Here is a 202,719-nt window from a genome sequence, read left to right on the forward strand (position 1 = left end):
GGGTAGCCAAGTCGGGAAGGGATAAACGCTGAAGGCATCTAAGCGTGAAGCCCCCCTCAAGATGAGATATCCCATTCGAAAGAAGTAAGACCCCTTGAAGACGACGAGGTAGATAGGGCAGGGGTGGAAGTGCCGTAAGGCATGGAGCTGACTGTTACTAATCGGTCGAGGGCTTGACCTGAATGGTTGTGTTCACAAAAAATGGAATGATAGATGTGTAGTGTATGCGGTTTTGAAGGTATATCGGAAAGGCCATCGGAGAGATCCGGTGGCTTTTTGTAATTATTTTCCGCAAAATACTTGTTTTTCGAAAAAGATTGTGTTATAGTAACGATTGTCAGGAAAAGATTCCTGAGATATTCCTCGATAGCTCAATGGTAGAGCATTCGGCTGTTAACCGAAGGGTTGTTGGTTCGAGCCCAACTCGGGGAGTTAAGATGAAGAAGCGATACAGAAATGAAAAATCATGACTGTATCGCTTTTTTGCTGTCTGTAGCCATTAAGAAACGCCATCTAACATTTTGACGGTTTTCCATAACATTTCTTCCTGTTCATAGAAGAAAGATTTCGTTATAATGAAGTCAGACAGATCACGGAACATGTGCAGAGTCAGGAGTCGTGTCAAGGCGGAACTTTTTCCGATAGGCGCTTGGCGTCATGCCCTGCTTCTGGCGGAAGGCTTTGGTAAAAACTTCGGCATTCCGGTAACCACAGGAAAAAGCGACCGTTTCGATGGAGAGATCCGTATACGATAAAAGCTCGAGCGCACGCGTGATCCGGCAGGAAGAAAGATAGTCCTGCGGTGAGGTATGGAGATATTTCTGAAACAGAGTATAGAGATAACTCCGGTTGACGCAGACATATCTGGCAATATCCGAGACAAGAATTTCATTCGAATAATTATTTCGGATAAACTCGACGGCCTTTTCCACGTAAAGATTGCCACTCTCCCGTGCAAAAGGGTCGGCAAGCGTGATTTCGCGGGAAAGAATTGAGAAAAACTGGTATAGACAGCCTTCCAGAAGATACTGGTCAGAGGTGTCGTAGGTATTGTGCTTCTGCATCTGAAACAAGAGGGACTGCAGTTCACCGGAAAAACTGCACTGGTAGACAGGGTGCTCCTCGGAAAGACCGAGTTCCTGTACATAAGAGGCAGCTTTTTCACCGTCAAAACCGATCCAGAGATAGGTCCAGGGATCATCCGCATCGGCTTCATAGTAGGTGCGGACATTTGGCATCAGGAAAAAGCCCTGTCCGGCGGTTAAGCGGTAAGTGCGGTTTCCGATGGTAAAAATGCCTTTCCCGGAAATAATATAGTGGATCACGTAATTGGGGCGGACAGCCGGGCCGTAGCTGTGGAACGGCTGGCAGGCTTCGTAGCCGCAGAAGCAGAGATAAAGATCCGAAAATTTATGCTTTGGGACGGGAAGTGTCCAGGAAGTTTCCATAAGTATACCTCACAAAATGAATCATCAGAAAAGCCGGAATGTCACAAAAGGATGAGATTCCGAAATGTCAGTAAAATTATATCGTGTTTTGCAGGATACTGCAAGCCGCTGTAGAAGATCAAAGGCCCGGAGTAGCAGCCGTTGCGGTTCACGCAGCACCGGAACACTTGCTGTTCGGGTATGTAAGAAAGTGATTTTGGTGTGAGCAGCCCGAAAAAATGCGATAAGATAAAGGAGAAAAAACTATGGCAATCAAAGTAAGTGAAAATGGACGGTTATTTACCCTCCAGACAAAAGACAGCAGTTACCAGATGTTCGCAGATGACAAAAATGTGCTTCTGCATCTCTACTATGGAGAAAAAATCGGTGAGGAAAATCTTTCCGGTCTGATTTTCTGTACAGATATGGGATTTGCAGGAAATCCGGAGGAGGCAGGCCCTAACCGGAAATATTCTCTTGATGCACTTCCGCAGGAAATTCCGGGAAGTGGTGTCGGTGATTTCCGTGATGATATGATTGAGATCCGCCACGCGGACGGCAGCTTTGCAGCAGATTTTCGTTTCGATTCGTTCGAAATTCTGGATCATTCCTATGCTATTCCCGGAATGCCGGCGCTGTACGATACAGAGGAAGAAAAAGGTGAGACTCTTGTTATTACAATGACGGAGAAGGCTTCCGACATTGTGCTGAAGCTGTTTTACGGTGTATTTGAAAAGGAAAATGTGATTACGAGAGCGGCAAGACTCGAAAATCACGGAGAAACGGCAATTGAGCTGGAAAAAATGCTGTCATTCAGCATGGAGCTGATGTATGAAAATTATGAGATGATCTATTTCTCGGGTCGTCATGCGATGGAGCGTACGGCGGAGCGGATTCCGGTGCAGCATGCAAAAGTCGAGATCGGAAGCACCCGCGGTACATCGAGCCATCATTACAATCCGGCTGTGATCCTCTGCGAGGAGGGTGCGGGTGAGACACACGGTTCCTGCATCGGCGCATGCCTCGTTTACAGCGGAAACTTTGTTGCGGCAGCACAGAAGGATCAGAAAAATCAGACCCGTTTTCAGATGGGTATTCATCCGACCAATTTCTGCTTCCATCTGGAAAAAGGAGAGGCGTTCGATACCCCGCAGGCAATCTTAAGCTATTCCGGAACCGGCCTTACCAAACTGTCACAGCAGTATCATGAGATCATCCGCGAGCATATCTGCCGTGGCGCATACAAGCATGCCAAACGACCGATTCTGATCAACAACTGGGAAGCAACCTATTTTAATTTCAACGAAGAAAAAATCCTGAAAATTGCAGAACAGGCGCAAAAGCTTGGCATTGAGATGCTGGTGCTTGACGATGGCTGGTTTGGAAAACGAGAGGATGATAACAGTGGTCTCGGTGACTGGTTCGTCAACGAGAAAAAGATGAACGGCTCCATGGCGCAGCTTGCAGAAAAAATTCACAAGATGGGCATGAAATTCGGTCTCTGGTTTGAGCCGGAGATGATTTCCGAGGACAGTGATCTTTACCGTGCACATCCGGACTGGGCATTTGCAATTCCTGGCCGTGTGCCGAACCACAGCAGAAATCAGCTTGTACTTGATATGACGCGTGAGGATGTGCGTGAGTATCTGCTGGAGCGTCTGACAACCATCGTTCATGATGCAAAGATTGATTATGTCAAATGGGATATGAACCGCAGTGTCTGCGATGTTTACAGCCATGTGGCAGCACAGAGCCGAAACGGAGAGCTGTATCACCGCTATGTGCTCGGTGTTTACGATTTGATGGAAAAATTCCTTGCCGCATGCCCGAATCTGCTGCTCGAGGGCTGCAGCGGAGGAGGCGGAAGATATGATGCCGGTATGATGTATTACTCTCCGCAGATCTGGTGCAGCGATAATACCGATGCGATCAACCGCCTGTCTATCCAGTACGGAAGCTCGTTCTTCTATCCGATCAGTACCGTTGGTTCCCACGTTTCTGTATGCCCGAACCATCAGACCGGCCGTGTGACACCGTTCCGGACAAGAGGCGATGTGGCGCTGGCAGGAAGCTTTGGATATGAGATGGATCTGAATAAGATTTCAGAGGAAGAAAAAGAGATGGTAAAAGAGCAGGTTGCTGCGATGCATGAATATTACGAGCTCACACACGAAGGCCTGTATTACCGTCTGACCGGACTGAAAAAACAGGATTTCATGGCATGGGAGTTCGTGGCAAAGGATCAGAGCCGCGCACTGCTTACGATCGTAAAGACTGACGCAGAAGGAAATATGCTTCCGGTTCACACGAAAGTGTGCGGTCTTGCAGAGGATAAGCTGTACCGCTGCAGTCTGGACCAGGAAGTCCGCCTTGGCCGTACCTGGAACCGTGCGGGGCTGACCCTGCATCAGGTGCTGGGAGAGTATGAGAGTATCCGGGTCGAATTTACAGAAGTAAAATAAAAAAGATAAGAAAAATCTTCAACTGGATTTTTGGGGGAGGGAACCTCAATCTGGTTGGAGATTTTTTTGCATAAAGAAAATCAAAGCAGGAGGGAAGGAATGTACTCTTTACAGTGCAAAAATAGTTGTGATACAATAAGCAAAAGAAATTTTCTGACAGAAAATAAAGACGGAACTGTCAAGAAAGGAAATTGTACATGAGAAACAGAAAAAACTGTTTAGCTGTTCTTTTGATGACAACTATTGTGGTAATGGGATGTGGAAATCAGCAGGTGGAAAAGGAGAATCCATCGGTTGTCTCCGAAAGAGCATCCAGTGTCCAGGATGAGTCAGAAGATGGTGAAAAAGAGTTTCTTTCTACATACCAGAATATTACAATCACACTTCCAGAAGGCTGGAATGTAATGAGAGATGAGAAAATCCAATGCAGTTTCATATCAGAAGAGGGGGAAAGTCTTGAGATATCGTATCGGGAAGGAATGGCAAAAGTAGCGCTTATGGATTTTCCGGAGGACGAAGAGAGCGCTGAAAATTTGCTCTATCCGAATGAAATAACAGGGGAAAACAGCATCAGCGATTTTATGGTGAAAACAGCTAACGAAGGAAAAGATAACGAGAGTTCCTTTTATCGTTTCCAGGTAAAAAATTCCCTGCAGATTCCGATTGCATTTTTCTGCGGGGTGAAAACGGAGAATGAAGGGTATCAGATCATATGGAAAAAAGGAAGCGGCAGCAACGATACACAGCAAATCGTGCCGGAAATACTGGAGTCTCTGAAGTTCCCGGACAATGAGCTGCTGACAGAAACATTTCAGACGGCCTGCCAGGAGCAGAAAAGAGCGCTGGAAGCAGAAAATAATTCGGATGGCGTGAAAAAGCAGAAGGGTAAGAAAACCGTCACCTGTATCTCACCGGTCAATGTACGTACAGAACCCAACGTCAGCACAAGCCAGGTTATCGGAGCTCTGACGACAGGGGAAGAAGTGGAAATGCTCGGAAAAGAGAACGGATGGTACAAGATTTCGTATGAGGGAAAAACGGCGTATGTGTATGAAGACTATGTGAAAGAAAAAGAAAATTAAAAAAATGATATTTTCAAAAAAGCTGCCGAAGCAAACAGAACCGGCAGCTTTTTTGAAATAATTTTGAAAAAGAAAAATCCCAGAAACCATCTGTTTCCGGGAAAATAGAGGCGTCGACCGGATTTGAACCGGTGGATACTGGTGTTGCAGACCATTGCCTTACCACTTGGCTACGACGCCATATGACTCCGACGGGAATCGAACCCGTGTTACCGCCGTGAAAGGGCGATGTCTTAACCGCTTGACCACGGAGCCGAAGTTTTTGTTTTGTCTGCCGTGATTTTTGCTCAGCGACAAGTAGTATATTATCATAAGAAAACGAGTTTGGCAAGTGTTTTTTGAAAAAAAATCAAAAATTTTTGAGATTTGTGTTGCCGTGCATTCAGAAGGAAAAAATTTGCCGGGTCAGGGCATGGCTTTTCGATATTCTTCCGGTGACATACCAAAAGTCCGGCGGAAAATGCTGGCAAAATAGCTGGGGCTTTCAAATCCGGTATGCAGAGCAATTTCCAAGATAGAAAGCGAGCTGCCGGTAAGAAGATCTGCGGCTTGGGTTACGCGGTACTGGTTGATATAGGAAATAGGCGTTGTGTGAAAGTGCGTTTTGAAGAAACGACAAAAATATTGTGGATTCATATTGAGTATAGCAGCAAGATCTGAAAGACGGATTTTAGAATCATAGTTATCCTGAATATAACGTAAGAGTTTTTTACACTGATCAGATCTTTCTTTTTTACGAGTGCAGAGGGGTTCCGGATGAAGAAAAAGCTGGTATTGCGCCAGAAGTGCAAGAATCCGATACATGTCACTTTTGATCAGAAGAAACCAGCCGATGGGTTTGGTATCGTATGCATACAGGATTTCCTGGAAAAGCTTAGATAATGTCAGTACAAATGTTTTCTGTGTCTGAGAGGAGGCTTCAGCAGCAGAAAGCTCTTCCAATGGAAAAGCCGGAAGAAGCAGTTGATGAGAGAGCAGCGGACGAATCCAGTCTGCTTCACAGGAATCCAGATAGGCACATGAGAGAATTTCTGGAAGAAATACAAGGGCATGGTGAACCGAAGGGGTAGTTCCAATGCTGCAGAGCTGATGCAGTTCGTGACTGTTGATGAAAAGAAAAGTACCTTCGGAAATTGTCCGGGTTTCAGTTTTCAGTGTCAGAGTGAGAGTACCTTTTTCAACCCAGATCCATTCTAATTCTTTATGCCAGTGAAAAGGAACAGAGAGCCCGCCATGCGCATAATCCTGATGATAGATATGGAGCGGAACAGGTTCGGTTCCATGCACGGTAAAATCCCGGATTCCGCCAGAAAGAACAGGGGAACAAGATTCAGGAGAAAAGAGCTCTTTTGAACGTTCTTTTTTCATAAAAGTCAAAATCCTTTCATTAAATACGAAAATCAGGTTAGAAAATATAAGATAATATCATTATACTGCTCTTATAGGAAAAAAGAAAGAGAGGACAGAAAATGAAAAGAGAGTGGTGGCATAGCTTAACCGTATATCAGATTTACACCAGAAGCTTCTGTGACAGCAACGGAGACGGCATCGGCGATTTTGGAGGGATTCTGCAGAAGCTGGACTATCTGCAGGAGCTTGGTGTTGGAGCCATCTGGCTTTCGCCTTTTAACGATTCTCCTAATTACGACAATGGATATGATGTCAGTGACTATTATAAAGTAATGGAAGAAGCGGGCACAATGGAAGAGCTGGAAGAACTGATCGCAGCCTGTGAAAAGCGGGAAATTGTGGTCATGATGGATCTTGTTTTAAATCATAGTTCCCATCTGCACCCATGGTTCCTGGAAGCCAGAAAGGATCGAAACAGTAAATACCATGATTTTTACATCTGGAAGGAAGGAACGAAGGAGCAGCCGCCAGAAGGCGGCGGAGCATTCTTTGGAGGAAGCACCTGGGAATGGGTGCCGGAGGTTCAGGAATATTATTATCACAGTTTCAGTGTAATGCAGCCGGATCTGAACTGGAAAAATCCGTCGCTTCGGAAAGAGCTGTACCGGATGATCCAGTTCTGGATGGATAAAGGGATCCGTGGTTTCCGGCTGGATGCAATTGACAATATTGTAAAAGATGGACATGGAGGAAATGATACTCATTCGGAGCAGATTCATACATACTTAATGGAAATGAATCAGAATACGTATGGAAAATCAGAACAGATCCTGACAGTGGGGGAAACCGGAGGTGCTACGGTAGAAATGGCACAGCAGTATTCTGATCCGGAAAGCCAGGAGCTCAGTATGATTTTTCAGTTTGAACTGATGGGAATCGACGGCATCCGAAGTGGAAACTGGGATCCGAAACCGTATACGCTGCCGCAACTGAAGCAGATCTTTGAAAAATGGCAGACGGGACTGGAAGAAAAAGGATGGAACAGTCTGTTCTGGGGAAACCATGATTTTCCGCGTGTCGTATCGCGCTTTGGAAATGACAGGGAACCGTATCGGGAAAAATCAGCAAAAATGTTGGCTGTCCTTCTCCATGGGATGAAAGGAACTCCTTATATTTACCAGGGGGAAGAAATCGGTATGACAAATGTGTCAGGGCTTCGGATCGAGGACTATCAGGATATCGAGTCTGTAAATTTTGCCGAAGACCGTAAAAAAGAAGGCTGGGAGGAAGAAAAAATTCGTACCTATCTTGCACGGAACAGCCGGGACCATGCGCGGACGCCAATGCAGTGGAATGCGGAAAAACACGCCGGATTTACAGCGGGAACACCGTGGATGGCGGAAAATCAGAATTACGAGGAGATCAATGTGGAAAACAGCAGAAAAAATCCGGATTCCCTCTTCTATTTCTATCAAAAACTAATTGCGCTGCGTAGGAAAAATGACACTCTTGTTTATGGGGATTTCCGTCTGATTGAGGAAGAAAATCCGGATATTTTTGCTTATGAGAGAAATCTGGGAGAGAAAAAGCTGATTGTGCTCTGCAATTTCCGGGATACCGCGGCAGAGATGAAAGCCCGATATGATTTGACAAAAGGAACGGTTCTGATTCATAATGATACAGAAAGTCTCACAAAAGAAGTGTGGAAGTTACAGCCGTATGAGGCGTATATGATTGAACTTCTGCAGTAAAAAGACAGAAATGAAAAGCAGCAGGAGAAGAAAACTGCAGGAGCAACTGGAAACAGGAGGGAGAAAATGTATCGCGTTCTTCTTGTAGAAGATGAAGAAATTGAACTGGAGACATTGCGGGATTATATTGACTGGAAAAAGAACGGGATTTCCAGAGTATTTACCGCGCGCAATGGCAGAAGGGCACTGGAGTGCCTGGAAGAAAATATGGCAGATATTGTGATTACGGATATTCAGATGCCAGGAATGAGTGGAATTGAACTGGCAGAGACGATCGTACGCCGGGGGTATCCATGCAAAATTGTTTTTCTGACAGGATATGATGATTTTTCCTATATCCATTCCGCTTTTCAGGTGAATGCCGTGGATTACCTTTTAAAGCCATTTACGATTGAAGAAGTAGAAGCATGTCTGAAAAAAGTGAGAAGTGAACTGGAGAAAAGTGAGATAGCAGACTGGTCGCGGAAAACGGCGGCGAAGCAGTTGCTGGAAATGGCTTTGCGGGAAAAACAGGAAACAGAGCTTTTACGGAAAAATTTCCGTGGTGTATTTGGAGAAGAACTGGAAGAGTGCAGGTTTGGAATCATAGCGGTTTATGGAAAAACGGAAGAAAACATCTGTAGCCAAATTCAGGAAAAATACAAGGGCATCCGTTACATCAGCAAAACGGAACGGATCAGCATTCTGCTGCTGGCGGGGTATCTGTCGGTGAAAGATACGGCATTTCAGATCTGGAATGATTTGAAAGAAGACGCACCGAGAGCCGTTGGATGGTGCAGTGGAGCATGGACAGCTGACTGCCTGTACGAAAAGGCGGAAAAACTTCGGAACTGTTGTGTTCTGGCATTTCATATGGATCCACCGGAACTTTTCTGTGCAGATGAAAAAGAAACGGAAGAGGAAAAAGCATATCATTTCCGGGAACAGAAGGAGCGGAGAGAAGAAATCTGTCGTCTGGTCAGCAACGGGAAAAAGCAGGAAACGCTGCAGACCATGAAAGATTATTTTCAACAGCTAAAGGGGCTTGCGCCGAAAACATTTGCGGGAGAAGTTTACAATCTCTATATGTATCTATGGAACCGTCTTGTTTTGAGCGATGAACTGCTGGAAAACTGGATGGAAGCAGAAAAAATTTTGAGAGAAAATGAAATTTTTGAAGCAAACAACAGTTATCAGATGCGGGAAAAGATGAAGCAGTATCTGGAACGGATGTTGGCATTTTTTGAAGAACAGAATCAAAATCCAAATTACTATGCCGTTTATCAGGTAAAAACATATCTTCAGAAGCACTGCTCGGAAAGCGCAGATATCGAGAAGCTGGCCGCGGAGGTCGGTTTGTCTCCGAATTATCTGAGGAGCCTGTTTAAAGAGGCAACAGGAAAAACGATTTTGGAATACAATACGGAAATGCGTCTGCAGAGGGCGGCGGAACTGTTAAAGAATAAGAAAAATAAAGTACGGGAAGTGAGTCTGGCGGTTGGATATGAAAATGTTTCTTACTGTGGCGTTGTGTATCGCAATGGCGATGAGTGTCCTGATGGCAGCGGGAATGCTTGCAGGATGCGGATCAAATGGCAGTACATCATCAAGTACTGCATCCGGCAGTGCATCATCTGCATCGGGCGAGGTAACAACAGACGGAGTTACGATTTCTATCTTTGACAAAAACTCCGGAAGCAATACCTTTGATGATCCAGTTGCAAAAGCAATTGAGGAAAAAACAGGTGTCAAAATTCAGGTAGAAAATCCAACCGGAGATCCGCTGGAAAAATTGAACCTGATGCTGACCGGTCAGAATTACCCGGATATCGTCCTGATGGATCGTGGAAATGATATTGTAAACCGTTACATTGAGGCAGGCGCACTGCTTCCGTTGAATGATCTGATCGATGAGTACGGCCCGGATGTAAAAGAGATGTACGGGGAAACCTTAAACAAGAGTCGTTATACCGATGGAAAGAATTACTATCTGAATAACTGGTACGGAGAAGATCCGGATCCGGTAGCCGGTGTTCTGATGCGCTATGATTATCTGTGCGAAATCGTTGGAAAAGACCGCGCAGACAGCGATGAGCCATTTACACAGGAAGAGTATATTGACATTTGTAAGAAATTCAAAGAACTTCATCCGACCATTGACGGAAAAGAGAGTATTGCCATTACCTTTGATGCAGAATCCAAAAACTACGATGGAACATTAAAAGGAATGTATGGTCTGAAAACATATTATCAGGATGGGGACAATCTGGAACATGTTGCCAAAGCACCAAACTTCAAAGAGATGATGTCCTTTGCCAATGAACTGTATACCGAAGGCCTTCTGGACAAAGAGTGGGTTGTCAACAAGAAAAATCAGTGGACGCAGAAACTGTCTGCAGGCAACGTATTCAGTACCTTTGCTTCCTACTGGGATACCGATGCAGCAAATACAGCACTTGCTTCTTCTGTAGGAGAAGATGCAAAATTCTATTCCTATAAAATCCTTGGAAACGGAATCAGTGCAGATGAAACTACTTACTCCGGAAGAAGTACACTTGGCTGGGATGCAATCGCGATCACCAAGAATTGTAAAAATCCGGAAGCAGCCATGAAGATGATCAACTACCTTGCAAGCGAAGAAGGACAGTATCTTCTGATGTGGGGTATTGAGGGAACCAACTGGAATATGGAAGATGGAAAACACGTTCCGAACGATGATCTGATTGAAGGATTCCAGACGGATTTTGACAAAACAAAACTGGATACCGGCGTCCGCAAATGGACCTGGTTTGTAAAGAACGGAAATGGTACAGACGGAACTCCATACGATGTATCACAGTATAAAGTAAAAGAGACCCGGCAGGTGGCTATGAATCACTTTGGTGAGAACGACAGATGGGATACCGCAGAATTTGCAGGCCTTACCCCGGCAGGAAGCACTCCGGATGGCTTGAAATGGCAGAAAATCCAGGATATCTACGATCAGGAATATCCGAAGATTGTGAATGCAGACAGCCACGATGCGGCAATGGAAGAGTACGACAAGATGATTTCCGAAATGAATGACGCAGGACTGGAAGATGTAGAAAAAGTTATCACGCAGAATTATCAGGAGCGTATGAAACTCTGGAATGAGTAAGCTAAAGTAAAATAAAAAAATCACACACGGAAAAGAACCGGCAGAAATTGAAATACAGATTTCTATGTCGGTTCTTTTTTATCAGAAGAAGCATTGCGATTTTCAAGGAATCTGGATATAATGAGGAAAACTGGAAAAACAGGGAAATCCAACCGCATGAGACAGGAGGCATCGTACATGGCAGCGAAAGAACAGTTAACCGCAATGGAAATGATCTGGGGATTTATGAGTGGGACGACAGGACATATGGGAAAGACGGACTTTGCGCCGCAGAAGGAAGCGTTCGGGGATTTTGCATCTCCGGAGACATATTTTCCGCGCGTGGTGCCGGAGAGCGAAGGCATCTCATCGGAAAAGCTGACGCAGATGCTTCGTGAGCTCGCCGCTGCGCGCCATACGGACATGCATCATCTGCTGGTCCTGCGGAATGGACATGTCATCTGCGAATGCAATTTCGCCCCATACCGCAGCGGCATCTGGCATGCGACGTATTCTATGTGTAAGAGCATCACTGGCATGGCGGCTGGTTTTCTGATCAGTGAAGGAAAACTTTCCCTGGACGAGAACGTCTATGATATTTTTGAAAAACGAAACGGTCTGCTGCAGAAGATCCTGCGCCCGAATCTGACCGTGAAGCATCTTCTGACGATGAAGAGCGGCGTACAGTTCAACGAGATGGGCGTTGTTTCCGGCAACGACTGGGTGGACAGCTTCTTAAATGCGCCGGTCAAGGGAACACCGGGCGAAGCGTTTGAGTACAACAGTATGAACACGTATCTGCTGTCTGCAATCATACAGGAGCGCACCGGCATGAAAATGGTAGATTACCTGCGGCCGCGTCTGTTTGAGCCTCTCGGCATCCGGAAAGTTTTCTGGGAGAGCTGCCCGGCAGGGATTACGAAAGGCGGCTGGGGCCTCTTCCTGTGCCCGGAGGACGCGGCCAAGCTCGGGGTGATGTACGTGAACGGCGGAAAATTCGAAGGAAAACAGATCGTCCCGGCGGAATGGGTCGCAGCGTCCACCTCCGTTCATGCGACACCGCCGGAAAAGATGGGAAAATATGGCTATGGTTACCAGGTCTGGATGGAGGAGCGGCCGGGCAGCTTTGCGTTCAATGGCATGCTGGGGCAGAACGTGCTCGGTTATCCGGATACCGGCGTGGTGATTGTGACGAATGCGGGCAGCAACGAGCTGTTCCAGACGTGTGAGATGCTCGACATTGTGCGGAAGTATTTCGGCGCGGAATTTGGTGCAGAGCTGAAATCCGGCGAGGCGGAAAGCCCGATGGCATATCAGAAGCTGGTGCAGACCTGCCGTGATCTGGAGGGCGCGAAAGAGACACCGGGAAGAATCCTGCGCGGCGGCTGGAAGCGGAGAACACCGGGGCCGCGGAACAGCGGAACACCGCGTCAGATCGACATGGCGCAGCTTCTGCACGGAAAAGAATATAAAATGGAGGACACGCATGTCGGCATGTTTCCGCTGACGCTGCAGGTCTTCCACAACAACTTTTCCGACGGCATCCGCCGCATCGGTTTCTTCTATGAAAAAGGCCGTTTCTTTGTCGAGCTGACCGAGGGAGAAAAAACACAGCGCATTGAGATCGGTCTTACGGGGTCCAAAGTTGTAGAATGGGTGGAAAACGAGGAATCGTATCTGCTCGGAACGACGGGACAGTTTGCGGAGAATGAAGACGGCGAACTGGTGCTGAAGCTTGAGTTTGCATTTCTGGAAGAGGCCGCAAGACGGAGGGTCAAAATCATTTTCCAGCGTGATTTCGAGCGGATCAGACTGGAGTGGAATGAGACGCCGGGCAAGGATCTGATTATCGAGGGCCTTGAATCCCTCGTGACGGATGTGGCGATCGCACCGCTTCTGCCGTCGCGGTTCCGCGAGCGGAGCCTTGACATGATCCATCTGCTGATGGCACAGACCATTGAGCCAATGGTAGAGGCACACCGTGTGCGGCCGGGGGAAGAAACGGGGACAGAAGAAGCGGCAGCGGAAGCTGAATCGGCCGCGGCAGTGGAAAATGCGGAAAACGCAGAAGAAACGGTGTAAAAACAGAAAAAATCAGAAGAGAAATGTGGATAAAAAAGGGAATGGAGCTGCCGGATGCGCAGTTCCATTCCCTTTTAAAAATACAGATTACAGATTCAAAGCCATATCGCCGGATTTGATCAGGTTTGCCTTGCGGAATACCTCTGAGAAGAACAAGGTGATCACAGCCGGAAGCACGAAGTGGAGCAGAATGATTTTGATGATGACGAGCTTCGGATCATCGTAAGCGATCATCGTCTGATACGTTGTGATCTGTCCGACAAGACCTGCGGAACCCATGCCGCTTCCCGTTGCATTATTCTGCATATTGGCGAGGATTGTGGAGACGGGTCCTAAAATCGCACTCGAGAAGATGACGGGCAGCCAGATCAGTGGATGACGCATGATGTTCGGCACCTGGAGCATCGAGGTTCCAAGACCCTGTGCGACAAGGCCGCCGAATTTGTTTTCCCGATAACTTGCAACCGCGAATCCGACCATGTTGCAGCAGCAGCCGATCGTTGCGGCACCGGCGGCAAGACCGGAAAGATTCAGAATGATGCCGAGTGCAGCGGAGCTGATCGGCAGTGTCAGAACCATACCCATGACGACCGAAACAACGATGCCCATGATGAACGGCCGCTGTTCCGTTGCCCAGTTGATGATGCTTCCAAGGCCTGTCATCATCTGGGAGATCGGCGGTCCGACGAGCAGTCCGACAACGGAACCGGCTCCGATGGTGATGACCGGTGTCACGATGATATCAACCTTGGTCTTGCCGGAAACCAGATGGCCGCAGGTGATGCCTGCGAAAGCTGCGATGAAAGCGCCGAGCGGTTCGCCAGGTCCTGCCAGAACGGCATTTCCGTCCACAAAGAATGTGCCGCCGGTGATCTTGCCGGCATAACCGCCGACCATGGCAGCGACGGCTGCAGAAACCGTGACAAGCGGGCTTTCCCCATATTTCACTGCCACGCCGACACCGATACCGGCACTTGTCAGGGCTGCGGCAGCTTTTCCAAGCAGATAGATCACATTTCCGGTCGAACCGCCGATCAGAAGACCGATCTGCTGAATCATCGTACCGATAATCAGGGTTGCAAAAAGACCCTGCGTCATGCCGCCGAAGCCATCAATGAAGATGTGCGAGGCGACTTTTTTGATTGTTCGCATATGGAATTCCTCCTCATGTATGTGGTGTGTTACTGTATTCACAAGTGACTTGTCAGTCGACTTTTAGTCTATCATAAGATGGGGGCGGGTGCAATCCTTTTCCGGGGGCATAAGTTGACAAAAGAAAGGGGCACGCTTATAATTGAGACAAATTCAGAGCGCTTCCAGAAAACAGCGCAGACAGTAAAAAAGTGATAAAGGAGACGCATGGGAAAACAGAAAAAGAAACAGAAAAAACGCGGCAATCCGCTTTGGACTCTGGTATTTTTAGCGGCACTTGCTGTTTTCTGCTTTTCCGGGTACAAGCTGATCGGCATTTACCTGGATTACAAGACCGGCACGGATGAATACCGGGATCTGCAGCAGTATACGACGGAAATTACAAAAACACCGGAGACACCGGCACCGACGAAAACAGAGGAGCCGCAGGCGGAATCCGAACCGGCGGAGCCTTCCGAACCGGAGCCAGAACCACTGTCGTATCCGACAGAACCGCCGCTTGCCGTCGATTTTGAATCCTTAAAAGCGATTAACCCGGATGTGAAGGGATGGCTTTATATTGAAGCTCTCGACATCAGTTACCCGGTCGTACAGGGGCCGGACAATGATACGTATCTTCATACGACGTACGAGGGAACGAGCAACTTTGCGGGTTCCATTTTCCTCGATTACCAGAATCAGGATGATTTCAGTGATGGAAACACAATCGTTTACGGTCATAATATGAAGAATCTCTCCATGTTCGGAAAGTTGAAACAGATGAAGGAGCAGGAAAAATATAGGGACAGCGTCTATTTCTGGATGCTGACGCCGGAATCAAACGATGTGTACCAGATTTTTTCTGCCTTTTATACGGAGGCAGACAGTGATGTCTACACGTTGTATTCCGGCGGGGGTGAAGCGTTTGTACAGTATCTGAATACCATGGCGGCGCGGTCAGAGATCCCGGTGGAGCAGCCGGAGATGGATGAAAACAGCCATATTATTGTGCTGTCCACCTGTGCGGCGAGCGATACGACTGGACGGTTCGTCGTTCTGGGCGTGCGGCGGAACCGGTAATGATTAGTCAGAAGGAGGAATGACAGATGGAAGAGGAAAGAAAAATCGAAGAACTGCAGAGATTGATTGATACGCATGAAAATATCGTATTCTTCGGCGGCGCGGGTGTGTCCACGGAGAGCGGGATTCCGGATTTCCGGAGCGTGGATGGCCTTTATCATCAGAAGTATGACGTTCCGCCGGAGACAATTTTAAGCCACAGCTATTTCCTGCGGTACCCGGAAAAGTTTTATGCTTTTTACCGCGACAAAATGCTTCCGGTCGGCGCAGAACCGAATGCGGCGCACAAAAAGCTTGCAGAGCTGGAAGCGGCGGGAAAATTAAAAGCGATTGTGACGCAGAACATTGACGGACTGCATCAGGCGGCGGGAAGTAAAGTAGTGTATGAACTGCACGGAAGCACACACCGCAATTACTGCATGAAATGCGGGGCAGCCTGCGATACAGAGCTGGTGAGAAAGAGCAGCGGCGTTCCAAGATGTGAAAAATGCGGAGGCATGATCAAACCGGATGTCGTACTCTACGAGGAGAGTCTGAATGAGAAAGTGCTCGACGGTGCGATCCGCGCGATTGCGGCCGCCGATCTTCTGATCGTCGGCGGAACGTCGCTTGCTGTGTATCCGGCAGCAGGTCTTCTCCAGTATTTTCGGGGCGATGCACTGGTCCTGATTAATAAAGGTGCAACACCGATGGACAACAACGCAGATCTTCTGATCCAGCAGCCGATCGGACAGGTGCTCGGCAGTATCCGGGTGTGAAACTTCAGAGCTGTGAAAAATGGAGGTGCGGCTCTGATGATACAGAGAGAACCTTGAGAAAAAATCTCGGAAAGTGTCAGGAAATATAAAAATAAGGCGGAAAAACATGGCAGAACATTACGAAGTAGGCGATATTGTAAAACTGAAAAAGCCGCATCCGTGCGGCAGCAGCGAGTGGGAAATCCTGCGTGTCGGCGCAGATTTCCGTCTCAAATGCACCGGCTGCGGCCACCAGATCATGGTAGCACGCAAGCTGGTCGAGAAAAACACCCGCGGATTACGAAAAAAAGATGCGTAATATCGTGAAAAAAACAAGAAAACACGCGAAAAAGGGCTTGCTATAAGCCCTTTTTTATGTTAAAATAACAAATTGTGACGTATAAAAATAATTCCTTGCTCCCCATAATGAAAATGGGGTGCCAAAAAGTCCAAAAGGAGGTAAAGCATGAACAAGTACGAATTAGCACTGGTTGTGAATGCAAAACTTGAAGAAGAGGAACGCGCAGCTGTAGTTGAGAAAGCCAAAGGTTATGTAACCCGTTACGGCGGAACAGTTGGCGAAGTAGAAGAGTGGGGCAAAAAACGCCTTGCATACGAAATTCAGCATATGCGTGAAGCATATTACTACTTTATTCAGTTTGAAGCAGACGCAACAGCTCCGGCAGAGATCGAGAGCCATATGCGTATTATGGATAACGTACTGAGATACTTAGTCGTTAAAAAGGAAGCTTAAGAGGTAAGCGAATGAATAAAGTTATATTGATGGGAAGATTGACCAGAGATCCCGATGTCAGATACTCTGCTGGAGAGAACTCCACAGCGGTAGCCCGTTATACACTGGCTGTTGACCGCAGATTCCGCAGAGACGGCGATTCCGCAACCGCAGACTTTATCGGATGCGTTGCTTTCGGCCGCCAGGCAGAATTTGCAGAGAAATACCTGCGTCAGGGAACGAAGATCGCCATCACCGGCCGCATTCAGACCGGAAGCTACACCAACCGTGAAGGCCAGAAGGTCTACACGACAGACGTAGTTGTAGAAGAGCAGGAGTTTGCAGAGAGCAAAAATGCAGGTGGAAACAACGGAGGATACTCCGCACCGCAGCATAACAATCCGGCTCCGTCCGCGAATACATCTGACCTGGGCAGCGCCGATGGTTTTATGAATATTCCCGATGGCATTGACGAAGAATTGCCATTTAATTGATAGAAAAGGAGAGATTGATCATGGCTTATAATAATAGTGAAAGACCAGCTTCCAGAAGACCGGCCCGCAGAAGAAGAAAAGTTTGTGTTTTCTGTGGTGGAGAAGAGATCAGCTACAAGGATGCAGCTAAACTGAAAAAATATGTATCCGAGCGTGGTAAAATCCTGCCGAGACGTGTAACTGGAACCTGCGCAAAACATCAGAGAGCAGTAACAGTAGCCGTTAAGAGAGCAAGACATATGGCTATTATGCCGTACGTAGATGATTGATTCTGACTTGCGCTAAGCACTGTCCGAACGTTCATTTTGAATCGGTAAATAAATGGAGGTATCTGCCCGAAAAGGGCGGGTACCTTTTTTGTATCCAGAAGTATCTTGTTGCCAAAGTACAGGTCAAAGTGGTATAATCGGAAGGACAGGAGCGAAATACAACACGCAACGTTGGAAAGGTGTTAGGAAATGAAAAGCAAAATGAAGTTGAGCGGCCAATTGCGGAGCTATCTTCGATGGCCGCTGATTTTGTCCATCCTGATGCTTGTGATGAATATCGGCATGTATTTTGTGGATGTGATGGCAGGAATGTGGTTCACGCTGTTTTTTGCAGTCTATGTGATCGCAGCCGCAGTTCTCTATTACAGACAGCGTCCGCAGGTGATCAACGAGCTGATTACCTTTGCGACCGAATACGGCCAGGTTCAGAAGCATCTGATCCAGGAACTGGCGCTGCCCTATGCCGTTATGGATTCGCAGGGAAAACTTCTCTGGGTCAACAAAGAGTTTACAAAAATCACAGGGAAGGATACACAGTATCATAAATGTATCGCCACCATTTTTCCGGAGCTGACGGTCGAGCGGCTACCGAAAAATGAGGAGGAGACCGACATCAACGTGGCTTACGGCGAAAAGAATTTCCGTGCCCATGTAAAAAGCGTCTGCATCGACGAGCTGATCCAGAATTCGGAGATGATCAACACAGATATCAAAGGCTATTTTATTCAGGCACTGTATCTGTTCGATGAGACGGAGCTCCGCGAGTATATGCGGAAATTCGAGGACGAAACGATGGTCACCGGTCTTCTGTATCTGGACAACTACGACGAGGCGCTGGAGAGCGTCGAGGAGGTCCGCCGTTCCCTTCTGACCGCACTGGTCGAGCGAAAGATCAACAAATATTTCAACGATCTCGACGGACTGGTGAAGCGGTATGAGAACGACAAATACATCGTGGTCATGCGCCGGAGTTCGTTAAATGAACTGAAAGAGAAAAAGTTCGATATCCTCGAGGACGTCAAGACCATCAACATCGGAAACGAGATGGCGGTCACAATCAGTATGGGTATCGGAGCAGATGCTGGATCGTTTGCGAAAAACTCCGAGTATGCGAAAATCGCGATCGACCTGGCTCTTGGCCGGGGCGGCGATCAGGTCGTTTTAAAGGACGGTTCGAAGATTCAGTATTTCGGCGGAAAAACGCAGGCTGTGGAAAAGAATACGAGAGTCAAAGCCCGCGTCAAGGCGCACGCGCTGAAAGAGTTTATGAACACGAAAGAGAAGGTCGTTGTCATGGGACACCGCCTGCCGGATGCCGATTCGTTCGGTGCGGCCATCGGTATCTACCGTGCGGCGAAAACGCTGAATAAAAAAGCGTACATCGTCATCGACAACCCGACCAGCTCGATCATTCCGCTGATGAATACGTTCAGCGACAACCAGGATTATGAGGCGGACATGTTTGTCAACAACCATGAGGCGAAAGAGATCATGGACGACAACACGCTGCTCGTTGTGGTCGATACGAACAAGCCGAGCATCACACAGTGTGAGGATCTGCTGTACATGGCGAAAATGATCGTCGTGCTGGATCATCACCGGCAGGGAAGCGATACGATCCGCAACTCGGTGCTTTCCTATATTGAGCCGTATGCATCATCCGCGAGCGAGATGGTTGCCGAGATTCTCCAGTATTTTACCGAGGGAATCCGCATCCGGAACGTGGAGGCGGACAGCATCTATGCCGGCATCATGATCGATACCGACAACTTTATGCAGAAAACAGGTGTCCGCACGTTCGAGGCGGCAGCTTTCCTGCGCCGCTGCGGTGCGGATGTGACGCGTGTGCGCAAGCTGTTCCGTGAGGATATGAACGATTACAAGGCAAGAGGAGAGACGATCCGCAATGCGGAGCTGTTCCGCGGCCAGTTCGCGATTTCCGAATGCCCGAGCGACTATGTGGACAGCCCGACGGTGGTCGGAGCACAAGCGGCGAACGAGCTGCTGAACATTGTCGGTGTCAAGGCGTCCTTTGTACTGACCGAGTATAAAGGCGTGATCTATATCAGCGCCCGCGCGATTGATGAGGTCAATGTACAGATCATCATGGAGCGGATGGGCGGCGGCGGTCATCTGAATATGGCAGGATGCCAGCTTGAGACCGTCGATCTGGAGGGGGCGCGCAGCCTCCTAAAATCAACCTTAACAGAAATGCAGGATGGAGGAGAAATCTGATATGAAAGTTATCTTACTGGAAGACGTAAAAGCACTTGGTAAAAAAGGACAGACTGTAAACGTAAGTGACGGATATGCAAGAAACATGCTTCTGCCGAAAAAACTCGGCATCGAGGCAACCGCAAAAAACCTGAATGAGCTGAAACTCCAGAAAGCACACGAGGACAAAGTGGCAGCAGAGCAGCTCGCTGAGGCACAGGCTTTCGCGAAAGAGATTGAGGACAAACAGGTTACCGTAGCCATCAAAGTCGGCGAGGGCGGAAAAGTATTCGGAAGCGTATCGGCAAAAGAGATCGCTGAGGCAGCAAAAGAGCAGCTTGGATACGACATCGACAAAAAGAAAATGCAGCTTCCGAACCCGATCAAGGTTCTTGGAACGACAGAAGTGCCGATCCGCCTGCATACCAAAGTAACTGCAAAGCTGAAAGTTATCGTAAAAGAAGCATAATTCTATGGAAGAAGCACTGATTAAACGAATCCTTCCGCACAGCATCGAGGCGGAGCAGTCGGTCATCGGTTCCATGCTGATGGGGCGCGAAGCCATCATGGCGGCATCGGAAATCCTGACGAGCGACGATTTTTACCAGCACCAGTACGGCGTCATTTTTGATGCCATGGTGGAGCTGTTCAATGAGGGAAAACCGGTCGATCTGGTCACCCTGCAGAACCGCCTGCGTGAAAAGGATGTTCCGCCGGAGATCAGTTCGATGGAGTTTGTCCGCGATCTTTTAAATGCGGTGCCGACTTCGGCGAATGTGCGCCATTATGCGAACATCGTCAGCGAGAAAGCGGTGCTGCGCCGTCTCATTAAGCTGACAGAAGAGATAGAGAATGACTGCTATCTGAACAAAGAGCCGGTGGAAGTCATCATGGAGGAGACGGAAAAGAAGATGTTCCAGTTATTGGGCCAGCGGAATTCCGGAGACTTCATGCCGATCCGCCAGGTTGTCATCAATACGCTGGAGAACATCGAGCGTGCATCGAAGACGAAGGGAAATGTCACGGGTATTCCGACCGGATTCACGGATCTGGACTACAAGACATCGGGTCTGCAGAACTCTGACTTTATCCTGATTGCGGCACGTCCGTCTATGGGTAAAACGGCGTTTGTCCTCAATATTGCGCAGTATATGGCGTTTAAGAAAGACAAAGCCGTTGCGATTTTCAGTCTCGAGATGTCGCGGGAGCAGCTGATGAACCGTCTGCTCTCGATGGAGTCGAAAGTAGATTCCCAGCATCTGAGAACCGGAAACCTGAAAGACGACGAATGGAGCAAGCTGATCGAGAGCGCCGGCATGATCGGTGAATCCCGACTGATGATCGACGATACACCTGGTATCTCGATCGGAGAGATGCGGTCGAAATGCCGCAAATACAAGCTGGAGCACGGTCTTGATATCATCATCATTGACTACCTGCAGCTGATGTCGGGAAGCGGAAAGAGCTCCTCGGAATCGCGTCAGCAGGAGATTTCGGATATCAGCCGTTCCTTAAAAGCACTCGCGAGAGAGCTGAATGTGCCGGTTGTTGCACTGTCCCAGCTTTCCCGGGCTGTTGAGCAGCGTACCGACCACCGTCCGATGCTTTCCGACCTGCGTGAGTCGGGAGCGATCGAGCAGGATGCCGACGTTGTTATGTTTATCTATCGAGATGATTACTATAATAAGGATTCCGAGAATAAGGGAATCGCGGAAATCATCATCGCCAAACAGCGAAACGGCCCGATCGGAACCGTCAATCTGGTCTGGCTGCCGGATTATACGAAATTTGCGAATGCAGAGAGATAAAAGAAAATATTTGTAACTATTCAGAGCCATGCGAAATTGAGGGGAAAAGTGCGACTCATGCTTGCATGAATGAGCACTTTTCCCCTCAATTTCATATGGCGAGAAGCCACATCGAGATGTAGCGTAGCGGAATCGAGATGGGGCTCTGAATAGTATGGTGTCAGAACGTGTCGTGGGATAGTCCTGCGGCACGTTTTTTGTGTATAATTGTATGAATTTGTCGGAATATTACGATGAGATTTTCTTGCGGCAGGGGATAACAGATCCTATAATAAAGGGAAGAAGGGAGTGGCTGCCGTATGGAAAATAGAACGTATCTGGTCACGGAGGCGGAGAAGCTGACCGGGGAGAAAGCGCATGTGCTCCGGTACTGGGAGGACGAGCTCGGCATGGAAATCCACCGCAATTCGCTGGGACACCGCTGCTATACTGCGCAGGACATTCAGATTTTTCTGGGAATCCGGGAACTGAAGAAAAAGGGGCTTCACCTGAAAGCGATCCGCGAGCTGATGCCGAAGCTGGTGCAGGCAACGGCGGAGATCAAAGCGTTTCCGGCGGAAGCGGCAGAGACGGCAAAGGAGAAGCCGGATCCGGCAATACCGGGAAAAGCGGACGAAGTGCCGGAGGTGGTTGTCGATCTTCTGCCCGAGCGGGAAGCAGAACAGCTGGCGGACACTGTGATGCGGCAGGAAGAGGAGGAGCGTCAGACGGAGTTTTACCGCGTGCTCGGCCGTCTGCTCGATCAGATGATACAGAAGCGGCGCCAGGAAGAGCGGAGCCGCCGTGTGGATGAGGCGATCCGCCGCCACCAGCAGAGCCGGAGAGAAGCAGCGGCGACGCTGGAGCAGAAAGGAAAACGGACGAAAGCAAAACGGGACCATCGGAACAATGGGTAAATCGGACAGAAAAAAAGAACGCCTGCGAGAGGCGTTCTTTTTGGATCCACGCGGAAATCCGACTTATTTTGCAGCCAGATAATCGTTGATCTGGTCTTCCAGAACCTGAGCGTCCAGGCCGTGAACCATAGCTGCTTCTTCCAGGGACTCACCCTGTGCAGAAGGGCAGCCGATGCAGTGCATGCCGGCTCCCATCAGGATTCCGATGATATTTGTATCCATTGCGATTAACTCGCCGATTGTCATGTCTTTCGAGATCTTTGCCATCTTAAAGTTCCTCCTTTAAATGTGTATATACCCGTCGTTCCGATTTTGACGGCTATTTTGATTATAGCGTACCCCCGGGGGGAATGCAAGAACAAATTCATAAGATTATAGAATGTTTATAATTTTGTACTTGTATTTCAGGGGGCAATCGTTTACAATGTGGATAGTACCGAAAGGGCCAAAAAATCTACAAGGAGGATAAGATCATGGCATATGTAATCACAGACGAATGTGTAAGCTGCGGAACCTGCGCTGGAGAATGTCCAGTAGAGGCTATCGCTGAGGGAGATTCCCATTACGAAATCAACCCGGATGTATGCGTTGAGTGCGGAACATGCGCAAGCGTATGTCCAACCGAGGCTATCACAGAAGAGTAATTTGTACGGAACGTACAAAAAAGGAAGTCCTTCGCGGACTTCCTTTTTTTATACATACGTTTCAAAACTTACAGAGAAGCCAGCTCCTGCAGAGCATTCTCTTTTACCATTGCATTTCCATGTTCCAGCAGAAATGCTTCAGCGGCCAGGGAGAAGGATTCCTGTCTGCCGTACTCGGAAAGAATGTTGCAGACCTTGTTGAATTCCTCCGGTTTGCAGCCGGACTGGTGCAGAACGAGCTGATAGTTGGCATCTGCCGTGTTCTTATAGAGGGAATTGCTGCCGGTAAAATACTGGTTCAGCGCTTTTGCGGAGCTGATGACATCGTCGAGGGTTGAGAAGTGGAAGGTGCGTACCAGATCCACATTCTTTTCCTCGGATGCTGCAGGCTCTTTTTCGTTTTCCTTCTGTGCCGCTTTCTTTGCAATTTCCTGTGCCTTGTTCTTCACATCGCAGAGCTTGTGGAACAGGTCGATGATGTCGTCCGCGCCGGAATACTGTACCGGTTCCGGTCCGTCCGTATCGTCGCCGGATGGAGCAAATTTGGCGAAGCGGGTGTCGAGCTCCTGTGGATCCTCGACTCTGGTGATAATGAGGACAATGCTGTCCGGAGCCACCGGAACGGCCTCGACCATGAGCGGGGCATTATCCACATTGAAGCCGAACTGCTGGTTGGCTTCAAGCATCATATCCTGAAACAGGCTGCGGGCCTTTTCCGTGCCGTAAGCCAGTTCGCTGAGCTTTAAATTTCTTTCGGCAAGATCGGCGCTGGTCAGTGTGCAGCGGATCTTGTTATCATTGATTTTTTCTATTTTCATAACTCTCACGTCCTTAATTACTCTTTACTTATATAAATAGGGCTGCTTACGATATAGTATAACACATCACGGAAAGAAGTAAAGAACTTAAGATTTTTTTTACATTTCGCATAATTTTTTCAGAAATGAAGGGACAAACTTTATTTGTAATTCCCCCGGTTTGAAGTATAATAGGAGTTGGGGAAACCTTTGCTTCTGCCCGGAGGGTGCATACTCCGGCCGGAAGCAGGCACAGAAAAAACGGATCGGATAAGAAGGCGTCCCCGCGAAACATGATCATTGAAACTAAAAACAAAAGTATTTCATACGGATCGATGGGGCTTTCTTTTTTGTACGTCACAACTGCAAATAAGCCATGAAACAAACAATCGACAAAACTTTTTAAACAGATTTTCTGAAAAATACCCAATAGCAAAAAGCAACGATACGTTCGTTACTGTTCAATCAGCAGTGAAACACCTGCTGTTTCGCTGCGTAAGAACATGATTCAGGTGTGAGCAGCCCTCCTTTTGCGAAGCAAAACTTTAAATGAGGGCTGCGAATGTTACAGTTCGCTGGGAACCAGTGAACTGTAACGATACTTTCTGACTCGCATGCGGTTCCCTTGCGCATAACGGTTGCTATTGGGTATTTTTTTTGTTATAATGGGCGCAAGTGGGGAGATCTTCAGAGCGAAGAAAAGGGGAAAAGAACACATGAAGGAGCAACAGAAGAAAAAAGCAGCGCCGGTACTGGTCGTACTGATTCTGATCGTGCTAGTCGGTGCAGCAGGCATTGTTTCATTTTTGATAAACCGATATAAACCCGGAACCGAATACATGGCCGGGAACGAATATTTTAACCTGACAGACGAAAACAGCGTTGCGCTGATCCAGAACGGAGAACTTCTGGAAGAGCAGGCCGTCCTTATCGGAGGAGAGCCGTATGCGGCGTACACATATGTAGAATCCCAGCTGAACAGCTGCTTCTACTGGGATGAAGAAACAAAAGGAATCCTGCTTACAACGAGCGGCGGCGTGCAGACACTGCTTCCGGGCGATGCGGCCGTTGCCAAAACACCGGGCGGACAGCCTGCCGTACAGCAGGAGAGCGACGGAACGGTTTACATTTCGCTGGATGTCGTAAAAGAATACACAGATCTCGACTATGCATATTACAGCGATCCCAACCGTGTTGTAATCCGGAATGAATGGGACGGAGTGGAGCAGGCGACGGTACAGTCAGACACCGCGCAGGTGCGCCAGAAAGGCGGCATCAAGAGTCTGATTCTTGCGGATGTACAGAAGGGTGACACCCTGCTGTATCTGGAAAATCTGGACAACTGGTGCAAAGTCATGACGGCGGACGGCTATACCGGCTACATCCAGACAGAGGATATCTCCGAGCCGGAGGCCATCGAAGCGCGGACGGCAAAGAAAGATTCCTATGAAAGAATTACACGGGATCACAAAATCAATCTGGTCTGGCATCAGAGCACATCGACCGAGTCGAACGACGCGATGGCAGAGATGACAGCAGAAATGACCGGCGTGAACGTGATTTCACCGACCTGGTTTTCCGTGACAGACGAAACCGGTACGATTTCCAGCCTTGCGAGCGCCGATTACGTGAAACTGGCGCATGAAGCGGGACGGGAAGTCTGGGGATTGATTGATAACTTTAATGAAGCATTTGACGAAACAACCGATCTTGCCTACGCATCCGTGCGCAGTAGAATCATTGAGCAGCTGCTCGCCGAGGCAGCATCGTGCGGCATGGACGGCATCAACGTGGATTTCGAGAATCTGAAAGAGGCCGGAATCCCGCATTACCTGCAGTTTCTGCGGGAACTGACGAGCGCGGCGCATGCACAGAATCTTGTGGTGTCGGTCGATACGCCGGTACCGCAGGCTTACACGATGTATTATCAGCGCGGCGAGCAGGCAAGATTTGTGGACTATATGATTGTCATGGCCTATGACGAGCATTTCGCGGGAAGCGAGGAGGCAGGCTCTGTTTCATCCCTCCCGTTCGTACAGCAGGCCGTGGAGGAGATGACGCGGGTGATGCCTGCCGATCAGGTGATCTGCGGAATCCCGTTTTATACCCGTGTCTGGACGGAAAAGTTCGGACAGAGCGCCATTACCAGCGAGGTGCTGGGCATGGATGGCGCCAAAAACTATGCCAAAGAGAATCAGATGACAGAAACCTGGGATGCATCCCTTGGCCAGAATGTGGCAACGGTAGAAACTTCCGATGCCAGATACACGATCTGGATGGAGGATGAGCAGTCCATGGAGGAAAAACTGAAAGTGATCCAAAGTGCCGATCTCGCCGGAGTGGCAGAGTGGAAGCTCGGATTCGAGTGCGCAGACGTCTGGAGTCTGATTTCAAAATATATTGAAACAAACAGTTGACGAGGAGTCCGGGAAGGATAAGGGGAATGATAAAAGCCCGGGCACGAAGGAGGAGTATACATGTCAGAAAACAATCACGAAGAATTATTTAAAACAACGCTGATGGGCGGTTTCGATAAGGACGATGTTATGACGAAAGTGCAGAACCTGAAAGATCAGGCGTATGCCGCTCAGAAGAAACTGGAAGCGAAGATCGAGGAAAAAGAGCAGGAAATCGAGAAGCTGAACCGCAAGATCCGCGAGCGTGAGGATAAAATCGAGGAGCTCGAAAAAAACATTCATGAGAAATACCAGAGCTATATCGACAATTATGACAGCATCAGCGGCCTTGTGTTTGAGGCACAGGTGAAAGCGAAAAAACTGACACAGGAAACAGAGGAGAGCTGCAGAAAGCTAAAAGAAGAGACCGAGGAAGCCTGCCGCCGGAAAACCGAAGAAACGGACGAGTCCTGCCGCGAGAAAACGGAGGAAACGGATGAGGCGTGCTGCAAAAAGAGAGAGGAGACAAACGAGTCCTGCCGGAAACAGAGGGAGGAGACAAAGGAATCCTGTGCAAAGCAGCGCCGCGAGACGAAGGAACAGTGCGAATACATGGTAGAGAGCGCACGTCAGAAGGGCGAGGAACTGGCTGCTGTTTATGAAGAAAAACTGCAGGCCGAAGCAGAAGAAATCCAGAGCCATATGGACGCGGAACTGCAGAAAGCCAACACCAGATACCAGAAGATTTACGCCGAGATGGAAACCATGACAAGTGTACTCGAGAAGAACCGCAGAATTTTTGAGGAGACTTTTGCCGGCATCGAAAAAATGCGTGAGGAGATGAAACGTTCTGCGTCGGAAGTGGAAACCTTCATGAAAGATCCGGTAAAAAGTATCTTTCCCGGAGAGGCAAAAGAAACAGCCGCAGAGCCAGGCAGTGAAGATACCGCAGAAGAAGCAGAGGAAGAAGACGAAATCGTCGAAAATTCCGCAGTCATCGATTTCGAAAATGAGCCGGATTATCTCGATGATGACAACGACGAAGAAGAGGATGAAATCCCGAATCGCGCGCATGATGAAGAAGATGAGGAAGAGTAACCGGAAGCAATAAGAGTTGTAACCTGCCCCGCTGCTGCATAAAATGACCAAGAAAGGAAATTTGCAGCAGGGGGCTTTTCATTTGGAAAAAGGGAAAAAACTGGAATGGCTGATGGCGGTGATTCTGCTTTCGGCGGCGTATGTTCTGTCCCGCGAGGGCGCACGGCTGGTGGCAGCACAGAAGGCAGCCACAAAAGTAGTGGTGCTGGACAGCGGCCACGGCGGCGACGATCCCGGCAAAATCGGGGCAAACGGTGTCAAAGAAAAGGACATCAACCTTGCGATTGCCCGTCTGCTGAAAAAGAAGCTGGAAAAGCAGGGAATCCTTGTGGTGATGACGCGGGAAGGGGAGGATGATCTCTCCGATCCGGGAGCCGTGAATGCGAAAGTGCAGGATCTGCAGCGGCGCGTGCAGCTGATTCATGAAAAAAAGCCGGACTGTGTGATCAGCATTCACCAGAACAGCTACCCGGATGCGGCGGTCAAAGGGGCGCAGGTGTTTTATTATACGGATTCAAAAGAAGGCGAAAAACTGGCACTCTGCATGCAGGCTGCACTGGTCGCGGGGCTCGATCCGGCGAATCACAGGAAAGCCAAGGGAAACAAAACGTATTACATGCTGAAGAAGACAGACGCGGTGCTGGTGATCTGCGAGTGCGGATTCCTCTCAAATCCGGAGGAGGAAGCGCTCCTGAACACAAAGAAGTACCAGAAAAAGGTGGCGGATGCACTGTGTGACGGCGTTTTAACGTATCTGGGAGAAAAGAAGAATGGCAAAGAGAAGACACAGACGAAGACGGAAGAGACCGCTGCGGGCGCTGCTTCCGCTTATGCTTGCCCTGCTGGCGGCTTATCTGGTATTCGGAGAATTTGATGAGAGCGATCCCACGCAGAACGGAAGCGGAGCGGACAGCAGCACTGCTTCACAGACGGCAGACGAAAACAATGGTCTGTCAGAGAATGGCGCAACACAGTTTCAGGCGGAAAATACAGATGAGGAGGAGCTGGCGAAGCGGTATTATTACAGCCAGCTCGATGAAAACAGACAGATGATTTACCGCGAACTGGTGCAGGGAATCGCGGAACACCAGGAAACCATCATCACAAAAGGCGGCGATCCCGATGTGACGGCGGAGGTTTACGGATGGGTCTATATGGATTACCCGGAGTACTGCTGGATCAACGGAGCATCACATGTCACGGGATACGGCGAGCCGAAGAACTACTGCGAGGTAGTTCCGGAATACACGATTCCTGCGGAGGAGATTACAGGACGCCAGACCCAGATCAAAGGGGCGGGAAATGATTTCTTAAGTGATATCGACCGTTCGATGGATGACTATGGGAAGATCAAGGCTGTCTTTGAAAAATGTATCCGGCAGATTGATTATGTGAAAGATGCGCCGGAGAATCAGACACTCTACAGCGGACTTGTGAACGGACAGACGGTCTGCGCAGGCTATGCCAGAACGTTCCAGTATCTGATGAACCGCCTGGACATCCCGGTCATTTATGTGACGGGAACGACAGACACCGGCGAGGCGCACGGCTGGAATATCGTAAAGTGCGGAGACAATTATTACAACGTCGATGTAACCTGGGGCGATCCGGTATTCGCAGAGGGCGAGAGCGGCGAGTACAATCTGCCGGACGACCTGATCTACTACGATTTTCTATGCGTTTCCGATGCGGAATTTTCGGACACGCATCAGGCGGATGCGAATCTGCCGCTCCCGGCGTGCAATGCAGATGACCTCGAGTATTACCGCCAGATCGGCCGGTACATGGATACATTTGATGCGACGCAGATTCTGTGGGAAATGGAGACGGATATTGAAGAGACAAAAGAGTATTCCGAATTTAAATTTGCCACCGATGATCTGATGGCACAGGTCATGGAAGCCCGACCGGAGCTTCTCGATAAGGCTTCCGGCTATCTTTGCAGCTATTACGGACTCGGGTCCGTAAAATATACATACAGCGAGGATACGGCGACAAGAAAGCTGATGGTATTCTGGCAATATAAAGGAGAACCGAGTGAATGACGGTTCTCCTTTAAAAATATCCGGAAACAGAATGTCGATCAGCTCGCGCTCGCGAAACTCGATGGTAATCAGGCACGGATAAGGGAGTTCGGAAACCTGTGAAACACTCACAAGATCCTGACGGACGGTGATGGAATGATCCGTGACATCGGTAACCTCTGCGACCCAGGCGGCATGCGGGATCATCAGATGTTCCGCAATCGAAGGGCCGATCACCTGAATACCCTGCGCCGGCGTTAAGAATATCCCCCGTGGGGGCTTGTGAAAAAGGCCGATTTTTGGTAGAGTAAAGGAATATTTGAGCGGTTGGAAAACGGCTGCGCCGGGAAAATTAAGAAAAAGAAGAAAGAAGCGGAAGATATGGAACAGGAATTATTACAGGAAATTGCCTCCTACTGGGGAACCCGTGCGGAAGGGTATTCTGAGGTCAATGAAAAAGAACTGGCGGGAAGCCAGAGAGAAGCGTGGCTGCATGTATTAGAGGAGCAGTTTCCAGAGAAAAAGAAAGAAGAGATGAAGATTCTCGATATCGGAACAGGCCCGGGATTCTTCCCGATGATTTTGTCGGAGGCAGGTTATACGGTGGCGGCTGTTGACTACACGGAGGAGATGCTGGAAAAGGCGAAAGAGAATCTGGGAAAATATACGAAATACGGTCTGGAGCGCGTGACGCTGCAGCGGATGGATGCACAGAATCTGGAGTTTGCAGATGAGACCTTTGATGTTGTCATTTCCAGAAATCTGACCTGGAATCTGGAAAAGCCGGAGCAGGCATACCAAGAGTGGATGCGTGTCCTGAAACCGGGCGGCGTGTTGCTCAATTTTGATGCGAACTGGTACGGTTATCTCTATGACGAGGAGAAAAAAGAAGCGTACGAGGCAGACCGGAAGAAAGTGGAAGAGCAGCAGCTCGACGACCATTATCTGTGCACGGACATTGACCGCATGGAAAACATTGCGCGCCAGGTGCCGCTCTCTGCGATGGAACGGCCGGCGTGGGATACGAAGGTGCTCGAATCCCTCGGCGTCTGTTCCATCCAGACCGATTCCGAAATCTGGAAGCGCGTCTGGAGCGAGGAAGAGAGACTGAACTATGCATCGACACCGATGTTTCTGGTGCGCGCGGAAAAAAGCGCAGAGCAGCCCTTCCAGCTTGGTGATGTGACCGTCCGCCGCGGCGAAAAATATCAGGGGGATATCTCCTTTGCGAATGGGGATATCGTGCTTCCGGGAACGATTATCTGTGGAAAACTTCCGGGAAAAACAATGCTGATCACCGGCGGCGTTCATTCCGGGGAATACGTCGGCATTCAGGCGTGTGTGGAACTGGGAGCGGAGCTTCAGCCGGAAAAAACGGTTGGAACGATCGTGATTTTAAAGGTCTTAAACCGTCCTGCTTTTGAAAACCGTGCGGGCAGTCTCGGACTTTCCGATGGCAAAAACCTGAACCGTGTATTTCCGGGCAACCCAAACGGAACCGAGATGGAGCGGCTGGCGTGGGCGATGACAAAGGAAGTTTTCCCGAAAGTAGATTACTATATCGACCTCCACAGCGGCGACGATTTTGAGGATCTGACGCCGTACGTCTATTACGCCGGAAAAGCGGCGCAGGAAGTGATGGAGACTTCGCGGAAAATGGCGGAGCAGGTGGATGTACCGTACATGGTGCGCTCCATGGTATCATCGGGCGGAGCTTACAACTATGCGGCATCCAGAGGAATTGCAAGTATTCTCCTGGAGCGCGGCGGCATGGGCGCATGGACATCCGAGGAAGTCAATTCGGACAAGCGCGATGTGCGCAATATCCTAAGCAGTCTCGGGATGTATCAGATCCGCCGCGATGTGCGGAACTACGTGCCGATGGAAGTGACGGATGTCCGCTATCAGGCGGCTTCGGAAAGCGGCCTGTGGTATCCGGCGGCGAAACCGGGAGACATGGTTGCGGAGGGCGCACTGCTTGGAATCATCCGTGATTATAATGGAAAACTCCGGGAGACATGCCGCGCCGAATACACCGGTGTTGTGCTGTACCAGACGGGCAGCCTGCAGGTAATCGAGGGAGGATCTGTTGTTGCCTACGGACGGATCGTGCGCGAGCCGGAATATGACGACCGCAAAGAACAGATTGTCCATTACTGGGAAAAGCGGAGTGAGAGCTTTTTGGAGCAGAGACGCGCGGAGCTTGCCAACCCGATTGCGAAGCGCTGGATGAAAGAGATCGAAAAACAGATTCCGGAAAAGAGACGGTTAAAAATCCTTGATGTCGGCTGCGGAGCCGGATTTTTCTCGATCCTGCTGGCAAAAGAGGGCCACGAGGTATTCGGCATCGACCTGACACCGGAGATGATTGAGAATGCAATCCAGCTTGCCGAAGAAGAGAATGCCGACTGCTGCTTCCAGGTCATGGACGCGGAAAATCCGATGTTTGCGGATGAAACGTTCGATGTTGTCATTTCCCGAAACCTGACGTGGACGCTGCCGAATGCGGAGCATGCTTACGGCGAGTGGATGCGTGTGCTGAAAACGGGCGGTGTGCTGCTGAACTTCGATGCCAATTACGGAAAAGAAGATGTTGCCGATACGAAGGGACTTCCGGAGGCGCATGCCCATTTCAAGGTTGGAAACGAGATGCTCGAAGAGTGCGAACGGATCAAATCACAGCTCCCGATCAGCCGCAAAAACCGGCCGGCGTACGATGTGGCGGTGCTGTGCGAAAACACAGCGGGAGAAATCCGCATTGATACGAGCCTTGGAAAACGCATTTATCTGGAAAAAGACGAGTTCTATAACCCGGCACCGATGTTTTCGATTTGTGCCGTGAAGCAGTAAAGGAGTATTTGTGAAAAAATATTTGTTAAAACGACTGCTTCGCCTGATTCCGGTATTCCTCGGCGTGACGATTCTCGCTTTTCTGCTGACGGGACTTTCCTCGGTCGATGCGGTGGATTTAAAAGAGAGCAGCAGCGGCGGCGTGATGTCGGAGGCGGAAAAAGAAGCGATGCGGGAGGAGCTGGGACTGAATGAGCCGAAAGCTGTCCAGTACCTGCAATGGCTGAAAAACGCCCTGCGCGGTGACTTCGGGGAGTCGTACGTTTCCGGCAAACCGGTGCTTGTAAGCTTCTGCGAAAAACTGCCCGCAACGATTGCACTTGCGGCGCTGGCGCTTGCCATGACGGTCTGTCTTTCGTTTCCGCTCGGTATCTTAAGTGCAAAATATCAGAATACATGGGCGGACCGCAGTATCAGCCTGTTCTGCTTTGCAGGTAATTCGTTTCCGGGGTTTTTCACTGCACTTCTTCTCTTGTATTTCTTTTCGCTGAAATGGAATCTTTTTCCGGTTCTCAGTATGGGAAAGGGATGGAAAAGCTGTGTGCTTCCGGCGGCGACGCTTGCGGTTTCGATGACGGCAAAATACACCCGTCAGGTGCGTTCTGCCGTGCTTGCAGAGCTGGAGCAGGAGTACGTGGCGGGTGCACGGGCACGTGGGTTAAGTGAAAACCGGATTCTGTTTGGAAATGTATTAAAATCCGTGCTGCTTCGGATGGTCACGCTGCTATTCTTATCCGCCGGTTCGCTGCTTGGAGGAACCGCCATCGTTGAGACGATTTTCATGTGGAATGGTGTCGGAAAAATGGCCGTGGATGCCGTTTCCATGCACGATATTCCCGTGATTCAGGCATATCTGGTGTGGATGGCGGCGATCTATCTGCTGCTGCATCTCATTGCTGATCTGCTGATGGGTGCACTGGACCCGCGGGCGAAGCTGGAGGGAATGCGATGAAAAAAGAACAGAAAAGAAAGATCCTTTTTTATGGCATCCTCGCCGGTGCGCTGCTGCTGTTTGCCGCGTGTGCGGCCCATCTGGCACCGTACGATCCGTATGAGCAGAATCTGGAACTGTCCCTTCTTCCGCCGTCCGCGGCGCACTGGATGGGGACGGACCGCTATGGAAGAGATCTGTTTTCAAGGATTCTCTCCGGCGTGCGGGTCAGCATTTTTTCAGCACTTCTTGTCGTTGCGGCAAGCGCTCTGATCGGAACACTCGCCGGAATTTTCAGCGGCTGGCTGGAAGGTAAAACGGATACGGTTCTGATGCAGATCTCCGATATTTTTCTGGCCTTTCCGGGTATGGTATTTGCAATCGCATTTTCCGGCGTTCTGCAGAGCGGCATGACGGGAGCCGTTGTGTCGCTGATACTTGTTTCCTGGCCGAAATATGCACGGCTTGCACGGAACCGTGTGCTGGCATTGAAACACATGCCGTTCATCGCGGCGGCGCGCCTTACAGGAAACGGAACATGGAAGATGATCAGACGCCATATTCTGCCGAATCTTGCGGGGCAGACGATTGTCACAGCGGTGCTTGATATCGGAACGATGATGCTGGAAATCGCGGGTCTGTCCTTCCTCGGCCTTGGTGCGGAAGCGCCGTCGGCGGAGTGGGGAGCGATGATGAGCAACGGAAGAAGTATGCTGCAGACCGCGCCCTGGGTCATTCTGGCGCCGGGACTGGCGATTTTTCTGACCGTTCTTGTCTGCAATCTGCTTGGTGAGGCGGTACGGAAAACGGTGGATCAGGGATAAGGGGCAAACGAAAATGGAAACAAAGGGAGCAAAAACATGAGCGAAAAACTGCTGGAAATCAGCGGCCTTTCTGTCTGTTATGAGGGGGAGCAAATTTTAAATAACATCTGTTTTTCCGTCGAAAAAGGAGAAACCGTCGGCATCGCCGGGGAGTCGGGCAGTGGAAAAAGTACCTTGCTGCGAGCGATCCTGCGGCTGATGGGAAAGAATGGTTCCATCACCGGCGGGCAGATCACATTTCGCGGAGAGGAGCTGACGGGCATGTCCGAAAAGAAGCTGCGGAGTCTGTGCGGTTCAGAAATTGGTATGATTTTCCAGAATACAGGGGCATCACTCTGTCCGACCCGGACAATCGGAGCACAGATCTGTGAAAGCGTGCGCGCCCATGAGAAACGCTGCGGATTCATCACCCCGATTTCTGGGGGAATGTCTGGCAGAAAAAGCCGCAGAGAAATCAAAGATATGACGCTCCAGCGATTTGCGGATATGGGGCTTTCGGATGGCGAGACGATCTGGAACAGCTATCCACCGTCGCTCTCCGGCGGCATGAACCAGCGCGTCGGGATTGCGCTCGCAATGCTGCTGCATCCGTCGCTTCTTCTGGCGGACGAGCCGACGAGTGCACTCGATGTGGTTTCGCAGGCGCAGGTGCTGCGGGAGCTTCAGGCGTTGCAGCAGAAAGAGCAGACGGGGATGGTGCTGGTGACGCACAATCTTGCGGTTCTCGAGCAGATGGCAGACCGGGTTGCTGTTTTGAAGGATGGAAACATCGTGGAGCAGGGGGAGACAAGGATGGCTTTCGATCACCCAAAGGACGAATATACAAGAAATCTCCTTGCGGCTGTGCCGGGAAGAGGGAAGAACGATGCATAATCATAACATGCTGGAAGTAAACAACTTAAGCAAAAACTTTGCTGGAACCGGCCGGGAAACGGAATTTGCCGCCGTGGACGGCATCAGCTTCACACTGGATGCGGGGGAATGTCTTGGCCTGATCGGGGAGAGCGGATGCGGAAAAAGCACGACGGCCCGTCTGATCACCGGATTTGTCCAGGCGGATGCAGGCAGCGTTCTGTTGGAAGGCGAGGAAATCCTCGGAAGAAAAGGCAGGCGGCAGCGCGAAGTTTACCGGAAAATACAGATGGTATTCCAGACCCCGCAGGATTCCTTCGATCCAATGCAGACACTCGAAACCGGGATTCTGGAAGCTTTTCGGAATCAGGGAATGAGCCGGAAAGAGGCGTGTCTTCATCTGCCGGAGCTGCTGAAAAAAGTGGAACTTAGTTCGGAAACGGCGATGCGCTATCCCCGCGAGACGAGCGGCGGAGAGTGCCAGAGAGCCGCAATTGCGCGGGCTCTTGCTGTGCAGCCGTCTCTTCTGATCTGCGACGAGGCAACGAGTGCGCTCGATGCGGCGGTACAGGCGCAGATCGTTCAACTGCTGAAAAAACTGCAGCGGGAAGAAGGACTTGCGATGCTGTGGATCGGCCACGACCTTGCGCTGGTGCGGGAACTCTGCAGCCGTGTGATTGTCATGCGGCAGGGAAAAATCGTGGAGCAGGGGGAGACGCGGGAGGTATTGGAGTACCCGAAAGAGGAATACACGAAACTGTTGATGGAGTATAGTCTGTGAGAAAACTGTTGAAACAGAAAATCAGACAGCGGAAATGGTGGTGCCATTTGCGAAAACAGGAGAAGTACAGAATGCAGAGAAAGAACGGCAGAAGGAAAAAAATTGCATATGTTTTGTGCGGCATTCTGGCGGTGGTACTGTTTTCCGGTTGTCAGAGCACAGCGGCAGATGGTACAGATGAAAAAGTTTTCGTATACGGCGACACGACATTCAACGCCGAAAACGACGAGTCCGATGTCAACCCGCACAACGGCTATTCCGGCTGGGCGTGTATCCGCTATGGGATCGGTGAGACGCTGTTTCATTATTCCGATTCTATGGAGATCGAGCCATGGCTGGCAGAAAGCTATGAGATTGTGGACGATACAACATGGCGGATTACACTGCATGAAGGCATCTCCTTTACGAGTGGGCGTACTCTCGACGCGGAGGCGGTCAAAGAATGTCTCGAGGATCTGATCGCAGTACATGACCGTGCATGCGGGGATCTGAAAATTGAGAGCATAGAGGCAGACGGCCTGATCGTAACGATTCACACCGAACAGCCTGTCCCGGCGCTTCTGAATTATCTGTCTGACCCATATGGATGCATCATTGATATGCAGGCAGGCGTGACGGATGACGGCAATGTCGCCGGAACCGGCCCGTACCGCGCAGTACAGGTGGAGACGGATCAGGGACTGACGCTCATGAAAAATGACAATTACTGGAACGGAACGCCAAAGCTCGACCGGATCGAAGTAAAAACGATCCGCGACGGCGATACGATGACGATGGCGTTACAGTCAGGCGAGCTCGACGCGGCGTACGGCCTGCCGTATTCCAATCTGATCCTGTTCCGCGATGAACCATACACGATTTCTTCGGCGGATACGTCGCGTACCTTCTTCGGACAGTTCAACGGATCATCCGAGGTGCTGCAGGACGACCGCGTGCGCGAGGCAGTCATCGGAGCGATCGACCGGCAGGGCTTTGTGAATACGCTGATGGAAGGAAACGGAAGCGTGGCGGAAGGCCCGTTCCCCTCTTACTTTGCATTCGGCGACAGCAAAGTGCAGGAGGAGTCCTATGATCTTGAGTATTCCAGAGAACTGCTGGCTGAAGCAGGCTGGACCGATGAGGACGGCGACGGCTACGTGGAAAAAGACGGAAAACGCTTGACCATCTGCTGGCTCACGTATCCGAGCCGCCAGGAACTGCCGCTTCTCGCGGAGAGTGCACAGGCATCGCTGAAGAAAATCGGAATCGAAGTACAGATCCAGTGCACGGCAAATCATCTGGAACTGCTGAAAAAAGGAAACTGGGATGTTTATGTAAGCGCATTTGTCAGCGCACCGACGGGCGATCCCGAGTATTTCTTTACAACGCACTGCCTGCAGGATTCCTCCAAGAACCGCGGCGGTTATTACAGTGAGACACTCGAGATGCTGGAGCAGCAGTTAAGCGGCGAGTTTGATACCGAAAAACGAACCGAACTGGCCATCGAGATGACGCAGACGCTGCTGGATGACCACATGTTTTTCTTCGCATCACACCTCAAAATGTCGATGGTATCCGGCGAGGGCGTGACGGGGCTTACGGCGCATCCGTGTGATTATTATGAAATTACAGTCAATTTGGACAAAAACAAATGATTATTTGGAAAAAGAGCAGAAAATGTGGATTTTCTGCTCTTTTTGCGCTATGATAGGAAAAGAACGGCACTGCGACGGTGCCAGAGAAGAGAAAAGGAGAAGTTACGATGCGGAAAGAAGAATTAAGAACATATATTGAAAACCACGAATCCGAGATGATCGGGGATCTGAAAAGCCTGATCCGGATTCCAAGCGAAAAACAGGCGGCAGAGCCAGGCAAACCATTCGGCGCACCGGCGGCAGAAGCACTGGCGCAGGGAATCGAAATTCTGGAAAAATACGGCTTTGCCGTAACCAACTACGACAACTACGCGATTGCAGCTGACTTTAATCAGGAAGAAAAGGGTCTTGATATTCTCGCCCATCTCGATGTCGTACCGGCAGGCGAAGGCTGGCAGGAGACCGATCCATTCACCCCGCTCATCAAAGAAGGAAAAATGTTCGGCCGCGGAACCGCAGACGATAAAGGACCGGCGATCGCAGCTATCTACGCAATGCGCGCTGTCAAAGAACTCGGTTACCCATTAAAGAAAAACGTCCGTCTTGTCCTCGGTTCCGACGAGGAGTGCGGAAGCTCTGACCTCGAATATTATTATAAGAAAGAAGTGGAAGCACCATGCACCTTCTCACCGGATGCCGAATTCCCGGTCATCAACATTGAAAAAGGCGGCATGCGCGGCCACTTCGAAAAAACATCCGATGCCGGAACGACAGGCGTGCGCCTCGTATCCTTACAGGCCGGCACCAAACTGAACGTTGTACCAGGCAAAGCATATGCAGAGCTTGCCGGCATGGCAAAAGAAGACCTGAAAACCTGCGCTGACGAGACTGAGCAGAAGACCGGCGTTTCCTTCGTTCTGGAAGACACCGAAAACGGCAATATAAAAATCACCGCCTGCGGTGCCTTCGCCCACGCATCCACCCCGGAAATGGGTAACAACGCACTGACCGCACTGCTGCAGCTTCTCGCATCTGTTGGAATGGAAGAGAGTGAACTGAAAAACGACATCAGTTTCCTTGCAAAAGTTTACCCGCACGGCGACGGCAAAGGCGCAGGCCTCGGTGTCGCCATGTCAGATGAAGAGTCCGGCGAGCTCACCTTAAGCCTCGACCTCATGAACTACGACGGCAAAACCTTGACTGGTTCCTACGACTGCCGCGCCCCGATCTGCGCGACAAAAGAAAACCTGTATGATACTGCCGGGCAGAACATGAAAAAAGGCGGCTTCTCCATGGAAGGCAGTGGAATGTTCCCGCCACACCACGTCCCGGCCGACAGCCCGTTTGTCCAGACCCTGCTGCAGTGCTACACGGATGTCACTGGAAAACCAGGCAAACCATTTGCGATCGGCGGCGGAACGTATGTGCATCATCTGAAAAACGGCGTTGCGTTTGGATGCGCGGATCTTGAAGTCGACAACCGTATGCACGGAGCAGACGAGTTCGTGGAAATCGAATGCCTGAAAGAATGCGTTGTGATCTTCGCGGAGGCGATTCTGCGGATCTGTGGGGAATAAATAATTGAAAAATAAAAGATAAAAAAGATCTTCAGCCAAACCGATAGATTCTGAAAAGAACAAGGTTTGCCTGAAGATTTTTTATGGCTCTGAATTGTTACAAATTTTCTCAGAACCGCAGTTCCCTGCACCGGTTCAGGCATGCAAAGATTTCCTGCCGTCTCGGCCGTGCCAGGTCGCTGGGTCTTCCAGGAGCGAGAAGAGAAGCAAGGCCTTTTTCATCCATCTGTTTTTCCAGCAGATCCACCACCTGCACCAGTGTTTTCTTACCGTCCATCTTGTGCTCCGCTGCTTCTAAAAGGAGCGCAGCCAGCCCGTTCAACTGCTCACTGTCCGTGAGCTGTTCCACAGCGCGCAGATCGGTCAGAGACTTGTTGATGAGGATGGATTCCCGTCCCATTACTTTGACTTTCGTGCGGTCACTTCCCGTCAGACCTTTACCCGGCTGCGGGCAGCGATGGAAGGCTGGAACGGAAAAAGGGCGCACGGAGGCAGTAAACGGCGGAAATTCTGCGGCTGTGGTTTTCGCGCGATCCGTAATGTCATAAGGAACGTATTCTTTCATCTGAATGACAGTGTCTGCCACGTGGAAGTAAGAACCGGAGCTTCCGGCAACGAGAATCGACGAGATGCCGAGCTTCTCATACAGATCCCGCACGCGGCTGATAAACGGTGTGATCGGTTCCTCGCTGTCGGCAACGACGCGCTGCATCAGCTCATCGCGCACCATAAAGTTGGTGGCGGACGTATCCTCATCGATCAGAAAGAGGCTCGTGCCGGATTCGATGCCCTCGATCACGTTGGCAGCCTGCGAGGTGCTTCCGCTGGCATCGGCGGTCGAGAATGAAGTCGTATCACTCTTTCCGGGAAGATTGTGGATGAAGAGGGAGATATCGACGTTGCTGATGCTTCTGGAGTCCTCGGAGCGGAGCTTTCCGGCGCTTGCATCGGTGATGACATATTCACGGCCGTCCCCGGCGATGTGGTTGTATACGCCGCGCTCAAGCGCCTGCAGCAGGGTGGATTTTCCGTGGAAGCCTCCGCCTACGATCAGTGTGACACCGAGTGGAATTCCCATGCCGGAAACGGGTCCGCGGTTTGGAAGATCGAGGGTAACGCGCAGGGATTCCGGTGAGATAAACGGAACGGCGTGCTTCATCGGCAGATCGGAAACACCGGTCTCGCGCGGGAGAATGGAGCCGTCGGCGATGAAGGCAGTAAGCCCTTTTTCTTTTAATGCGGAACGGATCGCCTGCTGGTCCTCACAGAGATAGGCGACATTGGCGCATGCTTTCGGATCCAGAGCACGGTAGAACAGCGATTTTTCCACGCAGCCGGGCAGAAAGTCGAAAAGAATACGGATCAGCTCCTGCGAGGCGATGGTGCGGCCGTTGGCTGGAAAGCCGATTTCCATGTTGACGACAAGACTGCCGTCGGAAGGATTCAGAACGCAGGCAGTGCGCTCCAGAATTTCCTGTCCGCAGCGGCTTATCCCCAGCAGACCACTTTTGCCGGAACCCTTCGCGTGGAAGGAATACGGTGCGATGGCGCGCGCAAACTGGCGCAGCAGGTAATCCTGGAGGGCGACGCGCTTTTCGTATGTGTCGTAGAGAAAAGCCGGAAACGCAGCGGTTTTGCCGCTGACATGAACGCTGACCCGCGACGGAGCGGCGAACGGATCGCCCTGGACGTGGTCGATGGAGAGTGTGTAGCGCGGAAACTGATAGGCGCCGCGTGTGGATTTATAGGCGGGATAGCTTTTGTGATTGATACTGAATAAAAGCTGTTTCAGGTCATTTGCAGATTGCATGAAAAAAACTCCTTTCAAAATAAAAAAAGGTGAGGCTGCCGTACAGAGCGTGTCTGAGAAAGGCTTTTCGCAAGCTGCGAGTTCCGGTTTGCGGAAATGATTTTTCAGACACGCGCTGGACGACAGCCTCATCCAAAAAGCTTTAACGTCTGGAAACACTCTGGCGCTTCACCAGCTTGGTTGCCATGCACATTTTCAGACATTCGCGTTTCGGATCGGCCACGCGGTCAAGCAGGCGCTGGACAGCGGTGGCTCCAAGCTCGCGTTTTCTGACCTTCATAGTGGAAAGCGGCGGAACCATCATATCGCACATCGGAACGTCATCAAAGCCGATGATGGAGACATCCTCCGGGATGCGGTAGCCGTTTTCACGCAGTGCACGCATGGCGGCCGCCGCGATGATGTCATTGTCGGCAAAGTAAGCATCCGCGATCGGAGCTTTCGACTCGAGAAGGCGCAGCATGTCGCGGTAGCCTTCGTCCGAGGTCGGGGAAACCAGGTGAACATATGGATGCGAGGTGCTGATACCGTTTGCACGGAGCGCTTTGTAGTAGCCGTCGGCGCGTTCGGAGAAGTTGCTGATGTCGAGGCTCGAGTGAAAGTAGCCCACGTTTTTGTGTCCGCACTGAATCAGATAATTCGTGGCGTTGAACGCCCCCTGAATGTTGTTGATCAGAACGCAGTCGTAATCGAGCTCATCGTAATAGCAGTCCACGACAACGATCGGAACAGAAAAATCGCGGAACTTGCGGAAATCGGACGGAGCCATTTCGGTTGCAAGAAGAAGAATGCCCTCACAGTCCACAGCGCGGAGTGCATCGAGCTGGCTGTCAATATCCATGGTCTCATAAAAATAGGAGATATGAAGCGCACAGCTCTGGCGGGTGCATTCGGTGGAGATTCCTTCGGTCAGCTGGGAGAAAAACGGCGTGTCGGCAGCGACCTTTCCGTGCTTTTTATAATTGACCAGCTGAATAATGCGGGAGGAAGCGCCGGAGGCTTCATTTTTTTTCGGCGCATAGCCATACTCGGCTGCGGTTTTTAAAACCAGCTCTCTTGTGGCATCGCTGATGCCGGGTTTGTTATTGAAAACCATAGAAACCGTGGCAGGCGATACGTTGATCAGCTTTGCCAGTTCTTTCGCAGAAATATTCATAAGATTTCAGCTCCTGTTCGATAAAATCAGCCCGCACGGTGCTTTCAGGTGTTTTACGCATGCGGGGTGTTGAAATTTATTTCAGTATTTATTTGAAAAATGTTAAACTTATGCATTGATTTTAATATGAATTAAAAAAGAAGTCAACTTCTGAACTGTAAAAAAATGAAATATGAAGAAATGCATAAAGACAGCCATTCTTTTTTGTATAAATTACTAAAAAAGATTTAATAAAGCTGAATAGATGTTGACAAGTTCAAAAGAATTTAGTAATATAAGAGCCATAAAGAACAGGGAAATTCAAGACATAATTTAGCAGAATTTAAAGAAAATTAAGTGGAGGAAATGAATATGAAATCAATTAAGATCGGATTTGCACCTACGAGAAGAAGCATTTTCAGTGCCCCGGATGCCGTAAAATACGCCAACCTGACGAGAGAGCATTTAAAAGAGCTCGGTGTTGAATTTGTCGACATCACAGATATCAACGAGGAGGGTCTGTTTTACGATGAGGCGGACCGTGAGAAAATCCAGGAGAAATTCCGCCGTGAAAACGTAAAGGGAATTTTCTTCCCGCACGGAAACTTCGGAACGGAATATGTCTGTGCAAGACTGGCAAAGGAAATGGGGCTTCCGGTACTCCTCTGGGGACCGCGCGATGAGAGACCGGATGAGAACGGTGTGCGTCTCCGCGACAGCCAGTGTGGCCTGTTCGCAACCGGAAAAGTGCTGCGCCGTTTTGGCGTTCCGTTCACCTACATGACAAACTGCCGTCTGACCGATCCGGAATTTGAGCGCGGCATCAAGGATTTCCTCGCCGTATGTAATGTGGTAGATACCTTCCGTCACACCAGAATCCTTCAGATCGGACCGCGTCCGTTCGACTTCTGGTCCACGATGTGCAACGAGGGCGAGCTGCTGGAAAAATTCAACATTCAGCTTTCCCCGATTCCGCTTCCGGAACTGACTGCGGAGATGAAAAAAGTAAAAGCAGAGGGCAGCGAGGTAGAAAAAGTCGTTGCATACTGCAATACCAATATGTGTGTAAAGATCAAACCGGAAGAACTGGAAAATGTAGCAGCTCTGAAGGTTGCGATGAAGAATCTGGCTGTCAAATATTCCTGCAATGCCATCGCGATCCAGTGCTGGAACGCGCTGCAGGGTGAGATCGGCATCATGCCGTGTGCGGCAAACTCCCTGCTGAACGAAGAGGGAATTCCGGTTGTCTGTGAGACCGATATCCACGGAGCCATCACCGCGCTGATGGTAGAGGCTGCCGGTAGAAACGACAAGAGAAGCTTCTTTGCTGACTGGACGGTACGTCACCCGGACAACGAGAACGGCGAGCTGCTGCAGCACTGCGGACCGTGGCCGATCTCTGTTGCACAGGAAAAACCGACGATCGGTTATCCTCTGGCATTCAGTCATCCGGGGGCTGTAGAGGCACAGGCAAAATTAGGTGAAATGACACTGGCGCGTTTCGACGGAGACAACGGAGAGTACTCCCTGCTGCTTGGAAATGCAAAAGGTGTAAAGGGGCCTTACACGAAGGGAACTTACGTATGGGTTGAGGTACAGAACCTGAAACGCCTCGAGGCAAAAATCGTGGAGGGACCGTACATCCACCACTGTGTCGGTATCCACGAAAACGTTGTGCCGGTTCTGTATGAAGCATGCAAATACATCGGCATTGCCCCGGATTTATATGATCCGATCGAGGAAGATGTCAAAGCATATTTAAGAGGAGAATGAAAATCATGAGTGAATACAAGGAATTGAGTTGTCTGGCGTATGATCTGCGGAAGAAAGTAGTGGAAATGGTAGTTTCCGGCAAGGGCGGCCACATCGGCGGCGACATGAGTGTCATCGATGTGCTTGTAGCGCTGTATTTTAAAGAGATGAACATCAGCCCTAAGAACATGGACGACCCGGACCGCGACCGTTTTGTAATGAGTAAAGGTCATTCCGTTGAGGCATATTATGCAGTACTTGCGGCAAAGGGGTTCTTCCCGATGGAAGAGGTCATTGAAAAATTCTCCAAATTCGGCAGCCCGTACATCGGCCATCCGAACAATAAACTGCCGGGCATCGAGATGAATTCCGGTTCTCTCGGCCACGGACTTCCGGTCTGCGTGGGAATGGCGCTGGCAGGAAAAATGGATAAAAAAGATTATCGTGTCTACACCGTTATGGGTGACGGCGAGCTGGCAGAAGGCTCTGTCTGGGAGGGCGCAATGTCCGCAGGAAACTACAAGCTGGACAACCTCTGTGCGATCGTAGACCGCAACCGTCTGCAGATCTCCGGAAATACCGAGGATGTCATGAAACAGGACAGCCAGGAGGAGAGATGGGCAGCGTTCGGATGGAATGTTCTTTCCGTACCGGGCAACGATATGGACGCGCTCGTTCATGCGTTTGAGCTGGCGAAACACTGCAAGGGAAAACCGACGGTTATTATTGCAAACACAACGAAGGGCTGTGGTTCTTCCGTGATGGAAAATAAGGCGGAGTGGCATCATAAAGTGCCGACACCGGAGGAAGTAGAACAGATCATGAAGGATCTGGATGAGAGAAAGGAGGCACTGTTATGAATAAGATTCCAAACAGACAGGCCATTTGCGAGGTTTTAATGAAACATGCCGAGACGGATAAAGATATCGTGGTGCTCTGCAGCGATTCCAGGGGAAGTGCTTCCCTGACACCGTTTGCAAATGCGTATCCGGAGCAGTTTGTGGAGATGGGTATCGCGGAGCAGGATCTGGTCAGCGTTTCTGCCGGTCTTGCAAAATGCGGCAAGAAAGCATTTGCGGCATCTCCGGCGTGCTTCCTTTCTACAAGAAGCTATGAGCAGGCAAAGATTGACTGTGCATACTCCAACACCAATGTAAAGCTGATCGGTATCAGCGGCGGTGTGAGCTACGGCGCACTCGGCATGAGCCATCATTCTGCACAGGACATCGCAGCAATGGCAGCTATTCCGAACATGCGCGTTTATCTGCCGAGCGACCGCTTCCAGACAGCAAAACTGGTTGAGGCGCTCCTTACCGATGAAAAACCGGCTTATATCCGAGTGGGAAGAAATGCCGTTGCGGATATTTACAGCGAAGAAAATACCCCGTTTGAGATGGATAAGGCGACGGTTCTCTCGGAGGGCACCGATGTTTTACTGGTAGCCTGCGGTGAGATGGTCCGCCCGGCGCTTGATGCAGCTGCTATGCTGAAAGAAGAGGGAATCAGCGCAGGACTGCTCGATATGTACTGTGTGAAACCGCTGGACAAAGAGGGCCTGGTAGAGGCTGCAAAGAAGGCAAAAGTTGTCATTTCGATCGAAGAGCACGCTCCATTTGGCGGCCTTGGTTCGATGGTGAGCCAGGTGGTCGGTGCGGAATGCCCGCGCAAAGTCGTTCATATGTCTCTGCCGGATGCGCCGGTCATTACAGGAACGTCCAAAGAAGTGTTTGATCACTATGGACTGAATGCGGAAGGCATTGTAGCGAAAGCGAAAGAATTACTGAAATAATGATGTTTATGACGTTCCTGCGTGCCCGGACTGTGGAAGGCCCGGGGTGCAGGGACGTTTCTTTATCTATAATAGTAATGGAGTTGGAAATATGGAGAAAAGGTATATTATCGGAATTGATCAGAGCACGCAGGGAACGAAAGCGCTGCTCTTTGACGGGGTGGGACATTTACTCCGCCGTACCGACCTGCCGCACCGGCAGATTGTCAATGAAAAGGGATGGGTGTCCCATGATCTGAATGAGATTTACCGGAATACAGTACAGACGGTAAAAACGCTGGTGGCAGAGTCCGGTGTTGCACCGGAAACAATCGCCGGAATCGGCATCAGCAATCAGCGTGAGACGACGGCGATCTGGGATAAGGCGACCGGGGAACCACTGGAAGAGGCCATTGTATGGCAATGCGGCCGCGCAAGCGGGATTGCGCAGGAGATTGCGGAGCAGGGGCACGCAGAGGAGATACGCGAGGCGACGGGTCTGCAGCTTTCGGCTTATTTTCCTGCTGCAAAGATGGCGTGGCTGCTTCGAAACGGCGGAGAAGAAAGACAGAAACGTGCTGCGGACGGGAAACTCTGCCTGGGTACGATTGACAGCTGGCTGGTTTACAAGCTGACGGGGGATCATGCATTTAAAACAGATTTTTCAAATGCGTCGAGAACGCAGTTGTTTAATTTGAAAACGCTGGCGTGGGATGAGAAGATCTGTGAGATATTCGGAATTCCGGCCTGCGCGTTGGCCAGGGTGTGTGATTCCGATGCGGTGTATGGAACCACGACGATGGAAGGATTGTTTTCCGAGCCGGTTCCGATCTGTGGTGTATTAGGCGACTCTCATGCGGCTCTGTTCGGACAGGGCTGCTTAAAACCGGGTATGATCAAGGCAACGTACGGAACGGGTTCTTCGCTGATGATGAACATTGGAGACAAGCCGATTCAGAGCAGCCACGGCGTTGTGACTTCGCTTGCGTGGGGAAGAGGCGGCAAGGTGGACTATGTGCTGGAAGGCAACCTGAACTACACCGGAGCGGTGATTACCTGGCTGAAGGATGATCTGAAGCTGATTTCTTCGGCAAAAGAGACGGAAGGACTGGCGAGGGAGGCAAATCCGGCAGACCGCACGTATCTGGTTCCGGCATTTACCGGGTTTGGTGCGCCGTACTGGGATGAGAAAGCAACGGCATCGATCAGCGGAATTACCCGCACCACAGGAAAAGCCGAGGTGGTAAAAGCGGCTCTCGACTGCATTGCCTACCAGATCACCGACCTTGTCCGTGCGATGGAGCAGGATACCGGCATGCGGATCGAGGAACTCCGTGTAGACGGCGGCCCGACACGAAACGGATATCTGATGCAGTTCCAGAGCGATATTACGAATAAACGCGTAAATATTCCGGACGCGGAGGAGCTTTCCGGCATCGGGGCGGCTTATATGGCCGGTATTTCAGCCGGGGTCTACGATCTGGAAAAACTCGCGGGAAATATGAAACGAAGTGTGTATGAGCCGAAGATGGACGATGAAATCCGGGAGAAAAAATACGCCGGATGGAAAAAGGCTGTCGACGGGGTATTAAGTAAATAGGGGACGCGGGCATTACTGTGCACTCGGCAAATACGCGTTTATGATAAGAAAACGAAGACGCATACATGCGTGATTGAGAAATTTGAAAAATAAAATAATCTACAAACAAAAAGGAACGATTTGGATAGAACGTTCCTTTTTTGCATATAGAGAATAAATTGCACAGAAATAAAAGGCGCTGTATAAACAGCGCGTAATGCTGATAGAATGCGGGAAAACAGCAAGAAAAAGAGGATTAAACTTGTAGTTCAATGAAGAAAAGAATAGATGTGGTATAGTATCAAGAAAAGGGGATTTCGCATGAATGAAATTTCAATAGAAGATGTATTAGAGCGTACATTATGCAAAAAAAGGAGGGACAAGAGTTTGTCCGGTAAAAAACAGGAAGTATGGTAAGATAAGCTGGTAATGGAGAACGTATGCAGATTCGTATGGATGAAAAAGGGAGGGTTCTGTTTATGGCTACTTATGTTATTTCGGATATTCACGGTGAGTATGAGAGATTTATGGAGCTGCTGGAAGAAATTGAATTGAAAGATACAGATACGCTCTATGTTCTGGGTGATGTTTTAGACCGGGGTGAGCATCCGATTAAGGTGATATTGAAACTGATGGAAATGCCGAATGCGTTCTGTATCGTGGGGAACCATGAGGTGATGGCGCTGGAATGTCTGCGGTTTCTCTGTCAGGAAATCACAGATCTTGCCATCGAGGAAGTGGATGCTGAACTGCTGGACAATCTGGTTCTCTGGAAGTATAACGGCGGTGATGCTACGATCCGGGAATTTCGGGCGCTGGATTCGGAGATGCGGGAGGAAGTACTGAATTTTCTGGAGGATTTCAGTCTGTATGAGGAGCTTACAGTGGGAGAAAAACAGTATCTGCTGGTGCATGGAGGGCTGGGTGGATTCACACCGGAAAAGAGGATCGAGGAATATTCCCTGCACGATCTTGTATGGGCCAGACCAGATTATCAGAAGGAATACTTTGCGGATACAAATCTGGTAACAGGACATACACCGACGCAGACGATTCCGGAAAATGATAATCCCGGGTATATTTATAAAAAATATCACCACATTACGATCGACTGCGGCGCATGCTTCCCGGGAGGGCGGCTGGCGGCAATCTGTCTGGAAACGGGGGAAGAGTTTTACAGTTCGGACAACAATGGGTGAACGATTTTAGACGTTCCATGATGCCAGTATCAGAAGACCGGGATTCGGAACCAGCAGAACAAGCGGGAAGATTTTTGAAACAGGACATGCCAAAACACAAGCAGGAAAGCCGTTTTGGGAAAAATGAGCGGATAACAAAAGCTTTGAAGATTGCAGGAGCTGACACGAAAGCTGCGAAAGAAAAGGAGATTTTGGATGCACTATATTATTACCGATATACATAACGACAGCTGGCGGTTCATGAAATTGCTGGAAAAAATTGATCTCAAAGAGGACGACCACCTGTATCTGCTTGGTGATTTGTTTGACCGCTGCATGGATCATCCAGACCCGGCGGGCGTGTATTTTCAGGTATTGAAGCTGGGGAAAAAATGTACTGTGATCCGCGGCAACCACGATCATTGGCTTGCCAATTACATTTTCCACTATTACGGGATGGATGAGAGAGACCGCGCCCTCCTGCAGCCGTATCCGTACAATTCCTTCCATCTTTTACAGGAACGCCTGACGGAAGTTGATTTAAAGCAGCTCGCAGAGCGCATCCTTTCCTGGCCGGTACAGGTGGAAATCGAGGTAGATGGTCAGCCGTATCTGCTTGCCCATGCCTGTACGGCAGAACCGGGGAAATGGAAACTGGACAACTATTATCTGATGGGGGATTTGTGGTACAAGGTTTTTCTTCATGAGGGAGTGCATGGATATATTTCCGTCTGCGGCCATCAGAACATGGGAAATGGATCCATCTGGAAGAATAAAAAAGAAAACGTCTATCTGTGTGACTGCGGCTGCGGCTTTGAGAATGGAAGACTGGGATGCCTTTGCCTGGAAACGAAGGAAACTTTCTACGTATAAACAAACAGAGGAAAAGCAATGAAGCGATATATGATGTCGGATATTCACGGATTTCTGGAGGCATTCGAGGCAGCTCTGAAAAAAACAGATCTTTCGGGGAAAAACCAGCTGATTCTGTTGGGCGATTACATAGATTATGGGCCAGATGGCCGGGCGGTGCTGGAAAAAGTCAGGGCATTGCAGGAAAAATATGGTTCGGAAAAAGTCATTGCCCTGATGGGAAACCATGAAAAAGCACTGCTGGACTGGCTGGAAGAATATGCGGATGTCAACCGGCATATCGGCAGTGTGGAGCAATATCGCAGCCGGGAATGGCTGGCATCGGATGCAGATGGAGACTATGAAACGCTGCACAGCTTTCTGAAAGAAAAACATTTTCAAGAGTTTCTGGAAAAAGAAGCACACCTCTCAGAGGATTCCAGAAATGCAGAAGCAGTACGGCTGATGTTCGAAGATGCGGGGGATCTGATCACCTGGATGCGCCATTTTCCTTACTTTTATGAAACAGAACGCCAGATTCTGGTGCACGCCGGAATTGCCGAATGGGGCGGTAAAGACTGGCTGTGCGTGACCAGCAGGGAGCTGATGGTGGGGAAAAGAACGGTAAGCCGCGGAGCATTCCATAAGGATGTGATTGCAGGCCACATTTCCACGGCAAAAATCAGCGGAAACAGGACATATGACGGTATCTGGCACGACGGTCAGAGTCATTATTATCTCGACGGAACCACCTGGCGGAGTGGAAAAATTCCGGTGCTGGAATATGACAGTGAAACTGGAAAATACAGAGAAATATGGTGAGACACGTTGTAATGCAGCACAGTAAGATAACGGCAGGGCAGAAAAATGATTTAGTCAAATCAAGCAAGTGGTAAAGTGGATTGCGAATATCCGCTTTGAAAAGATACAGGATCGAAACAGAAGGGAGTACATCAGATGCATTTACCAATCAGTGTGACACAGGATGAATTATTAGAAGTATTGCTTCAAGTTGCGCCGGTGCGGCCGGTTTTTATCTGGGGTGCACCTGGCATCGGAAAATCCGCGTTAGTGGAAAAATTCGCAGATGAAGTCGGCCTGCCGTGTGTGTCGCTCCTTGGAAGCCAGCTCGCGCCAGAGGATATCATCGGCATTCCGCAGATCCGGGGCGAGACATCGGAATTTCTTCCGCCGAAGATGATCGCCAGAAAAGAGCCGTATGTCCTGTTTCTGGACGAACTCAACGCCTGTACGCAGGAAGTGCAGAAAGCCTTCTATTCTCTGATCCATGAGCGGCGGATCGGAGAATACCATCTTCCGGAGGGAAGCATTGTGATCGGAGCAGGAAACCGTGCCGAGGACAGCGCGATCGTAAAAACGATGTCGTCCGCCCTTTTAAACCGTATGTTCCATGTGCAGCTGAAAGCGGATGTGGGACAGTGGATCAAGTGGGCGCAGGCAGAAGGACTCCATCCGTGGGTCATTGACTATATCATCCAGCGGCCGGATCACCTCTTTTCCGAACCGCCGAAAACCGAAGAACCGTTTTCCACCCCGCGTTCCTGGCACATGCTGAGCGATGCGTTGAAGGAATACCGGGCCGGGGAGCAGGATATTTCGCAGGAAACATTAAAAATGATGGCGTACGCCTGCCTCTTGGAACAGCATGCGGGGATGTTTCTTGCTTACACAAAAACACTGCGCAACACACATCTCCTGGATGACATTATCGCGCAGAAAGCAAAATGGCCGGACAAGCCGGAAAACCGGGATGTGCTGTATTTTCTCGCACAGTCCTTCCGCGCCAGACTGCTTGCAGAACTGCCGAAAAGCAAACAGGGAATTTCCGGCGGCATGCTTTCCTTTGCGTACCGCGCCAAGGGCATGATCAAAGAACTCGCAGTCATCAATTTCGAAATCGCCCAGATGACCGTCGCAGCTGATGGAGCGGAGGCACTGCCGGACTGGTTTATGATGGAAATCATCCGTGATCTGCCGCGGCTCGTCGGATGAAAAAAGGAAGGAGAAAAGGATGCCATACGTTCGAAGCAGGTATTACCGCGAAGAAGAAAAGCCGGCCGGGTACCGCAGAGTGGAGGCCGGCTTTGGTTTGCTGGAAAAAAATACACTGTTCCATCAACTGGATGGGTACATCACTGCAAAGCCCTCCCATCTGAATGCAAAAGGAAGTCTGGCCTGTGTTACGAAAGATGGAAATATCTACGTCAACATGCGGGCGAACCTGTCGCCGGAACAATGGTGCTATGTGATGGCACACAACCTTCTGCACCTGGCGTTCGGCCACTTTGACAAAGCGAGCATCCCTTCCGACTGCGAATTTGTCCCGGCACTCTGGAACAAAGCCTGTGATATCTACATTACCAGATTCCTTTATGACATCCGCCTCGGCGAGCCGATCTGCGCAGATCCGGCGGAAGCATATCCGATCAAACTGAACAGCGAGCAGAAAATTTATGAATATCTGTTGAAGCACCAGGATAATGGTGCGCAGATCTGCGGGACAAACTCTGAAAAATTAAAGGATATGATCGGGGTAGAACGGCCGATCGTTTATAAAAAGGGAGAAAGAAATGCATATGCTGAAAAATTTTCCTATGCAGTCACTCATTCCATCAAATCTGCACTCTGCGATGCGGGAGGATACGATCTTAAAACGAAAAAGAATACCGTCATTTCCAGAGCAGCAGAATGGTTCCTGTCCCATTATCCGCTGCTCGGAGGTCTTGCGGCTGCATTTAAAATTGTGGAGGACATTGAAATGTGCCATCGGTATGAAATCCATATTGCAGCGGTTGACGCAGAGCAGGGAATCATTTATGCCAATCCGTCGTGCGGATTTTCGGAGGAAGAGTGGATTTTTGTTCTCGCGCATGAATATCTCCATGCCGGACTGCAGCACCAGAAACGGTGCAATGGGCGTGACTTCTTTCTGTGGAACATCGCCTGCGACTACGTCATCAACGACTGGCTGCACGAAATGGAGATCGGCAGAATGCCGCCGGATGGGCTGTTGTATGATGAAACACTTCACAACAAATCGGCAGAAAGTATCTATGATCTGATCGTGAAAGAGATCCGAAAGTACAAAAAACTAAACACCTTCCGGGGCTTTGGCAGAGGTGATATGTTTAACGGAAACAGACCGCATTTTACTGGAAGAGAAAACGGGGTCAGCCTGGATGAACTGCTGAAAAACGCACTGCGGGAGGGACTGGATTACCATCAGGAGCACAATCGTGGTTTCCTGCCGGCCGGGCTGGTACAGGAAATCAGGGCGCTTGCGATGCCGGCCATTCCCTGGGATGCCGCGCTGGCGAAGTGGTTTGACGTACAGTTTCCACCGCTGGAAAAACACCGCACCTATGCGCGGCCGAGCAGACGGCAGGGTGCCACGCCGGATATTCCAAGGCCAGGATATGCGTATTACGAGCAGGATCTGGAGAGCCGGACCTTCGGTGTGGTCGTGGACACGTCCGGTTCCATGAGTGCAAAACAGATCGGTATGGCACTCGGCTCCATTGCCAGCTATGCCGCGGCGAAAGATGTTCCGTTCGTGAGAATCATTTTCTGTGATGCCAAAGCGACGGATGCGGGATATCTGGCACCGGAAGATATTGCCGGCCGGGTAAAAGTCACGGGACGAGGAGGAACCATACTGCAGCCGGGCGTGGATTGTCTGGAACAGGCGAACGATTTTCCAAAGGACGGGCCGATTCTGATTATTACGGACGGGGAGATTGAGAATGATCTGAAGGTAAGACGAGAGCATGCATTTCTGCTTCCGAGAGGAAACCGGCTGCCGTTCCGGGCACGGGGAGAAGTGTTTTATTTTCGGGAATAGTGCGGTGTAGTCTGTGCCTCTGCAAGAAACGATAGCAGCGGTAGAGAAAGCGGACAGAATTTGCGGATGATGTTTTGCGATACTTTAGAGAACAGAAACAGAGAACACGAGAGGAGACGCTGAGAATGAGCATTGTCATTACAGGCGATACCCATGGCACCTTTGATATTGGAAAAGTTGTACGCTATTTTAATGAGCACGAAGACGAGTACACCCGGGATGACTATCTGATCATCTGCGGAGATGTCGGCATCTGCGGCTTTTCTGCAGCATACGAAGCGAATACGAGAGCCGTTTTCCGAAGTCTGCCGGTGACGACACTGTTTATCGACGGAAATCATGAGAACTTCGAACAACTGAATTCCTACGCCGTGGAGCAGTGGAACGGCGGAAAGGTGCATATCATTGAGGACAATATGATCCATCTGATGCGCGGCCAGATCTTTACGATTGACGGGCTGAAATTCTTTACCTTCGGAGGTGCTTACAGCATCGACAAAATGTCCCGCGCGGAGGGAATTTCGTGGTTCCCGGAAGAAATTCCGTCACGGGAAGAGTACGAAGAAGGATGGGCAAATCTGGAAAAAGAAGATTTCCAGGTGGACTACATCCTGACCCACACAGCCCCAAGAGATGTAGCCGCGGCAATGGGGTATGGAGAGCTGTCTGACGATGAGGTGGAACTTCGCCAGTACCTGCAGCGCGTGACGGATGAGACCGAATTTCAGAAATGGTATTTCGGACACTTTCATGAAGATGCGGAGGTGGAAGAGATGTTTGTGTGTCTGTATGATGAGATTGTGGAGTTGAGTTAGGACAGGATCTTGTCCTGAAAAAAATAAGAAGCATGGTAAGATAAAATAGAAGCAGAGAACAGCCAGAAAATGCACGTCGAACCATAAAAATCTGCTTTGAAAAAAGAAAAGTTAATTGTGTTCTTCTGACGGGGCGTCCATGTGATCCAGCGCATACTCACACGCCTGAATCACAAAACTGGAAAAGGTAATGTCCTGGTCAGAATCGGAAATTGCCTGTTCGATCTGATCGATCAGGTGAATGGGGAAACGGATGGTTTTGTTTTCCGTTTCCTTGCGGTTGCCTTTTAACTGAAATGCCATATCAAACTCCATTCTGCTGCCGGAGAATATAAGAACGGAGCATGTTTCCGGATCTTATGTGGAAACTACGGGCAGCATAAAACATAACAAAGGTGTTTCAAAAAAGGTTCGACAAAAAAATAAATTTTTCGAATCTGCGAAATCGAAAAATGAAGAAAAAGCTGTTTTGGGAACAGCTTATTTCAGTGCGCTTTTTTCTGGCTGTATTCTGATTTTAAAGAGTACTGGAAGCCCAGTCTGTTTTATTGTATTGCATAATAATGATGAAATATGCATTGCAAAATGCATGACAAAACATATTGCAAATAAAGGGAGGATGTATTACACTAAAAGAAATACAACAGAAGAAGGAGGAAAATGAAATGTTCATTGCTCTGCTCAGCTAATGATTGAGATGCAGAGCAAGAAAAGCCGCCTTTCCATTGACGGAAGGCACCAAGGATCCTGAAGACAGCATAAGCGGCAGATATTCAGAGAAAAAGGATCGAAATTTTACATTTACGAGGGAGAAGACGTATGAAAGTGTGGAAGAAATTACAAGTTGTCTTTCTGGCACTGCTTTTATGCACCGGAATGATGACACAGCCTGCTCTTGCAGCATCGCTGCTTCAGGATGGAATCGAAGCAGCTCTGACAACAGACAAAGAAACTTACCAGCAGGGTGAAAAAATCAAAGTTACTTTAACTGTAACCAATACAAATGATACAGCAGTAACGAATCTGTCACTGGAAAATATTTTACCGGAAAATTTTGTGCTGGCCGAAAATGCGGAGACAACAAAAAAGATGGAATCTCTGCAGGCTGGAGAAACCGTTACGTTGACAACGGTTTGTACGGTAAAAGCATCAGATGACAAGAAGGATGATGAAAATAAGGAAAATCCTTCTGGAGATGACAAAAAGAATCCGACAGATAATGAAAAGCCAGGAAATGGAAACGTAGCAAATGACACGAAGAATCCTGGTACGACAACGGGCAGCAAGGATTCCGGAACGACATTAACAAAAGATCAGGGAACTGGAAACGCAAAGCAAAATGGCCAGTCCTTAAAGGCTGAGAAACTGAAATCTGCACCGAAAATGGGTGACAACACCAAAATTATTGTTTGGGTTGTACTGCTGGTGCTGGCAGGAGCAGCCGTTGTTGTTGCACTGAAGAAAAAAAACAGAAGAAATAAAATGTTGACGTGGTTTCTGTGTCTGATTATGACGGGAAGCACCGTTGCAGGCGTATTTCCGGAACGGGCAAGAGCAGAAGCACAAAGTGTAAACATAGGAAAGGTCATGGAGCTTTCCAAGAATATTCTTGTGGATCAGACTACCGTGGAGCTGAAAGCAAAAGTTGAATATACCTACGTGAAGTCAGATGATCCATCGGGCGACACCAAAACATATACACGCGGTGAGTGGGTGCAGATGCTCGCTGAAAAGGTTGAAATGAACCTGGATACAGATCCGGATTCCTTAAACCATTATTATGCGGATACGGCAGGAAATGCGTATGAAGCAGCAATCGAAATCGCAGAGAAATATGGAATCCTGCCGCCACCGGATATCGAAGATCTGGAGCAGGATATCCCGTTTTTCTATCCAGATGAACCGGCAACACGCGAATTTGCGGCTTATACGGCAGTACATGCAATGGGATTCAATGGAATACATTCGTATGATACGAACAGTTGGACGGATTGGGATAGTATTACATATCAAAATGAAGCAGCAATTGCAGTAGGGAAAGGATTTTTGGAATTAAATACAGAAAACCAGTTCCAGCCGCATGCGTTGCTCTCCAAGAAAGATGTTAAATCGATTTTCTGTGAAATTGATGAAATCAGACAGGAAGACACAACAATTGGTGAAGAGCCGCATGATAATACACAGTACGTAGATGGTGTATTGAAAAAAGAACTGGAAAATATCACAGATTATACAGTTGTAGAGAATGCGGATGGAACCTATACAGTTACACTTCCGAAAACAACCGAGACAGAAAAAATCGGAGAAGGAAGTGTTATGATCCTTCCTGCGAATGAAGTTTATATTTCAGGTATCGCGCTCAAAGCAACTACGGTAACAGAGGATGGCGAGAAACTGATTCTGACATGCATAAAGCCAGAATTATGGGAAGTGGTCAGCAAAATTGATTTTGTCGGAGGCGGTACAGCACTTATCGGAGGAGCTGCCGACACGGATGAATACGGAATTGCAACACAGGCTAATATAGGAGCAGGTGGTGTTATTGATGTTGGCTACGAAAAGAATTTTGAATTTAATATTGGTTCGAATGATGAAGGAAAAGGAAAAATTGATTTTGAAATTCCTGAAATTCTGTGCGTTGTAAATGTTGACGTTGGAGTAAATGGTGTTTCGGTAAATGAACTTAAACTTGCTGTCACGGAAAATGCAAATGAAGATATTACGGCGGAAAAAGAATTTGCTGACAGTGGTCAGGTAGAATTAATGCGTTTTCCAATTACAATAGGGGCTACCGGTTTTACCTTTGATGTTGTACTTTTCTGTTCATACAAAGCAGATGGATCCTTACATATTTCATATAGCGTTGAATCAACACAGGGATTTGAATATAAAGATGGAACATGGAGAGGCATTTTCGATTTTCATCATGGTGTTGATACCCTTGAGGTAAAGGGAAATATGGAAGGCGGTATTGGCATAAAAGGTCTGTTGACTTTGTACAGTGTTTTTGATTTAGCAGGCTATTATGCAGATTTAGGCTTAGGCGTTGAGGCAGAATTTGCATACCATGATTTAGAAAATGGAAGTCTCGCATGCGAGGATATCAAGGTATATCCATACTCAACAAATGGACTCGATACAGATTCCCTGCTTGGAGATGTATTGAAGAAATATTTCGATTTTGATCTGGAATTCAAACCGCTTCAAAATGATGAAAACAATAACTTGAGAATAAAAATGCATAAGGAAAATGGAGTCCGCGTTGAAAAATGTACGTACGCCAGCGGCGGTATCACAGGATATGTTTACTCGAGCAAAACACGTTTGCCGATAGAAAACGCGAGAGTCAGAATTTCCAGAAAAGTCAGAGCAGGCAGCGGCAATGGTGGAAACAGCGTAGCCGGAGGCGGCAGTGGAGGCGGAAGCCATGGAGCCTGGAGCCTTGAAACAGAAGAAAATGAAATTGCTGTTTTTTCAGGAGGAGCTGGAGCCTGGAGAGAGGAAGGAACAGAAACAGAAAGAATTCTCTATACCGATGTGTTTGGCAAATACAGCACCAAAAATCTGCAGGATGGAACTTATGAAATTACAGTATCCGCAACGTCTTATCAGACGTACAAGGTTGCGGAAGTTCTGGTTCAGAACAGTGAAATCAGATATGTAGAAGATATCTATATGGTGGAGCGCCATGATGATTTTAATACAGGTTCTGTAGAGGGAACGATAACCGATGCAGTCACGGGAGATGGTATTACAGAAACAGCCTACATTGTACGCAAAGGCTGGAACAATCAAACGGGTGATGCTGTGACAGAAGGAGTATTTGAAAATGCAGACTATACTCTTTCAATGGAAAATGGAAATTATACGCTTGAAATCAGCAAAGAAGGCTATGTGACGAATTACAAAAATATCACAGTAGCGGGAGACCAGATTGAAACAGCAAATATTGTTCTTGTACCGGGAGATGGGGATGGTGAAACCGCAGGAGAACTCCGCATCGTATTAACCTGGGGCGAAGAGCCGTGGGATCTGGATTCTCATCTTGCATGCTACTCGTCGGACAAACCGTATCATATCTGGTTCGGACAGACAGATTTCGAAGGAAATTCTGTTGGAAACTTAGACGTAGATGATACAAGTAGTTATGGTCCGGAAACCATTACAGTACGTAACGTAAAAGCAGACGAAAAGTTCAGCTATTTCGTACACGATTATACCAACAGTTACAGTGAAGTGGCCAATGAAATGTCTCTTTCCGGAGCAAAAGTTCAGGTTTACCTCGAAGGCAAAAACATTGCAACATACACGATTCCGACAAATCAGCCAGGAACCTTATGGCATGTTTTCGATTTCGATGGAGCGACCAAAACCATTAAATCTGTAAACACGCTTGAATATCAGAATGACCCATACACCATCGGCGGAATTGATCAGGAAATGGATGATGTGGATGACACAGAAGAGATTGAAATGTACGCTGGAAAGGTACGAAACAAAAAACAGCCAGAGCAGAAAGTGGTTGTTGAGGAAACTCCATTACCGGAAACAACATCAGAGAGCGTGATTTCAGAGTCGGAAGCAGAAGAACCTGGTGAAGCAGTATCCAAATCAGAATCAGAGCCAGATGATGAAAACGTGGTACAAGATGAAACGGTAACTCCGTAATACAAAGAAGTTTAAAATGTGGTGAATCAGTAAATCTGATGCACCACATTTTAAACGAATCAAGTAAGTGGCGAAGCGGATTGCGAATATCCGCTTTGACAGGCAGAATAAGGAGCAGGTACAGATGAAAAAATGGATCCGCGCAGTATTGGCAGGCACAATCATTCTGGCATTGATTCTGTTTGGAATTTTTGCAGCTCAAAATACACAGAAGAGTACAAAGCCGGAACAGAATCCGGAAGAACAGAATACAAGTGTATCGGAAAACAGCACATCGGATGAGAACACAGCAGAAAACAGTACGGATGATCCTGACATCATTGTAAAAGACAATGTAAAGGTGATTACCAATGAGATGAAATCAGAAGATCAGCCAACGGAAGTTTCTGACAACAGTCTCACCTTTGAAAAAGATCCTGGTTACCAGACCGGAGATGTTCTTGTTGCGGGAGAAATCAGTGCAGCGCCTTCTGGATTTATTCGAAAAGTAGTGCAGAAAGAAAAAACGAATCAGGGTTACCGGGTAGAAACAGAGCCGGCGACCCTGCTGGATGTATTCGAAAAGGCACATATTATCAAACAGTTCCGGCTGACGGAGGATGGTGCAAGTGAAACAGGAAATAACAGCGCTTATACCATTAAAAGACTGTCCGAAGATGAATCGGAAGAAGAGACAGAGGAAGAAAACAGTGATTACGATTACAGTGTCTCAATCAATGTTGAAGAAGAACCCGTTCAGTTTTCCGGAGAGGCAGGATGGGGATGCTGGCTGGAACTTCAGATTGATATCAAAGACGGTGAAGTCCAGTGTGGAATTGCAGTAAGGAGCAAAGCCGGTATTGCCCTGGAATGCGGCGCAAACAGCGAGAAAGAATTTGAAAAGGAAAAAACCGTTTACGAACGAAAACTGCCGAATATCGAGTTCAACGCCGGTATTGTACCGATTGTTATTACAAATCATCTGGAAGCCGTTGTCGGGGCAGCGGGAAGTCTGGAGGGCGGCATTCACAGCTCTTACGGTGCAACAGCCGACAGCACCCTGGGATTCCAGTATGACAGCAGAACCGGCAAAGTAGAAGAAGTCAAAGAAGGAAATCTGAATTCAGACGGACTTGAGTGGAGTACGGTTGAGGTGAACGGAAGTCTGGAAGCATACATCGACATCCGGCTGAGCGCAAAATTATATGACAGCGCTGGCCTGAATCTTTCCGGCGGAGCAGCTGGAAAAGCAGAAGGCCAGGCAAAGGTATCCATGAAGGACGACCTGGGTGGATATGCGGGCTCACTGGAGCTTTCCATCAGCCCGAGAATCAAAGGAAAAGCAGTGGTTGATATCCCGGTCATTGATAAAAAAATGCAGGAAACAGATCTTTTTGACCGGACCTTTGATCCAATCTGGTCAAAACACTGGGAGTCAAGTGCAGACTGGCAGAAGGATATGGAATGGACGGAAACTGGGGAGCAGGGAGATATCTATGTTACACGGTATGGAGAAGTAAATCAGTGTGACAGCACGGCATTCCAGTTTGAAATCCCAAAAGGCTGGGAAATTCAGACGGAGGAAGTTGGCGGTCCCATGGATGCGGTCAGAGAAAACGTTGTTCTGACAAACGATAGAGGTGTTACCGTTTCGTTTTGGTACTGCCAAGGCGCGCTTGGCGGCTATTCGCGTGATATGCTGAAGGCACAGGTTTCACAGGCAGACACTTCTAATTTTGTGCCTGGATATCCATGGGGAACCGATCGTGACTGTTCAGATCTTGGCGAATTTATGGTAGCACGAGTACATATCACAGGCGAGATGATGGCTGGTATTGATGATGATTATGTTCCTGTAGACAGCACGTTGTTCGCAGTGATACCGACATCCCGTCTTGGCGAGATTGAATTTGCAGGCCAGGCTGGGGACGTAGACGAATTTTCTTTTGACTATCCGACACCAGTTGCATTTATCGCAGAAGCACCAGACGGTACATTTACAGAAAAAGAAGAAGAACAGGTGATTCGCATTTTGAAGAGCTTTAAAGTGGCTGAATTAGATTAAGAGGTACCCCGGAGGGCAGGAAGAGATGAACTGTGTTCCGGGGTATTTCAACATCACGTAAGATAAGATGGAAGGAAAGTGTTATTTTAAAATCTTGTGAAATCAAAGAGTGAGGATTTTTTGGAAATTACATAAAAAGAAATAGTAAAGAAAAACGAGCTGCGATATAATGAATGTGATGAAAAAATGAGTAACGAAAAATCAATAAAAATATGGAAAAGAACATAGAAAACATGGATTTTTCGGGAAACAGAAAGAAAAAGGAGGAGTGTTTCGAGATGGAAACAAAGAACAAAAACAAAAAGACAGTCATCATGCTTGCTGTAATTGGTATTGCGATTGTCTGCATTTGTGTCATCGGAGTTTTTGCAAAGAAAGCGTATGACCGTCATCAGGAGGAGCTTCGCTTACAGGCAATTGAGACAAAAAACAGTGAGATTGATGGGGAATATCAGAGATTTGAAAAAGAAGAAGACAGAAATAAAAAACTGGAAGCATTGAAACAAGAGATGGAGAGTGCGGAAAAGTATAAAAAGACAGAAGGCGATTATGAGGAATGTTCTGCACACTATGAAAAAATTATTGCGCAGATGAAGAATTCCTTTGTCTCCGAATATGACGACACGATCAAAATAATTGCGGATAAAATTGGTGATGATGTTGAAAAAGTGGACGATAAGGAAGCACTCAAAAACGCTACCAGCGAATTTACGACATTCAAAGATATCTTGAAAAATGACTTCGAAAATTATAATACCGTTGAGCAGGACAGCTTTGACAAATATAACAGTACGATTGATGATTATGTAACAAAATACAATGATAGAGTAACTGCTATTGAAAAAGCCGAGGAAGAAGCTCGTAAGAAAGCTGAAGAAGAGGCTAAAAAGAAAGCTGAAGAGGAAGCAAAGAAGAAAGCAGAAGAAGAGGCTGCTGCTAAAGCTGCTCAGGAAGAAGCAGAAAGAAAAGCTGTTGAACAGAGTTCTGGATCATCTTCAGGGGGTTCTAGCTATAGTTATGATGATAGTAATGATTATAGTTATAGTAGTGGAAGTTCAAGCTCTGATTATTCAGGTGGTTCTAGCCATAGTGATTCTGGATCTTCTAGTTCTGGAAATGATTACAGTGGTGGGTCAAGCTCATCTGGCGGAAGCTCAAGTGATATTCATAATGAATGGTATGGTGGATGGACTGATGAAAAAGGCAAAGAATATAATGATTATTACGATCCAAATACAGGAAATTCATATGATTCCAATGGAAATTATCAAGGAAACATGAACGATTGGCTTTGGGATTAATATTTCAAATTAAATATTAATTAAACTATTTAAATAGGAAAAGTTTAATGCTTTTATTTTGCTTTCCTATTCAGCTCTTTTTAGTGATAGGAGCCAATATAAGATCATAAAAAATTGGATAGATTAGAAACCGATAAGAACCATTGCCAAAGCAAATAAAACCCGCTAAAATAGAGATCAGAACATAAGCACAGTTGCTGGTGTCAAAAGCCGCAAAAGTTGGAAAGGAAGGTTTCAAGATGAGAAAACCAAAACTCCCGACCGGGATTGACAACTTTAAAAAGATTCGCAATGGAAATTACTATTATGTAGATAAAACTTCCCTTGTAGAACAGATTTTAAATAACGGAAGTGAGGTCACGCTTTTTACGCGCCCACGCCGTTTTGGAAAATCCCTGAATATGAGTATGATTCAACATTTCTTTGAAATTGGAACGGATCCAGCACTTTTTGACGGCTTGAAGATTTCTAAGAATACAGAGATTTGTGAACAATATATGGGAAAATATCCCGTTATTTCCATCAGCTTAAAAGGAATTGATGCCGATTCCTATGAAAAAGCCCGTGCGCAGCTCATAAAAACAATCAATCGTGAGGCAAGAAGATTTCAATTTCTTCTGGAAAGCGACAAATTGAGCCGGGTTGATAAAGCACTTTTTTCAGAACTTCTGACAAGAAATATGGAAGAAGACACCATTACCAGCAGTCTTCAGGAACTGACAGAACTGTTGGAAGTTCACTATGAACAGCAAGTGGTTGTCCTGATTGACGAATACGATGTTCCGATGGCAAAAGCCCATGAAAATGGATATTATGATGAAATAGTATTGCTGCTTCGAAATATGTTCGGAAATGTTCTAAAGACAAACAGCAGTCTTGCCTTTGCTGTTTTGACGGGCTGCCTGCGAATTGCAAAAGAAAGCATCTTTACCGGACTGAATAATTTCAAAGTATATTCGATTACAAATACAGAATTTGATGAAACCTTCGGCTTTACAGATGAAGAAGTAAAGACCATGCTGCATGACTATGAAATGGATGACCGATATGACGAGGTAAAAGAATGGTATGACGGATACCGATTCGGAAAAGCAGATGTGTACTGTCCATGGGATGTTGTGAATTACTGCAATGATCATATCCATAATCCAGAGGCCGAGCCGGAAAATTACTGGATGAATACAAGCGGGAACAGTGTGATTCATCATTTTATCGACAGCATCAATGAACCGGATATGCTCACAAAAACAGAACTGGAATGGCTGGTAAATGGAAAAACAGTGATCAAACAAATCGATGAAATGGTTACCTACAATGACCTGTATTCGACCATGGAGCATCTATGGAGTACACTTTTCATGACTGGATACCTGACACAGCGCGGAAGAGAAAGCAATGGCCGCTATTGCCTAGCAATTCCAAACCGGGAAATTCGAAATATCATAACAGAACGGATTCTTACACTGTTTCAGCAGGAAGTAAAAAAAGACGGAAAAATGGCAGAACAGTTCTGCCAGGCACTCTTTGACGGAGAAGCAGCAGAGGTGGAAAGCCTTTTGAATTTGTATTTGCAGATGACGGTCAGCGTACGCGATACCTTTGTGCGGAAATCACTGAAAGAAAATTTCTATCATGGAATTCTGCTTGGAATCTTAAGCTATAAAAATGACTGGCGTGTATCTTCCAATCGAGAATCGGGAGAAGGATTCAGCGATATTGTGATTGAAACGGGAGATGCAGAAACAGGAATTGTGATAGAAGTGAAGTATACAGATGAGAAAAAAGATCTGGAAAGAGATTGCCGGAAGGCATTGGAGCAGATTCGAGATAAAGATTATACGCAGACACTGTGGCAGGAGGGCTATAAAAAAATGGTGCGGTATGGGATTGCATTTCATTTAAAACAGTGTTGTGTGATGAAAGAAGAGATGCAGCGTAAGCGGAATCGAGAGGGGGCTCTGAATCGTTACAATTTGTTATAAAATTCAGGGCAGAGATATTGCCCTGAATTTTATATACGGACAAGTTTCTGTCAACATTTTCCGTTCGATATGAGATAAAATGGTAATATTCAAAAGAAAAAGCCTACCATGAGGAGAAAAAAGATGGAAGAAAAGACAGCAAACATGGCAGAGAATATTCGCGTTACATTCACCGGATTCCACTACATAAAGGATGGTGATTATCCAAATGAATTCGAGGTATGCTTACTGATCCTGAAAGACAACAGCTTATCAGCCGGCTGCTGGGATACAGGATTATATGCCACGGAAGGCGGCAAGCAGCCAGGTGCATTTCGACAGGCAAGGGGCTGTTTTATCGATGCGGACTATGTAAAAGCCTGGACGAAACTGGAGGATAAGGTGTATGATTTTCATCAGAACAGCATTGTGTGATTAGAATACGAGAGGAAAAGTGCAATGGACAAAAGAAGTAATAATATCGTGATATTTCAAGATTCTATGGATTTGATAAAAGCAAGCCAGAAGCTCCAGCAGGCAGTTCAGTTTTCGATTCAGAACCAAAAGCTGTATGTTCCATCGCAGGCAATTGCACTTCCAGAACCTGGAAAATCACCTTGCAAAACGATTGTTTCATCTAAAAGAAGCTTCGAAGCCGCCTCTGCATATGCAAAAGCCGGAAAACGAGTCTGTGTCCTGAATTTCGCCTCTGCAACCAACCCCGGCGGTGGTGTAACACGGGGAAGCACAGCACAGGAAGAATGTCTTTGCCGATGCAGCACACTTTATCCATGCCTGGATACAAAAACGATATGGCATCAGTTCTATCAACCGCATCGGAAAGCAGGTGATCCACTCTATAATGATGATCTGCTGTATACACCAGGAATTGTCGTATTTAAGACCGACACCTCTGCGCCGGAACGAATGGAAGAAAAAGACTGGTATCAGGTAGACATCATTACCTGCGCAGCCCCGAATCTCCGAAAGAAACCAAGCAATGCCATGAACCCGTCTGCAGGAAATGCGCCGGTTAAGATTAGTGAGAAAGCACTGTACGAACTTCAGATGCAAAGGCTGGAACGTGTTTTTCGGGCGGCAGCATCGAACGAAGCGGAAGTTCTGATTTTAGGAGCGTTTGGCTGCGGCGCTTTCTGCAACCCGCCAAGAATTGTAGCACGGGCATTTCGGAGCGTACAGGAAAAATATGCATCCTATTTCGACACGATAGAATATGCGGTGTTCTGCAGCAGAAACGACACGCAGAATTATGATGCATTCAATATGGTGCTTGGAAGTAGAAAATAGAATCTAAATGGTGTTCTGAAAGAACACAAAAGCGAACAGAAGATACGAGCGTATGAAAAGCACAAACAACAAAAATGAGAGGGACGGCTGTAGAATATGAAAGTTCTGAACTTCGAGGACAGTGTTTATAAGGCAAATGCAATTCGAAAAATATTAGGTAACCGCTGTGGTGTGGCATCGGTTGAGCAGGTGTCTAATGTGGAAGATGGTCTGAAAATGTTGAAAGATGCAGAAAACGCAGGAGAGCCGTTCGATCTGATTATCACAGATATGCATTTTCCAATGAGGTCAGGATCCATCAGCGACACAGAAGCGGGAGAAAAATTAGTTCGGATTCTGCAGGAGCGGGGAAATCAAACCAACATTATCGTATGTTCCTCAAGGAATATGAAACTTCCAGGTGTGTATGGATGTATCTGGTATTCGGAAATCAGCGACTGGGAAGAAGAACTTTGTGATCTTGTAAGAGAGATGGAAAAAAGTAAATGATTTATGCGATGAGTGATATTCACGGACAATATGAGCTGTTCAGGAACCTGATGGAGCAGATACTCCTTGGAAAAGATGATACACTCTATGTACTGGGTGACGTAGTCGACCGGGGGCCGGATTCCATGAATACCTTGAAATATATGATGGCAAACCTTAATATCATTCCCATTATGGGTAATCATGAGCTCATGGCTCTTCCGTGTCTGAAACTTCTGGTATCGGAACTTTCGAAGGACTTTCTTCATAAAATGTCATCACAGGCACATCAGTCCTTTGCAGAATGGACGTTGAACGGCGGAATCAGCACAATTCAGGAGTTCTTGAAACTTCCGCAGGAAGAGCGGCGACAGGTAGTGGAATATATAGAATCATTTCGTCCGTATGGGAAGAAAATTATAAATAATGGGGAATATTGGCTGATTCACGCAGGGCTGGAACATTTTTCGGAATCAAGGCAGCTTGAGGAGTATTCTGTGGAGGAACTTGTGTGGAAAAGAACCGATTTTGACATCGCGTATTTTAAAAACATTACTGTGGTGAGCGGACACATCCCTACGCAGAATATTCTTGGAAACAGCAGACCCGGATATATCTTTAAGAAAAATAATCACATTGCGATTGACTGCGGAGCAGGCGGAAATAATGGAAGACTGGCGGTGATTTGCCTGGATACAGGAGAAGAATATTATGCAGAATAAAATGCATCAGAACAAATTAGGCGGACAGAAGAGAAATACTTTATGATGGAAAATATGAGAACAGTATTGTGATAAAGTTGTAGAGAAATTTCTTGTTTTCGCTTGCAGAATAACGGAAAGTGCGACATACTTTGAGTAAGAACATTGTGATGATACAAAGAAACTGTCTTAGTGTTTATACAGATCGCGACAGTCTCATTTAACCGAATCAAGCAAGTAGCGAAGCGGATTGAGAATATCCACTTTGACTAAGGAGATATTTTTCGTGGTTGTTATTCAAGAAAGCTTCAATACGCGGAGGAGGGGAAGAAAATGAATTTTAATTTGAGCGTACAAAAATGGCATCTTGTTTCGGAAAAAGGATTACCAAAGGATGGCACATGGTGTTTTCTGGTATGGAAAAGTGCAAAAGATGAATATGAATGGACCATTGGCGGATACAACGATGCTGAGAAGTATTTTTACGCAAATCTTGGCTCAGGCGGGATGATTGTTGATACAGATGAAGTTGTTGCCTGGGCAGAACTTTTCAAGGACGAAACCTTTACGGCAGAGTAGGTAAAACAGCCAGGAAAAGAGGAAAACAAATGATTCAAAAGAGATCCAGAATAAAAATAAATACAGATCTAGCAAAAATCAGACAGGCAGGAAAAAATCCGCAGGAAGTGCAGAAAGAATTTTTGGAGTTCTTTATAAAAAGAGGATTTGAATATGAAGTGCATGTTGGATATTTGTATCAGGAAGAGATTACGCGGGAGAAAGCGCAGCAAATTGCGGATGAATTGAAAGAATGCGGATTGGCGAAATTTGTGCATGATTTTTATGTTTATGATGTGGATGGGAAAATTGTTGTGTTAGGAGATGAAAATAAAGAATGCATATTTACTATAAATGAGCAAATTTGAAAAACTGCACAAACAAATCTGCTATACACGGACATTAAGAGGATTAAACAATTTATTGTCCGCATAATGCGCACAATAAATTATGAGTTTTGTGCACTTTTCGGTATTTGCTCATTTATAGATATTTAGTTAAAAAATATGAAGCAACTTCTGTTTAAGGTGCTGAACAGACGAAGTGACAGAAAGAGTTATACAAGAGAAGGATTCATTGAAATGCTGAAATATTATCCATTGGAAATGCCAAAGATTTATGTCAGCTTGTTTTGAAACTGTAAATATTATTATGAAGAGCCGTATGCGGCAAAGCCGCACGTACGGTTCTGTGAGGGGCTTACATTGTGAGGTGTAAGTCTACTCGATTATCGAGCGATTAGTAAAAAAACTTAAATTTTGTGGAGGCTTATATGGAAATAAAATATTTAGAGTGGAACTTGCATGCAATGGGTGGAATAGGATATGAAATTCCATCATTTGTTAGTAAGTGTATTAATTCTGTAGATATATTTGCTTTAGTTGAATTTTGCGCATCAAATGGTTGGGAAGAATTTAAACATGATCTGGAGAAAGAGTTTGATCTATATTGTTCTCCATTTGTTTCAAAAGGATATAATCAAGTTTGTATCGGTGTGCGTAGAAATTTAATGTACAAATTAATTGCAGTTAAGACTGTAGATGTCTGCGATGTTAATCGTCCTGAATTTTTACAGGTTGATATTGAGATTGAAAATAAGAAATTAAGTATTATTGGTACTCGAATTAAAACAAAAAGTGACACAAAGTTAATTCAATATAATTATTTAAAAAGCTGCTTTAATAATATAGATAGATTTTTGTGTTTAGGGGATTTCAACTGTGTTCATAATACATTATCCGAATATTTTTCATCAGTTGCTGAGGTATATGGTCCAAGGATAGTTAATGATTACCATAGTTTTGTATTTAAGGATGGCGATAGAGTTGGCTTAGACTGGCTTGTAGAAAAAGGTTTAGATTCTGTATACAACGGATATCAAGATGTAAAATGTAGTCCCATTGCTACATATGATTGGAGTTTTCTTACGGAAGAAAATGGATATTTGGGAAAAACGGAAAATGATTATTTAGGAATTAAAGGTTTGCCAGACCATGCTATGCTAAAAGGAATGGTTAAAATTTAAGTGTTCTTAGAAACGAAATTCTCAGCTTATATATATCTTTCAAAAGGTATATGCTAGAGAAAGCGACAGGAGGTATCTGAATAAAAGTACATAAATATTTGTCAATTAGTGTGTTGATTACAATGCTTGGAATTTTTTATGTGAACTTCTTGAAATATTAACTCTCGTTTCGACATGTTCTTGATTTAAGCCAGTTGTAGCATACTTTAAAAGGAATTTTATGAGAGTTAATTAACTCTCGAATTTGCTATTGTTTTTTGTTGAAAATGTAGGGAATATGATATTTCTGCATATCGAGAGTTAATTTTATAGGAAATTCACATTTTACAGGTTATAAGTGATCAAAAGAAAGCCACAAATTATAGTCTACTCAGTAAAGCTTACGAACGCTTGATTTTTATTTATTAGGAAGTACGTGAAATAAATGATGAGTCATAACATAACGTTGCTTCATCAGCGGCGGTTTTATACATAGGTAATAATTGGGAGGGTGGCGGTAAATCCGCCATCTTCCCAATTATTGGTTCCAACATCTCAAACTCTTGCTCCCATGCCCCATATCCTGAAGAATCCAATATTTAGACGTATCAACATCACAAGCCTGTGATGGATCAATCAGGTGAAAGTCAAAATAGGAGAGAAATGCCTGGTTGACAGAAAATTTGATAAAGTTCCATTGACTTTCTCGGCTGTAAGCTTCCATAATTTGTTCCTTCGTTTCCAGCCCCCATACGCAGCGTGGGAAATACCAGATGCTTCGCGCCCCTTTCGCATCATCAATACCATACCAGTTGAGGAGCTGACCTCTATAGAGCAGTACAAATGTTTGACCTTTGGGATGGTATTTTTGACTTAAGAGATACGCGGCTATATTTTTGAGTAAGCGTTCACGTGTTTTTTCGTACAGCGTGTGTATTTTACCATCATTGCCAGCCTTCAGACTGTATAAATAAGAAAAACGTTCTTTTTTATTTTTCACAGGAGCGCCGGAAGGATCTTTCCGAAAGACCAAATACTGTTCTTTTAATGACCCACGATTGAGTGCCTGGGCAATTACGGAATTCAATGTTATTTGATTTTCCCGATAATCGTTGACGGACAAAGTTTCGGTCCATTTGGTCTCCAGGTTCTTCCAAAGAGTTTCTTTTTCCTTCTCGTTTTTCTCACAATGTGCCATCCAATATTTTTTAAACCATCCGTCTGCCTCACGAAAATAGTCTGTCCCATTCGAAGCTTGTCGGCGGTAACTGGGAGCGGGATTACGTTCCGGAGAATTCGCATGCTCAAAATGGAAGCCAAGCCAGCGTTGTAAAAAGAGTTTTGTATCATTCAAAAGTTCAGGGCGAACAAATCCATCTGAATAAATTTCATCTTCACGGTAAGTGTCAAAAATATATCCTCTTGCAAGTACAACCAGAATCTGTTCAATTCCATATAAACCGCAGTCCGTACTGAAATTTCCAGTAAGTAATTTAGGCTGAATTCTTGGCGAGCTTGATTCGGGATTTGTTATATATGCTTCGAATTCCGCTTTTTCATTCAACATGTAGTATCACTTCCTTTCAAATGAGAATCGATATCTTCCCACACAAATGCATCCCAGAAGAAATTCCGGTTTTCAGAGCTTGTTCTTGTGAGCTTATGCAATGTGGTAATAAGCTGTCCCATATCGACAGATGAATGGTCAATCAGTTCTTCCAGTTCGCGGAGACAAATACGGTAGATCTTGCGTTGTGCATTTGCATCATTATTTACGTAAAAATTACGGGCAGCGTTGTCCAGGTGTCTGATGAAGTCCGAATTTGAAGCCACATAGGAAGAAATGGGCGGAAGTTCTTCCTTAGGAGCCTTTTTTGCCTTTCTTTTCTCTTCTGACTTTTCCATTTGCTTTATCGCTTTTTCTTTTAGAACATCAAAAGGGGCATCCTGTGTTGGCACCTTTATACAGGAAAGAATTAACCATAACGTTTTGTATCCCTGCTGATAAAAATGGAACAGCAGTTCTCGCTCCGTTTCATCAAGGGAAGCTTCTTTGAATCCATTTCCAATGATGTACTCCAATGCCTTTCCACGATGATCAGAAGGCTGAAGAAGCCATTGCTCATGAAGAAGACGTGTGCGCATGTCCTGAATGGAATTGCTTTCCGTAATATGCTCTTGTATTTTACTTTTTAAGGCTGGAACCGTAATTCTTTGAAGCTGAATCGCAGTTTCTTCATCATAAATTTGAAACAAATTTCTCAGAAGATTTTCCGGTGCATAGAAAACCTCTTTTTTTTCTTCTCTTATAATAGGAAGAAGAGAATGGATGTAAAAGAAATGCGTGGATAAAATCTCACGGCATTGCGTTTCAAAAATTTTGATCGCTGCACTATTTTTAGCAGATGTTTTTTTCGGCGCAAGGAACAACTTTAAGGTATTATCGCGGACTTTTTCTTTCGCTTTGTATTTTTCCAATTCATCTCTAAAACGGCCAGGCAATTTGTTAATACAGGTTCCATAATCTGGAACAGAAAAAGTTGCGTTTGTCCGACAATCCTTTGCGGAAATCGTGAACTTCTCTTCGTTGGAAGATTTACTGTTTTTGACAGTCAAATTGCTGAAATAATAATTTTCTTCTGAGCGCAACTGTTTCCATTTTTTCAAAAACGTCAGATAGGAATTCTGATGCGTTTGCTCCTTTAGAATGGGATCTAAATTAGGGTGCTTTCCATTTTTGGCTGCATCAATTTCCAAACCGGTCAATAAGGTACAATGTTCACACGAAGGAGGAACAGGAGTTGATGAAGCATTTGGCTTTGTCACAAGTACCTGGTTCGTGGAATTTGATGATGAATTTAACGGCTTGCCATACTCGGTCTGCCCAATGGAAATGGATGCATTGGAAATCAGTCCGATCCGGTTGGAAAAGGTATTTTTGATATGTTCGAATGGAACATGTGCCTTTAATTCAACAGCAGGAGAATCCAAAGCAGGAATTGTGATAATGGGAAGAATACGGTATGGATACGTTTCTGTATCGTAGCATCCAGATGCAACTGCGTTTACAACATCCTGATCAAATATAACGTTAACCAAATCGCCGTCAAAATCAGCGCCGCCTAAACATAAAGGAGCAACGGAACCTCGTGGAACCATAACAATACCAGTTAATTTACCGAAATATTTTTGATAAACTTTAAGATGCTTTTTAAAGGAATTATAATTTACATGTCCTATTTTTGTGTAATGCGCTTCATCGGTATTTGTAAAACGCCGCATAATAAACTGTTCATTTCTTGAAAGATGTGGGCTTCTGAAAAAGGCATAATAGGAAAGATAATCCCATTTTTTGTCTAACTGTTGATTTGAAGTCATAGGAAGATAGAACCGATCAAATAAATAGTATGTGAAAAAGCCGCCCATATCGGTCTCTTTTTCCAGCAGGCTTACAAGCAATGGCAGCAGATCCCGGCACAAATACCGTGTTTGGCCTTCTACAAGCAGTTTTCCGCTCACCAGTTTTGTTAAAAGCCCTTTTTGAATGTTCTGCAATTGCGATTTTATATAGATATCATTTGCAAGAGCAGGATTCTTAAAGAGAGCCTTTTTCCATACCGGCGATTCAGTGTCAGTAAAAATATTTTCTAATTCATCCGTGTCGTTTGCCTCATCGTCACTGACCATGTTTTCAGTATCCAGCAGGCCATCACAACTTTTTAAATAATTAATGGGATTTTTAATAAAGGAGCAATGGCTGTTTAAAATATGCTCAAATTGTGTTTCAGAAAAATCAAGGGTATTAATCATCTGATAGCTTAAATGCGTATATTTTGACTGTCCATAAGGTAAATTAGTACCCGAAATATATAATGCATGGTCGTATTTTTTTAATGCATTGCAATAAAATTCCATCGGATCAATGGTTTTACCCTCTTTTTTTGCAGCTTCACAATACTGCTTTAACCAGCTATATGCTTTAAACATACTTTTGGTAACAAAAACATGGGCTTTATACAGGTCACGTTTAAATCCAAAGGCATCAGTATACAAGTTTGTGTGTGAATCGTTATCGCTGTTATGTTCCCTTAAAAATGCGTGAACATCAACCTCATGAAGCATTCCTTTTATAAAGGGGAGCCTTATTTGAAAAGAGGTTGCGTCGGATGTTCCAAGAGAAGTATTGACATAACATGAATAGGTTGGAGTGATAAAGCCAGAACCATCGAAAGGAGTATCTACATAGAAAAACTCTTCCGTTTTCGGTTTTAAAAATTGGTAATCTATTGTTTCATCTGAATTCGTTGTTTTTTCTGCTGTTAATAAGGGGACATTCCGCTGATAATTATATCCAGTCGCTGGTTTGTTTTCACGTTTACCAGAGGCTATCCGTTCGTCCTGCACAACTACAAATGTCTCAGGAGTAAGACGTAATTCTTCAGAATCAATTCTTTTGGAAGAAGACAGATACAATCCCCGGTAGGCATAATATTTACTTTCTGTTATTTTGATTTTATTTCCGAAAAAATCAATTCCTAAATTGAGGCGGAGATTTAATTCATCGTAAAGAGTTTCATCAATGAACGAAATCCTGCTGTGGCGGGTCATGTTTCCACTCTTATCAAATGCAGACATATGGACAGCTTTGTCAGAATCTGGAAAATAAAGATCAAACCCATGCTCGATCAGATCCCGCGCATCTTTCTGAAGAAATTCCTGATCTTTCAGTTTCCATTTGGGATCGGAAGATTTGTCAAAGGAAAGAAAGATATCCTGAAAATCAACGATAAGGAATTTATCATATAAAGTTTTCTCCGTGACCTGAAAGGAAGAGCCCTGTCTTTTCTTCAGAACTTCATAAATTTGATGAAAAAGAGGACAATCCTCTCGCGTGATTTCCTGTGTGACCACGTAGCTGTGAACGGGGTCGGAAAAATCCAGTTTGAAACATTGATTGTTTTCAGTGGGCTTTTTGGGAAAATAATCAAAAAGAGCCTTGGCGTTGAGGGTTATGATTATTTGCTTGGTATTTGTCATATATTATCTCCCACAATTGAGAATTTTGTAATTTCAATTAATAGTGACGGTTGGATCTTGACGCCAGTCAATCTTGGCAAGTGCATCAATTAATTTATTCCATTCGGTGGATGCAACTTCGGAGTTAGGGTATTTGTCAGTGAAATCAGCAATTTCAGCGACATCAATTTCAAAAGCTAAATTTTCAAAAACAAAACTTTTGTCATGCAATAGTTTTTTCCTTAACTCAATAAGATTTAGATTGTTCGATTCATCAGAATAGTTCAATTTTGTTATTTTGAAATATTTCCATATTAGTCCATTTGTATAAAGAACCTGGCCATACCATAATAATTCGCCTATTATTTCTGAAATATCAGGATCAAACGGCAACAATGAATTATCTTGTTTTTTTAAGATAAATGTATTGAGTCTTGGTTTAATGAAAATGTTTTTTTTATCTTTAAAATCCTTATCATCATAAAAGTTATCTAAGAGTTTAGAAAGAGTTCCAGCAGGATCTTTTAATTGTTCGTATTTTGTTATAGAACGTAGATAACATACATTTTCTGGGGTGGGTAGTATATCGACTACGAAGGCAACGGGATTAATCGTTGTCTTTAATTCTTTTAAAATAACATTCTTGGCATCACGGTTAAATTTTATTTGTACAAAGTTGCTAATAATAGAATATGTTCCAGAGTCTAAATCACTCAATTTTGAATCGGATTTTTTGCATTCAACACAGCCATAAATATAAGGAAGTTGTTCATTAGTGCTTTTTGAATCTTCGGATTTAATTGCTGTGGCATCAAATTTGTTTCCCAAAATTGCTATATCTGGAAACGCTAGGCTAATATTATCATTTTTTTTACCACCCAAAAGTTTCCTTCCTGGAAGTGCTTTGGTGTTTGAGGCCTTAGCAATTAATTGAATAGATACATCTTTATGTTTAGTCATTTGTAATAGCATATATATCCAAGGATACAAGGCTTCTTCTTGGGCATATTGCTTATTCATTAACTGCAATTGCCTAAGATAATCTTTTAACGTAAGTTTAATCTTCATGTTAATCTCCATTCTGCCAAGTTAAGATGGCTAATCAGATTTCTGACATAATTAGTATTGTGAGCAAGGCCTTCTTAGTGATAAGAGGAATATGCCATTGCTCAGTTTTAGTTTTGAAAGTTGCAAAGTCTTTTTATTACAGGAACATCTATAAAAATAATACCCCCGGAAAAGTAATATTACAAGACGACAATCAAAATTTGTCGAATATTTTTCGGGAAAATAAGAACTTGTCGAATTTGAGCCTGCATGCATTCTGATCGTGCGTGTTAGGAATGTCTGAATTCCACTATTTCTATTTAATGTACTGCGCAATGGAGTATTATTTTGAAAATCTTACAGGAAAGAGAGGTGCATGAAAATGATTGTCGACAGTAGAAAAATAGAATAGAAACAAAGACAATAGAATACAGCCAGTGTACTGTCTTTCCAATGTGAAAAAGAAGAAAAAAACAATACAAGACAATAAAAACAATACCCCCGGAATTTTGTCAGAGGATTTGATGCTGACTACTTTTCGGGAAAAATAAAAAAATGGAGGACATCCAACATGTTAAATTCTAAGTTATTTGAAAATCCAGAATATGAAGAACTGCAGTTAAATCTGAATGTGTATTTAAGGGCACAGCGATATGCAGATGAATACGAGTGCCCGAATTGCGGCTTCAAAGGCGGTCTGGTCGTGAGTCAATCTGATTGCGACAAATATGAATGCCTGAACTGCGGTCATCAAGGCAGCTTCGATCAGGAAATTGCTGATCGAAATGATGTGGAGAGCGAGTGGTTGTCATCGTACACAGAAGAAGAGCGAGAAGAAGTATACGATAAGGACTGCAGTGAATGGTAATAAAAACACCAGATAATTAAAACAATAAAAACAACACCCCCGGAAAAGCAGTCGGATAGATTTGATCTATTCGGCTGCTTTTTTGCAAGGGTAGGGAAAGGAGAACACAAATGGGCAAAAAACATAAAAACTTTGTAGTATTTCTGGATGTCGATGGCGTCCTGAATACCAGGACCACCGTCCAGCAAACCCCAAAAGGATATCAGGGAATTGACGATGCGCGCGTGGAGGTTCTGGCAAAGACAATCAGCAAGTTTGGCGGAGCGGATATCGTTCTGTCATCTGACTGGAAGGAACTAGAACCCACAGATGAAGATTACAGATATCTGGTTTCCAAGCTCGCCCGATATGGCCTGATTATATCGGGACACACGCAGGACAGGATGTACAAAAGAGGTGCCGGAATTGCAGCATACCTGGAAGAACATCCAGAGATCAAAGAATATGTGATTCTGGATGATTGCAGATTTGATTTCCAGAGTTATCCAAAACTTTGGGAGCGGCTGCTGCTTACCGAGGGGATAGAGCATGCTCGGTTCGCAGCCGGAACGCCGGCTGTGGAGACGATGGTATTTTTGGATTATGTAAAATTATTTTAACCAAATGGAGGAAAAGCAAATGAAGAGCAAAGTAATTGGATGGAACATCAATCAGCGCAGTGGTATGGGAAAGGGGATTCCACAGTTTGTGATCGATGAACTGATCGACCAGAATGCAGACATTATTGTGTTAACAGAACTGTTTCAGCACAGCACGATTGGTTATTTCTGGGCTGAGATGGAGCGAGCCGGATATCAGCACGCAGTCACGCAGAATGATGGGACAAATGAGGTTGGAATTCTCTGGAAGAGGGACGTATACACTTTTCATGCAGTGGATGATTCGGTGATTACGACGATGAAAAACAATCATCCGAATTTCCTGCTGGTGGATCTGGAAGACCAGAACGGACAGTTTCTTACCGTTGCCGGATTTCGGATTCGAATGGTGGATTACAGCCAGCGTGCCGAAGAATTGGAAATTGTTGTGAATAAGGCAAAGGAAAAGAAAAATCCAGTGCTTATGATTGCAGACTGCAATAACCTGCGGCGGGAGACGACGGAGACAAGCTGGAATTTGCAAGTGGTTGATCATATTCTTTCACAGGGTGGATTCGAGAGATACACGCCATGCGGTCAAAGCATCTTTGAGAAACACGCAGACAGAGGATATGCATATGAATTTGCAGAAGATCATTTGATTACACGCGATATTGTAGTTGAGCTTGGAGATTATGACAGAGAATTTGTAAGGCGCGATCGGATTACGTATCCGTGGGGGAAAGATTTTCAAACCTATGATAAAGAACACAGCCGAAGAGCATCCGTGGAACCTGGATTTCCGGACCATGCGATCGTAAAGGGATATCTTAGTACAGAGAAAGATCAGAAAAAGTAAATCTGATGAAGCTGTAGAATATAAAAATAACACCCCCGGAAAAGTGTGACCGTTGTGTGCAAGATGTTTGCTGATGCAGCGGTCACACTTTTTATGGGGCAAAAAGAAAGGAGGAGAATGAAAATGTTAGGAAAACTGCTTACCTTTTTGCTCACACTGTTCCTACCCTTTTTAGAAGGAACAAATATTGTATGATAAAATCGCGGATTAAAGAAAAAGGAGGAAGCGAAATGATGAAATTTGATAATGCAAAATATAGAACCGTACTCAATCTGATCAAGAAAACGGGCGAATTCAAGGGGAAAGCAGTACCCAGTAAGGCAAGGCTTCATGAGATGATTGGCGACGCACTTGGGATATCACATAATACGGTAAAGGACTGGGAAAGAGCAACATCAAATGGGCCAGATCCGAGAATTCCAGGCTTGCTGGAACAGCTGGAAGCATATCTGGAATTACCGGAGGGTGGACTGCGGGAAAGAACAGCTGAACCAATTAAACTGAATGAAGAGGAGAGAAAGATCATGAATACAACAACTGATTTTCAGAAACAGCAGATTATGGAGTGCTATGAAAGACTCAGAAAATTTGTCAGCGACATGGATATTGAGGATGAAAACGTATATTACGACATTCGCAATATGATCGAGGTGAAGAAAATTGCATTGCCGACAGCAGTATACAAGGCAATGATGAACTTCATGGATCAGGTCGTTGAACCATATGTATTTGAAGATACGACGGAGATCTTTTCCGAAGAGGAAGCAAAGCGCAATGAGAAAGGAATTGTGGAAATAAAGTCGGAGCAGGCATTTCAAAAGCTGATGGTTCGATTTATGGAGAAGCTGTCAGAACTGGATGCGAAGATCGAAACGTTTGCAGAGAGTGAGTTAAAGCCTTATCTCGAACGATAAGGCCGTGAAACAGGGCGGAGAGATATTGTCGATTTCGGTCGGGATATCTCTCCCACAACAAAGACAAGATCAGAAGAAAAAAGTTGGAGGGACAAAATGGGAAAACAAATTCAATTTACTAAGAAAGATGCTTATCATACCCCGGGCAAGGCAAAACGGGAGCGGATCAAAGTTACAACCATTCAAAAAGCCCATCTGCTGAAGAAATTCTCGAATGTCCTGCGGGATAACAAGGATGGTATCAGTTTCTGGTTCAATACAGAAAGATTCATGACAACGGCAAGAAGATATAATTTTGTAGCCTCCAGCATCCTGCGGGATATAGAATTATCAGAATATATTGAAGAGGATGAATCAGTGAGCCTCAAGACAATACGGAGATTGTTAAACTATTGTCAATACCAGGAGGAAGAGGAGCTTATGGTTGGAATTCAGGCGATCAAACATATTGGCAAGGCGTTATACGGGGATGAAGATGCCTTCCTGGAGGTCATTGACGAGGAAAGTCTGTGCTGCATGGCAGAGCAATATCTGGCAATGTAAGAGCCATAAATTTCAGAGTGCGGCAGTTCGGACAAAAATCTGACACCAGAAGGACAGTGAATCATGATACGATACTGCACAGAACTTCAGTCTGTGCAGTATCTGAACCTACATGTAGTATCAATACAGGAGGAAGAACATATGAAAAAAGAGAGCATGGAAGTCGTAGGAAGAATTGTAAAACGCGAGAGGGAGCTATTTGGCATTCGTGTAATAAAAAAGGACAACACATCAAAAGTGCGTCAGATGTACCCGGAAGCATGGCACATGTTTTACTTGTTAGAGAATGAAAATAATCTGGTTCCGCCGCTGGAAATCCAAGGTACGATGGAGGTGCTGAAAAATGATCAGATCCGCCTGCTGTGGTTCATTCATCCCATCATGATCAATGAGTGGAATATGGAGAACTGCATTTTGTTTGCCAATGAAGTAAACAGAGAGCTTGGCAACGGCGGCCGTTTCTGGGTAGATACGGAGTATTTTGATTTTGCGTATGAAGAGCGTTTTGAAGAAGAAATGCTGCAGCTTAGTGGGATGAATGTATTAGAACAGCATATGTTCGAATGGCCGCTTGGACAGTTCCGGGATATTCACATTCCGCTTATGATGCTTCTGCAGGGGAAATGGGGAGCTGAAACAGCCATTCGGTTTATCAAAGAACTCAGAGAAAATGGTTTCGTCGAAAATGAAAAATACGATCTGTTTCCGGATGCGTGATTTGAGAGCTGTTTTGGAAATGCAGCGAAATAAATGAGTACAAAGAATGGAGAAAGAAAAATGGCTAAAAAAGTGGATTACAAAAAATATAACTGCGTATTAGAGATGAGCAAATGGATGGGAAGCGCACCGAAAGCCTTTAAAGCGGCAATCCTGAAAGAGGCTGTGCGCCAGAATGCGAACAGCGGTGGGAAGGTGGAAAAGAAGGAAATAAGAGCATGCAGAGCCGAAAAGCATAAGAAAAGGACATGCAAATAAAAATATGGTGGAGGCGAAAGATATGACGACAATTATCTGTGAGATGGATTCTATGGAGTTGTGTGTCTGGAAGGAAAAGCATCTGCAAAGGGCATGCAGCGGAGATGAATGGATTTTCCGGGAGAAAGAAAAAGAACCGGAAGGCATCCGGGTGAATTTTGATGTGACGCATGCATATGAGATATTCAGCTGTCTGGGCAGGTATTGGGGCGATTTCAATTCTTGCCCGGACAGCGAAACCATGGGACGGGTGGCAAAAAGATGGGAAGAAAAATATGGATTAAAGCTGGTGGAGCTTTCGCATGATACGCTGACCTTTCAAAGTGATCGTCGGATTTCGAAAAAGGAGGCGGTCGAGATTACAGAAGAAACGGTGGAGCTTTGTGCAGAAATTGTAAACGGAAAAGAAAATCAGCAGATCGAGACAATCAGCAGAACAGGGAGGATTACATTATGGTGGGATTAGTGCATAGCTTAAAAAATAAAAAAGAGGTTTTTATGAATGTAAATGATCTGGCAAAACAAGTTTCTTCAATCATCACACCGCAAACCGACAATTTTTACCGCGACATCCGCATCTATGGTCATTTCTTCCACAATACAAACGACACGATGTGGTGGGGCGATGTAGGAATGAAATTTCTGACGCGCGCTCCGTTTGATGTCCGGTGGCTGCGAGAGGAAAGATTAGACGATCCATATGGCGGATTTCTGTATGACGCCACGGTAGAAGATAAAGCCCTTATTATGTTTAAACATAAATACAACCAGGAAAAATATGATAAACCTGGGGCTGATTTTTCATCCTGTTCCTACGAATTTTTCTATTCCAATCATCCGTTTTTGCGAACCGGATTGTGGAGTGGAACCATGCGTCCACGCTATGCGTATGTTGTCGATTTGAAAAACAAAAGCTTCAAACTGGCATCCCAATGGAAAACAAAGGTACCGCCTTACGACACGAAAGAGAAGTACGAACGCACGGAGCTGAATGAAATTTACAACACGCTGCAAAAGGAACTGGATGGAATCGCAGATCAGGTGCAGGCAGAATATCTTGAGATGCAGCGGAAAGCAGCCAGAGCAGCGTATGTGAGGGCATGTTTTGATCCGGTTAACGGACGTGAGGATAAAGAAGCCTTAGAAGAATATTATCGTGCCGAGCAGGAATTTGTGAAAGCTTTGTATACCTTGGCGGAAGCTGTCCTGAAAAGAAAGGAATGCACAGTGATTTATGATTTTCTGTCGGAATCCGGTACACTGACCAATAATAGAATTTCTATGCTGGCATTTCTTGCGGCAATTGAGAAAACAAGAATCTGGTAATGGACAGAAACTTCCCGATGTAAAAGAAAGGCAACAGAAGAAGTGGCCAAAAGAGTGTCCACATGCAGGAACGGTTCCATGATAAGATAAGGCATACCCGGAAAGTAAACCACAAGTTCAATGCAAATGCCGGAGAGAAGTGGAATAATAGGAGTACATCAGAACACCGGCGGATGCATCAGAATACCGAACAGATCAGGAGGAACAACTCGATATGACGTTGAACGAACTTTTCGCAATTCAGGAAGCAGACGTAACAAAAGAATTCCTGTTGAAAGCCGGCTGGAGTGAGATCGCAGAAGAACCGGCGGAGATATTCCGGCGGAGCAGGCTGGTTCCTGACAGAGTGGAATCACATAAGGAATACAAAAGTTAAAAGAGAAATATGAGTGAGGTAGCTCAGCCATGGTAGAGCAGAGAAACCAAGCCGATCATGGGTGTGGTCGGTACAGCAAAAGATCTATTGTCGCTGGTTCGATTCCAGCCCTCACTCCTGAAACATGAAAACTCACAGTCAACGTACAAAAGAATGGAGACGAGATCACAAATGAACACAGGATCTGCAATCGAAACTGAAAGATTATTCCTTCTCCCAAGCCGGACGGACAGAGACTCCGAGGCATTTTTACAAATGCTGCGGGATGATGGCGACTTCTACATATTCTGCGGAGTCAGCCCATCCGAAAAACATGTGATGGGGTTTGCCAACTACTTTGAGAGAACCGATCATGAGCTTTGCACCTATTCCATTTTTCCCAAACAGCAGAAAGACAAGTTTATTGGTTACGTAGGCGTACATAGAGAAATGGAAGACGAATACGAAATTGAATTTTATATCGCCAGAGAATACCGAAGAAACGGCTACTGTGAAGAAGCCAGCCGAGAGCTGATTAATCAGCTCTTTGGTGATGGGGTTTCTGCAAACGGAAAGAATCTTTTCATCGATAAGCTGTATGTGACAACCCAGACAGAAAATGAACCAACGATCAGCCTGCTGCGGAAGCTGGGGTTCAGAGAAGTAGAGGACGGCCCGGTCATGGTTGTGCTGGGTAACATTTTCGAAAAAGAAGATAATTTTTTCGCACACGAAGTAGTAAAACTGGTACTGACAAAGGAGGAGTTTTCTGATGGCAATTAAATTTGAAGAACTGAGAAAATATGTTGCACGCAATGTCCGCTTATCCATCTGTTTTGAGGATGGTTATTACCACGATTATCTGATGATGTCAGACATTCCGGAACAGAAATATGCCGGCTTTTACATCTATGGAGTCGGAATGGTGGATGTGGAATTTTACAGAGATGTCTATACGGCTTTGCCGGAACCGGAAGGAGAATGTTGGTGCAGTAAAGATGATACAATGAATCCGGCGATGGAACTTATGATTTCGGAAGAACCGCGGGATATCAAACGGAGTGTGGAACAGAAGCTTTTGTTCCGGGATCTAAAACCGTATCTGCAGATCGGCAGACATTTTTCTATCGTAAATCGAAATGACTGGTCATCTGAATACTATGAATATCGGAGTGAGATACCGGAGAAATACGATGATATGTATGTGTACGGCATCGGAATGGAAGAGTGTCCACATGTTGAGAAAATGTGGATGGATGTTCAGTATGAAACGGTTCACAGAAAGCAGATGGTGATTGTGCTTTCCAATCAGCCGAGAGAAGATCTGAGAACAGAATAAAAGAGAACTTTTTATGCAACGGAAAAAGGAAAGGAAGAGAGCCAGAGATATGGATAGAGATCACACGTTTGATTTACCGGATTTAACAGAAGACTTCTGGAAAACCGTTGTGTTTGCACAGGAGGATCCCCCTTCTGGAATGGGCGGCCCGGGATGTGTATGTCTGCTCAGCAAAGAGGGAAAAGAGTATATTTTCGGATTTGAAGAGACACCATTTTACAAAAGTACCGAACTTTTCCCGATCTTTGAGACGACCGATGAAAGAATTGGTTATCGTCATAAATATAAAGCAGAAGATCACGGCTGGAAATATCTGGAGAAAGAAAATGCACTGATCCGGGAAGACATTCTGGATGAGTACAGCAAAGCGGCTGCGGAGGCGAAACGGGAAAAGGAAAATTTCTGGCATTTTTATGCCATCGATCTGGCCGGCCGGGCAATTGGCGTGGAGCATCTGGAACGATATGATTACATCGGAAGCGTTCTGTACAGGGAAAGAATGGATCGGGAAATGGCGGAACGCCGGAAAAAACGCGAGAAGGAGAAACTGACGGAGAACGAATTTAACTGGAAGCCGATGCATGTGAACAATATTCCGGACAATTCTGAGATGGGCGTTTACGCACTGCTGATGAGAAGGAATGACGGAAAAATCAAGGGTGTAAAATACTCGATTCTGTATCAGTACGAGGAGCACAGCCCGATGCTGATATACAGTGATGCAAAGGTGGAAGCCTATATTCTTTTCTACGCGGATTACGATGATATCATCGGTCCGTGGGATTATCATTCTGTCAGCAGACAGGAATGTGCAGAGCTTTACGGAAAAGAAAATCATTTTCCGCCGGAATTGGCATATTATGACTGGATTACGTTTTCAGATGGTGATATTCATAACTTCGGCAGATTTCTCCGCACATTCCAAAGTCTGGAAGAAGCTAAAGCATATGCGATGTATTATGCGAATGTGAACAGCGGTGGAATCAACAAGGAAACAATTCTGAAACAAGAAGAGGAATCCAGAATCGAAGATCATGTGAACCGTATTGCACATTACGAAGCATATCAGATGTATCGAAAATATTATAAAAAAATTCTGGATGCCATCAGCGAAGAAAACTGTTTCCCGGATTCCTGCAGCGGAGGCGGTGTATATCTGCGGGAGGCAATTTTAAAGAAAGTGCCGGAGATCACAGAAGAACAGCTCAGGATGATCTGGAGAGAACTTCCATTTGTGATTGAGAAGAGAACGCAGGACTGGATTGAACGGGAAAAGCAGTTCAGTGAAAATTATATCCGAAAGGCCAAAAAGCGGAAACCCGGGAAAACGAAAAGAACCGCAGATCAGATCGGGAAATAAAGGAGAGGTGCAATATGGGTATTTTAGAATTTCTGGAATGTTTTGATCCACTGACGGAAATCTGCGTTGAAGATGCCACGGAAGTCGTGTTTGAAGGAAGGGCAGAAGATTTTCCTGAAGAAAAGGATAAGGCCTATATCATCGTTCCGTCTCGCACAAACAACAGAGATGGCGTGATTAGGCTGTTTGTTTCGAAACAGGAATATTTGGAGAAAAAGTGCGGGCAAAATAAAATATATGTACTGGATGCACTTTTGGCTATTCTGTATTCTGTTATGAGAAAAAATTCTGAAGCAAAACAGGTATTTCTTACCATGGTGGAAAAAGCGGAGGACTATAATGAAATACTGCAGAAGTGGGAAAAAGCTCCTGAGAAAGAAAAAGAGCCGCTTGAACGGGAAAAACAGGGGAGATGGAAAGCTTTTCTGGAGGAAAAAGAGCATCTTCTTCGGGAAATGAAACAAATAGAACCACTTTGGGATATTTCGGGTCAGTGGATCGGATACAGCCAGGAAGAGCTGGAGTATTTTGCAGAGTATCTGGTAAGAAGAAAGAACATGCTTCTGGAAAGAAAACACACGCTGGAAGCACAAAGCTGGGCACAATGCCATGAAGATGAACTTTGCCAGATCATGAAAGCGGACTACCCAAATGAGGGGATTGCAGCGTTGGCACTGGAAAAGCAGTATGGACTGGATGAACAGCAGGCCAGAATGATTTTCGATTTGAGATTTCGATTCATGTTTGGAACAGCCAGAGATCTGGTAGAACGAGACAATATGGTAATTGGACGTATGCTTGAAATTTTTCTGAAAGATGAGGGAGGGGCAGAAGGATGATTTTCCTGGCGGGATCTGCGGCGAGCGGAAAAACGAAAAAAGCGGTTGCATATGGCTGGAAAGAGCGAAAAACCAGCGAGGATGGAGTTCTCCTTTTTTCACTGCAGCATGAAAAGAAGGAGATGTGGAAGATTCTGCAGAGCATGTACGGGCAGGAGGAGCTTTCCAAGATAGAAATTGATGATACACCAGCGATGATGGTGGAGAGAATGGCAGAAATCATAGCGCAGAAAGCAGAGAATGGAGCAATTTCTGTTTTTGTGATTGATGAAGTGCCGATGATGACAAGCAGAAAAAATTTTGCCGACAGAAAAGAAGAGCTGCGGTATATGATTGGCTTGCTGGGAAACTGCGAGAAAAAAGAACATGTTGTGATTGTAGCCGTTATTCCAGTGTCGAAATACTGTACAGAAATGCAGAAGAAAAAAGAAGTAAGTACCTGTTATGGAGAAATAGAAAAACCAGAAAATTGTCTGGTTTTCGTATAGACAAGAACCTGTCCACATATGGGATACGGCAGGTGGTAAGATAGCAGGTAGAAAGAGACAACAGAAGGATTACCAGTAAAAGCTCCAAGGGAGGTAGCAGCGAATGATTCTTTACAAATACACAGCAGACTGTTCAAAACTGAATCTGGAACAGGAGGATTCAACGAAGGAAGGATATGAGCGTCTCTATTCCAGACGGAGTGATGCTGCGGAATGGAACAGCAAGTTTTACACTGCCTACCGTACAGAAAAGAAGTTTTTCATTATGATCAGTGATATTCTGAATGGTCAGATGACGATTGTGGCTGCACTTGAGATGGAAGTGGTTCCCCGGGTATGTGTGGATTGTATTCAGAAGATACTGCCGGAAATTGAGTTGCTTGCGTATGAGGAGATCACAAATGATGCGTTTTGCAAAGAACTGGTTCGGGCAGAACGGAATAACTGGACGGAGTGTTACAGCGGGTCGCTGAAGGAAAAATTAAAACTTGCGATAGAACCAGAACATCACAGTTTTTTTGAACCTGTTGCGTATCAGGTAAGTGAACGGATTTATACCGCTCAAAATATGACCAGACAAAAGCAGGCGGAGCAGATGCAGGAAATTATGGCATCGGAAAGCTTCTATGACGAAATGGAGCGGATTTACGCCCCGGAAAATGAAAAACGTTTTGTTGGGCATCCGGTTCATTATCTGATCACAGCCGGTGACAAAGCGGCTGCGGATGATATGATAGATCTTCTGATTCCGGCACTGCTGGAGAATCAACGATTGCTGAGCGGCAGAGTTTACGATGTGCAGAAGATGACATACAAGGCAGAGCGGGAAGATAATTTTGACAATATTTTCTCCAGTGCTAGAGGCGGAACAGTGATTCTGAATCTGGAAGGTGAAAAGAGTACAGGAATGTATGCCACCGGCAATTATGATCTGGCGAAAACACTTGGGAAGAAACTGAATGAGTATGGAAATTCTACATTGTTTATCTTTGTGGACATTTCCGGAAGCCGCAGCGTATCGGATGAGACGATAGCGGAAATTCTTTCCAACGCGGATCTGATTCAGATTCAGGAAGGCCAGGGAGATCTGGAACGGGCGACGGGCTATTTGAAACGTCTGGCGGATAAGACAGAGTATCACGACTACACGATAGAAGAGCTGACGCGGTATCTTCCGAAAGAAAAGAAATTGTATTCTGTATCGGATATCTTTTCTGCCTACAACAGATGGTACGGAAGCGGATTAAAAACGCATATTTACAAGGCCTACAAACAAAAAGACCTCGTCAAAATTCAACTGAAAAAGAAGACAGACAAGCCGTATGTGGAGCTGCAGAAAATGGTAGGCCTGTCGGATGTAAAGAAAGTGACAGATGAGATTCTGGCGGCGGCCAAAATGCAGAAAATGCGGAAACAGATGGGTCTTCCGGGGGTTCAGTCATCCATGCATATGCTGTTTTCCGGAAATCCAGGGACAGCAAAGACAACCGTGGCGCGTCTGCTATCCCAGGTCTTGAAGGAAGAGGAAGTGCTGAAATATGGCCACATTGTAGAGTGCGGCAGACAGGATCTGGTCGGAAAATATGTCGGCTGGACGGCACAGATTGTTGAGAGTAAATTTCAGGCGGCGCGTGGCGGCATTCTGTTTATCGATGAGGCGTATTCTCTTGTAGAAGACAACCGCACGTATGGCGCCGAGGCGATCAATACCATTGTGCAGGAGATGGAGAATTACCGGGATGAGGTCATTGTCATTTTTGCAGGATATCCGGAGAAGATGAAGGAGTTTCTGGAGCAGAATGAAGGTCTTGCAAGCCGCATTGCCTTTCACCTGAATTTCCCGGATTACTCACCGGTAGAACTGACGCAGATTCTGGATCTGATGCTGGAAAAATCGGAATACCGGATGGACGAAAGAACAAGGGAAAAATGCTTTTCCATCTGCGCCGATGCCTGTCGGGAAGAAAATTACGGCAATGGACGGTTTGTCAGAAACCTGCTGGACCACGCTATCATGCGCCAGGCAGACCGCCTGATTCGGGAACATCAGAATGGTACGCTGGGAAAAGAGGAGGCATGTCTTCTGACAGCGGACGATTTCGAGATGATCGGACTGAAAAAGAAACCACAGAGCCGGCAGATCGGGTTCTGCGCCGGGCGAACAGCATAAAAATTAAACCAGCGGTTAAGTGCAGAAAACGAAAACATGTGATACAGTATATACATGAAGATTGCGGGAGTGCAAAGCACGTAGCAATCTGGTATCAAAGGGGTCAAAAAACCTTTTGACCCCAACATCTATACATAACAAAACACGGATATTCACAAAAAGACCAGAAAGGGGGAATGAGCACATGAAGTTAAGCGAGCTGTTGAATGTGTTGAAAACAGCAGAAACTGCGGAAGAGATGGATGCGGGGAGAGAAGAAATCGCAGCACTGATTCCGGCCGTACAAACCATGTTCGGCTATGATCAGAAGAACAGTGCACATCAGTATGACTTATGGATGCATTCCCTCCATGTGGTCTGCAATCTTCCGCGGAGGATGGAAAATGATATGGTCTATCTGGCGGCGCTGCTGCACGATATCGGAAAGCCTGAAGCACAGTGCAGGGGAAAACACGAGTGTGATCCGGACATGCATTACTACGGTCATCCCGAAAAAAGCATGGAAATCGTGCGCGATATCGTGATCCCGGAGCTGGACCGGCAGGGGTATGTGATTCCGTGTTTCGATGTACAGGAACTTCTTTATTACGTGAAATACCACGATGATCATGTCAGTGTGAAATTAAAGCACGTCAGACGCCACACAAAAATGGCCAGCTTTGCGATGTTTCAAAACCTGATGCTGCTACAGACGGCAGATGCCAAAGCACATATCCAGATCCCTGTTATCGCCGAACGGGCAGAAATCTGCGGACGGCTTGCCGGTGAGGAAGGCAGACTTCTCTATCAGAAAATTCTGGATGGGGAGTAGGCTGATGAGCCGAAGCTGTAAAAAAACGCCCGTCAGCAAAGGCCGATGCAAAAATTCCCGTTGGGCAAAGCGCGCGGCAAATAAGAGGGTTCGACGGGCGAAAACACTGTGGGGAAAATCAAAAGCATTTCGAAAAATTTCTGAGACATGGGATATCTGCGACTGGAAATTTTACGGTGAGAGACCCTAAAATCCGAATCGGGAAGAAAAAAATCACTGGGGAAAATGCTATTACAGAAAATGATCTGGAAAAGATGCATGAAACCATGGATGAATTATGAATCAAGATCCCGAAAGGAAATCCTGAGCTGGGGACAGAAGACAGAAACACTAAAATAACAGAATAAGGCGGTAGTTTAACGGGCAAAACCTGTGCAGAAAAAAAGGTTTCATGTTTGTGGAACACACAGCAACTTTTTGAGGAGAATAGGGAGGCACAGAATGCAGGTTCAAGTCCTGCCCGCCTTACGCGAGTGAGGTAGCTTAAAAGAAAGAGCGCGAAAAAACGGTCATGTGCGTGACCGTAACGGCAAACTTTTTTCCAGTGGTAATGGCGAAGATGCCGGTTCAAATCCGGCCCTCACTCAGAAAAAAACAGAAGAGCAAACGAGAAAGAATGGAGTCCATAGATCCAGAAAAGGATGTCTGGAGAAAACAGTGGAACGAAGGAAAGGAGCGGCAGCGATGGATTTTGCAGAATGGATACGGGAGCAGGCGACAAAAACTTATACAAAAAATGGAGCAACAGCACGGAACACAACCGGCGATGCGCGGCTGGATCTGTTTGCGACAATTGGATCCCTGCGCAGAGCGGATCCGGAAAGAATTGAGCTTCTGTTTGCGGAAGCATATCAGGCAGACCCGCTGTTCGCATTGAAAATCCTGTTTTATGCGCGTGATATCCGGGAAGGTCTCGGCGAGAGACGTGTCTTTCGGATTCTACTACAGTATCTTGCCGAGTACCATCCGCAGGCAGTTATTGCCAACCTTGATCTGATTGGTGTTTTCGGCCGTTTTGACGACTGGTACTGCCTGATCGGAACTGGCGTTGAGGACGAGATGTGGAGTGCCATGAAGCAGCAGCTGGAAGCAGATCTGAAAAACTTTCAGGAGGGAAAAAGCGTTTCCCTGCTTGCTAAATGGATCAAAACGGCAGACTCTAAAAATACGGAGACGAGAAAACTCGGCATTCTGACGGCGCAGAAACTCGGCTATCCTGTTTACAACTTCAAAAGAATCGTCCGTTCTCTGCGGAAATATATCGGTGTGCTGGAAGTGAAAATGTCAGAAAGAAAGTGGGAGGAGATCGTTTACCCGGAGGTCTCCGGAAGAGCCATGATGATTTACAGGAACGCATTTCGAAAACATGATGAAAAGCGTTTTAACCAGTATCTGGCGAAGGCACTGGATGGAAAAGAAAAGATTCATGCGGAGACGCTGTACCCGTATGATCTCGTGGAAAAAGTTCTGTATGGACGTCAATGGAATCAGGTATTGGAGGCGCAGTGGAGGCAGCTGCCGGATTATGTGGCGCAGGAAACGAATGCAATTGTCATTGCAGATGTTTCCGGTTCCATGAGTGGAAGACCCTTGGCGACATCCATTGGTCTTGCTATTTACTTTGCAGAGCGGAACCGGGGCGCTTACCACAATCTTTTCATGACGTTCAGCCAGAAGCCGGAATTTGTTTCTCTGAGAGGGGAAACCCTGTTGCAGAAAATCAAATACGTCGAGCGTACGGAATGGGGGATGAATACTAATCTTCAGGCTGCATTTGAGCGGGTTCTGGAAACAGCGATGGATCACGATGTACCGCCGGAAGAAATGCCGAAAGCGCTGATCGTTGTATCTGACATGGAGATCGACAGATGCGGAGACCGCAATTGGATGTTTTATGATCATATGAAAGAAAAGTACGAGTATTGCGGCTACCAATTGCCGAATATTATTTTCTGGAATGTAGACAGCCGAAACGATATTTTCCATGCCGACAGTCGGAGAAAAGGTGTCCAGCTATACAGCGGCCAGTCGGTTACGACATTCCAGAATCTCCTGAACAATATTGACAGCACACCGGTCAAATCGATGGAAAAAGTGATTGAGAGCGAGCGGTACGCATGCGTCAGAACTGGAAATGCGGCATGAAAATGTTAAAGTTAGCAGTATGGATAGAAAGCTTTCAAAAGATGTAAAGCTGATATTGGAAAATAGAATGTAGAAGAATAAAGGAAAAGAGGACACTATGGCATCAAGCATGATTCACTTGGCAATTGTACAGGAGATGAGAAAGAAAGTCTCGTTTCGAGATATCAACCGCCTGTTCCTTGGGGTGATTCTGCCGGATGGGGCGGTGGCGGGAAATAGCCATTTAAAGAAGAAAATCTGCGAAAATACCAGATACACATACGATCTCGAATTTTTCCGCGACAGATACGGGAAATACATGGAGAAGGATGATTTATATCTCGGCTATTATCTTCATCTGATCCAGGATATGCTATATCGGAGATTTATGTATGAGGAGCATGGCTGGAATTCGAGCGCTCCTGGAAATGTAGAAAAACTGCATCGGGACTACGAGATATTAAATGAATATGTTTCGAAAAAATATGGCCTTTCCCAGGAAATGATCCAGGAGCTGGATCTTACAGAAGAGCCATTGGCACAGCTTGCTGAATTCGATGTGAAAGGTCTTATAAAAGAAGTCCGCGGGGAATTCGTCCAGAGAAAAGAAGAGAAATTGTCCATCCTTACCAGACAAATGGCCAACGAGTACATCGTACGCGCGACGGAATTCTGCGTGGAAGAGCTAAAGGCACTGTCCAAAGGGAAATCAGGTCTGGACAGTACTGTGTGGAGCTGGGAAAAACCAGAAACCATATCACATGAAAAATTAAACCAGAAGTTAAATGCAAAAATCGAAAATATGTAATATAGTATATACAGAACAAAGCACGGACATTCACAAAAAGAACAGAGACGTGCAGAAAGGAGAACCGGAGAAATGAATTACTACATCAGCGATCTGCACTTACTGCATAAAAACTGCATCGGCTTCGACGAGCGTCCCTTCGCGGATCTGGAGGAGATGCATGAGACAATTCTTGCAAACTGGAATCGGAAAGTAACGAACAGCGACACCGTTTACATCCTCGGGGATGCCACCTTATATGGAAAGAAAGAGGATGCTATTGCACTGGTTGCAAGAATGAAGGGGAAAAAGGTTCTGGTAAGAGGAAATCATGATCACATCGATGATTACCGGTATCAGCAGCTATACGAAGAGATCTGCGATTACAAGGAAATTCAGGACGGAATCGACGGAAAACAGTATCATCTGGTTCTCTTTCATTATCCGATTTTCAGCTGGAAAAATATGGGACATGGAACCATCCTTTTATATGGCCATACACACGACAGCATGGAGGATACGTATTATCAGGAGTGCCTGAGAAAAATGGCGGAGGAGGAATGCAGCAGACACATTTATGAGTGCAGACCGCAGGCATACAATGTGGGATGCATGAAGCCATGGATGAATTATGAACCAAGATCCCTGAAGGAAATCCTGAGCTTTAGAGAGAAGGATGAGGCAGGAAAATAGCATCTCCACCGATGATATAAAGCAAGTCAGAGTGGAACAGCATTTGATACACATCAGGATCCATAAAAAATGTGGCTGAAAATAAGGCGGTAGTTTAACCGAATCAAGTAAGTCCCCTGCTTCAATTGCGAAAAGCAATAAGCAGTGGGTGGGGACTTGCTTGTATCAGGAGTGGTATAAGCCACTCCTGATAAGCTGCGAAGCAGCTATTCGGTTATGAGCAAGTAGCGAAGCGGATTGCGAATATCCGCTTTGACCGGGCAAAACCTGTGCAGAAAAATGTTTCATGTTTGTGGAACGTACAGCAAATTTTTCGTAGAGGATAAGGCACAGAATGCAGGTTCAAGTCCTGCCCGCCTTATGCGATTGAGATAGCTCAAAAGAAAGGAGCGGCAGCGATGGAACAGATCATCGAAAGCGAGCGGTACGCGTGTGTCAGAACAGGGGATGTGGAAGAAAAGATGTAAAGTAGTGATTGGAAAACAGGATGTAGGAGAATAAAAGAAAAACGGACGCTGCGTTTCAAAGATGAAGCAGTGTCCGTTTTTTACTATATGTAAGATACCGGGGTCAAAAGGTCAAAAAGCCCTTTGCCCCCAACATCTATTTAAGAAAAGTTGACAGTTGAAAAATTATCCAAAATACTCTCCCGCCAGTTCCTTAAACGCCGGCAGTGCCCGCTCGATCTGCGCAGTAGTAACGCAGTAAGCAATCCGCACGAATCCCGGTGCACCGAAGTCATCGCCGGGTACAAGAAGAAGTTCGTATTTTTTCGCTTTCTCACAGAATGCATACGCGTCCGGTTCCGGAGTTTTCATGAAGAGATAGAAAGCGCCGTCCGGGTGAACGCAGGTGAAGCCGTAGGCGGTTAATGAATCATACAGCAGATCGCGGTTTTTCTTGTAGACCGAAAGATCCGAAACCTGTCCTGCGCATTTGGCGATGACGTGTTGGATCAGGCTTGGTGCGCAGACGAAGCCGAGGGCGCGTCCGGCACCGCAGACGGCTGCGTAGATGGTTCTTGCATCATCGACCTCATCCGGAACGAGAACGTAGCCGATACGCTCGCCCGGCAGGGAGAGGGATTTGCTGTAGGAGTAGCAGACCAGCGTGTTTTTGTAATATTTTGTCAGATACGGAACTTCCACGTCTCCGTAGACAAGTTCGCGGTACGGTTCATCAACGATCAGATAAATCGGATGACCGTATTCGGCAGATTTTGTTTCCAGAAAAGCAGCGAGCTTCTGAATGTTTTCTTCGGTGTAGACAACGCCGGACGGATTGTTCGGGGAATTGACGAAAACACCTTTGGTGTGCGCTGTGACAGCGGCCGAGAGGCGGTCAAAGTCGATCTGGAACGTGGAAGAATCAGCCGGCGTTTCGATTATGGCTGCGCCTGCAGATTCGATGAAAACACGGTATTCCGGAAAGTACGGGGTAAATACGATATACTCGTCGCCCGGAACGGTTAAAGCGCCAAGGACGATGCGGAGCGAAGCGGCTGCACCGCAGGTCATATAGAAGTTGTCAGCGTGGAACGTGGTACCAAAGCGTTTGTTCAGGTCGGCTGCAACGGCGGCGCGGGTATCGGCATCGCCCTGCGCGGAGGTGTAGCCGAAGAGATAGTAATCGTCTTTGGAATCGAGCAGCTCCTTGATGGTCTCATGAACGGAGGCCGGAGCCGGCACGTTTGGGTTTCCGATACTGAAATCAAAGACGTTTTCTGTGCCGATCTCGGCAGCGCGTTTTTTACTGTATTCGAAAATCTCGCGGATTACCGATTTTTTTGTGCCGAGAGTTACCATTTTTTCTGAAATCATGTGTCAATCCTCCTGAAGTAAATTGTTTGCCGCTGTTTTAAATGAACTGTAAATATTATTCTTTTTTCTGCTTTTTCCTTATTTTAGCAGACAAAGACTGAATTGTAAATGCAGCATTTTCGGTCTCATGCTCCCGCAGGCTGAAAAGATGGCGGAAGCACACCACGAGTGATACCAGCAGACTGCCGAGCCGCACGGACGGAAGAAAGCGGGAAATTTGTGCGGCAACGGCAAACCCGGAGAACGAAACGATCGAGCGCAGACTGTGTGGCTGGATAATGAGAATCAACGAAAACGTCAGATAAAACGCCGCCAGAAGAAGCGCCGGCCGCAGATCCGGCAGGAGGCCGAGCAGCACGCCGAACGAGACAGAGATCGCCTTTCCGCCTTTCGCAGGCTGCAGAAACGGCCATGCGTGTCCGGCCACCGGGGCGAGCAGAATCAGGGCGAAAATCCAGGAACCCATCGAAACAGCGGAACTGTGCGCCGCCAGAAACACCGGCAGAAATCCCTTCCCGATATCGCACAGGACGCAGAGCAGTCCAATCCGCGGTCCGGCCACTGAAAAGGCGTTGAAGGCACCGGGATTTTGATCTTCATTCACAGTTCGGACATCCACGTGGCAGAAGTATTTTGGAATCAGGTACGAGTACAGTACGCTACCCGAGAGATACCCGAAAAAACTATAAAACAGATAAGCAGTAAGCATCATAAGCAGTTACTCCGAAACTAATTTTTCCAAAAGGTGTGTAATTGCCGTTCCCGCCTGCGGATGGCTGTTTTGATGCTGGGCATCGAGCATCGCAATCTGACGTGCATCATCGCGGGCGAGCGAAATACCGGCCTCTGCCAGCTCTTTCTGATGTGCGCCGGTCACGGACATTCCGCGTGAGACAAAAAAAGCACGGTTTTTTGTTTCGCAACCCGGAATCGGATCAGTGTGGACGAGCGGAACGCGCCGCACAGCGGCCTCGGTACTGCTTAAGCCACCGGGCTTTGTAAACAGCACATCGGCAGCGGCCATATATTCCGCAACGTGGCGTGTAAAACCGATGATATGTACATTTGGGTTCTTATGGAACTGCAGCCGGAGCGAACGCATCCGTTTTTTATTATTTCCGCAGATGATCACAGCCTGTTCGCCGTTTTCCAGCCGGGAAACAAGTTCATGTGCGAGCAGATGCACTTTGCCGAATCCCATACTGCCGCTCATGACGAGAAACAGCGGAGCATTCTCGGGAAGACCGAGATGGCGGCGCACATCCTCTTTGGATGCAGGGCGCGCAAATGCGGGCCGCACCGGAATACCGAGAGGAAGCAGTTTTTCTTCCGGGATGCCGCAGGATGCAAACTCCGGGATCAGATCCTTGTGCGGAACCACATAGTAATCGCAGTTCGTCTCTTCCCAGAACGGAATGCACGCGTAATCGGTGGCAACGGCAACGCAGGGAATCGTCAGCCGCCCTTTCTGTTTCATCCAGGTCAGTGTTTCCGCCGGATAAAGATGTGTGGTGACAACGGCATTAAAATGGTTTTGATCAATATAATCTGCAAGCGCATTTCCAAGCCGCGCATTTGCATAGTAAACGGGGGATTTCCAGGGAAATTTCCGTACCAGCTCACCAAGCTGATAGAGTGCGCCGAAGCCGGCCGGAAAAACGGAGACGAGCTTCACATAAGCTCCGCCGACCAGTGCGGAGGTATGCTTTCGCCCGAGGCTCATCAGATCCAGAACCTCGGCTTCGTGGTGATAAAAATTCAGACTTTCTTTTAATGCAGAGGCCGCAGCATTGTGGCCACCGCCAGTATTGCAGGATAAAATCAGTACCTTCATAAGAAAACTCCATTCTTGTGTTGTATCCCAAAGAGAACCTAAGAAAGGGGATGCCGATGATTTGTTTTCAGACACGCTTTAGTATAGAACGCTGTTATTTTTCGGACAATCCACAAAATGAGAAAAGTGTCTGATATAACAGAAAAGCGACAAGCTGCAGAAACACCGGGGAGACGCAGAGGGAGCATCCACCTGCGGATCAAGATATTGAGAGAAAGGAAAGAAACAACGGATGCCTGAAAAATTGGCAAAATAGAATAAAATCAAAAGAAAAAGAAACGAAAAACAGGATAAAATGCTGAAAAATCAATTGACATCCACTCCAAAACTTCGTATCATAAAGACAGAATGGGGCGCGTTCGGAAAGCGATCTGCGCACCGGAAAACACAGGAGGTAAATTTAAAATGGGTAAATGGCAGAGAAGTCTTTACCAGCCGGTTCTGCCGCTGGGAAAAGACGGAAAAAGAGTAACAGGAAGCACGGAACATATCGCACTTTCCAGAAGAGCAGCAGGCGAAGGCATGGTTCTGGTGAAAAACGAGAACGAGACATTGCCGCTCGCAAAAGGCACAAAAGTAGCTTTATTTGGAAAAGGAACGATTGATTACGTAAAAGGCGGCGGCGGAAGCGGTGACGTTACCGTTGCGTATATCCGCAACTTCTACGAAGGCATGAAGATCAAAGAGGCCGAGGGGGAGGTTTCTCTGTTCCATGAACTTCCGGAATTCTATGAGAAAAATGTAAAAGAACAGTATGCTGCAGGCGCTGTACCGGGCATGACAAGAGAGCCGGAAGTACCGGACGAGCTGGTACAGAAAGCAAAAGCATATACCGATACCGCAATCATCACCATCTGCCGCTTCTCCGGCGAGGGCTGGGACCGCAAATGCCAGATCACCGAGGAAGGCTATGAGCTGTTTGAGGATGAGAAAAAACAGATCGAGCTGAGCGCCAGCATCTTCGAAAACGGCGACTTCTGCCTGACAAACGGCGAAGCAGCCATGGTAGAAAAAGTAAAAGCAAACTTTAAAAATGTCATCGTTGTCATGAACGTCGGCGGTATGGTTGATACCAGCTGGTTCAAAGACTGCAAAGAGATTCCGGCGGTGCTGATGGCATGGCAGGGCGGCATGGAAGGCGGCCTCGCGGCAGCGGACGTTGTAACAGGCGATGTCAACCCATCCGGTAAACTGGTTGATACCTACGCAGCAACCCTCGAGGATTATCCATCCACCGAGAACTTCCATAAATCCGTTTATTACGTGGATTACAACGAGGATATCTACGTTGGTTACCGTTATTTCGAGACAATTCCGGGCGCAGCGGAGAAGGTCAATTATCCGTTCGGCTTCGGTCTTTCCTACACCAGCTTTGAGACAGAAGTTCTGGGTGCAGAAGAGAAAGATGGAAAGATTGTTGTAAAAGCAGCCGTTACCAACACCGGAAAACGCGCCGGAAAAGAGGTTGTACAGCTTTACTACGGCGCACCGCAGGGTAAGCTTGGCAAACCTGCCAAAGAGCTCGGCGCTTACCGGAAAACAAGACTGTTGCAGGCAGGTGAGAGCCAGACGATAGTACTCTCCTTTGCAATCAATGATATGGCATCCTTCGATGATCTCGGAAAAATTGCAAAGTCTGCTTATATTCTCGAAGCAGGAAGCTACGTCTTCTACGTTGGAAACAATGTAAGAGATGCGAAGAAACTGGACTTCACTTACGATCTGGCAGAGACAAAAGTGACTGCACAGTACACCAGCCTTGCAGCTCCGCATAAGCTGGAAAAACGTCTCCTTGCGGATGGAACCTACGAAGCGCTTCCGACCGATAACGGCCCTGTCGAGGAAGAAGGACTGGAGCGTCAGGATAAGCTGACTCTGGAAGGCTTCCTCCCGGCAGTCAAAGCACAGGAGAGAAAGAGCTTTGGCGAGCTTATGGAAGCAGCAAAGACGAATCCGAACCTGATGAATGTGGTCGAAGGAAAAGAAACGCTCGACGAGTTTGTAGATAAGCTTCCGACAGAAGCACTTATTCATCTGCTCGGCGGTCAGCCGAACACAGGAGTTGCCAACACGTTTGGCATGGGAAATCTGCCTGAGTACGGCATCCCGAATATCATGACCGCAGACGGACCGGCAGGCCTTCGCATTCAGCCGCAGTGTGGCGTCAACACGACCGCATGGCCGTGTGCAACATTGCTTGCCTGCACCTGGGATCCGGAGCTGATCGAAGAGATCGGTAAAGCCGGCGGAGAGGAAGTCAAAGAAAACAATATCGGCATCTGGCTGACCCCGGCTGTCAACATTCACAGAAGCCCGCTCTGCGGAAGAAACTTCGAGTATTATTCCGAGGATCCGCTTGTGGCCGGAAAATCCGGTGCGGCAATGGTACGCGGTATGCAGTCCGAGCATATCGGGGCAAGTGTGAAACACTTCTGCTGCAACAACAAAGAAACAAACCGAAAAGACAGCGATTCCCGCGTTTCCGAGCGTGCGCTGCGTGAGATTTACCTGAAAGCCTTCGAGATCATTGTAAAAGAGGCAGATCCATACACAATCATGTCGTCCTACAACCTGATCAACGGCGTTCAGGCATCTGAGAACAAGGATCTTTTGACCGGTATTCTGCGCGGTGAGTGGGACTTTAAGGGAATGGTAACGACCGACTGGTGGACCCACGGCGAGCATTACCGCGAGACAAAAGCCGGAAATGATATCAAGATGGCAAACGGATACGAGGAGCGCGTACAGGAGGCATTTGAGAAGGGATACATCACCCGCGACGAAATCGCTCTTTGTGCAAAACGAATCCTGACCATGATTCTTCGCATGGACTGATGTGGATGCATGTGAATAAATAAAGAAAAGTGTGGATAACACATAAAAAAATCGTATGCTGTTGTGGAAAAAGCAACAGCATACGATTTTTTACTTTCCGGACAGGATTCTTTCCTGTTTACACGGCAATGATCTGTAGCAAGACTCTGGCGACCGCAGCTCACGAAAAGTCTTTTGCAGAAACGCTCCGGGAAAGAAACCTGTTTTCAGGCAGTAGCCTTCTGTAGCTCTGCCATGATCTTAAATTCCCGCACGACCATAACGATGCTGACTGATGCGGCTGCAAGGTCTGCAATCGGTGCAGTGTACATCACGCCGTCAATGCCGAAGAGATACGGAAAAATCAGCAGCAGCGGAAGCAGGAAAATAATCTGTCTCGTCAGCGAAAGAAAAATACCCTTCTTCGGTGCTCCGATTGAGGTAAAGAAGTTTGAGCTGACCGGCTGGATACCGTTCAGGAATGTGAAAAACAGGAAAATGCGGAAGTACCGCTCTGCAAAATGCAGGTACTCTTCTGAACCGGAACCAAAAATGCCGATAATCTGGCGCGGAAAGAACTGGAAGCAGAGGAAGGCGACAATGGAAATGGCAGTCGCCGCAAAAACTGCTTTTTTATAGGCGTCCTTCACGCGGTCATATTTCTGCGCACCGAAGTTGAAGCTGACAATCGGCTGAAGTCCCTGGGAAATGCCGATGACAAAGGAGAAGAACAGCATATTCACCTTTGAAATAATGCCGGCGCATGCAAGCGGAATGTCGCTTCCATAGACGGAATTGGAGCCGTAGTAGGTCAGTGTGTTGTTCATAACGATCTGAACAACCATCATTGCCACCTGATTGAATGCCGGAGTTGCACCAAGCGCAGCGATCCGTGCCCAGCAGGCCATGTTCGGCTTCAGATCGGAAAGAGAAAGCGGCAGCGTTTTAAAACCGCGCAGATAGAAGACAACGAGCGCGAATGATAAAATCTGTCCGGTGATCGTGGCGAGCGCTGCACCTGCCATGCCCATGTGGAAAACGAAGATGAACAGCGGGTCGAGAATCGTGTTGACGATCGCGCCGACCAGGTTGCACAGCATGGAAAATTTCGGGCTGCCATCCGCGCGGATCAGGTTGGAGCCGCCGATTGTGACGATCAGAAACGGGAAGCCGATGGAGGTGATTCTGGTGTAAGTACAGGCGTAATCAATGACGTCCGGTGTTGCACCAAAGAGAAGCATCATCGGGCGCAGAAAAAGCTGAACGGCAACGCAGAGAATCACACCGAGGATTGCCAGCATGGAGATGGCACTTCCAACATAAGATTTCGCGTGCTCCGGCTCTCGTCTGCCCATGCAGAGATTGAAGTTTGCAGCACCGCCGATGCCGCAGAGCAGACCGATGGATGTGCAGACCATGCTGAGTGGGAACGCTACGTTGGTCGCTGCGTTTCCGAGCACGCCGATGCTGTGACCGATAAAGAGCTGGTCTACCATGTTATAGAGGGCGCTGACGAGCATCGCGATGACGCTCGGAATCGCAAAACGCCGCAAAAGAGAGCTGACCGGTTCCGAGCCGAGAGGATTTTCGGAAGGTTTCATAGAGGGTATCTCCTTTCAAATGAGGTAAAAGTTCATCGTTTGTATCGGGTGAAAATTCCCGGAAAAACTCCGAGACTATATAGTATACCATAGAAAGAAAACAGAAAACAAGAGGGTGACCGCTATTTTCAGGAAGTGTAACAGAATCGTAGCAGAACTCTCTGCATTTTTAAAAAAGAGATTGACAAAAATGAAATATTAACCTATATTGTAACAAGGTTAACAATTCAAAGACAGAAAGAATTGCATACAAGAACCTGCGAGGAGGACTTACATTCATGAAAAAATCAAAACTTACAACAAAACAGATTGTACTGACCGGCATGATGACGGCAGTGCTTGCGGTACTGTCCATTGTGACGATTCCGCTTCCGACCGGCGTTCCGGTGACGCTGCAGACCTTTGCAATGGCATTTTGCGGCTACGTGCTTGGCTGGAAATTGGGAGGTGCATCGTCCGCTCTTTATCTGATCCTCGGCGCGATCGGCGTTCCGGTTTATGCCGGCATGAGCGGTGGCTTCGGCGCTCTTCTCGGACCGGCCGGCGGCTTTATTTTCGGATTTATTCCGATGGCAATGCTCTGCGGTGCCGGAATTAAAAAAGGCTTCCCGGGCAAACCATTCGTTCTTGGAATCGCAGGTCTTGCGGTATGTCACGCATTCGGTGTGGTACAGTTTTCCATTGTAACAGGAAACACGATCCCGGCTTCGTTCCTTGCAGTTTCCGTTCCGTACATTGTAAAAGATGTGATTTCCGTTGTAGTAGCTGAAATTCTCGGTGTAGCCGTTCGAAAAGCACTGTCAGCAGCTCATGTAATGAACTACGGAACCGCAGCATAATCACAGAGCGTTTCTGAAAAACCAAAAGATAAAAACAAGAGACAGGCATCCTGACAATCTGCCAGGTGTCTGTCTTTTTCTGTTTTGTCAAGCGGATATTCGCAATCCGCTTCGCTACTTGCCTGATTCGGTTAAAGTATTCCGCAGCAGCAGCGGTTATTTGAAAAAACGTGCAAAATGCATTTCATACAGTTTCAAAATTTTAATGAATTCCTAAGAAAGAGGCAAGAAGGCGTTAAGGGAGATATGGTAGGATAGAAAGCAGGAAAGAACAACAAAGGGGTTTGAAACCATGAGAAAAAGAACACGAAAACACCGGGGAACAGCGGGAAAAATGGTTGGAGGTTTTCTGGCATTTTTCTGCCTGATCCTGCTGACGGCCGGAATGTTCTGGGCAATCCAGGGATATGTTTCCTATCAGAAGGCAGTGAAGGAAAAGCCGCTCGCGCAGGCAGTAGAGGAAGCCAGAAGCGGAGCACAGTGGGCTTCTCTTGAACAGGTGCCGGATCTGTACAAAAAAGCGGTGCTTGCTGTTGAGGATCATCGGTATTACACACATCACGGGATAGACTGGATCAGCATGGCGCGGGCCGTTGTACATGATATCCGCGTGATGAAACCGGAGCAGGGAGGCAGTACCATCACACAGCAGCTGGTAAAAAACATGTATTACGATCAGAATAAGACATTTGCCAGGAAAGCGGCAGAGGCGTGGACGGCACTCTATGTGGAACGGCAGCTCTCGAAAGAAGAAATTCTGGAATTGTACATCAATACCATCTATTTCGGGGATGGCTACTATGGACTGAAAGAAGCATCGCTTGGCTACTTCGGGAAAGAACCGCAGGAGCTGACCGACAGCGAAGCCGTTCTCCTCGCCGGAATCCCGAATGCACCGTCCGCCTACGCGCCGTCGCGCCACGCGGATCTGGCGCTGCAGCGGGAAAAGCAGGTGCTGGCGGCAATGGTAAAATATGGATACCTGGAACAAAGTGAGACGGACAGCCTGCTGTGGGATGCGGCAGCCGATCCGGTTCTGGCACGATAGAAAGAAAAGTGAGGAAAAAAGAATGGGAAAACTGATCAGACTGGGGGCAACAGCGCTGTCCATGATTGGAATTTTGGTGATGATTCTCTGTGTGCAGGCGGCGATTTTATTTGTGAGGCTGTGCATCCGAAGAAAGCAGAAAAAAATTGAGCTGAAATAAGAGAAAGAAAAATGTGAGCAGAATTGCCGGAAGAAAAACGGTGATTCTGCTCGCGTTTTTTTCTGTGAGCAATCCGATTGCGTTTCCGCCGGGAAAAAGGTATAATGAAAAACAGGTAAAAAAATGGTAAAACAGACAGCTTTTGAGGAAAAATAAATGGAACAGAAAGACAGCGCAGAACGGATTTTAAAACAGATTCCCTATGAGATCGTGTATTCCGCCCGCAAAACGCTCGCCGTCCAGGTCAAAGCGGGTGGAAGCGTGGTGGTGCGCGCACCGAAACGGATGGCAAAATACAAAATCGAAGCATTCTTAAAAGAAAAACAGGATTGGATTCACACACACCGGGAAAAAGCGTTGGCGGCCGCAGAGCAGAAAGCAGCGAACCGTCTGACGGAAGCAGAACGAAAAGCGGCGGTTAAACGTGCGGCGCAGATGCTGGCGGAAAAGACGGCACATTTTGCAAAAGAGATGGGCGTAACGTATGGCAGAATCACAATTCGTGAGCAGAAAACCCGCTGGGGCAGCTGCAGCAGCGCCGGAAACCTGAACTACAACTGGAAACTGGTGCTGATGCCGGAGCGCGTGATGGATTACGTCGTTATCCACGAGCTGGCGCACCAGAAAGAGATGAACCATTCCGCGCGGTTTTACGCGGTGGTGGCACAGCAGATGCCCGATTACAAAGTGTGGCAGAGCTGGCTGAAGGAGCATGGAAGAGAGTACTGAAAAAGAGAGGCAAAACAAATGATACTGACCGAAGAAAAAACATATATCATCAATGTGACGGAAGTCGATACCGACGCAGAGCTCGGTTTAAATAAGAAAGATATTATGATCAAATACACAAACCTGGAGCTGCTGCACGCGGTTCTTGCAAGCACGATGCCGTATGGCCGTCTGTCGGCGCGCTACCGCGGAAAACGGAAGGCGGAGCTGCAGTCACGGATTGCGATGGTGGAGAGTGTGCTCGAAACACGCGGCGACCAGCTGGCAAAAGCGGAGCAGATTATGTATCTCGACACGGCGGAGCGCAGTGCAATCTGTCATTATCTCGGCATCATCTACACGCGGCTGATTGCGCAGAAGCTGTACGGAATTGACTGTATGGTACCGCTGAACCTGATCGAGCAGCCGGGGGAGAAAAAATTTGTAAAATACAACGGTGCATACCGCCAGGATCTGATCGGATACGGAAAGCAGAACGCATGGAGCGTCTGGGAGCCGGTCGGCAGGAGCGAGAACAGCCAGGCGGCCTTTGGAAACGGATGCCGGGCGGCGTCGGAGATCGAGAAGATCAATGAAAATCCGCTGGCGAAGAGTGCGGCGTGCATGACGTATTACGAGAGAGGCTATCTGAATGCCGTTGTAAAAGAGCCGGAGCGGACCGGGGACGGTACACTTTGGTTTCCAGAGGAGAATTATTTCAAGGCATATTATCAGCCGTTTTTCGAGCTGTTTGCGGACGAACAGCCGGGTGAGCTGTACGGAAGCAGCGGCGGCTTTGAACTGGAGCTGACTCTGCCGTGGACGGAGGAAGGAAAACGCGGCTTCCGCCATCTGCAGATCGGAACGGATCCGGTGACGATTGCATTGATGCGGGAAGGGAAGTACGATCAGATCTTAAAGCGGATGGAAAACGTTTTGGATTTATCAAAAGAGTGCAGATTCTGCGGGGAAGATGGCATCTGGGTAGGCGCAGAGTAAAGGTCATCGGAAGTGCCGAAGCTGTCGGGGATGATGGTACACAGATTCTGTGTGGGAAAAGCGAAAAAGAAAGGACAAGAGCAATGGCAAAAGAAACAGATACTCCAAAAGACGAAGGTCTGCAGGGGAATGAAAAGATAGAGGAAGCAATTCTGGAATTGCAAAAGGAGCCGACGCCGGAACTGCTGGCACACGTGCTGACGGTGATCCGACGCAGAATGAAAGAGGGCGGACAGGCGATTCTTTCCGTGGAACCGCCATCCGGCGACGATCAGATCCGGATCGGAACGGTAAAGAGCGCAGACGGAAAAGTCTGGTGGGCCGCGTTTACGAGCTTTGATGAGGAATTAAAGGGGAGCAGCAGCGTGAAATCTACGTTTCTCGTGAGTCTGGAACAGCTGATCCACATGGCATCCGAAACAAAGGAGATCAGCGGTGTGATTTTCAATCCGTGGAACCGCACGATCATGCTGGATCATACGCTGCTTTCGATTATCATCGGGGAAGAGAACGCAGGACATTGATATCATATTTCACTTGGCCAGATTACGATGCTGCTCACAATCAACTTCGATTACGGATTGCGTGGGTGATGATGCTGAGAGAAAAAAAGAAAATAGCATAAAATAGCGGAAGGTGGATCTAAGGCACAAAGCACAGGAGGGAAAGATATGGGGTATCGAAAGGTGTATCGTACGGTAGATGAACAGACTACAAAAAAGATGGTAAAGATGCTGCAGCGTCATGGAATCACGGCTTATGGAAAAAGCGAAGGAGCCGGAGAAATTCTGCAGATTACAACTGGAATACCGTATCAGGGACGCGTTGTTTATGTGAAGGAAGAACAGGCAGAGGAGGCAAAAAAACGGATTGCCGACTGGGAGAAAAAAGGGGAATTTCCTGAGCCGCTCCGAACACAGTCCCATACGCCAAAAGCAAGAATTGCAGCTCTGATCTGGGTTATTATTATTGTTATGGGGATTTTATTCAACATAGGGTTCAGTATGTTCCGGTGAACAAAAGGGAGGTTTTACAAAATGGAAGGTTTTCAGATAACAGAAATCGGAGAAAAAATTTACTGTATTCTTGACGCGGGAAATTCGTCGTTCTATGTGGTAGAAGGAGAAGAGAAAGCGGCTGTGATTGATACCGGCATCACAGCAGGCGCAAAGATTCTGCCGGTGATAAGGGAGTTGACAGATAAGCCTCTGCTGCTGGTTATCACGCATGCGCACCCGGATCACATGTATCATATCGATGAGTTCAACGAGGTTTACATGTGCCACGACGAAAAGAAGATGGACCCGGAGACGCTCAGCGTACTGACAGCGGGAAAATTAAAACCGTGGGAGGAGATTCATGACATCCGTACCGATTCCGTGATTCCGCTCGGCGGCACAGAGCTGGCCGTCTGTCAGACACCGGGCCATACGCCGGGCAGCGTTGTTGTGCTGGAGACGAAACAGAATTACCTGTTCACCGGAGATGCGATCGGAAGCGGCTGCGGTGTCTGGATGCAGGTGCCGGGCGGAACGAGCCTGGAAGAGTATTACGACGGGCTGGTCGGACTGATGGTGTGGCTTGTGAAGAGGGGCGGCCGCATGAAATTCTTCGGCGGTCATCACACGCAGGTGTTTGAATCGACGGCGCATCCGGTTTACAATCCGCTCAGCCTCGGCGTTCTCGCAGATCTCATCGACCTTGTGGATCAGGTGATCCACGGCGAAAACCTGGGACGGCCAAGCAATGCGAAGCCGTTTTCGAAAGAACAGGTCCGCTACGCGTCGTACGGCCGCGCAGAAATGCAGTACTGTGCATCGCGGATTCACCGAAAATAAGCGCGTGAAATCTTAAAACTTCCATAAGAAGAAAGGTTTTTGCCCGCGGCGGCTTGACAAAATAAAAAAACGCGATTATGATAAATGCAGTTTCTATTCCAACAGAAAAAGAAAAGGTTATGAGGAAGAGGAGTACATGGCAGGCCCCAAAAGAGAGGACGGTTCACCGGCTGAAAGGCTGTCCGGGAAGGTGGTCATGGAAGGTAGCTTCTGAACCGGAGAGCTGAAAAGCACAGAAGATGTGATGATTAGGTTCTCACGCATGAGTCACGTTACAGACTCCGAAACGAGATACAAATTAAGGTGGTACCGCGGAATTTTCGCCCTTTGCATGCATGTTATGTGTATGTGAAGGGCGTTTTTGATTTAAGACAAGCCTCTGCGGGAATAAATACCACAATACACCAAACATAAAAGGAGGATCTCATGAGCAAAGAACTCGCAAAGACCTACGATCCGAAAGGACTCGAGGACAGACTGTATCAGAAATGGCTGGATAAAGGATATTTCCACGCCACTGTAAACCCGAACAAAAAACCGTTTACCATTATGATGCCGCCTCCGAACGTAACCGGACAGCTTCACATGGGCCACGCACTTGACAATACCATGCAGGATATTCTCTGCCGTTTCAAACGGATGGAGGGATATGAAGTCCTCTGGCAGCCGGGTACCGACCATGCGGCGATCGCAACCGAGGTAAAGGTTACCAATATGCTCAAAGAGCAGGGCATCGACAAAGATGAAATCGGACGCGAAAAATTCCTGGAGCATTGCTGGGAGTGGAAAAAAGAGTACGGCGGACGCATCAACAGCCAGTTAAGGAAGATCGGTTCCTCTGCAGACTGGGAGAGAGAACGCTTCACCATGGACGAGGGATGCTCCAAAGCCGTAGAAGAAGTATTCTGCCGTCTGTATGAAAAAGGATGGATCTACAAAGGAAGCCGCATCATCAACTGGTGCCCGGTATGCCAGACTTCCATCTCCGATGCAGAGGTTGAATATCAGGAGCAGGCAGGCCACTTCTGGCATATCAACTACCCGGTAGTTGGCGAGGAAGGCCGTTTCGTAGAGATCGCAACCACCCGTCCGGAGACTCTGCTTGGAGATACCGCAGTGGCTGTCAACCCGGAGGATGAAAGATATACAGATATCGTAGGAAAAATGCTGAAGCTTCCGCTGACCGACCGTGAGATCCCGGTTATCGCAGATGCTTACGTAGACAAAGAGTTCGGAACCGGATGCGTAAAAATCACACCGGCACACGACCCGAACGATTTTGAGGTAGGAAAACGCCACAACCTCGAAGAGATCAACATCTTAAACGATGACGGAACCATGAACAACAAGTGCGGCAAATACGCCGGCATGGACCGCTACGAGGCAAGAAAAGCCATGGTAGAGGATCTCGAGAAGCTTGGCCTTCTTGTAAAAGTAGTGGATCACGTTCACAACGTAGGAACCCACGACAGATGTAAGACAACCGTAGAGCCGATGATTAAACCGCAGTGGTTTGTAAAAATGGCGGATATGGCTGCCGCTGCCAGCGAAGCAGAGAAGAACGGGGAAGTAAACTTCATCCCGGATCGTTTCAGCAAGATTTATCAGAACTGGCTGAACAATATCCACGACTGGTGTATTTCCCGTCAGCTCTGGTGGGGCCATCGTATCCCGGCTTATACCTGTGATGACTGTGGCGAGATCACCGTTGTAAGAGGCGGAATGCCGGAAAAATGCCCGAAATGCGGCAGCACCCATCTCATCCAGGACCCGGATACCCTGGACACCTGGTTCAGTTCTGCGCTGTGGCCGTTCTCCACGTTAGGATGGCCGGAGAAAACACCGGAATTTGATTACTTCTATCCGACAGATGTTCTCGTAACCGGATATGACATCATCTTCTTCTGGGTTATCCGTATGGTATTCTCCGCGCTGGAGCAGACCAAACAGGTTCCGTTCCACCACGTACTGATTCACGGACTCGTTCGCGATTCCCAGGGACGCAAGATGAGTAAATCCCTCGGAAACGGTATCGATCCGCTGGAAGTCATCGATAAATACGGCGCAGATGCGCTCCGTCTGACGCTGATGACCGGTAATGCACCTGGAAACGATATGCGTTTCTACTGGGAGCGTGTAGAAGCCAGCCGTAACTTCGCAAACAAAGTATGGAATGCTTCCCGTTTCATCATGATGAACCTGGAAAAAGCAGAGGTTCCGTCCAAGATGCCAAAAGACAAACTGACACTGGCAGACAAATGGATTCTCTCCAAAGTCAATACCCTGGCAACCGAAGTAACGGACAACATGGACCGCTACGAGCTCGGTATCGCCGTACAGAAGGTTTACGACTTTATCTGGGAGGAATTCTGCGACTGGTACATCGAGATGGTAAAACCGCGTCTGTACAGCGAGACCGACGAGACGAAGGGCGCTGCACTGTGGACCTTAAAAACCGTTCTTGGCAATGCATTAAAGCTGCTGCATCCGTTTATGCCGTTCATCACAGAGGAAATCTACTGCACACTGAATCCGGACGAGGATTCCATCATGATCGCCGCATGGCCGAAAGAGACCGAAGACTTTGCATACGCAGAGGATGAGGCAGCCGTTGAGATGATGAAAGAGGCGGTAAGAAGCATCCGTGGTGTCCGCACCAGTATGAACGTACCGCCGTCAAAGAAAGCAAGCGTATTCGTTGTAACGGAAGATGCTGCTGTACAGGAAACCTTCAAAAACGGTGCTGTATTCTTCGGAACTCTGGCAGGAGCAAGCGAAGTTCACGTACAGGCAGACAAAGCCGGCATCGCAGACGATGCGGTATCCGCAGTGATCCCGCAGGCAACGATCTACATTCCGTTTGCCGAGCTGGTTGACCTGGAAAAAGAGATCGCCCGCCTTACGAAAGAGGAAGAGCGTCTGACAAAAGAGATCGCACGTTCCAACGGCATGCTTGGCAACCCGAACTTTATCAACAAAGCTCCGGAAGCAAAAGTTCAGGCAGAGAAAGAAAAACTGGCGAACTATCAGCAGATGATGGAGCAGGTTCAGACAAGATTGGAGCAGCTGAAAAAATAAATGAATAAAGAAAGAAAACTGCATGGAAACAAGGAAACCGTAGTGAAAGTCTGCAACTGGCTCTCGTTGCCGCTGCAGGCTCTGGGGTGCTGTATTCTGTACCTGGTGATTGAAGCATTTTCCCGCCATTCGCTTGCGGCAGCGTGGAGCTACATGGTGGAAAGCCCCTGGGTCTTTTTGTATAATGCATTTTTGATCTTCACTACTTTTATGGTAGTTTATCTGTTCCGCAGACGTGTGCTGGTGCGGCTCATCATGAGCTGTTTCTGGCTGCTGCTCGGTATCATCAACGGTGTGATTCTGGCGAACCGCGTCACACCGTTTACCGGGCCGGATTTGCGGAACTTAAGCGATGGTGCCAAGGTCGTGACGAAGTATCTGTCGAAAGGTACCATGATCCTCGTTGCGGCAGCTCTTGTGGCATTATTGGCATTTTTTGTATGGGTCTGGATCAAAGGACCGAAATTTCAGGGGAAAATCCGCTGGTATCTGAATGTGCCGTTGATTGCTCTGGTAATTGTACTCTTTACGGGAGCAACGAATCTGGCGCTTACAAAGCGTGTGCTTTCCAGCTATTTCGTCAACATCGCATTTGCCTACCAGGATTACGGCTATCCGTACTGTCTGGCAGTCACCCTGTTTGATACGGGAATTTCAGAGCCGAACGGCTATTCCGAACAGCTCGTGAAACAGATTGAGACGAGTGAAGGCGAACAAAAAGAGGATGATACGGTAAAACCGAATATTATCTTTTTGCAGCTGGAGTCCTTTTTCGATCCGGAGCTGGTTAATTTCCTCAACATTTCCGAGGATCCGATCCCGTATTACCGGCAGCTGATGAAGGATTATTCTTCCGGTTATCTCCGCGTGCCGGTGGTGGGAGCCGGAACAGCAAACACAGAGTTTGAAACTATTTCCGGCATGAGCCTCCGGTATTTCGGAGCGGGTGAGTATCCGTACAAATCGGTGCTTTCAGAGGAGACGTGTGAGAGTGCGCCGTATGTTTTAAAGAATCTTGGCTATGCGACCCATGCGATCCACAACAATGAAGCAAACTTCTATTCCAGAAGAAGTGTATTCTCACGTCTTGGTTTTGATACCTTTACCTCGGAGGAATATATGCCGGATATCTCGGATGTGACGGCGACAGGATGGGTAAAAGACCATATTCTGACAAAAGAGATCATAAAAACGCTCGATGCGACAGACGAACCGGATTATATCTATACGATTTCGGTACAGGGCCACGGTGATTATCCGACAGAGCCGGTGCTTGACGATCCGGAGATTACAGTGACAGGCGCGGAAGACCGGGAAAAAAATAATTACTCCTGGGAATATTATGTAAATCAGATCCATGAGATGGACAAATTTGTCAAAGAGCTGACGACAAAGCTTGCGGATTATCCGGAGCCGGTGGTACTTGTGATGTACGGGGACCATCTGCCAACGATGGGACTGAAAGTAGAAGATCTGGAGAACCGCTATCTGTATCAGACCGAATACGTAATATGGGATAATATGGGACTGAAAAGAAAACAGGAAAACATTGCTTCCTACCAGATTGCAGCAGAGGTTATGAACCGTGTGGGAATTCATGACGGAACCATTTTCCGGTATCATCAGACGAGACGGAATACGAAGAATTATCAGGTGGATCTCGAGGTGCTGCAGTATGATATGCTGTATGGAAAACGGTACGTTTACGGAGAAGACGGAGAGACACCGTATGAGCGTGTGAAGCTGCAGATGGGTGCTCTGCCGGTAACACTGGAACGAATTGAAAAATCCGGAGAAGATACCTGGTATTTTTACGGAGAAAACTTTACGGCATCGAGCCGTGTGGAAGTCAACGAGGAGATACAGGATACCGTTTATGTCAGCCCGTCGATTCTGATGGTGCATAGTCTGACCCTGGAAGACGGTGATCAGATTACAATCGCGCAGCAGAGCAACAGCTCGACGAAGAAGGTGCTGACAAGGACAGAGCCGATGATGTATGAAGAGCCAAAAACGGTATCTACACCGACGCCGACGCCGAACCCGGACAGCACGAAAACGGACGTGACACAGGAGAATGCGGGCACAAGCACAGCGCCGCAGGATGAACTGACGGCAGCGCCGTCCGGTGCGCCGGAGGGCGAAGGCGACAAGATTGAGCCGTCAAAAACAGAAAACAGCGATAAACCGGCCGAAGACGGCGGTCTGCAGAATTAAAAAGAGTGTCCGAAAGATCATACAGTGGGGCGGATTTTGACGTCCCACTGTATCTTTTTACGGAGAAAGTCGAAAAGTCGGGACAAAATTTTGAAAATTGCTATGGACATATCCGGTCACTCGATTATAATGATACTAGGGTCTGAAAGCAGCCCTAAAATACTGAAGAATGGTGAAATAAGGTGAATTATACAGAAGCAGTTGATTATATCGAAACAATACCGAAATTTACGGTGAAGCATCCGCCGGAACATACGAGGGAGCTTCTTTCGCGCCTTGGGAATCCGCAGGAAGGGATCAAAATTATCCATGTGGCGGGCACGAACGGAAAGGGAAGCGTCTGCGCGTACTTGAATGCGATGCTGCTTGCAGGCGGCAAAAAGACAGGACTTTTTACCTCCCCGCACCTTGTACGCATCAACGAGCGGTTCCAGATCAACGGGGAAGATGTGTCGGATGAGCAGTTTCTTGACGCATTTCTCAAAGTGGAAAAAGCAGCCAAAGAATACGAGGCGGAGGGCGAAGGCCATCCGAGCTATTTTGAGACGCTGTTCCTGATGGGAATGCTGATTTTCAAAGAAGCCGGCGTGGAATATCTGGTCATGGAGACCGGCCTTGGCGGACGGCTGGATGCGACAAATGTGGTCGAAAAGCCGCTGGCATGCATCATCACGTCCATCAGCCGCGACCATACCGAGTATCTTGGCGACACCCTCGAGGCGATTGCGGGAGAGAAAGCCGGCATCATCAAAGCCGGTGTCCCGGTGATCTACGACGCCAGCCAGCCAGGTCCGGCTTCTGTCATTGCCGCAAAGGCGAAAGAGATGGGAAGCCCGGCATGGCCAATGGAGCCGTCGTTCTATGAGATGAAAACACAGAGCCGTGAGGGCATCACCTTTACCTTTGCATACCCGGGCGGCGAAAAAGCAGAGCTTGCGATTCCGTACGTGGCAAAATACCAGATGATGAATGCAAGCCTTGCGTTTTACACGATGCATATTCTGCAGGACGTGCACGACATTCCTAAGAATGTGCTTGCGGAAGGCCTTTCGAAGATCAAATGGCCGTGCCGTATGGAAATGGCTGCGCCGGGCGTCATTATCGACGGCGCGCACAACGAGGACGGCATTGCACAGTTTGTCAGCACGGCAGGCTATTTTGCGAAAGAAAACGAGATCACGATTCTGTTCACGGCAGTTGCAGACAAGCACTATCATGAGATGATCGGTGAAATCTGCGAGGGCATCCATCCGTCCCATGTTGTTGCAACGCAGATCGACGGAAGCCGCGTCGTACCGGCGGAAGTGCTTGCAGAGGACTTCAGAAAAGCAGGATGCACGGATGTCTGCGCGGAACCGGAGATCGGGGCAGCGTATGAGAAGGCACTGGGCAAAAAGGGCAGCGGCATGCTGTTCTGCGTGGGTTCTCTGTATCTGGCGGGCGAATTGAAAGCATATCTTGCAAAGCGGAATGGTTAGCGAATACAGGAAGGAATTTTTTGTTTATGTTAAATTACGAAGAAGAACTGAAGAAGTTTAAACCGTGTCTCGATGTGGACGAGGTGGAGGATGCGATTTACAGCCGTGATCTGACGGATGTGATCGACATTTTGAAAGAAATGATGAAAAACGACAAGCCGGAACAGGAAAACGAGACAGAAGCGGAAAAGGAAGAGTAAGGTGCCGGAATGAACTGTATGAATTGTAAAGCAGTTGTGGATGTCGGAATGGAGATTTGTCCCAACTGTGGTTTTAACCTGAGAGTACAGAGAAAATGTTTTTCTCTTTCGAACATGTACTATAATCTGGGCCTCGACAAGGCGGAGATCCGGGATCTTTCCGGAGCGATCGATATGCTGCGGCGGAGCCTGAAGTTTAACAAATACAATATCCATGCGCGGAACTTGTTAGGCCTTGTCTATTTTGAGACGGGTGAAGCGGTTGCGGCGTTAAGTGAGTGGATCATCAGCAAGAATATTATGCCGGAGAATAATGTGGCGACGGAGTATATTGCGACGCTGCAGGCGGAGCAGGCGAAGCTGGATATGATCAATCAGACGATCAAGAAATACAACAGTGCGCTGAAATGCTGCCGCGAGAACAATGAGGATGTGGCTGCGATCCAGCTGCGCAAGATTCTGAACCAGAATCCGAAGCTGATCAAGGGATATCATCTGCTGGCGCTGATTTATATTCACAAGGGTGAGTATGAGAAAGCGCGGAAGATTCTGAAAAAGGCGGCGAAAATTGACAAGACAAATTCGACGACGCTGCGTTTCCTGAAGGAGGTTGACTTCCAGACGGGTACGCAGACATCGCTGGAGCCGAGGCGGTTCGGACGCAGGGAGCGGACGGAAGAGCAGCGAGAGGACGAAAGAGAGCGGGTAGTAAGCGGCGATACGGTGATTATTCCGCCGACGTTCCGCGAGACGTCTACAGCGGCTACCATGCTGAATATCGGCATTGGACTGGTGCTCGGCGCACTGGTTGTGTGGTTTCTCGTCGGGCCGGCGAATACGCAGAGAATTAACCGCCAGGCGGATGAAAAGGTTGTGGAATACAGCGGAAAAATGGCGAGCCAGGAGGCGCAGCTGAATCAGCTTCAGAGCCAGGTGGATTCCCTGAACGAAACGACGGCATCTGCCCAGCAGCAGATCCAGACGGCACAGGACACGGTGGCTTCGTATGAAAACCTTTTGAAAGCAGTGGAAGCGCAGCAGCAGGGCAATACAAGCAATGCAACCAATGCACTGACGGAGGTCAACCCGGAGGCCCTCTCTGTAGATGCAAGAGCCGTTTACGATACGATCTACAAGAGCATGCAGTCGACGATGTTCCAGGAACTCTCAGATTCTGGCGTCAGTGCGTTTGATGATTCGAATTACACGGAGGCGATTGATAAGCTTTCGAAGGCTAAGAATATCAACGACAGTGACTATACGGTGCTTAACTATCTGGCGCATGCGTATCGGCTGAGTGGGGATACCGATAATGCGATTTCGGTGTTCCAGGAGATCATCGATAAGTTCCCGGGAACCCAGAAGGCTACTAAGGCCGAGCAGCAGATTGAGGCGCTGGGGGGGACTGTGAAGACGGAGGAATAGTGAGGACGGATGCCCACGGGGCAGAATGCCGCAGGAGATGCGGCGCTGTTTCGTCGGGCTGATACCACTGACTACGCGGAGGTTGCGTGGGACGAAGGGCAAAAAAGTATAAAAGTGAGAAGATAAAACACAAAAGATGAAATTCGCTTTACGGCGAAAAATCTTTTGTGTTTTTTATTTTATGACAGGAAAGAGGGAGGATGGGAAATGGATAATCGTGTTTGGGTGAAGGATGCGGTGATGACGATTCGGCTTCCGGAAGAGGTGGATCATTTTGTGGCTGACCGGCTTCGGGAGGAGGCGGGGGAGATTTTGGTGGAGAGGAATGTGAGGGAGGTGGTGTTTGACTTTCGGAAGACGGTGTTTATGGACAGTTCGGGGATTGGACTGGTGATGGGGAGGTTTCGGGAGATGGAGCTGATTGGCGGGAAGGTGAGAGCGGTGCATGTGGGAGAGCGGATGCGGAGGATTCTGGTGATGTCGGGGGTGACGCGGGTGATTGAGGTGGAAGAGGAGAAGACGTGGAAGTAGGTTTTGGACGGGGAGTGGGCAGAAAGGGGAATGGGATGATGCGAGAAAGGATGAAAACAGAAGAGAAGATGCGGTGGAATACGATGACGCTGGAATTTGAGAGCCGTCCCTGCAATGAGAGTTTTGCGCGGGTGTCTGCGGCGGCGTTTCTGGCGCAGCTGAATCCGACGGTGGAGGAAGTGGCGGATGTCAAGACGGCGATTTCGGAGGCGGTTACGAATGCGATGATTCACGGATACCGGCAGGAAAAAGGGAAAATTCAGATGAAGTGTGTGCTGGATCTGGAGGAGAAGGTGTTTCAGGTGACGGTAAAAGATACCGGCGTCGGGATTGAAAATGTGGAGAAGGCGATGGAGCCGATGTTTACGACCTGCCCGGAGCTGGAGCGGTCGGGGATGGGGTTTTCGTTTATGGAGGCGTTTATGGATGAGCTGGAAGTAAGGTCGCATCCGGGATGGGGGACGGAAGTGGTGATGAAACGGAAAATCGGTGTGCATCCGGAAATGTAAGGGCCGGATCGGAAGTCATAGGAGTCAGAATGCATGGAACATACGCTTGCCCTGATCGAAAAGGCACACGAAGGGGATAAAGCGGCAAGGGATACACTGGCAGAGGAAAATATGGGACTGGTCTGGAGCATGGTGAGGCGGTTTGCAAACCGCGGGGTGGAGATGGAGGATCTGTGCCAGATCGGGAGCATTGGGCTGTTGAAGGCGATTGATAAATTTGATCCTTCGTTTGAAGTCTGTTTTTCGACGTATGCGGTTCCGATGATTGCGGGGGAGATCCGGCGGTTTCTGCGGTCGGAGGGGATGGTGAAGGTGAGCCGCCCGATCCGGGAACTGGCGTGGAAAGCGTATGCGGTGCGTGAGCGGCTGGAGCGGGAGAACGGGCGCGATCCGACGCTGGCGGAGATAGCGGGGGAGCTTGATGTTACCGTGGAAGAAATCGTGGAGGCGATGGAGTCCGGCGCGGAGGTGGAATCGCTGCAGAAGACCATCTATCAGGGGGAAAACCACGATATTTCTCTGATGGACCGCATTCCGGAAAAAGAGAACGGGCAGGAAAAGCTGCTGAACCGGATTTTCTTGGAAGAGCTGTTGGGACGACTGCCCGCGAAGGAGCGGCAGCTCATCTACATGCGCTATTTTCAGGACATGACGCAGGCGCAGATCGCCGGAAAACTGGGGATTTCGCAGGTGCAGGTGTCGCGGATGGAAAAGAAGATTCTGCGGCAGATGCGGATGGAAAAGGTCTGACAAAAATACAAATCCGGCGGAAGGGCGCTTTTCCTGGGAAAGGCAGAGAAAAGCGCCTGAAACCCGGGCGGATAAAGGAAGAAAAGAAAGGCGAAGCGGGGAAAGGCGGCAGAAAGTTTAAAAATATTCACTGGAATATCGGAGGAAGGTGTGCTACAATGAGCGAAATACGAAGAAAGGCAGGTGGAAGAACATGGATTATCTGACAGAAAATGTGGCAGTCAATCTGAAACGGATCCGGCAGTCGAAAGGGATGAGTCTCGACCAGGCCTCAGAGCAGACCGGGGTCAGCAAGAGTATGCTCTCGCAGATCGAAAAGGGAACGGCGAACCCGTCGCTTGGCGTGCTCGGGAAGATTACGAGCGGCCTGCGGATTGAATTTCAGGAGCTGATTGCAACGCCGCTGGTGGATAGTTATCTTGTGACACCGGAGGATCTGGTTCCGACGAAAGAGCTGGAGGGGCAGTACACTGTGTGGACGTGCTTTCCGTATGAGGACACGCGGCTTGTGGAAATCTACCGTATCGACATCGAACCGGGCGGAACGTATGTGAGCGGCGGCCACGGAGAGAAAACAAGAGAGTACCTGGTGGTGACAGACGGCGTGATGACCGTGGAGTGCAATGGAAAAGAGCATGAGATCCACCTGAAGCAGGCATTCCGTTTCGAGACAGACCAGACCCACATCTACCGCAACAGAGGGACGGAGAAGACGAGCTGCATGTGTTTCTTTCTCGACTATCACTAAAAGCCGCAGAATAACAGGCTTTCTTTTTTTGAATGAACTGTTCAATATAATGGACAGAAATCCGCTGGAACATCAGAATAAAAAACAACGGATATGAAAAAAATACGGCGGAAGACGAAAAAACATCAAAAAAAATAGAAAAAGCGGGTGTTAAAAAAAAATAAAAATAAAAAACTTTTTAAAAAAAAGTAATTGACAAATATAGGGAGTGGTGCTATTGTATGGTTGTACAAAATAATAAACGAAAAACAAAGCAAAGACGCTTACCAACGAGTAGTCTTTGCTTTTTTGTTTTTTATTTAAAAAATCTTTTCAACGCTATGGGAGGATAACACTATGAGATTAAAAGACACAGGATTAACGGTTCAGGACATCAAAGACAAAGTAAACAAGTACATGATCGAGACCTACGAGCGTTTCGATTTCCTTGCAGAAACCGCAGAGGGGATGTACATGTACGACGAAAACGGAACGCCGTATCTTGACTTTTACGCAGGAATCGCCGTAAACAACGCCGGAAACAGAAACCCGAAAGTTGTTGCAGCAGCAAAAGAGCAGCTCGACGATATCATGCATACCTTCAACTATCCATACACCATCCCGCAGGCACTGCTTGCTGAGAAAGTCTGCGAGACCATCGGCATGGACAAGATCTTCTATCAGAACTCCGGTACCGAGGCGAACGAGGCCATGATCAAAATGGCAAGAAAGTACGGCATCGAGAAATACGGCCCGAACCGTTACCACATCGTAACCGCAAAGATGGGCTTCCATGGAAGAACCTTCGGTGCCATGTCTGCAACCGGTCAGCCGGGCAACGGATGCCAGGTTGGATTCGGACCGATGACCTACGGATTCTCCTACGCACCGTACAATGATCTGCAGGCCTTCAAAGATGCATGTACCGAAAACACCATTGCCATCATGGTTGAGCCGGTACAGGGCGAAGGCGGTGTTCATCCGGCAACGAAAGAGTTCATGCAGGGACTCCGGAAGTTCTGTGATGAGAACGACATGCTGCTTCTGATTGATGAAGTACAGACCGGCTGGTGCAGAACCGGTGCGGTAATGTCTTACATGAACTACGGCATCAAACCGGATATCGTATCCATGGCAAAAGGTCTTGGCGGCGGAATGCCGATTGGTGCAATCTGCGCAACAGCTGAAGTAGCAAAAGCCTTTACCCCGGGATCTCACGGAACTACCTTCGGCGGCCATCCAGTCAGCTGTGCAGCAGCACTGGCAGAAGTCAACGAACTGATCGACCGCGGCCTTGCCGGAAATGCAAAGAAAGTCGGTGATTACTTCGCAGAAAAATTAGCAAAACTGCCGCATGTCAAAGAAGTCAGACATCAGGGACTGCTGGTCGGCGTAGAGTTTGATGATATCATCAGCGGCGTAGAAGTCAAACATGGCTGCCTTGACCGCCATCTGCTGATCACCGCCATCGGAGCGCACATCATTCGTCTGATCCCTCCGCTTATCGTAACCGAGGAGGACTGCGACAAGGCAGTTGCTATCATCGAAGAAACCGTAAAAGCTCTGGAAAAATAAAGAATTCTTATAGAAACAAAGAAAATCTCATAGCGTGAAAAGAACAGGACAAGGACGTCAAAAAGCAAAGAACCATGCTTCGCCCCTGTCCTGTTTTTCTTTTCATTCTGTGAATCGGAAACAACAGGTAAAACAGAGAAATTAAATGTGAGAGGAAAACGGTATGGGACATCTGGTTATCACAATCGGCTGCGAGTACGGAGCCAAAGGAAATGCCATCGGCAGGAAAATTGCGGAGGATCTCGGAATTAAGTTCTACGACCGCGATCTGGTGGATCAGATTATTGAAGAAGTCGGAATTCCGAAAGACATCATGAACCGTGTAGAAGAGGGCGGTACGATTGCCGGAAAAGGAGCCGAGGGCGATGTCCGTGGATCCTTCTCAAAATATGCGGACCTGACCGAGCGTGCGATTCATGTACAGAAGCAGATCATCCGGAAACTGGCAGAAAAAGAGGCCTGCGTCATCATCGGACGATCCGCGGATTACATCTTAAAGGACAGCAAAGATATCAAGCTCCTCCGGGCTTTTATCTATGCACCGGATGAGATCCGCATTCAGAATATCATGAAGAGCCACAGCCTTTCCGAGAGCGATGCAAAAATTCTGCTGCTCGAGAAGGACAAACGGTATCACAAGCGTCATCTGGCGCTGACCGGCAGCAACCGCGGAGACCGGCACAACCGAGACATTCTGATCAACAGTGCATTCCTTGGTGTGGAGGGCACAGCGGAGTATCTCGAGGAACTGATTCAGAAGAAATACGGAAGCGGGGAGGAATAAGCCATGGAACAGAAAAAATCAGAATTTGACAAAGTATTAGGTGCATGGGATATTCTCGTCATCGCTTTCGGAGCCATGATCGGCTGGGGCTGGGTCGTATCCTCAGGAAGCTGGATTCAGAAGGGCGGCGTTGTCGGAGCTTCAATTGCGTTTGCGATCGGCGGTGTCATGATCTTCTTCATCGGACTGACTTACGCAGAACTGACTGCAGCGATGCCGCAGTGCGGCGGCGAGCACGTCTTCAGCTACAAGGCGATGGGCCCGAACGGTTCGTTCATCTGTACCTGGGCGATTATTTTAGGATACGTCAGTGTTACGTGTTTCGAGGCGTGCGCCTTCCCAACCATCATCACGTATCTGTGGCCGGGATTCCTGAAAGGCTATATGTACAGCGTGGCAGGATTTGATATCTATGCTTCCTGGGTAGCCGTAGCCGTTATTGTAGCGTTCCTCATCACACTGATCAATGTGCTGGGCGCAAAAACAGCAGCCGTTCTGCAGACGGTCCTTACCTGTATCATCGGCGGCGCTGGTATCCTTCTGATTGTGGCATCCGTGATCAACGGAGATTCCAGCAATCTGCAGGGACAGATGTTCGTCGGCGAGAGCACCGGAACGATGTTCCAGAACATCATCAAAGTTGCTGTTGTTACCCCGTTCTTCTTCATCGGCTTTGACGTTATCCCGCAGGCAGCAGAGGAAATCAACGTTCCGTTAAAGAAAATCGGTAAAATGATGATTCTCTCCGTTGTACTCGCTGTTGTTTTCTATTCCTGTGTTATCCTGGCTGTCGGCTATGTGCTGAACCCGTCCGAAATCCTGAGCTCGGAAGCAGGAACCGGACTTGTCACAGCAGATGCGATGGCGAAAGCGTTCGGTACAGCGGTTATGGCAAAAGTCATCATCGTCGGCGGTATGTGCGGTATCATCACATCCTGGAACTCCTTTATGATCGGCGGTTCCCGTGCTCTGTACTCTATGGCTGAATCCTACATGATTCCGCCGATGTTCGCAAAGCTTCATCCGCAGCACAAAACTCCGATCAACGCCCTGTTCCTGATCGGCGCGCTGACTATGCTGGCTCCGTTTGCAGGACGAGGCATGATGGTGTGGATCTGTGATGCAGGTAACTTTGGATGCTGTCTTGCCTACTGTATGGTATCTCTTTCCTTCCTGATCCTGCGGAAGAAAGAACCGGATATGCCGCGTCCGTACCGTGTTCCGGCATACAAATTTGTTGGAACGATGGCGGTTCTGATGTCCGGATGCATGGTGCTTGTTTACTGCATTCCTGGTTCCGGCGGAACACTGGTATGGCAGGAGTGGCTGATGGTAGGCGGCTGGAGCCTCCTCGGTGTTGTATTTTTTGCAGTCTGCAAGTTCAAATATAAAGAGAAGTTCGGCAGCCTGATCGAGCTGATCTCCGACGAGGACGCAGCGTCCCTGATGCCGGAGGCAGACGATGCGGAACTCGACGTTGTTATCGATGCAGCGATCGACCGTGTTCTTGCCAAAATGGCTGGCTGAAGCTGAGATAGGATAAAACAAAGCGTGTCGGAAAGAAAAATTTTCGGCACGCTTTCTGAAAGAAAGGGGAAAAATAAGATGAATCCATTCGAATTTTCGATTCCACAGAATATTATTGTCGGAGCAGGAACGCTTGCCAAACTGCCGGAGTGTGCCAAGAAGATGGGCGGAACCCATGCGATGATTCTTTCCGGTCCTACCCTGAAAAAAATGGGCGTTGTGGACAAAGCAGCGGACAGCCTGAAAGCGGCAGGCATCGCAGCCGATATTTTCACAGATATTGAGGCGAATCCGTCTGTGACGACAGTAGAAAAAGCAACCGAGAGCTATCTTGCTTCCGACGCAGACTTTCTCGTAGCACTCGGCGGCGGTTCTCCGATGGATGTAGCAAAGGCCGTCGGTGTGACGGCAAAATACGGCGGAAGCATCACGGAATACGAAGGCGCACACAAAGTGCCGGGAAAAATTGTCCCGCTGATTGCCATTCCGACGACTGCGGGAACCGGCTCCGAGGTGACCGCATTTTCCGTGATCACCGACCACAGCAGAGATTACAAGCTGACCGTATTCAGCTATGAACTTCTGCCGGAGTATGCCATTCTTGATCCGGAACTTTTAACTTCCGCTCCGGCATCCGTTGCGGCAGCCTGCGGTATCGATGCCTTTATCCATGCGGAGGAGGCTTATATTTCCACAGCCGCATCTCCGTTCTCCGATGCCATGGCAGAAAAAGCGATGGAATTGATCGGTAAAAATATCCGCCGTTTCGTGGCGCGCAGAACCGATCTCGAAGCCGCAGAGGCGATGCTGACCGGTTCGCTGTTCGCGGGTATTGCATTTTCCTACGCAAGACTTGGAAATGTCCATGCAATGAGTCATCCTGTGAGCGCCTTCTTCGATGTGCCGCACGGCGTGGCAAATGCCGTTCTGCTTCCGGTCATCGCAGAGTACAATGCACTGGCAGACCATGGAAGATATCTGAAGATCTACAACTACATCAGCGAAATCCCGGCATACGCCGATGAATTTGAGCCAATGATGCTGGTCGGCGCGATCCGCGAGCTGACCGCAGCCATCGGAATCCCGGCCAGCCTGACCGATGCGATCCGCCAGGCGGCAAAGGGAAAAGAAGTGACAGCAGAGGAGATCGAGAGCAAAATCGTGCCGATGGCGGTAGATGCGATGAAGAGCGGAAACATCGCCGTCAACCCGAGAGCGTCCTGTCAGCAGGACATCGAGGCGCTGTACCGGAAAGCACTGTAAGAGACAAGCTAATTTATAGAAGAAACCGTAAAGGGCGATGCTGTGAAAAGTATGTACAGCATCGTCCTTTTTCTGCTTGTCTTCCGAAAATATGTGCTGTAAAATAAATTTATCGTGCTGTTCTTACAAAACAGAGCAGCGAGGGGTGGATTTTTTTATTAAATCTTACTGTTGGAGGAAGCAAAACATGGAAAATAATGTATTGCAGCAATTAAAAGAAAATATTGCAAAGGTCATGATCGGAAACGAGCGCACGATCGAGCTTGTCCTGACCTGCCTTGTTGCCAAAGGTCATATCCTGCTTGAGGATGTCCCGGGGACAGGAAAAACGGTCATGGCGAAATCCCTTGCGAAATCCGTCGAGGCAGAGTTCGGCCGCATCCAGTTCACACCGGACTTACTGCCGTCCGATGTCACCGGTCTCAATTATTTTGATGCCAAAAGCGGAGAGTTTGTCTTCTCGAAAGGCCCTGCCTTCTGCAACATTCTGCTTGCCGATGAGATCAACCGTGCAACGCCGAAGACGCAGAGCAGCCTTCTCGAGTGCATGGCTGAGCGCCAGATCACCGTAGACGGTGTGACACGGCCGCTCGAGGAGCCGTTCCTCGTCATCGCCACGCAGAACCCGCTTGAGACACTCGGAACCTTCCCGCTGCCGGAGGCGCAGATGGACCGTTTTTTAATGAAACTTTCGATGGAAGCATTAAGCCCGGCGGAAGAGACACAGATGATCGCCCGTTTCCTGACCGAGGAGCCGCTCGCTGAGCTGTCGTCCGTCTGCCAAAAAGAAGAAATCCGTGCCCTGCAGGAGGCGTGTAAAGAAGTCTATCTGCATCCGGAACTGGTACAGTATCTCGTCCGCGTCGTACAGGAGACGAGAGTCAACAGCAAAATTGCAAGCGGTGTGAGCCCGCGTGGAACACTCGCATTTTTACGTGCCGTACAGGGCCACGCGCTGGTGCAGGGACGAAACTACGTTGTGCCGGAGGACTTCAAGACCGTGGCTGTTCCGGTACTCGCACACCGTCTCACCATGCAGATCGGCGCAGACGACGGAAGAGCCGCAGAATCGGTGATCGAGGAAATTTTAAACCGCATCGATCTGCCGACCGAAAACTGGTCAGGAAGGTAACGGACTATGCTTCTTTTATTACTATTTGGAATGGCGCTCGCCTGGTTTCTGCAGAAAAAGCTGTACCAGAAAAACTGGCAGAAAAATCTGAAAATCCAGGTCAGCTTCCAGGATTCCGCGATCTATGAGGGCGAGGAGAGTACGTTAAAAGAGGTCGTCGTAAACGACAAACTGCTGCCGATTCCGGCACTCGAGCTTGGCATTTCGATGAGCCGGAATCTGGAATTCGACCGCGAGGCAAAAGCAAATGCGAGCATCACCGACCAGAGCTACAAACGCGATGTCTTTTCGTTCCTGTTTCATCAGCAGGTCACGAGAACACTGCCGTTTCAGGCGAAAAAACGAGGATTCTACGAGATCACCGGTGCGCATGCCGTAGCGTACGATCTTTTTTTCCGGGAGGGTCTTTACAGCGATTACCCGCAGCAGACACAGATGTACGTTTACCCGCGCCAGGTCGATACTGCACGGATTCAGATGATCTGCCGTGCCGTGTCGGGCATGGTTCTGTCACGGAATCGCCTGTACGAGGACCCGTTTGAATTTTCCGGTATCCGCGATTACCGGAAAGAAGACCCGATGAACCGCATCAACTGGAAATCGTCGGCACGGATGGGAGATCTGATGGTCAACCAGTTTGACGCGACGACGAGCGTGGAAGTTACGGTGCTTCTCGATATCGAGGACGCCAACATTCTGCGCGAGGAAGCGCAGGTCGAGGAGAGCATCCGCATCACGTCTTCGCTTGCGGCGCGGATGGTGAAAAACAAGATGAATCTGTGGGTGAAGAGCAATGCGAAAGATGAGGAGACCGGCGAGGAGCTGCGTGTCCATCTGGCAGCGGGCGCCGGAAAAACAGCGGAGCTGAACCGGAAACTGGCGTGCGTGCAGCTTGGGGGCAATCTCACAGGCAGCGCGGAGTTTCTGCACAAAGAGGCGGAAAAAGAGCTCACCGGCCACACCTACGTTGTCGTATCCAAAAACAGAACCGATGAGGTCCGTGAGGCGCTTCATCTGCTCTCCGGTGCGCAGAACCAGGTTCTGTGGGTGATTCCGTATCTGCCGGGCGAAGAAGTTCCGTCAGAGCAGAACCGTGCGTACACCGCAATCGGCTGGGAGGTGAAACCATGGAAATAAAAAAGACACCGGTACAGATCCCGCTGACCTGGCTTCATGTCTGGCTTTTATTCGCCGGCATCTATGGCTTTGCCGCCGGTTTTCTGGAGCTGACGGGAAGGGAGGCGCTGTATTTCTGCGCCATATCCTTATTGCTGCTGATTCCGGCCGCCGCAAGCTGGATTCTGATCCGGAAAACGAAAGCACTCTGGCAGTTTCTGCTTGGCGGAATTGCGGTCTGCGCGGTGACGTATCTGGCAGCGAAATTTTTCTGTTCCCTGTTCAGTGTGCAGGCGGCAGCGGTAATTGAAGCGGCTGTGGCGGCAAACGATGGAAAAAACAAGTTTGAGAACGGTATTTCTCCTGCATTTCTGGAGAGCCTTTCCGGCGTGATGACGGGTCTTATGGCCGCTGTGATTTTCCTGATCCGCGGCTATGTCAGAATCCGCAAAGGCCAGTTAAAGAAAGCAGCGCAGGAACTGCCGGCCGGCTCAATGCCGCTGGCGGATATGGAAGTGTGGGAGATCCCGACGCTCCTCGATGAGCCAAAGCCCCTTCATTTTCTCTGGTTTATGATACAGTATGTGATCGGTGTGCTGATGAAAATGCCGTTCTACTGGCATCTGATCTACTGGTTTTTCTTTGCAGATGTATTCCTGTGCTTCTTCTGCCAGTACCTCGACGGCATGCACGGGTTCATCCGTGACCATCAGAAAATCGCCAATCTCCCGGTGGAGACGATGCAGCGGACGGGAAAACTGATCCTGAAAATTGCAGTACTCCTTCTGGTACTGTTCGTGCTCCCATCGGCGCTCTACGGAAAGGATCCGATTGCGGAGGCGATCGCAGGTTATGAGCCGAAAGAGCTGGAAAGCGATCTTACGATCGAAACACCGGAGGCCGAGACGCCGCAGGGCATGGAGCAGGCCGATCTGTCCGATATGCTGGGGGACAAAGAGTACAAACCGATGCCGCAGTGGATCCAGAATCTTTTTACGGCGGTCATGTATCTTGTGATGGTTGCCGTCGGAATCGCGGTTCTGCGGGCGATTTACCAGAGCGTAAAAAATGCGGGAAAAGCCTTCTCAGAGGATGAGGAGGACGAAGTTCTCTTCCTGCATCAGGGAAACGACGAACGGGAAAATCTGCCGTGGCGGCGGGAAAAGAAAGAGGGCTATCTCACACCGAATATGCGTATCCGCCGGCAGTATAAAAAAACGATCAAAAAAGCCGGAAAATACCAGCCGACCGGAGCCGAAACCCCGGCGGAGCTGGAAGAGAGAAACGAGCTTTCCGGCGACGGCATGAGACGGCTGCACGACGGCTATGAAAAAGCCCGTTACAGCCGCGAGGGCTGCACAAAAGAAGAGGCGGAAGCGCTGCGGAACTGATTTAAAACCAGTTCCCGGCAGCGGTCCACAGCCAATAGAGAAAGCCGAGCAGCCAGCTTGCAAAAACACCGTACAGAATGACAGGTCCGGCGATGGTGAAAATTTTCGCACCGATGCCGAAGACCTGTCCTTCTTTTTTATATTCAATCGCAGGAGCTGCAACCGAGTTGGCAAAGCCGGTGATCGGGACGAGCGCACCGCAGCCGGCAAAGGTGACGATTTTCTGATAGATGTTGAGGCCGGTTAAAATCACACTGCTAAGGATCAGAATCAGCGAGCACCAGGAGCCGGCGTCATCTTTGCTGAGCGAGAACTGCGTTTTGCCGATATGGAGCAGAATCTGCCCAACGACACAGATCAGACCGCCGACGATAAAGGCTTTTGCCATATTGCAGAAGAGATTCTGCTTTGGCGTCACCTCTTTGACAAACTGTTCGTATTCTTTTTTTGCCCGTTCACTTTTTAAACTCTGCATCACATCTTACCTCCAGTTCTTATTGAAATCCACTTGCAAAATAATAGAGAGAGCCCGCGATTTTCCCTGCCGCCATGCAGAGAATTACAAACGGCAGTCCGCGCGTCAGTCCGATCCGGCGGCAGAGGATCGAAAACAGGTTGACGACTTCGCCGAGCGCGATGATCCAGCTTCCCAGATAAATGCCCGCAAAAAGCCAGAACACACCGGCCGTCCAGGAGGGCAGGGAAAACGAGAAGGTGCCAAGCGAGAAAAGATCGCCGAACAGCGCCCCGGCCATACAGCAGCATTCGTAAAAACGCAGGCTCCCTGCTGTCTTTGTGATGCCGGCGTACCGTGTCACGATGCCAAGGCCGATCACAAGCGCGACAAGGCCGCTCGCGATGAAAAAGCCAAGGCTAAGACCGGCTGTGATCAGCAGGATCTCTGGCAGGATTCGCATGAAAAGCCTCCTTTCCTTTACCGGAGCGGTCGTTCTGTTCGATAATGGTCGTATCGATATCATCCTCGTAGACCCGCATTTCCACCTCGAGCGGCGTCGGGTCCTGCGTGAATTTCCGCCGTCCGAAATGGTTGAAATAGAGCACGACGCCAAGGCCGATGCCGATGGAATATGAAATTTCCAGCACCGAAAATCCGGGCGTCATCTGCGGGAGAAAACGGGTGTAAACATCCAAAAACAGCTCGCGGACGCCGATGTCGGTGTGGAAGGTCATAATGGAAAACGCAGTTCCGATAAACGTAAGGATGCCGACCAGAATCGTTTTGCACCAGCTGATCCAGGTGTTTTTCTGACGCGGATCCTCGTACGTTAAAATAAAATTCGGCTCGCCGATGTGGGTGACATCGACGTGCTCCTCGGCCTCCGTGACGAGGCGGACGAGGGTGGAGGCGGAGCAGACGTAGCGCCCGTATCCGTCATCGGGAAGATGCGCCACGCGGCGGACCTGATTGCGGGCAAGGACAGCGCCGTCTGAACAGGAAAGCTGCGCCACATCGCCGAGCGTCACGACGGGACTGGTGATTTTGATATTCCGCTCCGTCTGAAGATACAGCATTTCACTCATGAAAAAGATTCCTCTAAAAGTTTCTGAAACAGGATTTTTGTGCTACAGCGTACAGAGTTCCCTAAAACAGGAAAATCATGCGTAAGAATGGAAAAAACGGAAATACTGAAGGTCAGAAATGGTAAGACGCAAAATAAGAAAACGGAGGAATTTGCCGATGAGACAGATGACAGGAAAGCAGAGCATCTCGTTTGCCAAAGCCGTCTATATCGAGGGCAGCGCGGCGATTGTAGGAGAAAAGGAAAAGGATGGACCGCTGGGCGAATACTTTTCGCACACGCTTTCGGACCCGATGTGCGGGCAGGAGAGCTGGGAGGAGGGCGAGAGTGAACTGCAGCTTGCCACCGCGAAGCTGGCAATGCAGAAAGCCAATGTGAGGCCAGAGCAGATCCGCATGATTTTTGCGGGCGATCTTCTGGCACAGTCAATCGCATCATCGTTCGGCCTGGTGGATCTGAACTGCCCGCTCTACGGCCTGTTCGGTGCCTGCTCGACGATGGGAGAGGCGCTTTCGCTTGGCGCGATGGCAGTCGCAGGAGGATACGGTGACCGGGTGCTGGCGGTGACATCGAGCCATTTTGGAACGGCGGAGAAGGAGTTCCGTTTTCCGCTCGCCTACGGAAACCAGCGCCCGCCGTCCGCGAGCTGGACGGTGACGGGAAGCGGCGCGTGTGTGCTTGGAAAAACGAAGAGCAGAGTGAAAATCACGGGCGCTACGACGGGAAAAATCATTGATTACGGGCTGAAAGACAACCAGAACATGGGCGCCTGCATGGCCCCCGCTGCGTGCGATACGATTGCACAGAACCTCGTCGATTTCAACCGGGAACCGGCCGATTACGACCGCATTGTGACGGGAGATCTCGGCGTTGTGGGGCGGGAAATTCTGCTGGAGCTGCTGAAGAAAAAAGGATACGATATCTCGGAACAGCACAGTGACTGCGGCATGCTGATCTTCGATCCGGCAAAACAGGACACCGGTGCGGGCGGAAGCGGCTGCGGCTGTGCGGCATCGGTGCTGGCGGAGTATCTGCTGCCGAAGCTGGAAAACGGAGAGTGGAAGAGGATTCTGTTTGTACCGACTGGTGCGCTGATGTCGAAGGTCAGCTTTCAGGAGGGCAGCAGCGTGCCTGGTATTGCACAGGCGGTTGTAATCGAGAGGGAGGAGGATGTGTAAAATGGGAACGTTCATGGAATATTTCAATGCCTTCTGGGTCGGCGGCCTCATTTGTGCCCTGTGCCAGATTCTGCTCGACCGCACGAAAATGCTGCCGGGAAGAATTATGGTAACGCTTGTGTGCACGGGCGCGGTGTTGAGCTTTCTGGGACTCTACGATCCATTTGCAGAATACGCCGGGGCAGGCGCGTCGGTGCCGCTGCTCGGGTTCGGGCATCTTTTGTTTCAGGGAGTAAAAGATGCCGTAAAAGAAAGCGGATTTTTAGGATTGTTCCAGGGCGGATTAAAGGCGGGGGCTGTCGGAACATCAGCGGCGTTGATTTTCGCGTATCTTGCAAGCTGGATTTTCCAGCCGAAGATGAAAAAATAGCAGGTGAAAAATTGCGCAGAAGCAGGCGGACTGATATAATAAAGAAAAATGCCGCAGAAAAAAGCAGAATCGCAGCGGCAGGACGAATACAGAAAAAAGCGGGTGTTTTGCGGAAAAAACATCAAAACACCCGCGACAGGAAGAAAGGAAGTCTGCAATGAAGACAAGAGAAGAAGCGCTATCCTATGGCCTTTCCTTCCCGGACACATATCAGGAAGCACCGTTCCACGATGACAACTGGCAGCTCATCCGCGTGAAAGGAAGCAAAAAGGCATTTCTGTGGGTCTATGAAAAGGACGGAATCATTCAGCTGAATGTAAAAGCAAACCCGGAATGGCGGGACTACTGGCGCGATGCATTCGCGTCAGTTATCCCGGGATATCATCAGAACAAAGAACATTGGAACACGATTCTCCTCGACGGAACCGTACCCGATGACGCTGTGCGTACCATGATCGCAGAGAGCTACGACATCATCACGGACAGCCCGACCAAAAGAATCTATGAGGCGGTAAAGCAGATTCCGCGCGGAAAAGTGGCGACATACGGCCAGATAGCAGCGCTTGCAGGCGAGCCGAAGATGGCGCGTGCCGTGGGAAACGCCTTACATAAAAACACAGATCCGGAGCACATTCCATGCTACCGTGTGGTAAACTCCAAAGGCGAACTGGCCGCGGAATTTGTCTTCGGCGGCGCCGGGAAACAGGCGGATATGCTGGAGGCAGACGGCATTGTGCTGGAAAACGGCCGCGTCAATTTAAAGAAGTACGGCATCAACGTGGAAGAGATGCTGGCACAGCGGGAGCTGGAGCAAAACTGAAAAAACAGGATGCACAAAACAGCGAAAGACCGGAACGGCAGAGGAAAATGTCCGTTTCGGTCTTTCATTATGTTTGGCTTATAAAATTAGAAAATACAATTATTTCGCATTGAATACATACTTATCCATACGGTCAAATGCCTCTTTCACAAGCACATGCGGCAGTGCCAGATTCAGGCGGATCGCATACGGTCTGTGGAACGGCCGTCCGTCCTGCCAGATCACGCCGACAGCAACACCGGCTTTCAGCAGTGTATCCATATCGGTATCATGCTCCTTGCACCACTCCTCGCAGTCGAGGTACAGCATGTACGTTCCTTCTGGTTTGGAAAGCTTCACGCCCTTGAAATGCTCGAGAATGTAGTTGTACGCATAATCCGCATTCGATTTCAGCACTTCGCGCAGTTCATCCACCCACTGGTATCCCTCCGGACGGTAAGCGCCGATCAGCGCATGAACAGAGAGTACGTTCGGAGAATTGTAGTGAGAAAGGGACGAAGCCTTCTCCACACGGTCGCGCAGCATGCGGTTGTAGATGATGTGGTAGGAGCCTACAAGGCCAGCCAGGTTAAAGGTCTTGGACGGTGCATAAAGTGCGATGGTGCGCTCGCGTGCATCCTTCGAAACGGACTGCGTTGGGATATGTTTGAAGCCCGGCAGTGTCAGGTCAGACCAGATCTCATCGGAGATGACAACGCATTCATTTGCTTTGTAAATTTCCATCGCCTTTTCAATTTCCTCGCGCTCCCAGACACGGCCTGTCGGGTTGTGCGGAGAGCAGAAAATCGCGAAATGAATGTTGTGTTCTTTTAACTTGCGGTCCATATCGGCGTAGTCCATACGCCATACGCCGTTCTCATCCTGAACAAGATCGGAGAGAACGATATTGCGTCCGCAGTTCTCAAGAACACCGGTAAAACCGATGTATGTCGGGGAATGCAGAAGAATGGATTCGCCCGGGGATGTAAAAGCGGCAGCAGCCGAAGCAACACAGCCGAGCACGCCGTTCTCATAGCCGATCGCCTCACGCGGCAGATCTTCCACACCGTTGCGCTCTTTCTGCCAGCGGATGATGCTGTCAAAATATGCATCCGGCAGATTAAAGTAGCCAAAATGCGGTTCGTTGACTCTCGCGTGAATTGCTTCCTGAATGGTCGGAAGAGACGGGAAGTTCATGTCGGCCACCCACATCGGGATGCGGGAGAAGCCCTCTTTGACTTCCGCACCCGGAATCGGGATCTGATCGACAGCGATCGAATCGTGGCCGCTGCGGTTCATCAGAGATGTAAAATCGTATTTCATTGGTAAAAACCCTCCTTTGTGTTTGCTGTGCTCTCGAAGTAAAACCAAAAGCACATGGAAAACCGGATGCAGCTTCCTTTCCTCGCTGAAAGAAAAACCTGCAGCCGGCTGAATACAGATATTATAACACGGAGGGGAATTTTCGTAAACAAAAGAATGCTTTATTCGGCACCATTTATTCCGCGCCGATCCAGTTATCGCGGTTGATTGCTTCCGTGTGGCTGGTGCTTTCGTTCATGATTTTCTGCAGATCCGGCCGGTCATAGTTGACAATGCCCTTTCCGAGATATTCATGGCTGCCGCGCCGGAAGACGCTGACGACATCGCCTTTCTTGAAATCGCCTTCGACTGCCACGATGCCTTTAGGAAGCAGGCTCTTTGCCTGAACAGCAAGTGCTTCTGCGGCACCCTCATCGACGTAGAGGTTGCCCGCACTCGGCGCATAGAATGCCATCCACTGCAGACGCGTTTTCATGTTGTGGCCGCTGGCGGTAAAGTACGTTCCTTTTGCGGTTCCTTTCACCGCACGCACAATGTTGTTTTCCTCCGCCGAGGAGCAGATCAGAACCGGCACACCGGCTCTTGTGGCAAGCGAAGCGGCGGAGAGCTTCGTTGTCATGCCTCCAGTTCCGTTGCCCGATCCCGCACCGCCTGCCGCAGCAGTGAGCTCCGGCGTGATCTCATTTACCACGTCGATATGGCGCGCATTCGGGTCACTCTTTGGATTGGCAGTGTAGAGCCCGTCGATATCGGTCAGCAGAATCAGAAGCGATGCATGCAGCATCGCAGCCACCTGGGCGGAGAGCGTGTCGTTGTCGCCGACCTTCAGCTCCTCAATCGCGATCGTATCGTTCTCATTGATGATCGGAATCGCACCGCGCCCGAGCAGGACGGAGAGGGAGCCGAAGATGTTTTTATAGCGGCGGCGGTCCTCAAAGTCACTGCGGTTCAAAAGAATCTGCGCACACGGAATCTGGTACGCCATCAGATTTTTCGTGTATTCCTCCATCAGAAGGCCCTGGCCGACAGCAGCGGCAGCCTGTTTATCGGCAATTTTCGTCGGCCGTTTTTTAAAGCCGAGACGGGAAAAGCCTGCGGCGATCGCACCGGAGGAAACGAGAATCACATGGTGGCCTGCCGTCTGCAGCGCGGCAAGCTGGGTCGTAATGTTCCGTATTTTTTCAGCATCCATGGTTCCGTCTGAGAGTGTCAGGGAGCTGGTGCCGACTTTCACAACTATCGTCTGTTTTTCCATCATGAAAACCTCAAATGTAAGAAATGATAAGAAACGTTGTTTACGGGTGACAAAACATCAATTACAGACACTTTAACACAGTACTGTGTGAGAGTCAAGAAGATGCGGAATGGTCGTTACATTTTTCGTGAAAGATCTGCAAAAAGATAGAAATTTGTTGCTGGAATTCTGAAAAAGTATGGTAGAATAGAAAACGAGAAAAAGGTGTGTGCAGAAATACATTTTTCCTGAAAAACAAAAGAAGCGGAAAGAAGTCCGGCACACGACGGAGGGAGTCAAAGATGGAGGAAAAAACAGAAGAAAGAGGCAGAGGCTGCATGACAACGCTGTGCTACATCGAAAAGGATGACAGCTATCTGATGATGCACCGCACGGTGAAAAAGAACGATGTCAACAAGGACAAGTGGATCGGCGTCGGCGGCCATGCGGAACTTGGCGAAAGCCCGGAGGAATGCCTGCTGCGTGAAGTAAAAGAGGAAACCGGCTACACGCTGACGAGCTGGCGTTTCCGCGGTCTCGTTACCTTTGTGACAGAGGCAGAAAACAGCAAAACGGTGGAGTACATGGAGTATATGTGTCTCTACACGGCAGACGGATTCACGGGAGAACCGACTGCATGTGATGAGGGCGAACTCGCCTGGGTGAAAAAAGAGGACGTCCTGCACCTGAATCTGTGGGAGGGAGACAAAATCTTTTTCCGCCTTCTGAATGAAGACGAGCCGTTTTTCTCCCTGAAGCTGCGGTATGTGGGCGACACGCTCGCAGAAGCGGTGCTGAACGGAAAACAGATGGAACTTTTTGAGGAGCGCTCAGGCGACGGCACGCCGACCGGAACCATCGTAGAACGCGGCGTGGCGCACAGTGAGGGACGGTGTCACGGAACGGCACATATCTGGATTGCACGGGCGAATGAGAAGAGCGGCTGTGAGGTACTGCTGCAGAAAAGGAGTGCCTGGAAAGATTCGAATCCGGGCTGCTACGATATTTCAAGCGCCGGCCATCTTTCGGCGGGCGATACATATTTGGAAGGGGCTCTGCGGGAAATCGGCGAGGAGCTCGGCATCCACGCAGAGGCAGAGGAGCTGAGGGATCTTGGCCTGCTGGAAAAAGTATCACACGGTGTTTTTTACGGAAAACCGTTCCACGATCATGAGGTCAGCGCCGTGTATCTTTACACGAAGCCGGTCGAGGCGGAAAAACTGCATCTACAGGAGTCGGAAGTAGAAGCAGTCCGCTGGATGGATCTCAAAGAGTGCCAGAAGGCGGTAAGAGAAGGAAGCATTCCCAACTGTATTGATATACGGGAACTGGAAATGATTGAAAAAGCGTGGTTCGCCGGAGAAAAAACAAAAGATGAGGCAGAAAAAGAGGCAGCAGCCACCGCTGAAAAATAAAAAGAAATGCATGAAAGAAGTCACCGGTTCGAAATAGAACATGGTGACTTTTTTGGATATCGCGTAAATGAAATTTGTTTTTTTATTTCGCTGCTGCCTTTACCTGGCTAAACAGTCCGGATTTCTGAAGAGCCGGACGCAGTGCCATGTAGATGACAACGGAAGCGATGGTGGAAAGTACGGCGTTGATGGAAGTTGCCGCTACGTTCCAGCTTAAGGTAACCTCTGCTGCCGGTTTTCCAAGAAGAACCAGTTTGTAGAAGTAACCGATGAGCGGATCGAAGATCACATTGAACAGAAGTCCGCCGATGGCTGCAAGCAGTGCCCATTTGAAGATCTGTTTCTGATCGGTCTGCTCGTTGATTTTACCGATTTTGTGTGCGATCAGTCCTGCGATGAGGCCGATGCAGAATTTTAAGATGAAGGTCTTTGGTGCGTATACCACATAGACCGGATCGAGAAGATCTCCGATGGTCATGCCGATCGCACCGCCGATTCCGCCGTAAACACCGCCGAGAATCAGTGCACCGAGCACACAGACAGCGTTTCCGAAATGGATCGAGGTGGCATCTCCGCCTGGCAGCCAGATTTTGAACTGCAGGAAGGTGAAGACAACGTAGGAAAGGGCTGCAAAGACACCTGTCATTGCGATTTTCCAGACTTTTTCATTTTTCATAACAACGCACTCCTTTGGTATCTGGAACTTTCGTTCCTTGATTGCACCCTATTATAGGGAGTGGTGGCATGAAGAAAAAGTTCCAATTCCGGATTTTTTGACCAGACCAGTTATTTCCGGTACGATTTCATTTTTTCGTGTTCTTCTTTTAATTCTCTGTAGAGCTGCAGCGAATTCCACGCCTGGTTCTGCGTTGTGACGATGGCTTTGAGGGCGATCGGCGGCACTTTTTTCCGGCGCATTTCGGTGAGAAAAAGATCAAGTTTCCGCTCGGAAAAGCCGGCCATGACCATCATTGGTTCATCAAATCCGGCGCCGTCATAGGCTTCGGGGGATTCTGCAAATGCTTTATTTCCGGCAAGAAATCCGATCGACTGGAGATACTGTTCCGGTTCCACAATGCGCACGCGGATACCGAGCTTTAAGAGAACCGGCTTTAAAAGCACAGCTGTTTTCGTTCCTTTGATCTGATATAAGAGTACGGTTTCCATGAGAAAAATCCTTTCCACGGGCAGATTTCCGGATCAAATGCGCGGATGCCCAGAACTATGATATAAGAAATGTTTTGGAAAAACAATACTTTTATGGTATCATAGGAACGTACAATTCAGAACACGATAAATTTTGAGATAAAAGAGAAAGGAAACCAATAAAATGTGGATAGCAGATGGATGGAAAGATTATGAAGTGCTGGATACGTCCGGCGGAGAAAAACTGGAGCGGTGGGGAGATTACCTTCTGGTAAGACCAGACCCGCAGGTCATCTGGAACACGAAAAAAGAAAATCCGGGCTGGAAAAAGAAAAACGGCCATTATCACAGAAGCAGCAAGGGCGGCGGAGAATGGGAGTTTTTCCATCTGCCGGAGCAGTGGGAGATCAACTATAAAGACCTGACCTTCCGCCTGAAACCGTTCAGCTTCAAACACACCGGCCTTTTCCCGGAGCAGGCAACGAACTGGGACTGGTTCGGCGATCTGATCCGCCGTGCCAACCGCCCGATTAAAGTGCTGAACCTGTTCGCCTACACGGGAGGCGCAACGCTCGCAGCGGCCGCAGCAGGCGCAAGCGTCACACATGTCGATGCATCAAAAGGCATGGTCAACTGGGCAAAAGAGAACGCTGCCGTGTCCGGCCTTTCGGACAAGCCGATCCGCTGGCTTGTGGATGACTGCACCAAATTTGTCGAGCGCGAGATCCGCAGAGGCAACCACTACGACGCGATCATCATGGACCCGCCGTCCTACGGAAGAGGACCAAAGGGCGAGATCTGGAAAATCGAGGAGTCGATTCATCCGTTCATCAAGCTCTGCACGCAGCTCTTAAGCGATGACCCGCTGTTCTTCCTTGTGAATTCCTACACGACAGGACTTGCACCGGCTGTCCTGACGTACATGATTTCCCTGGAATTAAAACAGTACAAAGGCCACGTAGAAGCACAGGAAATCGGCCTTCCGGTCAAGTCGACCGGCCTTGTTCTGCCGTGCGGTGCATCGGGAAGATGGCAGTCTGACAACGTTTAAAACATCTTTTGGCAGCGGACGTATGTCCGTCATACGAAAAACATTTGGCTGAAATTGCAGGAAATGAAGTATAAAACTGCAAAAAGTGGGATAAAATGCTGAAAAGTGTATAAAACATGCAAGTTCTCCTTGACAGAAACTCATGATCTGGTAAAATGGTCTTTAGTTGAGCAAGAAACCTGAAAAACGGGTAAGGAAAGTACAAGGGAGGACGTTTCATGAAACCGTATATCGAATGGACCAAAGAAGAATTAGTTGCCGAGAAAGCCAGACTGGAGCAGGAATTTGCAGAGGTAAAAGCAAAAGGCCTCAATCTGAATATTTCCAGAGGAAAACCTGCAGCAGCCCAGTTAGATCTCACGGAAGGAATGCTTACCGTTCTCTCGAAAAATGAAGACACCTTCGCAGAAGATGGAACCGACTGCCGGAACTACGGCGTGCTGACCGGTATTCCGGAAGCAAGAAAACTGATCGGAGATATCTGTGAGGTTCCGGCGGAAAACGTCATCGTTTACGGAAACGCCAGCCTTACCATTATGTTTGATACCGTAGCACGTTCGTTCCTGAAGGGCGTTGCAGGCTGCACTCCGTGGAACAAGCTGGACAAAGTAAAATTCCTCTGTCCGGTACCGGGCTATGACCGTCACTTCGGTGTAACCGAGTACTTCGGCGTTGAGATGATCAATGTTCCGATGACGCCGGAAGGACCGGACATGGACATGGTAGAAAAACTCGTTGCAGAAGATGACGCCATCAAGGGAATCTGGTGTGTACCGAAATACTCCAACCCGCAGGGCTACACCTACTCCGATGAGACCGTCAGAAGATTTGCAAACCTGAAACCGGCAGCCAAAGACTTCCGTATTTTCTGGGATAATGCATATATCATCCATCACCTGTATGATGACAGACAGGATCACCTGCTGAACATCATCGAGGAGTGCGAGAAAGCCGGAAATCCGGATATGGTCTATGAGTTCGTATCCACCTCGAAAGTAAGCTATCCGGGAGCCGGAATTGCAGCTCTCATTTCTTCTGAGGCAAACCTCAAAGAGGCACAGGAGTACATGAACTTCCAGATCATCGGTCATGATAAACTGAATCAGCTGCGCCATGTAAAATTCTTCCAGAACCTGGACGGCGTGATGAATCAGATGAAAAAGCATGCTGAGATCTTAAGACCGAAATTCGAGGCAATTCTGCAGGTAATGGATCAGGAGCTGAGCGGCCTTGGCATCGCTTCCTGGACAAAACCGAACGGCGGATACTTTATCTCCTTCGATGCGATGGAGGGATGCGCAAAGAAGATCGTTGCAAAGGCAAACGAGGCCGGTCTTACCATGACAGGCGCGGGCGCAACGTATCCATATCACAACGATCCGCAGGATTCCAACATCCGTATTGCACCGTCTTTCCCGACACCGGAAGAGCTGGAAATCGCAGGTCAGGTATTCGTGCTGAGTGTCAAACTGGTCAGCGTGGATAAGATTCTGGAAAGCAAATAACAGATAAGTAAAAATACAAAAGCCGGATTCTCCCGGGGGACACAGTTTTTGTGAACTCTGGTGTGGGAGTTCCGGCTTTTTTCTATTAGAAAGTTAAAAAGAAATTTTCTATGGGACAGAAAGGAAAAACATGAAAAAGAAAGTAATAGGAATTGCCGCAGGAATCATACTCCTTGCGGCCGCAGGCAGTTACGCGGGCGTGGGGCATTACTATGCATCCCACTTTTTCCCGAAAACCGCGATCAACGGACTGAACTGCGCAGGGCTGACCGCAGAGCAGGTCAAAGAGGAAATTCAGAAGCACATTGTGGATTATACACTCAGCATTACCGAGCGCGGTGGAAAAACAGAGACATTAAGCGGCACGGAGATCGGCCTCACGTATGTGGACGACCACGCGGTGGAAAAACTGCTGGAGTCCCAGAATACTCTTGCATGGCCTGCATTCTATTGGAAAGAGAAAGAAAACCAGGTGGCGGCGGACTCTGTCTATGACAAAGAAATGGTGCAGGAAAAACTGCAGACGATGGAAGGGTTTCAGGAAGAACAGCAGGAAGCGCCGACGGATGCGTATCTGACGGATGACGGAACCTCGTACGTTATTGTGCCGGAAACAGAGGGCGAGCAGGTGGACTATGAGAAGGCGGAGCAGGCTGTCATCGAGGCGCTGGATGCCGGAGCGGCGAGCGTGGATCTGGAAGAAAAAGATGTTTACCGGAAACCGGACATTACGCAGGATGATGAAGCACTGAATGGGAAAATGGCGGAACTGAACCACCTGACAGCGGCGCGGATCACGTATGCAATCGGTGAAAACAGCTATGCCATAGACCGGGCGACCTTACAGAGCTGGCTCGTACAGGGGGAGGATGGAACCTACACGATTTCGCAGGACGAAGCGGCAGCTTTTGTGCGCCATATGGCGTATGAGACGGACACCTTCGGGCTGGCGCATACCTTCAAAACGAGTCTTGGCGCGACCATTAACCTGAATGCGGGCGGCGATTACGGCTGGTGCATCGACAAGGAGGAGACGACGCAGGCACTTCTGCAGGCGATCGAGGACGAAACACAGGGAAATCTCGACCCGGTTTACCTCTATACGGCCAATGACCGCTCGGCCAATGATATCGGAAATACATACGTCGAGGTGTGCATTTCCCAGCAGAAAATGTGGTGCTACAAGGATGGCGTTCTGGTGACGGAAACACCGGTCACAACGGGCAATCATGCGACGGGCTATGACACTCCGGCAGGCAGTGTCTGGGCGGTGGATGCGAAAAAAAGTGACTGTGATTTCAAGCTCTATCCGAGCCATGTCATGTTCTGGCTTCCGTTTAACGGCGACGTCGGAATCCACGATGCGAGCTGGCGTACCGAGTACGGCGGGGACATCTATCTGACGAACGGATCCCACGGATGTGTGAATACCCCATACACAGAAGCAGAAAAAGTGTTCAATGCTATTGAAATTGGTGACCCGGTTATCGTATACTATAGCCTGGATGATGTAACCGGGCCGCAGCCTACACAGAAAAACAGCCTGTAGGAAAAACGCTTAAGCATCACAGCAGAAGCACATCAAATAAAGGAGATTTTGATAGATGAAAATAGTAGTATTAGCTGGAGGAACCAGCACGGAACGTTCGGTATCCATTACATCGGGAACTATGGTCTGCAAGGCACTCCGCGAGAAAAACCATCAGGCAGTTCTGGTAGACGTTTTCTGCGGTATCGATGTGAAGGGGAACCTGGAAGATGTATTTGCAGAGGAGGCGTACGATATAGACAAAGCAGCAGAATATATGCACAGCTTTGATGCAGGATTAAACGAAATGATCGAATCCCGCCGCAGATTTTTCGGACCGAACGTACTGGAACTCTGCGAGGCAGCGGATGTTGTTTTCCTTGCCCTGCATGGCGCAAACGGAGAGGACGGAAAGGTACAGGCTACGTTCGATCTGCTCGGCATTCCGTATACCGGAACGGGCTATTTAAGCAGCGCCCTCGCAATGGACAAATCCATCACAAAACAGTTCTTCCGTGCACACCATGTGCCGACCCCGAACGGCGTGACCCTGAAAAAAGGCCAGGAGAGCGAGCCTTTGTCCGGCTTTGGCCTGGAGCTTCCGGTTGTCGTAAAACCGTGCTGCGGCGGTTCCAGTGTCGGTGTCTATATTGCACACACGAACGAAGAATACTGGCAGGCTATGAAGGATGCTTTCTCCTACGAACCGGAGGTTGTCGTTGAGGAGTATATCGAGGGAAGAGAGTTCTCCGTTGGCGTGGTAGACGGAAAGGCTTACCCGATCATCGAGATTGCACCGATCGAAGGCTTCTATGATTACACGAACAAATACAAAGCCGGAGCTACTGTTGATACCTGCCCGGCCGTACTGACGGAGGAGCAGACGAAAGAAATGCAGAAGCACGCAGAGGACGGCGCTGCCGCTCTCGGTATCGAAAACTACTGCCGTCTCGACTTTATGATGCGCAAGGACGGAAGAATGTACTGCCTCGAGGCAAACACCCTTCCGGGCATGACCCCGACCAGCCTTCTGCCGCAGGAGGCACAGGTACTCGGCATTTCCTATCCGGAACTCTGCGAGCTGCTGATCCAGCTTTCTCTCAGAAAAAGAGGTAACAACGCATGAAAAATATGACACTTGCGCACATCACAGAGGTGTGCGGCGGAATCTACTTCGGACCGGAAGAAAAGAAAACAGCGGAAGTCACGGATATCGTGACGGACAGCCGGAAAGCGGGAGAGGGAAGCCTCTTCGTTGCAATTCCGGGTGAGCGTGTGGACGGCCATAAATTTATCCCGAACGTGGCTTCCCAGGGCGCACTTGCTGTCATTTCCGAGCAGAAACTTGAAACACCGCCATGCCCGTATATCCTCGTGAAGGATTCCATGGAGGCCATTAAAGCAATGGCAGAATACTATATGCAGCAGCTCAATATTCCGGTTGTCGGCATTACGGGAAGTGTTGGAAAGACCAGTACAAAGGAGACGATCGCGTCGGTGCTGGCGCAGAAATACCGTGTGCTGAAAACGGATGCGAACTTTAACAATGAGCTGGGACTGTCACTTACTGTTTTCCGCCTGCGCGAGGAGGATGAGATGGCGGTTCTCGAGATGGGAATCGACGATTTCGGCCAGATGCACCGTCTGGCGAAGATCGCGCGCCCGGAGACTGCAGTCATCACGAATATCGGCTGGTGCCATCTGGAAAATCTGAAGACGCGAGATGGTATTTTACAGGCAAAAACCGAGATCTTTGATCATCTGCGTGAGAACGGGCACATTATCATCAATGGGGACGATGATAAGCTGTCTACTGTTGGAACGGTTCACGGCATCAAGCCGGTTCATTTCGGATTGGATGAAAAGAACGAATATTATGCCGATGAGATCGAGAGCCAGGGCTTCCGCGGCATTTCCTGCCGGATTCATACCCCGCAGGGGAGCTTTTCTGCACTGATTCCGATTCCGGGACGCCATATGGTTTACAATGCGCTGGCCGGAACCGCAGTCGGATGCACGTACGGGCTGACGCTGGAGCAGATCAAACAGGGAATCGAGACACTGCAGTCGGTGAGCGGAAGATTCCACATCATCGAGACAGGAAAATACACCGTTGTCGATGACTGCTACAACGCAAACCCGGTTTCGATGAAGGCATCTCTCGATGTTCTGAAAGAGGCGAAGGGAAGAAAAGTGGCTGTACTCGGCGATATGGGCGAGCTTGGAACCGATGAGGCAGCACTTCACGCCGAAGTCGGCACACACGCCGGAACCTGCGGCATTGACGCCCTCTACTGTGCGGGACCGCTCTGCGAGCATCTTGCAAAAGCGGCAAAAGAGGCTGATTCGAAGCTTGAGGTACGCCACTTTGCAGACCGCGAGAGCCTGATGGCAGAACTGCCGAAGCTCTTACAGGACGGCGATCAGATTCTGGTAAAGGCATCGCATTTTATGGAATATGGAAAGATTGTGGAGATGCTTGAAACAGCACAGAAATTATGATAAAATTTTAAACTGGAAAGTACCCATGACAGGGTGGTAGCCTCCCGAGCTAATGAATACATAGGAAGGGAGGTGGCGTAAATGACAGCATACGAAATTATTATGGTTTTTCTGGGAATCTTAGCTTTACTGATTTCCTTCGGAGGCTTCATCATTGCGTTGCTTACCTTTCTCGATAAGAGAAATAAGCGAAAATAAAAATGCCTACCCCGTCGGCAAACGGGATAGGCGGTGTTCGTAAGAACATTTAACCCTTTTCTCGAGAGCATCCACTTTGGAGTGGGTGCTTTCTTTTTATATATTTATTATATCGCAGGGGTCTGGCATTTTCAAGCATTTTCTTTCAATTGTTCTAATAGAATGTTTTTCGTATAATTTCCAATCTCTTTTTTCTCTTCCTTCGTAAGCTCGCCCGGAATGATCGGCTTGCCGTACGTTACGGTAACGTGGGTACCGCGGATCTTCGGGAAATGTGCTTCCAGAATTTCTCTGGATCCGGAAATCGAAAGCGGAATGATCGGGCAGCCGGTTTTCGTTGCCATCTTGAATGAACCGTTGTGGAACTCGCCGAGCTCCAGCTCGCTCTCCGTCTTGCCGCGGGTACCCTCCGGGAAGATACAGATGGAAGTGCCGCTCTTGATCTCCTCACATCCGGAGAGAATCATCTGCAGACCCTGCTTGATGTCGGAACGGTCGAGAAACAGGCAGTGGATGAGTTCCATCCAGTTCTTTAACAGCGGAATGCGTGAAAGTTCTTTTTTGGCGACAAATCCGCAGGAACCCGGAACCGTTGTATAGGTTACAAGGATATCGAAATAGCTGCGGTGATTGCCGATGTATAGAACAGCCCGGTCCTTCGGAATATTTTCCTGACCTTTTACGGTGATCTTCGTGCCGGAAAAAAACAGAATTACGCGAAAAATCCAGCGGATCAGGGAGCGGCTTACCTTGTCACAGACCTCCGGCTTTTTCTTCCGGATCAGAAGCAGAACAAGAAGCACCGGGATCGACAGAATCAGATACAGAAAAGCGGTCAGAATGACCAGAATAAAACGAATCATGAATCTTTTTCTCCTCTTGGTAAAAATAGTGATATTCAATTATTGCGTACTTTTCAGTATACGTCATATATGGGGCGGGTTGCAATAACTTTCGTCTTTTTCGGAAAAAGATTTTGCGTCATAGAAGACTGTGGCCCGTCATACAATGGATAGAAAGAGCGGGAAGCGGCGTTTGGAATGATGAAGAAAAAGAGACGGGGAAGAGTTCTTCTGGCGGCGGTGATCCTGATGCTCCTAGCATCGTGCCGGATCACAGATGTGAGCGAGGGCGAGCGGAAAGAACTGTCGTATGCGATTGTAAAGCCGGGCGATTTTCCGCCGGAAATCGATCAGATTTTGCGTAAGAAAAAAGAATCCGCGTTCCAGATGGCGTACGAGAGCGGGGACGATCTCTACATACTGCGCGGCTACGGAAAGCAGAAAAGCGGAGGCTTTTCCATACAGATCGAAGAAGTATCGAAATCGGAAAACGCCGTTTTCGTGCGGACAAAACTCGTCGGACCTGCCGCAAAGGAGGAGCAGAAAGGCGCCGCCTCCTGCCCTTACGTCGTGCTGAAAACGAAAGCGGCGGCGGGAATCTCAGTCGTATTTGAGGATTAGAGTGGGAGGAGCCTTATGGATTTTGTAAAAAAGATTCTGCATCAGATCAGCAGAAAAAGCGAAGCGGTGTCACAGATTACGTTTGACGAGGACTACAATGTGCCGGACGCAAGGCCCGATGTGGGGCGGATGATTCAGAAAAAAGGCGAGGTGACGATCGGGGATGTGCAGATTTCGGAAGGAAAAGCGCGTGTATTCGGCGGCCTCACCTTTCATCTGCTGTACGTCTCCGACGGCGAACGGCGCCGGATCTGCCAGCTCTCCGGCGAGCTTCCGATCGACGAGACGATCCATCTCGATGGTCTGACAGGGGGCGACAAGGTCTGCATCACCTGGGAAGTGGAAGATCTGAACCTGCATCTCATCAACTCGCGGAAGCTGGGCGTGCGCGCGATCGTCACGCTGCACGCGTGGATCGAGGAACTGTGCGACCTTGCCGTGCCGATGGAAATCCGCGGGGAGAGCGACGTCGCGGTAAAAAGGCAGGAATACCGCGTGGTTGAGCTTGCAGTGCAGAAAAAAGATGTGCTGCGTGTCAAAAAGGAGCTTACGATTCCGTCCGGCAAGCCGGAATTGCACGAGATTCTCTGGCAGGATCTGGAAGTGCGCGGTCTCGATCTCCGCTCTGAGGAGGGGCGGGTCAGTGCGCAGGGAGAACTCTTTGTCTTCTGTCTGTACAGCGACGGCGAGGAGGATCACCCGCTGCAGTGGGTGGAGCAGGCGCTCCCGTTCCAGGCAGAAGTGGAATGCCAGGGCTGCATCTCCGAGATGATCCCGCGGATCGAAAGCACACTCGGCCAGACCACACTCGAAATCCAGCCCGATTCCGACGGCGAGGAGCGGGTCCTGCAGGCGGAGGCCGTACTCGAACTTGACATCTGTCTGTATCAGGAAGAAACCGTATCACTTCTGCAGGACGTTTACCATCCGCACCGAGAATGCATTCCAAAAGTGCAGGAGGAGACTTTGGAGAGCCTTCTGATCCGCAATTCCTCCAAATGCCGCCTGACCGACAAACTGCAGATGCGCGTGCCGAAAAATAAAATTCTGCAGATCTGCCACAGCGACGGCAAAATCAAGATCGACGAGGAAAGAATCGTAGAAAACGGCATCGAAGTAACCGGCGTGGTGGAACTCAGGGCGCTCTATGTCGTGAGCGACGATGAAATGCCGTTCTACGCCGCCGAAACCGCCATACCCTTCCGCCACACCATCGAAGTCCCGGGAATCGGACCGGACTGCCGCTACGAACTCCAGTCCTCCATTGACCAGCTCTCCACAACCATGCCGGACAGCAGCGACATCGAAGCCAAAGTCGTACTGAACCTGAACGCCCTCGTCTTCCGCCGCAGAAAAGAGATGGTAATGCAGTACGTCGAAGAAAAAGACCGAGATCCGGAAGAACTGCAGAGCCTCCCGGGCATCACCTGCTACTTCGTCAAGCCGGGGGATACACTGTGGGATATCGCAAAGAAATTTTATACGACAACGGAAAAAATTCGGGAACTGAACGACCTTAAAACCGAAAATCTTACGCCGATGCAGCAGCTTTTAGTAGAGCGGGTATAGTAGGAAAAGACAGCCTCCTGCCTTAAGAATGGAGTCAATCCATCAGGCAGGAAGCTGTCTTTTTGTGAGTTAACGAAATTACAATATTTTGATATGAGAAGCTTTTAAATCAATCAATCTTTGCGCATAGCCCGTAATCCGTGATATCTGCTCTGAGGTATAGCCCGCAGAAAGATATTCTGAGAAAGTGTCATCAGGCAGGAGCAGCTCAATGGCAAAGGTATCAGCTTCGGTTTCATATTCTGCCGTTTTTAAATGAGTTCTGGTATCCATAAAGATGGCATTTGCCTTTTTATGGAGAAACAAATGCCCAAGTTCGTGTGCCAGAACCAGTGTGCGCTCCTGCTCGGAAAGAGTTTCATCGAGATAGATGATATGGTTTCTCTGAAAATACTGATAAAAACCACGGACTCCGCTTAAAGGAGCATCCACGAGAATCACATTCAGTCCACGGACAATTTCAAAAGGATTCCGTGACTGGAATCGGTGAGCGATCTGATTCGCTCTTTTTTTTATGTCCATAGACATCAGTCCTTTTTATATTTTTTCGGTGTGTATTTTTCTTTGTTCTTCTTTTTTGCGAGTTCCATACCGATCTGCATTGCCGAAAGAATGGAATCGATGGCTTCCGGGGAAGCGGGATCGCCGTCAAACATCAGTCCCTCCTGAGAAAGAAGCTGTTCTTTGGTGCGGGCGAGGATTTTTTCAATATCCCGTTCGTCACGGGAAGTCAGTACCGGATCTGGTGCAGGTTCCTCTCCGTACATCAGATATTGAGGGGAAAGACTCAGATAGTCGGCAATTTTGGAAAGACGCTCAGCGGGGAAGGATCCTTTTTTTAGCTGACCGACATAACCGTTGGAAAACCCAAGGTCTTTTTCCAGCTTCGATATTGGAATTTTCCGCTCTTTACAGATTTGCTTTACACGTTCTACGCAGTTCATAACATACCTCCAATAAAAAAATAGATAAAAGCCTAAAAAATGTATTGACAAAATAGAGAATACTCTATATAATGAGATCAAATTTAGAGAAAAACCTAAAGATAGAGAAGATTATATTTCTATATTAGAGTTTCCATAGAGAAAAGTCAATAGGTGATTCTCTAAATTTAGAACTTTATCAGAAGCGCGCAGATAAAGTATTTACGAAACCAGAAACAATATAGGATGAAGAAAAAGGAGAAATTAAAATGAGTCAGAAAACAGATCGCGTAATCGCGGAAATTTTACAGAAACGAGACCGTTTTACCAAAAACTTCCGAACAGAAAATCATGGCGGTGCAGCCGTCATTTACGGATACCCGGTTCATTATAAAGAAGGAGAAGAGTGGAAGGAAATTGATAACAGACTGGAAAAAACAGAAAACGGTTATCAGAACCATGCATCCCGGGTAAAAGTCCATTTTGCGGAAAGCAGTAATGCAAATGAAATGGTTACTATTGAAAAAACGGGAAGAAAACTGAGCTGGGGATTTCTGGCAGAAAAGCAGAAAAAACAGAACATCCGAAGCCAGGCGGCAGTACAGGCACAGAAGCGTGAAGCTGTATTTCAGCCGGAAAATCTCTATCCGACAGAAGAAGGAATGCAGAACAGAGCCGCAGTGCAGAAAACAGAAGAAAAAAGCGTGGAGCAGGAAAATCAGGAAAAAATGAGTGTTCCGGGTCTTGTGGCTGCCGGACATTATGCAGAGATTGCAGAGAATGTAGATCTCGAATACAAAATCATCGGAGAACAGGTAAAAGAAAACCTGATCTTAAAATCGGTAAAAGCAGCAGCTCTTGAATATTCGTTTTCCCTGCAGTTCCCGGGGATGATGATTGTCATTCGGGAAGACGGAGGAATTGACCTGATTGATGAAGAAACAGAAGAAGTTTTTTATTATTTTGCCCCGCCGTGTATGTACGATGCAGCCGGAAATTATTCGGAACAGGTACACTATGAACTGGAAACCGATGCGGAGCAGCATTGCAGTATTTTAAGCGTCGTACCGGATCAGAAATGGCTTCAGGACGAAAACCGAGTATATCCAGTTGTGATTGATCCATCGGCAGAAACCTCGAAAACAAATAGGGCAATTGACGATACGTTTGTCCGAGAAAAAAGTCCGGACAGCGCGGTGGTAGCTTCTTATGGTTCTTTTACCGTAGGCCATAACCGGGAATATGGAAAATGCCGTTCTTTCCTGAAATTTACCAGCTTGCCTGCAATGGAACCTGGAGCGGTTATCTACGATGCAAAAATCTATGTATGGCAGTACCGGTATTCTTCGGACAGCAACCAGCCGTTTTTTATTACCGCCCATAAAGTAACGGGAGGATGGAATCCGGGATCAACCACATGGAACAATCAGCCGGCATATCAGTCGAATGTACTGGATTACTGCAGTGTAAAGCAGGTACAGTCCGGTAATACAATTACCGTTACACCGTGCGGATTCAACGTAACAAAACTGGTGCGTGAGTGGTATAACACAGGGGTAAATCATGGAATTGTTATCACGGCACAGAATGAGACACCATATCAGGAAGCCGTTTTCATTTCTTCTGATTATCCATCCAATAACTCTTATGGAATTACTTCCGAGTATTTCCCGCAAGGAATCTTTTATTACCGTAGTACAACAGGACTCGAGGACTATTACAGCTACCATGAGCAGGATGCCGGACGCGCAGGCCATGGTTATGTCAATGACTTCAACGGAAACCTTGTATGGGTGCATGAAGATGCTTCAACCAGCGGCGGACTGCTGCCGATTCATATCCGCCATGTGTATAATCTGTCACAGCGAAGCAAAAACAACCGTATGGGAAAAGGCTGGAGAATGAACTTCATCCAGGAAATGGAAGCCACAGGAAATGCAAACTTCCCATATGTCTACACCGATGGGGACGGAACCCGGCATTACTTTTATAAAGATACAGCGGATGGAAATAAATTAAAGGATGAAGATGGACTTGGATACGAGCTGACGCAGACAAGCTCTTCCGACGGAGATTCTTATTACATCATGAAGGACAAAAACGGCTGGGAATATGCGTTTGGACATGACAAGTACATGAGGAGTATCAAGGATTCCAACGGAAATCTGCAGAAAGCGCAGTACGGCCCGTCCACAGCAGGAAACTATCTGGCATATCTGATTGACCCGACCGGTGTAAGAATGGATTTCGGATATGGAAAAGACAATAACCTGGGCAATCTGAATGCGAATGGAAGAAGCATTTATTTTTCCTATGACAGTGCAGGACATCTGACCAGAATTAGTTATCCGGATAATAAAAGTACGGAATTCTTCTACGATGGAGATATTTTGGTGAGCGTACAGAATAATGATGGGCGACAGATTTCATATAAGTACCAGGATGACTGCGGGGTAAAACGAGTGTCAGAAGTTTTTGAACATACAGGACCACAGAATGGGCAGAGAATGAAAATTTCCTATCGAAATGGAAATACTACGGTGTTTGAAACGCAGGGATTGGATGGAGAAATCAGTCGGACGGGTGATAATCGAAAGTTTACCTACCACTTTGACAATTTCGGCTGCCCGGCGGATGTGTCGGATGAAGACGGTGCTGCAAACAGTTATCAGTTTTTACGGGAAGGAAGAAAGAATAACAAGCTGAGCAAGACAGGAACGCTGCAGAAGGTTGTGAAGAATCGGATGGAGCCAGAACCATATTTTGTACAGTGGGATAAGATTAAAACCGGAAGTGAAAATACGATCGCTGACTTAGATATTCCAGACGGATTTCCAGTTAAAAAATGCTGTATCATAAGTAAGAATACAGTAAACGGAAGAAATGGATTTTCAAAGAAGCAGGTTTTAGAGAAAGGAACGTATACTTTTTCTTGTTATGTTAAGGTTGAAAAATGCGTACCAGATCCGGAGAAAAAGCGTTCTGAATGCGGCGCCGGAATTTTACTTTCTTCTGGAAATACAGAGAAAATGGATCTGGTAAAAGAGGTGAAAGATACAGATTCGGATGAATGGACTCGTGTATCGGCAACTATTACGATTGCATCTCAGGCGGAGGTAACTACTGCGTTTTTCTTGGATAATATGCAGGGATGGGCTTATTTTTCCTGCTTCCAGCTGGAAAAATCGGTAGCGGCAAATAAATTCAATATGCTGCGGAATGCATTTTTTGAAGAGGCATTTAATACAACCGGAGAAAATGGCTGGAAATTAAGCCAGGGAGAAAGCGCAGACCAGATTGTGACAGATTCTGTCAAGGGAAAATGTGCAAGACTCCGCGGAAACCTGTCCAAAGACAAGAGTCTGATGCAGACGGTAAATGTGAGCGGAAAAGAAGGCGATGTATTTGTCTTCGGATGCAGTGTAAAAGCAGATGCCATTCCGGGAAGAACCTTCCGTGTTCGTGCAGTGGTTCAGTTTACCGACAAAACAACGACAGAGACAATTGTGAACTGCAACCCGTATGTGACAGAGTGGCAGTTTGTCAATGGCGTGATCCTGACAAGAAAAGATGGCTCCACTACGAATAAGACCTACGAATCCATTCAGATCTATCTCGAATACCAGAAGCAGCAGAACGATGCATTTTTTACCGGCTTACAGCTGATCCGTGACGATGCAGAAAGCTATGTATATGATACAAATGGAAATATTGTCAGTGCCAAGACAGCAGCGGAGCAGAATGCATTTACCTGCAACAAAACTGACCTGCTTTCAAAACTGATCAAAGTAACAGGTTCTTCGTTTGAGTATGAGTATGATGGAAATAAAAATATGACGGCGGCAAGAAACTCCGAAGGAGTTCAGTACCGTTATACATATGATACCAAAGGAAATCCACAGAACGTAGTAATTCATCATGACCGGGTGAGCACGGCGGTAATGGCAGGAAAAAGCTATTTTATCCGTCAGCGAAAATCCGGAAAATATCTGGATGTCAACGGCGCAGTCGATGCAGATGGAACAGTAGTTCAGCAGTATGAATTTAAGGGGACAAATGCACAGAAATGGAAACTGGAGGATGCAGGAGAAGGCTATGTGATTCTGAAAGCATTTAACGGAACAGGAACCCGTGTGCTGGATATCGGAACGGATGCGAATGGATCAAAGACAGTATTAAATGTGTATGCGAACAAAGATTCACAGAAATTCCGAATGAAACCAGTAGGAGAAGGTGTGTACCTGATTACAAGTAAACTGTCCAAAGATCAGAGAGCAATTGATCTTCTGAACGGAAAGATGGATAATTCTGTACAGCTGCAGATTTGGGATCAGTCGGAAGTGAATGTAAATCAGCAGTGGTATTTGGAACCGGCAGAGTATGAGGGAAAGAGTGACACCCCGGTATCCGGAAAAGTCTATATGATGCGTCTGCGCCACAGCGGTCAGTATATGCGGGTAAATGGTACAGAAGCAGGTTCCAGAATTGTACAGGACCGCTATTGGGGCAGCGAATCTCAGATGTTCCTGTTGAATACAGATGGAAAAGGTGCATTTTTCCTGGAACCGGCAAATGCAGAAGGAAAAGCACTCTCTATGGCTTCAAATGGAACACTCACGCTGCAGGAAAAAGATGCTTCGGACAGCAAACAGAAATTTACTTTTGCGGCAAATGGAAAGAACTACTGTATCAAACAGGGAAACTTCTATCTTACAATGCCAAGTAATTCCTACAATGAAAATGCATGGATCAAAGGAGTTCAGCAGACAACGGCGGCGACCGATGCGCAGAAATTCATTTTAGAGGCATGCAGCGAACGTATGACGGCGCAGTATACCTACACGGCAACCGGCCGAAATGTAAAAACACTGACAGATGCCAGAGGATTCGTAACGACAAACGAATACGACAGCAAAGAACGCCTGCTGACGGGAGTTACCGATGCAAAAGGGAATAAGGTAACGTATACGTATGATACCAAGAATGACCTTCTGACCGGTGCAACGGCTTCTGATGGAACAAATACGGTAAAACTGGGTTATACGTATGATGAAGGTGACCGGTTAAAAACGATTGCCCACAATGGATTCGAATATACCTATGAATATGATTTCCTCGGAAACCAGACCAGAATTCTGGCAGGCGGAAATGCACTGGAAGAATACGATTACCTTCCGTCGGATGGCCCGCTCAGCGAAGTAAAGTATGCGACAGGAGAAGTGCTGAAAAACAGCTATGATAAGTACGAACAGATCGTGGAGCAGAAGTGGAATGGAACGACAGTCTTCCGAAATGTCTATGACGACTATGGAAATGTATTTTACCATGAGGATCTGGAAAACGACAGAAAGATTTTCTTTGACTATGACATGATCCAGAGAATGGCAGGATACCGCACAACAGATGGAGAAACGGCGCGTATTCAGTATGACAGCAAGAACAGACGCACAGGCATGGTACATCAGATTGATGACAGCAAAATTTCAACATCATGCGTATTTGGAGAGATTGGAAAAGCACAGGCACCGGATGTGATTTATCAGATCAAGGTAAATGATGCAGTCAAAATTTCGTATACCTTTGATACGTTATGCCGCGTTACCAGAAAAACTATTCATCTGAAAGATAAAACGTATCCAGTTGACTATACTTTTGTACCGGGAAGAAAAGCGGGAATTACAACTTTACTTCTTAAAGAAATCAACAACAACGGAAAGAAACTGTCATTTACTTACGACGCAGTAGGAAATATTGTTACGATTTCCGAAAATGGTGTTCAGAAAGTAAAATATACGTATAATGCTTTGAGTGAACTGACCCGTGTGGATTCTGTATGGGAAAATAAGAGTATTACGTATACCTACGATGCCGGAATGAATATGACGTCGAGAAAAGAGTATTCCTATACAACGGGAACACTTGGCACTGCGGTAAAGACAGATCTGTTTACTTACCGTACTTCAGGATGGAAAGATCAGCTTATTTCCTACAACGGCAGCAGTATTTCTTATGACGCAGTCGGAAATATCACAGCTTATCAGGGAAAAACACTGACCTGGTACAGAGGAAGCCTGCTGCAGAGCCTGACTTTAAATGGAAAGAAAGCAGTTTACTATTACGACAGCGAAGGACACAGAGTCCAGTGGAAAGACCTGAACGGAACCAGCCATAAGAACTATTGGTGCGGAAACAAACTGATGGGAACCAAATATGGAGATGTACTGGTTCAGTTTGTTTATGGCGCGGATAAATCCCCAATGATGCTGAAAAAGGGAGAAAAAGAGTATTATTACTTGTACAACAGCCAGAACGATGTCATCGGACTGATTGACAGCGATGGAAAACAGGTAGTAAACTATTCTTACGATGCATGGGGAAAACAGACAGGCCTGACCGATACCAGCGGAGAAAATATCGGTAAACTCAACCCGTTCCGTTATCGTGCTTACTGCTATGATGACGATACTAAACTCTATGTCACCGCGAGCCGCTATTACGATCCGGAACTGTGCAGATTCCTTTGCGCGGACAACTTTGATGTTGCAAAAGCGCAAATGTTCAGCATGAACGGAAAGAACCTTTATGTGTATTGCTGCAACAATCCGGTGAATGCGGTAGATGAGGAAGGCAGTTTAGCACAGGTAGTAGGGGTGATCGAAAAACTGCTTGAAACACCGTACGGAAGATTTTTAATATTCGGGCTGCTGGGAGGAGTCACATATTGGCTTCAATGTGAGCTTAGCGGGGAAGATGTAACAATGGAAGGACTGTGTGTTGCGGCTATTTCGGGAGGTATTAATGGCGCTGCTGGTGATATCCCAACAGCTATATTGGTGAGCTTTATGGGAGGCTTTTATTTAGAGTATAGGGAGACAAAAGATGCGAAGAGAGCTGTAGCAGCTGGAGTTTATGATGGGATTTCAACGTTTTTAGTGCCAAGTACTTATAATATTTACGTAAAAAAAATGTCAGAGGAAGTGGCGCTCTCTGTTTTTTCGGATCTTTTTCAAACACCAATACTTGGACATGGAAAAAGTGGCGTTTTGGATGGGATTTTTGGAAAAACAAAGAAGCAGGAAAATAAAAATGGATCAACACTTAAGAAAAATAGCAACAGCAATTTTAGTACGAAAAAAAATGGGAAAACAAAGAAAAACTGGCAAAATAATAAGCCTGCGATTTCAAAAAAAATGCAAGATATAGGACTTCCGGCACTTAGATAGAAAATCTATAAATCACCTTTGCACAAGATGAGAGTACCTTGTGCAAAGGTAAAAGTTAAATTAGTAGGTGGCAAATATGAAGGTAGGATATCGTGAATTTTATAAATATTTTAGTATATCGGTGTTTATGGGGTGCGGATACCTTATGCTGAATTTTTGGGAAGAGGCCAAAGGTCAAATTAGTTCCTATAATATGCAAGATAAAGCATTTATGATATTTTGGTTTATGATTTATACTTTTGGTGTAGCATATGGAATTATAAATGCTTTAACCAGTATTTATATTTATGAATGGGGAATGCAGATCTCATTTTTGAAATATAAGAAAAAAATTGAATGGGAAGAATTTTCTGTTATACGAAGATATCATAATCATTTTTTCTTTAATATGTCCAAACAAAAAGATCCAGGTCCGTATTGGGCAATGTTTCATCCATTTACTAGTTTTGTAATATTTGATAATTCGCGAAATCGTTCTGTTCATATTATACCGCTCAGCGCCGACGAATTTTGTGACCTCCTCACTTCATACGGTGTCAAGTATACGGAAAGTAAATAACATACAAAAAGAGTGGAAGTGGCTGTAAGATCCCACGAATTACCAGCCACTTCCCTTTTTATACGCAAATTTAGAAAAAGAAAGAAGGAAATGCCAATGAAATCAATTTATCGCACGATCATTGCCGCAGCAGGCAGCTTCCTTGCGGCACAGTTTGGAGGCTGGGATGCTGCGCTGGAAACGCTGGTCTGCTTTATGGCAATTGATTGGATCACGGGAGGTGTTCTGCTTCCTGTCGTTTTTAAAAAGAGTCCGAAATCTGAAAACGGAACATTGGAGAGCCGTGCGGGATGGAAAGGACTTTGCAGAAAAGGTATGATGCTGTTCTTTGTGCTGATCGCGGAAAAACTGGATCAGCTCACACAGACCAATTACCTGCGGGATGCCGTCTGCATTGGATTTATTTTAAATGAAGCAGTTTCGATCCTGGAAAATGCAGGACTGATGGGAGTGAAAATTCCTGAGATTCTGCGGTCGAGGATTGATGTGCTGAGAAAGGAGGAGCAGAGCAAATGAGGATTGACAGAAGCTATTGCAGTAACCAGAATACCTGGCCGGAAAATCATCCGCAGTGTATTGTGGTACATAATACAGACAACTTTGCCGCCGGAGCCGATGCCCGCGCACATGCAAGAGCGCAGTACCAGGGAAATTTTCAGGATATGTCGGCGCATTATTACGTAGATGACGGAGAAATTGCTTATCAGGCTGCGCCGCACAGCAGAGGATGCTGGCATATCGGGAGAAATTATGGAAGTAAAAATCTGTTCGGCAGATATGGAAACCGGAACAGCATCGCAGTTGAGATGTGCGTGCAGAAAGGATATGATTACGAAACCGCATTTTTACATACAGTGGAACTGGTGAAAGACCTGATGAACGAGACAGGGATTCCGGCAGATGCAGTTTACCGGCATTACGACATCTGTAGCAAAAACTGCCCGTCCCAGATTCAGAAGCGGGGAGACTGGGAGCGGTTCCAGCGTCTGCTTCGAGAAACGGAAAACGGCGGTGGAAAAAGTGAATACAATCCCGGCATTTACCGTGTAACGGACCCGGCACTAAACATCCGCACAGGCCCCGGAGTAGAATACCCAGTGGTGGGAGTCATCAAAGATCAGGGAAGTTATACGATCACAGAAATCAGAAACAAAAGCTGGGGCAGACTGCTGTCGGGAGCGGGATGGATCAACTGTCATAAAGCATATTGTTTTTACGGAGGAAGCGTGTAAAACGCCATCTTTGACAGTTGAGTAAAATATTGGATTTCTAAATTTCTCTATTTCCTTTTACTCATGAATTGACATAGAGTGAAAGCTGGGGGTAAACTGTTTTTTGATGGAGGCAAATATGAGAGCAGGATATCGTAAGTTTTTTATGTTTGGACAAGTTGCTATATTAATAGGCATCGGGTATCTTATGACAAGATTTTGGGAAGAAGCAAAGAATCAATGCGAATTATATAATTTGCCTCAAAAGCTTTGGGTAATATTGGGAATGATGTTTATTTGCGGGATAGTGTCATGGGGAAGTGTAGATGCTTTAACACGTATTTACATCCATAAGTGGGGAATGGAACTTGCCTTTTTGGGATATAAGAAAAAAATTGTATGGGAGGATTTTTCCGTTATACAAAGATATAAAAATCATTTTTTCTTTAACGTATCAAAACAAAAAGATAGCGGTCTGTTTTTTTCAACATATCATCCATTTACTAGCTTTGTGATATTTGATAAGTCAGAATTTAGTTGTGTCCGTACTATGCCAATCAGTGCCGACGAATTTTGTGAACTGCTCACTTCGTACGGTGTTGAGTATGCGGAAAGTAAATAGAAATTGGAGGCGAAGATCGAATGAAAGTAATATGGGATGATTTGGGTAGAAGTATAAAGTTGATTGTGTGTGCTATGGGTAATTATTATTTGGCGAGTATATGGATAAAAGAAAAAGCCCAGATCCAATCGTATTCATTGAAGGAAAGTATTATAGTACTGATAGGAATGATGTTTTTTATTGGCTTATTTGGTGTTGCTGTAACTGTAGAACTTCTAAGACAAATTTACATTTACGAATGGGGAATAAAGCTATCTTTTTTGAGGTATGAAAAAAAGATAGAATGGGAAGATTTCACTGTGATACAAAGATACAATGATCATTTTTTCTTCAACATATCGAAACAGAAAGACGACAGTTTATTTTGGTGCACCTATCATCCATTTACCAGTATTATGATATTTGATAAGTTCCGCGGACCGGGCTGGGGAATCATACCGCTCAGTGCCGATGAATTTTGTGAATTGCTCACTTCATACGGTGTTAAGTATACAGAAAGTAAATAACGTACGAAATGAGAGAAAGTGTTCTGATTTCTGTTGTTTTTACGGGGGAAAGCGTGTAGAATAAATGCAGATATTATGACGGAGTTGGAGGAAAAATAGTTGCTTGACTGGATCAATGTTTTTAAAGTAAACCGAAAAATTAAATCCCGTCTCTGGCCGTGGATCAAGATTATTTTGAGTATTATTCTTTTCTTTGCGGTATTTTACGGGGATACGTATGTTCACATTCTGGATAAAACAAAGACGGGACGAATCGTGGAAGCACTGATTCTGGTTGTGTTTTCGTTTCTGGACTATCTGATCTGCTTTATTTCCGTAGCTGAAATGGACTGCCTGAAGGACCGGCGGTACGCGGCGGCGAAAGAAAGCGGCGAATTTTATAAGGTTTCTGAAATAGAAAGCTCTCTGTTTAATTATGTACCGCGTACCTATACGATTTATTACCGGAGGGGTAGCAGAAGACTTACATTCGGTGTACGGACAAGAACGACAGGAAATCCGCTGGAAATGGGAGGCAGGGAATATTTCATAGGACCGACAGGAAAGCGGGAGCAGATCGTGAAAGACCTCGATGCGTTGATGAAAGAAGTAAAAAAATACGCAAGATTTGACAAAGTCCTGGTACAGACAGTGAACGGAGAACCGGTAAAGAGATGATGATGCCGGTTCTCCGTTGTTTTTTGTAAATGGATTGACAAGGAGAGAACTTGCCATACGAAGGGATGAACTTTCAGAAGTAATTGAAAAATACCAGATTGAGTTAAAAAAAGTAAAGTAAGAGAAGGTGAATAACGAGCAATGAAAATAAAAAGTTTTCTGCCATCCAAAATAATTGCATGTATGGAATGCTTTGGGCTTTATGTGACATTAGTATATTTGTTTGTTGAACTAAAACCTGAAAAGCATGAAGCAGTCATTTACCTATGTTTTCTCTATGGGGTGATATGTCTCGGATTAACCGTGATATTCTATAATCTTCGAAGAGTATATTTTTATCGGGAAAAGTGTGTTCTTCATTTTGGAAAATATTCAAAAACAATTTCGTGGGATGAATTTGAAGTAAAACGAATCGTTCAGTTTAAAAAAGATACATGGCATGAAATTTGTTTTTCTTTATATCCAGGTATAGACGAGCATAACATGGATTATTTTCATCCGTTTACGATTGTTATAATAACGTTGGAAGATGGTTATTATTGGGCTGACGGATTGTTTATGAAAAGTGAAGATATTGTTCCTGTTCTGGAAGATTATGGAATTCAATTTACAGAGAGAAAATAAGGAAGAGGGCAAGCAGTAAACGGAGAACCATAAAGCGATGATGCCGGTTCTCCGTTTTTTTCTGTCACCTTTCCAGAAACTGATGCGCCCAATGCCCAGCGTCCGTATTTTTGAGGTAGACGACATTCAGTTCGTGCGCCCCGGTGAGCGGGGGGCAGAAGAAGCGGCCGAAGCGGGGGTCGTCTTTGACGACGGCTTCGTAGACGAAGCTGATGCCGCAGTTTTCGCGGACGAGTTCTTTTAACAGTTTAAAGGAACTGATGCAGGCGCAGTCGGAGAAGGCGCTGACGTGGTAGCCGGACTGGGTGAGTTCGCGTTCGAGGATTTTCCGGGTGCCGGAGCCTTCTTCGCGGAGAATCAGGCGTTCGGAGAAGAGATCCGGGATGGGAATCTGTTTTCCGGCGAAGGGATGGCCGGCGGCGCAGATGCCGAGATACGGTTCCTCGCGGAGCAGGAAAAAGTCATAGCGCTGCTTGTCAAAAAGTCCTTCCAGAACAACAAAATCGAGTTCGCCGTCTTCCAGTTTTGCGAGAAGATGGGCCGTGTTGTCGACAAGAAAGTGAAGCTGCTGGTCCGGTTTTGCAAGAAAGCGGCGGATTTCCGGCAGCAGAATATAATCGCCGATGGATTTTGTCGCGCCGATGCGGAGCAGAGTCTTTGATTTTTCGTGAAGACGCGCGAGAAGCATTTCTTCGTTGTAGCGCAGAGAAAAAGCATACTGCTCGAGAATGTCGCCTTCCCGTGTCTTCTGCAGCCGCCGAGCCTGGTACGTAAAGAGGCGGACACCGTACTGCGCCTCGAGCGCCTGAATGTGCTTGCTGACGGCAGGCTGCGAGAGATGGAGCAGTTCGGCGGCGCGGCCGTAGTGCATCGTCTTGCAGAGCGTCAAAAAAGTTTCCAGTTTCTGATCCATAAAAACTCCTTTGTAAAATTCTCCATAACAAAATGGAATGAATGCATTCTTAGTTATGCGTTTATTTTATCATGGAAGCATATTAAAATAAACGGGCAAAGAGAGAAAAAAGGAAAAAGGAAAAAGAAAGCTGGAGGAAACGTATTGTGAAAAACGTAAAAAAACTGATTCCCGGAGCGGCGATTGCACTGGTGATTGCCGCTGCGGCGAAATTCCTGGAAAGCCTGGAGGAGAGCGCCGGACTGCACTTTATCGGGGCGTCGGTCATCGCCATGTTTATCGGTATGATTGTGAATGCCTTTTACAAGCCGAACAGTGTGACAGCGCCGGGAATTAAATTTACATCGAAGAAGATCCTGAAATTTGCTATTATTCTGCTCGGGGCGAGCCTGAATATCCGCACGGTGCTGACGGTCGGAAGATTTTCCCTGACGGTTATGGTATTTACCCTGGCAACGTGCTTTGGCCTCGGCGCACTGATTGGAAAAGCACTTGGACTGAACTGGAAGACGAGCAGCCTCATCAACGCTGGCACGGGTATCTGCGGCGGTTCTGCGATCGCGGCAATCGCGCCGGTCATCGAGGCGACCGATATGGACATTGCCTATGGGCTCTCCGCAACGTTTTTATTTGATACGGTCATGATTGTCGTATTCCCGATCCTCGGTCACTGGATGGGCCTTTCAGATGCCGCGTTTGGCCTCTGGGCCGGAACTGCGGTCAACGATACCTCAAGCGTCGTTGCCACCGGTTACGCATTCAGCGAGGCTGCCGGTGATTTCGCAACCATGGTAAAACTGACACGGACCCTCGCCATCATTCCGGCTGTTCTGGCATTTGCCGCCATTAACGTACATCTGAAGCGAAAAGCACAGGCAGCAGAAGGCACCGCTGTAAAGGTAAGCATCAAATCCATTTTTCCATGGTTTATCTTAGGATTTCTCGCCATGTCTGCACTGACCTCCTTAGGTCTTATCCCGGCAGGCACAGCAGCCGCATTAAAAACCATCAGCAAATTCCTGATGGTAGCCGCCCTTGCGGCCATCGGCCTGAACACCGATTTCAAATCCCTCTGCCGCTCCGGCGCAAAGCCGATGCTGCACGGATTCATCATTTCGCTGCTGGTAGTCCTGGTAGCGATTGCAGTCGAATTTGCGATCGGCATTGCGCCGCATGGGGTACTGTAAAGAAACAGAGAATTAAAAATCCAGGCATCCGTATAGGATGCCTGGATTTTTTGAATCAAAACGGGTTTGTCGTTTCCTTCAAAAACGTTTTCAGAACCTGCAGCACCCCGTTCTCCCAGTACGGCGGGCAGGTGTGTTTTGCCGAGGCAATGACTTCCGCTCGGGCGTTGGAGACGGCGTAGCTTTCGCCGGCGTTCTGAAGCATCTCGATGTCATTCAGGTTGTCGCCGAAGCAGCAGACTTCGTCTGAGGTAAGGCCGAAGTAGTTCATCAGAAATGAGAGACCGGTCCATTTGCTGACGCCGCGGGCGTTGCAGTCCAACCATTCCTTACCGGCGACAGCGAGTTTTGCCTGATGCTTCCACGCCGGGATGAAATTTGGGGAGCAAAGCTCTTCACAGGAGGTTGGATGGTAGATCGTGAATTTGATAATGTCCTCGTTTTCTACCTTCGACAGATCCGGTACTTCGCGGACATCGAAGCCGTAGGAGTCGCGGAGCCAGTGAAACATGCGGCTTCCGGCATCTTCGGCGAGGCAGTAGTCCGGGGTGGCGGCAAAGCAGTCGCAGGACGGAAGTTCGTCGTGTACCATGCGGCACATGGATTTCCAGAGTGCCGTTTCCATCGGATATGTTTTCAGAATCTTTTCCGGTGTGCGCACGACAGTTCCGCCATCGGAGATGTAGAGCAGGCGGTCCTTGATCGGAGCGAAAAGCTTCTGTTCACTGGAAAACTGGCGGCCGGAACAGACAACAAAATGGATGCCCTGGTCGACAAGCCTGGAAACAACAGTCATATATTCCGGGTCGATCAGAAGTGTGCCGTCTTTGACGAGCGTTCCATCGACATCGGTTGCAATCAACTTTATCATAATAGAAAATCTCCTTATCTTGTCACAGAAAAAATTCAAACTATAGTAAGACCAGAAAATAACGCAAAAAAGGCAGTTCTGCAGTGCTGAATTTTTTGCATTATTTTCTGGGATTGCTATAAACATGATTATATCGTGAATTGCTTCGGGGTGCAAGCCGGAACCGGAGGAACGCAAAACTCCACGTTGACGAAACGCAGAAATAAGGCGTAAAATAAAGAAAAATATATATCCACAGGGGGATTTTTATTATGGCATTTATTCAGGTAAGCTTCATGTCAAAAACTTTAATGCGCACCGTACCGCTGCAGGTTATTCTGCCGGTCGACAAATTTACCTTTGGGCAGCCGGAGCGCGAGGAAAAACCGTTTAAAACGCTGTATTTGCTGCATGGCATTTTTGGAAATGAGACAGACTGGGTTCATGGAACCAGAATCCAAAGATGGGCAGAGGAGAAAAACCTTGCCGTTGTCATGCCGGCCGGCGAGAATGCGTTTTATGTGGATCAGCCGTCCATCGGTGCCATGCACGGACAGTTTATCGGAGAAGAACTGGTTGAGATTACAAGAAAAATGTTTCCGCTGTCCAGAAAAAGAGAAGACACCTTTATCGGAGGCCTTTCCATGGGTGGTTTTGGCGCACTCAGAAATGGCCTGAAATATCACGATACCTTCGGGGCTGTGATCTGCCTGTCCGGTGCACTTCATGTGCTGGAAAATCCGGAAGAGAGCAGAGCGGACAGCTTTGCACATGAAGAAGGTTATTTCGGAAATCTGGTCGAAGCAGCAAAGAGTGACAAAAACCCGGCTGTTCTTATCGAACAGTTAAAGGAAGCACGGAAAAAAGATCCGTCTGTCAATGTGCCGACCGTATTCCAGGCGTGCGGAACAGAGGACGGACTTCTGGAAGTAAACCGTCTCTACCATAAACGGATGGAAGAGAGCGGCATGGACATTGTCTACTATGAGAGTAAGGGTGGCCATGAATGGGATTTCTGGGATGAGTGGATCAAAAAGGCACTGGACTGGCTGCCACTTGAGGAAAAGACGGAAGGCCTGAACAGCGGAAACGTAAATGTTTAAAGGAAAAAGGGAGACAGGCAATGCCAGAAACGAGAAATGACGAATTGTACCGTGCGTTAAAACACAACGGTTACCCGGACGACTTCTGCCGGGAAATTGCATACCGCCAGATGAACACGGACTTTACCGCCACGCGGATGCTCGGCTATCTCTACCGCGTCACAAGCCCGCGCGCCGAGGACGTTGTCGATGAGATGCTGGCTATTTTGAGTGACCGCAAAGCATGGGTTGAGAAAAAACAGTCTGAGGAAGCCCAGGCGGCAATCAGCAGAATGTATCGGGAAGGCCTGTAACCTGGGCGGGCGTTTATGCAGAAAAAGCAGAAGGAACGGGCTTGCATTCTTTTCCGGTTTCTGCTACAATCAGTGCAGTGAAAAAGCGAAGAAAAGAAACAGTAGCGACAGAGCGCATTCAGAGAGAAAGCGGCAGGTGAAAGCTTTTTGCAGAATCTATCGTGAACCGGTCTTGGAGCTGTGCACCGAAGAGAAGAAAATCCATCAGGGAAAATTTATTTCGTAGGCTGCACCGGGATCTCCCGTTACAGAGAAGGTACAGAGAGCAGAGATCACACGTATTACAAAATACAAAAATCGTGGGGTACAAATGCTTTGTGTCAGAGTGCAGGAGTTTTCCTGAATTTAGGTGGTACCGCGGATAAAAAAATTCGCCCTAAACTGCAGCTTGCGGTTTAGGGCTTTTTTCTGTTTGAAAACGAAGCATCTAACTCGTTACTTCAGTGATGAGTTAGATGCGTAAAATGTTGACTAAAAGCTTAAAATCGGACAGGCTGGAATGTTCTCGCGTCTGGAAGATTTCAGATGTTGAAAACCAAAAAAACAAGGAGGAAATCAGAAAATGAAACTTGAAAAATTAGTAGGAGAGCGCTTCAAAGAAAGACCTGCTGACTGTGTCATCGACAGCCATGCTATTATGGTAAAAGGCGGATACATCAAATATATGGCAAACGGAATCTATTCTTCCTATCTGCCGCTGCGCCGCATTGTGCGCAAAATCGAGCAGATCCTGCGCGAGGAGATGGACAAAATCGACGGCCAGGAAGTGCAGTTCCCGGTTGTCATGCCGGCTTCTCTGTGGGATGAGTCCGGCCGTTACGATAGCATCGGCGATGAGCTGCTGCGTTTCACCGATCGCAACAATGCCAAAATGGTACTCGGCATGACCCACGAGGAGGCAGCCGTACATCTCGTTCGCGAGTATGCACAGAGCTACACCAAATATCCGTTTATGATCTATCAGATCCAGACAAAATTCCGTGATGAGGCCCGTCCGAGAGCCGGCCTGATCCGTGTGCGTGAGTTTACGATGAAGGATGCTTACTCCTTCCATACCAGCCAGGAAGATCTGGAGCAGTATTACGAGAAATGCCACGCAGCATACGAGCGTATCTTCGAGCGTGTCGGCGTGCCGGAGGTGGTATCTGTCAAATCCGATTCCGGTATGATGGGCGGCAACATCTCCCATGAGTTCATGCTTCTGACTCCGGTCGGAGAGGATTCCATCGTTCTGTGTGATTCCTGCGATTACAGAGCCAACATGGAGGCAGCTGAGAATATTTCCGACATCGCAAGAGACGCAGAATCCGCTGCACTCGAAAAGGTTTATACACCGAACGTCCACACCATTGAAGACGTCTGCAATTTCTTCGGAGACGAGACAAAGAACTCCTGCAAAGCCGTTGTTTATCAGCAGAATGTCGATGATAAATACGTTGTCCTTTTCATCCGCGGCGATCTCGAAGTCAACGAGACGAAGCTGGTCAACTTCCTCGGCGAGCAGGTTCACGCAGCCGTGATCACCGAAGAATGCGGACTGAACGCAGGCTATATCGGACCGGTGAACCTGAAGGTGAACGGAGATGCCGTTGTTCTCTATGATAAATCCCTCGAGGGAAGAAACAACCTTTCCTGCGGAGCCAACGAGGCAGAGCATCATTACAAAGGACTCGACATGGAGCGCGACGTTCCGAATGCCGAGTATCACGATTTTGCAAAAATCCAGGAGGGCGGCATCTGCCCGAAATGCGGCAAAAAGACCGTGAAGATCTCCAGAGGTATCGAGGTCGGAAATATCTTCCAGCTTGGAACCAAATATACAAAATCCATGAATATGACCTATGTCGATGCAAATGGCGAGAGCAAGACCCCGATCATGGGATGCTACGGTATCGGTGTCGGCCGTCTGGCAGCATCGGTCTGCGAGGCACATCACGATGAGTACGGCCCGATCTGGCCGAAAGCTATCGCTCCGTGGCAGGTACACCTCTGTGCAGTCCGCGTCGATGACGAGGAAGTCAGAGCATATGCGGACAAGTTGTACGAGGATCTGCAGAACGCAGGCATCGAAGTGATCTACGACGACAGAAGCGTCAGAGCCGGCGTAATGTTTGCCGATGCCGACCTGCTCGGCATTCCGCTGCGTATCATCGTAAGCCCGAAAAACATGAAACAGGGCGTTGTCGAGGTTGCATCCCGCGATAAGACTCTGAAAACACAAATTCCGCTGGAAAATGTAATGGAAGAGATTAAACAGTATCTGTAATGATTCAGAACCATGCGACAGGGAAGAAAAATCGCGATGGGGCTCGGAAGAAGTTCGACAGGAGAAAACACGATATGGAACTCTGGGATATCTATGATGAAAATAAACAGCCGACCGGCCGTACGATGAGACGGAATGACTGGCATATGAAGCCGGGCGAGTTTCACCTGACCGTACTCGGCGTAATCGCAAGACCGGATGGGACCTTTCTTATCACAAAACGTGTCATGACGAAAGCCTGGGCACCGGGCTGGTGGGAGGTTTCCGGCGGCGCGGCACAGGCAGGAGAGAGCTCCTGGGAGGCCGTGCGCCGTGAGGTCAGAGAGGAAACCGGACTCGATGTGAGCAAGGCTGACGGCGGTTATCTCTTTACCTACCGGCGCATCAACCCGGATGAGGGAGACAATTACTTTGTCGATGTTTATCGCTTCGTGATGGATATCAAAGACGAAGATCTTCATCTTCAGGAGGAAGAAACAGACGGCTACCGTTTTGCTACATTGGACGAAATCAAAGGGTACGCCGCAGAAGGTAAATTCCTGCATTACGACAGCATCCGCCAGGCATTTGAACTGTAACAGAAAAATAAGATAAGAAAAACGCGTTCCCGCCGGAAACCACAGGGGTTTCCGAAAACGGGAACGCGTTTTCTTAGCCTTAGAGCGTGTCTGAAAAAGGCTTTTCGCAAGCAGTTTATTGCAGTTAATCGCGATTGAATACTTCGCGGTTGAGCGCCTTTTCCTGATGGCTGACAATCGTTGTGCAGACAGCATCGCCTGTGATGTTGACGGCGGTACGCAGCATATCGAGAATACGGTCGATACCCATGATAAGAGCGATACCCTCCGTTGGCAGTCCGACGGAATTCAGTACCATAGCCAGGGTAACAAGGCCGACACTTGGGATACCGGCGGTACCGATGGAAGCCAGTGTTGCGGTAACAACAACCGTTGCGAGGTTTGCCGGGGTCAGATGAATACCGTACGCCTCTGCGATGAAGATGACAGCGACACCCTGCATAATGGAGGTACCATCCATGTTGATGGTTGCGCCGAGCGGAATGGTGAACGAAGAAATCTGCTTCGAGACACCCATCTTTTTGTTCAGTGTATCAATCGACATCGGGATTGTCGCGTTGGAGGTTGCGGTGGAAAATGCAAATCCCATAACCGGAAGGAATTTTTTCACGAATTTAATCGGATTCAGCCGTGTGAATACGAACAGAAGAACCTGATAAATGACGAAGCACTGCAGTGCCAGCGCCAGTGTTACATTTCCCATGTATTTCAGCATCGGTGCGAACGCAGAAAAGCCGACCGTTGCAAAGGTACGTGCAATCAGACAGAAAACGCCGACCGGAGCCACCTTCATGACCGTCATGGTCATTTCCATCATGACATCGTTAAACTGGCTGATAAAGTTGGAAACGACCGAAGCGCGGTTTCCGAGCTTTGCCAGCATTACGCCGACAAACAGGGCGAATACGATGATGGGAAGCATATCGCCGTTTGCCATGGAACCAATCGGGTTCTTCGGGATGATGTTGAGCAGTGTATCCACCAGGCTGACGCTGGAATCTGCTGCTGTCGAGGACAGGTCGGCTTTCTGAACCGCACTCATGTTAAGTCCGAGCCCCGGGTGAATGAGCAAGGCGGTTCCAAGTGCGATGCAGACGGCAAGTGCTGTGGTAACAAGGTAAAAGCCGATCGTTTTTACGCCGACCTTTCCGAGGGTTTTGCTGTCTCCGATGGACATACTTCCGCAGACGAGGGAGCAGAAGACAAGCGGTACGACAAGCATCTGCATCAGGCGGATAAAGCCCTGTCCGATGACATACAGCACACCTTCTACGATGACGGTGTCCTTGATATAGCTGGACGGGATCCAATAGTGAATCACCACGCCGAGCAGCGCACCGGCCAGCAGGGCAATAAAAATCTGGGTGGAAAGCCCGGGCTTCTTTTTTGACTTTTCCGTTGTTTCTTTTCTGTTTCGGACCATTATTCGATTCCTCCGGTTTCTTCGAGATATTCTTTCAGTGCCGTTTTCCAGTCGGGCGGCTCAGGAATACCGGTCAGGCGGAGCATCATGTTGTCCAGAACAGAATAGGTCGGGCGGACATCATCGCGTGCGACAACCGGGTAGAGATCAAGGTCACCGGTTTTTCCGGTATACTCGAGGATGGTTCTTGCAAACTCATAGCGGCTGCAGCTTCCGGGGCAGACAACGTGGTACAGACCATACTCCTCGTTGTCGATAAAGTGGCAGATCACGCGCGCAAGCTCAAAAGCACTGGTCGGAGCCGCATACTGGTTGTTTGGAACCTCCATCGTGCCGCCCTTTGCCGCATTACGGAGTACTTCGTCCACAAAATCGCGGCCGATCCCGTAAATCCAGGAGCTTCGGATGATGACAAAGCGGTTCAAAAGCTGTGTCAGGATTTTCTCTCCGGCCTCTTTTGATTTTCCGTAGATCGTACGCGGATGTACGGTATCAAACTCGTTGTACGGGATGCGGGATTCCTTGTCGAAGACGTCATCCGTTGAGATCTGAATAACCTTTGCGTCGATATCATTGGCGGCAAGCGCTACGTTGCGCACACCGATGGCATTGACACGATAGGCTTCGTCGATGTTTTTTTCACACTCGGCAACGTCGGTCATACCGGCGCAGTTGATGATAACGTCGGGACGGTTGACATAAACGAACTGTGTGACTTCATCGATTTTGGTAATATCAACCTCGTGAATATCCGTTGGAAGAAGCTGATATTCCACACCCTCCAGCAGTTCCAGAAGGGCAGTACCGATGTGGCCTTCGGCACCTGTAATCCATATTTTTTTCATAGGTTCTCTCCTGTCCTTGATTTATATACAGAAAAACTGTAATTGTATTTATTTTACCTGTGGACTTTACAGAAGTCAATAAATTATGGAAAGTCTCTGTGCAGAACCGGAAAAAAGTGGTATCATTTCTGTATATGTCTGCGGTGTAAGACTGCATATCTGCTACAAAAGAAGGAGGAGTATTTTTGAAAAAGAACAAATATGAAATCGACATGTGCAACGGCACGATTATGGACAAGCTGATTTCCTTTTCGCTGCCGCTGATGGTGTCCGGCATTCTGCAGCTGATGTTCAACGCGGTGGATATCATCGTCGTCGGACGGTTCAGCGGAAGCCAGGCGCTTGCGGCTGTCGGATCGACAACGGCACTCATCAACGTGTTCATCAACCTGTTTATGGGAATCTCGCTCGGTGCGAATGTGCTTGCGGCGCGGTATTATGCAGCGGGGCGCGACCGGGAGATGTCGGAAACGGTACATACATCGATCATGCTGGCGCTGATCAGCGGCGTTGTGATGGCGTTTGTGGGCGTATTTTTTGCAAAAGGCGCGCTGGAGCTGATGGATACACCGGCGGATGTCATTGATCAGTCGGCATTGTATATGAGAATTTACTTTATGGGAATGCCGTTTTTCATGCTGTACAACTACGGTGCGGCGATTCTGCGTGCCGTCGGCGACACGAAGCGGCCGCTGTATTTCCTGATTGTATCGGGTGTGATCAACGCTGGTCTGAATATGTTCCTCGTGATCGTGTTCAGTCTCGACGTGGCAGGTGTGGCGATTGCAACGGTGGTTTCGCAGGCGATCTCCTGCGTGCTGGTTCTGCGGTGCCTCTATAAGAGCGAGGGAAGTTATCAGCTCCGGTTTTCGAAGCTGTGCCTGAAAAAGGATTACATCATCCCGATTTTCCAGGTCGGCATCCCGGCGGGTATTCAGAGTACCGTCATCAACTTCTCGAACGTGCTGCTGCAGTCATCCGTCAATTCCTTCGGTTCGATTGCAATGGCAGGCTACACGGCGGCCAACAATGTGCTGGGATTTTTATACACCTCAGTCAACTCCGTCACCCAGGCGTGCATGAGCTTCACAAGCCAGAACTACGGTGTCGGAAAATACAAACGAATGGATAAGGTGCTGATCGACTGCCTGATTCTCTCCAGCGGCATGGCACTGGTGATGGGTGGCGGCGCGTATCTGTTCGGTACGGAAATCCTGCAGATTTACACCGGGGACCCGGAGGTTATCCGCTGCGGTATGGAAATTCTGTCGATCACGACGGTTCCGTATTTCCTCTGCGGCATCATGGACCTCTTCCCGGGAGCCCTGCGCGGTATGGGATGCTCGGCGGTGCCGATGATTCTGTCCGTCATCGGAACGGTCGGAACGCGAATCGTGTGGATCTTCGGCATTTTCCCGCAGCACCGCTCGCTGTATGTGCTGTTCATTTCGTATCCGGGATCGTGGATCATCACGATTATCATGCAGGTGATCTGCTATCTGATTGTGCGGAAGAAAGTCCACAGCCGGGCAGCAGCCGTATAAAAAAGAAAAAAAAGACCAAAAGCCAGAAAAACCGCGGATAAATCCATTTTTAAGTGGAATTATCCGCGGTTGTGTGATAAGATGGCTGTATGCGAAGAGGCAGGTAGAAGATACAGGGACACCTGCCTCTTACTCTGTGAAAAAGGAGAGAAGAGAGAACATATGAAAAAGTTTTATGCATGGTATCAGAAGCATATTACAGGTGCGATCTTTACCGGACTGATTCTCGGTATCTTAACCGGACTTCTTCTGGCGGACCGCTTTACGCCGATTCTGACCGTAACCGGCGTCATCGGCGGCATCTACATGAACGCCTTGAATATGATGATTTTCCCGATGGTATTCTGCTCAATTGTCATGGGTATCTGCAGCATCGGAAATGCAAAAACGACAGGTAAGATCACCGGCTACTCGATGATTTTCTTCCTGTGCACCACTGCGATTGCAAGTGCAGTCGGCATTATCATTCCAAGACTGATCCGCCTCGGAAAGGGAGTCCATTTTGAGATGGCAACTTCCGATATCCAGGCGACCGAGATGACCAGCATCCTCGACACGATCAAAAACCTGATCCCGTCCAACCCGGTGAAGGCGTTTGCGGAGGGCAACATGCTCCAGGTACTCGTGTTCGCTGTCGTTGTCGGCTTTACGCTGATTGCGGTCGGAGAGAAGGGACAGCCGCTCTTAAACGTGATCGACTCCCTGAATGAGGTCTGTTTAAAAGTCATCAGCACCGTTATGTACTTCACCCCGATCGGTGTCTTCTGTACGATCGTGCCGGTTGTCGAGGCAAACGGAACCAAAACCATCGTTTCCTTGGCAACCCAGCTCATCATTCTGTATGTGGCATTCTATGGATTTGCGATCGTCGTCTACGGCGGCGCTGTAAAACTCATCGGAAAGACGAGTCCGGTCAAGTTCTTTAAGGCGATCATGCCGGCAGCCCTGAATGCATTCGGAACATGTTCCAGTTCCGCGACGATCCCAATCAGCAAGCGCTGTGTCGAGAAAGAACTCGGCGTTTCGAACCAGATCAGCAGTATCGCAATCCCGCTCGGTGCCACCGTCAACATGGATGCGGTATCGATCCTGATGTCGTTTATGATCATGTTCTTCGCAAATGCCTGCGGCATCAACGTCAGCATTTCGATGATGGTGATCATTCTGCTTGCCAACGTCCTGCTTTCTGTCGGAACACCGGGTATCCCGGGCGGCGCGATCGCATCATTCGCAGCACTCGCCACGATGGCAGGTCTTCCGGCCGGCGTCATGGGCGTTTACATCAGCATCAACACACTGTGTGACATGGGTGCCACATGCGTCAACGTCATCGGCGATATGGCAGGCTGCGTTGTGCTGCAGGAGAAAATCAAACTGGAAGAAAACTAAAAAATGTTACATAGAAAAAGAGGGATTCCTTTCACGGGAGTCCCTCTTTTGCAATGCGTAAAATAAATTAAATATAGTCCGAAACATATGGAATATGGTGGAAGAGCAGGTCATCCAGGCATTCCACAGTCTGCGGCGTCGTTTCGATGCGCGCCATCTCATACAGCTTGGAAGCCGTCTTGTAGCCGAGCAGCAGTGTCGTGAGCGATGCGATCGTCATTTTCATCACATGGTCCGGCTCGCGGTCGGTCGGCACACAGTGTCCTTTTTCAAAGAAGAATGTGAAGCTGTCATTGTTCCACGGAAGCAGCTCATCCTCGATCTCAAAACGGATACACACATCCGGCTCGTCCGGGTCGCAGGCGTAATGTTCCATAAACTGCACGACATCGATGATACGCCCCATCGAGTACGGGCGAATCGTTTCTTTGATATCGCTGTCCTCAAGCTCGAACGCAATGGGTTCACTGTAGTAGTTATTTCCTTTGACCTCATCGATCATGGAATCGTGCGCATGAATATACTCCCAGAGTCCCAGCTGCGCTTCGCGGTTCAGATAGATCATCTCTTTGATATGCATGATATCGGAGCTGATCAGATAGACCATGTAGCCGTACGGCACATCATCAGCGGAATAGTAGATCGCAACGACGGTATCATCCTCATCCCAGCGGAAATATTCTTCCCACGCCAGATTGTTGCGGTAGAGGCAGCCGTGCGTCTTCGAAGCAAATTTGGTATGTAGTTCCTTGAAATCCTTGTCATCCCATGCCACGCGGCGCACATAGCCAGGGGCTTTGAGTTTCCGCGGCACCTGCGTGTCCTTGATGGTGTACGTCATCTTATTGGAAATGATTTCCCATCCGAGATTCCGGTAGAGCGGAATAGAGTAGGGATAGAGAAGCGCAAAGGAACGGTGGTTTTCCCGCATGCGCGTGAGACTCCGGATCATCAGCTTTTTCATGATGCCCTGGCCGGTGTATTCCGGGTAGGTGCAGACGCTGGTGACAAAACCGACGGGATAGCGGACACCGTAGATATTCATGTCCAGCGGATAAACCGCGAACTGTGATACCAGATCCTCCTCGCAGAAACAGCCGAGCACATCGGCACGGACGAGAACCGGGAATTTGGACTGCTTGATTTCATCGTCTTTCCATCCGCTTTCGGAAAGCTCCTGCTCTGTAACCTGAAAGGCGTAGCGCAGAAGTGCATTGTACTGCTCTGCGTCGTCGATGGTCAGCGGGCGGAAGGTTAAGTTCGAATCTTTCGTTTGAATCATGGATTACTCCCTCATTTTATTGTGAATCAAAGTATAGTGAATCAGATACTTTATTTTTTCGTAAATATTCTATCATAAGAAATGGAATTTGTGCAGTTAAAAATAAAGCCCATTCCGCAAATTTGGTAAAAAGATCAAAATAGTGTTAGAAATCGGATAAAAACTTCAAGAAACAGACAAAAAAATCTAACAAAATGAAAAACATACAGGGACGGTCTGCGCGAAAAAGCAGACATACGATTTCCAGGGTGACTGCGTTGAGATCGACGTGTTCAATCCGGAGACAAGAAAATATGTCTGGGACGTATGCAAGAAGAACTACTACGATTACGGCATCAATGCTTTCTGGCTGGATAACTCCGAGCCGGATTACGGTGTTTACGATTTCGATCATTACCGCTATATTGAAGGACCGGCGCTCTCCTGCAGCAACATCTATCCGCAGTTATACAGCCGTGTCTTCTATGATAAGAAGAAAAAACCGACCGCGTAAAACCGGTCGGTTTTTTTGAATAAATTTCCATTACAGGACGGTTTTTGTACACTTTTTTCTTGACGAAACGGGAAACAATCGTTACACTATTATGTATAACTGTAATTAAAATGGGAAAATGTAGCAAAACGCGGAAGCACACAAAGGGGTAATGAAGTTTTGTGTGTACCGGGGAGAAGAGAGGGAAACAGATGAATCAGACCGAATTGCCGGAATGTGAAAAAATAAATAAGAAAGAGCCTTCTAAGGATGCTCAGATGACACAGAAACAGGCAGAACGTCTGGTGGAACATCTGAAGAATATTTTCATGTATGTGCGGGTTCTCCGTCCGGATGAGATCGGAGATTTTATTATCGATGAAGAGAATGGCAAGCTGTGTGAATGCTACGCAGTATGGAACAAAGCGATGCCGTGCCTTAACTGTATTTCCGAAAAAGCCCTGCGGGAGAAATCGCAGAAATCAAAACTGGAATGCATTGCGTCGAATGTGTATCAGGTCATTGCAAGATACGTGGAGATCGAAGGAGAACCATGCGTGATCGAGATGATCAACCGTCTCGACGATGAAACACTGATGGACTCCGAAGGACGCCAGAATCTGGTAAGCAAGCTGAACAGCTACAGCGAAGAGCTGTATCGTGACGCGCTGACCGGAGTATTCAACCGCCGCTACTTCGAAGACCAGATCCGGGACGCCAGCTTTTGCTGCGGCGTAGCCATGATCGATCTCGATGATTTCAAATTATACAACGATACATACGGCCACAATGCCGGAGATATGGCGCTTGACACCATTGTAAAGACCGTCAACCGCTGCACCCGACGTACCGACCGTCTGATCCGCTTAGGAGGAGACGAATTTCTGCTGGTTCTGCCGGAGATGGATGAGGAAAACTTTGTACAGAAATTAAAACAGATTCAGTCACAGATCCATGAGGCACAGGTGCCGGGCTACTCGAAGATGCGTCTTTCCGTCAGCGTAGGAGGTGTTCTGACAAGAGATGAGACGATCGGCGAAGCTGCGATGCGTGCCGACCAGCTGATGTATCTTGCAAAACAACGGAAAAACATGGTTGTCACCGAGAAAGACCAGATCCTGGGTTGTCAGGACGATGTTGTCCGTCAGGAAAACCGCAGAGAAAAACAGCGCATCCTGATCGTGGATGATTCCGAGATGAACCGTATCATCCTCTCGGAGATTCTGCAGGATGAATACGATATCATCGAGGCTTCCACCGGTGAAGAGTGCCTGCGTCTGCTGGAAGAATACGGAACAGGCCTTGCGCTGATCCTTCTGGATATCGTCATGCCGGGCATGGACGGTTTCGGAGTGCTTGACTACATGAACCGCAACCACTGGATCGAAGAGGTTCCGGTCATCATGATATCGAGCGAGGATTCCACCACATTTGTGCGCCGTGCGTATGAGCAGGGCGTATCCGATTATATCAGTCGTCCGTTTGATGCAAAAGTTGTTTACCAGCGTGTCTTCAATACGATCAAATTATATGCAAAACAGCGCCGTCTCGTGACGCTCGTCACCGAGCAGATTTATGAAAAAGAGAAAAACAATCAGATGATGATCAGTATCCTGAGCCATATCATGGAATTCCGGAATGGCGAGAGCGGACTTCATGTCCACCACATCAACGTTCTGACCAGTATGCTCCTCGAGCGTCTGGTACAGAAGACAGACCGCTACCACTTAAGCTGGTCCGATCAGCTGATGATCACAACGGCATCCGCGCTGCACGATATCGGAAAGATGGGCATTGACGAGAACATTTTAAATAAGCCGGGAAGGCTGACGAAAGAAGAGTTCGAGGAGATGAAGAAACATACCCTGATCGGAGCGTCCATGCTGAAGAGCCTGGAACTGTATCAGGACGAGAAGCTGGTACAGATTGCGTACCAGATCTGTCGCTGGCATCATGAGCGGTACGACGGAAAGGGTTACCCGGACGGCTTAAAAGGTGAGGAGATCCCGATTGCAGCCCAGGTTGTATCGATTGCCGATGTTTACGATGCGCTGACAAGCGAGCGTGTCTACAAATCGGCATACACGCACGAGAAAGCCATCGAGATGATCCTGAACGGCGAGTGCGGTGCCTTCAGCCCGCTGATGCTCGAGTGTCTGCTCGATATCAAAGATGCCATCTGCGAGGAGCTGAACACCATATCCGAAGAAAAACAGACTTCGATTCAGATTGAAAAGCTGAAAAAGAATCTGAAATCGGGGGGGGCAGAGCTGAGTTTTCTGAACTCTGATGAGAAGTTATCCACAGAAGATGCCTGGGAGAACAGGTATCATGCGGATTCGAAAGACGATCTTAAATAAAAATATACCAAAACCCATGGATTTCTGAAAAGATTCCATGGGCTTTTCGCACTTTTGTGCAAATTTTTGTTGTGATTCCGGAGGACAACTGCTATAATAACAGAAAATGTCAAAAAATACGACAAAAATACCGGAAGAGGGCTGTGCGAACAAGTACACACAAGTCTGGAAAGGATAAATATCATGAATCAGTTGGAAGTATTACGAGAGAGCCTCGGACAGTGCGATGAGATTATTTTGGATGCGCTGCTTATGAGAAACCGTATTGTCGAGGACATTATGGTATATAAAGAAGCAAATAACGTGCCGATTCTCCAGCCGGAGCAGGAAGCAAAACAGAAGGAATGGCTGGAACGCCGGATGCAGGAAAAACGCCATAAAAACGAAGTGGCGGATGTTTTCGAGAGCATCACAAGAAACAGTAAAAAGATTCAGGCAAGAAAGCTGTTCAATTATAATATTGTACTGATCGGTTTTATGGGAGCCGGAAAGAGTACCATTTCCGATTATCTCAAAACCGTGTTTGCCATGGATATCATCGAGATGGATCAGATCATTGCAGAGCGTGCCGGTATGAGCATCTCCGATATTTTCGAGACCTACGGCGAACAGTATTTCCGTGACTGCGAGACGAATCTTCTGATCGAAATGCAGTCGAGAACAAACGTTGTCATTTCGTGCGGCGGCGGAACTCCGATGCGTGAGTGCAACGTTGTAGAGATGAAAAAGAACGGCCGCGTTGTTCTTCTGACTGCAAAGCCGGAGACGATTTTAGACCGTGTCAAAGACAGCCACGACAGACCGCTGATTGAGAACAACAAAACCGTTCCGTTTATCGCAGATCTGATGAGCAAGCGCCGTGAGAAATATGAGGCCGCAGCCGACATTATCATCGAGACGGACGGAAAGAGCGAACTGGAGATCTGTGAGGAGCTGATCCACAGCCTGCGGCAAATGGATGCAAAAGCGGAATAAAAGAGAAAAGCAAGGGAAAAAGGAAAAGAGACTGCTGTGTGTAACGGAGGTCTCTTTCTTTTTTGCGTAACCGTGACACAAAAAACAGAAAACGCAAAATTTACGGGAAAAGGATTGACAAAACAGATATTTCCCGATATTCTGATAAAAGTTGGGCTAAAATCGCATGAAAAAAGTGAGAAAACAAGGTATTATTTTGTGTTATTGTCCAAATAAGAGAAAAATTTCAGGATAATTATATGAAATACAATAGCCCGTGTGCAGACACAGCCGGATCTGCCGGGGAAGGTCTGCGGAAAAAAGGAGGAACATCAATGAGAAAAAGAAACAAAGTCGTTTCTCTGCTTCTGGCCGGATGCATGGCAGCCGGTCTTCTGGCCGGATGCGGAAGCAGCGGAGAGACACAGGTAGCAACTGCTGACAATGCCACGGCGGCATCAACCAGTACTGGAGCAGCAGATTCAGCAGCAACGGATTCAGCAGCACCGGAGACTGCAGGCGAAGTGGACGGACAGATCAATCTTCGTGCAGTAGCCTTTGGAAACAATTTCGATGTGCAGGATATGGGATGGCGCTGGATGATGGGAGAGTGCTACGAAGGACTGATGCGTGACGTAGCAGATGAAAACGGAGACCGTTTCGAGTATGCCGGTGCAGAATCCATGGACGTATCCGATGACGGACTGGTTTACACTTTCCATCTGAGAAAGGATGCCAAATGGTCCGACGGACAGCCGGTTACCGCAGCAGATTATGAGTACGGCTGGAAACGTTTGTTAAATCCGGAATACGGCTATTCCTATTCTTTCTTCCTGTTCAACGTAGTAGGAGCAGAGGAGTATTATAACGGACAGGGCTCTGCCGATGAGATCGGAATCAAGGCAGTGGACGATTACACCTTCGAGGTTACCTTAAAGGTAGCGGATCCGACCTTCCAGTCCAAGCTGGTAGCAACTCCGCTTTACCCGACCCGTCAGGATGTCGCAGAGGCAGCCGGAGACCAGTGGGGAAAAGACTGGACAAAATGTGTCTACAACGGACCGTTTGCCATGACCAACCTGGTAGAAGATAACTCCATGACATGGGTGAAAAATGACCAGTACTGGGATAAGGACAACGTAAAACTGAATCAGGTAAACTGGTACTGTGTAGCAGAGAACGCAACAGCAGCAACCATGTTCGATAACGGACAGCTGGACGTTTTCGATGCAGCAGGCGATTACATTGCAAAATATGACAAAGAAGTAGAAGCAGGCAATATGCAGACCATGACCACCGAGTACCCGGGAACTATGGTTCTGTGCTACGAGCAGTCTGGGGGCGGAAAATCCGGTCTGATGAAAAACGTAAACATCCGCAAGGCAATTTCCTACTCCATCAACCGTGAGGAGATGGTATCAGCTGTTTACGGAAGATACACCGCAGCTTACGGCTTCGTTTCCCCGGCGATCACGCTCGACGGAACTTCCTACCGCAAGCAGGCGTCGGAGACCATGAAAAAGGAATATGAGCAGTATGCAGGCGATGCAGACAAGTTAAAAGCACTGTTCCAGAAAGGCCTTGATGAGCTTGGTATCACCGACAAACCGGAAGACATCACCATTACACTGCTGTCCCAGGGTTCTGCTACCGAGAATCAGCTCGAGCGAGAGTACCTGCAGCAGTCCATTTCCCAGAATCTGGGCGTAAAGGTAGAGCTGAACACCGTTGGCGATTACCAGATGTTTGCAAACGAGCGCGATAACAAGAACTACGATATCTTTGTAGGCGGATGGTTCAGCGATTACAACGATCCGCTGGATTTCCTGAACGTCATGAAGACAGGCGTTTATGATTCCTACGGCCTCTATAGCAACAGCGAGTACGACAGCCTGATCGACTCTCTGACCGGAGAGAACGACAACGCAAAACGCCTTGAGATTTACCAGAAGCTGGAAGATCTGCTGGTTGCACAGGATTGTGGTGTTGCACCGCTGTACTACTCTGATAAACATTACTATTATCAGAACTGGGTAAAAGATTTCTACACATCCTCCTTCGGCGCAAGCCAGGAGCTTTACAGAGCATCTGTACAGAAATAAAAAAGCAGCAAAACAGAAGAAATGAGGGAAGAAGGGCTTATGAAACAATAGGCTCTTCTTTCGCTATCATAATAAAAATTCCGGTCGGAAAAGACCGGACAGGGAGAGGATTTTTATGCCAAAATATTTACTGCGCCGTTTTGCAGAAATGCTGATCACACTGTTTCTGATTGCAACGGCCACGTTTTTCCTTCTGGAAGCGGTTCCGGGAGATCCGCTGACGGAGCGTGCGAGCAAGCTCTCGCCGACCGTAAAGGAAAACCTCTATAAGCGCTACGGCCTCGACAAGCCGATGATGGAGCGCTATGTGATCACAATGAAGGGAATCTGCAAGGGAGAGTTCGGAGAATCTGTTGTCTATGCGGGACAGACGGTACAGAAGCTGATTCATGACCGTCTTCCGGTATCCGCCCGCCTTGGTATCCAGCAGGTGCTGGTCGGTATCACGATCGGTCTGCTGCTTGGAATTCTTGCGGCAATGAGGAGGGGAAGCTTCTGGGACTATATGGTGATCGCCCTGTCGGTCCTCTTGATTTCCATTCCGAACCTGATCTTTGGTCTGATGCTTCAGAAAATTTTCGCAGGCAACCTGAAAGTTCTGCCGACGATCGGCTGGCCTGCGGGAAAGGATCTGTGGTTCGGAGGATGGGAATACACGATTCTTCCGACCCTGACAGGATGCTTTTCTTATATCGCAACGTATGCGCGTCTGCTGAAAACCTCGATGCTCGATGTGATCAATCAGGACTACGTGCTGACTGCTGAATCGAAGGGCTTAAGCCGCGGACAGATTATCCGCCGCCATATCCTTCGGAACTCGTTTATCCCGGTTATCACACAGCTTCCGATGTCGGTTGCCATGTGTATCACAGGCTCCTTCTTCATCGAGAGCATCTTTTCCATCCCGGGAATCGGACAGTATTATGTGACGGCGGTCAATAACCAGGATCTTTCTATTATCATGGGAGAGACGGTTATTATCGCAGCACTTTACATCGGTGTTCTCTTTATCACGGACCTGCTGTACGTGGTCGTTGACCCGAGAATCAGTCTGACAGGAAAGAGCAGATAAGGAGGATATTATGGCAGCATTAACACCGGAAAAATTTAAAGTAATAGGATACACCGAGGAAGATGCGAACCGGATTGACCGCCCGACCATTTCCTACTGGCAGGACGCCTGGAGACGGCTCCGCAAAAATCCGATCGCAATGGGATCTCTTGTTGTGCTCGGCATTCTGCTTGTCATGGTCATCATCGGACCGCATATCAAAGGATATGATTATGTATCCATGAATATCGCCGAGAAAAACCAGGGCGTATCGTCAAAATACTGGTTTGGAACCGACAACCTGGGACGTGACCTCTTCTCAAGAGTCTGGGTCGGCGCGCGGGCATCACTGATCATCGCGATCGTTGCAACGGCAATCAAACTCATCATCGGAACGGTATATGGCGCGCTGATGGCACATTTCGGCGGCTGGGTCGATGAGGTTCTGATGCGGATCATCGAGGTTATCAACTCGATTCCGTCTCTGCTTCTTACGATTCTGATCATGATGATTCTTGGAAATAACCTGTTTGCACTTCTGGTCGCGCTTAGTGTCACCGCATGGTGTAACACGGCACGTCAGGTGCGCGGTATGATCAAACAGCTCCGTGAGACGGAATACGTTTACGCGGCGGAGGTGCTCGGTGCAAAACCGCTCCGCATCATCTTAAAACACTATGTACCGAATATGCTGGGTATCCTGATTCTGGATACGGCGACGGCAATCCCGATGTTTATTTTTACGGAGGCAGGTCTTAGCTTCCTCGGCATCGGCCTCAAGGCACCATCGATCAGCCTTGGTGTCCTGATTTCGATGGGACAGCAGAACATGGATTTCTATCCGTCACAGCTTCTGTTCCCATGTCTCGTGCTCTGTATCATCGTTATGGCATTCAACCTTCTGGGAGACGGCCTGCGCGATGCCCTGGATCCGAGACTTCGCCAGTAATAAGTGGGAGATAACGATATGAACGAACAAAACAATCCGATTCTGGAAGTAAAAAACTTAAGAGTCTCTTATCACACCTATGCCGGTGAAGTAAAGGCAGTCCGCGGTGTACAGTTTTCTCTCGAGAAAGGTCAGGCGCTCGCAATTGTGGGCGAATCCGGCTGCGGAAAATCTGTAACGGCGAAATCCATCATGGGCCTCATCAAGGCCCCGCAGGGTGAGATTAAAGAGAACAGTGAAATTCTCTATCATGGAGAGAATATTCTGAAATACAACAAAAAACAGTGGCAGCATTACAAAGGCGGCGAGTGTGCAATCATTTTCCAGGATGCGCTGGCTTCCTTAAATCCGACGATGCGTGTCGGAAAACAGATTATGGAAAATCTGATGGGCCACAAAAACATGACAAAACAGGAAGCGGCAAAGGAGGCTGTCGAGATGCTGCGCATGGTCGGCATCCCGGAGCCGGAAAAACGTGTCAGACAGTATCCGCACGAATTTTCCGGCGGTATGCGTCAGCGTGTTATGATCGCGATTGCATTTGCCTGTGATCCGAAAATTCTGATCTGTGACGAGCCAACGACCGCACTCGATGTGACAATTCAGGGACAGATTCTCGATATTATCAAGAATCTGCAGAAGAAAAATCAGACATCCGTCATCATGATCACACATGATCTCGGCGTTGTGGCAAATATCGCACAGAAGATTGCTGTCATGTATTCCGGTATTATCGTGGAAAGCGGAACGTGTGAGGATATTTTCTATCGTCCGCGTCACCCGTATACCTGGGCGCTGATCCGTTCCGTACCGCGTCTGGATCTGAAAAACAAGCAGGAACTCGCGACAATTCCGGGAACTCCGCCGGATCTTTTAAACCCGCCGGTCGGATGTCCGTTCTGCACGCGGTGCAGCTACTGTATGCCGATCTGTAAGGAAGAGATGCCGGAGGCAACGGAATTCGGCGGCGAGCATAAGGCTGCCTGCTGGCTCCATCACCCGATGGCACCAAAAGTAGAAATGCCAAATCTGGAAGGAGGAGAACTGTAATGGAAAATAACGAAAAAGAAGTGCTTTTTTCCGTTTCCCATCTGAAAAAATATTTTCAGGTCGGAAACCATGCGACCTTAAAGGCCGTGGATGATGTCTCCTTCGATATCTACAAAGGTGAGACACTTGGAATGGTTGGCGAGTCCGGATGTGGAAAGACGACGTGCGGCCGTACCTGCATCGGCCTGTATGACAAGACCGACGGACAGGTGCTCTACAAGGGAACCGATGTCCATGCATTAAACGGAAAAGAGCGGTTTGCCTTCAAAAAACAGGTGCAGATGGTCTTCCAGGATCCGTATGGATCGCTCGACCCACGTATGACCGTTGCCGACATCATCGGCGAGGGCATCGACATTCACCATCTGGCAAAGAATAAGAAAGAGCGCCAGGAGATGATCTACAAATATCTGGAGCTGGTCGGACTGAACCGCGAGCATGCGAACCGTTTCGTGCACGAGTTTTCCGGCGGACAGCGCCAGCGAATCGGTATCGCGCGTGCGCTTGCCGTGCAGCCGGAGTTCATCGTTCTCGATGAGCCGATCTCCGCACTCGACGTTTCGATTCAGGCGCAGATCGTCAACCTGCTTGTGGACTTACAGAAGAAGATGGGTCTGACCTATCTTTTCGTTGCGCATGATCTGTCGATGGTCAAACATATTTCCGACCGTGTGGCGGTTCTGTATCTGGGAACGCTCGTCGAGCTGACGACATCCGAGGAGCTGTACGCCAACCCGCGCCACCCGTACACACAGGCACTGCTCTCCGCGATTCCGATTCCGGACCCGAAAGTAGAGGCAGAGCGCGACCGCAAAAAAATCCGCCTCGAAGGCGAGGTGCCGAGCCCGATCAACACGAAGCCGGGCTGCAAATTCCAGGGAAGATGCAAGTACGCAAAAGACATCTGCCGACAGCAGATGCCGGAATTAAAAGACGTGGGCAACAATCACTTTGTGGCATGTCATTTCTGTGATGCATTAGAAGAAAATAAGGAATTATAAAACATGGAAAAGATAAAGAACATCTGCCGTGATCTCGGCAAAGCATTTACAATCGGCCTGCTCTCTGGCGGCGCTGCGGCAGCTGTGCTGCTGCTGGGAGGATTCCTCTTTGGGGGATTCACGTTCCGCGCTGCCCTTGAGGCGGCGAAAGACGGCCTGCTGCTGATCGCGGCCCTCGGCATGTTCGTGATCGCCGGAATGCTGATGGTAAAAGGCAAAAACCCGGAGAAATTCACGCAGAAGGAAAAATGGCGCGTCCACTTTGCCGTGCTCGGATATAAGAGTGTGTTCGCAGTTCTCTGCGTTTCCTGGGTGCTGTGGGCGGCAGCGGCGGATTATCTTTTGTATCGGATGTGAAAATAGTTTCTATAAATAAAAAGAGAATTTTGCAGACTGTAAAAATGAGGTCCGGCAAAATTCTCTTTTTTCGTTTAGTCGTTATTCGTCTTCGAGACGGGAGATAACCATCTCCATGGATTTCTGATATTCTTCATCCGAAGAATTGTAGAACAGCATCAGATCGAGGCAGTTGCTCATTTTCTTCAGTGCTTCCGGGATGGAGTAGTCGATCGTTTTCACATATTCATCCCAGTGCTCCAGCTTCCACGTATCGCGCACGGAGTTGCGGTCGATCATGCGCTGGTGGCAGATCTCCGGTTTTGTGACAACCCAGATCACAACAAGCTTTGCCCCATGGTCAGCGAGCTTTTTGGAGAAGTCTTTCAGGAACTTCTCATCATGCACTTCGCGTGTGAATGGTGCGTTGATCAGCACAATATCGTCATACTCGAGTGCTTCCAGTCCGAAATTGACCGTTACTTCATATTCATAATCGCGGATATTCTCCTCGAAGAAATCAGAACTGCGGTTGATTTCCTGTCCGCCCGCTTTGAAAACGCGGTTCGACAGCGGAATGACCGTATCCTTGTCGAGATAAACAACGTGTTTCAGCTCCTTGGCGAGCTGTTTTGAAATGTATGTCTTTCCGCACGCCGGCGGCGAGGTTACGAGGATCATCTTTTTCATCGTTTGTATGTCTTCCTTTCCAGTTGAATAAAAAAAATCACTCCTAGCATTATAGAAAATTTGGAAAAAAATTGCAAGAGAAAAGACGGTTGTGCCGGAGAAAAAATTGTCTTATAATAAAATAAGATTTTTATGCCATCACGGAGAAAATAAATGGAGGAAAGAAAATGAGCAGAGCAAATACACGAGTTGTGAAAATCGGCGACCGGGTCATCGGAGGCGGAAATCCGATTCTGATCCAGTCCATGACGAATACCAAAACAGAAGATGTGGAGGCAACCGTAAAGCAGATCCAGGCGCTCACGGAAGCCGGATGTGACATTATCCGATGCGCCGTCCCGACCATGGAGGCAGCCAAGGCGCTGTCCGAGATCAAAAAACAGATCTCGATTCCGCTTGTAGCAGATATTCATTTTGACTATCGATTGGCGATCGCCGCGATCGAAAACGGAGCCGATAAAATCCGCATCAACCCGGGCAACATCGGCAGCCGCGACCGGATCCAGGCGGTTGTAGATGCAGCAAAAGAACGCCAGATTCCGATCCGCGTCGGCGTCAACAGCGGTTCACTCGAAAAAGAGCTGGTGGAAAAATACAACGGCGTAACGGCAGAGGGCCTGGTGGAGAGCGCGCTCGACAAAGTGCGGATCATCGAGGAGATGGGCTATGACAATCTCGTCATCAGCATCAAATCGTCTGATGTGATGATGTGTGCAAAAGCGCATGAGCTGATCACGAACCAGACGGATCATCCGCTTCATGTCGGCATTACGGAGGCAGGAACGCTGTATTCCGGCAACATCAAATCGGCAGTGGGGCTCGGTATTATTTTATATCAGGGCATCGGAGATACGATCCGCGTTTCCCTGACCGGCGATCCGCTCGAGGAAATCAAATCCGCAAAACGGATCTTAAAGACCCTGGGACTTCGAAAAGGCGGCATTGAGGTCGTATCGTGTCCGACCTGCGGACGGACCCAGATTGACCTGATCGGACTGGCAAACCAGGTGGAAACACTGGTGCAGAGCTACGATCTTGATATCAAGGTTGCCGTCATGGGCTGCGTGGTCAACGGACCGGGCGAGGCAAAAGAGGCGGATCTTGGTGTTGCAGGCGGAAAAGGCGTCGGCATTTTAATTAAAAAAGGTGAAATCGTGAAAAAAGTACCGGAGAGCGAGCTGCTGTCCGTCTTAAAGGACGAGCTGGATCACTGGGGCAAGTAGAAAAGAAAGCAGGAATAGGAATGGAAAAACAGTTTCAGGAAGTATTTCCGGATTTGAGAATCGAAGGGGGCATGGCAGAGCTTCTCGATACCGTGGAGGTTTCGCGGGTATCGATCAATAAGAAAAAAGATCTGCTGCGGATCTATGTGGTCAGCCATCAGTGGATTCACAAAAAATATATTTATCAGCTGGAGCGCCAGATCGAGGAGCAGCTCTTTTCCAACGTGCCGCTGCGCGTGAAGATTATTGAGCGGTTCTATCTGTCGCGCCAGTATACGCCGGAAAACTTTCTGGAGGTGTACCGTCCGAGTATCCTGCTCGAGCTGAAAAACCACAGTGTCTTTCTGAATCATCTGTTTTCGACTGCCGAGATTACCTTCCCGGAGACGAACAAAATGCACCTGGTGCTCGTGGATTCCGTTGTGGCAAAGGAGCGCGAGGAGGAGCTGGTCCACATTCTCGAGAAAATCTTCTGTGAGCGGTGCGGCTTCGACCTGATCGTGGAAACCGAGATGAGAAAGCCGGAGGGCGAGAGCCGCGCCATGAGAAATTCCGAGCTCCGCATCCGGGAGGAAGTGCGCCACGTTCTGGCGCATACCCATTACGGTGAGATGCTCGGCGAAAAAGAGCAGAACCGGATGGAAGAGCAGGCGGAAGCAGCAGGCGAACAGCCAAAAGCATCCGCAGCAGCCAAGGACGGCGAGGCGAAAAAAGAAAAAGCAGCAGACGGCGGAAGGGGAAAAGGTTTTTTCGGCGGCGGACGCGGTTCCTTCAAAAAAGGCAAGGGCAGTTTCGGCCGGAATGCGGACAATCAGCCGCGCAAATCCTCCAATCCGGATGTGCTGTACGGAAGAGATTTCGAGGATGAGAGCGTGGAGATTCTGAAAATCGGCGATGAGATCGGTGATGTTGTCATCCGAGGAAGAGTCCAGAGTGTGGATATGCGCGAGATCCGGAATGAGCGTACGATTTTCATGTTCACGATCACCGACTTTACGGATACCATCGGCGTCAAGATTTTCGTCCAGAACGCGGAAGTGCCGGAATTAAAGGATGCGATCAAAAAAGGCGCGTTCATTAAAGTAAAAGGAAAAACGACGGTTGATGCATTTGACCACGATCTGACGGTTATGTCTGTCTGGGGCATCAAGAAGATCACCGATTTCCGTACCGGCCGTCAGGATACGAGTCCGGTGAAGCGTGTGGAGCTGCACTGCCATACAAAGATGAGCGATATGGACGGTGTCACCGATGCTGCCCGTCTGGTACAGCGTGCCTATGAGTGGGGCCATCCGGCGATCGCGATCACCGATCACGGCGTGGTGCAGTCCTTCCCGGAGGCAAACCATGCGATCGAGGCGATCGACGGCGCTTACCGGAAAAAATACCAGGCAGAGCACCCGGATGCGACAAAAGATGAGCTGAAAAAAGTTTCGGCTCCGTTCAAGGTCATCTACGGCATGGAGGCTTATCTCGTCGACGACTTGAAAGATATCGTTGTCAACAGCAAAGGACAGGACATCCACGGAAGCTACGTTGTTTTCGATATCGAGACGACGGGATTTTCCCCGGTTGTCAACAAAATCATTGAGATCGGTGCCGTCCGTGTGGAAAACGGAGCGATTGTCGATAAGTTTTCCACCTTCGTTAACCCGAAAGTCCCGATCCCGTTCCGGATTGAGAACCTGACCGGCATCAACGACAACATGGTTCTTGACGCGCCGGACATCGAAACGGTGCTGCCGAAATTCCTGGAGTTCAGTGAGGGAGCCGTTATGGTTGCCCACAATGCTTCGTTCGATATGAGCTTTATCGAGCACAATTGTGTCCTGCAGGGGATCGAGCGGGAATTTACAACGGCGGACACCGTCGCCATGGCGCGTTTCCTGCTGCCGGGCCTGAACCGTTTCAAACTGGATACCGTTGCGAAGGCGGTCGGCGTATCGTTGGAAAACCATCACCGTGCGGTGGACGATGCCGGCTGTACGGCGGAAATTTTCGTGAAATTCGTAAAAATGCTGGAGGAGCGCAATATTCTGACTCTGGATGACCTGAATGCGCAGGGAAAAGTATCGGAGGAGGCTGTGCGCAAGCTTCCATCGTACCATGCGATCATTCTGGCAAAGAACGAGACGGGACGTGTCAATCTGTACCGCCTCGTGTCGGAATCCCACCTGAAATACTACAACCGCCGGCCGAAGCTGCCAAAGAGCGTCTACCTGAAATACCAGGACGGTCTGATGATCGGATCTGCCTGCGAGGCGGGCGAACTCTACCAGGCAATCCTGCGCGGTGAACCGGATGCGGCGATTGCGCGTCTCGTGGACTTCTACGATTATCTGGAAATCCAGCCGATCGGCAACAACGCGTTCATGATCAAAAAAGAGGACGTTTCTGCCGTAGAGAGCGAGGAGGATTTAAAGGAGATCAACAGGCGCATCGTCAAACTTGGCGAGCAGTTCCATAAGCCTGTTGTGGCAACGTGCGACGTCCACTTCATGGATCCGCAGGACGAGATCTACCGCCGCATCATCATGACCGGAAAAGGTTTTGACGACGCTGATGAGCAGGCACCGCTGTTCCTGCGCACCACCGAGGAGATGCTTGAAGAGTTTTCGTATCTCGGAAGTGAGAAAGCGGAGGAGGTCGTCATCACCAATCCGCGCAAAATCTCCGACCTTGTCGAGAAAATCTCCCCGATCCGTGCCGGAAAATTCCCGCCGGTCATCGAGGATTCCGACAAGACACTGCGGAGAATCTGTTACGACCGCGCGCATGAAATCTACGGCGAGGAGCTTCCGGAGATCGTTTCCGCGCGCCTCGAGCGGGAGCTGAACTCCATTATTTCCAACGGATATGCCGTTATGTACATCATCGCACAGAAACTGGTGTGGAAGTCGAACGAGGACGGCTACCTCGTAGGATCGCGTGGTTCCGTCGGTTCCTCGTTCGTTGCGACGATGGCGGGAATCACGGAGGTAAACCCGTTGAGCCCGCATTACTACTGCGAGTCGTGCCATTACAGCGAGTTCGATTCGCCGCGCGTCAAAGAGTACGTCGGCCGTGCCGGATGCGATATGCCGGACGCCGTCTGCCCGAACTGCGGCAAGCCGCTGAAAAAAGCCGGATTTGACATTCCGTTCGAGACGTTCCTTGGATTCAAGGGAAACAAAGAGCCGGATATCGACCTGAACTTCTCCGGTGATTACCAGAGTAAGGCGCACAAATACACAGAGGTTATTTTCGGCGCCGGTCAGACGTTCCGTGCGGGAACCATCGGTACGCTGGCGGATAAAACAGCGTTCGGTTACGTGAAGAACTATTACGAAGAGCGCGGCCAGCACAAACGGAACTGCGAGATCGACCGTATCGTGGAAGGATGCACCGGCATCCGCCGTACCACCGGCCAGCACCCGGGCGGTATCATCGTTCTGCCGTTCGGTGAGGATATCAACTCCTTCACCCCGGTGCAGCATCCGGCGAACGATATGACAACCGACATTATTACGACTCATTTCGATTACCACTCCATTGATGCCAACCTCTTAAAGCTCGATATTCTCGGACACGATGATCCGACCATGATCCGTATGCTCGAGGATATCACGCACCTTGATGCGCAGACGATTCCGCTCGATAACCCGGAGGTCATGTCGCTGTTCAAGAGCACCGAGGCGCTCGGCATCAAGCCGGAGGACATCGGCGGCTGTCCGCTTGGATGTCTTGGCGTGCCGGAGTTCGGTACCGATTTCGTTATCCAGATGCTTCTGGACACGAAGCCGCAGTCGTTCTCCGACCTGATCCGTATCTCAGGTCTGTCGCACGGAACCGACGTATGGCTCGGCAATGCGCAGACCCTGATCGAGGAGGGCAAGGCGACGATTTCCACCGCCATCTGTACCCGGGACGATATCATGATCTACCTGATCGACAAGGGACTCGAAAGTGAGCTTTCCTTTACGATCATGGAGAGTGTGCGAAAAGGAAAGGGCTTAAAACCGGAGTGGGAAGAGGAGATGAAGGCCCACGATGTGCCGGACTGGTACATCTGGTCATGTAAAAAGATCAAGTACATGTTCCCGAAAGCCCACGCGGCGGCGTACGTCATGATGGCGTACCGCATCGCTTACTATAAAATTTTCTATCCGCTGGCGTACTATGCGGCGTACTTCTCCATTCGTGCGTCTGCATTCTCCTACGAGCTCATGTGCATGGGACGCGACCGGCTGGAATATTATATGAAAGATTACGAAAAACGGAAAGACACGCTGACTCAGAAGGAGCAGGCAACCGTCAAGGATATGAAGATTGTCCAGGAAATGTACGCCCGCGGCTTCGATTTTGTGCCGGTGGACCTCTATAAGGCACAGGCGCACCGCTTCCAGGTCTACGATGACAAACATCTGATGCCGGCGCTCGACTCGATCGAGGGTCTGGGCGACAAGGCGGCCGACGCCGTTGTCCTTGCGGCACGAAACGGAAAATTCCTCTCGAAAGATGATTTCCGCGACCGCACCAAGGTCAGCAAGACGATTATCGACTTTATGGCGGACCTAGGTGTCTTCGGAGATCTGCCCGAAAGCAACCAGTTTTCGCTGTTCGACTATTAAAAGGAGCGTCCCCTTTCCGTTGCAATCCCGTGCGTCTTGGGGTATAATCAGACGTTGTGGAAAAGAACGAAAACGATTTAGATAAAATAAGGTGAAAAACATTGAGAAGAAGATTGGAACAACTGCTGAACGGCAGATTTGAATATGAGGTTCCCCATCTGCTGCTGTCCGAGACGGAGGTGGCCCTGACGCTGGACGCGGGGCAGAATTTCCGCGGAGAGCTGAATATCGGAGCGGAAGACGGGAGAAGAGTAAAAGGAATTGTGACCACAGATCATCAGAGAATCGTTCTGGCGAAAAATCAGTTCCAGGGAACGGCGAGTACGATTGAGTACGGCGTGGATACCAGCGGATTAAAAGCAGGCGATGAAATCTGTGGAAACATCACCGTCAGCAGCAATCTGGAGGAACGCTGCGTGCGGGTACACGTCTCGATTGCGGGAAAGACAATGAACATTTCCGGACAGGAGATTCATTCCCTGGCAGATTTTGTGCATCTGGCAAGCCATGATTTCGGCGCAGCGTACCGCTTCTTTGTAAAAAAAGAGTTTGCACGTCTTCTTCAGAAAGAGGCACCGGAGCAGATGGCACTTTATCAGGGACTGTCCCACAAGCCGGTGACATTTCAGCATCTGGAGGAATTTCTGGTTGCCCTCGGTCAGAAAGAGCCGGTGATGCTTTCGGCGGAACAGCCGGAGAAAACTGTGCTTACCGTGGACCAGCCGCGCAAGGAAACACTGTATCTGTATAAAAATACCTGGGGCTACGTCCGCATGGAAATCGAGGCGCAGGGAGACTTTCTGGAAGTGGAAAAGAAAGTCGTCACTTCAGAAGATTTCATCGGAAGCGTCTACGGTGTGGAATACATTATCCATCAGGAGAAAATCGGAAACGGCCGCCATTACGGCAGAATTACGGTGCGTCAGGGAAAACAGGAGCTTCGCTTTGAACTGGAAGTGACAAACAGCGAAAAGCATGTGACCAGCAGGAAAAATACGGAGCGCGACCGTCAGATAACTGCCATCGCGCGCGGCTATCTCGATCTGGCAGTCCATAAACGCGACTACCGTACCTGGTATCAGGATACCTGGGAGGCCATCGAGCAGTTCGAAAAAGCCGGCGGAGACATGGCGTGGGTGACGCTGGGAAAAGCATGGCTGTACGAGAGCCATGAGGAAACCGGAAAAGCAAGAGAAACGCTTTCTTACGTAAAAGAGCATCAGGAACTGCTGGACACCGCGGAGAAAAAAGGAGCGTACCTGTATCTGGCATGGAAGCTGAAAATGGAAGTGGGCCATACCGATCTGGTATCACGCCTTGGAACACTGATGCGGCAGGAGAGTGCAAGCTATTTTCTGCTAAAGCTTGCCATTGATGCCGACGATTCCTGGCAGCAGTCGCTGACCCGTCAGCTCTACGCGATGGAACTTTGCTATGAGTGCGGGTGCAAGAGCCCGCTTTTGTATCTGGATGCGGCACAGCTCTATCTCCGCCAGGAGGGACAGCTCCGCCGGATTTCGCCGTTCACCGTTCAGGTGCTGAAATTTGCGCAGAAAGAAGGCATTTTAAGCGGGGAACTGTTAAAACGGGCCGCTTATCTTACAGAGACGATGAAAACGTTCGATGAGAATGTCTATCAGATTCTGACTGCGGGCTATGAGCGTTTTCCATCCGATGAAGTGCTCGAAGCCATCTGCAAACTGGTGATGAAGGGCCGCCCGGTGCGGAAGGAATATTTCCCGTGGTATGCAAAAGCCGTGGAGCGGAACATCCGCATCACGCGCCTGTACGAGTACTATATCGAAACGATGGATGCGTCGTTCGACGAGGTCCTTCCGCAGGTCATCCGGATGTATTTCTCCTACAGCAACACACTGGCAGGCCAGAAGAAAGCGCTGATCTACGCCAACGTGATCAAAAACCGCGAAAAAGACCGCCATACATTCCAGAGCTACCGCCCGGCGATGGAGGTTTTCACGGCAAGACAGATCCAGAAAGGCCGCATGAACCGCGAATACGCCGCACTGTACCGGACTTTTCTGAAAAAACCGGAAGATCCCGACAGCGCAAAAGCGATCGCAAATGTGCTGTTTACCCATCATGTAACGTGTGAAAATCCGAAAATCACGCGTGTGATCGTCTGCCATCCGGCGATGGCGGGCGAAACGTCTTATCCGATGACGGAACAGGGTGCTTATATCCGTCTGTACGGCAAAAAAGCGCGGATTCTTCTCGAAGATGAGCAGCGCAGAAGATATGCGGTGACAGAAACCTGCCGCGTAGAGCCATTGTTTACGGATGAAGAGCTTGCCCGTGCCTGCGGCGGTTTTGCCATTGAAAATCCGGGTCTGCTGCTACACCTGTGCGGGGAGCAGGAAGAGGAGATGCAGCTTACTGCAGAAAATCTTGCCTGGTATCAGCAGGCAGCGCGCACGAGCGCATTTTCCAGTGCTTACCGGAAAACAGTGCGTCAGAAACTGCTGGAATACTATCTTGCCCATCCGGATGAGCGTGAGACCGAGGCGGCTGTTGCAGAGCTGGAGGACAGCGCTTACGCAAAGGTGGACCGTATTTCTACGATCGAGCTTCTGGTACGCTACGGCTGTTACAGCCGCGCCTTTGCCCTGACGGATCGGTACGGCTACGAAAAGATCCCGGTGTCGTGTCTCTTCCGTCTGGCGCATGCGATGATTCTGGAAAAAGAGTTTACAGAGGACGAGGAGCTTCTCTATCTGGCATCCTACGTGGTAAAACAGGGCATTTACGATGAAATTGTATTGTGCTATCTGAGAGATTATTTCACCGGTTCTATTGAGGATATGTGCAGTTTATGGGATAAAATCCGCGGCTTCCAGATGGAGAGCGACAAGCTGGAGGAGCGTATTCTGACCTGGTCCGTCTTTGTGCGCAGCCACCCGAAGTGGGAGCAGGAAATGCTGGAGAACTACATCCGACAGAGCGGAAAAGAGCATGTCATTCTGGCATACCTGACGTATCTTGCGATCGGCTATTTTATGGACGGAAAACCGCTTTCGGATCAGATGTTTGACTACTTGGACCGCGCCTGGAAACAGGGTTGGGAGCTGGACGAGATCTGCCATCTTGCGATGCTGAAACATCTTTCCACGAAGCCGCAGCTTTCTGAGGAGGAAGAAAAAGAGGCGCATACCCTGCTTCTGGCGTTTACGAAACAGGGACTCCGCTTTGCCTTCTACAAGGATCTGCCGGAGCACCTGACCGAAGGCTTCCAGATCGGCGACCGCATGTTCATCGAGGAACGCCAGAGAGCGGAGGCAAAGGTGACGATTCATTACCGGACAAACGCCGAAGAAACATGGAAGAGCGAACCGATGCGCAATATGTATCAGGGTATTTTTGTAAAAGAGTTTCTGCTGTTCTACGGCGAGAAAATGGAGTATTACCTGACCTTTACGAACCGTCAGGGTGAGGGAAAAACAGAGGTGAAAACCGTCTCCATGACCGGCGAACCAAAAGCAGGAAAGACGCGGTACCAGCTTCTGAATCAGATGAAAGCAGCGCGCGCGGCAGGAGATTTGAAAAAAGCAGAAGAAGCATTCCGAAAGTATCTGCAGCAGGAGGCTCTGGTTCGGAACTGTTTTGCACTTGTGGATGAAAAGAAGCAGCAGGAGGATACGACATGGAACAGAAAAATTTGATTTTAGGATTTGATTTTGGAGAGAAATATTCCCAGTTCTGCTGCTATGACAGGGGAACCCATACAGCTGTCTCCATCCCGGTAAAAGAAGGAGAAGAGGCGGTGGAATTTCCGACCGCCATTGCCAAAAAACGGAATGAGGAAACGTGGAAAACAGGACCGGATGCAGAAAAATCTGCTCACGCGGAAAGCGGCATCTGGCTGGACAATCTGTACGAGATCTGCATGGGATCCAGCATCTGCCAGATCGAAAACCGGGATTACACGCCGGGAGAAGTCCTTGGCACGTTCCTTCGCGAAGCACTGAAGATGATCGGCATCGAGCGCCCGGACCAGCAGATCCAGGCGATGATGATCACCACGGGCCATCTGACCCGTCCATTTGTGGAAAATGTGCGTGAAGCATACAAGATAATCGGACTTCCGCGCGGCAGAGCCTACCTGCAGGAGCATGACGAGAGCTTTTACTGCCATGTGCTGAACCAGAAGCCGGAGCTCTGGAGCCGTAAAGTCGGTCTGTTTTTCCTGAAAGATGAGGAAGCATCGTTTTCTGAACTTTCCATCAGCCGTAAAACGAAGCCGGCAACTGTGACCGTAAAACGGGGGCCAAAAGCCGCACTTTCGATCGAGCCGATGGAGCGCGACCGCGATTTCTGCCATCTGATGGGAGAAGCGATGGGGAATGAAATTTATTCCAGCGTATTTCTGGTGAGCGAGGAGTTCGACCTTGCCTGGGCAGACAACTCTCTGCGTCAGTTAAAGAAAAACCAGAGAAGAATCTTCGGCGGAACGAACCTGTTTGCACAGGGCGCCTGCTTTTCCGCGCGCGAAAAAGTGGAGGAGCGCCGCTTAAAGGGCTATCTCTTCCTCGGAAATGACCTCGTGCGCTACAACATCGGCATGGAGATGACGATCAATGGTTCTCCGGCATACTATGCGCTGATTGCAGCCGGTGTGAACTGGTATGAAGCAGAAAAAGAATGTGAGCTGATCCTCGACGGAACGGAGGAGCTGGAATTTGTTGTAAGCTCCATGGAAAGCGGAAAACGAAACCGCTATACCATGAAGCTGGACGGGCTGCCCAAACGGCCGCCGAAGACAACACGGATCCGTCTGCGTCTGGAGTATGATTCTCCGGTTACGTGTCAGATCACCGCAGAGGATTTAGGTTTTGGTGATATGTTCCCGGCAAGCCACAAAATCTGGCACGAGACGATGGGGGAGGTGTAAACGATGAGCGGTTATATTTTATGTCAGGTCAAACGGGCGAAAAATCCGTATTATATTTCCAACATCAGCACAAATATTTATTCCATCGAGGAACTGTGCTATTATCTGTACCACAACATCTATCTGCTGGACGAGACCATCATTAACGAGCAGCTGCTGGTGTGGATGAAAGAAGAACTCCACTTAAGAAGACTGTACCAGCGTCTCTACGTCCTTCTGGAGGAGAAAAAGAACATCGGTGAGTTTATCCTGCCGATCTTCAAGGAGATCAATTATCTTTCCCACGATCAGTTCCGTGAGATGAATGAGCGCCTGAAACGGTTCGAGGAGCAGCCGGAGATTGTGCGGAAAAAAATCAAGGGAGACTACCTTGTCGACCACGAAAAATATATCAATGCGATCCAGGTTTACCAGGAAACGCTGAAAGATACCGAGGAAAACGAAACCAACATGGGAAGCCAGTTCACCGGAAGTATTTACAACAACATGGGCTGTGCCTACGCAAGTCTGTTCCAGATGAATGAAGCACTTACGTGCTTTCAGAAAGCAAATGAAGAGCTGCACACGAAAGCATCGTTAAAGAGCTGGCTGTTTGCGGTCTACATGAGCAAAGGACAGGACGCCTATGAGCAGATGTGCACCGAGCGGAAAGTGGATGCCGAGACGAAACGGGAGATGGACCGCCAGATCACCGAGGCAATGCAGGTCGAGCTCCCGCGCGATCTGGACGAAGCTCTTGCGGCGTGGACACGGGAATATCATAAAAATACCGGACTTTGAACAAAAAGAACAAAAAAATTACTTGACAGCAAAAAAGAATGGGACTATAATACAGCGCATAAGAAAAAAATAAATACTTCGAAACCGATGAAGTGGAGATAACGTTGGAAGCGCACTCACAGAGAGCCCGGGCAGGTGGAAGCCGGACAGAAAGCGGATCAGCAAATGGACCACGGAGGGTACAGGGAAAAGCGGGAAACCGTCTGAGTATTCTGTAACGTGCAGGCATACGTTAGTTGCCAGGAATATGATCGTATTCTGCAGAGCGTGTGAGCAATCGCAAAACAAGGTGGCACCACGAGTATAAAAATATACCCGCCCTTGGCAAAGAACAAAGTGATTCTTTGCCGGGGGCGGTTTTTTGTATATCAGAAATTGGTTCTGAGGACCAGTGTTGATGACAGCCTTTGCAGACGCAAGGAGAGGAGATAACAAGATGAAACAGATGACGTTAGAAGAAATTTCAAAAGCAGCCGCATCGGGAGCTTTTCGGAAAATCCCGGTAAGCAGAGAAATTTATTCGGATATCCGTACACCAGTAGAAACACTGAAAGTCCTGCAGGGCGTCAGCAGCCACTGCTACATGCTTGAAAGCGTGGAGGATAAAAAACAGTGGGGAAGATACACCTTCCTCGGCTACGATCCGTCGCTGGAACTCACCTGTGTCAACGGAAACCTGACAATCACCGCCGATGCGGCAGAGATGAAAAAAGTAGAAGATATTCCGGAAAGCCACAAAGAACAGCTTCCGACCGGACAGATCCGGCTGACCGCAAAGACAGCCCATCCGGGAGCTGTCATCAAAACCCTGATTGAGAAAAATAAAAGTCCGAAGATCGCGACACTGCCGACCTTCACCGGCGGCCTCGTCGGATACTTCTCTTACGATTACATCAAGTACAGCGAGCCGACCTTAAAGCTGGACGCAGAAGATCAGGAACATTTCAAAGATGTCGACCTGATGCTGTTCGATAAGGTCATCGCCTATGATAATTATCGTCAGAAAATCGTACTGATGCTTAATATCGAAACCGAAAATCTCGAAGAAAATTACGAAAAAGCCGTACAGGAACTCGAAAAAATGGAAGAACTGATCCGCTTCGGAAAACCGGCCGAGACGAAAGCCGGCCACCTGAAATCCGAGTTCCACCCGCTCTTCGATGAGAAAGCGTACTGTGAGAAAGTCGAGCAGGTCAAACATTATATCCACGAGGGAGACCTCTTCCAGCTCGTTCTCTCCAACCGGCTCGAAGCCGATTTTGAAGGCAGCCTCTTCGATACGTACCGCGTCCTCCGCACAACGAACCCGTCGCCGTACATGTTCTACTTCTCGAGTGATGATGTTGAGATCGCCGGTGCATCCCCGGAAACTCTCGTAAAAGTCGAAGACGGAGAGGTCCGGACCTTCCCGCTTGCCGGAACGCGGCCGAGAGGAAAGAGCTATGAAGAAGACCAGCGGCTGGAAAAAGAACTCCTCGCCGATGAAAAAGAGCGTGCCGAGCACAATATGTTGGTCGATCTGGGAAGAAACGATCTTGGAAAGATCTGTGATTTCGGAACCGTGGAAGTAGAAAAATACATGTCAATCGAACGTTACTCCCACGTCATGCACATCGGTTCCACTGTAAAAGGACAGCTTCGGAAAGACAAGACCGCAGTCGATGCTATCGATTCCGTTCTCCCGGCCGGAACCCTCTCCGGTGCCCCAAAGCTTCGTGCCTGCCAGATCATCAACGAGCTGGAAAACAACAAGCGCGGCATTTACGGCGGTGCGATCGGCTATCTGGATTTCACCGGAAATATGGACACCTGCATCGCAATCCGGCTTGCGTTTAAGAAAAACGGAAAAGTGTTCGTCCGCTCCGGTGCCGGCATTGTAGCCGACAGCGTACCGGAAAAAGAGCATCAGGAATGCATCAACAAAGCAAAGGCCGTGATGGTCGCACTTGCAGAGGCAGAAGGAGGAAGCAACTTATGATACTGCTGGTAGATAATTATGACAGTTTTTCCTATAACCTGTATCAGCTCGCCGGTTCGATCAATCCGGACATGAAGGTCATCCGGAACGACGAGATGACGATCGACGAAATCTGCGCACTGGCACCGGCATCCATCATTTTATCTCCCGGACCGGGCCGTCCGGAGCAGGCAGGCCGATGCATGGAGATTGTAGAAAAATTAGGCGGCGAGATCCCGATCCTCGGTGTCTGCCTCGGCCATCAGGCAATCTGTGCCGCGTACGGCGCGACCGTCACCTATGCGAAACAGCTGATGCACGGCAAACAGTCCGAGACAACGCTGGATCTTACCTCGGAATTATTCCAGGGGCTGCCGGAAACCGTTCCGGTTGCAAGATACCATTCCCTCGCAGCTGATGAAGCGACACTGCCGGAAACCTTAAAGGTAACGGCAAGAACTGCAGACGGCGAGGTCATGGCAGTCGAGGACAGTGAGAAAAAGATCTACGGAGTCCAGTTCCATCCGGAATCCATTCTGACCCCGCAGGGCAGACAGATGGTAGAAAACTTCTTAAAAATTACAAGATAGATCACAGGACAGCAAAGAAAGAGAGGAACAGAATATGATTCGGGAAGCGATTGTAAAACTGGTAAATAAAGAGAACTTAACCTACGAGATGGCAGAGGGCGCCATGGATGAAATCATGGGAGGAAAAGCCGATCCGATCCAGATCAGCGCATTTTTAACTGCCATGACGATGAAAGGCGAGACAATCGAAGAGATCACCGCATGTGCCAACGGCATGAGAAAGCATGGTGTTCACATGGAACATGACAAGGATGTTCTGGAAATCGTCGGAACCGGCGGAGATAAATCCAATTCCTTCAACATCTCCACAACAGCATCCCTTGTGATCTCTGCAGGCGGCGTCGCAGTTGCAAAACACGGAAACCGCGCCGCATCGAGCAAATCCGGCGCAGCCGACTGTCTCGAAGCGCTCGGCGTCAAAGTCGACCTGGAGCCGGAGAAAAACAAAGAAGTTCTGGAAAAACTTGGAATCTGTTTCCTGTTCGCACAGAAATACCACATGTCCATGAAATACGTGGCACCGGTCCGCAAGATGCTCGGCATCCGGACCATTTTCAACATCCTCGGACCGCTGACCAACCCGGCAGCAGCCACGATGCAGGTGATGGGTGTCTACGAGGAAGCACTTATCCGCCCGATGGCAGAAGTTCTCTCCAATCTTGGTGTCAAACGCGGCATGGTTGTCTACGGCCAGGACTGCCTCGATGAAATTTCCTTAAGCGCACCGACAAGCGTCTGCGAGATCAAGGACGGAACGTTTGAGGAATACGTCATCACACCGGAAGAGTTCGGCATGACCCGCTGCACCAAAGAAGAGCTGGTCGGCGGAACTCCGCAGGAGAATGCTGAAATTACGAAAGAAATTCTTGCAGGAAAGAAAGGCCCGGCAAGAGACGCTGTTGTCCTGAATGCCGCCGCAGCCCTTCATGTAGCAAAAGAAATCCCGATGCAGGACGCTGTAAAACTGGCAGAGGAGCTGATCGACAGCGGAAAAGCACAGAAAAAACTCGAAGAGTTTGTGTCACTCGCCAATAAATTGGCAGAAGAGGAATAAACATATGATACTGGAAACGATTGCAGAAGCCACAAGAAAACGTGTCGCTGCAGAAAAAGAGAAGTGTTCTCTTGCAGAAATGAAAGAAAAGGCAATGGCGATGAACCCGGACACCGGATTCCCGTTTGAACAGGCGCTGAAAAAGCCGGGCATGTCCTTTATCTGCGAGGTAAAAAAAGCCTCCCCGTCGAAGGGCATCATCGCAGAAGATTTCCCCTATCTGGAGATCGCAAAGGAATATGAAGCGGCCGGTGCCTCCGCCATTTCCTGCCTGACCGAGCCGGAATACTTCAAAGGCGACAAGCGTTACTTAAAAAAAATTGCAGAAACCGTATCCATCCCGGTTCTGCGGAAAGATTTTACCGTGGATCCCTATATGATCTACGAGGCAAAGGTGCTCGGAGCCACCGCTGTCCTTCTGATCTGTGCGCTGCTGCCGGAGGAAACCTTAAAAGAATATCTGGAAACAGCGCATTCCCTCGGCCTTTCCGCTCTTGTGGAAGCCCACGATGAGGCGGAGGTTGCACAGGCCATGCGCGCCGGAGCAAGGATCATCGGCGTCAACAACCGCAACTTAAAAGATTTCACGGTCGATATCCACAACAGTGAGCGGCTGCGGGAGCTTGTCCCGGAAAACATTGTTTTCGTATCCGAGAGCGGCATCAAAACGCCGGAGGATGTCGGAAGACTGTATCAGAATAAAACCGATGCCGTTCTGATCGGCGAAACGCTGATGCGGAGCAGCAACAAAAAAGCAGAGCTTGAAAAACTCTCTTCAATGTGTTAAAGTGGTAACGTAAGTGTGCAAAACAAAACAGAGCGCACGGGGAGTCAAACGTTATGGAAGAACAGACCAGAATCAAAATCTGCGGGCTCACACGGCTGGAAGACATCGATGCGGTGAATGAGCTGAAGCCCGAATATGTCGGCTTTGTCTTTGCAAAAAGCCGCAGACAGATTACAAAAGAACATGCCGTGACGCTGCGGCGCTATCTGGATCCCGAAATCCAGGCGGTCGGCGTTTTTGTGAACGAGCTTCCGGCGATTGTCGCAGGATACCTCGAAGAGGGCGTCATCGATCTGGCACAGCTCCACGGAAATGAGAGTGAAGAATATATCCATTCGCTCCGGTTCCGCACCGGCGGGGAACTGATCAAGGCATTTTCCATCAAAACCAGGGAGGACGTCGAAAAGGCGAAAAAAAGCAGCGCCGATTACATCCTTCTCGACCACGGAAAAGGTGGTACCGGCGAATCGTTCGACTGGTCACTGATCAGAAACATGGACCGCCCGTATTTCCTTGCGGGAGGCCTGAACGCCGAAAATGTGGAACAGGCGATTTTACAGACACATCCCTTCGCCGTCGACATCAGCAGCGGTGTCGAGACAGACGGCGTAAAGGACCCGAAAAAAATCACAGAATGCATAAGGAGGATAAGACATGTCTGACGGAAGATTTGGTATTCACGGAGGCCAGTACATACCGGAAACTCTGATGAATGAAATTATCAATTTGGAAAAACAGTACAATTATTATAAAAACGATCCGGAGTTCTGCCAGGAGCTCGATGACCTGCTGAAAAATTACGCGGGCCGCCCGTCCCTTCTCTACTACGCAGAGAAAATGACAAAGGATCTCGGCGGAGCAAAAATTTACCTCAAACGAGAGGATCTGAACCACACCGGAGCCCACAAAATCAACAACGTGCTCGGACAGTGCCTCCTCGCAAAAAGAATGGGAAAAACCCGTGTCATCGCAGAGACCGGAGCCGGCCAGCACGGTGTGGCAACCGCAACGGCAGCAGCGCTGATGGGACTTGAGTGTGAGATCTTCATGGGAAAAGAAGACACCGACCGTCAGGCCCTCAATGTATACCGGATGGAGCTTCTCGGGGCAAAAGTAAATGCCGTTACTACCGGAACTATGACCTTAAAAGATGCCGTCAATGAGGCGATGCGCGAGTGGGTATCACGTGTCGATGACACCCACTACGTTCTCGGTTCCGTTATGGGCCCGCATCCGTTCCCGACCATCGTCCGCGATTTCCAGGCTGTCATCAGCAAAGAGGCAAGAGAGCAGATCCTCGAAAAAGAAGGAAAACTCCCGAAAGCCGTCATGGCATGCGTCGGCGGCGGAAGCAATGCGATGGGTATGTTCTATAACTTCATCAATGACAAAAATGTCCGCCTGATCGGATGCGAGGCAGCAGGACGCGGCGTCAACACCGCAGAGACTGCAGCAACCATTGCAACCGGAACACTCGGCGTCTTCCACGGTATGAAATCCTACTTCTGCCAGGATAAATACGGTCAGATCGCACCGGTTTACTCGATTTCCGCAGGCCTTGACTACCCGGGCATTGGACCGGAGCATGCATATCTGCATGACATCGGCCGCGCCGAATACGTTCCGGTAACGGACGATGAGGCAGTAGAAGCTTTTGAATACCTCGCAAGAACCGAGGGTATCATCTGTGCGATCGAGAGTGCCCATGCAGTAGCCCATGCGATGAAGATCGCAAAAGAATTTGATCCGGAAGACTCCATCATCATCTGTCTGTCCGGACGCGGAGACAAAGACGTAGCAGCCATTGCAAGATACAGAGGGAGGGACCTTCATGAGTAAAGTAACAGAAGCATTTTCAAACGGCAAAGCATTCATTCCGTTTCTGACAGCCGGAGACCCGAAAATTGAAAAAACAGAGAATTATATTCTGGAGCTCGAAAAAGCAGGCGCAGACCTGATCGAGATCGGAATCCCGTTTTCCGATCCGATCGCCGAGGGCGTTGTCATCCAGGAGGCAGACCTCCGTTCCTTAAAAGCCGGAACCACCACCGATAAAATTTTCGATATGGTAGCCTCCGTGCGCAAAAAAACAGACATTCCGCTGGTGTTTATGACCTACTTAAACCCGGTGTTCCATTACGGATACGAGCCGTTCTTTACAAAATGCGAGGAAGTCGGCATCAACGGCATCATCATCCCGGATATGCCGTATGAGGAAAAAGGCGAATTAAACGATATTGCGCGCAGCCATCAGGTAGATGTCATTTCCCTGATTGCGCCGACGTCTGAGCAGCGCATCCAGAAAATTGCCGCAGACGCCGAAGGTTTTATCTACCTCGTATCGTCTCTGGGCGTTACCGGTGTCAGAAGCGAGATCAAGACGGATCTCGATTCCATGATCGCCGCAATCCGCAAAGTAACCGATATTCCGGTAGCCGTAGGCTTCGGCATCAACACGACCGATCAGGCGGCCAACATTGCAAAAATTGCGGACGGTGTCATCGTCGGAAGCGCTATCGTCAAAATGATTGCGAAGTACGGCACTCATGCGGAGCAGCACATCTATACGTATGTCCGCATGATGAAGGAAGCTGTCATGACAGCAAATAAATAAAACCCGCGTCATTGCGTGTTTGAAAAAACTGTGTTAAGATGAGAGCGTGTCTGAAACAAACCGTTTTGGACACGCTTTTTCAACGTAAAATACCTGACCGGCTTTCGAAAAAGCCGGATAGAATATGGAGGAAAAACGTGTTAGATGTATGTTTACTGGGAACAGGCGGTATGATGCCTCTGCCAGGCAGACGCCTGACCGCCCTGATGACCCGATACAACGGAAGCAGCCTTCTGATCGACTGCGGCGAGGGAACCCAGGTTGCCATCAAGGAAAAAGGCTGGACCTTTAAGCCGATTGATGCCATCTGCTTCACCCATTACCACGCAGACCACATCAGCGGCCTTCCAGGACTTCTCCTGACGATGGGAAACACTGACAGGAGAGAACCGCTGACCATGATCGGCCCAAAAGGCCTGGAGCGCGTCGTCAATTCACTGCGTGTCATCTGCCCGGAGTTGCCGTTCCCGATTGTATTTCACGAGGTGACAGCGCCGGAGGAAGTGATTGAGATGAACGGCTACAAAATCACAGCCTTCCGCGTGCAGCACAATATCACCTGCTACGGCTATTCGCTGGAGATCTCCCGCAAGGGAAAATTCGATGTGGAGCGCGCTAAAGCACAGGAAATTCCGATTAAATGCTGGAATCCGCTGCAGAAAGGCGAGACTGTCACCCTGGATGGAAAGACGTATACGCCGGACATGGTCCTCGGCCCTGCCAGAAAGGGACTGAAGGTGACCTACTGCACCGATACCCGCCCGATTCCGTCGATCTCCGAACATGCGAAAGGCTCCGACCTTTTCATCTGCGAGGGAATGTACGGCGAGCCGGAAAAACAGGCAAAAGCAAAAGAATTTAAGCATATGACCTTCTACGAGGCGGCAAAACTGGCAAAAGATGCCGAGGCTGCCGAAATGTGGCTGACCCACTTTTCCCCGTCGCTCGTCGGCCCGCAGCGGTACATGGATGAGGTACAGAAGATTTTCCCGGCCGCAGAGCTTGGAAAAGACGGAAGATCAGTAGAACTGTTATTTGAAGAGGAAACGAAAAATGAGTGAAAAAGATACCCTGATTCTTGCAATTGAGAGCTCCTGCGATGAAACCGCAGCATCCGTCGTGAAAAACGGAAGATGTGTGCTGTCTAACATTATTTCATCCCAGATCGCCATCCATACCCTGTATGGCGGCGTTGTGCCGGAAATTGCATCCAGAAAACATATCGAAAAAATCAACCAGGTTGTAGAAGCAGCCTTAAAAGAAGCCGATGTCACTCTGGATGATATTGATGCGATCGGTGTTACGTACGGCCCTGGCCTTGTCGGCGCACTTCTCGTCGGCGTGGCAGAGGCAAAAGCGATCGCCTATGCAAAAAAGAAACCGCTGGTCGGCGTTCACCATATTGAAGGCCACGTCTCGGCGAACTATATCGAACACCCGGATCTGGAGCCGCCGTTCCTGTGTGAAATCATCTCCGGAGGCCATACCCATCTTGTCATTGTAAAAGATTACGGTTCTTTCGAAATTCTCGGAAGAACGAGAGACGACGCAGCCGGAGAAGCCTTCGACAAGGTAGCCCGTGCCATCGGACTCGGCTATCCGGGCGGACCGAAGATCGACAAGCTGGCAAAAGAAGGAAACCCGCACGCCATCGACTTCCCGCGTGCCCACATGGAGGATGCGCCGTATGACTTCAGCTTCAGCGGCGTAAAATCTGCCGTTTTAAACCATCTGAACAAATGCCGGATGATAGGCGAACCAATTGTCGAAGCAGACATCGCTGCGTCCTTCCAGCAGGCCGTTGTGGACGTTCTGGTGGATAATGCCATTCGTGCGGCCAAAGATTACCATATGGACCGTCTGGCGATCGCCGGCGGCGTTGCATCGAACGGGGCACTCCGCGCGGCGATGGAAGCAGCATGTGAAAAAGAGGGCATCCGCTTTTACCGTCCGTCCCCGATCTTCTGTACCGACAATGCGGCCATGATCGGTGTGGCAGCTTACTACGAGTACCAGAAGGGAACCCGCCACGGCTGGGACCTGAATGCCGTACCGAACCTGAAGCTTGGAGAACGATAAGAAAAAGAAACTTCCGCAGCAGAACGGAGAAGAGAGATCTGCTGCGGAGTTTTTGTATTTGTAGAAAACGGAGGAAAAGATGAACGAGAAGAAAGAAAAATACACTGCGGTTGTCCTGGCAGCCGGAAAGGGAACCCGGATGGGCGGAAGCGTAGCAAAACAGTTTCTGGAAATCGGAGGAAAACCAGTCGTGGTTTACGCGCTGGAGGTTTTTGAACATTCGCCGGAGATTGACCAGATCATTCTTGTGACAGGTGCGGATAAAATAGAATACTGTCAGAAAGAGATTATCGAAAAATATGGAATTAAGAAAACTGTTTCCGTATGCGCAGGCGGAAGGGAACGGTATGAATCTGTCTGGAAAGCATTGCAGACGCTGAAAAGCCTGGAAAGCGAACAGGAGCAGAAGACCGATTACGTTCTGATTCACGATGGCGCCCGCCCGTTTTTAAACCAGGAAATGCTGGAACGTCTCTGCGCATGTGTAAAAGAAGAAAAAGCCTGTGTCCTTGGCATGCCGGTCAAGGATACCATCAAGCTTACCGATGAAAACGGAAAAATCAGGGAAAGCCCGCGAAGAGATCTTGTATGGCAGGCACAGACCCCGCAGGCCTTTGCAGCAGAGCTTCTGTTTCCGGCATTCGAAAAACTGATACAGCATTCCACAGAAGGAATCACCGACGATGCCATGGTTGTGGAGCAGGAGATGGGAATCGCATCAGTGATGGTAAAAGGCGGCTATGAAAATATAAAAATCACAACACCGGAGGATCTGCTCGTTGCAGAGAGCTTTCTGGCAGAAAAATAGAAAAAAGCAAAATACAGAAAGCAAACTATAAATGGGTAAAAACAAATGTGCGAATTGCAAAACAGGGAAAAACAGCGAAAACGAAAAAGAAATTGAAAAAAATGTAAAAAAAATTCAAAAAAGTGGTTGACATTCTGAAACACTGCTGATATAATAACGAATGTCGCTGAGCGAGAGAGATAAAAACGCAAAGCTGACAAGCCAAAAACTGAGATGATTTCGGGAGTTACCGAGATTTGAATTCACACACGGAGAGGTATCGAAGCGGTCATAACGAGGCGGTCTTGAAAACCGTTTGTCCGAAAGGGCGCGTGGGTTCGAATCCCACCCTCTCCGCTCAAAACTCAGTTAACTGAATATCTGATTATGAATCAGGCAAACTATGGAGAAGTACCCAAGCTGGCTGAAGGGGCTCCCCTGGAAAGGGAGTAGGTCGTTAATAGCGGCGCGAGGGTTCAAATCCCTCCTTCTCCGCTCGACTTTGAAAAAAGTTGAAAAAAGTTCTTGACAAATGCAAATGAGTTTGATAAAATAAATGAGTTGCTGATCGAGAGAACAGCAAAGATCCTTGATAATTAAACAATGAAACACATCCTCGAAAGTTCTGAATAAGTAATTCAAAACGATCGAAAGATCCTTTAAAACAGTAAAAGGGATAAATTAGCTAGTATGTTGATTTTGAACTTGGAACAAATCTCGCAAGCGAAGCTTGCAAGATGAACGCGTAAAATTCGCCTGTGCAAGCACGTGAATTTCTAAACGCGCACATTTTATCAGAGAGTTTGATCCTGGCTCAGGATGAACGCTGGCGGCGTGCTTAACACATGCAAGTCGAGCGAAGCGGC

General features: G+C 48.3%; 176 protein-coding genes, 7 tRNA genes, 2 rRNA genes, 1 pseudogene and 2 other annotated features. Of the genes and pseudogenes, 153 read left to right on the forward strand and 33 right to left on the reverse strand.

Annotation, left to right across the window (positions count from 1 at the left end):
* A 23S ribosomal RNA gene (locus I2G42_RS06355) occupies nt 1–181 on the forward strand; the annotation flags it as partial.
* A 179-nt stretch (nt 182–360) separates the two neighbouring features.
* Nucleotides 361–432 (forward strand) — tRNA-Asn (locus tag I2G42_RS06360).
* A 158-nt stretch (nt 433–590) separates the two neighbouring features.
* Here the strand turns inward: I2G42_RS06360 and I2G42_RS06365 are convergent.
* Nucleotides 591–1,448: an AraC family transcriptional regulator gene (locus I2G42_RS06365; RefSeq protein ID WP_195530867.1), complete on the reverse strand. Its 858-nt coding sequence runs from the start codon at nt 1,446–1,448 to the stop codon at nt 591–593.
* Between the two features lie 245 nt (nt 1,449–1,693).
* Between I2G42_RS06365 and I2G42_RS06370 the strand changes: the two genes are divergently transcribed.
* Both I2G42_RS06370 and I2G42_RS06375 read left to right on the forward strand, forming a co-directional pair.
* Complete coding sequence (locus I2G42_RS06370) at nt 1,694–3,889, forward strand: alpha-galactosidase (protein ID WP_195530868.1); 2,196 nt, start codon at nt 1,694–1,696, stop codon at nt 3,887–3,889.
* A gap of 197 nt (nt 3,890–4,086) precedes the next feature.
* Nucleotides 4,087–4,971: an SH3 domain-containing protein gene (locus I2G42_RS06375; RefSeq protein WP_117814621.1), complete on the forward strand. Its 885-nt coding sequence runs from the start codon at nt 4,087–4,089 to the stop codon at nt 4,969–4,971.
* A 108-nt stretch (nt 4,972–5,079) separates the two neighbouring features.
* Here I2G42_RS06375 and I2G42_RS06380 read toward each other — a convergent pair.
* The 3 genes from I2G42_RS06380 to I2G42_RS06390 form a co-directional block, all read right to left on the reverse strand.
* Nucleotides 5,080–5,151: transfer RNA gene (locus tag I2G42_RS06380), tRNA-Cys, on the reverse strand.
* A 3-nt stretch (nt 5,152–5,154) separates the two neighbouring features.
* Nucleotides 5,155–5,226 (reverse strand) — tRNA-Glu (locus I2G42_RS06385).
* 150 nt (nt 5,227–5,376) lie between these two features.
* Nucleotides 5,377–6,339, reverse strand: a complete 963-nt coding sequence (locus tag I2G42_RS06390) for an AraC family transcriptional regulator (RefSeq protein ID WP_195530869.1) — start codon at nt 6,337–6,339, stop codon at nt 5,377–5,379.
* Nucleotides 6,340–6,440: 101 nt separating this feature from the next.
* On the opposite strand from I2G42_RS06390, the gene I2G42_RS06395 reads away from it, so the two are divergent.
* From I2G42_RS06395 to I2G42_RS06405, 4 genes are all read left to right on the forward strand, one after another.
* The gene (locus I2G42_RS06395) at nt 6,441–8,072 is read left to right on the forward strand and encodes a glycoside hydrolase family 13 protein (protein WP_055220147.1); all 1,632 of its coding nucleotides are present in this window, start codon (nt 6,441–6,443) and stop codon (nt 8,070–8,072) included.
* A gap of 66 nt (nt 8,073–8,138) precedes the next feature.
* Entirely contained in the window at nt 8,139–9,734 is a 1,596-nt protein-coding gene (locus I2G42_RS06400; protein ID WP_195530870.1) for a response regulator transcription factor, read from the forward strand.
* Nucleotides 9,622–11,190 carry an extracellular solute-binding protein gene (locus I2G42_RS16380; protein ID WP_243277157.1) on the forward strand — a complete coding sequence of 523 codons (1,569 nt, stop codon included), beginning with the start codon at nt 9,622–9,624 and terminating at the stop codon, nt 11,188–11,190. Before I2G42_RS06400 ends, I2G42_RS16380 begins: the two co-directional genes overlap by 113 nt.
* A gap of 177 nt (nt 11,191–11,367) precedes the next feature.
* Nucleotides 11,368–13,251, forward strand: a complete 1,884-nt coding sequence (locus I2G42_RS06405; RefSeq protein WP_070103253.1) for a serine hydrolase domain-containing protein — start codon at nt 11,368–11,370, stop codon at nt 13,249–13,251.
* A gap of 87 nt (nt 13,252–13,338) precedes the next feature.
* On the opposite strand, the gene I2G42_RS06410 is transcribed toward I2G42_RS06405, so the two are convergent.
* Entirely contained in the window at nt 13,339–14,403 is a 1,065-nt protein-coding gene (locus I2G42_RS06410) for a PTS sugar transporter subunit IIC (protein ID WP_117509767.1), read from the reverse strand.
* Nucleotides 14,404–14,610: 207 nt separating this feature from the next.
* On the opposite strand from I2G42_RS06410, the gene srtB reads away from it, so the two are divergent.
* The 10 genes from srtB (at nt 14,611) to I2G42_RS06460 (ending at nt 22,613) form a co-directional block, all read left to right on the forward strand.
* Nucleotides 14,611–15,462, forward strand: a complete 852-nt coding sequence (gene srtB, locus I2G42_RS06415) for a class B sortase (RefSeq protein ID WP_195530871.1) — start codon at nt 14,611–14,613, stop codon at nt 15,460–15,462.
* A 26-nt stretch (nt 15,463–15,488) separates the two neighbouring features.
* Entirely contained in the window at nt 15,489–16,220 is a 732-nt protein-coding gene (locus I2G42_RS06420) for an NAD-dependent protein deacylase (protein WP_118666499.1), read from the forward strand.
* A gap of 106 nt (nt 16,221–16,326) precedes the next feature.
* Entirely contained in the window at nt 16,327–16,518 is a 192-nt protein-coding gene (locus tag I2G42_RS06425; protein ID WP_022461609.1) for a DUF951 domain-containing protein, read from the forward strand.
* A gap of 147 nt (nt 16,519–16,665) precedes the next feature.
* A complete protein-coding gene (gene rpsF, locus I2G42_RS06430; protein WP_022461610.1) occupies nt 16,666–16,953 on the forward strand; it encodes a 30S ribosomal protein S6 in 288 nt (95 codons plus the stop codon).
* 11 nt (nt 16,954–16,964) lie between these two features.
* The gene (locus I2G42_RS06435) at nt 16,965–17,426 is read left to right on the forward strand and encodes a single-stranded DNA-binding protein (protein WP_055220137.1); all 462 of its coding nucleotides are present in this window, start codon (nt 16,965–16,967) and stop codon (nt 17,424–17,426) included.
* 20 nt (nt 17,427–17,446) lie between these two features.
* The gene (gene rpsR / locus I2G42_RS06440) at nt 17,447–17,695 is read left to right on the forward strand and encodes a 30S ribosomal protein S18 (protein WP_022461611.1); all 249 of its coding nucleotides are present in this window, start codon (nt 17,447–17,449) and stop codon (nt 17,693–17,695) included.
* 189 nt (nt 17,696–17,884) lie between these two features.
* On the forward strand, nt 17,885–19,930 hold the full coding sequence (locus tag I2G42_RS06445) for a DHH family phosphoesterase (protein ID WP_055228105.1): 2,046 nt from the start codon (nt 17,885–17,887) through the stop codon (nt 19,928–19,930).
* A gap of 1 nt (nt 19,931) precedes the next feature.
* A complete protein-coding gene (gene rplI, locus I2G42_RS06450) occupies nt 19,932–20,378 on the forward strand; it encodes a 50S ribosomal protein L9 (RefSeq protein ID WP_022461613.1) in 447 nt (148 codons plus the stop codon).
* Nucleotides 20,379–20,382: 4 nt separating this feature from the next.
* Nucleotides 20,383–21,717, forward strand: a complete 1,335-nt coding sequence (gene dnaB, locus I2G42_RS06455; RefSeq protein ID WP_022461614.1) for a replicative DNA helicase — start codon at nt 20,383–20,385, stop codon at nt 21,715–21,717.
* Nucleotides 21,718–22,016: 299 nt separating this feature from the next.
* On the forward strand, nt 22,017–22,613 hold the full coding sequence (locus I2G42_RS06460; protein ID WP_173827309.1) for a MerR family transcriptional regulator: 597 nt from the start codon (nt 22,017–22,019) through the stop codon (nt 22,611–22,613).
* Between the two features lie 63 nt (nt 22,614–22,676).
* Here the strand turns inward: I2G42_RS06460 and I2G42_RS06465 are convergent, their stop codons facing one another.
* Nucleotides 22,677–22,880 (reverse strand): DUF1858 domain-containing protein, encoded by a 204-nt coding sequence (locus I2G42_RS06465; RefSeq protein WP_022461615.1) that lies wholly within the window; start codon nt 22,878–22,880, stop codon nt 22,677–22,679.
* Nucleotides 22,881–23,086: 206 nt separating this feature from the next.
* On the opposite strand from I2G42_RS06465, the gene I2G42_RS06470 reads away from it, so the two are divergent.
* On the forward strand, nt 23,087–23,257 hold the full coding sequence (locus tag I2G42_RS06470; RefSeq protein ID WP_022461616.1) for a DUF362 domain-containing protein: 171 nt from the start codon (nt 23,087–23,089) through the stop codon (nt 23,255–23,257).
* Between the two features lie 68 nt (nt 23,258–23,325).
* On the opposite strand, the gene I2G42_RS06475 is transcribed toward I2G42_RS06470, so the two are convergent.
* Nucleotides 23,326–24,075 (reverse strand): adaptor protein MecA, encoded by a 750-nt coding sequence (locus I2G42_RS06475; protein WP_022461617.1) that lies wholly within the window; start codon nt 24,073–24,075, stop codon nt 23,326–23,328.
* 695 nt (nt 24,076–24,770) lie between these two features.
* Here I2G42_RS06475 and I2G42_RS06480 point away from each other — a divergent pair.
* The 11 genes from I2G42_RS06480 to I2G42_RS06530 all read left to right on the forward strand — a co-directional run bounded on the left by I2G42_RS06480 (nt 24,771) and on the right by I2G42_RS06530 (nt 38,961).
* Nucleotides 24,771–26,471, forward strand: a complete 1,701-nt coding sequence (locus I2G42_RS06480; protein ID WP_055220131.1) for a glycosyl hydrolase family 18 protein — start codon at nt 24,771–24,773, stop codon at nt 26,469–26,471.
* A gap of 60 nt (nt 26,472–26,531) precedes the next feature.
* Nucleotides 26,532–27,548: a coiled-coil domain-containing protein gene (locus tag I2G42_RS06485; protein WP_118697543.1), complete on the forward strand. Its 1,017-nt coding sequence runs from the start codon at nt 26,532–26,534 to the stop codon at nt 27,546–27,548.
* An 82-nt stretch (nt 27,549–27,630) separates the two neighbouring features.
* On the forward strand, nt 27,631–28,422 hold the full coding sequence (locus I2G42_RS06490; RefSeq protein WP_330611280.1) for an N-acetylmuramoyl-L-alanine amidase: 792 nt from the start codon (nt 27,631–27,633) through the stop codon (nt 28,420–28,422).
* On the forward strand, nt 28,319–29,593 hold the full coding sequence (locus I2G42_RS06495) for a transglutaminase domain-containing protein (protein WP_195530872.1): 1,275 nt from the start codon (nt 28,319–28,321) through the stop codon (nt 29,591–29,593). The genes I2G42_RS06490 and I2G42_RS06495 overlap by 104 nt, the downstream gene beginning before the upstream one ends.
* Before the next feature lie 360 nt (nt 29,594–29,953).
* A complete protein-coding gene (locus I2G42_RS06500) occupies nt 29,954–32,422 on the forward strand; it encodes a methyltransferase domain-containing protein (protein ID WP_055266313.1) in 2,469 nt (822 codons plus the stop codon).
* Nucleotides 32,423–32,432: 10 nt separating this feature from the next.
* Entirely contained in the window at nt 32,433–33,374 is a 942-nt protein-coding gene (locus tag I2G42_RS06505; protein WP_117761942.1) for an ABC transporter permease, read from the forward strand.
* Nucleotides 33,371–34,177, forward strand: a complete 807-nt coding sequence (nikC, locus tag I2G42_RS06510) for a nickel transporter permease (protein WP_195530873.1) — start codon at nt 33,371–33,373, stop codon at nt 34,175–34,177. The genes I2G42_RS06505 and nikC overlap by 4 nt, the downstream gene beginning before the upstream one ends.
* 36 nt (nt 34,178–34,213) lie before the next feature.
* The gene (locus I2G42_RS06515; RefSeq protein WP_195530874.1) at nt 34,214–35,050 is read left to right on the forward strand and encodes an ABC transporter ATP-binding protein; all 837 of its coding nucleotides are present in this window, start codon (nt 34,214–34,216) and stop codon (nt 35,048–35,050) included.
* On the forward strand, nt 35,043–35,810 hold the full coding sequence (locus tag I2G42_RS06520) for an ABC transporter ATP-binding protein (RefSeq protein WP_243277156.1): 768 nt from the start codon (nt 35,043–35,045) through the stop codon (nt 35,808–35,810). Before I2G42_RS06515 ends, I2G42_RS06520 begins: the two co-directional genes overlap by 8 nt.
* A 71-nt stretch (nt 35,811–35,881) precedes the next feature.
* The gene (locus I2G42_RS06525; protein WP_117814510.1) at nt 35,882–37,444 is read left to right on the forward strand and encodes an ABC transporter substrate-binding protein; all 1,563 of its coding nucleotides are present in this window, start codon (nt 35,882–35,884) and stop codon (nt 37,442–37,444) included.
* 107 nt (nt 37,445–37,551) lie between these two features.
* Entirely contained in the window at nt 37,552–38,961 is a 1,410-nt protein-coding gene (locus I2G42_RS06530) for a Sapep family Mn(2+)-dependent dipeptidase (RefSeq protein ID WP_195530875.1), read from the forward strand.
* Nucleotides 38,962–39,070: 109 nt separating this feature from the next.
* Here the strand turns inward: I2G42_RS06530 and I2G42_RS06535 are convergent, their stop codons facing one another.
* Nucleotides 39,071–40,771, reverse strand: coding sequence for an ABC-ATPase domain-containing protein (locus tag I2G42_RS06535; protein WP_055228097.1), 1,701 nt, complete (start codon nt 40,769–40,771; stop codon nt 39,071–39,073).
* Between the two features lie 142 nt (nt 40,772–40,913).
* Nucleotides 40,914–41,927, reverse strand: coding sequence for a LacI family DNA-binding transcriptional regulator (locus I2G42_RS06540; protein WP_055228096.1), 1,014 nt, complete (start codon nt 41,925–41,927; stop codon nt 40,914–40,916).
* A gap of 351 nt (nt 41,928–42,278) precedes the next feature.
* Here I2G42_RS06540 and I2G42_RS06545 point away from each other — a divergent pair, with 351 nt between their 5' ends.
* The 10 genes from I2G42_RS06545 (at nt 42,279) to I2G42_RS06590 (ending at nt 53,712) form a co-directional block, all read left to right on the forward strand.
* The gene (locus I2G42_RS06545) at nt 42,279–43,679 is read left to right on the forward strand and encodes an L-fucose/L-arabinose isomerase family protein (protein ID WP_055228095.1); all 1,401 of its coding nucleotides are present in this window, start codon (nt 42,279–42,281) and stop codon (nt 43,677–43,679) included.
* A gap of 5 nt (nt 43,680–43,684) precedes the next feature.
* A complete protein-coding gene (locus I2G42_RS06550; RefSeq protein ID WP_055220109.1) occupies nt 43,685–44,518 on the forward strand; it encodes a transketolase in 834 nt (277 codons plus the stop codon).
* On the forward strand, nt 44,515–45,447 hold the full coding sequence (locus tag I2G42_RS06555) for a transketolase family protein (protein WP_055220107.1): 933 nt from the start codon (nt 44,515–44,517) through the stop codon (nt 45,445–45,447). The genes I2G42_RS06550 and I2G42_RS06555 overlap by 4 nt, the downstream gene beginning before the upstream one ends.
* Nucleotides 45,448–45,538: 91 nt before the next feature.
* Nucleotides 45,539–47,026 carry an FGGY-family carbohydrate kinase gene (locus I2G42_RS06560; RefSeq protein ID WP_055220105.1) on the forward strand — a complete coding sequence of 496 codons (1,488 nt, stop codon included), beginning with the start codon at nt 45,539–45,541 and terminating at the stop codon, nt 47,024–47,026.
* Between the two features lie 458 nt (nt 47,027–47,484).
* Nucleotides 47,485–48,204 carry a metallophosphoesterase gene (locus I2G42_RS06565; protein ID WP_195530876.1) on the forward strand — a complete coding sequence of 240 codons (720 nt, stop codon included), beginning with the start codon at nt 47,485–47,487 and terminating at the stop codon, nt 48,202–48,204.
* A gap of 195 nt (nt 48,205–48,399) precedes the next feature.
* Nucleotides 48,400–49,056 carry a metallophosphoesterase gene (locus tag I2G42_RS06570; RefSeq protein ID WP_117509785.1) on the forward strand — a complete coding sequence of 219 codons (657 nt, stop codon included), beginning with the start codon at nt 48,400–48,402 and terminating at the stop codon, nt 49,054–49,056.
* 18 nt (nt 49,057–49,074) lie between these two features.
* Nucleotides 49,075–49,857 (forward strand): metallophosphoesterase, encoded by a 783-nt coding sequence (locus tag I2G42_RS06575; RefSeq protein ID WP_173827318.1) that lies wholly within the window; start codon nt 49,075–49,077, stop codon nt 49,855–49,857.
* Between the two features lie 135 nt (nt 49,858–49,992).
* A complete protein-coding gene (locus tag I2G42_RS06580; RefSeq protein WP_055220096.1) occupies nt 49,993–51,048 on the forward strand; it encodes an AAA family ATPase in 1,056 nt (351 codons plus the stop codon).
* 19 nt (nt 51,049–51,067) lie between these two features.
* Nucleotides 51,068–52,897: a vWA domain-containing protein gene (locus I2G42_RS06585; RefSeq protein ID WP_195530877.1), complete on the forward strand. Its 1,830-nt coding sequence runs from the start codon at nt 51,068–51,070 to the stop codon at nt 52,895–52,897.
* 125 nt (nt 52,898–53,022) lie between these two features.
* Complete coding sequence (locus I2G42_RS06590) at nt 53,023–53,712, forward strand: metallophosphoesterase family protein (RefSeq protein ID WP_055220091.1); 690 nt, start codon at nt 53,023–53,025, stop codon at nt 53,710–53,712.
* Between the two features lie 111 nt (nt 53,713–53,823).
* Here the strand turns inward: I2G42_RS06590 and I2G42_RS06595 are convergent, their stop codons facing one another.
* Entirely contained in the window at nt 53,824–54,015 is a 192-nt protein-coding gene (locus I2G42_RS06595; RefSeq protein WP_055220177.1) for a YlcI/YnfO family protein, read from the reverse strand.
* A gap of 58 nt (nt 54,016–54,073) precedes the next feature.
* Between I2G42_RS06595 and I2G42_RS06600 the strand changes: the two genes are divergently transcribed.
* From I2G42_RS06600 to I2G42_RS06655, 12 genes are all read left to right on the forward strand, one after another.
* The gene (locus I2G42_RS06600) at nt 54,074–54,376 is read left to right on the forward strand and encodes a hypothetical protein (protein ID WP_055220089.1); all 303 of its coding nucleotides are present in this window, start codon (nt 54,074–54,076) and stop codon (nt 54,374–54,376) included.
* A gap of 155 nt (nt 54,377–54,531) precedes the next feature.
* Entirely contained in the window at nt 54,532–58,380 is a 3,849-nt protein-coding gene (locus I2G42_RS06605; protein ID WP_055220087.1) for a PEGA domain-containing protein, read from the forward strand.
* A 124-nt stretch (nt 58,381–58,504) separates the two neighbouring features.
* Nucleotides 58,505–60,424 (forward strand): hypothetical protein, encoded by a 1,920-nt coding sequence (locus I2G42_RS06610; protein WP_195530878.1) that lies wholly within the window; start codon nt 58,505–58,507, stop codon nt 60,422–60,424.
* Nucleotides 60,425–60,702: 278 nt separating this feature from the next.
* Nucleotides 60,703–61,725 carry a hypothetical protein gene (locus tag I2G42_RS06615; RefSeq protein ID WP_156327586.1) on the forward strand — a complete coding sequence of 341 codons (1,023 nt, stop codon included), beginning with the start codon at nt 60,703–60,705 and terminating at the stop codon, nt 61,723–61,725.
* Between the two features lie 239 nt (nt 61,726–61,964).
* Nucleotides 61,965–63,707 (forward strand): AAA family ATPase, encoded by a 1,743-nt coding sequence (locus I2G42_RS06620; RefSeq protein ID WP_195530879.1) that lies wholly within the window; start codon nt 61,965–61,967, stop codon nt 63,705–63,707.
* A gap of 123 nt (nt 63,708–63,830) precedes the next feature.
* The gene (locus I2G42_RS06625; RefSeq protein ID WP_195530880.1) at nt 63,831–64,121 is read left to right on the forward strand and encodes a hypothetical protein; all 291 of its coding nucleotides are present in this window, start codon (nt 63,831–63,833) and stop codon (nt 64,119–64,121) included.
* A 24-nt stretch (nt 64,122–64,145) separates the two neighbouring features.
* Complete coding sequence (locus I2G42_RS06630; RefSeq protein ID WP_195530881.1) at nt 64,146–64,994, forward strand: TIGR02452 family protein; 849 nt, start codon at nt 64,146–64,148, stop codon at nt 64,992–64,994.
* Nucleotides 64,995–65,090: 96 nt separating this feature from the next.
* Nucleotides 65,091–65,483 (forward strand): response regulator, encoded by a 393-nt coding sequence (locus tag I2G42_RS06635; RefSeq protein ID WP_195530882.1) that lies wholly within the window; start codon nt 65,091–65,093, stop codon nt 65,481–65,483.
* Entirely contained in the window at nt 65,480–66,184 is a 705-nt protein-coding gene (locus I2G42_RS06640) for a metallophosphoesterase (RefSeq protein ID WP_195530883.1), read from the forward strand. Before I2G42_RS06635 ends, I2G42_RS06640 begins: the two co-directional genes overlap by 4 nt.
* 312 nt (nt 66,185–66,496) lie before the next feature.
* Nucleotides 66,497–66,742, forward strand: coding sequence for a hypothetical protein (locus tag I2G42_RS06645; protein WP_195530884.1), 246 nt, complete (start codon nt 66,497–66,499; stop codon nt 66,740–66,742).
* Nucleotides 66,743–66,771: 29 nt separating this feature from the next.
* Nucleotides 66,772–67,089 (forward strand): hypothetical protein, encoded by a 318-nt coding sequence (locus tag I2G42_RS06650; protein WP_195530885.1) that lies wholly within the window; start codon nt 66,772–66,774, stop codon nt 67,087–67,089.
* 404 nt (nt 67,090–67,493) lie between these two features.
* Complete coding sequence (locus tag I2G42_RS06655; RefSeq protein WP_195530886.1) at nt 67,494–68,246, forward strand: endonuclease/exonuclease/phosphatase family protein; 753 nt, start codon at nt 67,494–67,496, stop codon at nt 68,244–68,246.
* 517 nt (nt 68,247–68,763) lie between these two features.
* Here the strand turns inward: I2G42_RS06655 and I2G42_RS06660 are convergent.
* Genes I2G42_RS06660 through I2G42_RS06670 form a run of 3 tightly spaced genes read right to left on the reverse strand, consistent with a single transcriptional unit; the run spans nt 68,764 to nt 74,309 of the window.
* Complete coding sequence (locus I2G42_RS06660; RefSeq protein WP_119207754.1) at nt 68,764–69,792, reverse strand: hypothetical protein; 1,029 nt, start codon at nt 69,790–69,792, stop codon at nt 68,764–68,766.
* The gene (locus I2G42_RS06665; protein ID WP_055228072.1) at nt 69,786–73,262 is read right to left on the reverse strand and encodes an RNA dependent RNA polymerase; all 3,477 of its coding nucleotides are present in this window, start codon (nt 73,260–73,262) and stop codon (nt 69,786–69,788) included. Before I2G42_RS06665 ends, I2G42_RS06660 begins: the two co-directional genes overlap by 7 nt.
* A gap of 33 nt (nt 73,263–73,295) precedes the next feature.
* Nucleotides 73,296–74,309, reverse strand: coding sequence for a hypothetical protein (locus I2G42_RS06670; RefSeq protein WP_055228071.1), 1,014 nt, complete (start codon nt 74,307–74,309; stop codon nt 73,296–73,298).
* A gap of 550 nt (nt 74,310–74,859) precedes the next feature.
* On the opposite strand from I2G42_RS06670, the gene I2G42_RS06675 reads away from it, so the two are divergent.
* The 22 genes from I2G42_RS06675 to I2G42_RS06780 all read left to right on the forward strand — a co-directional run bounded on the left by I2G42_RS06675 (nt 74,860) and on the right by I2G42_RS06780 (nt 91,317).
* On the forward strand, nt 74,860–75,156 hold the full coding sequence (locus I2G42_RS06675; protein WP_055228070.1) for a hypothetical protein: 297 nt from the start codon (nt 74,860–74,862) through the stop codon (nt 75,154–75,156).
* A 110-nt stretch (nt 75,157–75,266) separates the two neighbouring features.
* Nucleotides 75,267–75,755 carry an HAD domain-containing protein gene (locus I2G42_RS06680; RefSeq protein WP_055220061.1) on the forward strand — a complete coding sequence of 163 codons (489 nt, stop codon included), beginning with the start codon at nt 75,267–75,269 and terminating at the stop codon, nt 75,753–75,755.
* Nucleotides 75,756–75,774: 19 nt separating this feature from the next.
* On the forward strand, nt 75,775–76,593 hold the full coding sequence (locus I2G42_RS06685; protein ID WP_055228069.1) for an endonuclease/exonuclease/phosphatase family protein: 819 nt from the start codon (nt 75,775–75,777) through the stop codon (nt 76,591–76,593).
* 230 nt (nt 76,594–76,823) lie between these two features.
* The gene (locus tag I2G42_RS06690) at nt 76,824–77,507 is read left to right on the forward strand and encodes a hypothetical protein (RefSeq protein WP_147398239.1); all 684 of its coding nucleotides are present in this window, start codon (nt 76,824–76,826) and stop codon (nt 77,505–77,507) included.
* 96 nt (nt 77,508–77,603) lie between these two features.
* Nucleotides 77,604–78,050, forward strand: coding sequence for a hypothetical protein (locus I2G42_RS06695; protein ID WP_195530887.1), 447 nt, complete (start codon nt 77,604–77,606; stop codon nt 78,048–78,050).
* Between the two features lie 141 nt (nt 78,051–78,191).
* A complete protein-coding gene (locus I2G42_RS06700) occupies nt 78,192–78,767 on the forward strand; it encodes a hypothetical protein (protein ID WP_195530888.1) in 576 nt (191 codons plus the stop codon).
* Nucleotides 78,768–78,827: 60 nt separating this feature from the next.
* Entirely contained in the window at nt 78,828–79,025 is a 198-nt protein-coding gene (locus I2G42_RS06705) for a hypothetical protein (protein ID WP_195530889.1), read from the forward strand.
* Between the two features lie 22 nt (nt 79,026–79,047).
* Nucleotides 79,048–79,491 carry a DUF4253 domain-containing protein gene (locus I2G42_RS06710; protein ID WP_055220049.1) on the forward strand — a complete coding sequence of 148 codons (444 nt, stop codon included), beginning with the start codon at nt 79,048–79,050 and terminating at the stop codon, nt 79,489–79,491.
* 32 nt (nt 79,492–79,523) lie between these two features.
* A complete protein-coding gene (locus I2G42_RS06715) occupies nt 79,524–80,351 on the forward strand; it encodes a hypothetical protein (protein WP_147398111.1) in 828 nt (275 codons plus the stop codon).
* Between the two features lie 214 nt (nt 80,352–80,565).
* Complete coding sequence (locus I2G42_RS06720) at nt 80,566–80,727, forward strand: hypothetical protein (protein ID WP_156327583.1); 162 nt, start codon at nt 80,566–80,568, stop codon at nt 80,725–80,727.
* A gap of 12 nt (nt 80,728–80,739) precedes the next feature.
* A tRNA-OTHER gene (locus tag I2G42_RS06725) sits at nt 80,740–80,844 on the forward strand.
* Between the two features lie 54 nt (nt 80,845–80,898).
* Entirely contained in the window at nt 80,899–81,489 is a 591-nt protein-coding gene (locus tag I2G42_RS06730; protein WP_055228064.1) for a GNAT family N-acetyltransferase, read from the forward strand.
* Entirely contained in the window at nt 81,479–82,045 is a 567-nt protein-coding gene (locus tag I2G42_RS06735) for a hypothetical protein (protein ID WP_055228063.1), read from the forward strand. Before I2G42_RS06730 ends, I2G42_RS06735 begins: the two co-directional genes overlap by 11 nt.
* A gap of 49 nt (nt 82,046–82,094) precedes the next feature.
* The gene (locus I2G42_RS06740) at nt 82,095–83,405 is read left to right on the forward strand and encodes a hypothetical protein (RefSeq protein ID WP_119207755.1); all 1,311 of its coding nucleotides are present in this window, start codon (nt 82,095–82,097) and stop codon (nt 83,403–83,405) included.
* Between the two features lie 14 nt (nt 83,406–83,419).
* Nucleotides 83,420–84,244 (forward strand): hypothetical protein, encoded by an 825-nt coding sequence (locus tag I2G42_RS06745; RefSeq protein WP_055228061.1) that lies wholly within the window; start codon nt 83,420–83,422, stop codon nt 84,242–84,244.
* A complete protein-coding gene (locus I2G42_RS06750) occupies nt 84,241–84,732 on the forward strand; it encodes a P-loop NTPase family protein (protein ID WP_055228060.1) in 492 nt (163 codons plus the stop codon). Before I2G42_RS06745 ends, I2G42_RS06750 begins: the two co-directional genes overlap by 4 nt.
* 103 nt (nt 84,733–84,835) lie before the next feature.
* On the forward strand, nt 84,836–86,902 hold the full coding sequence (locus I2G42_RS06755) for an AAA family ATPase (protein ID WP_117814097.1): 2,067 nt from the start codon (nt 84,836–84,838) through the stop codon (nt 86,900–86,902).
* Between the two features lie 184 nt (nt 86,903–87,086).
* Complete coding sequence (locus I2G42_RS06760) at nt 87,087–87,713, forward strand: HD domain-containing protein (protein WP_117814099.1); 627 nt, start codon at nt 87,087–87,089, stop codon at nt 87,711–87,713.
* 345 nt (nt 87,714–88,058) lie between these two features.
* Nucleotides 88,059–88,181: transfer RNA gene (locus tag I2G42_RS06765), tRNA-Phe, on the forward strand.
* Between the two features lie 189 nt (nt 88,182–88,370).
* A complete protein-coding gene (locus tag I2G42_RS06770; RefSeq protein ID WP_330611281.1) occupies nt 88,371–89,858 on the forward strand; it encodes a DUF2828 family protein in 1,488 nt (495 codons plus the stop codon).
* A 97-nt stretch (nt 89,859–89,955) separates the two neighbouring features.
* Nucleotides 89,956–90,645, forward strand: coding sequence for a hypothetical protein (locus I2G42_RS06775; RefSeq protein WP_055228056.1), 690 nt, complete (start codon nt 89,956–89,958; stop codon nt 90,643–90,645).
* Nucleotides 90,646–90,717: 72 nt separating this feature from the next.
* Nucleotides 90,718–91,317, forward strand: a complete 600-nt coding sequence (locus I2G42_RS06780) for a metallophosphoesterase (RefSeq protein ID WP_055228055.1) — start codon at nt 90,718–90,720, stop codon at nt 91,315–91,317.
* Between the two features lie 632 nt (nt 91,318–91,949).
* On the opposite strand, the gene I2G42_RS06785 is transcribed toward I2G42_RS06780, so the two are convergent.
* Genes I2G42_RS06785 through I2G42_RS06795 form a run of 3 tightly spaced genes read right to left on the reverse strand, consistent with a single transcriptional unit; the run spans nt 91,950 to nt 94,971 of the window.
* Entirely contained in the window at nt 91,950–93,137 is a 1,188-nt protein-coding gene (locus I2G42_RS06785; RefSeq protein WP_055228054.1) for a pyridoxal phosphate-dependent aminotransferase, read from the reverse strand.
* Nucleotides 93,138–93,192: 55 nt separating this feature from the next.
* On the reverse strand, nt 93,193–93,849 hold the full coding sequence (locus I2G42_RS06790; RefSeq protein WP_243109144.1) for a glycerol-3-phosphate acyltransferase: 657 nt from the start codon (nt 93,847–93,849) through the stop codon (nt 93,193–93,195).
* Between the two features lie 6 nt (nt 93,850–93,855).
* Nucleotides 93,856–94,971, reverse strand: a complete 1,116-nt coding sequence (locus I2G42_RS06795; RefSeq protein WP_055228053.1) for an MGDG synthase family glycosyltransferase — start codon at nt 94,969–94,971, stop codon at nt 93,856–93,858.
* A gap of 405 nt (nt 94,972–95,376) precedes the next feature.
* Here I2G42_RS06795 and I2G42_RS06800 point away from each other — a divergent pair, with 405 nt between their 5' ends.
* Nucleotides 95,377–97,806 carry a glycoside hydrolase family 3 protein gene (locus tag I2G42_RS06800; RefSeq protein WP_055228052.1) on the forward strand — a complete coding sequence of 810 codons (2,430 nt, stop codon included), beginning with the start codon at nt 95,377–95,379 and terminating at the stop codon, nt 97,804–97,806.
* 206 nt (nt 97,807–98,012) lie between these two features.
* On the opposite strand, the gene I2G42_RS06805 is transcribed toward I2G42_RS06800, so the two are convergent.
* A complete protein-coding gene (locus I2G42_RS06805) occupies nt 98,013–99,386 on the reverse strand; it encodes an MATE family efflux transporter (RefSeq protein ID WP_055228051.1) in 1,374 nt (457 codons plus the stop codon).
* A gap of 278 nt (nt 99,387–99,664) precedes the next feature.
* On the opposite strand from I2G42_RS06805, the gene I2G42_RS06810 reads away from it, so the two are divergent.
* From I2G42_RS06810 to I2G42_RS06925, 24 genes are all read left to right on the forward strand, one after another.
* Nucleotides 99,665–100,225: a biotin transporter BioY gene (locus I2G42_RS06810; RefSeq protein ID WP_022461328.1), complete on the forward strand. Its 561-nt coding sequence runs from the start codon at nt 99,665–99,667 to the stop codon at nt 100,223–100,225.
* Nucleotides 100,226–100,517: 292 nt separating this feature from the next.
* The gene (locus I2G42_RS06815; protein ID WP_070103231.1) at nt 100,518–101,273 is read left to right on the forward strand and encodes a transglycosylase domain-containing protein; all 756 of its coding nucleotides are present in this window, start codon (nt 100,518–100,520) and stop codon (nt 101,271–101,273) included.
* Nucleotides 101,274–101,295: 22 nt separating this feature from the next.
* Nucleotides 101,296–101,433, forward strand: coding sequence for a hypothetical protein (locus I2G42_RS06820; protein ID WP_156327580.1), 138 nt, complete (start codon nt 101,296–101,298; stop codon nt 101,431–101,433).
* A gap of 156 nt (nt 101,434–101,589) precedes the next feature.
* Nucleotides 101,590–102,162, forward strand: coding sequence for a M48 family metallopeptidase (locus tag I2G42_RS06825; RefSeq protein WP_082424951.1), 573 nt, complete (start codon nt 101,590–101,592; stop codon nt 102,160–102,162).
* A gap of 18 nt (nt 102,163–102,180) precedes the next feature.
* Complete coding sequence (locus tag I2G42_RS06830) at nt 102,181–103,140, forward strand: hypothetical protein (RefSeq protein ID WP_055228050.1); 960 nt, start codon at nt 102,181–102,183, stop codon at nt 103,138–103,140.
* Between the two features lie 83 nt (nt 103,141–103,223).
* Nucleotides 103,224–103,664: an SseB family protein gene (locus I2G42_RS06835; RefSeq protein ID WP_055228049.1), complete on the forward strand. Its 441-nt coding sequence runs from the start codon at nt 103,224–103,226 to the stop codon at nt 103,662–103,664.
* A 147-nt stretch (nt 103,665–103,811) separates the two neighbouring features.
* Complete coding sequence (locus I2G42_RS06840; protein WP_055228048.1) at nt 103,812–104,156, forward strand: putative signal transducing protein; 345 nt, start codon at nt 103,812–103,814, stop codon at nt 104,154–104,156.
* Nucleotides 104,157–104,177: 21 nt separating this feature from the next.
* A complete protein-coding gene (locus I2G42_RS06845) occupies nt 104,178–104,978 on the forward strand; it encodes an MBL fold metallo-hydrolase (protein ID WP_055228047.1) in 801 nt (266 codons plus the stop codon).
* 110 nt (nt 104,979–105,088) lie between these two features.
* Nucleotides 105,089–105,309: a binding site (T-box leader), on the forward strand.
* Nucleotides 105,310–105,404: 95 nt separating this feature from the next.
* Nucleotides 105,405–108,056 (forward strand): valine--tRNA ligase, encoded by a 2,652-nt coding sequence (locus I2G42_RS06850; RefSeq protein ID WP_055228046.1) that lies wholly within the window; start codon nt 105,405–105,407, stop codon nt 108,054–108,056.
* A complete protein-coding gene (locus I2G42_RS06855) occupies nt 108,057–110,273 on the forward strand; it encodes an LTA synthase family protein (protein ID WP_070103230.1) in 2,217 nt (738 codons plus the stop codon).
* A 182-nt stretch (nt 110,274–110,455) separates the two neighbouring features.
* On the forward strand, nt 110,456–111,751 hold the full coding sequence (locus I2G42_RS06860) for a bifunctional folylpolyglutamate synthase/dihydrofolate synthase (RefSeq protein WP_055228045.1): 1,296 nt from the start codon (nt 110,456–110,458) through the stop codon (nt 111,749–111,751).
* Nucleotides 111,752–111,777: 26 nt separating this feature from the next.
* Nucleotides 111,778–111,951, forward strand: coding sequence for a hypothetical protein (locus I2G42_RS06865; protein ID WP_022461761.1), 174 nt, complete (start codon nt 111,778–111,780; stop codon nt 111,949–111,951).
* An 18-nt stretch (nt 111,952–111,969) separates the two neighbouring features.
* Nucleotides 111,970–113,376 carry a tetratricopeptide repeat protein gene (locus I2G42_RS06870; RefSeq protein WP_195530890.1) on the forward strand — a complete coding sequence of 469 codons (1,407 nt, stop codon included), beginning with the start codon at nt 111,970–111,972 and terminating at the stop codon, nt 113,374–113,376.
* Nucleotides 113,377–113,583: 207 nt separating this feature from the next.
* A complete protein-coding gene (locus I2G42_RS06875) occupies nt 113,584–113,907 on the forward strand; it encodes an anti-sigma factor antagonist (protein WP_022461763.1) in 324 nt (107 codons plus the stop codon).
* Between the two features lie 38 nt (nt 113,908–113,945).
* Complete coding sequence (spoIIAB, locus tag I2G42_RS06880; RefSeq protein ID WP_270423031.1) at nt 113,946–114,416, forward strand: anti-sigma F factor; 471 nt, start codon at nt 113,946–113,948, stop codon at nt 114,414–114,416.
* A gap of 33 nt (nt 114,417–114,449) precedes the next feature.
* Nucleotides 114,450–115,166: a SigB/SigF/SigG family RNA polymerase sigma factor gene (locus tag I2G42_RS06885; RefSeq protein ID WP_055220004.1), complete on the forward strand. Its 717-nt coding sequence runs from the start codon at nt 114,450–114,452 to the stop codon at nt 115,164–115,166.
* 193 nt (nt 115,167–115,359) lie between these two features.
* The gene (locus tag I2G42_RS06890) at nt 115,360–115,914 is read left to right on the forward strand and encodes a helix-turn-helix domain-containing protein (protein WP_055228043.1); all 555 of its coding nucleotides are present in this window, start codon (nt 115,360–115,362) and stop codon (nt 115,912–115,914) included.
* Between the two features lie 336 nt (nt 115,915–116,250).
* Nucleotides 116,251–117,468: an aspartate aminotransferase family protein gene (locus tag I2G42_RS06895; RefSeq protein WP_055228042.1), complete on the forward strand. Its 1,218-nt coding sequence runs from the start codon at nt 116,251–116,253 to the stop codon at nt 117,466–117,468.
* A 163-nt stretch (nt 117,469–117,631) separates the two neighbouring features.
* Nucleotides 117,632–118,252 carry a cytidylate kinase-like family protein gene (locus I2G42_RS06900; protein WP_117509835.1) on the forward strand — a complete coding sequence of 207 codons (621 nt, stop codon included), beginning with the start codon at nt 117,632–117,634 and terminating at the stop codon, nt 118,250–118,252.
* Nucleotides 118,253–118,255: 3 nt separating this feature from the next.
* Nucleotides 118,256–119,779, forward strand: a complete 1,524-nt coding sequence (locus I2G42_RS06905) for an APC family permease (RefSeq protein WP_055219995.1) — start codon at nt 118,256–118,258, stop codon at nt 119,777–119,779.
* Nucleotides 119,780–119,857: 78 nt separating this feature from the next.
* The gene (locus tag I2G42_RS06910; RefSeq protein ID WP_195530891.1) at nt 119,858–121,042 is read left to right on the forward strand and encodes an iron-containing alcohol dehydrogenase family protein; all 1,185 of its coding nucleotides are present in this window, start codon (nt 119,858–119,860) and stop codon (nt 121,040–121,042) included.
* A gap of 187 nt (nt 121,043–121,229) precedes the next feature.
* Nucleotides 121,230–122,174, forward strand: coding sequence for an AAA family ATPase (locus I2G42_RS06915; protein WP_195530892.1), 945 nt, complete (start codon nt 121,230–121,232; stop codon nt 122,172–122,174).
* Between the two features lie 6 nt (nt 122,175–122,180).
* Nucleotides 122,181–123,311, forward strand: coding sequence for a DUF58 domain-containing protein (locus I2G42_RS06920; protein ID WP_022461768.1), 1,131 nt, complete (start codon nt 122,181–122,183; stop codon nt 123,309–123,311).
* Nucleotides 123,302–124,681, forward strand: coding sequence for a DUF4129 domain-containing protein (locus tag I2G42_RS06925; protein ID WP_195530893.1), 1,380 nt, complete (start codon nt 123,302–123,304; stop codon nt 124,679–124,681). The genes I2G42_RS06920 and I2G42_RS06925 overlap by 10 nt, the downstream gene beginning before the upstream one ends.
* Before the next feature lies 1 nt (nt 124,682).
* Here I2G42_RS06925 and spoVAC read toward each other — a convergent pair whose 3' ends face one another.
* From spoVAC to I2G42_RS06940, 3 genes are read right to left on the reverse strand one after another with little or no spacing between them, the layout of a single operon-like run.
* Complete coding sequence (spoVAC, locus tag I2G42_RS06930; protein ID WP_022461770.1) at nt 124,683–125,156, reverse strand: stage V sporulation protein AC; 474 nt, start codon at nt 125,154–125,156, stop codon at nt 124,683–124,685.
* 19 nt (nt 125,157–125,175) lie between these two features.
* A complete protein-coding gene (locus tag I2G42_RS06935; protein WP_191901198.1) occupies nt 125,176–125,598 on the reverse strand; it encodes a stage V sporulation protein AB in 423 nt (140 codons plus the stop codon).
* Nucleotides 125,555–126,223: a stage V sporulation protein AA gene (locus tag I2G42_RS06940; RefSeq protein ID WP_055219984.1), complete on the reverse strand. Its 669-nt coding sequence runs from the start codon at nt 126,221–126,223 to the stop codon at nt 125,555–125,557. The genes I2G42_RS06935 and I2G42_RS06940 overlap by 44 nt, the downstream gene beginning before the upstream one ends.
* Nucleotides 126,224–126,380: 157 nt before the next feature.
* Here I2G42_RS06940 and spoVAD point away from each other — a divergent pair, with 157 nt between their 5' ends.
* From spoVAD to I2G42_RS06955, 3 genes are all read left to right on the forward strand, one after another.
* The gene (gene spoVAD / locus I2G42_RS06945; RefSeq protein WP_055219982.1) at nt 126,381–127,400 is read left to right on the forward strand and encodes a stage V sporulation protein AD; all 1,020 of its coding nucleotides are present in this window, start codon (nt 126,381–126,383) and stop codon (nt 127,398–127,400) included.
* A gap of 13 nt (nt 127,401–127,413) precedes the next feature.
* Entirely contained in the window at nt 127,414–127,770 is a 357-nt protein-coding gene (locus I2G42_RS06950; RefSeq protein WP_055220161.1) for a SpoVA/SpoVAEb family sporulation membrane protein, read from the forward strand.
* A gap of 157 nt (nt 127,771–127,927) precedes the next feature.
* Nucleotides 127,928–128,590: a methylated-DNA--[protein]-cysteine S-methyltransferase gene (locus I2G42_RS06955; protein ID WP_055220159.1), complete on the forward strand. Its 663-nt coding sequence runs from the start codon at nt 127,928–127,930 to the stop codon at nt 128,588–128,590.
* A 99-nt stretch (nt 128,591–128,689) separates the two neighbouring features.
* Here I2G42_RS06955 and I2G42_RS06960 read toward each other — a convergent pair whose 3' ends face one another.
* The gene (locus I2G42_RS06960) at nt 128,690–129,892 is read right to left on the reverse strand and encodes a MalY/PatB family protein (protein ID WP_055219980.1); all 1,203 of its coding nucleotides are present in this window, start codon (nt 129,890–129,892) and stop codon (nt 128,690–128,692) included.
* Between the two features lie 175 nt (nt 129,893–130,067).
* Nucleotides 130,068–131,150 carry a glutamate 5-kinase gene (gene proB / locus I2G42_RS06965; RefSeq protein WP_226906324.1) on the reverse strand — a complete coding sequence of 361 codons (1,083 nt, stop codon included), beginning with the start codon at nt 131,148–131,150 and terminating at the stop codon, nt 130,068–130,070.
* 278 nt (nt 131,151–131,428) lie between these two features.
* On the opposite strand from proB, the gene I2G42_RS06970 reads away from it, so the two are divergent.
* Nucleotides 131,429–132,541 carry an NUDIX domain-containing protein gene (locus tag I2G42_RS06970; protein ID WP_082424949.1) on the forward strand — a complete coding sequence of 371 codons (1,113 nt, stop codon included), beginning with the start codon at nt 131,429–131,431 and terminating at the stop codon, nt 132,539–132,541.
* Between the two features lie 82 nt (nt 132,542–132,623).
* On the opposite strand, the gene I2G42_RS06975 is transcribed toward I2G42_RS06970, so the two are convergent.
* The gene (locus tag I2G42_RS06975) at nt 132,624–133,217 is read right to left on the reverse strand and encodes an ECF transporter S component (RefSeq protein WP_022461779.1); all 594 of its coding nucleotides are present in this window, start codon (nt 133,215–133,217) and stop codon (nt 132,624–132,626) included.
* A gap of 110 nt (nt 133,218–133,327) precedes the next feature.
* Nucleotides 133,328–133,708, reverse strand: a complete 381-nt coding sequence (locus tag I2G42_RS06980; RefSeq protein WP_055219975.1) for a DUF3783 domain-containing protein — start codon at nt 133,706–133,708, stop codon at nt 133,328–133,330.
* Between the two features lie 163 nt (nt 133,709–133,871).
* Here I2G42_RS06980 and I2G42_RS06985 point away from each other — a divergent pair, with 163 nt between their 5' ends.
* From I2G42_RS06985 to I2G42_RS16385, 6 genes are all read left to right on the forward strand, one after another.
* The gene (locus I2G42_RS06985) at nt 133,872–134,738 is read left to right on the forward strand and encodes a class I SAM-dependent methyltransferase (protein ID WP_022461781.1); all 867 of its coding nucleotides are present in this window, start codon (nt 133,872–133,874) and stop codon (nt 134,736–134,738) included.
* A gap of 218 nt (nt 134,739–134,956) precedes the next feature.
* A complete protein-coding gene (locus I2G42_RS06990) occupies nt 134,957–136,243 on the forward strand; it encodes an aspartate aminotransferase type Ic (protein ID WP_055228035.1) in 1,287 nt (428 codons plus the stop codon).
* 130 nt (nt 136,244–136,373) lie between these two features.
* The gene (locus tag I2G42_RS06995) at nt 136,374–137,792 is read left to right on the forward strand and encodes a L,D-transpeptidase family protein (RefSeq protein WP_055228034.1); all 1,419 of its coding nucleotides are present in this window, start codon (nt 136,374–136,376) and stop codon (nt 137,790–137,792) included.
* A 55-nt stretch (nt 137,793–137,847) separates the two neighbouring features.
* Nucleotides 137,848–138,897 carry a D-alanine--D-alanine ligase family protein gene (locus tag I2G42_RS07000; protein WP_055228033.1) on the forward strand — a complete coding sequence of 350 codons (1,050 nt, stop codon included), beginning with the start codon at nt 137,848–137,850 and terminating at the stop codon, nt 138,895–138,897.
* Nucleotides 138,894–140,273 (forward strand): UDP-N-acetylmuramoyl-tripeptide--D-alanyl-D-alanine ligase, encoded by a 1,380-nt coding sequence (locus I2G42_RS07005; RefSeq protein WP_055228032.1) that lies wholly within the window; start codon nt 138,894–138,896, stop codon nt 140,271–140,273. Before I2G42_RS07000 ends, I2G42_RS07005 begins: the two co-directional genes overlap by 4 nt.
* An 81-nt stretch (nt 140,274–140,354) precedes the next feature.
* A complete protein-coding gene (locus tag I2G42_RS16385; protein ID WP_226906323.1) occupies nt 140,355–140,471 on the forward strand; it encodes a putative holin-like toxin in 117 nt (38 codons plus the stop codon).
* Nucleotides 140,472–140,602: 131 nt separating this feature from the next.
* Here the strand turns inward: I2G42_RS16385 and I2G42_RS07010 are convergent, their stop codons facing one another.
* Nucleotides 140,603–141,334: a lysophospholipid acyltransferase family protein gene (locus I2G42_RS07010; RefSeq protein WP_055228029.1), complete on the reverse strand. Its 732-nt coding sequence runs from the start codon at nt 141,332–141,334 to the stop codon at nt 140,603–140,605.
* Between the two features lie 177 nt (nt 141,335–141,511).
* Here I2G42_RS07010 and I2G42_RS07015 point away from each other — a divergent pair, with 177 nt between their 5' ends.
* Both I2G42_RS07015 and I2G42_RS07020 read left to right on the forward strand, forming a co-directional pair.
* Nucleotides 141,512–141,934, forward strand: a complete 423-nt coding sequence (locus I2G42_RS07015; protein WP_117509843.1) for a protease complex subunit PrcB family protein — start codon at nt 141,512–141,514, stop codon at nt 141,932–141,934.
* A gap of 15 nt (nt 141,935–141,949) precedes the next feature.
* A complete protein-coding gene (locus I2G42_RS07020; protein WP_173816344.1) occupies nt 141,950–143,503 on the forward strand; it encodes a DUF3794 and LysM peptidoglycan-binding domain-containing protein in 1,554 nt (517 codons plus the stop codon).
* A 78-nt stretch (nt 143,504–143,581) separates the two neighbouring features.
* On the opposite strand, the gene I2G42_RS07025 is transcribed toward I2G42_RS07020, so the two are convergent.
* Together I2G42_RS07025 and I2G42_RS07030 are read right to left on the reverse strand one after the other, a co-directional pair.
* The gene (locus I2G42_RS07025; RefSeq protein ID WP_055219960.1) at nt 143,582–144,025 is read right to left on the reverse strand and encodes an ImmA/IrrE family metallo-endopeptidase; all 444 of its coding nucleotides are present in this window, start codon (nt 144,023–144,025) and stop codon (nt 143,582–143,584) included.
* Between the two features lie 5 nt (nt 144,026–144,030).
* Nucleotides 144,031–144,447, reverse strand: a complete 417-nt coding sequence (locus I2G42_RS07030) for a helix-turn-helix domain-containing protein (protein WP_055219958.1) — start codon at nt 144,445–144,447, stop codon at nt 144,031–144,033.
* Nucleotides 144,448–144,695: 248 nt separating this feature from the next.
* Between I2G42_RS07030 and I2G42_RS07035 the strand changes: the two genes are divergently transcribed.
* The 8 genes from I2G42_RS07035 (at nt 144,696) to I2G42_RS07070 (ending at nt 155,828) form a co-directional block, all read left to right on the forward strand.
* Entirely contained in the window at nt 144,696–151,649 is a 6,954-nt protein-coding gene (locus I2G42_RS07035) for a DNRLRE domain-containing protein (RefSeq protein WP_055228027.1), read from the forward strand.
* 76 nt (nt 151,650–151,725) lie between these two features.
* Nucleotides 151,726–152,208, forward strand: a complete 483-nt coding sequence (locus tag I2G42_RS07040; protein WP_055228026.1) for a hypothetical protein — start codon at nt 151,726–151,728, stop codon at nt 152,206–152,208.
* A gap of 96 nt (nt 152,209–152,304) precedes the next feature.
* Nucleotides 152,305–152,724, forward strand: coding sequence for a phage holin family protein (locus I2G42_RS07045; RefSeq protein WP_118741996.1), 420 nt, complete (start codon nt 152,305–152,307; stop codon nt 152,722–152,724).
* Nucleotides 152,721–153,440 (forward strand): N-acetylmuramoyl-L-alanine amidase, encoded by a 720-nt coding sequence (locus I2G42_RS07050; RefSeq protein WP_055228024.1) that lies wholly within the window; start codon nt 152,721–152,723, stop codon nt 153,438–153,440. The genes I2G42_RS07045 and I2G42_RS07050 overlap by 4 nt, the downstream gene beginning before the upstream one ends.
* 118 nt (nt 153,441–153,558) lie before the next feature.
* On the forward strand, nt 153,559–154,041 hold the full coding sequence (locus I2G42_RS07055) for a hypothetical protein (RefSeq protein WP_055228023.1): 483 nt from the start codon (nt 153,559–153,561) through the stop codon (nt 154,039–154,041).
* 20 nt (nt 154,042–154,061) lie between these two features.
* Nucleotides 154,062–154,547 (forward strand): hypothetical protein, encoded by a 486-nt coding sequence (locus I2G42_RS07060; RefSeq protein ID WP_055228022.1) that lies wholly within the window; start codon nt 154,062–154,064, stop codon nt 154,545–154,547.
* A gap of 99 nt (nt 154,548–154,646) precedes the next feature.
* Nucleotides 154,647–155,204: a hypothetical protein gene (locus I2G42_RS07065; protein ID WP_055228021.1), complete on the forward strand. Its 558-nt coding sequence runs from the start codon at nt 154,647–154,649 to the stop codon at nt 155,202–155,204.
* Nucleotides 155,205–155,345: 141 nt separating this feature from the next.
* Nucleotides 155,346–155,828, forward strand: coding sequence for a hypothetical protein (locus I2G42_RS07070; RefSeq protein ID WP_055228020.1), 483 nt, complete (start codon nt 155,346–155,348; stop codon nt 155,826–155,828).
* A 64-nt stretch (nt 155,829–155,892) separates the two neighbouring features.
* Here I2G42_RS07070 and I2G42_RS07075 read toward each other — a convergent pair whose 3' ends face one another.
* A complete protein-coding gene (locus I2G42_RS07075; RefSeq protein WP_055228019.1) occupies nt 155,893–156,741 on the reverse strand; it encodes a LysR family transcriptional regulator in 849 nt (282 codons plus the stop codon).
* Nucleotides 156,742–156,887: 146 nt separating this feature from the next.
* Between I2G42_RS07075 and I2G42_RS07080 the strand changes: the two genes are divergently transcribed.
* Nucleotides 156,888–157,928, forward strand: a complete 1,041-nt coding sequence (locus I2G42_RS07080; RefSeq protein ID WP_055228018.1) for a YeiH family protein — start codon at nt 156,888–156,890, stop codon at nt 157,926–157,928.
* A gap of 55 nt (nt 157,929–157,983) precedes the next feature.
* Here the strand turns inward: I2G42_RS07080 and I2G42_RS07085 are convergent, their stop codons facing one another.
* Nucleotides 157,984–158,799 carry a Cof-type HAD-IIB family hydrolase gene (locus I2G42_RS07085; protein WP_055228017.1) on the reverse strand — a complete coding sequence of 272 codons (816 nt, stop codon included), beginning with the start codon at nt 158,797–158,799 and terminating at the stop codon, nt 157,984–157,986.
* 251 nt (nt 158,800–159,050) lie between these two features.
* On the opposite strand from I2G42_RS07085, the gene I2G42_RS07090 reads away from it, so the two are divergent.
* From I2G42_RS07090 to I2G42_RS07105, 4 genes are all read left to right on the forward strand, one after another.
* Nucleotides 159,051–159,881, forward strand: coding sequence for an alpha/beta hydrolase (locus I2G42_RS07090; RefSeq protein ID WP_055219937.1), 831 nt, complete (start codon nt 159,051–159,053; stop codon nt 159,879–159,881).
* 20 nt (nt 159,882–159,901) lie between these two features.
* Nucleotides 159,902–160,174, forward strand: a complete 273-nt coding sequence (locus I2G42_RS07095) for a hypothetical protein (RefSeq protein WP_195530894.1) — start codon at nt 159,902–159,904, stop codon at nt 160,172–160,174.
* A gap of 79 nt (nt 160,175–160,253) precedes the next feature.
* Nucleotides 160,254–160,556 (forward strand) — a binding site (T-box leader).
* A 180-nt stretch (nt 160,557–160,736) separates the two neighbouring features.
* Entirely contained in the window at nt 160,737–162,440 is a 1,704-nt protein-coding gene (locus I2G42_RS07100; protein WP_022462387.1) for a proline--tRNA ligase, read from the forward strand.
* 74 nt (nt 162,441–162,514) lie between these two features.
* On the forward strand, nt 162,515–163,018 hold the full coding sequence (locus tag I2G42_RS07105; RefSeq protein WP_022462386.1) for an NUDIX hydrolase: 504 nt from the start codon (nt 162,515–162,517) through the stop codon (nt 163,016–163,018).
* Nucleotides 163,019–163,142: 124 nt separating this feature from the next.
* Here the strand turns inward: I2G42_RS07105 and I2G42_RS07110 are convergent, their stop codons facing one another.
* Nucleotides 163,143–164,441 carry a dicarboxylate/amino acid:cation symporter gene (locus I2G42_RS07110; protein ID WP_022462385.1) on the reverse strand — a complete coding sequence of 433 codons (1,299 nt, stop codon included), beginning with the start codon at nt 164,439–164,441 and terminating at the stop codon, nt 163,143–163,145.
* Nucleotides 164,441–165,286, reverse strand: coding sequence for a dTDP-4-dehydrorhamnose reductase (gene rfbD, locus I2G42_RS07115; protein ID WP_022462384.1), 846 nt, complete (start codon nt 165,284–165,286; stop codon nt 164,441–164,443). The genes I2G42_RS07110 and rfbD overlap by 1 nt, the downstream gene beginning before the upstream one ends.
* A 212-nt stretch (nt 165,287–165,498) precedes the next feature.
* On the opposite strand from rfbD, the gene I2G42_RS07120 reads away from it, so the two are divergent.
* Together I2G42_RS07120 and I2G42_RS07125 are read left to right on the forward strand one after the other, a co-directional pair.
* The gene (locus I2G42_RS07120; protein ID WP_082424625.1) at nt 165,499–166,830 is read left to right on the forward strand and encodes an MATE family efflux transporter; all 1,332 of its coding nucleotides are present in this window, start codon (nt 165,499–165,501) and stop codon (nt 166,828–166,830) included.
* 162 nt (nt 166,831–166,992) lie between these two features.
* Nucleotides 166,993–168,219 carry a dicarboxylate/amino acid:cation symporter gene (locus I2G42_RS07125; RefSeq protein ID WP_055219933.1) on the forward strand — a complete coding sequence of 409 codons (1,227 nt, stop codon included), beginning with the start codon at nt 166,993–166,995 and terminating at the stop codon, nt 168,217–168,219.
* Nucleotides 168,220–168,286: 67 nt separating this feature from the next.
* Here the strand turns inward: I2G42_RS07125 and I2G42_RS07130 are convergent, their stop codons facing one another.
* Nucleotides 168,287–169,501 (reverse strand): GNAT family N-acetyltransferase, encoded by a 1,215-nt coding sequence (locus I2G42_RS07130; RefSeq protein WP_022462381.1) that lies wholly within the window; start codon nt 169,499–169,501, stop codon nt 168,287–168,289.
* A 238-nt stretch (nt 169,502–169,739) separates the two neighbouring features.
* Here I2G42_RS07130 and I2G42_RS07135 point away from each other — a divergent pair.
* From I2G42_RS07135 to I2G42_RS07175, 9 genes and pseudogenes are all read left to right on the forward strand, one after another.
* A pseudogene (locus I2G42_RS07135) lies at nt 169,740–169,994 on the forward strand (TIM-barrel domain-containing protein); the annotation flags it as partial.
* Between the two features lie 257 nt (nt 169,995–170,251).
* Nucleotides 170,252–172,333, forward strand: coding sequence for a diguanylate cyclase (locus I2G42_RS07140; RefSeq protein ID WP_195530895.1), 2,082 nt, complete (start codon nt 170,252–170,254; stop codon nt 172,331–172,333).
* Between the two features lie 183 nt (nt 172,334–172,516).
* Complete coding sequence (locus I2G42_RS07145) at nt 172,517–173,308, forward strand: shikimate kinase (protein ID WP_022462671.1); 792 nt, start codon at nt 172,517–172,519, stop codon at nt 173,306–173,308.
* A gap of 314 nt (nt 173,309–173,622) precedes the next feature.
* On the forward strand, nt 173,623–175,389 hold the full coding sequence (locus I2G42_RS07150) for a peptide ABC transporter substrate-binding protein (protein ID WP_173816519.1): 1,767 nt from the start codon (nt 173,623–173,625) through the stop codon (nt 175,387–175,389).
* 115 nt (nt 175,390–175,504) lie between these two features.
* Nucleotides 175,505–176,461 (forward strand): ABC transporter permease, encoded by a 957-nt coding sequence (locus tag I2G42_RS07155; protein ID WP_022462669.1) that lies wholly within the window; start codon nt 175,505–175,507, stop codon nt 176,459–176,461.
* A gap of 10 nt (nt 176,462–176,471) precedes the next feature.
* On the forward strand, nt 176,472–177,389 hold the full coding sequence (locus I2G42_RS07160) for an ABC transporter permease (protein ID WP_022462668.1): 918 nt from the start codon (nt 176,472–176,474) through the stop codon (nt 177,387–177,389).
* Nucleotides 177,390–177,407: 18 nt separating this feature from the next.
* Nucleotides 177,408–178,439, forward strand: a complete 1,032-nt coding sequence (locus I2G42_RS07165; protein ID WP_022462667.1) for an ABC transporter ATP-binding protein — start codon at nt 177,408–177,410, stop codon at nt 178,437–178,439.
* A complete protein-coding gene (locus I2G42_RS07170; protein WP_055219925.1) occupies nt 178,439–179,440 on the forward strand; it encodes an ABC transporter ATP-binding protein in 1,002 nt (333 codons plus the stop codon). The genes I2G42_RS07165 and I2G42_RS07170 overlap by 1 nt, the downstream gene beginning before the upstream one ends.
* Nucleotides 179,441–179,443: 3 nt before the next feature.
* A complete protein-coding gene (locus I2G42_RS07175) occupies nt 179,444–179,797 on the forward strand; it encodes a hypothetical protein (RefSeq protein WP_055219923.1) in 354 nt (117 codons plus the stop codon).
* An 81-nt stretch (nt 179,798–179,878) separates the two neighbouring features.
* On the opposite strand, the gene I2G42_RS07180 is transcribed toward I2G42_RS07175, so the two are convergent.
* The gene (locus I2G42_RS07180) at nt 179,879–180,466 is read right to left on the reverse strand and encodes a P-loop nucleotide/nucleoside kinase family protein (protein WP_055219921.1); all 588 of its coding nucleotides are present in this window, start codon (nt 180,464–180,466) and stop codon (nt 179,879–179,881) included.
* 167 nt (nt 180,467–180,633) lie between these two features.
* Between I2G42_RS07180 and ispG the strand changes: the two genes are divergently transcribed.
* From ispG to I2G42_RS07270, 18 genes are all read left to right on the forward strand, one after another.
* Entirely contained in the window at nt 180,634–181,689 is a 1,056-nt protein-coding gene (gene ispG, locus I2G42_RS07185) for a flavodoxin-dependent (E)-4-hydroxy-3-methylbut-2-enyl-diphosphate synthase (protein ID WP_055219919.1), read from the forward strand.
* 20 nt (nt 181,690–181,709) lie between these two features.
* Complete coding sequence (locus tag I2G42_RS07190; protein WP_055228640.1) at nt 181,710–186,299, forward strand: PolC-type DNA polymerase III; 4,590 nt, start codon at nt 181,710–181,712, stop codon at nt 186,297–186,299.
* 101 nt (nt 186,300–186,400) lie between these two features.
* Nucleotides 186,401–189,976: a DUF5717 family protein gene (locus I2G42_RS07195; RefSeq protein ID WP_070103251.1), complete on the forward strand. Its 3,576-nt coding sequence runs from the start codon at nt 186,401–186,403 to the stop codon at nt 189,974–189,976.
* Complete coding sequence (locus tag I2G42_RS07200; RefSeq protein WP_055228638.1) at nt 189,958–191,205, forward strand: DUF5716 family protein; 1,248 nt, start codon at nt 189,958–189,960, stop codon at nt 191,203–191,205. Before I2G42_RS07195 ends, I2G42_RS07200 begins: the two co-directional genes overlap by 19 nt.
* A 3-nt stretch (nt 191,206–191,208) precedes the next feature.
* Nucleotides 191,209–191,985 carry a hypothetical protein gene (locus I2G42_RS07205; RefSeq protein WP_022462659.1) on the forward strand — a complete coding sequence of 259 codons (777 nt, stop codon included), beginning with the start codon at nt 191,209–191,211 and terminating at the stop codon, nt 191,983–191,985.
* 436 nt (nt 191,986–192,421) lie between these two features.
* A complete protein-coding gene (gene trpE / locus I2G42_RS07210; protein ID WP_022462658.1) occupies nt 192,422–193,963 on the forward strand; it encodes an anthranilate synthase component I in 1,542 nt (513 codons plus the stop codon).
* A complete protein-coding gene (locus I2G42_RS07215) occupies nt 193,960–194,532 on the forward strand; it encodes an anthranilate synthase component II (RefSeq protein ID WP_022462657.1) in 573 nt (190 codons plus the stop codon). Before trpE ends, I2G42_RS07215 begins: the two co-directional genes overlap by 4 nt.
* A 34-nt stretch (nt 194,533–194,566) precedes the next feature.
* On the forward strand, nt 194,567–195,586 hold the full coding sequence (gene trpD, locus I2G42_RS07220) for an anthranilate phosphoribosyltransferase (RefSeq protein ID WP_195530896.1): 1,020 nt from the start codon (nt 194,567–194,569) through the stop codon (nt 195,584–195,586).
* A 4-nt stretch (nt 195,587–195,590) separates the two neighbouring features.
* A complete protein-coding gene (trpC, locus tag I2G42_RS07225) occupies nt 195,591–196,373 on the forward strand; it encodes an indole-3-glycerol phosphate synthase TrpC (RefSeq protein WP_022462655.1) in 783 nt (260 codons plus the stop codon).
* Nucleotides 196,374–196,426: 53 nt separating this feature from the next.
* A complete protein-coding gene (locus I2G42_RS07230; RefSeq protein WP_055228636.1) occupies nt 196,427–197,035 on the forward strand; it encodes a phosphoribosylanthranilate isomerase in 609 nt (202 codons plus the stop codon).
* Entirely contained in the window at nt 197,028–198,212 is a 1,185-nt protein-coding gene (trpB, locus tag I2G42_RS07235) for a tryptophan synthase subunit beta (RefSeq protein ID WP_022462653.1), read from the forward strand. The genes I2G42_RS07230 and trpB overlap by 8 nt, the downstream gene beginning before the upstream one ends.
* The gene (trpA, locus tag I2G42_RS07240; RefSeq protein ID WP_055228635.1) at nt 198,205–198,987 is read left to right on the forward strand and encodes a tryptophan synthase subunit alpha; all 783 of its coding nucleotides are present in this window, start codon (nt 198,205–198,207) and stop codon (nt 198,985–198,987) included. Before trpB ends, trpA begins: the two co-directional genes overlap by 8 nt.
* Before the next feature lie 137 nt (nt 198,988–199,124).
* A complete protein-coding gene (locus I2G42_RS07245) occupies nt 199,125–200,048 on the forward strand; it encodes a ribonuclease Z (RefSeq protein ID WP_022462651.1) in 924 nt (307 codons plus the stop codon).
* A complete protein-coding gene (gene tsaD / locus I2G42_RS07250; RefSeq protein ID WP_195530897.1) occupies nt 200,041–201,066 on the forward strand; it encodes a tRNA (adenosine(37)-N6)-threonylcarbamoyltransferase complex transferase subunit TsaD in 1,026 nt (341 codons plus the stop codon). Before I2G42_RS07245 ends, tsaD begins: the two co-directional genes overlap by 8 nt.
* Nucleotides 201,067–201,145: 79 nt before the next feature.
* The gene (ispD, locus tag I2G42_RS07255; protein ID WP_022462649.1) at nt 201,146–201,874 is read left to right on the forward strand and encodes a 2-C-methyl-D-erythritol 4-phosphate cytidylyltransferase; all 729 of its coding nucleotides are present in this window, start codon (nt 201,146–201,148) and stop codon (nt 201,872–201,874) included.
* Nucleotides 201,875–202,124: 250 nt separating this feature from the next.
* Nucleotides 202,125–202,210 (forward strand) — tRNA-Ser (locus I2G42_RS07260).
* A 48-nt stretch (nt 202,211–202,258) separates the two neighbouring features.
* Nucleotides 202,259–202,348: transfer RNA gene (locus tag I2G42_RS07265), tRNA-Ser, on the forward strand.
* 296 nt (nt 202,349–202,644) lie between these two features.
* Nucleotides 202,645–202,719, forward strand: a 16S ribosomal RNA gene (locus I2G42_RS07270); the annotation flags it as partial.

This window comes from Fusicatenibacter saccharivorans (assembly GCF_015557635.1).
Lineage (GTDB): Bacteria > Bacillota > Clostridia > Lachnospirales > Lachnospiraceae > Fusicatenibacter > Fusicatenibacter saccharivorans.

Excerpts from the sequence above, each read along its gene's own strand:
- I2G42_RS06480 (WP_055220131.1), top strand. The coding sequence starts at position 24,771 with ATGAAGGAGCAACAGAAGAAAAAAGCAGCGCCGGTACTGGTCGTACTG.
- I2G42_RS07170 (WP_055219925.1), top strand. The coding sequence starts at position 178,439 with ATGGAAAATAACGAAAAAGAAGTGCTTTTTTCCGTTTCCCATCTGAAA.
- I2G42_RS07015 (WP_117509843.1), top strand. The coding sequence starts at position 141,512 with ATGATGAAGAAAAAGAGACGGGGAAGAGTTCTTCTGGCGGCGGTGATC.
- I2G42_RS06685 (WP_055228069.1), top strand. The coding sequence starts at position 75,775 with ATGAAGAGCAAAGTAATTGGATGGAACATCAATCAGCGCAGTGGTATG.
- I2G42_RS07030 (WP_055219958.1), bottom strand. The coding sequence starts at position 144,447 with ATGAACTGCGTAGAACGTGTAAAGCAAATCTGTAAAGAGCGGAAAATT.
- I2G42_RS06560 (WP_055220105.1), top strand. The coding sequence starts at position 45,539 with ATGGAGAAAAGGTATATTATCGGAATTGATCAGAGCACGCAGGGAACG.
- I2G42_RS06665 (WP_055228072.1), bottom strand. The coding sequence starts at position 73,262 with ATGACAAATACCAAGCAAATAATCATAACCCTCAACGCCAAGGCTCTT.
- I2G42_RS06970 (WP_082424949.1), top strand. The coding sequence starts at position 131,429 with ATGGAGGAAAAAACAGAAGAAAGAGGCAGAGGCTGCATGACAACGCTG.
- I2G42_RS06800 (WP_055228052.1), top strand. The coding sequence starts at position 95,377 with ATGGGTAAATGGCAGAGAAGTCTTTACCAGCCGGTTCTGCCGCTGGGA.
- I2G42_RS06855 (WP_070103230.1), top strand. The coding sequence starts at position 108,057 with ATGAATAAAGAAAGAAAACTGCATGGAAACAAGGAAACCGTAGTGAAA.
- I2G42_RS06790 (WP_243109144.1), bottom strand. The coding sequence starts at position 93,849 with ATGATGCTTACTGCTTATCTGTTTTATAGTTTTTTCGGGTATCTCTCG.
- I2G42_RS06895 (WP_055228042.1), top strand. The coding sequence starts at position 116,251 with ATGAGATTAAAAGACACAGGATTAACGGTTCAGGACATCAAAGACAAA.
- I2G42_RS06755 (WP_117814097.1), top strand. The coding sequence starts at position 84,836 with ATGATTCTTTACAAATACACAGCAGACTGTTCAAAACTGAATCTGGAA.
- I2G42_RS06730 (WP_055228064.1), top strand. The coding sequence starts at position 80,899 with ATGAACACAGGATCTGCAATCGAAACTGAAAGATTATTCCTTCTCCCA.
- I2G42_RS06850 (WP_055228046.1), top strand. The coding sequence starts at position 105,405 with ATGAGCAAAGAACTCGCAAAGACCTACGATCCGAAAGGACTCGAGGAC.
- I2G42_RS06820 (WP_156327580.1), top strand. The coding sequence starts at position 101,296 with ATGGGAAAACTGATCAGACTGGGGGCAACAGCGCTGTCCATGATTGGA.
- I2G42_RS06550 (WP_055220109.1), top strand. The coding sequence starts at position 43,685 with ATGAGTGAATACAAGGAATTGAGTTGTCTGGCGTATGATCTGCGGAAG.
- I2G42_RS06675 (WP_055228070.1), top strand. The coding sequence starts at position 74,860 with ATGTTAAATTCTAAGTTATTTGAAAATCCAGAATATGAAGAACTGCAG.
- I2G42_RS07150 (WP_173816519.1), top strand. The coding sequence starts at position 173,623 with ATGAGAAAAAGAAACAAAGTCGTTTCTCTGCTTCTGGCCGGATGCATG.
- I2G42_RS06410 (WP_117509767.1), bottom strand. The coding sequence starts at position 14,403 with ATGCGAACAATCAAAAAAGTCGCCTCGCACATCTTCATTGATGGCTTC.
- I2G42_RS06420 (WP_118666499.1), top strand. The coding sequence starts at position 15,489 with ATGGAAGAGGAAAGAAAAATCGAAGAACTGCAGAGATTGATTGATACG.
- I2G42_RS06395 (WP_055220147.1), top strand. The coding sequence starts at position 6,441 with ATGAAAAGAGAGTGGTGGCATAGCTTAACCGTATATCAGATTTACACC.
- nikC (WP_195530873.1), top strand. The coding sequence starts at position 33,371 with ATGAAAAAAGAACAGAAAAGAAAGATCCTTTTTTATGGCATCCTCGCC.
- I2G42_RS06925 (WP_195530893.1), top strand. The coding sequence starts at position 123,302 with ATGGAAATAAAAAAGACACCGGTACAGATCCCGCTGACCTGGCTTCAT.
- I2G42_RS06940 (WP_055219984.1), bottom strand. The coding sequence starts at position 126,223 with ATGAGTGAAATGCTGTATCTTCAGACGGAGCGGAATATCAAAATCACC.
- I2G42_RS06520 (WP_243277156.1), top strand. The coding sequence starts at position 35,043 with ATGCATAATCATAACATGCTGGAAGTAAACAACTTAAGCAAAAACTTT.
- I2G42_RS06635 (WP_195530882.1), top strand. The coding sequence starts at position 65,091 with ATGAAAGTTCTGAACTTCGAGGACAGTGTTTATAAGGCAAATGCAATT.
- I2G42_RS16380 (WP_243277157.1), top strand. The coding sequence starts at position 9,622 with ATGCTTGCAGGATGCGGATCAAATGGCAGTACATCATCAAGTACTGCA.
- spoVAD (WP_055219982.1), top strand. The coding sequence starts at position 126,381 with ATGAGACAGATGACAGGAAAGCAGAGCATCTCGTTTGCCAAAGCCGTC.
- I2G42_RS06975 (WP_022461779.1), bottom strand. The coding sequence starts at position 133,217 with ATGAAAAATGAAAAAGTCTGGAAAATCGCAATGACAGGTGTCTTTGCA.
- I2G42_RS06545 (WP_055228095.1), top strand. The coding sequence starts at position 42,279 with ATGAAATCAATTAAGATCGGATTTGCACCTACGAGAAGAAGCATTTTC.
- I2G42_RS07035 (WP_055228027.1), top strand. The coding sequence starts at position 144,696 with ATGAGTCAGAAAACAGATCGCGTAATCGCGGAAATTTTACAGAAACGA.
- I2G42_RS06425 (WP_022461609.1), top strand. The coding sequence starts at position 16,327 with ATGGCAGAACATTACGAAGTAGGCGATATTGTAAAACTGAAAAAGCCG.
- I2G42_RS06460 (WP_173827309.1), top strand. The coding sequence starts at position 22,017 with ATGGAAAATAGAACGTATCTGGTCACGGAGGCGGAGAAGCTGACCGGG.
- I2G42_RS06475 (WP_022461617.1), bottom strand. The coding sequence starts at position 24,075 with ATGAAAATAGAAAAAATCAATGATAACAAGATCCGCTGCACACTGACC.
- rfbD (WP_022462384.1), bottom strand. The coding sequence starts at position 165,286 with ATGAAAAAAATATGGATTACAGGTGCCGAAGGCCACATCGGTACTGCC.
- I2G42_RS06750 (WP_055228060.1), top strand. The coding sequence starts at position 84,241 with ATGATTTTCCTGGCGGGATCTGCGGCGAGCGGAAAAACGAAAAAAGCG.
- I2G42_RS06775 (WP_055228056.1), top strand. The coding sequence starts at position 89,956 with ATGGCATCAAGCATGATTCACTTGGCAATTGTACAGGAGATGAGAAAG.
- I2G42_RS06915 (WP_195530892.1), top strand. The coding sequence starts at position 121,230 with ATGGAAAATAATGTATTGCAGCAATTAAAAGAAAATATTGCAAAGGTC.
- I2G42_RS07215 (WP_022462657.1), top strand. The coding sequence starts at position 193,960 with ATGATACTGCTGGTAGATAATTATGACAGTTTTTCCTATAACCTGTAT.
- rplI (WP_022461613.1), top strand. The coding sequence starts at position 19,932 with ATGAAAGTTATCTTACTGGAAGACGTAAAAGCACTTGGTAAAAAAGGA.
- I2G42_RS07140 (WP_195530895.1), top strand. The coding sequence starts at position 170,252 with ATGACACAGAAACAGGCAGAACGTCTGGTGGAACATCTGAAGAATATT.
- I2G42_RS06470 (WP_022461616.1), top strand. The coding sequence starts at position 23,087 with ATGGCATATGTAATCACAGACGAATGTGTAAGCTGCGGAACCTGCGCT.
- I2G42_RS06795 (WP_055228053.1), bottom strand. The coding sequence starts at position 94,971 with ATGAAGGTACTGATTTTATCCTGCAATACTGGCGGTGGCCACAATGCT.
- I2G42_RS07090 (WP_055219937.1), top strand. The coding sequence starts at position 159,051 with ATGGCATTTATTCAGGTAAGCTTCATGTCAAAAACTTTAATGCGCACC.
- I2G42_RS06650 (WP_195530885.1), top strand. The coding sequence starts at position 66,772 with ATGATTCAAAAGAGATCCAGAATAAAAATAAATACAGATCTAGCAAAA.
- I2G42_RS07055 (WP_055228023.1), top strand. The coding sequence starts at position 153,559 with ATGAGAGCAGGATATCGTAAGTTTTTTATGTTTGGACAAGTTGCTATA.
- I2G42_RS06815 (WP_070103231.1), top strand. The coding sequence starts at position 100,518 with ATGAGAAAAAGAACACGAAAACACCGGGGAACAGCGGGAAAAATGGTT.
- spoIIAB (WP_270423031.1), top strand. The coding sequence starts at position 113,946 with ATGCGAGAAAGGATGAAAACAGAAGAGAAGATGCGGTGGAATACGATG.
- I2G42_RS06575 (WP_173827318.1), top strand. The coding sequence starts at position 49,075 with ATGAAGCGATATATGATGTCGGATATTCACGGATTTCTGGAGGCATTC.
- I2G42_RS06715 (WP_147398111.1), top strand. The coding sequence starts at position 79,524 with ATGAATGTAAATGATCTGGCAAAACAAGTTTCTTCAATCATCACACCG.
- I2G42_RS07100 (WP_022462387.1), top strand. The coding sequence starts at position 160,737 with ATGAAACTTGAAAAATTAGTAGGAGAGCGCTTCAAAGAAAGACCTGCT.
- I2G42_RS06935 (WP_191901198.1), bottom strand. The coding sequence starts at position 125,598 with ATGCGAATCCTGCCAGAGATCCTGCTGATCACAGCCGGTCTTAGCCTT.
- I2G42_RS06610 (WP_195530878.1), top strand. The coding sequence starts at position 58,505 with ATGAAAAAATGGATCCGCGCAGTATTGGCAGGCACAATCATTCTGGCA.
- I2G42_RS07105 (WP_022462386.1), top strand. The coding sequence starts at position 162,515 with ATGGAACTCTGGGATATCTATGATGAAAATAAACAGCCGACCGGCCGT.
- I2G42_RS06745 (WP_055228061.1), top strand. The coding sequence starts at position 83,420 with ATGGGTATTTTAGAATTTCTGGAATGTTTTGATCCACTGACGGAAATC.
- trpC (WP_022462655.1), top strand. The coding sequence starts at position 195,591 with ATGATACTGGAAACGATTGCAGAAGCCACAAGAAAACGTGTCGCTGCA.
- I2G42_RS06875 (WP_022461763.1), top strand. The coding sequence starts at position 113,584 with ATGGATAATCGTGTTTGGGTGAAGGATGCGGTGATGACGATTCGGCTT.
- I2G42_RS06435 (WP_055220137.1), top strand. The coding sequence starts at position 16,965 with ATGAATAAAGTTATATTGATGGGAAGATTGACCAGAGATCCCGATGTC.
- I2G42_RS06950 (WP_055220161.1), top strand. The coding sequence starts at position 127,414 with ATGGAATATTTCAATGCCTTCTGGGTCGGCGGCCTCATTTGTGCCCTG.
- I2G42_RS06700 (WP_195530888.1), top strand. The coding sequence starts at position 78,192 with ATGAAAAAAGAGAGCATGGAAGTCGTAGGAAGAATTGTAAAACGCGAG.
- I2G42_RS06785 (WP_055228054.1), bottom strand. The coding sequence starts at position 93,137 with ATGATTTCAGAAAAAATGGTAACTCTCGGCACAAAAAAATCGGTAATC.
- I2G42_RS06995 (WP_055228034.1), top strand. The coding sequence starts at position 136,374 with ATGAAAAAGAAAGTAATAGGAATTGCCGCAGGAATCATACTCCTTGCG.
- I2G42_RS06555 (WP_055220107.1), top strand. The coding sequence starts at position 44,515 with ATGAATAAGATTCCAAACAGACAGGCCATTTGCGAGGTTTTAATGAAA.
- I2G42_RS07200 (WP_055228638.1), top strand. The coding sequence starts at position 189,958 with ATGGAACAGAAAAATTTGATTTTAGGATTTGATTTTGGAGAGAAATAT.
- I2G42_RS06570 (WP_117509785.1), top strand. The coding sequence starts at position 48,400 with ATGCACTATATTATTACCGATATACATAACGACAGCTGGCGGTTCATG.
- I2G42_RS06515 (WP_195530874.1), top strand. The coding sequence starts at position 34,214 with ATGAGCGAAAAACTGCTGGAAATCAGCGGCCTTTCTGTCTGTTATGAG.
- srtB (WP_195530871.1), top strand. The coding sequence starts at position 14,611 with ATGGGAAAACAGAAAAAGAAACAGAAAAAACGCGGCAATCCGCTTTGG.
- I2G42_RS06405 (WP_070103253.1), top strand. The coding sequence starts at position 11,368 with ATGGCAGCGAAAGAACAGTTAACCGCAATGGAAATGATCTGGGGATTT.
- I2G42_RS07130 (WP_022462381.1), bottom strand. The coding sequence starts at position 169,501 with ATGATTCAAACGAAAGATTCGAACTTAACCTTCCGCCCGCTGACCATC.
- I2G42_RS06870 (WP_195530890.1), top strand. The coding sequence starts at position 111,970 with ATGAATTGTAAAGCAGTTGTGGATGTCGGAATGGAGATTTGTCCCAAC.
- I2G42_RS06960 (WP_055219980.1), bottom strand. The coding sequence starts at position 129,892 with ATGAAATACGATTTTACATCTCTGATGAACCGCAGCGGCCACGATTCG.
- I2G42_RS06825 (WP_082424951.1), top strand. The coding sequence starts at position 101,590 with ATGGAACAGAAAGACAGCGCAGAACGGATTTTAAAACAGATTCCCTAT.
- I2G42_RS06990 (WP_055228035.1), top strand. The coding sequence starts at position 134,957 with ATGAAACCGTATATCGAATGGACCAAAGAAGAATTAGTTGCCGAGAAA.
- I2G42_RS07020 (WP_173816344.1), top strand. The coding sequence starts at position 141,950 with ATGGATTTTGTAAAAAAGATTCTGCATCAGATCAGCAGAAAAAGCGAA.
- I2G42_RS06735 (WP_055228063.1), top strand. The coding sequence starts at position 81,479 with ATGGCAATTAAATTTGAAGAACTGAGAAAATATGTTGCACGCAATGTC.
- I2G42_RS06720 (WP_156327583.1), top strand. The coding sequence starts at position 80,566 with ATGACGTTGAACGAACTTTTCGCAATTCAGGAAGCAGACGTAACAAAA.
- I2G42_RS07165 (WP_022462667.1), top strand. The coding sequence starts at position 177,408 with ATGAACGAACAAAACAATCCGATTCTGGAAGTAAAAAACTTAAGAGTC.
- I2G42_RS06695 (WP_195530887.1), top strand. The coding sequence starts at position 77,604 with ATGGGAAAACAAATTCAATTTACTAAGAAAGATGCTTATCATACCCCG.
- I2G42_RS07145 (WP_022462671.1), top strand. The coding sequence starts at position 172,517 with ATGAATCAGTTGGAAGTATTACGAGAGAGCCTCGGACAGTGCGATGAG.
- I2G42_RS06810 (WP_022461328.1), top strand. The coding sequence starts at position 99,665 with ATGAAAAAATCAAAACTTACAACAAAACAGATTGTACTGACCGGCATG.
- I2G42_RS06890 (WP_055228043.1), top strand. The coding sequence starts at position 115,360 with ATGGATTATCTGACAGAAAATGTGGCAGTCAATCTGAAACGGATCCGG.
- I2G42_RS06615 (WP_156327586.1), top strand. The coding sequence starts at position 60,703 with ATGGAAACAAAGAACAAAAACAAAAAGACAGTCATCATGCTTGCTGTA.
- I2G42_RS06845 (WP_055228047.1), top strand. The coding sequence starts at position 104,178 with ATGGAAGGTTTTCAGATAACAGAAATCGGAGAAAAAATTTACTGTATT.
- I2G42_RS06390 (WP_195530869.1), bottom strand. The coding sequence starts at position 6,339 with ATGAAAAAAGAACGTTCAAAAGAGCTCTTTTCTCCTGAATCTTGTTCC.
- dnaB (WP_022461614.1), top strand. The coding sequence starts at position 20,383 with ATGGAAGAAGCACTGATTAAACGAATCCTTCCGCACAGCATCGAGGCG.
- trpE (WP_022462658.1), top strand. The coding sequence starts at position 192,422 with ATGAAACAGATGACGTTAGAAGAAATTTCAAAAGCAGCCGCATCGGGA.
- rpsR (WP_022461611.1), top strand. The coding sequence starts at position 17,447 with ATGGCTTATAATAATAGTGAAAGACCAGCTTCCAGAAGACCGGCCCGC.
- trpA (WP_055228635.1), top strand. The coding sequence starts at position 198,205 with ATGAGTAAAGTAACAGAAGCATTTTCAAACGGCAAAGCATTCATTCCG.
- I2G42_RS07160 (WP_022462668.1), top strand. The coding sequence starts at position 176,472 with ATGGCAGCATTAACACCGGAAAAATTTAAAGTAATAGGATACACCGAG.
- I2G42_RS06525 (WP_117814510.1), top strand. The coding sequence starts at position 35,882 with ATGCAGAGAAAGAACGGCAGAAGGAAAAAAATTGCATATGTTTTGTGC.
- trpD (WP_195530896.1), top strand. The coding sequence starts at position 194,567 with ATGATTCGGGAAGCGATTGTAAAACTGGTAAATAAAGAGAACTTAACC.
- I2G42_RS07175 (WP_055219923.1), top strand. The coding sequence starts at position 179,444 with ATGGAAAAGATAAAGAACATCTGCCGTGATCTCGGCAAAGCATTTACA.
- I2G42_RS06530 (WP_195530875.1), top strand. The coding sequence starts at position 37,552 with ATGCGGAAAGAAGAATTAAGAACATATATTGAAAACCACGAATCCGAG.
- I2G42_RS06595 (WP_055220177.1), bottom strand. The coding sequence starts at position 54,015 with ATGGCATTTCAGTTAAAAGGCAACCGCAAGGAAACGGAAAACAAAACC.
- I2G42_RS06955 (WP_055220159.1), top strand. The coding sequence starts at position 127,928 with ATGAAGACAAGAGAAGAAGCGCTATCCTATGGCCTTTCCTTCCCGGAC.
- I2G42_RS06910 (WP_195530891.1), top strand. The coding sequence starts at position 119,858 with ATGAATCCATTCGAATTTTCGATTCCACAGAATATTATTGTCGGAGCA.
- ispG (WP_055219919.1), top strand. The coding sequence starts at position 180,634 with ATGAGCAGAGCAAATACACGAGTTGTGAAAATCGGCGACCGGGTCATC.
- I2G42_RS07050 (WP_055228024.1), top strand. The coding sequence starts at position 152,721 with ATGAGGATTGACAGAAGCTATTGCAGTAACCAGAATACCTGGCCGGAA.
- I2G42_RS07000 (WP_055228033.1), top strand. The coding sequence starts at position 137,848 with ATGAAAATAGTAGTATTAGCTGGAGGAACCAGCACGGAACGTTCGGTA.
- I2G42_RS06805 (WP_055228051.1), bottom strand. The coding sequence starts at position 99,386 with ATGAAACCTTCCGAAAATCCTCTCGGCTCGGAACCGGTCAGCTCTCTT.
- I2G42_RS06495 (WP_195530872.1), top strand. The coding sequence starts at position 28,319 with ATGGCAAAGAGAAGACACAGACGAAGACGGAAGAGACCGCTGCGGGCG.
- I2G42_RS06900 (WP_117509835.1), top strand. The coding sequence starts at position 117,632 with ATGGGACATCTGGTTATCACAATCGGCTGCGAGTACGGAGCCAAAGGA.
- I2G42_RS06680 (WP_055220061.1), top strand. The coding sequence starts at position 75,267 with ATGGGCAAAAAACATAAAAACTTTGTAGTATTTCTGGATGTCGATGGC.
- I2G42_RS07120 (WP_082424625.1), top strand. The coding sequence starts at position 165,499 with ATGTGCAACGGCACGATTATGGACAAGCTGATTTCCTTTTCGCTGCCG.
- I2G42_RS06370 (WP_195530868.1), top strand. The coding sequence starts at position 1,694 with ATGGCAATCAAAGTAAGTGAAAATGGACGGTTATTTACCCTCCAGACA.
- I2G42_RS06445 (WP_055228105.1), top strand. The coding sequence starts at position 17,885 with ATGAAAAGCAAAATGAAGTTGAGCGGCCAATTGCGGAGCTATCTTCGA.
- I2G42_RS07040 (WP_055228026.1), top strand. The coding sequence starts at position 151,726 with ATGAAGGTAGGATATCGTGAATTTTATAAATATTTTAGTATATCGGTG.
- I2G42_RS06500 (WP_055266313.1), top strand. The coding sequence starts at position 29,954 with ATGGAACAGGAATTATTACAGGAAATTGCCTCCTACTGGGGAACCCGT.
- I2G42_RS07010 (WP_055228029.1), bottom strand. The coding sequence starts at position 141,334 with ATGATTCGTTTTATTCTGGTCATTCTGACCGCTTTTCTGTATCTGATT.
- I2G42_RS07110 (WP_022462385.1), bottom strand. The coding sequence starts at position 164,441 with ATGGTCCGAAACAGAAAAGAAACAACGGAAAAGTCAAAAAAGAAGCCC.
- I2G42_RS06655 (WP_195530886.1), top strand. The coding sequence starts at position 67,494 with ATGGAAATAAAATATTTAGAGTGGAACTTGCATGCAATGGGTGGAATA.
- I2G42_RS06485 (WP_118697543.1), top strand. The coding sequence starts at position 26,532 with ATGTCAGAAAACAATCACGAAGAATTATTTAAAACAACGCTGATGGGC.
- I2G42_RS07045 (WP_118741996.1), top strand. The coding sequence starts at position 152,305 with ATGAAATCAATTTATCGCACGATCATTGCCGCAGCAGGCAGCTTCCTT.
- I2G42_RS06885 (WP_055220004.1), top strand. The coding sequence starts at position 114,450 with ATGGAACATACGCTTGCCCTGATCGAAAAGGCACACGAAGGGGATAAA.
- I2G42_RS06830 (WP_055228050.1), top strand. The coding sequence starts at position 102,181 with ATGATACTGACCGAAGAAAAAACATATATCATCAATGTGACGGAAGTC.
- I2G42_RS07180 (WP_055219921.1), bottom strand. The coding sequence starts at position 180,466 with ATGAAAAAGATGATCCTCGTAACCTCGCCGCCGGCGTGCGGAAAGACA.
- I2G42_RS07075 (WP_055228019.1), bottom strand. The coding sequence starts at position 156,741 with ATGGATCAGAAACTGGAAACTTTTTTGACGCTCTGCAAGACGATGCAC.
- I2G42_RS06580 (WP_055220096.1), top strand. The coding sequence starts at position 49,993 with ATGCATTTACCAATCAGTGTGACACAGGATGAATTATTAGAAGTATTG.
- tsaD (WP_195530897.1), top strand. The coding sequence starts at position 200,041 with ATGAGTGAAAAAGATACCCTGATTCTTGCAATTGAGAGCTCCTGCGAT.
- I2G42_RS06645 (WP_195530884.1), top strand. The coding sequence starts at position 66,497 with ATGAATTTTAATTTGAGCGTACAAAAATGGCATCTTGTTTCGGAAAAA.
- I2G42_RS06375 (WP_117814621.1), top strand. The coding sequence starts at position 4,087 with ATGAGAAACAGAAAAAACTGTTTAGCTGTTCTTTTGATGACAACTATT.
- spoVAC (WP_022461770.1), bottom strand. The coding sequence starts at position 125,156 with ATGCAGAGTTTAAAAAGTGAACGGGCAAAAAAAGAATACGAACAGTTT.
- rpsF (WP_022461610.1), top strand. The coding sequence starts at position 16,666 with ATGAACAAGTACGAATTAGCACTGGTTGTGAATGCAAAACTTGAAGAA.
- ispD (WP_022462649.1), top strand. The coding sequence starts at position 201,146 with ATGAACGAGAAGAAAGAAAAATACACTGCGGTTGTCCTGGCAGCCGGA.
- I2G42_RS07205 (WP_022462659.1), top strand. The coding sequence starts at position 191,209 with ATGAGCGGTTATATTTTATGTCAGGTCAAACGGGCGAAAAATCCGTAT.
- I2G42_RS07060 (WP_055228022.1), top strand. The coding sequence starts at position 154,062 with ATGAAAGTAATATGGGATGATTTGGGTAGAAGTATAAAGTTGATTGTG.
- I2G42_RS06535 (WP_055228097.1), bottom strand. The coding sequence starts at position 40,771 with ATGCAATCTGCAAATGACCTGAAACAGCTTTTATTCAGTATCAATCAC.
- I2G42_RS06920 (WP_022461768.1), top strand. The coding sequence starts at position 122,181 with ATGCTTCTTTTATTACTATTTGGAATGGCGCTCGCCTGGTTTCTGCAG.
- I2G42_RS06690 (WP_147398239.1), top strand. The coding sequence starts at position 76,824 with ATGATGAAATTTGATAATGCAAAATATAGAACCGTACTCAATCTGATC.
- I2G42_RS06670 (WP_055228071.1), bottom strand. The coding sequence starts at position 74,309 with ATGAAGATTAAACTTACGTTAAAAGATTATCTTAGGCAATTGCAGTTA.
- I2G42_RS07025 (WP_055219960.1), bottom strand. The coding sequence starts at position 144,025 with ATGGACATAAAAAAAAGAGCGAATCAGATCGCTCACCGATTCCAGTCA.
- I2G42_RS06540 (WP_055228096.1), bottom strand. The coding sequence starts at position 41,927 with ATGAATATTTCTGCGAAAGAACTGGCAAAGCTGATCAACGTATCGCCT.
- trpB (WP_022462653.1), top strand. The coding sequence starts at position 197,028 with ATGTCTGACGGAAGATTTGGTATTCACGGAGGCCAGTACATACCGGAA.
- I2G42_RS06865 (WP_022461761.1), top strand. The coding sequence starts at position 111,778 with ATGTTAAATTACGAAGAAGAACTGAAGAAGTTTAAACCGTGTCTCGAT.
- I2G42_RS06780 (WP_055228055.1), top strand. The coding sequence starts at position 90,718 with ATGAATTACTACATCAGCGATCTGCACTTACTGCATAAAAACTGCATC.
- I2G42_RS16385 (WP_226906323.1), top strand. The coding sequence starts at position 140,355 with ATGACAGCATACGAAATTATTATGGTTTTTCTGGGAATCTTAGCTTTA.
- I2G42_RS06565 (WP_195530876.1), top strand. The coding sequence starts at position 47,485 with ATGGCTACTTATGTTATTTCGGATATTCACGGTGAGTATGAGAGATTT.
- I2G42_RS07095 (WP_195530894.1), top strand. The coding sequence starts at position 159,902 with ATGCCAGAAACGAGAAATGACGAATTGTACCGTGCGTTAAAACACAAC.
- I2G42_RS07190 (WP_055228640.1), top strand. The coding sequence starts at position 181,710 with ATGGAAAAACAGTTTCAGGAAGTATTTCCGGATTTGAGAATCGAAGGG.
- I2G42_RS07085 (WP_055228017.1), bottom strand. The coding sequence starts at position 158,799 with ATGATAAAGTTGATTGCAACCGATGTCGATGGAACGCTCGTCAAAGAC.
- I2G42_RS06980 (WP_055219975.1), bottom strand. The coding sequence starts at position 133,708 with ATGGAAACCGTACTCTTATATCAGATCAAAGGAACGAAAACAGCTGTG.
- I2G42_RS06620 (WP_195530879.1), top strand. The coding sequence starts at position 61,965 with ATGAGAAAACCAAAACTCCCGACCGGGATTGACAACTTTAAAAAGATT.
- I2G42_RS06365 (WP_195530867.1), bottom strand. The coding sequence starts at position 1,448 with ATGGAAACTTCCTGGACACTTCCCGTCCCAAAGCATAAATTTTCGGAT.
- I2G42_RS06835 (WP_055228049.1), top strand. The coding sequence starts at position 103,224 with ATGGCAAAAGAAACAGATACTCCAAAAGACGAAGGTCTGCAGGGGAAT.
- I2G42_RS06905 (WP_055219995.1), top strand. The coding sequence starts at position 118,256 with ATGGAACAGAAAAAATCAGAATTTGACAAAGTATTAGGTGCATGGGAT.
- I2G42_RS06605 (WP_055220087.1), top strand. The coding sequence starts at position 54,532 with ATGAAAGTGTGGAAGAAATTACAAGTTGTCTTTCTGGCACTGCTTTTA.
- I2G42_RS06400 (WP_195530870.1), top strand. The coding sequence starts at position 8,139 with ATGTATCGCGTTCTTCTTGTAGAAGATGAAGAAATTGAACTGGAGACA.
- I2G42_RS07070 (WP_055228020.1), top strand. The coding sequence starts at position 155,346 with ATGAAAATAAAAAGTTTTCTGCCATCCAAAATAATTGCATGTATGGAA.
- I2G42_RS06590 (WP_055220091.1), top strand. The coding sequence starts at position 53,023 with ATGAGCATTGTCATTACAGGCGATACCCATGGCACCTTTGATATTGGA.
- I2G42_RS06840 (WP_055228048.1), top strand. The coding sequence starts at position 103,812 with ATGGGGTATCGAAAGGTGTATCGTACGGTAGATGAACAGACTACAAAA.
- I2G42_RS07125 (WP_055219933.1), top strand. The coding sequence starts at position 166,993 with ATGAAAAAGTTTTATGCATGGTATCAGAAGCATATTACAGGTGCGATC.
- I2G42_RS06625 (WP_195530880.1), top strand. The coding sequence starts at position 63,831 with ATGGAAGAAAAGACAGCAAACATGGCAGAGAATATTCGCGTTACATTC.
- I2G42_RS07155 (WP_022462669.1), top strand. The coding sequence starts at position 175,505 with ATGCCAAAATATTTACTGCGCCGTTTTGCAGAAATGCTGATCACACTG.
- I2G42_RS06710 (WP_055220049.1), top strand. The coding sequence starts at position 79,048 with ATGACGACAATTATCTGTGAGATGGATTCTATGGAGTTGTGTGTCTGG.
- I2G42_RS06760 (WP_117814099.1), top strand. The coding sequence starts at position 87,087 with ATGAAGTTAAGCGAGCTGTTGAATGTGTTGAAAACAGCAGAAACTGCG.
- I2G42_RS06465 (WP_022461615.1), bottom strand. The coding sequence starts at position 22,880 with ATGGCAAAGATCTCGAAAGACATGACAATCGGCGAGTTAATCGCAATG.
- proB (WP_226906324.1), bottom strand. The coding sequence starts at position 131,150 with ATGATGGAAAAACAGACGATAGTTGTGAAAGTCGGCACCAGCTCCCTG.
- I2G42_RS06705 (WP_195530889.1), top strand. The coding sequence starts at position 78,828 with ATGGCTAAAAAAGTGGATTACAAAAAATATAACTGCGTATTAGAGATG.
- I2G42_RS06985 (WP_022461781.1), top strand. The coding sequence starts at position 133,872 with ATGTGGATAGCAGATGGATGGAAAGATTATGAAGTGCTGGATACGTCC.
- I2G42_RS06640 (WP_195530883.1), top strand. The coding sequence starts at position 65,480 with ATGATTTATGCGATGAGTGATATTCACGGACAATATGAGCTGTTCAGG.
- I2G42_RS06740 (WP_119207755.1), top strand. The coding sequence starts at position 82,095 with ATGGATAGAGATCACACGTTTGATTTACCGGATTTAACAGAAGACTTC.
- I2G42_RS06630 (WP_195530881.1), top strand. The coding sequence starts at position 64,146 with ATGGACAAAAGAAGTAATAATATCGTGATATTTCAAGATTCTATGGAT.
- I2G42_RS06585 (WP_195530877.1), top strand. The coding sequence starts at position 51,068 with ATGCCATACGTTCGAAGCAGGTATTACCGCGAAGAAGAAAAGCCGGCC.
- I2G42_RS06660 (WP_119207754.1), bottom strand. The coding sequence starts at position 69,792 with ATGTTGAATGAAAAAGCGGAATTCGAAGCATATATAACAAATCCCGAA.
- I2G42_RS07005 (WP_055228032.1), top strand. The coding sequence starts at position 138,894 with ATGAAAAATATGACACTTGCGCACATCACAGAGGTGTGCGGCGGAATC.
- I2G42_RS07230 (WP_055228636.1), top strand. The coding sequence starts at position 196,427 with ATGGAAGAACAGACCAGAATCAAAATCTGCGGGCTCACACGGCTGGAA.